The organism is Pseudomonas sp. NPDC007930, from assembly GCF_042958985.1.
Lineage (GTDB): Bacteria > Pseudomonadota > Gammaproteobacteria > Pseudomonadales > Pseudomonadaceae > Aquipseudomonas.
The window spans coordinates 487811-715824 of record NZ_JBIBKC010000001.1; the positions used below are offsets into that span (position 1 = coordinate 487811).

At 65.9% G+C, this 228014-nt stretch carries 195 protein-coding genes, 3 pseudogenes and 1 riboswitch (1 of these 199 cut by a window edge); of the genes and pseudogenes, 91 read left to right on the forward strand and 107 right to left on the reverse strand.

Annotated features, from left to right (window positions below):
- Positions 1-359, forward strand: a pseudogene (locus tag ACFZCE_RS02280) (hypothetical protein); the annotation flags it as partial.
- Between the two features lie 54 nt (positions 360-413).
- Here ACFZCE_RS02280 and hrpB read toward each other — a convergent pair.
- Positions 414-2909: an ATP-dependent helicase HrpB gene (gene hrpB / locus ACFZCE_RS02285; protein ID WP_390935671.1), complete on the reverse strand. Its 2496-nt coding sequence runs from the start codon at positions 2907-2909 to the stop codon at positions 414-416.
- Between the two features lie 107 nt (positions 2910-3016).
- Between hrpB and ACFZCE_RS02290 the strand changes: the two genes are divergently transcribed.
- Complete coding sequence (locus tag ACFZCE_RS02290) at positions 3017-3772, forward strand: TSUP family transporter (RefSeq protein ID WP_390935673.1); 756 nt, start codon at positions 3017-3019, stop codon at positions 3770-3772.
- A gap of 110 nt (positions 3773-3882) precedes the next feature.
- Here the strand turns inward: ACFZCE_RS02290 and ACFZCE_RS02295 are convergent, their stop codons facing one another.
- The 8 genes from ACFZCE_RS02295 to ACFZCE_RS02330 all read right to left on the reverse strand — a co-directional run bounded on the left by ACFZCE_RS02295 (position 3883) and on the right by ACFZCE_RS02330 (position 14640).
- A complete protein-coding gene (locus ACFZCE_RS02295) occupies positions 3883-4929 on the reverse strand; it encodes a DUF6396 domain-containing protein (protein ID WP_390935675.1) in 1047 nt (348 codons plus the stop codon).
- Entirely contained in the window at positions 4926-6104 is a 1179-nt protein-coding gene (locus ACFZCE_RS02300) for a DUF6396 domain-containing protein (RefSeq protein ID WP_390935677.1), read from the reverse strand. The genes ACFZCE_RS02295 and ACFZCE_RS02300 overlap by 4 nt, the downstream gene beginning before the upstream one ends.
- Before the next feature lie 107 nt (positions 6105-6211).
- Positions 6212-7477 carry a DUF6396 domain-containing protein gene (locus ACFZCE_RS02305; RefSeq protein WP_390935679.1) on the reverse strand — a complete coding sequence of 422 codons (1266 nt, stop codon included), beginning with the start codon at positions 7475-7477 and terminating at the stop codon, positions 6212-6214.
- Positions 7478-7497: 20 nt separating this feature from the next.
- Complete coding sequence (locus ACFZCE_RS02310) at positions 7498-8148, reverse strand: DUF6396 domain-containing protein (protein WP_390935680.1); 651 nt, start codon at positions 8146-8148, stop codon at positions 7498-7500.
- Positions 8149-8763 (reverse strand): tetratricopeptide repeat protein, encoded by a 615-nt coding sequence (locus ACFZCE_RS02315; RefSeq protein WP_390935682.1) that lies wholly within the window; start codon positions 8761-8763, stop codon positions 8149-8151. It abuts the gene before it with no gap.
- Positions 8764-8783: 20 nt separating this feature from the next.
- Positions 8784-9968 carry a DUF6396 domain-containing protein gene (locus tag ACFZCE_RS02320; RefSeq protein ID WP_390935684.1) on the reverse strand — a complete coding sequence of 395 codons (1185 nt, stop codon included), beginning with the start codon at positions 9966-9968 and terminating at the stop codon, positions 8784-8786.
- A 74-nt stretch (positions 9969-10042) separates the two neighbouring features.
- Entirely contained in the window at positions 10043-11899 is a 1857-nt protein-coding gene (locus ACFZCE_RS02325; RefSeq protein ID WP_390935686.1) for a phosphatidylserine/phosphatidylglycerophosphate/cardiolipin synthase family protein, read from the reverse strand.
- Complete coding sequence (locus ACFZCE_RS02330; RefSeq protein ID WP_390935688.1) at positions 11896-14640, reverse strand: type VI secretion system tip protein VgrG; 2745 nt, start codon at positions 14638-14640, stop codon at positions 11896-11898. The genes ACFZCE_RS02325 and ACFZCE_RS02330 overlap by 4 nt, the downstream gene beginning before the upstream one ends.
- A 297-nt stretch (positions 14641-14937) precedes the next feature.
- Between ACFZCE_RS02330 and ACFZCE_RS02335 the strand changes: the two genes are divergently transcribed.
- Positions 14938-15357 carry a polyribonucleotide nucleotidyltransferase gene (locus ACFZCE_RS02335; RefSeq protein ID WP_390935689.1) on the forward strand — a complete coding sequence of 140 codons (420 nt, stop codon included), beginning with the start codon at positions 14938-14940 and terminating at the stop codon, positions 15355-15357.
- On the forward strand, positions 15357-16268 hold the full coding sequence (locus tag ACFZCE_RS02340) for a cation diffusion facilitator family transporter (RefSeq protein WP_390935691.1): 912 nt from the start codon (positions 15357-15359) through the stop codon (positions 16266-16268). Before ACFZCE_RS02335 ends, ACFZCE_RS02340 begins: the two co-directional genes overlap by 1 nt.
- On the opposite strand, the gene ACFZCE_RS02345 is transcribed toward ACFZCE_RS02340, so the two are convergent.
- Positions 16253-17233, reverse strand: a complete 981-nt coding sequence (locus tag ACFZCE_RS02345; protein WP_390935693.1) for a DUF6515 family protein — start codon at positions 17231-17233, stop codon at positions 16253-16255. The two genes, ACFZCE_RS02340 and ACFZCE_RS02345, sit on opposite strands and share 16 nt — an antisense overlap.
- 461 nt (positions 17234-17694) lie before the next feature.
- On the opposite strand from ACFZCE_RS02345, the gene ACFZCE_RS02350 reads away from it, so the two are divergent.
- Complete coding sequence (locus ACFZCE_RS02350; RefSeq protein ID WP_390935695.1) at positions 17695-18171, forward strand: winged helix-turn-helix transcriptional regulator; 477 nt, start codon at positions 17695-17697, stop codon at positions 18169-18171.
- Here the strand turns inward: ACFZCE_RS02350 and ACFZCE_RS02355 are convergent.
- From ACFZCE_RS02355 to ACFZCE_RS02370, 4 genes are all read right to left on the reverse strand, one after another.
- Entirely contained in the window at positions 18168-18734 is a 567-nt protein-coding gene (locus ACFZCE_RS02355; RefSeq protein ID WP_390936433.1) for a pseudouridine synthase, read from the reverse strand. The two genes, ACFZCE_RS02350 and ACFZCE_RS02355, sit on opposite strands and share 4 nt — an antisense overlap.
- A gap of 99 nt (positions 18735-18833) precedes the next feature.
- The gene (gene amn / locus ACFZCE_RS02360; RefSeq protein WP_390935697.1) at positions 18834-20306 is read right to left on the reverse strand and encodes an AMP nucleosidase; all 1473 of its coding nucleotides are present in this window, start codon (positions 20304-20306) and stop codon (positions 18834-18836) included.
- A gap of 72 nt (positions 20307-20378) precedes the next feature.
- Positions 20379-22025, reverse strand: a complete 1647-nt coding sequence (locus ACFZCE_RS02365; RefSeq protein ID WP_390935699.1) for an acyl-CoA dehydrogenase family protein — start codon at positions 22023-22025, stop codon at positions 20379-20381.
- 129 nt (positions 22026-22154) lie between these two features.
- Positions 22155-24533: a 7TM diverse intracellular signaling domain-containing protein gene (locus ACFZCE_RS02370; protein WP_390935701.1), complete on the reverse strand. Its 2379-nt coding sequence runs from the start codon at positions 24531-24533 to the stop codon at positions 22155-22157.
- Positions 24534-24805: 272 nt separating this feature from the next.
- Here ACFZCE_RS02370 and ACFZCE_RS02375 point away from each other — a divergent pair, with 272 nt between their 5' ends.
- The 4 genes from ACFZCE_RS02375 to ACFZCE_RS02390 all read left to right on the forward strand — a co-directional run bounded on the left by ACFZCE_RS02375 (position 24806) and on the right by ACFZCE_RS02390 (position 28263).
- Entirely contained in the window at positions 24806-25603 is a 798-nt protein-coding gene (locus ACFZCE_RS02375; protein WP_390935703.1) for a PfkB family carbohydrate kinase, read from the forward strand.
- A gap of 23 nt (positions 25604-25626) precedes the next feature.
- Complete coding sequence (thiE, locus tag ACFZCE_RS02380; protein WP_390935705.1) at positions 25627-26250, forward strand: thiamine phosphate synthase; 624 nt, start codon at positions 25627-25629, stop codon at positions 26248-26250.
- Positions 26251-26280: 30 nt separating this feature from the next.
- The gene (gene hemL, locus ACFZCE_RS02385) at positions 26281-27561 is read left to right on the forward strand and encodes a glutamate-1-semialdehyde 2,1-aminomutase (protein ID WP_390935707.1); all 1281 of its coding nucleotides are present in this window, start codon (positions 26281-26283) and stop codon (positions 27559-27561) included.
- Positions 27562-27714: 153 nt separating this feature from the next.
- Positions 27715-28263, forward strand: coding sequence for a tetratricopeptide repeat protein (locus ACFZCE_RS02390; RefSeq protein WP_390935708.1), 549 nt, complete (start codon positions 27715-27717; stop codon positions 28261-28263).
- A 25-nt stretch (positions 28264-28288) separates the two neighbouring features.
- Here ACFZCE_RS02390 and ACFZCE_RS02395 read toward each other — a convergent pair whose 3' ends face one another.
- A complete protein-coding gene (locus ACFZCE_RS02395) occupies positions 28289-28615 on the reverse strand; it encodes a DUF1820 family protein (protein WP_390935710.1) in 327 nt (108 codons plus the stop codon).
- Between the two features lie 127 nt (positions 28616-28742).
- Here ACFZCE_RS02395 and miaB point away from each other — a divergent pair, with 127 nt between their 5' ends.
- The 5 genes from miaB (at position 28743) to lnt (ending at position 34019) form a co-directional block, all read left to right on the forward strand.
- The gene (gene miaB / locus ACFZCE_RS02400) at positions 28743-30071 is read left to right on the forward strand and encodes a tRNA (N6-isopentenyl adenosine(37)-C2)-methylthiotransferase MiaB (protein WP_390935712.1); all 1329 of its coding nucleotides are present in this window, start codon (positions 28743-28745) and stop codon (positions 30069-30071) included.
- 100 nt (positions 30072-30171) lie between these two features.
- On the forward strand, positions 30172-31161 hold the full coding sequence (locus ACFZCE_RS02405) for a PhoH family protein (RefSeq protein ID WP_390935713.1): 990 nt from the start codon (positions 30172-30174) through the stop codon (positions 31159-31161).
- Positions 31154-31648 carry an rRNA maturation RNase YbeY gene (gene ybeY / locus ACFZCE_RS02410; RefSeq protein ID WP_390935715.1) on the forward strand — a complete coding sequence of 165 codons (495 nt, stop codon included), beginning with the start codon at positions 31154-31156 and terminating at the stop codon, positions 31646-31648. Before ACFZCE_RS02405 ends, ybeY begins: the two co-directional genes overlap by 8 nt.
- A 5-nt stretch (positions 31649-31653) precedes the next feature.
- Positions 31654-32493, forward strand: a complete 840-nt coding sequence (locus tag ACFZCE_RS02415) for a transporter associated domain-containing protein (RefSeq protein WP_390935717.1) — start codon at positions 31654-31656, stop codon at positions 32491-32493.
- 8 nt (positions 32494-32501) lie between these two features.
- Positions 32502-34019: an apolipoprotein N-acyltransferase gene (lnt, locus tag ACFZCE_RS02420; protein WP_390935719.1), complete on the forward strand. Its 1518-nt coding sequence runs from the start codon at positions 32502-32504 to the stop codon at positions 34017-34019.
- Positions 34020-34421: 402 nt separating this feature from the next.
- Here lnt and ACFZCE_RS02425 read toward each other — a convergent pair whose 3' ends face one another.
- The gene (locus ACFZCE_RS02425) at positions 34422-35186 is read right to left on the reverse strand and encodes an ElyC/SanA/YdcF family protein (protein ID WP_390935721.1); all 765 of its coding nucleotides are present in this window, start codon (positions 35184-35186) and stop codon (positions 34422-34424) included.
- A gap of 77 nt (positions 35187-35263) precedes the next feature.
- On the reverse strand, positions 35264-35575 hold the full coding sequence (locus ACFZCE_RS02430; RefSeq protein ID WP_390935722.1) for a hypothetical protein: 312 nt from the start codon (positions 35573-35575) through the stop codon (positions 35264-35266).
- 212 nt (positions 35576-35787) lie between these two features.
- Between ACFZCE_RS02430 and leuS the strand changes: the two genes are divergently transcribed.
- From leuS to ACFZCE_RS02450, 4 genes are all read left to right on the forward strand, one after another.
- Positions 35788-38394 (forward strand): leucine--tRNA ligase, encoded by a 2607-nt coding sequence (gene leuS / locus ACFZCE_RS02435; RefSeq protein WP_390935724.1) that lies wholly within the window; start codon positions 35788-35790, stop codon positions 38392-38394.
- A gap of 65 nt (positions 38395-38459) precedes the next feature.
- On the forward strand, positions 38460-39068 hold the full coding sequence (gene lptE / locus ACFZCE_RS02440; RefSeq protein ID WP_390935726.1) for an LPS assembly lipoprotein LptE: 609 nt from the start codon (positions 38460-38462) through the stop codon (positions 39066-39068).
- Positions 39069-39111: 43 nt separating this feature from the next.
- The gene (holA, locus tag ACFZCE_RS02445; RefSeq protein WP_390935728.1) at positions 39112-40149 is read left to right on the forward strand and encodes a DNA polymerase III subunit delta; all 1038 of its coding nucleotides are present in this window, start codon (positions 39112-39114) and stop codon (positions 40147-40149) included.
- Between the two features lie 67 nt (positions 40150-40216).
- Entirely contained in the window at positions 40217-41539 is a 1323-nt protein-coding gene (locus tag ACFZCE_RS02450; RefSeq protein ID WP_390935730.1) for a lytic murein transglycosylase, read from the forward strand.
- A gap of 56 nt (positions 41540-41595) precedes the next feature.
- Here ACFZCE_RS02450 and ACFZCE_RS02455 read toward each other — a convergent pair whose 3' ends face one another.
- From ACFZCE_RS02455 to ACFZCE_RS02515, 13 genes are all read right to left on the reverse strand, one after another.
- Entirely contained in the window at positions 41596-42510 is a 915-nt protein-coding gene (locus ACFZCE_RS02455) for an LD-carboxypeptidase (RefSeq protein ID WP_390935731.1), read from the reverse strand.
- 9 nt (positions 42511-42519) lie between these two features.
- Positions 42520-43527, reverse strand: a complete 1008-nt coding sequence (gene lipA, locus ACFZCE_RS02460) for a lipoyl synthase (protein WP_390935733.1) — start codon at positions 43525-43527, stop codon at positions 42520-42522.
- A gap of 2 nt (positions 43528-43529) precedes the next feature.
- A complete protein-coding gene (gene lipB / locus ACFZCE_RS02465) occupies positions 43530-44177 on the reverse strand; it encodes a lipoyl(octanoyl) transferase LipB (RefSeq protein WP_390935734.1) in 648 nt (215 codons plus the stop codon).
- The gene (locus ACFZCE_RS02470) at positions 44177-44452 is read right to left on the reverse strand and encodes a DUF493 domain-containing protein (RefSeq protein WP_390935736.1); all 276 of its coding nucleotides are present in this window, start codon (positions 44450-44452) and stop codon (positions 44177-44179) included. The genes lipB and ACFZCE_RS02470 overlap by 1 nt, the downstream gene beginning before the upstream one ends.
- An 81-nt stretch (positions 44453-44533) precedes the next feature.
- The gene (locus ACFZCE_RS02475) at positions 44534-45697 is read right to left on the reverse strand and encodes a serine hydrolase (RefSeq protein ID WP_390935738.1); all 1164 of its coding nucleotides are present in this window, start codon (positions 45695-45697) and stop codon (positions 44534-44536) included.
- 84 nt (positions 45698-45781) lie between these two features.
- Positions 45782-46786 (reverse strand): septal ring lytic transglycosylase RlpA family protein, encoded by a 1005-nt coding sequence (locus ACFZCE_RS02480; RefSeq protein WP_390935740.1) that lies wholly within the window; start codon positions 46784-46786, stop codon positions 45782-45784.
- Entirely contained in the window at positions 46786-47790 is a 1005-nt protein-coding gene (gene mltB / locus ACFZCE_RS02485; protein ID WP_390935741.1) for a lytic murein transglycosylase B, read from the reverse strand. The genes ACFZCE_RS02480 and mltB overlap by 1 nt, the downstream gene beginning before the upstream one ends.
- A gap of 17 nt (positions 47791-47807) precedes the next feature.
- The gene (rodA, locus tag ACFZCE_RS02490; protein WP_390936434.1) at positions 47808-48911 is read right to left on the reverse strand and encodes a rod shape-determining protein RodA; all 1104 of its coding nucleotides are present in this window, start codon (positions 48909-48911) and stop codon (positions 47808-47810) included.
- 31 nt (positions 48912-48942) lie between these two features.
- The gene (gene mrdA / locus ACFZCE_RS02495) at positions 48943-50838 is read right to left on the reverse strand and encodes a penicillin-binding protein 2 (RefSeq protein ID WP_390935743.1); all 1896 of its coding nucleotides are present in this window, start codon (positions 50836-50838) and stop codon (positions 48943-48945) included.
- 18 nt (positions 50839-50856) lie between these two features.
- Entirely contained in the window at positions 50857-51324 is a 468-nt protein-coding gene (gene rlmH / locus ACFZCE_RS02500) for a 23S rRNA (pseudouridine(1915)-N(3))-methyltransferase RlmH (protein WP_390935744.1), read from the reverse strand.
- A 12-nt stretch (positions 51325-51336) separates the two neighbouring features.
- Positions 51337-51711 carry a ribosome silencing factor gene (gene rsfS, locus ACFZCE_RS02505; protein ID WP_390935746.1) on the reverse strand — a complete coding sequence of 125 codons (375 nt, stop codon included), beginning with the start codon at positions 51709-51711 and terminating at the stop codon, positions 51337-51339.
- A 57-nt stretch (positions 51712-51768) separates the two neighbouring features.
- Positions 51769-52455, reverse strand: a complete 687-nt coding sequence (nadD, locus tag ACFZCE_RS02510) for a nicotinate-nucleotide adenylyltransferase (protein WP_390935748.1) — start codon at positions 52453-52455, stop codon at positions 51769-51771.
- Positions 52452-53723 carry a glutamate-5-semialdehyde dehydrogenase gene (locus ACFZCE_RS02515; protein ID WP_390935750.1) on the reverse strand — a complete coding sequence of 424 codons (1272 nt, stop codon included), beginning with the start codon at positions 53721-53723 and terminating at the stop codon, positions 52452-52454. Before ACFZCE_RS02515 ends, nadD begins: the two co-directional genes overlap by 4 nt.
- Positions 53724-53889: 166 nt before the next feature.
- On the opposite strand from ACFZCE_RS02515, the gene ACFZCE_RS02520 reads away from it, so the two are divergent.
- Together ACFZCE_RS02520 and ACFZCE_RS02525 are read left to right on the forward strand one after the other, a co-directional pair.
- The gene (locus ACFZCE_RS02520; protein ID WP_390935752.1) at positions 53890-54567 is read left to right on the forward strand and encodes a DNA-3-methyladenine glycosylase; all 678 of its coding nucleotides are present in this window, start codon (positions 53890-53892) and stop codon (positions 54565-54567) included.
- Positions 54568-54569: 2 nt separating this feature from the next.
- The gene (locus tag ACFZCE_RS02525; RefSeq protein WP_390935754.1) at positions 54570-55883 is read left to right on the forward strand and encodes a VTT domain-containing protein; all 1314 of its coding nucleotides are present in this window, start codon (positions 54570-54572) and stop codon (positions 55881-55883) included.
- Here ACFZCE_RS02525 and ACFZCE_RS02530 read toward each other — a convergent pair whose 3' ends face one another.
- Genes ACFZCE_RS02530 through ACFZCE_RS02540 form a run of 3 tightly spaced genes read right to left on the reverse strand, consistent with a single transcriptional unit; the run spans position 55884 to position 57552 of the window.
- Entirely contained in the window at positions 55884-56474 is a 591-nt protein-coding gene (locus tag ACFZCE_RS02530; RefSeq protein ID WP_390935756.1) for an LON peptidase substrate-binding domain-containing protein, read from the reverse strand. It abuts the gene before it with no gap.
- Positions 56475-56491: 17 nt separating this feature from the next.
- Positions 56492-57208, reverse strand: coding sequence for an LrgB family protein (locus ACFZCE_RS02535; protein WP_390935758.1), 717 nt, complete (start codon positions 57206-57208; stop codon positions 56492-56494).
- Positions 57205-57552, reverse strand: a complete 348-nt coding sequence (locus tag ACFZCE_RS02540; RefSeq protein WP_390935759.1) for a CidA/LrgA family protein — start codon at positions 57550-57552, stop codon at positions 57205-57207. Before ACFZCE_RS02540 ends, ACFZCE_RS02535 begins: the two co-directional genes overlap by 4 nt.
- A gap of 119 nt (positions 57553-57671) precedes the next feature.
- Between ACFZCE_RS02540 and ACFZCE_RS02545 the strand changes: the two genes are divergently transcribed.
- Positions 57672-58127, forward strand: coding sequence for a MaoC/PaaZ C-terminal domain-containing protein (locus tag ACFZCE_RS02545; RefSeq protein ID WP_390935761.1), 456 nt, complete (start codon positions 57672-57674; stop codon positions 58125-58127).
- A 63-nt stretch (positions 58128-58190) separates the two neighbouring features.
- Positions 58191-59753 (forward strand): C13 family peptidase, encoded by a 1563-nt coding sequence (locus tag ACFZCE_RS02550; protein ID WP_390935763.1) that lies wholly within the window; start codon positions 58191-58193, stop codon positions 59751-59753.
- A 13-nt stretch (positions 59754-59766) separates the two neighbouring features.
- Here the strand turns inward: ACFZCE_RS02550 and ACFZCE_RS02555 are convergent, their stop codons facing one another.
- Positions 59767-60750 (reverse strand): alpha/beta fold hydrolase, encoded by a 984-nt coding sequence (locus ACFZCE_RS02555; protein ID WP_390935765.1) that lies wholly within the window; start codon positions 60748-60750, stop codon positions 59767-59769.
- Positions 60751-60911: 161 nt separating this feature from the next.
- Here ACFZCE_RS02555 and ACFZCE_RS02560 point away from each other — a divergent pair, with 161 nt between their 5' ends.
- A complete protein-coding gene (locus tag ACFZCE_RS02560; RefSeq protein ID WP_390935767.1) occupies positions 60912-61553 on the forward strand; it encodes an NAD-dependent epimerase/dehydratase family protein in 642 nt (213 codons plus the stop codon).
- A gap of 143 nt (positions 61554-61696) precedes the next feature.
- Here the strand turns inward: ACFZCE_RS02560 and ACFZCE_RS02565 are convergent, their stop codons facing one another.
- Positions 61697-63121, reverse strand: coding sequence for a DUF2723 domain-containing protein (locus ACFZCE_RS02565; RefSeq protein ID WP_390935769.1), 1425 nt, complete (start codon positions 63119-63121; stop codon positions 61697-61699).
- A gap of 237 nt (positions 63122-63358) precedes the next feature.
- On the opposite strand from ACFZCE_RS02565, the gene ACFZCE_RS02570 reads away from it, so the two are divergent.
- From ACFZCE_RS02570 to ACFZCE_RS02690, 25 genes are all read left to right on the forward strand, one after another.
- Entirely contained in the window at positions 63359-63817 is a 459-nt protein-coding gene (locus ACFZCE_RS02570; RefSeq protein ID WP_390935771.1) for an Lrp/AsnC ligand binding domain-containing protein, read from the forward strand.
- Positions 63818-63963: 146 nt separating this feature from the next.
- Positions 63964-65646 carry an FAD-dependent oxidoreductase gene (locus ACFZCE_RS02575; protein ID WP_390935773.1) on the forward strand — a complete coding sequence of 561 codons (1683 nt, stop codon included), beginning with the start codon at positions 63964-63966 and terminating at the stop codon, positions 65644-65646.
- A 5-nt stretch (positions 65647-65651) separates the two neighbouring features.
- Positions 65652-66446: a nitrilase-related carbon-nitrogen hydrolase gene (locus ACFZCE_RS02580; protein ID WP_390935775.1), complete on the forward strand. Its 795-nt coding sequence runs from the start codon at positions 65652-65654 to the stop codon at positions 66444-66446.
- Between the two features lie 637 nt (positions 66447-67083).
- A complete protein-coding gene (locus ACFZCE_RS02585; RefSeq protein WP_390935777.1) occupies positions 67084-67851 on the forward strand; it encodes a hypothetical protein in 768 nt (255 codons plus the stop codon).
- Between the two features lie 69 nt (positions 67852-67920).
- Complete coding sequence (locus ACFZCE_RS02590) at positions 67921-69036, forward strand: DegT/DnrJ/EryC1/StrS family aminotransferase (protein WP_390935779.1); 1116 nt, start codon at positions 67921-67923, stop codon at positions 69034-69036.
- Between the two features lie 28 nt (positions 69037-69064).
- Positions 69065-70588 (forward strand): oligosaccharide flippase family protein, encoded by a 1524-nt coding sequence (locus tag ACFZCE_RS02595; RefSeq protein ID WP_390935780.1) that lies wholly within the window; start codon positions 69065-69067, stop codon positions 70586-70588.
- A complete protein-coding gene (locus tag ACFZCE_RS02600) occupies positions 70585-71517 on the forward strand; it encodes a glycosyltransferase (protein WP_390935782.1) in 933 nt (310 codons plus the stop codon). Before ACFZCE_RS02595 ends, ACFZCE_RS02600 begins: the two co-directional genes overlap by 4 nt.
- Positions 71517-71957: a low molecular weight protein-tyrosine-phosphatase gene (locus tag ACFZCE_RS02605; protein WP_390935784.1), complete on the forward strand. Its 441-nt coding sequence runs from the start codon at positions 71517-71519 to the stop codon at positions 71955-71957. Before ACFZCE_RS02600 ends, ACFZCE_RS02605 begins: the two co-directional genes overlap by 1 nt.
- A gap of 23 nt (positions 71958-71980) precedes the next feature.
- Positions 71981-74173 (forward strand): polysaccharide biosynthesis tyrosine autokinase, encoded by a 2193-nt coding sequence (locus ACFZCE_RS02610; RefSeq protein WP_390935785.1) that lies wholly within the window; start codon positions 71981-71983, stop codon positions 74171-74173.
- A 27-nt stretch (positions 74174-74200) separates the two neighbouring features.
- Positions 74201-74953 (forward strand): WbqC family protein, encoded by a 753-nt coding sequence (locus ACFZCE_RS02615; RefSeq protein ID WP_390935787.1) that lies wholly within the window; start codon positions 74201-74203, stop codon positions 74951-74953.
- A 58-nt stretch (positions 74954-75011) separates the two neighbouring features.
- Positions 75012-75518, forward strand: a complete 507-nt coding sequence (gene rfaH / locus ACFZCE_RS02620) for a transcription/translation regulatory transformer protein RfaH (RefSeq protein ID WP_390935789.1) — start codon at positions 75012-75014, stop codon at positions 75516-75518.
- A gap of 29 nt (positions 75519-75547) precedes the next feature.
- A complete protein-coding gene (locus ACFZCE_RS02625) occupies positions 75548-76549 on the forward strand; it encodes a glycosyltransferase (protein ID WP_390935791.1) in 1002 nt (333 codons plus the stop codon).
- Positions 76546-77790, forward strand: coding sequence for a glycosyltransferase (locus ACFZCE_RS02630; protein WP_390935793.1), 1245 nt, complete (start codon positions 76546-76548; stop codon positions 77788-77790). Before ACFZCE_RS02625 ends, ACFZCE_RS02630 begins: the two co-directional genes overlap by 4 nt.
- The gene (locus tag ACFZCE_RS02635; RefSeq protein ID WP_390935795.1) at positions 77759-79093 is read left to right on the forward strand and encodes a hypothetical protein; all 1335 of its coding nucleotides are present in this window, start codon (positions 77759-77761) and stop codon (positions 79091-79093) included. The genes ACFZCE_RS02630 and ACFZCE_RS02635 overlap by 32 nt, the downstream gene beginning before the upstream one ends.
- A complete protein-coding gene (locus tag ACFZCE_RS02640) occupies positions 79059-80402 on the forward strand; it encodes a hypothetical protein (protein ID WP_390935797.1) in 1344 nt (447 codons plus the stop codon). The genes ACFZCE_RS02635 and ACFZCE_RS02640 overlap by 35 nt, the downstream gene beginning before the upstream one ends.
- Positions 80403-80406: 4 nt before the next feature.
- Positions 80407-81543: a glycosyltransferase gene (locus tag ACFZCE_RS02645; RefSeq protein ID WP_390935799.1), complete on the forward strand. Its 1137-nt coding sequence runs from the start codon at positions 80407-80409 to the stop codon at positions 81541-81543.
- On the forward strand, positions 81540-82742 hold the full coding sequence (locus tag ACFZCE_RS02650) for a glycosyltransferase (protein ID WP_390935801.1): 1203 nt from the start codon (positions 81540-81542) through the stop codon (positions 82740-82742). The genes ACFZCE_RS02645 and ACFZCE_RS02650 overlap by 4 nt, the downstream gene beginning before the upstream one ends.
- Before the next feature lie 50 nt (positions 82743-82792).
- Positions 82793-83872, forward strand: a complete 1080-nt coding sequence (locus ACFZCE_RS02655) for a polysaccharide biosynthesis/export family protein (RefSeq protein ID WP_390935803.1) — start codon at positions 82793-82795, stop codon at positions 83870-83872.
- Positions 83873-83989: 117 nt separating this feature from the next.
- Positions 83990-86434 (forward strand): pyrroloquinoline quinone biosynthesis protein PqqF, encoded by a 2445-nt coding sequence (gene pqqF, locus ACFZCE_RS02660; protein WP_390935805.1) that lies wholly within the window; start codon positions 83990-83992, stop codon positions 86432-86434.
- A gap of 393 nt (positions 86435-86827) precedes the next feature.
- Positions 86828-86899: a pyrroloquinoline quinone precursor peptide PqqA gene (gene pqqA / locus ACFZCE_RS02665; protein WP_008365141.1), complete on the forward strand. Its 72-nt coding sequence runs from the start codon at positions 86828-86830 to the stop codon at positions 86897-86899.
- Positions 86900-86960: 61 nt separating this feature from the next.
- Positions 86961-87872, forward strand: a complete 912-nt coding sequence (gene pqqB, locus ACFZCE_RS02670; RefSeq protein ID WP_390935807.1) for a pyrroloquinoline quinone biosynthesis protein PqqB — start codon at positions 86961-86963, stop codon at positions 87870-87872.
- Positions 87873-87886: 14 nt separating this feature from the next.
- On the forward strand, positions 87887-88636 hold the full coding sequence (pqqC, locus tag ACFZCE_RS02675) for a pyrroloquinoline-quinone synthase PqqC (protein WP_390935809.1): 750 nt from the start codon (positions 87887-87889) through the stop codon (positions 88634-88636).
- Positions 88633-88908 carry a pyrroloquinoline quinone biosynthesis peptide chaperone PqqD gene (gene pqqD, locus ACFZCE_RS02680; protein ID WP_390935811.1) on the forward strand — a complete coding sequence of 92 codons (276 nt, stop codon included), beginning with the start codon at positions 88633-88635 and terminating at the stop codon, positions 88906-88908. The genes pqqC and pqqD overlap by 4 nt, the downstream gene beginning before the upstream one ends.
- The gene (gene pqqE, locus ACFZCE_RS02685; RefSeq protein WP_390935813.1) at positions 88880-90040 is read left to right on the forward strand and encodes a pyrroloquinoline quinone biosynthesis protein PqqE; all 1161 of its coding nucleotides are present in this window, start codon (positions 88880-88882) and stop codon (positions 90038-90040) included. The genes pqqD and pqqE overlap by 29 nt, the downstream gene beginning before the upstream one ends.
- Positions 90006-91847 carry a prolyl oligopeptidase family serine peptidase gene (locus ACFZCE_RS02690; RefSeq protein ID WP_390935815.1) on the forward strand — a complete coding sequence of 614 codons (1842 nt, stop codon included), beginning with the start codon at positions 90006-90008 and terminating at the stop codon, positions 91845-91847. The genes pqqE and ACFZCE_RS02690 overlap by 35 nt, the downstream gene beginning before the upstream one ends.
- Before the next feature lie 12 nt (positions 91848-91859).
- Here ACFZCE_RS02690 and ACFZCE_RS02695 read toward each other — a convergent pair whose 3' ends face one another.
- Positions 91860-92018 (reverse strand): YqaE/Pmp3 family membrane protein, encoded by a 159-nt coding sequence (locus tag ACFZCE_RS02695; protein WP_390935817.1) that lies wholly within the window; start codon positions 92016-92018, stop codon positions 91860-91862.
- A gap of 197 nt (positions 92019-92215) precedes the next feature.
- Positions 92216-93415, reverse strand: coding sequence for an aminotransferase class III-fold pyridoxal phosphate-dependent enzyme (locus ACFZCE_RS02700; RefSeq protein ID WP_390935818.1), 1200 nt, complete (start codon positions 93413-93415; stop codon positions 92216-92218).
- 179 nt (positions 93416-93594) lie between these two features.
- Between ACFZCE_RS02700 and ACFZCE_RS02705 the strand changes: the two genes are divergently transcribed.
- The 3 genes from ACFZCE_RS02705 (at position 93595) to ACFZCE_RS02715 (ending at position 96106) form a co-directional block, all read left to right on the forward strand.
- On the forward strand, positions 93595-94479 hold the full coding sequence (locus ACFZCE_RS02705) for a LysR substrate-binding domain-containing protein (protein WP_390935820.1): 885 nt from the start codon (positions 93595-93597) through the stop codon (positions 94477-94479).
- Positions 94480-94566: 87 nt separating this feature from the next.
- Complete coding sequence (locus ACFZCE_RS02710) at positions 94567-95634, forward strand: ImmA/IrrE family metallo-endopeptidase (RefSeq protein WP_390935822.1); 1068 nt, start codon at positions 94567-94569, stop codon at positions 95632-95634.
- The gene (locus ACFZCE_RS02715; RefSeq protein ID WP_390935824.1) at positions 95615-96106 is read left to right on the forward strand and encodes a DUF3368 domain-containing protein; all 492 of its coding nucleotides are present in this window, start codon (positions 95615-95617) and stop codon (positions 96104-96106) included. Before ACFZCE_RS02710 ends, ACFZCE_RS02715 begins: the two co-directional genes overlap by 20 nt.
- Positions 96107-96305: 199 nt before the next feature.
- Here the strand turns inward: ACFZCE_RS02715 and ACFZCE_RS02720 are convergent, their stop codons facing one another.
- The 9 genes from ACFZCE_RS02720 to bioB all read right to left on the reverse strand — a co-directional run bounded on the left by ACFZCE_RS02720 (position 96306) and on the right by bioB (position 106444).
- The gene (locus tag ACFZCE_RS02720) at positions 96306-98084 is read right to left on the reverse strand and encodes an acyl-CoA dehydrogenase C-terminal domain-containing protein (RefSeq protein ID WP_390935826.1); all 1779 of its coding nucleotides are present in this window, start codon (positions 98082-98084) and stop codon (positions 96306-96308) included.
- A 100-nt stretch (positions 98085-98184) separates the two neighbouring features.
- Positions 98185-99471, reverse strand: coding sequence for a diguanylate cyclase (locus ACFZCE_RS02725; RefSeq protein WP_390935828.1), 1287 nt, complete (start codon positions 99469-99471; stop codon positions 98185-98187).
- Positions 99472-99644: 173 nt separating this feature from the next.
- Complete coding sequence (locus tag ACFZCE_RS02730; RefSeq protein WP_390935830.1) at positions 99645-101450, reverse strand: phenylacyl-CoA dehydrogenase; 1806 nt, start codon at positions 101448-101450, stop codon at positions 99645-99647.
- Positions 101451-101682: 232 nt separating this feature from the next.
- Entirely contained in the window at positions 101683-101952 is a 270-nt protein-coding gene (locus ACFZCE_RS02735; protein ID WP_390935832.1) for a pyrroloquinoline quinone biosynthesis protein PqqE, read from the reverse strand.
- A 91-nt stretch (positions 101953-102043) separates the two neighbouring features.
- Positions 102044-102733 (reverse strand): dethiobiotin synthase, encoded by a 690-nt coding sequence (gene bioD, locus ACFZCE_RS02740; RefSeq protein WP_390935834.1) that lies wholly within the window; start codon positions 102731-102733, stop codon positions 102044-102046.
- Entirely contained in the window at positions 102726-103541 is an 816-nt protein-coding gene (gene bioC, locus ACFZCE_RS02745) for a malonyl-ACP O-methyltransferase BioC (protein ID WP_390935835.1), read from the reverse strand. Before bioC ends, bioD begins: the two co-directional genes overlap by 8 nt.
- Positions 103534-104214 (reverse strand): transporter, encoded by a 681-nt coding sequence (locus ACFZCE_RS02750; RefSeq protein ID WP_390935837.1) that lies wholly within the window; start codon positions 104212-104214, stop codon positions 103534-103536. Before ACFZCE_RS02750 ends, bioC begins: the two co-directional genes overlap by 8 nt.
- On the reverse strand, positions 104207-105379 hold the full coding sequence (gene bioF, locus ACFZCE_RS02755) for an 8-amino-7-oxononanoate synthase (protein WP_390935839.1): 1173 nt from the start codon (positions 105377-105379) through the stop codon (positions 104207-104209). Before bioF ends, ACFZCE_RS02750 begins: the two co-directional genes overlap by 8 nt.
- Positions 105380-105385: 6 nt before the next feature.
- Positions 105386-106444, reverse strand: a complete 1059-nt coding sequence (gene bioB / locus ACFZCE_RS02760) for a biotin synthase BioB (protein WP_390935841.1) — start codon at positions 106442-106444, stop codon at positions 105386-105388.
- Between the two features lie 91 nt (positions 106445-106535).
- Between bioB and ACFZCE_RS02765 the strand changes: the two genes are divergently transcribed.
- Together ACFZCE_RS02765 and ACFZCE_RS02770 are read left to right on the forward strand one after the other, a co-directional pair.
- Entirely contained in the window at positions 106536-107261 is a 726-nt protein-coding gene (locus ACFZCE_RS02765; protein WP_390935843.1) for a phosphoribosyltransferase family protein, read from the forward strand.
- A 58-nt stretch (positions 107262-107319) separates the two neighbouring features.
- Positions 107320-108084 carry a TOBE domain-containing protein gene (locus ACFZCE_RS02770; RefSeq protein WP_390935844.1) on the forward strand — a complete coding sequence of 255 codons (765 nt, stop codon included), beginning with the start codon at positions 107320-107322 and terminating at the stop codon, positions 108082-108084.
- A gap of 8 nt (positions 108085-108092) precedes the next feature.
- On the opposite strand, the gene ACFZCE_RS02775 is transcribed toward ACFZCE_RS02770, so the two are convergent.
- Positions 108093-108392 (reverse strand): DUF2845 domain-containing protein, encoded by a 300-nt coding sequence (locus ACFZCE_RS02775; RefSeq protein WP_390935846.1) that lies wholly within the window; start codon positions 108390-108392, stop codon positions 108093-108095.
- A 92-nt stretch (positions 108393-108484) separates the two neighbouring features.
- On the opposite strand from ACFZCE_RS02775, the gene ACFZCE_RS02780 reads away from it, so the two are divergent.
- The 3 genes from ACFZCE_RS02780 (at position 108485) to rarD (ending at position 112344) form a co-directional block, all read left to right on the forward strand.
- Positions 108485-110383: an alkaline phosphatase PhoX gene (locus ACFZCE_RS02780; protein WP_390935848.1), complete on the forward strand. Its 1899-nt coding sequence runs from the start codon at positions 108485-108487 to the stop codon at positions 110381-110383.
- 71 nt (positions 110384-110454) lie between these two features.
- Positions 110455-111429 (forward strand): serine/threonine protein kinase, encoded by a 975-nt coding sequence (locus ACFZCE_RS02785; RefSeq protein ID WP_390935850.1) that lies wholly within the window; start codon positions 110455-110457, stop codon positions 111427-111429.
- A 27-nt stretch (positions 111430-111456) separates the two neighbouring features.
- Positions 111457-112344: an EamA family transporter RarD gene (gene rarD / locus ACFZCE_RS02790; protein WP_390935852.1), complete on the forward strand. Its 888-nt coding sequence runs from the start codon at positions 111457-111459 to the stop codon at positions 112342-112344.
- A 218-nt stretch (positions 112345-112562) separates the two neighbouring features.
- Here the strand turns inward: rarD and ACFZCE_RS02795 are convergent, their stop codons facing one another.
- Positions 112563-113081, reverse strand: a complete 519-nt coding sequence (locus ACFZCE_RS02795) for an ACT domain-containing protein (RefSeq protein WP_390935854.1) — start codon at positions 113079-113081, stop codon at positions 112563-112565.
- Positions 113082-113315: 234 nt separating this feature from the next.
- Here ACFZCE_RS02795 and ACFZCE_RS02800 point away from each other — a divergent pair, with 234 nt between their 5' ends.
- Complete coding sequence (locus ACFZCE_RS02800; protein ID WP_390935856.1) at positions 113316-115493, forward strand: malate synthase G; 2178 nt, start codon at positions 113316-113318, stop codon at positions 115491-115493.
- A 256-nt stretch (positions 115494-115749) separates the two neighbouring features.
- On the opposite strand, the gene ACFZCE_RS02805 is transcribed toward ACFZCE_RS02800, so the two are convergent.
- On the reverse strand, positions 115750-116190 hold the full coding sequence (locus ACFZCE_RS02805) for a response regulator (RefSeq protein WP_390935858.1): 441 nt from the start codon (positions 116188-116190) through the stop codon (positions 115750-115752).
- Positions 116191-116450: 260 nt separating this feature from the next.
- Between ACFZCE_RS02805 and ACFZCE_RS02810 the strand changes: the two genes are divergently transcribed.
- The 3 genes from ACFZCE_RS02810 to ACFZCE_RS02820 all read left to right on the forward strand — a co-directional run bounded on the left by ACFZCE_RS02810 (position 116451) and on the right by ACFZCE_RS02820 (position 120394).
- A complete protein-coding gene (locus ACFZCE_RS02810; protein WP_390935860.1) occupies positions 116451-116969 on the forward strand; it encodes an RNA polymerase sigma factor in 519 nt (172 codons plus the stop codon).
- Positions 116969-117913: a FecR domain-containing protein gene (locus tag ACFZCE_RS02815; protein WP_390935862.1), complete on the forward strand. Its 945-nt coding sequence runs from the start codon at positions 116969-116971 to the stop codon at positions 117911-117913. Before ACFZCE_RS02810 ends, ACFZCE_RS02815 begins: the two co-directional genes overlap by 1 nt.
- Positions 117914-117994: 81 nt before the next feature.
- Positions 117995-120394: a TonB-dependent siderophore receptor gene (locus ACFZCE_RS02820; protein WP_390935864.1), complete on the forward strand. Its 2400-nt coding sequence runs from the start codon at positions 117995-117997 to the stop codon at positions 120392-120394.
- Between the two features lie 37 nt (positions 120395-120431).
- On the opposite strand, the gene ACFZCE_RS02825 is transcribed toward ACFZCE_RS02820, so the two are convergent.
- Complete coding sequence (locus ACFZCE_RS02825; RefSeq protein WP_390936436.1) at positions 120432-120941, reverse strand: RimK/LysX family protein; 510 nt, start codon at positions 120939-120941, stop codon at positions 120432-120434.
- A gap of 192 nt (positions 120942-121133) precedes the next feature.
- Between ACFZCE_RS02825 and ACFZCE_RS02830 the strand changes: the two genes are divergently transcribed.
- Together ACFZCE_RS02830 and ACFZCE_RS02835 are read left to right on the forward strand one after the other, a co-directional pair.
- Entirely contained in the window at positions 121134-122015 is an 882-nt protein-coding gene (locus tag ACFZCE_RS02830; RefSeq protein WP_390935866.1) for an acetyltransferase, read from the forward strand.
- A gap of 69 nt (positions 122016-122084) precedes the next feature.
- Positions 122085-122417, forward strand: coding sequence for an RHS repeat-associated core domain-containing protein (locus ACFZCE_RS02835; RefSeq protein WP_390935868.1), 333 nt, complete (start codon positions 122085-122087; stop codon positions 122415-122417).
- A gap of 712 nt (positions 122418-123129) precedes the next feature.
- On the opposite strand, the gene ACFZCE_RS02840 is transcribed toward ACFZCE_RS02835, so the two are convergent.
- From ACFZCE_RS02840 to glyA, 8 genes are all read right to left on the reverse strand, one after another.
- A complete protein-coding gene (locus ACFZCE_RS02840; protein ID WP_390935870.1) occupies positions 123130-123681 on the reverse strand; it encodes a DUF2780 domain-containing protein in 552 nt (183 codons plus the stop codon).
- Positions 123682-123833: 152 nt separating this feature from the next.
- Positions 123834-125033: a formaldehyde dehydrogenase, glutathione-independent gene (gene fdhA / locus ACFZCE_RS02845; protein ID WP_390935872.1), complete on the reverse strand. Its 1200-nt coding sequence runs from the start codon at positions 125031-125033 to the stop codon at positions 123834-123836.
- Positions 125034-125172: 139 nt separating this feature from the next.
- The gene (purU, locus tag ACFZCE_RS02850; protein ID WP_390935873.1) at positions 125173-126030 is read right to left on the reverse strand and encodes a formyltetrahydrofolate deformylase; all 858 of its coding nucleotides are present in this window, start codon (positions 126028-126030) and stop codon (positions 125173-125175) included.
- Positions 126031-126040: 10 nt separating this feature from the next.
- Positions 126041-126673, reverse strand: coding sequence for a sarcosine oxidase subunit gamma family protein (locus tag ACFZCE_RS02855; RefSeq protein ID WP_390935874.1), 633 nt, complete (start codon positions 126671-126673; stop codon positions 126041-126043).
- 66 nt (positions 126674-126739) lie between these two features.
- Positions 126740-129760 carry a sarcosine oxidase subunit alpha family protein gene (locus tag ACFZCE_RS02860; protein WP_390935875.1) on the reverse strand — a complete coding sequence of 1007 codons (3021 nt, stop codon included), beginning with the start codon at positions 129758-129760 and terminating at the stop codon, positions 126740-126742.
- A 3-nt stretch (positions 129761-129763) separates the two neighbouring features.
- Positions 129764-130087: a sarcosine oxidase subunit delta family protein gene (locus ACFZCE_RS02865; RefSeq protein WP_390935876.1), complete on the reverse strand. Its 324-nt coding sequence runs from the start codon at positions 130085-130087 to the stop codon at positions 129764-129766.
- A gap of 14 nt (positions 130088-130101) precedes the next feature.
- Positions 130102-131352 (reverse strand): sarcosine oxidase subunit beta family protein, encoded by a 1251-nt coding sequence (locus ACFZCE_RS02870; protein WP_390935878.1) that lies wholly within the window; start codon positions 131350-131352, stop codon positions 130102-130104.
- An 18-nt stretch (positions 131353-131370) separates the two neighbouring features.
- On the reverse strand, positions 131371-132621 hold the full coding sequence (gene glyA / locus ACFZCE_RS02875) for a serine hydroxymethyltransferase (RefSeq protein ID WP_390935880.1): 1251 nt from the start codon (positions 132619-132621) through the stop codon (positions 131371-131373).
- 605 nt (positions 132622-133226) lie between these two features.
- Between glyA and ACFZCE_RS02880 the strand changes: the two genes are divergently transcribed.
- Positions 133227-134267, forward strand: a complete 1041-nt coding sequence (locus ACFZCE_RS02880; protein WP_390935882.1) for a beta-eliminating lyase-related protein — start codon at positions 133227-133229, stop codon at positions 134265-134267.
- Here the strand turns inward: ACFZCE_RS02880 and ACFZCE_RS02885 are convergent, their stop codons facing one another.
- The 4 genes and pseudogenes from ACFZCE_RS02885 to ACFZCE_RS02900 form a co-directional block, all read right to left on the reverse strand.
- The gene (locus ACFZCE_RS02885) at positions 134268-135005 is read right to left on the reverse strand and encodes a methyl-accepting chemotaxis protein (RefSeq protein WP_390936438.1); all 738 of its coding nucleotides are present in this window, start codon (positions 135003-135005) and stop codon (positions 134268-134270) included.
- A 126-nt stretch (positions 135006-135131) separates the two neighbouring features.
- Positions 135132-136202, reverse strand: a pseudogene (locus ACFZCE_RS02890) (cache domain-containing protein); the annotation flags it as partial.
- 100 nt (positions 136203-136302) lie between these two features.
- Positions 136303-136605: a cell division protein ZapA gene (locus tag ACFZCE_RS02895; RefSeq protein WP_390935884.1), complete on the reverse strand. Its 303-nt coding sequence runs from the start codon at positions 136603-136605 to the stop codon at positions 136303-136305.
- Positions 136602-136832, reverse strand: a complete 231-nt coding sequence (locus ACFZCE_RS02900) for a hypothetical protein (protein ID WP_390935886.1) — start codon at positions 136830-136832, stop codon at positions 136602-136604. Before ACFZCE_RS02900 ends, ACFZCE_RS02895 begins: the two co-directional genes overlap by 4 nt.
- 390 nt (positions 136833-137222) lie before the next feature.
- Between ACFZCE_RS02900 and ACFZCE_RS02905 the strand changes: the two genes are divergently transcribed.
- Complete coding sequence (locus ACFZCE_RS02905; RefSeq protein ID WP_390936439.1) at positions 137223-138782, forward strand: methyl-accepting chemotaxis protein; 1560 nt, start codon at positions 137223-137225, stop codon at positions 138780-138782.
- A 116-nt stretch (positions 138783-138898) separates the two neighbouring features.
- On the opposite strand, the gene gbcB is transcribed toward ACFZCE_RS02905, so the two are convergent.
- Positions 138899-139999, reverse strand: a complete 1101-nt coding sequence (gene gbcB, locus ACFZCE_RS02910; protein WP_390935887.1) for a glycine-betaine demethylase subunit GbcB — start codon at positions 139997-139999, stop codon at positions 138899-138901.
- Between the two features lie 303 nt (positions 140000-140302).
- Here gbcB and gbcA point away from each other — a divergent pair, with 303 nt between their 5' ends.
- Together gbcA and ACFZCE_RS02920 are read left to right on the forward strand one after the other, a co-directional pair.
- Entirely contained in the window at positions 140303-141598 is a 1296-nt protein-coding gene (gbcA, locus tag ACFZCE_RS02915; RefSeq protein WP_390935889.1) for a glycine-betaine demethylase subunit GbcA, read from the forward strand.
- Positions 141599-141662: 64 nt separating this feature from the next.
- Positions 141663-141941: pseudogene (locus tag ACFZCE_RS02920) on the forward strand (type II toxin-antitoxin system RelE/ParE family toxin); the annotation flags it as partial.
- Here the strand turns inward: ACFZCE_RS02920 and ACFZCE_RS02925 are convergent.
- The 9 genes from ACFZCE_RS02925 to ACFZCE_RS02965 form a co-directional block, all read right to left on the reverse strand.
- Positions 141847-142614 carry an RHS repeat-associated core domain-containing protein gene (locus ACFZCE_RS02925; RefSeq protein WP_390935891.1) on the reverse strand — a complete coding sequence of 256 codons (768 nt, stop codon included), beginning with the start codon at positions 142612-142614 and terminating at the stop codon, positions 141847-141849. The pseudogene ACFZCE_RS02920 and the gene ACFZCE_RS02925 sit on opposite strands and share 95 nt — an antisense overlap.
- Entirely contained in the window at positions 142611-143309 is a 699-nt protein-coding gene (locus tag ACFZCE_RS02930) for an RHS repeat-associated core domain-containing protein (RefSeq protein ID WP_390935893.1), read from the reverse strand. Before ACFZCE_RS02930 ends, ACFZCE_RS02925 begins: the two co-directional genes overlap by 4 nt.
- A complete protein-coding gene (locus tag ACFZCE_RS02935; RefSeq protein WP_390935895.1) occupies positions 143302-144045 on the reverse strand; it encodes an RHS repeat-associated core domain-containing protein in 744 nt (247 codons plus the stop codon). Before ACFZCE_RS02935 ends, ACFZCE_RS02930 begins: the two co-directional genes overlap by 8 nt.
- Before the next feature lie 86 nt (positions 144046-144131).
- A complete protein-coding gene (locus ACFZCE_RS02940) occupies positions 144132-144902 on the reverse strand; it encodes an electron transfer flavoprotein subunit beta (protein ID WP_390935897.1) in 771 nt (256 codons plus the stop codon).
- Between the two features lie 9 nt (positions 144903-144911).
- Positions 144912-146132 (reverse strand): FAD-binding protein, encoded by a 1221-nt coding sequence (locus tag ACFZCE_RS02945; protein ID WP_390935899.1) that lies wholly within the window; start codon positions 146130-146132, stop codon positions 144912-144914.
- The gene (dgcB, locus tag ACFZCE_RS02950; RefSeq protein WP_390935901.1) at positions 146132-148087 is read right to left on the reverse strand and encodes a dimethylglycine demethylation protein DgcB; all 1956 of its coding nucleotides are present in this window, start codon (positions 148085-148087) and stop codon (positions 146132-146134) included. The genes ACFZCE_RS02945 and dgcB overlap by 1 nt, the downstream gene beginning before the upstream one ends.
- 139 nt (positions 148088-148226) lie before the next feature.
- Entirely contained in the window at positions 148227-150287 is a 2061-nt protein-coding gene (gene dgcA, locus ACFZCE_RS02955) for a dimethylglycine demethylation protein DgcA (protein ID WP_390935903.1), read from the reverse strand.
- A 26-nt stretch (positions 150288-150313) separates the two neighbouring features.
- Entirely contained in the window at positions 150314-150844 is a 531-nt protein-coding gene (locus ACFZCE_RS02960) for a DUF5943 domain-containing protein (RefSeq protein WP_390935905.1), read from the reverse strand.
- Between the two features lie 69 nt (positions 150845-150913).
- Positions 150914-151891 (reverse strand): membrane dipeptidase, encoded by a 978-nt coding sequence (locus tag ACFZCE_RS02965; protein ID WP_390935907.1) that lies wholly within the window; start codon positions 151889-151891, stop codon positions 150914-150916.
- Between the two features lie 241 nt (positions 151892-152132).
- Between ACFZCE_RS02965 and ACFZCE_RS02970 the strand changes: the two genes are divergently transcribed.
- Together ACFZCE_RS02970 and ACFZCE_RS02975 are read left to right on the forward strand one after the other, a co-directional pair.
- Positions 152133-152561: a lysozyme inhibitor LprI family protein gene (locus ACFZCE_RS02970; protein ID WP_390935909.1), complete on the forward strand. Its 429-nt coding sequence runs from the start codon at positions 152133-152135 to the stop codon at positions 152559-152561.
- Between the two features lie 112 nt (positions 152562-152673).
- On the forward strand, positions 152674-153264 hold the full coding sequence (locus ACFZCE_RS02975; protein WP_390935911.1) for a hypothetical protein: 591 nt from the start codon (positions 152674-152676) through the stop codon (positions 153262-153264).
- A 35-nt stretch (positions 153265-153299) separates the two neighbouring features.
- On the opposite strand, the gene ACFZCE_RS02980 is transcribed toward ACFZCE_RS02975, so the two are convergent.
- The gene (locus ACFZCE_RS02980; RefSeq protein WP_390935913.1) at positions 153300-154232 is read right to left on the reverse strand and encodes a helix-turn-helix domain-containing protein; all 933 of its coding nucleotides are present in this window, start codon (positions 154230-154232) and stop codon (positions 153300-153302) included.
- A 131-nt stretch (positions 154233-154363) separates the two neighbouring features.
- On the opposite strand from ACFZCE_RS02980, the gene ACFZCE_RS02985 reads away from it, so the two are divergent.
- The 5 genes from ACFZCE_RS02985 (at position 154364) to ACFZCE_RS03005 (ending at position 159892) form a co-directional block, all read left to right on the forward strand.
- Entirely contained in the window at positions 154364-155248 is an 885-nt protein-coding gene (locus ACFZCE_RS02985) for a 3-keto-5-aminohexanoate cleavage protein (protein ID WP_390935915.1), read from the forward strand.
- A gap of 11 nt (positions 155249-155259) precedes the next feature.
- The gene (locus tag ACFZCE_RS02990; protein WP_390935917.1) at positions 155260-156225 is read left to right on the forward strand and encodes an L-carnitine dehydrogenase; all 966 of its coding nucleotides are present in this window, start codon (positions 155260-155262) and stop codon (positions 156223-156225) included.
- Entirely contained in the window at positions 156218-156691 is a 474-nt protein-coding gene (locus tag ACFZCE_RS02995) for a thioesterase family protein (RefSeq protein ID WP_390935919.1), read from the forward strand. The genes ACFZCE_RS02990 and ACFZCE_RS02995 overlap by 8 nt, the downstream gene beginning before the upstream one ends.
- A gap of 345 nt (positions 156692-157036) precedes the next feature.
- On the forward strand, positions 157037-157297 hold the full coding sequence (locus ACFZCE_RS03000; protein ID WP_390935921.1) for a hypothetical protein: 261 nt from the start codon (positions 157037-157039) through the stop codon (positions 157295-157297).
- A gap of 108 nt (positions 157298-157405) precedes the next feature.
- Positions 157406-159892 (forward strand): right-handed parallel beta-helix repeat-containing protein, encoded by a 2487-nt coding sequence (locus ACFZCE_RS03005; protein WP_390935923.1) that lies wholly within the window; start codon positions 157406-157408, stop codon positions 159890-159892.
- Positions 159893-159927: 35 nt separating this feature from the next.
- On the opposite strand, the gene ACFZCE_RS03010 is transcribed toward ACFZCE_RS03005, so the two are convergent.
- Complete coding sequence (locus ACFZCE_RS03010; RefSeq protein ID WP_390935925.1) at positions 159928-161031, reverse strand: helix-turn-helix domain-containing protein; 1104 nt, start codon at positions 161029-161031, stop codon at positions 159928-159930.
- A gap of 382 nt (positions 161032-161413) precedes the next feature.
- Positions 161414-162790, reverse strand: a complete 1377-nt coding sequence (locus tag ACFZCE_RS03015; RefSeq protein ID WP_390935927.1) for an L-serine ammonia-lyase — start codon at positions 162788-162790, stop codon at positions 161414-161416.
- Between the two features lie 419 nt (positions 162791-163209).
- On the opposite strand from ACFZCE_RS03015, the gene ACFZCE_RS03020 reads away from it, so the two are divergent.
- The 4 genes from ACFZCE_RS03020 to betI all read left to right on the forward strand — a co-directional run bounded on the left by ACFZCE_RS03020 (position 163210) and on the right by betI (position 167009).
- The gene (locus ACFZCE_RS03020; protein WP_390935929.1) at positions 163210-164157 is read left to right on the forward strand and encodes a choline ABC transporter substrate-binding protein; all 948 of its coding nucleotides are present in this window, start codon (positions 163210-163212) and stop codon (positions 164155-164157) included.
- Positions 164158-164225: 68 nt separating this feature from the next.
- Positions 164226-165071, forward strand: coding sequence for a choline ABC transporter permease subunit (gene choW / locus ACFZCE_RS03025; RefSeq protein ID WP_390935931.1), 846 nt, complete (start codon positions 164226-164228; stop codon positions 165069-165071).
- Positions 165068-166300 carry a choline ABC transporter ATP-binding protein gene (choV, locus tag ACFZCE_RS03030; RefSeq protein ID WP_390935933.1) on the forward strand — a complete coding sequence of 411 codons (1233 nt, stop codon included), beginning with the start codon at positions 165068-165070 and terminating at the stop codon, positions 166298-166300. Before choW ends, choV begins: the two co-directional genes overlap by 4 nt.
- Positions 166301-166424: 124 nt before the next feature.
- Complete coding sequence (betI, locus tag ACFZCE_RS03035; RefSeq protein ID WP_390935935.1) at positions 166425-167009, forward strand: transcriptional regulator BetI; 585 nt, start codon at positions 166425-166427, stop codon at positions 167007-167009.
- 16 nt (positions 167010-167025) lie between these two features.
- Here betI and serB read toward each other — a convergent pair whose 3' ends face one another.
- Positions 167026-168213 carry a phosphoserine phosphatase SerB gene (gene serB / locus ACFZCE_RS03040; RefSeq protein WP_390935937.1) on the reverse strand — a complete coding sequence of 396 codons (1188 nt, stop codon included), beginning with the start codon at positions 168211-168213 and terminating at the stop codon, positions 167026-167028.
- 119 nt (positions 168214-168332) lie between these two features.
- Between serB and ACFZCE_RS03045 the strand changes: the two genes are divergently transcribed.
- Positions 168333-169847: an AhpA/YtjB family protein gene (locus tag ACFZCE_RS03045; protein WP_390935939.1), complete on the forward strand. Its 1515-nt coding sequence runs from the start codon at positions 168333-168335 to the stop codon at positions 169845-169847.
- 354 nt (positions 169848-170201) lie between these two features.
- Here ACFZCE_RS03045 and ACFZCE_RS03050 read toward each other — a convergent pair whose 3' ends face one another.
- The 9 genes from ACFZCE_RS03050 to ACFZCE_RS03090 all read right to left on the reverse strand — a co-directional run bounded on the left by ACFZCE_RS03050 (position 170202) and on the right by ACFZCE_RS03090 (position 179445).
- On the reverse strand, positions 170202-170906 hold the full coding sequence (locus ACFZCE_RS03050) for an ABC-type transport auxiliary lipoprotein family protein (RefSeq protein WP_390935941.1): 705 nt from the start codon (positions 170904-170906) through the stop codon (positions 170202-170204).
- A gap of 185 nt (positions 170907-171091) precedes the next feature.
- Positions 171092-173350 (reverse strand): DNA topoisomerase IV subunit A, encoded by a 2259-nt coding sequence (gene parC, locus ACFZCE_RS03055; RefSeq protein ID WP_390935943.1) that lies wholly within the window; start codon positions 173348-173350, stop codon positions 171092-171094.
- Positions 173351-173357: 7 nt separating this feature from the next.
- The gene (locus ACFZCE_RS03060) at positions 173358-173882 is read right to left on the reverse strand and encodes a TIGR02281 family clan AA aspartic protease (protein ID WP_390935944.1); all 525 of its coding nucleotides are present in this window, start codon (positions 173880-173882) and stop codon (positions 173358-173360) included.
- Positions 173879-174865, reverse strand: a complete 987-nt coding sequence (locus ACFZCE_RS03065; protein WP_390935946.1) for an esterase-like activity of phytase family protein — start codon at positions 174863-174865, stop codon at positions 173879-173881. The genes ACFZCE_RS03060 and ACFZCE_RS03065 overlap by 4 nt, the downstream gene beginning before the upstream one ends.
- The gene (gene parE / locus ACFZCE_RS03070; protein WP_390935947.1) at positions 174862-176766 is read right to left on the reverse strand and encodes a DNA topoisomerase IV subunit B; all 1905 of its coding nucleotides are present in this window, start codon (positions 176764-176766) and stop codon (positions 174862-174864) included. The genes ACFZCE_RS03065 and parE overlap by 4 nt, the downstream gene beginning before the upstream one ends.
- A 21-nt stretch (positions 176767-176787) precedes the next feature.
- Positions 176788-177393: a YqiA/YcfP family alpha/beta fold hydrolase gene (locus ACFZCE_RS03075; protein WP_390935949.1), complete on the reverse strand. Its 606-nt coding sequence runs from the start codon at positions 177391-177393 to the stop codon at positions 176788-176790.
- A complete protein-coding gene (gene cpdA, locus ACFZCE_RS03080) occupies positions 177393-178211 on the reverse strand; it encodes a 3',5'-cyclic-AMP phosphodiesterase (protein WP_390935951.1) in 819 nt (272 codons plus the stop codon). The genes ACFZCE_RS03075 and cpdA overlap by 1 nt, the downstream gene beginning before the upstream one ends.
- Before the next feature lie 170 nt (positions 178212-178381).
- Positions 178382-178834, reverse strand: coding sequence for a DUF1249 domain-containing protein (locus ACFZCE_RS03085; RefSeq protein WP_390935953.1), 453 nt, complete (start codon positions 178832-178834; stop codon positions 178382-178384).
- Entirely contained in the window at positions 178825-179445 is a 621-nt protein-coding gene (locus ACFZCE_RS03090) for an NUDIX domain-containing protein (protein ID WP_390935955.1), read from the reverse strand. The genes ACFZCE_RS03085 and ACFZCE_RS03090 overlap by 10 nt, the downstream gene beginning before the upstream one ends.
- A gap of 196 nt (positions 179446-179641) precedes the next feature.
- Here ACFZCE_RS03090 and ACFZCE_RS03095 point away from each other — a divergent pair, with 196 nt between their 5' ends.
- On the forward strand, positions 179642-180379 hold the full coding sequence (locus tag ACFZCE_RS03095) for a DUF3298 domain-containing protein (RefSeq protein ID WP_390935957.1): 738 nt from the start codon (positions 179642-179644) through the stop codon (positions 180377-180379).
- Here ACFZCE_RS03095 and cytX read toward each other — a convergent pair.
- Together cytX and thiC are read right to left on the reverse strand one after the other, a co-directional pair.
- Complete coding sequence (cytX, locus tag ACFZCE_RS03100; protein WP_390935959.1) at positions 180348-181634, reverse strand: putative hydroxymethylpyrimidine transporter CytX; 1287 nt, start codon at positions 181632-181634, stop codon at positions 180348-180350. The genes ACFZCE_RS03095 and cytX overlap by 32 nt on opposite strands.
- Positions 181635-181697: 63 nt before the next feature.
- Positions 181698-183581, reverse strand: a complete 1884-nt coding sequence (gene thiC, locus ACFZCE_RS03105) for a phosphomethylpyrimidine synthase ThiC (protein WP_390935961.1) — start codon at positions 183579-183581, stop codon at positions 181698-181700.
- 139 nt (positions 183582-183720) lie between these two features.
- Positions 183721-183827: riboswitch (TPP riboswitch) on the reverse strand.
- Positions 183828-183946: 119 nt separating this feature from the next.
- Here thiC and ACFZCE_RS03110 point away from each other — a divergent pair.
- The gene (locus ACFZCE_RS03110) at positions 183947-185395 is read left to right on the forward strand and encodes a TolC family outer membrane protein (RefSeq protein ID WP_390935963.1); all 1449 of its coding nucleotides are present in this window, start codon (positions 183947-183949) and stop codon (positions 185393-185395) included.
- A gap of 783 nt (positions 185396-186178) precedes the next feature.
- On the opposite strand, the gene waaA is transcribed toward ACFZCE_RS03110, so the two are convergent.
- Positions 186179-187450, reverse strand: coding sequence for a lipid IV(A) 3-deoxy-D-manno-octulosonic acid transferase (waaA, locus tag ACFZCE_RS03115; protein ID WP_390935965.1), 1272 nt, complete (start codon positions 187448-187450; stop codon positions 186179-186181).
- An 18-nt stretch (positions 187451-187468) separates the two neighbouring features.
- Entirely contained in the window at positions 187469-188362 is an 894-nt protein-coding gene (locus tag ACFZCE_RS03120) for a LysR substrate-binding domain-containing protein (RefSeq protein ID WP_390935967.1), read from the reverse strand.
- A gap of 87 nt (positions 188363-188449) precedes the next feature.
- Between ACFZCE_RS03120 and ACFZCE_RS03125 the strand changes: the two genes are divergently transcribed.
- Genes ACFZCE_RS03125 through ACFZCE_RS03140 form a run of 4 tightly spaced genes read left to right on the forward strand, consistent with a single transcriptional unit; the run spans position 188450 to position 191806 of the window.
- Complete coding sequence (locus tag ACFZCE_RS03125; RefSeq protein ID WP_390935969.1) at positions 188450-188782, forward strand: SMR family transporter; 333 nt, start codon at positions 188450-188452, stop codon at positions 188780-188782.
- A 49-nt stretch (positions 188783-188831) separates the two neighbouring features.
- Complete coding sequence (locus ACFZCE_RS03130; protein ID WP_390935971.1) at positions 188832-190007, forward strand: FAD-dependent oxidoreductase; 1176 nt, start codon at positions 188832-188834, stop codon at positions 190005-190007.
- Positions 190004-190813, forward strand: a complete 810-nt coding sequence (locus ACFZCE_RS03135) for an aldo/keto reductase (RefSeq protein ID WP_390935973.1) — start codon at positions 190004-190006, stop codon at positions 190811-190813. The genes ACFZCE_RS03130 and ACFZCE_RS03135 overlap by 4 nt, the downstream gene beginning before the upstream one ends.
- A gap of 33 nt (positions 190814-190846) precedes the next feature.
- The gene (locus ACFZCE_RS03140; RefSeq protein WP_390935974.1) at positions 190847-191806 is read left to right on the forward strand and encodes a metal ABC transporter ATPase; all 960 of its coding nucleotides are present in this window, start codon (positions 190847-190849) and stop codon (positions 191804-191806) included.
- A gap of 262 nt (positions 191807-192068) precedes the next feature.
- On the opposite strand, the gene hldE is transcribed toward ACFZCE_RS03140, so the two are convergent.
- From hldE to msbA, 3 genes are all read right to left on the reverse strand, one after another.
- Entirely contained in the window at positions 192069-193490 is a 1422-nt protein-coding gene (gene hldE / locus ACFZCE_RS03145; RefSeq protein WP_390935976.1) for a bifunctional D-glycero-beta-D-manno-heptose-7-phosphate kinase/D-glycero-beta-D-manno-heptose 1-phosphate adenylyltransferase HldE, read from the reverse strand.
- A gap of 37 nt (positions 193491-193527) precedes the next feature.
- Complete coding sequence (gene cysC / locus ACFZCE_RS03150) at positions 193528-194115, reverse strand: adenylyl-sulfate kinase (protein ID WP_390935977.1); 588 nt, start codon at positions 194113-194115, stop codon at positions 193528-193530.
- Between the two features lie 113 nt (positions 194116-194228).
- Positions 194229-196028 (reverse strand): lipid A export permease/ATP-binding protein MsbA, encoded by a 1800-nt coding sequence (gene msbA / locus ACFZCE_RS03155; protein ID WP_390935979.1) that lies wholly within the window; start codon positions 196026-196028, stop codon positions 194229-194231.
- A 103-nt stretch (positions 196029-196131) separates the two neighbouring features.
- On the opposite strand from msbA, the gene ACFZCE_RS03160 reads away from it, so the two are divergent.
- Both ACFZCE_RS03160 and ACFZCE_RS03165 read left to right on the forward strand, forming a co-directional pair.
- The gene (locus ACFZCE_RS03160) at positions 196132-196773 is read left to right on the forward strand and encodes a phosphotransferase (protein WP_390935981.1); all 642 of its coding nucleotides are present in this window, start codon (positions 196132-196134) and stop codon (positions 196771-196773) included.
- A gap of 57 nt (positions 196774-196830) precedes the next feature.
- Positions 196831-197721, forward strand: a complete 891-nt coding sequence (locus ACFZCE_RS03165) for a glycosyltransferase (RefSeq protein ID WP_390935983.1) — start codon at positions 196831-196833, stop codon at positions 197719-197721.
- Between the two features lie 12 nt (positions 197722-197733).
- On the opposite strand, the gene ACFZCE_RS03170 is transcribed toward ACFZCE_RS03165, so the two are convergent.
- Genes ACFZCE_RS03170 through ACFZCE_RS03190 form a run of 5 tightly spaced genes read right to left on the reverse strand, consistent with a single transcriptional unit; the run spans position 197734 to position 203883 of the window.
- Positions 197734-198702 (reverse strand): glycosyltransferase, encoded by a 969-nt coding sequence (locus ACFZCE_RS03170; RefSeq protein WP_390935985.1) that lies wholly within the window; start codon positions 198700-198702, stop codon positions 197734-197736.
- A 28-nt stretch (positions 198703-198730) separates the two neighbouring features.
- Positions 198731-200122: a PIG-L family deacetylase gene (locus tag ACFZCE_RS03175; protein WP_390935987.1), complete on the reverse strand. Its 1392-nt coding sequence runs from the start codon at positions 200120-200122 to the stop codon at positions 198731-198733.
- Entirely contained in the window at positions 200119-201015 is an 897-nt protein-coding gene (locus tag ACFZCE_RS03180) for a GNAT family N-acetyltransferase (RefSeq protein WP_390936441.1), read from the reverse strand. The genes ACFZCE_RS03175 and ACFZCE_RS03180 overlap by 4 nt, the downstream gene beginning before the upstream one ends.
- Positions 201015-202142, reverse strand: coding sequence for a glycosyltransferase (locus ACFZCE_RS03185; RefSeq protein ID WP_390935989.1), 1128 nt, complete (start codon positions 202140-202142; stop codon positions 201015-201017). Before ACFZCE_RS03185 ends, ACFZCE_RS03180 begins: the two co-directional genes overlap by 1 nt.
- Positions 202126-203883, reverse strand: coding sequence for a carbamoyltransferase C-terminal domain-containing protein (locus ACFZCE_RS03190; RefSeq protein ID WP_390935991.1), 1758 nt, complete (start codon positions 203881-203883; stop codon positions 202126-202128). The genes ACFZCE_RS03185 and ACFZCE_RS03190 overlap by 17 nt, the downstream gene beginning before the upstream one ends.
- A 158-nt stretch (positions 203884-204041) precedes the next feature.
- On the opposite strand from ACFZCE_RS03190, the gene ACFZCE_RS03195 reads away from it, so the two are divergent.
- Entirely contained in the window at positions 204042-206951 is a 2910-nt protein-coding gene (locus tag ACFZCE_RS03195) for a hypothetical protein (protein WP_390935993.1), read from the forward strand.
- 141 nt (positions 206952-207092) lie between these two features.
- On the opposite strand, the gene ACFZCE_RS03200 is transcribed toward ACFZCE_RS03195, so the two are convergent.
- From ACFZCE_RS03200 to glnE, 8 genes are read right to left on the reverse strand one after another with little or no spacing between them, the layout of a single operon-like run.
- The gene (locus ACFZCE_RS03200) at positions 207093-208523 is read right to left on the reverse strand and encodes a lipopolysaccharide kinase InaA family protein (protein ID WP_390935995.1); all 1431 of its coding nucleotides are present in this window, start codon (positions 208521-208523) and stop codon (positions 207093-207095) included.
- The gene (locus ACFZCE_RS03205) at positions 208523-209275 is read right to left on the reverse strand and encodes a lipopolysaccharide kinase InaA family protein (RefSeq protein WP_390935997.1); all 753 of its coding nucleotides are present in this window, start codon (positions 209273-209275) and stop codon (positions 208523-208525) included. The genes ACFZCE_RS03200 and ACFZCE_RS03205 overlap by 1 nt, the downstream gene beginning before the upstream one ends.
- A complete protein-coding gene (locus tag ACFZCE_RS03210; protein WP_390935999.1) occupies positions 209272-210006 on the reverse strand; it encodes a lipopolysaccharide kinase InaA family protein in 735 nt (244 codons plus the stop codon). Before ACFZCE_RS03210 ends, ACFZCE_RS03205 begins: the two co-directional genes overlap by 4 nt.
- Positions 210006-210812, reverse strand: coding sequence for a lipopolysaccharide core heptose(I) kinase RfaP (rfaP, locus tag ACFZCE_RS03215; RefSeq protein WP_390936001.1), 807 nt, complete (start codon positions 210810-210812; stop codon positions 210006-210008). The genes ACFZCE_RS03210 and rfaP overlap by 1 nt, the downstream gene beginning before the upstream one ends.
- Positions 210809-211933 (reverse strand): glycosyltransferase, encoded by a 1125-nt coding sequence (locus tag ACFZCE_RS03220; protein WP_390936003.1) that lies wholly within the window; start codon positions 211931-211933, stop codon positions 210809-210811. The genes rfaP and ACFZCE_RS03220 overlap by 4 nt, the downstream gene beginning before the upstream one ends.
- The gene (waaC, locus tag ACFZCE_RS03225) at positions 211933-212997 is read right to left on the reverse strand and encodes a lipopolysaccharide heptosyltransferase I (RefSeq protein ID WP_390936443.1); all 1065 of its coding nucleotides are present in this window, start codon (positions 212995-212997) and stop codon (positions 211933-211935) included. Before waaC ends, ACFZCE_RS03220 begins: the two co-directional genes overlap by 1 nt.
- Position 212998: 1 nt before the next feature.
- Complete coding sequence (waaF, locus tag ACFZCE_RS03230) at positions 212999-214048, reverse strand: lipopolysaccharide heptosyltransferase II (RefSeq protein ID WP_390936005.1); 1050 nt, start codon at positions 214046-214048, stop codon at positions 212999-213001.
- A 48-nt stretch (positions 214049-214096) separates the two neighbouring features.
- Positions 214097-217021 carry a bifunctional [glutamate--ammonia ligase]-adenylyl-L-tyrosine phosphorylase/[glutamate--ammonia-ligase] adenylyltransferase gene (gene glnE, locus ACFZCE_RS03235; RefSeq protein ID WP_390936007.1) on the reverse strand — a complete coding sequence of 975 codons (2925 nt, stop codon included), beginning with the start codon at positions 217019-217021 and terminating at the stop codon, positions 214097-214099.
- Positions 217022-217404: 383 nt separating this feature from the next.
- Here glnE and aceE point away from each other — a divergent pair, with 383 nt between their 5' ends.
- From aceE to msrA, 4 genes are all read left to right on the forward strand, one after another.
- On the forward strand, positions 217405-220053 hold the full coding sequence (gene aceE, locus ACFZCE_RS03240) for a pyruvate dehydrogenase (acetyl-transferring), homodimeric type (protein WP_390936008.1): 2649 nt from the start codon (positions 217405-217407) through the stop codon (positions 220051-220053).
- A gap of 11 nt (positions 220054-220064) precedes the next feature.
- Complete coding sequence (gene aceF, locus ACFZCE_RS03245; RefSeq protein WP_390936010.1) at positions 220065-222017, forward strand: dihydrolipoyllysine-residue acetyltransferase; 1953 nt, start codon at positions 220065-220067, stop codon at positions 222015-222017.
- Positions 222018-222387: 370 nt separating this feature from the next.
- On the forward strand, positions 222388-225075 hold the full coding sequence (locus tag ACFZCE_RS03250) for an EAL domain-containing protein (RefSeq protein WP_390936012.1): 2688 nt from the start codon (positions 222388-222390) through the stop codon (positions 225073-225075).
- Between the two features lie 68 nt (positions 225076-225143).
- A complete protein-coding gene (msrA, locus tag ACFZCE_RS03255; protein ID WP_390936014.1) occupies positions 225144-225791 on the forward strand; it encodes a peptide-methionine (S)-S-oxide reductase MsrA in 648 nt (215 codons plus the stop codon).
- A 161-nt stretch (positions 225792-225952) separates the two neighbouring features.
- Here the strand turns inward: msrA and ACFZCE_RS03260 are convergent, their stop codons facing one another.
- Positions 225953-226798 carry a 23S rRNA (adenine(2030)-N(6))-methyltransferase RlmJ gene (locus ACFZCE_RS03260; protein ID WP_390936016.1) on the reverse strand — a complete coding sequence of 282 codons (846 nt, stop codon included), beginning with the start codon at positions 226796-226798 and terminating at the stop codon, positions 225953-225955.
- A 97-nt stretch (positions 226799-226895) separates the two neighbouring features.
- Positions 226896-228014, reverse strand: partial view of a sodium/proline symporter PutP gene (gene putP / locus ACFZCE_RS03265; RefSeq protein ID WP_390936017.1) — the 3' portion only. 372 nt of this gene lie beyond the right edge of the window; the window shows 1119 of its 1491 coding nt (coding positions 373-1491); its start codon lies off the right edge, out of view; its stop codon occupies positions 226896-226898.

Sequence of the window (228014 nt, forward strand, 5' to 3'; positions counted from 1 at the left end):
GTGTGAAAGAAGACCGCGCCAACCAACAGAATGTGGCTCAAGACGGTGCTGATCGCAGCCTCAACAGCGTTGCCCAAGACGGTGCCGACCGTAGCCTGCAAACGGTTGCCCAGGACGCCAGCGAGTACAACCAGAACGGTGTGAAAGAAGACCGCGCCAACCAACAGAATGTGGCTCAAGACGGTGCTGATCGCAGCCTCAACAGCGTTGCCCAAGACGGTGCCGACCGTAGCCTGAACAGCGTCGCCCAAGACGGTGCCGATCGCAGCCTGAACAGCGTTGCCCAAGACGGTGCCGATCGCAGCCTGAACAGCGTTGCCCAAGACGGTGCCGACCGCAGCCTCAACAGCGTTGCCTGATCACCCGCTACACCTGCAGTCCAAAGACCGGGCCTAGCGCCGGGTTTGGTTTTTTCAGGTGCCGCGCGGTTTGGCGCGGGCCGTCGGTTCGGCGATCAGCGGGTTGTCTGGCCAGTAGTGCTTGGGGTAGCGGCCTTTCAAATCCTTTTTCACCTCCACATAGGTGTTGGCCCAAAAACTCGCCAAATCCTGCGTCACCTGCACCGGCCGGCGCCCGGGCGAGAGCAGGTGCAACTTCACCACCTGGCGGCCACCGGCGATGCGGGGGGTATCGGCCAGGCCAAACAGTTCTTGCAGGCGCACCGCCAGCACCGGCGGCGCTTCGCTGTAGTCCAGGCGGATATTCGAGCCCGAGGGCACCTGCAGGGTTTGTGGGGCGAGCTCTTCCAGCCGTTGCGGCAGCGGCCAGGGCAGGCTGTTGCGCAGGATCGAGCTGAGGTCGAGCTGGGCAAAGTGGCTCAGGCGGGTGACCTTGCCCAGGTAGGGCATCAGCCAGTGCTCGAGGTTAGCGAGCAACGCCGCATCGGCCACGTCGGGCCATTCGCTGCCGGGGCCAGCCAGGCTGCGCAGCAACTGCACGCGTGCCTGCCACTGGCGTAGCTCTGGGGTCCACGGCAGCAGTGCCAGGCCTTTGCGCCGCACCAGCCCGAGCAAGGCGCGGGCGCGTTGGCTTTCGTCGAGCCCGGCCAAGGGCTCGCGGGCCAGCACCAACTCACCCACACGGTGCTGGCGTTCAGCCTTGAGTACACCTTCGCGCTCGTCCCAGTCGAGCACATCGACCAGCTGCCGCTGCTCGGCCAGCACCCCCTCGAACAGGCTGGGGTCGAGGTCGGTGGCCAGGTAAATGCGCTCCTCGCGCTGGCCCTGGCGGCTGCCGAGGTCCGCGACCACGATCCAGGCGTGTTTCATCAGCGCATCGGCCTCGCCGAACTGCGCGGCGCGGCCGTTGGCCAGCCGATAGTCGGCAGCGCCCGGTTTACGCTGCTGGGCAACCCGGTCCGGGTAGGCCATCGCCAGCAAGGCACCCAGCCAGCGCGGGTGTTCAGGGTCGGCCACCGGCTCGCTCGCCGCGCCGCGCAGGTAGCCGCGGAACTGCCGCGCCAGCTGCCGCACCCGCTGGCCGCCACCGCGGGCGCCGGCACCGAGCAAGGCCAGGCGGCTGTGCAGGTCGGCGCCGCCGCCGGGTAGCAGGTCGCGTTCGCCGAGCAGCGCCGCCACATCGCAGGCCAATGGGCCCAGCCCCAAGGCATGGCCGCGCAGCAATAAATGCGCGATGCGCGGGTGCGCGGGCAGCTCGGCCATGGCCTGGCCATGGGCGCCCAGGCGGCCATCGGCATCGAGCGCGCCGAGCCGGCCGAGCAGCTCGCGCGCCTGGGCGTAGGGCGCCGCCGGCGGCGCGTCGAGCCAGCTCAACTCGCCCGGCTGCACACCCCAACGGGCCAATTGCAGGGCCAACCCGGCGAGGTCGGCCTGGAGCATTTCAGCGCTGGCGAACGCCGCGAGCTGCTCGTGTTGGTCTTGCGACCACAGCCGGTAACACGCCCCCGGTTCCAGCCGCCCGGCGCGGCCGGCGCGCTGCTCGGCGCTGGCGCGGGAAATCCGTTGCGTGTGCAGGCGGGCCATGCCGCTGCCCGGGTCAAACGCCGGCACCCGCGCCAGGCCACTGTCGACCACCACCCGCACCCCTTCGATGGTCAGGCTGGTTTCCGCCAGGTTGGTGGCCAACACCACCTTGCGCTGGCCGGCCGGCGCTGGGTCGATCGCCGCACGTTGGGCGGCCAGGTCGAGCTCGCCATGCAGCGCGCACAGGCGGATGCCCACCACGCCCTCCAAAGCCGCCTCGAGGCGCTGCTGCACCCGGCGGATCTCCGCCTGCCCGGGCAAAAACACCAGCACGCTACCGCCTTGCTCGTCCAGCGCCCGCAACACCGTGTCAGCCACCCGCCCGTCGATCGGCTCGCCAGCCTGCCACGGCCGCCCCCAGTGCACCTGCACCGGGTGCATGCGGCCCTCGCTGGTGACCACCGGCGCGCCGCCGAGCAACGCCGCCACCCGCTCGCCGTCGAGAGTGGCAGACATCACCAGCACCTTCAGCGGCGGGTCGTCACGCAACAGCGCGCGGCCGTTCAAGGCCAGCGCCAAGGCCAGGTCGGCGTCTAGGCTGCGCTCGTGGAATTCGTCGAAAATCAGCACACCCACCCCTTCCAGGGCCGGGTCTTGCTGCAGCCGGCGGGCCAGAATGCCCTCGGTGACCACCTCGATGCGGGTGCGCGGGCCGACCTTGCTGTCTAGCCGGATGCGATACCCCACGGTGCCGCCCACCGCCTCGCCCAGTTCACTGGCCAGCCGCTCCGCCGCGGCCCGCGCGGCCAAGCGCCGTGGCTCGAGCATGATGATGCTCTGCCCGCGCAGCCACGGCTCGGCCAGCAGTGCCAAGGGCACGCGGGTGGTCTTGCCGGCGCCCGGCGGGGCCTGCAGCACGGCTTCGTGGTGGGTGGCCAGGGCCTGGCGCAGGGCCGGCAGTACGGCGTCGATGGGTAAGGAATTCATGGGGGCTCCGCAACGGGGCCCGCAGTATACCCCCCCCGCCTACCGCCCGCGCCGCTGCGCCGCTATGATCAGCGGCCGCATAACCCCTATAAGAAATGGACTTCAGCATGAACGAACTACTTGCCCTTGGCCTGCCCAGCTACCTGGTGATCCTGCTGGTACTGCTGTGTGCCTACATCATCTTCGGGGTGGCGGGTTTCGGCTCGGCGCTGATCGCCGGGCCCTTCCTCGCCTGGTACATCCCGGTCGCCAAGATCGTCCCGCTGCTGGCGCTGATCGACCTGTGCGCCGCGATCATCAACGTCAGCCGCGACGGGCGCAGCGCCAACTGGCCGGAGCTCAAGCGCCTGGTGCCGCTGATGATGCTTGGCAGCCTGGTCGGCGCCACCTTGCTGCTCAACATCCACCCCGAGGCCTTGATGCTCGCGCTCGGGCTGTTCGTGGTGGCCTACGCCCTGTACGCCCTGCTCGGCCGCCGCCCGCAGCGCACCTTCAGCCCCCGCCATGCCATCCCGTTCGGCTCGGTGGGCGGGGTGTGCAGCGCACTGTTCGGCAGTGGCGGGTTTATCTACGCCATCTACCTGAGCGGCCGGCTGCCCGACAAGAACGCCATGCGCACCACCCAGGTGACGCTGATCGGGCTCAGCACCCTGACCCGGGTGGTGCTGTTCGCGCTGGCCGGGGTGTACCTCGACACCAGCGTGCTGTGGCTGGCGGTGTGTTTGGCGCCGGGGATGATCATGGGCGTGGTGATCGGGCGGCGGTTAACACTGAAGATGTCGCGGGAGCAGTTTTTGAAGGTGATCAATGTGGTGGTGTTGGCGGCGGGGGTGATGTTGGTGGTTCGGTATTTTGTGGGGTAAGGGGGCCCCGCAAGCAGAGGCTGGGCAAGCTCAGCGCGGGCCGCTCATCGAACCCCACTCGGTGGCCCATGCTGCTGCGTTATCGGGGGTTCCGGCTTGCTGGAGGCCGGCTAGCCGGGTATCGGCTTGCCGGTTGTGGGGTCGAGGCCTTTTTCACGGGCCAGCCGCTGGATCAAGTCTTCGCTGGGTTTTGTGGGGGCGATATTGGCTTTGCGCGCCTTAACCCATTTGAGGGTGCCATCCCACTCGGGCAGCTTGGCGGGTGGGAGGGGAACGATTTCGTCTATTTCGGGGACGCTTGGGTTTGCATAGGACCATCCATAGAGGCGATCTCCAATGGCCTCGTAACGCGCAGCCCTTTCAATATCTATATCTTGCCCTATATAATTAATACTATCAGGCTCGTGTCGTTCTCTGAATCCTTCCTCTAGGAATGATGCTGCAATACTGTCACCTCCCGAAACCCCCAATTGAAAAGCATGCATCGCTTTTTCATATTCACCACCCGCCATGTAAAAAACACCTAACGTCATCCCAGCCTCTCCATGCCCTTGCTGTGCCGAACACAGGTACATTTGTGCTGCTACAGCCGGGGCAATTGTTCGAGGGGAAAGTATTTCAGCAATCAAAAATTGAGCTTCAGCACTTCCAAGATCAGCAGCTTTACGAAAGTACCTCAGAGCCATTTCTGAATCTTGCTCCAGCCCACCTGTTCCTGACCTCAACATCTTCCCAAAAAAGTAATACCCTGAGGCCACTTCCGCCTCAATAAGCCTCTCACTCAACCGGAGGGAATCTCCCGGCTGAGCCGAGAACTCTCCCCGAAACACACCATTCTGAAGATTTATACTGGCCTTCGAATGCCCGTGCTCCGCTGCGATACGATAAAAACGCTCAACCTGACGATTGACCAAGCCATCTCTCGCCAACAGGTTGTTTTGCTGCAACCACCGCCCGTACAGGAACATCGAGTCCACTTCGGTGCTCATCGTATGAAATATTTCGTGCTGGCAGGTGAAATCAAGAGAGTGCTCCGGCATTACGGTACTGTCTTGCGCAACGCCCGTTTTCGCAGAGGCCGAAGCCAAAGCCGCCACACAAAAAAGTGACGCAGCAATACATCTCTGAAACATCTTCACGCGTGGTAATGTGATCACCCCATCAATCCCCACTCAACACCGCTCACCTTGCTTATCCACTTATCTTTCATCGGCCAGTAGCGGGGGTGGTACGTCCTGATCACCTGGGTGGGAAATATTGCCCCCTCTTCGAAGTACTGGATCACGTCTGGTCGCGCCAATTGGCCTGAGATGGGCCAAATCACTTTCCAGTAACCACTGGTAGGGCAAGCGGTACCTGTCCAGCAAATGCGCACGGGGAAGTTTGTGTTGCTGAAGGCGGGCGAGCCGGGCATCGGTTCACCGGTCGCGGGGTCAAGATTTTTTTCACGGGCCAACCGTTCGATTAGATCCTCGCTGGGCTTCTCGGGCGCGATGTTGGCTTTGCGTTCCTTGACCCATTTAAGTGTGCCATCCCATTCAGGCAGCTTGGCGGGTGGAAGGGGAACGATTTCGTCTATTTCGGGGACGCTTGGATTTGCATATGACCATCCAGACAAGCGTTCTCTGATAGCCTCATAACGTGCAGCTCTCTCAATATCTATATCCTGCCCTAAATCATACATACTCCCAGGTTCATGACGCTCCTTAAATGCTTTTTTCAAAAAGGATGCTGCAGTACTATCGCCGCCCAACACGCCTAACTGAAGCGCATTTATTGCCTCACCATAATTGCCTCTAACCATAAAAAAAACACCTAACACCCTTCCTGCCTTCCCGTGCCCTTGTTGGGCAGAGCACAAATACATCTGTGCTGCCACAGCCTGGTGATTTTTTTGAGGCGAAAGTATTTCGGCGATCCAAAACTGAGCATCTGCACTTCCCAAGTCAGCGGCCTTACGAAAATATTGCAATGCCACTTCTGAATCTTGCTCCAGCCCACCTACTCCTGAACTCAACATCTTCCCAACAAAGTAATACCCTGAGGCCACTTCCGCTTCAATAAGCCTCTCACTCAACCGGAGGGGATCTCCCGGCTGAGCCGAGAACTCTCCCCGAAACACACCATTCTGAAGATTTATACTGGCCTTCGAATGCCCGTGCTCCGCTGCGATACGATAAAAACGCTCAACCTGACGATTGACCAAGCCATCTCTCGCCAACAGGTTGTTTCGCTGCAACCACCGCCCGTACAGGAACATCGAATCCACTTCGGTGCTTACCGTATGAAACATTTCATGCTGGCAAGTAAAATCAAGAGAGTGCTCCGGCATTACGGTACTGCCTTGCGAAATGCCCGCTTCCGCAGAGGCCGAAGCCGCCACAGAAAAAAGTGACGCAGCAATACATCTCTGAAACATCTTCACGCGTGGCAATGTGCTCACCCCATCAACCCCCACTCAACACCGCTCACCTTGCTTATCCACTTATCTTTCATCGGCCAGTAGCGGGGGTGGTACATCCTGATCACCTGGGTGGGAAATATTGCCCCCTCTTCGAAGTACTGGATCACGTCTGGCCGCGCCAGTTGGCCTGAGATGGGCCAAATCACTTTCCAGTAACCGCTGGTAGGGCAAGCGGTACCTGTCCAGCAAATACGCACGGGGAAGTTTGCATTGCTGAACGCGGGCGAGCCGGGCATCGGTTTTCCGGTCATCGGATCAAGATTCTTCTCCCCAGCCATCCGTTTGATAAGCTCTTCGTCGGGTTCGATAGGGGGAAGGTTGGCTTTACGCTCATCGACCCATTTTAAATTACCTTCCCAGGCCGGTAACGCCGAGGGCGGCAAAGGTACGATCTCGTTGATCTCAGGAACTTTTGGGTTTGCATATGACCAGCCCGCTAGAATCTTAGATATACGCTTATAGCGTTCCGACCTCTCTGAATCATGCTCCTGCCCCAAATAGTGAAGTTGATTAGACTTCTCAACCCCCGAAAATCCCTTCGCCATAAATGAGGCCGCGCTTTCGTCACCTGCAGCTATCGCAAGCTGGAAGGCTTCCAGAGCCTCATCATATTTTTTCTGATTTTTAAAGCGGACTCCGAGAGCCAGCCCTGCTTTTCCGTGCCCCTGCTGAGCGGAGCACTTGTACATCTGCTCCGCAACCGCTGGCTCGGCAAACTTAGGAGACAGCAGTCTGCCGAGATAAAACTGGGCATCTGCACTGCCAAGATCAGCAGCTTTACGAAAATATTTCAGCGCCATTTCTGAATCTTGATCCAGCCCACCTGCCCCTGAGCTCAACATCTCCCCAACAAAGTAATACCCTGAGGCCACTTCCGCCTCAATAAGCCTCTCACTCAACCGGAGGGAATCTCCCGGCTGAGCCGAGAACTCTCCCCGAAACACACCATTTTGAAGATTTATACTGGCCTTCGAATGCCCGTGCTCCGCTGCGATACGATAAAAACGCTCAACCTCACGATTGACCAAGCCATCTCTTGCCAACAGGTTGTTTCGCTGCAACCACCGCCCATACATGAACATCGAGTCCACTTCGGTGCTTATCGTATGAAATATTTCGTGCTGGCAGGTAAAATCAAGAGAGTGCTCCGGCATTACGGTACTGCCTTGCGCGACGACCGTTTCCGCAAAAGCCGAAGCCACCACACAAAAAATTGATGCGGCAATAAAGCTCTGAAACATCTTCCCACGTGGCAATGTGCTCACCCCATCAACCCCCACTCAACACCGCTCACCTTGCTTATCCACTTATCTTTCATCGGCCAGTAGCGGGGGTGGTACGTCCTGATCACCTGGGTGGGAAATATTGCCCCCTTTTCGAAGTACTGGATCACGTCCGGACGCGCCAGTTGGCCAGAAATGGGCCAAATCACTTTCCAGTAACCGCTGGTAGGGCAAGCGATACCTGTCCAACAAATACGCACGGGGAAGTTTGCGTTGCTGAACGCGGGCGAGCCAGGCATCGGTTCACCGGTCGCGGGGTCAAGATTTTTTTCACGGGCCAATCGTTCGATTAGATCCTCGCTGGGCTTCTCGGGTGCGATGTTGGCTTTGCGTTCCTTGACCCATTTAAGTGTGCCATCCCATTCAGGCAGCTTGGCGGGTGGGAGGGGAACGATTTCGTCTATTTCGGGGACGTTTGGGTTTGCATAGGACCATCCATAGAGGCGTTCTCCAATGGCCTCGTAACGCGCAGCCCTTTCAATATCTATGTCTTGCCCTATATCATATGTACTACCAGGCTTGTGGCGCTCTCGGAATCCTTTCTCCAGAAATGATGCTGCGATACTGTCTCCTGCCGAAACGCCTAGTTGAAAAGCTTGCATCGCTTTTTCATACTCTCTATCCATCATTTAAAAAACACCTAACGTCACCCCAGACTTCCCATGCCCTTGCTGTGCAGCACATAGGTACATCTGCGCTGCCACAGCCGGAGCAATTGCTCGAGGAGAAAGTATTTCAGCGATCAAAAACTGGGCTTCGGCACTTCCAAGATCAGCAGCTTTACGAAAGTACCTCAGAGCCATTTCTGAATCTTGATCCAGCCCACCTGCCCCTGAGCTCAACATCTCCCCAACAAAGTAATACCCTGAGGCCACTTCCGCCTCAATAAGCCTCTCACTCAACCGGAGGGAATCTCCCGGCTGAGCCGAGAACTCTCCCCGAAACACACCATTTTGAAGATTTATACTGGCCTTCGAATGCCCGTGCTCCGCTGCGATACGATAAAAACGCTCAACCTGACGATTGACCAAGCCATCTCCCGCCAACAGGTTGTTTCGCTGCAACCACCGCCCATACATGAACATCGAGTCCACTTCGGTGCTTATCGTATGAAATATTTCGTGCTGGCAGGTAAAATCAAGAGAGTGCTCCGGCATTACGGTACTGCCTTGCGCGACGACCGTTTCCGCAAAAGCCGAAGCCACCACACAAAAAATTGATGCGACAATAAAGCTCTGAAACATTTTCCCACGTGGCAATGTGCTCACCCCATCAACCCCCACTCAACACCGCTAACCTTGCTTGTCCACTTATCTTTCATCGGCCAGTAGCGGGGGTGGTACGTCCTGATCACCTGGGTGGGAAATATTGCCCCCTCTTCGAAGTACTGGATCACGTCCGGACGCGCCAGTTGGCCAGAAATGGGCCAAATCACTTTCCAGTAACCGCTGGTAGGGCAAGCGGTACCTGTCCAGCAAATACGCACGGGGAAGTTTGCGTTGCTGAACGCGGGCGAGCCGGGCATCGGTTTGCCGGTCGCGGGGTCAAGATTTTTTTCACGGGCCAACTGCTCGATTAAGTCCTCACTGGGTCTCTCGGGAGCGACATTGGCTTTGCGCATTTCAATCCACTTTAGCGTGCCATCCCATTCAGGAATTTTGCTGGGAGGCAAGGGTAAAACGTAGTTAATTTCGGGAACTACAGGACTGGCGTAAGACCACCCTGCCAACAAACGCCAAATTTCTTTGTAGCGCCTCGATCGTTCAAAATCCTTCTCTTGCCCCATATAATAAATACTGTCTTGATCATCCACACCTGAGAAGCCTTTACTTAAAAATGAAGCCGAAGTGCTGCTTCCACCTGCTACGCCCAACTGAAAAGCCTCGAGGGCCTTCTGAAATTTACCTAGTTCTCTATAGTAAATCCCCAAACTTACTCCAGCACCAGCATGCCCTTGTCGGGCAGCGCATAGATACATAGATTCGGCGACAGCAGGTGCTACGTCTTTTGGCGAAAGCTTCTCTGCGAGCAAAAACTGTGCTTCTGCGCTTCCGAAGTCAGCAGCCCTTCGAAAAAAACGTAAAGCCATTTCAGGGTCCTGCTGCAAGGTACCAGCACCAGAGTACAGTAGCTTTCCTACAAAATAATAGCCAGTAGCCACTCCCTGTTCAATCAGCACATCACTGAAACGGACATGCTCGTCACTTTCAAATATAAAGTCACCCCGAAAGGCACCATTTTGAAGGTTTATGTTCGCCTTGCTATGCCCATGCTCTGCTGCGATTCGATAGAGCCTTTCGACCTCTTTTGAGATTTTTTCATCTCCACCGAGAAGGTTTCCCTTTTGCAACCATCTAGCATATCCAAATAGCTTATCGCTATCTATTGAGGCAATAGGAAATTCCTCACTACGGCATTCAAACTTCAAGCTCTCAGAAAACTTATCCATCTGTGACACTCCGTATACATCAGTGATTAACCACCCGAAACCCGCCACCACCGACCAAGCAATAATTCTAAACATCAATCTAAATCCGTTCTATCTGCGCCACCATAAAAGAACTCAACTAACGAAGCTTTAGGCTTATCACGATCAGTTCGACGTTTTTTGTTAGTCTTCATCAACTCCTCCCAAGACTCGAACGCCTCCGCCGGATCCTCCTGCCCCCCAACCCCATTCGTATGCAAATCCCACAACCTCTTCCTCAACGCCAAACTCACACTCGCCCAGTCATGCGCGATATTCATCTCACTGTCGACCATCATGCTGCGGCTATTGATATTCGCCGAGCCATGGGTGGTAAACACATCGTCCACAATCATCAACTTCGAGTGCACATAAACCGGCATCCAGTCATCGCCCGGCGAGTCGCTAGCCACCAGTGAGCACACATGCACTTTCAAACCGGGAATCGCCGGTGGGCGCTTCACTTCCCCAGACTTGACATCTTCGATGTCTCTTTGCAGGCGCGCTTGCCGCTCGCGAGCTAGCAGTTGAGCCTGCCAGGGGCCAAGGTGCATGCTGGCTTCAAAGCCTTCTTCCCTGGCGCGTTTGGTCAACTCGTCGATGCGCCTGAGTTTGGTCAGTTCCGGGATCCGCTCCTCGCGCCCGAGGCACTCCAACATACGCTGGGTATTCACAGTACCCGGCCCGATGCCCTCTCCGGCGTCGTTGGTAATGACGAACAGGTGCAGCGAGCCGTGTTCTTCTGGCCGGCGCCCACCCGCGAGCTGCCGGGCGGCGACTTCTTTTATCAACTCGGCCAACGGCGGCCAGCGGAAGTACTGATTTTCAATGTAAATGCACTGGGTAGCATTGTTTACGGCTTGCAGGTATAGGCTTTCGATGTCGCGTTTTTCAGCTTGAGGTTGAGTCCGGAGCAATTGCGCAACTACTGTGGTTCCTGTGTGGGTTTTCAACCTCTTCCCTATCGCCATCGCGGCTCGGGCTTTTAATAAATCCTCTTGGGTTTCTTTCTCCCAGGCCGTCGCGAAATTGTGGTGCAAGTGCTCAAGGACAGGACCACTCACCTGGCTTGAAATGTCCTGCCGCGGCAGCTTCCCTCTTGCTCCCCAATTAGGTGCTGGTTTGCTGTAACCCGAGCGGTTCAAAGCTGAATGCTTATCACAGTCCCAGTATTCATCAAGCATGTTATGGCCCATCACGAAACCCACGGCCCGTTCAGGCAATTCGTAATCGACCAATACCGTTTTCTGGTGATGGGTGGGAGCGGCAGCCATGCTTCCCAAGGTGGTCGCACTCAACTTATCCCGAGCGTGGAAGGCGGCGCGATACACCAACTCCGCACGTTCGGTAATCCCAAACCCACGCCCAATGAATCGAGGGCCGTTTGGAGATCGCCACATTATTTTCGGGATCTTCGCCAACATGCCCCGTTGCTTTAGAACGCCTGGCCCCGTATCGATGCCGGTGTGTTTGGCAAACCACTCACGGTCATATTCATACTGCTGATCAGTCGAAACCTGGCCCTCACGGTTTTTGATGCTCACAGTCCCCTTACCCGGCAGGTTCGCCTCCCCACCCAACCCGGCCCAATTCAAGGGCGCCTCCCACCCCAATATTCGAACCTCAACACCACTGGCCGCCTTCATCCGCAACAGCTCACCAATAGAAGGCGCCTTACCATCGCGAATGAAGTACATCGACGGCTGGAACCCCCAGCAAATGATGTCTACGGTTTTTTCCGCACGCGCGATGGCCTCGTGCACAGCGCGGAAGGTTTCTTGCCCGTTGACCAACGGGATGTAACCCGCCAGGGTTGGGTGGTACTCGGTGTTTTGCACAAACCAGGGGGCCGTGCAGTGCGCGGTGTGGGTGTCCTTGAGGGCAACGGGTACTACGATTTCACACTGGCTCATGGGGTGTCGTCCTTGTGGGGGTGTTGCGCATCGAGCGCGGCCTGGTACAGCGCGCGGTGGTCGCTGTGAGAAGCCGGTTGGTTGATGTCCGGGTTGGCCGCCACCGGGTGTTGATGCAGGCCGGCATTGGCCAGGTGCCCCTGCGCTTCATTGCGGTAGGCTGCGGGCACCGGCAGGCGGTACTGCACACCGTTCGCAAGCTTGAGCACGTACTGCCCCGTCACGACCTGGTGCTCAACCGCCAACTGCCCGCTGGCATCGAGCACGCCTTCTTGCAGCAACGTGCCGTGGGCATACAGCTGGTAGGGCATGCCCGCCCAACCCTGGCTCGCGGCATTCGGCGTGCGCGGCACGCTCAGCCGCAACACCTCCTTGCTCTGCAACTGCGGATACTCCGGGTGCTGCAGCCCCATGCTCGCCGCGCCGCTGTATTCGAAGCGCTTGGCCTTCACCTTCACATCCGCCTCGGTGCCCAGCTCGATCCCCGCCGGGCCCAGGGTCAGGTAGGTGCCACCGGCATTGAGGATGATTTTCTGCTTGGCGCTGATGTGCACTTCGCGCTCGGTGCTCACCAGCGCCAGGTTGTGCCGGGCGAGCAGTTCCATCTGGTCGTTCTGCGCCTGCACGGTGACCGCGCCCTGGTTGGCGACCAGCTTGAAGCCGAGCTTGCGCACGAACAGGCTCAGCCCCTCGCCCACGCCCATGAACAGCCGCTTGGCCACGCTGAGGCTGGCGTTATTGCCGGCGCTTTGCAGCAGGTTGCCGTCGGCGGCCAGTTGCAGGTGCTCGCCGCTGCTCAGGGCCATGCCCTGGGGCGCGCTGAGCAGGGCGACGGAGGCTTGCAGCGTATCGAGCCGGTCGTTGAGCAGGCTGAGCTGGGCGTGCAGGTCGGCGGGTTCGGCCTTGGCGGCGCTGGCATCGTCGGAGAGCCGCTGCAACTGGTCGCTGGCCTGGCGCAGGCGGCCCATGGCGGCGCTGATGTCGGCGGCCTGGCCCCCCGCCTTCACCTGCTCATCAGCACTGACCAACACCCCCTTCCCCGCCCTTAACACCCCCCAGGCATCGGTACGCAGCTCAAACCCCTCGCCGCGCTTGTGCTTCGCGGCATCCACCAGATGCCCCAAGTTCAACTGGCTCTTGCCGCCAAACTCGGTGCTCAGCTTCACGTGCTCCTCACCGCGGCGGTCTTCCATGCGCAGCTTGTTGTTGGCCGGGGTGCGCAGCACGTTGCGGGTTTCGTTGAAGCGGTTCACGGGGTCCACATGCTGTTTGTCGTGCAGCGCGTGGGCGATGTAGGGGCGGTCGGGGTCGCCGTGTTCGAAGGCGATCGCCACTTCGGTGCCGGGTATCAGCGGCAGGTGCAGGCCGTGCTTGGCGCCGGCGTAGGGCCGGGCCAGGCGTAGCCATTTACTTTCTTCGCCCTTGGGCCAGGGGTGCAGGTCGAACACGAAGCGCACGCGGTAGCGGCCGTCGTTGTCGAGGTCGGCGTAGGGGCGGCCGGGGTCGAAGCGTTCGGTCACCCGCGCCGGCAGGGTGCCGGCCATCACCGGCTTGGGCTTGAGTGGCGGGCGGTAGGCGACGCTTTCTATAAAGGGGATGCCGCTGAACTGCACCTGGTAGTTGCGCTGGCGGTGGCCGCGCACGCGGGTGTGGGTGATGCTCACGCCTTCGGCGAAGGCCTGCGGCGGGCCGTTGCTGATGGGCAGGGTTTGCCCGGGGGCGAGGCTGGCGCAGCTGCTTTCGCCGCTCAGGCGGGTTTGCCCGTTGAGGTAGCGTTCGTGCAGCAGCCGCGCGCTGAAGTAGGCGCTGGGGCTGGGCAGTTGGCGGCCGCGGTCGATGGTGTCGCCGACGTCGACGAAGCAGTCGTCGAGGTGGTAGGCCAGGCCGCGGGTGGTGGTGGCGTTGCCGCGGGTGTGGTCCACGCCCACGTCTTCGTCGTAGGCGCGGCCGGCGTCGACCCCACCGTTGGACAGCGGGCTGAGGTCCATGTAGCTGTAGTGGCGCACGCGCACGGCTTTTTCCACCACCTGGTGCTCGGCGCGCAGGGCCCACACGGCGTCTTCGCCGTCGTTGGCCAGGCCGGCTTCGGCCACGCAGGGCAACGCCGTGGCGGTGGGCGGGGTGAACTGGTCGTCGTGAAAGTGCATCACGCCGATGCCGCCGCTGTGGATCTCGGCGAAGCGGTACCAGATGCCCACCTCGGCCAGCAGGCGGTCGATGAAGGCCAGGTCGCTTTCGGCGTACTGCATCACCTGTTCGCGCTTGGCGTACTCGCGGGCGAGTTCGAAGCGGCATTCGTAGGTGGGGAACTGGTTGTGCTCCACCAGCACGCTTTTGACGATTTCCGGGATGCTCTGGTGCTGGAAGATCCGCGAGTACTGGCCGCGGCCGAGCAGCGCCAGGCGCGGTTGCAACGTGACCTGGTAGTGGGTTTGTTCTTTGCTGCGCTTGAGGTGCTTGAAGCCGGTGATGAAGCCGAAGATCGAGCGCAGTGGGGCCGGTTGTTGAACCTGCTGGCCGGCCCAGGCGGGTTTGACCGGGGCGGCGTGCAGCACCAGGCTGGCCTCCTTGGCCAGGACCTGGTCGGGGTGGATGTCCAGCGCGCTGGAGTCGAATTCGATCTGGTAACTGAAGGGCTGGCTGAGGTGCTCTTCACCTTCGAAGGCGATGACGTCAATGGCGGCGTCGAGGCCTTGGATAGTGAGGGAATAGCGAGTGTAAGGGGCGAAGGCTTGGCTCATGGGCGGCGCGCCTGTGGGGCGGGCCACCGTGAGGGGGCGTGTGGCGGCATGGCTGGGCATCCTTGGACGGCGGAAGGTCGCGGGGGATTGTTTCCCGGTGCCCTCCCCGCTGTAAGCCAGACAATTCGCAAACCTGCGCGTGAAAATGGGTAAATTGTTGTAGGAATAATCCACCCAGAAACATCACGCAAAACCCACCGCCGCACAAAACCCAAACCCACCCTCGCGGTCTGAACATCCAGCGGTATCATTTAGCCTGTATCGTAGCGTTTCCCCTTCTTCTTCCAGGAGTGTTTCATGCGCATTTCCCCCCGTGTGATCGGCAGTGCCCTGGTGGCCACCTTGCTCACCCAACTGGTCGGCTGCGGCACCCTGTTCTGGCCTGACCGCCGTGGCCAGATAGAAGGCCAGATCGACCCGGTCATCGCCGTGCTCGACGCCGTTGGCCTGCTGTTCTATGTGATCCCCGGTGTGATCGCCTTCGGCGTCGACATCGCCACTGGCGCCATCTACCTGCCCAACGGCACCCATGCCCAGGTCGACCCGGCCAAGCTGCGCCCGGCCGTGCAACCCGACGGCTCGGTAGACCGCACCCGCCTGCAGGCCATCCTGCAGCAAGAGCTTGGCCGCCACCTGCCGCTGGATGACCCGCGCTTGATCGAGCACCGGGGTAGCACCGAGCAGCTCGCCAGCTACGGCCTGGTGCCGGCAGCCTGATGCCCAAGGCTGCCAGCGAGCGCCACGCTCGCCTGCTGCGCCTGGCCACCCGGGCGTCGCTGTGCGTGGCGAGTATTCTCATCGTGGCCAAGGCGGTGGCGTGGTACCTCAGTGGTTCGGTCAGCCTGCTGGCCGGGCTGACCGACTCGGTACTCGACGGCGCCGCCTCGCTGCTGAACCTGTTGGCCATTCATTACGCCCTGCGCCCGGCCGACGACGACCACCGTTATGGCCACGGCAAGGCCGAGGCCCTGGCCGGCATGGGCCAGGCGCTGTTCATTGGCGTGAGTGCGCTGATGATCGGGGTACAAGCCGCCGAGCGCCTGCACTCGCCCGAGCCGATCGGCAGCCCGGGGCTGGGCGTGCTGGTGATGCTGCTGTCGCTGGTGCTGACGGTGGCGCTGCTGGCCTTGCAGCACAAGGTGATCCGCGAAACCGGCTCGACCGCGGTGCGCGCCGACTCGCTGCATTACCGCTCAGACCTCATGCTCAACGGCAGCATCCTGGTGGCGTTGCTGCTCGCCGGCTTTGGCTGGCCGCAGCTGGACGCGCTGTTCGGCCTGGGGATTGCGCTGTACATCCTCTGGAGCGCGGTGCACATCGCCAAGGAGAGCGTCGAGATCCTCATGGACAAAGAGCTGCCCCAGGATGTGAGCGAGCAGATGCTGGCCCTGGCCTGCAATGTTCCCGGGGTGCTCGGCGCCCACGACCTGCGCACGCGCATCTCCGGTAACCATTGGTTCGTGCAGGTGCATGTGGAGCTACCCGGGGCCCTCAGCCTGACCGCCGCCCACGCGCTGTGCGAACAGGTGGAAAGCGCGATCATCGGCGAGTACCCGAAGGCCGAGGTGCTGGTGCACGCCGACCCTCAGGAAGTGGTGGCCAAGGCGCAGCCTCAGTTCACCCCGTAGCCGCGCTGCACCAGGCAGTTGGCAAGGTTTTGCCGGTAGGTGTACACCACCGCGTCGGCCGGCGCGTAGGTGGCGGTGCGGGGGTCGAAGCCGCTTTGCTGGCTGGCCCACTGCTGGCATTCGTAGCGGTCGCGCTCCAACTGGGCGGGGCTTTGGCCGTTGGCCGGGTAGATGGCCACGTCATAGCCATTGGCTTGTTGCTGCACCGGTTGCGCCGGCACCGGCTGGCTGACCGGCACGCCTTGCGGCGGGTTGACGACGACGTAGTCCTGCTCGCTGTCGGCCCACTGGTAATAGGTGCCGGCAGCGACGAAGAACACCGTGCCGCCGATCCACATGCGCTCGGCGTAATCCGGCAGGTAGCGGGTGCGGATGCCATAGGGCGGGTTGACCACGATGTAGCGCCCGGCCTGCGGGCGATACCAATAGCCACCGGAATAGAAGTAATCCTGGCCGCGGTACGGCACCCGGTAGTTTTGCTCGGGGAAGCGGTCGACCATTTGCCCCGGGCGGTACTGCGGGCCGGAGCCCCAGCCGCCACCACGCGGGCCGTTGTCGCGGCGCTGGTCGGCGCCGCCGGCTTCGTAGCGGCGGTTCTGCGGTTGCAGGTCGCGGTAGTCGCCGCGGATCGGCGGCTGGCTCTGGCGTACGCTATCGGGGTGGGGCTGCAGCGGGTTGCCGCGCGGCGCCTCTTGCCCGGCGTTGGGGTTTTGCTGCCAGCCCTGGCCCTGCGGGCGGCCAGCGCCGGGGTTGTTGCCGCCGGGGTTGTAGTTCGGCTGCGGGCGCGGGGCGTTTTGTGGCGGCGCGCTCGGCCTGGGCTCGCTCTGCTGGCCGCCACCGCCCCCATGGCCACCCTGGATCAACCCCGGTGGCGGGGTGGGGCCATTGCTTTCGGCCTGGGCAACGCCGGCCACGGCCAGGCACAACAGGCTTGCGCTGGCCAGGCGCCAGAGGCTCGTACTCATGGGTTTGCTCATCAGGAAAGGCACACTGTGTAAGACCGGGAAAACCACAGGCGGTTCTGCGGTTACTGTATCAGCCTGGCCGGGTGGCGTATCGCGATGGCTACAGATTTCATCTGCGCCAGGGCGCGCAAAAAAAACCATAAAAAAAGGGAAAACCCGTCGGTTTTCCCTTGTCAGTTCTTGCGTCCAGGCACAACGCTTTTGGCGCCGGCTCACCTCACCCCGCCTTCTGGGCAGGTGTGCAGCCCGGGGGCCAGGCCCAGCCCGGTGGGGCTGGCGGCCGCGGAGGGCCTGCTTGGGCCCGCCGCCGTGGACGTGTGTCCGGGCAGTGATTCTGAGGTAAAGCTTACGCCCGAGGCCGCGGCAGGTGATTGCGAAAATTGCTCAATCTCAGAGCACTTGCGCAATTTTTCACTCAGCAACCATAATTCACGGCAACCATCGGAAAAGAGAACGCTGTGATGAGCAAGCTGGACCGCTATGACCTGAGTATTCTCGCGCAATTGCAGCGCGACGCGCGCATTTCCAACCAGGAACTGGCCGAACGCATCGGCCTGTCGCCCTCGCCTTGCTCGCGGCGGGTCAAACAGCTTGAAGACGACGGCTACATTGCCCGCCAGGTGGCCCTGCTGGACCGTAAAAAGCTAGGCCTGAGCCTGACCGCCTACGTGTTCATCGGCATGGACCGCCACACCCCCGAACGCTTCGAGAACTTCGAAGCGGTGATCCGCAGCCTACCCCAGGTGCTGGAATGCAGCCTGGTCACCGGCATGGAGGCGGACTACCAACTGAAGGTGGTGGTGCAAGACATGGACCACTACCAGCAGTTGCTGCTGGGCCACCTCACCCGCATCGAGGGGGTGACCAGCGTGCGTTCAAGCTTTGTGCTCAACCAGGTGTTGGGCAGCACGGAGCTGCCACTCACCCACCTGCGTTAGAGCGCGGCAGGCACCTCGCGCCACTGCCCGGGCTGCAAGCCGTCGAGCGCCCACGGGCCGATGCGCACCCGCACCAGGCGCAGGGTGGGCAGGCCGACGGCGGCGGTCATGCGCCGCACCTGGCGGTTGCGGCCCTCGCGGATCACCAACTCAAGCCAGGCGGTGGGCACGCTTTTGCGAAAGCGCACCGGCGGCTGGCGCTCCCACAGCGCGGGCGCCTCCAGCGCGCGGCATTCGGCGGGCAAGGTCGGGCCGTCGTTGAGTTGCACGCCGCTGCGCAGTTGCTGGAGTTGCGCCTCGGTCGGCTCGCCCTCTACCTGCACCCAATAGGTTTTTGGCAATTTGTGCTTGGGGTCGGCGATGCGCGCCTGCAGGCGGCCGTCGTTGGTCAACAGCAGCAGGCCCTCGCTGTCGCGGTCGAGGCGCCCGGCCGGGTACACGCCAGCGACCTCGACGAAATCCTTGAGGGTGGCGCGGCCGGCTTCGTCGTTGAACTGGGTCAGCACATCGAAGGGTTTGTTCAGCAGCAGCAGGCGTGGGCTGGCCGGTGCGGCTTTGGCCACGCGGCGGGGCGCGGAGGGGCGGCGGGGTGGTGCGGGCATGGTCGAGGGCCTGGCAAAGCGAGGCCGCTAGGATAAGCAGCCCCGCCGGTGCAGGCAAACTCAGCGGAACGGCGGTTCGTCGAAGCTGCGCAGCTTGCGCGAGTGCAACGAGTTCAGTTCCGTGCGCAGCAGGTCGAGGGCGGCGATGCCGATCTTCAAATGCTGGCTCACGGCGCGGTTATAGAAGGCGTTGGCCGAGCCGGGCAGCTTGATCTCGCTGTGCAGGGGTTTGTCCGACACGCACAGCAAGGTGCCATACGGCACCCGCAGGCGATAGCCCTGGGCGGCGATGGTGCCGCTTTCCATGTCGACCGCCACGGCCCGCGAGAGGTTGATCAGCGGCCGTTCCTGGGCCCAGCGCAGCTCCCAGTTGCGGTCGTCGTAGGTCAGCACGGTGCCGGTGCGCAGGCGTTTTTTCAGCTCGTCGCCGCGCTCGCCGGTGATCTGCGCGGCGGCTTCCTGCAACGCCAGTTGCACCTCGGCCAGCGCCGGGATCGGAATATGCGGTGGTACCAGGCGGTCGAGGATGCCGTCGCGGCGCATGTAGGCGTGGGCCAGCACGTAGTCGCCGATGGTCTGCGATTGGCGCAGGCCGCCACAGTGGCCGATCATCAGCCAGCAGTGCGGGCGCAGCACGGCCAGGTGGTCGGTGATGTTCTTCGCGTTCGACGGGCCCACGCCGATGTTCACCAGGGTCACGCCGTCGCCGTCGGCGGCGATCAGGTGGTAGGCCGGCATCTGGTAGCGGTGCCACACCACGCTGGCCACCAGCGCCTGGGCCTCGCCGTTGTCCATGCCCTTTTCGATGATCACGTTGCCCGGCATCACCAGGCGCACGAAGCGCGGGTCGGCCTGCAGTTGCTCCAGGCCATGGGCGACGAACTGGTCGACATAACGGTGGTAGTTGGTGAGCAGGATCCACGGCTGCACATGCCGCCAGTCGCTGCCGGTGTAGTGCACCAGGCGGCGCAGGGAGAAGTCCGTGCGCGCGGCGTCGAACAGCGCCAGCGGCAGCGGGCCGCCGCTGCCCCAGTCGTAGAGGCCGTCGGGGATGCTGTCGGTGGCGGCCGAGAGGTCGGTGCTGGGAAACACCCGCGCCAGCTCGGCGGCGGTCACACCGGTGCCGGCCAGCTCATCGCCCTGGTCGACCACATAGGGATAGGGGATGTTCTGCTCGCTTGGGCCCACTTCGAGGGTCACGTCGAAATCCCGCACCAGCGGGCCGAGCTGCTCGAGCAGGTAACTGGAAAACGCCGCCGGCTGGGTCACGGTGACCGCATAAGTGCCCGGTGCCTGCAGCTTGGCGTAGGCGCGGGTGGTGCTGGGCACCTCGCCGTGGGATTGGTATACCACCCGCAGCAGCGGGTAACGAAACAGCTCGCGCTCGGCCGCGCTGGGCTCGGTGCGGTCCTTCAGGTAGCGCTTGAGCGCCTGGCTCAGGGCGCCGGTGGCGCGTGCATGCAGCGATGCCAGGAGGTCTACAGCCGCTTGCGGGCTGGCGGCAACAGTAAAGCTGGGGGTGTTGGCAGTCACGATTCACATCCTTCTGATCTGGCACGCGCCCATCTTGCCTGCAATATTTTGCAAAGGCACCTTCGGCGTCGGCTACACCCCCGGGCTGGCCCGCGCCACCAGCGCCTGTACCGCCACCCCGCGCGGCAAGGTGCCAAAGGCACCGCCGCCGGCGGCCAGGCGGCTGGCGATAAACGCATCGCTGACCTCGCTGTTGCCGGCTTCGAGCAACAGCTTGGCTTGCAGGGTCAGGGCGATGCGCTCGGTCAGGTGGCGGGCGCGGTACTGCACGTCGCGGGTGTCGGCCAGTTCCGCCTTGAGGTTGCCGATGGCGGCGGCCAGCCGCGGCTCGCCCGCGCCGTCGCCGAGTTCGGCGTACAACGCGTCGAGCACGCCGGGTTCTTTGCCCAGCGCGCGCAGCACATCCAGGCACTGCACGTTGCCCGAACCCTCCCAGATCGAGTTCACCGGTGCCTCGCGGTACAGCCGCGGCAGCACGCTGTCTTCGATGTAGCCGGCGCCGCCCAGGCATTCGGCGGCTTCGTTGAGCATCGCCGGGGCGCGCTTGCAAATCCAGTACTTGCCCACCGCCGTGACCAGCCGGGCAAACAGCGCCTGCTGGCGGTCGCCGAGGTGGTCCAGCGCCTGGGCCATGCGCAGGCTCAAGGCCAGCGCGGCTTCGCTCTCGAGGGCGAGGTCGGCCAGCACGTTCTGCATCAGTGGCTGCGCGGCCAGCACGCGCCCGCCGACCTGGCGGTAGGCGCAGTGATGCAGGGCCTGGGTCAGCCCTTGGCGCATCAGCGCGCTGGAACCGACCATGCAGTCGAAGCGGGTCATCGCCACCATCTCGATGATGGTTGGCACGCCCTCGCCCTCTTCACCGATCAGCCAGGCCAGGGCGCCGCGCAGTTCGATTTCGCTGGAGGCGTTGGAACGGTTGCCGAGCTTGTCTTTCAGGCGCTGGATGTACAGCTCGTTGCGGCTGCCGTCGGGGCGGTGGCGCGGCAGCAAGAAACAGCCCAGGCCGCGCTCGGTCTGGGCCAGGGTGAGGAAGGCGTCGCACATCGGCGCCGAGCAGAACCACTTGTGGCCCAGCAGCTCATAGGCCTGGCCGGGGCCGCCCTGGCCCACCGGGTAGGCGCGGGTGGTGTTGGCGCGCACGTCGGTGCCGCCTTGCTTCTCGGTCATGGCCATGCCGATCGTCACCCCAGCCTTGGCCTCGGCCGGTACATTGCGCGGGTCATAGCTGCGCGCCAGCACCTTGGGCAGCCACTGCTCGGCCAGCCCGGGTTGGCGGCGCAAGGCCGGCACGCTGGCGAAGGTCATGGTCAGCGGGCAGCCGCTGCCGGGCTCGGCCTGGGTGTGCAGGTAGGTCATCGCCGCGCGCGCCACGTGGGCGCCAGGGCGCGGCTCGGCCCAGGGCAGCGAGGGCAGGCCGTGCTCCACCGCCGTGCGCATCAACTCGTGGTAGGCCGGGTGAAACTCCACCGCATCGATGCGGTGGCCCTGGCGATCATGGCTGTGGAAGCACGGCGGGTGGGCGTTGGCGAGAAACCCCGCGGCCATCAGCGGGCCGCCTGCCAGCGCGCCATAGGCATCGATGCGCGCCTCGGCCCAACCGCCGCCGAAGCGCTGCACCCAGTGTTGCAGGGGTACATCGACGCGGTAGAGGTTATGGCCATCGAACAAGGGCGGTTGGTTGGTCACCGCGTGGGTTTCGGCGAAGGCGCGCAGGTCCATGGGGGGCTCCAAGGCTGGGGATGCCCTGAAGTGTAGGCGCCGCGCTTGCGCGCGAGGGCGTACTTCATTGCACCACCACGCTGCCGTTGGAATGCCCCGCCAATACGCGGTGTTGCGGGCGATAGGCCGTTAAGCCCCCACTCGCTCCACCGCAGGCTGGCTCAACAACGCCCGCTGCAACGCCGCTTGCAACTCTTCGAAGCGCACCGGCCGCTCCAGCACCTGCTCCACCCCGGCCGCCAGCCAGGCCTCACGCTGCGCCGGCGTGCCACTGGCCAACAACGCCAGCAGCGCTGGCGGGGCCTCGGCGCGGGCGGCGCGCAGCGGCGCGGCCTGGGCCACGCTGTCGAGCAGCACGGCATCCACCGGTTCGGTCTGCAGCAGCGCCAGCGCCGCCTCATAGCCGTCGGCGCTGCGCACCCGGTAACCGAGTTTGAGCAGCATGCCGCGCAACACCAGCAGGTCGACGCTGTGATCGTCGATCAGCAACACCGTGCAGGCCTGGGGCTGGCGCAGCAGCAGTGGCGGAGCCAGCGGGCCGCTGCTGGCCACCGGCAGCTCGCCCTCGACCCAGCCCAGCGCCAGCTCGACCTCGAAGCAACTGCCCTCCCCCGGCACCGAACGGTGCGCCAGGCGCCCGCCGAGCAACTCGATCACCTGCCGGCAGATCGCCAAGCCAATGCCCAGGCCGCCGTGCTCACGGGTCATCGAGCCGTCTACCTGGTAGAAGCGCTGGTACAGCACGTCGTCGTCGAGGTCAAAGCCGATGCCGGTGTCGGTCACCGCGAAGGTGATCACCACCTGGGCGCCGGCTTCGCCGCGCTGGGCCACCGCCAGGCTCACGGCGCCTTTGCGGGTGAACTTGATGGCGTTATCGAGCAGGCAGCCCAAGGCCAAAGCGAGCTTTTTCGAGTCGCCACGCAAACGTTCGGGCAGCGCCGGCCCCACCTCGACGCTGAACGCCAGGCCCTTGGCCTCGGCGCTGGCGGCGTACTGCATGTGCAGGCTTTCGAGCAGCGCGCGCAGGCGGAACGGCTCATGCCGCGGCAGCAGCCGCCCGGCTTGCAGCTCGGAGAGCACAAGGATGTCATCGACCATGCGCATCATGTCGCGCGCCGAGTGGGCGGCGGTCTGTTGGTACTGGGCCAGCTCGGCGTCCATCGGCACGGTTTGCATCAGCTCGAGCGAGCCGATCACGCCGTTCATGGGGGTGCGCAGCTCGTGGGTCAGGGTGGCGAGGAACTCGTCTTTCAGGCGGTTGCTCACCGACAACTGCTGGTTCATCGCCTCGAGCTTCTGCCCGGCCTCGCGCAGCACCCGCGCCTGCTCTTCGCGCATCACGTTGATGCGGTCGGCCAGCGCCAGCGACAGCAGCGCCACTTCCAGCGCCGAACCCAACTGGCTGGCGTACATGGTCAGGAACACGTTCGGCAGCAGGCCCAGCACCATCAGGGTGTTGACCACGCCACCGAGCAAAAAGGCCGTCCAGGCGATCATGAAGTACCGCGCCTGGCGCAGGCCACGCCACCAGGCCAGCACGCCGGTGCAGAAGATCACCAGGGTGAACACCAGCGCCAGCGCCGTGGCCAGGCGCAGCGACAGCGCGTAGCTAGCGGCCAGCGCCAGCACCATCACCAACGCGCCCCAGGCCATCAGGCCCTTGAGCAGGCGGTCGCTCCAGCGGCTGAACTGCGCGGTGCGCAGGAAGTTGCGGGTGAACTGGCAGCCGAAAAAGCCCGCCGCGCCGATGAAGAACGGCGTGGCGGCGTTGGCCCACCAGGGGTTGTTCGGCCAGAGGAATTCCACCCCGGCGCCGTTGACCGATACCTGGTACAGCCCGAACGAGCCAATGTAGAGGATGTAATACAGGTAACTGGTGTCGCGCACGCTGAGGTAGATGAACAGGTTGTACACCAGCATCACCAACAGCACGCCGTAGATCATCCCCAGCACGTACAGGCGCACGGGCTGGTCTTCGAGGTAGGCGGTGGGCGCCCACAGCGCCAGCGGTACCTGCACTGAGCCTTCGCTCTGCACCCGCAGGTACACCACCTTTTCCTGCCCGGGTTCGAAGGGCAGTTCGAACACATAGTTGTTCTGCTTGATCGGCCGGTCGGCCCAGGGCAGTTCGTCGCCGGTGCGCGCGGCCAGTTGGAACTGCCCGCCGGCATCGGCCAGGTAAAGGTCGACGTGGTCCATCGGCGGGTAGGCCAGTTCCAGCAGCCAATGGCGCACGCGGGCAGGTTCTTGCGGGTTGAGGTAGCGCAGCGGCACGCGCACCCAGAAGGCCGAGGTGGAGTACCCCGCGTTGAGCACATCGCTGCCATTGGTGTGCAGCTTGCCGGCCTTCGCGGCGGCCACCACCTGGTCGATGGTCGCCTCGCCGGACGGGTCTTCGAGCACTTGCATCACCCGGCCCAGCGGCAGGGTACGGGTGGCATCATCGAAGTCGACAGCCCCGGCCAGCATCGGCAGCCAGCCAAGCAACAGAATGAGGATATAGCGCATGGTGCCCCAGCTTTACCTGGCCGTAGGACGCCGGGAAGCCCCCATTCCCTAGAGACGGCGTAGCGATCGGCCTGTTTTCGGTTTCGCGGCATCCTAGCATAGCCTTGGGCCATTATGTACGAAGCCGCTTACAAAGCCATACAGCCGCTCTGGCATGCCGCTTACAGGGATTTTCTCGTCGCAAAATGGCACGCTGGGCGGCGAAAAAAGCCTGCCGCCCGGCGCTGCGCCGATGAGCGGATCAGGGCGCTTTGGTGGTAAACTCGCCGCCCATGAATATATACAGCTCCCGCCCCGTTGTGCTGTGCCTGTCTGGCCACGACCCTAGTGGTGGTGCCGGCCTGCAGGCCGATATCGAAGCCCTGTTGGCCCAAGGCTGCCATGCCGCGCCGGCGGTGACCGCACTGACCGTGCAAGACACCGTCAACGTCAGTGACTTCCGCGTGCTCGACCGCGAATGGGTGCTGGCCCAGGCCAACGCCGTGCTGGCCGATTCCACCGTGCGCGCGATCAAGCTGGGCATGCTCGGCTCGCTGGAAATGGTCGACACCGTGGTCAGCATCCTCCAGGCCCACCCGCACATTCCGGTGGTCTGCGACCCAGTGCTGCGCGCGGGCGGCGGTGGCCGCCTGGGCAAAGACGAAGTCGGCTACGCGATCCGCGAAAAACTCCTGCCGCTGGCCACCGTGGCCACGCCCAACCTGCCCGAGGCACGCATCCTCGCCGAACTGCCAGAGGGCAGCGCCGATGACTGCGCGCGCAAGCTCCTGGCCCACGGCCAGCACGTGCTGATCACCGGCGGCCATGGCGATGAAGCCGAGATCCACAACCGCTTCTACGGCCGCGATGGGCTGCGCCAGGTCTCCACTTGCCAGCGCCTGCCGGGCAGCTACCATGGTTCCGGCTGCACCCTGGCCAGCGCCCTGGCCGGCCGCCTGGCCTTGGGCGAAGGCCTTGAAAGCGCGGTGCGCTCGGCGCTCGACTACACCTGGCGCACCCTGCGTGACGCCGAGCAGCTCGGCAAGGGCCAGTACGTGCCGCGCCGCCTGCCGCTCGATTACTGCAGTTGATACGGCCCAGCGAGGTGCCCTTGATGAAACGCCGTGGCCTCTACGCCGTAACCGACCAGGCCTTGCTGGCCAACCGCTTCTTGAGCTACGTGCAGGCGGCCCTCGATGGCGGCCTGGCGCTGCTGCAGTACCGCGACAAAACCCACGACGCCTCGCGCCGCCTGCGTGAAGCCAGCGCCTTGATAAAGCTGTGCGAGCCGTACAAAACCCAGTTGCTGATCAACGACGACGCCGAGTTGGCGGCCAAGCTTGGCGTGGGCGTGCACCTGGGCCAAACCGACGGCCCGCTGCCGGCCGCGCGCACCCTGCTCGGCCGCCAGGCGATCATCGGCGCCACCTGCCACGCCAGCGTCGAGCTGGCCCGCCAGGCCGCGGCGCAAGGCGCCAGCTATGTGGCATTCGGGCGCTTTTACGACTCCGCGGTCAAACCCCAGGCCGCGCCGGCCAGCCTGGCTGTGCTGGAGCAGGCCCGCGCCGAACTGAAACTGCCCATCTGCGTGATCGGCGGCATAACCGTGGAGAACGCCGCGCCGCTGGTCGAGCGCGGCGCCGACCTCCTCGCGGTGATCGGTGGCCTGTTCAACGCCGACACTCCCCAGGACGTCACCCGCCGGGCCCGCGCCTTCAATGCGCTGCTGGGCCTCTGACCGTTTTCCCCGTTTTCGAGAGTACTTGCCATGTCCCGTTCCGAAACCCTGTTCGAACACGCGCAAAAACACATCCCCGGCGGGGTCAACTCGCCGGTGCGCGCCTTCAAGAGCGTTGGCGGCACGCCGCTGTTCTTCAAGCATGCCGAAGGCGCCTACGTGGTCGATGAAGACGACAAGCGCTACGTGGATTACGTCGGCTCCTGGGGGCCGATGATCCTCGGCCACAGCCACCCCGAGGTGCTCGGTGCGGTGCGCGCCCAGCTCGACCACGGCCTGAGCTACGGCGCGCCGACCGCGCTGGAAACCGAAATGGCCGAGTTGGTGTGCAGCCTGGTGCCGTCGATGGAAATGGTACGGATGGTCAGCTCGGGCACCGAGGCGACCATGAGCGCCATTCGCCTGGCCCGTGGCTACACCGGCCGCGACAGCATCATCAAGTTCGAGGGCTGCTACCACGGCCACTCCGACAGCCTGCTGGTCAAGGCCGGCTCCGGCGCCCTGACCCTCGGCGTGCCCAGCTCGCCCGGCGTGCCGGCGGCGTTCGCCCAGCACACCCTGACCCTGCCCTTCAACAACCTGGCCGAAGTCGAGAAGCTGCTCGCCCGCCAGGGCGATGAAGTGGCGTGCATCATCGTCGAGCCGGTGGCCGGCAACATGAACTGCGTACCACCGGCCGAAGGCTTTTTGCAGGGCCTGCGCCAGTTGTGCGACCAGCACGGCGTGGTGCTGATTTTCGACGAAGTGATGACCGGTTTCCGCGTCGCCCTCGGCGGCGCCCAGGCCTACTACGGGGTCACCCCAGACCTTTCCACCTTCGGCAAGATCATCGGCGGCGGCATGCCGGTGGGCTGCTTCGGCGGCAAGCGCGCGATCATGTCGCACATCGCCCCGCTGGGCCCGGTGTACCAGGCCGGCACCCTGTCGGGTAACCCACTGGCGATGGCCGCCGGCCTGACCACCCTGCGGCTGATCAGCCAGCCGGGCTTCCACGAGCGCCTGAGCGCGTTCACCACGCGCCTGCTCAGCGGCCTGCAGCAACGCGCCGCCGCCGCTGGCGTGCCGTTCGTGACCACCCAGGCCGGCGGCATGTTCGGGCTGTACTTCAGCGATGCCAGCAGCATCGTGACCTTCGAAGACGTGATGGCCAGCGACGCCGAACGCTTCAAGCGCTTTTTCCACTACATGCTCGAAGGCGGCGTGTACCTGGCGCCCAGCGCCTTCGAAGCCGGCTTCACCTCGATCGCCCATGGCGACGCGGAACTGGCCATCACCCTGGAGGCCGCGGAGCGCGCATTCGCCCGCCTGTGAGCCTTGCCGCGGCGCTGTTCAAGGGCACCGCCGCGGCACAGTTGGTAAAAAAGCCGGTAAACACTTTGTAAGCGGCCCCCGGCTTATTTCATAATGTAGTGAAAGTGATTCCAGGGTAGCCACGTGCTACCGCGCAGAGGTACCGCATTCCCCATGAACCGCACCGGCCGCGCCCTGGCATTGGGCTGCCTGTTGCTCGCACAGCCCCTGCTGGCCCAGGCAGACGGGAACTCGCTGCTGGTCCCGGCTCAGGGCCACTGCAGCCTCGACGCCGTGCCCGCCGACCTTGCCCAGGCCGTGGCCAGCTGCCAGCAGCAGGCCAAGGCCGGTGACGCGCAGGCGCAATACGAGCTGGGTGCGTTCTACTACGACGGCAAGGCCACCACCCAGGACCTCCCCCAGGCGCTGAACTACTTCGAGCAGGCCTCGCTGCAGGGCCACCCCGAGGCGCAGTACCGGCTGGGGCTGATGTTCTTCCACGGCGAAGCGGTGCCGGCCAACAACATCCAGGCTTACATCGTGCTGAAGATGGCCGCCGTCAACGGCGCCGAAGACGCCCTCGACAGCGCCGATGAAGTGCAAGAGCAGATGAGCCCGCAAGACTTGAACACCGCCACCCAGGTGCTGGGGCAGATTTTCCGCAAATACCTGAACGAGCTGCAAACGGCGGACGGGCGCACGCCGTTTTCGCCGCTGCCGTAGGGCTGCCTGGGCCTTTGCCCAGGCGCTACTTCTGCGGCGCCGGCACCGGAAACGGCATCACGTTGCCCATGCTCGGGGCTTCGGAAATCTTCGCCGTGCCCAGGCGCTCGACCTCATCGATACGCACGATCGCGTGCATCGGCACGAAACTGCGCTTCACGCCCTCGAACTGCGCCTTGAGCTTTTCTTCGGCGGGGTCGACGATCACCTGGGTGCGCTCGCCGAACACGAATTCCTCGACCTCCAGAAACCCCCACAGCTCGCTCTGGAAGATCTGCCGGGCGTACATCTCGAACACCTGGCCCTGGTTGAGGAATATCACGCGGTAAATGGACGGTTGCTCTTGGCTCATCGGGGCGCATAACGGCTAGTAAGGGAAGACGCGCAGCATACCACAGCCATAGGGCGGGCCACCCTAGGAAGCCGGCGCATACCCCACTATAATGCGCGGTCCTTTGCAGCCGCCTGATGAACGCGTAATGGCCAAGAAGCTTTATATCGAAACCCACGGTTGCCAGATGAACGAGTACGACAGCTCGCGCATGGTCGACCTGCTGGGCGAACACCAAGCCCTTGAGGTCACCGCACGCGCCGAAGACGCCGACGTGATCCTGCTCAACACTTGCTCGATCCGCGAGCGGGCCCAGGACCGGGTGTTCTCGCAACTGGGCCGCTGGCGCGAGCTCAAAGACGCCAAGCCCGACATGGTGATCGCCGTGGGTGGCTGCGTGGCCAGCCAGGAAGGCCAGGCGATCCGCGACCGCGCGCCCTATGTAGACGTGGTGTTCGGCCCGCAAACCCTGCACCGCCTGCCGGAAATGATCGACGCCGTGCGCCAGACCCACGTGCCGCAAGTCGACATCTCGTTCCCGGAAATCGAAAAATTCGACCACCTGCCCGAGCCTCGGGTCGACGGCCCGGCGGCGTACGTGTCGGTGATGGAAGGCTGCAGCAAGTACTGCACCTTCTGCGTGGTGCCCTATACCCGCGGCCATGAAGTCAGCCGCCCGTTCGAAGACGTGATCGCCGAGGTCATCCACCTGGCCGACAACGGCGTGCGCGAGGTCACCCTGCTCGGGCAGAACGTCAACGGCTACCGTGGCGCCACCGCCGATGGCCGCCTGGCCGACCTCGCCGAGTTGATCCGCGTGGTCGCCGCGGTCGATGGCGTGGAGCGGGTGCGCTACACCACCTCGCACCCGCTGGAGTTCTCCGACAGCCTGATCCAGGCCCACGCCGAGGTGCCGGAGCTGGTCAAGCACCTGCACCTGCCGGTGCAGTCCGGTTCGGACCGGGTGCTGGCGGCGATGAAGCGCAACCACACCATCCTCGAGTACAAGTCCAAGCTGCGCAAACTCAAGGCCGCGGTGCCGGATATTTGCATCAGCTCCGATTTCATCGTGGGTTTCCCGGGTGAAACCGAACAGGACTTCGAGCAAACCCTCAAGCTGGTGGCCGACGTCGGCATGGATTTCTCCTACTCGTTCGTTTACAGCCGCCGCCCCGGCACCCCCGCCGCGGACCTCGCCGACACCACCTCCGACGAGGTCAAGCGCGAGCGCCTGGCGCGCCTGCAGCACCTGCTCGACCGCCAGGGCTTCGAGATCAGCCGACGGATGGTCGGCAGCACCCAGCGCATTCTGGTCACCGACTTTTCCAAGCGCGACCCGGGCGAGCTCAAGGGCCGCACGGCGAACAACCGCATCGTCAACTTCAAGTGCGCCGACCCCACCCTGATCGGCCAGTTTGCCGACGTGCACATCGACGAAGCCCACCCCCATTCGCTGCGCGGCTCGCTGTTGCAGTAAGCGGTAACGGTTCGCGGGCAAGGGGGCGGCTTTCCCCTTCTCGCAACCGGGGTTATCCTTGAAGCCAATCCCAATGCCGTAGAGCGGCCATCAAACCACCTTGAACGCACCCATAGAACCTCATCGCTTCACCCTCGAGCCCTTCGAAGCACGCCGCTTCGCCAACCTGTGTGGGCAATTCGACGAACACCTGCGCCTGATCGAGCAACGCCTGGAGGTCGAAATCCGCAACCGCGGCAACCAGTTCGAACTGGTCGGCGAGCCCGGCCTGACCAACGCCGCCGAACTGCTGCTGCGCCGCTTGTACCGTGAAACCAAGGCCACCGAGCTGTCTCCGGACACCGTGCACCTGTTCCTGCAGGAGTCGGCCATCGAAGACCTGGCCAACCCGGGCAGCCATGAGCCAGCCGTGGCGTTGCGCACCCGCAAGGGCATGATCCGCCCACGTGGGGTCAATCAGCAGAAGTACGTGAAAGAAATCCTCGGTAACGATATCAACTTCGGTATCGGCCCGGCGGGCACCGGCAAAACCTACCTGGCGGTGGCCTGCGCGGTGGATGCCCTGGAGCGCGAGCAAGTGCGGCGCATCCTGCTGGTGCGCCCGGCGGTCGAGGCCGGCGAGAAGCTCGGCTTTCTCCCCGGCGACCTCGCGCAAAAAATCGACCCCTACCTGCGCCCACTCTACGACGCTCTCTACGAGATGCTCGGTTTCGAGCACGTGGCCAAGCTGATCGAGCGCCAGGTGATCGAAATCGCCCCGCTGGCCTACATGCGCGGGCGCACGCTGAACAACAGCTTCATCATCCTCGACGAAAGCCAGAACACCACCACCGAGCAGATGAAAATGTTCCTCACCCGGATCGGCTTCGGCTCTACCGCGGTGATCACCGGCGACATCACCCAGGTCGACCTGCCCAAGGGCACCAAGTCCGGCCTGGCCCACGTGATGGACGTGCTCCACGAGGTACCGGGCATCAGCTTCACCCACTTCAAGCCCAAAGACGTGGTCCGCCACCCGCTGGTGCAGCGTATCGTCGAAGCCTACGAGCGCTACGACGGCCAGCAGCAAGGCAACCGCCACAATGGTTGAACTCGACCTGCAACAGGCCTGCGATGCCCCAGCCCCCAGTGCCGCCAGCTTCCAGCAATGGTGCGAACTGGCCCTGCGCCAGCGCCAGGGCGATTCCGAGCTGACCATTCGCCTGGTGGATGAAACCGAAGGCCGCGAACTGAACCATACCTACCGGCACAAGGACTACCCCACCAACGTGCTGTCGTTCCCGGCCGACGTGCCCGACGACATGCTCGACATCCCGCTGCTCGGCGACCTGGTGATCTGCACCGCGGTGGTCGAGCGCGAGGCGCGCGAGCAAGGCAAGGCGCCGATGGCGCATTGGGCGCACATGGTGATCCACGGCTGCCTGCATTTGCTGGGCTATGACCACCTCGAAGATGAAGAAGCCGAGGAAATGGAAAGCCTGGAACGGGAGTTGCTTGCTGAACTGGGCTACCCCGACCCCTACGCCGACGACGACATCGGCACCCACAACCCTGAAGCACCCAAGGAATCCGAGTAAGCGCTATGAGCGAAGATCGATCGAGCAACGGGCAGAAGTCCTGGCTGGAAAAGATCACCCAGGCTTTTGCCCATGAGCCGAAAAACCGCCAGGAACTGCTGGAACTGCTGCGCGAAGCGCACCAGAACAAGCTCCTGGACAGCGAAGCACTGACCATCGTTGAAGGCGCCATCCAGGTGGCCGACCTCCAGGTTCGCGACATCATGGTCCCGCGTTCGCAAATGATCAGCATCAAGGTCAGCCAAACGCCCCGTGAATTCCTCCCGGCGGTGATCGACGCGGCCCACTCGCGCTACCCGGTCGTGGGCGAAAGCCACGACGACGTGCTCGGCATCCTGCTGGCCAAAGACCTGCTGCCGTTGATCCTTCAGGAAAACGCCGACAGCGGTAACCTCAAAGACCTACTGCGCCCTGCCACCTTTGTACCCGAATCCAAGCGCCTGAACGTGCTGCTGCGCGAGTTTCGCGCCAACCACAACCACATGGCCGTGGTGATCGACGAATACGGCGGCGTGGCGGGCCTGGTGACCATCGAAGACGTGCTCGAGCAGATCGTCGGCGACATCGAAGACGAACATGACGTCGAGGAAGACAGCTACATCAAGCCGTTGCCCAGTGGCGACTTCCTGGTCAAGGCGTTGACCCCGATCGAGAACTTCAACGAGTTCTTCGACAGCGAGTTTTCCGACGACGAATTCGACACCGTCGGCGGCCTGGTGATGAGCGCCTTCGGCCACCTGCCCAAACGCAATGAAACCACTGAAATCGGTGCCTACCGCTTCCGCATTCTCAATGCCGACAGCCGCCGCATCCACCTATTGCGCCTGACCCCGCTGAACCGGTAAGGATTTACATGCGCTGGATCACCCGCCCCGGCTGGCCCGGTCACCTGCTGGCCGCGGTGGCCGGCGCCCTGACCACCTTTGCCCTCGCCCCGTTCGACCTCTGGCCACTGGCCCTGCTGGCACTGGTGCTGGCCTACCTCGGCCTGCGCGAGCTGGGCCCACGCCAGGCCCTGGCCCGTGGCTGGTGGTACGGCGTGGGCGTGTACGGCGCCGGCACCAGCTGGATCTACATCAGCATCCACACCTACGGCGAGGCGCCGGTGGTGTTGGCCGGCGGCCTGATGGTCGGCTTCGTCGCGTGCATTGCCTGGTTCTTCGCCCTGCCGGCCTGGTTATGGGCGCGCTGGCTGCGCCGCAACGAGGCGCCGCTGGCCGACGCCCTGGCCTTTGCCGCGCTGTGGTTTGCCCAAGAGGTGTTCCGCGGCTGGTTTCTCACCGGCTTCCCGTGGATGTACAGCGGCTACAGCCAGCTCAACGGCCCGCTGGCCGGCCTGGCGCCGCTGGGCGGTGTGTGGCTGATCGGCTTCTGCCTGGCGCTGAGCGCGGCCTTGCTGTGCAACCTCTACCGCCTGCGCGGGCAAAAGCCGTACCTGGCCGCGGCCGTGGTGCTGCTGCTGGCCCCCTGGGTGGCCGGCCTGGCGCTCAAGCCACACGCCTGGACCACCGCCGCCGGCGCGCCGCTGTCGGTGGCGGCGATACAGGGCAACGTCGAGCAAAGCGTGAAGTGGGACCCAGCCCACGTCAGCGCGCAACTCAAGCTGTACCGCGACATGACCCTCGCCGCGCGCCGCACCGACTTGATCATCTGGCCGGAAACCGCCGTGCCGGTGCTGCTCGACAACGCCCAGGGCTACCTTGGCATGATCGGCAACCTGGCGATCGACCGCCACGCCGCGTTGATCACCGGGGTGCCGATCCGCCAACTGGTGCGCCATGAGCCCCGCTATTACAACGGCATCACCGTGCTAGGCGAAGGCGACGGCAGCTACCTCAAGCAGCGCCTGGTGCCGTTCGGCGAGTACGTGCCGCTGCAAGACCTGCTGCGCGGCCTGATCCAGTTCTTCGACCTGCCGATGTCCGACTTCGCCCGCGGCCCGGACGACCAGCCGCTGCTGCAAGCCAAGGGCTATGAAATCGCGCCGTTCATCTGCTACGAAGTGGTGTACCCGGACTTCGCCGCCGGCATGGCCGCGCGCAGCGACCTGCTGCTGACGATCAGCAACGACACCTGGTTCGGCACCTCGATCGGCCCGTTGCAGCACCTGCAAATGGCGCAGATGCGCGCCCTGGAAGCCGGCCGCTGGATGATCCGCGCCACCAACAACGGCGTGACCGCCTTGATCAACCCGCAAGGGCAGATCACCGAGCGCATCCCGCAGTTCACCGAGGCAGTGCTGTATGGCGAAGTTACCCCCATGCAGGGCCTCACGCCCTACCTGCGCTGGCATTCGTGGCCGTTGATGGTGTTGAGCGTGTTGCTGCTGGGGTGGGCATTGCTGGCGGCACGGATCGCCAAGACCGCTTAGGACCTCCGCCTCCCACCAGATTCGTGTCGTGCTTGATTTCCGGGACAATACACCTCTGGTGGGAGGCCGTGGTCCGGCACTCCGGCTGTGCCGTAATGCTGTTCACTTAAGCAATCAGAGCGCTAAATCGGGGTTAAAAAGCCCTGATTTCTTCAAATGGTTTTGCTGAGCGCATGGCCTGACCGGCCCATCGCCCGGCACAGCCGGCCTCCCACCAGATTTGTGTAAGTACTTGATTTACGAGGCGACACAGAACCCGTGGGAGGCCGGCTGTGCCGGGCGATGGGCCCTGAAGCTCATGCACAAAATCAGCAAAGCTCACAGATTGATCCCTTCTGTAAAGCCGTGAAATGGCTTAAGTGAATAGCATTACGGCTGTGCCGGGCGATGGGCCCTCAACACCTAGCGATAAAACAACCGATACCCCACCGTCCCCACCGCCTCATTGAGCAACTGCCCGCTCTGCCAGAACGCCCGGCTCTCCGGCAGCCAACCACCCAGCGGGCGGGCGTTGTCGCCGCCCAAAAAGCCCACCGGCGCACTCACCACCCGCAGCCCCGCCTGCTCGAAGCACCAGCGCGCCCGCGGCATGTGCCACGCCTGGGTGACCACCACCACGCGCTCGATCCCCTCGGCCTTGAGCAGCTTTGCCGAATACAACGCGTTCTCCCAGGTGGTGCGGCTTTCGCCCTCCTGCCAACGCGCCGGCACGCCGAAATCCTCCAACAACGAACGCGCCATCAACGCCGCCTCGCTCGGCGGGCTGCCGTAGTGCAACCCGCCGCTGGTCAGCACCGGCAGGCCCGAGGCCTTGGCCAGCCGCGCGGCGTAGCGCACCCGCGCCAGGGCCAACTCGGAGTCTTGGTCTTCACCGCCCCAGGCCGGGTCGCCGCGCTCACGGCCGGCGCCGAGGATCACGATCGCCTCGGCGCGCCCGGCCAGGCCAGGCCAATCCTGGGGCGCCACGGCCGGCTCGGTTTCCAGCCCATGGGCGGCCAGTTGCACCACCGCTGGCAGGCTCATCGCCCACAACCCGAGCACGCCCACGGCAAAGCACCCGGCCGCCAGCCGCGGGCGGCGCCGGCGCCACCACCAGCCAAGCAGCACCAGCAGCAACAGGCACCCCGGCGGCATCAGCAGTTGTTTGAGCACGTAACGCAGGAACATGCGGCACCTCCGTGTGAGAGGTGCGCAGGCTAAGGGGCGAAGGGGTTGGCGGGCAAGGCCCGCCGTGGCGGCGGGCGTTATTTGGCGAGGCTGGCTTTGCTGTGCGGGTTGCGCCTACCCTTGGGCCGGGCACCGAGCCAAACGACGTTGTCGCGGCCGGGCACGGGGGCGCCTGCGGGCATTTCAGTTGCGAAACTGGCGCCCTGGGCGCGCAGGTAGGTGTGAATCCATTCCAGTTCAGCGTGGCTCAGGCCGCGCAGTTCGAGCTCTGTGGGTGCTTCATCCCGCAGGCGGCGGGCTGTTCTGGCCGCGTCCAGGGCCAGGCCCAGGCGGTCGAGCAGGCGCTCACGAAGCTCCGGTTCTACAGCGATGGGTCGCGTTTCTACCATTCACTCACCTCGTCGATCACAAGTGTCCCTCCCCCAGTGATCAGCTTAGCGTTCGCTGGCCAACCGGCTGCCCGCCGCGACCAACGGAACAGCCGGGGCATTAAGCGTTTCCCTCGGCGTATAGCGGTCATGTATGCTACGGCGTTTGACGACAGGCCGCCGCGCCCCTTGGGCTTGGGCGACGTGACACTCTTTCCAAGCACACAGTAGCCATGCACGAAAACTACCTGCCCCGCGAGATCGAAGCCACCGCCCAACGCTTCTGGGACGACACCAAGTCCTTTGAAGTCAGCGAACAACCCGGCAAGCCGACCTACTACTGCCTGTCGATGTTCCCGTACCCCAGCGGCAAGCTGCACATGGGCCATGTGCGCAACTACACCATCGGCGATGTGATCGCCCGCTACCAGCGCATGCAGGGCCGTAACGTCCTGCAACCGATGGGCTGGGACGCGTTCGGCATGCCGGCGGAAAACGCCGCCATGAAGAACAACGTCGCCCCGGCGAAGTGGACGTACGAGAACATCGACTACATGAAGACCCAGCTCAAGAGCCTGGGCCTGGCCATCGACTGGTCGCGTGAAGTCACCACCTGCAAGCCCGATTACTACCGCTGGGAACAGTGGCTGTTCACCCGCCTGTTCGAAAAAGGCGTGATCTACCGCAAAAACGGTACCGTGAACTGGGACCCGGTCGACCAGACCGTGCTCGCCAACGAGCAGGTGATCGACGGCCGCGGCTGGCGCTCCGGCGCGCTGGTCGAGAAGCGCGAAATCCCGATGTACTACTTCCGCATCACCGATTACGCCGAAGAGCTGCTGCAAAGCCTCGACGAGCTGCCGGGCTGGCCCGAGCAGGTCAAAACGATGCAGCGCAACTGGATCGGCAAATCCCGCGGCATGGAAGTGCGCTTCCCGTACCACCAGGCCAGCATCGGCAGCGAAGGCGTGCTGAAGGTCTTCACCACCCGCCCCGACACCCTGATGGGCGCCACCTACGTGGCCGTGGCCGCCGAGCACCCGCTGGCCACCCTGGCCGCCGAGCGCGACCCTTCGCTGCAAGCGTTCATCGATGAATGCAAGTCCGGCAGCGTGGCCGAGGCCGACGTCGCCACCCAGGAGAAACAGGGGCGCGCCACGCCGCTGTTCGTCGAGCACCCGCTGACCGGCGAGAAGCTGCCGGTGTGGATCGCCAACTACGTGCTGATGCACTACGGCGATGGCGCGGTCATGGCCGTACCGGCCCACGACGAGCGTGACTACGAGTTCGCCACCAAGTACAGCCTGCCAATCAAGCCGGTGGTGCGCACCAGCGCGGGCGACCTCACCCCCGCCCCGTGGCTGGCCGCCTATGGCGAGCATGGCGTGTTGATCAACTCCGGCGCCTTCGACGGCCTGGACTTCGAAGGCGCCTTCGACGCCATCGAAGCCGCGCTGATCAGCAAGGAACTGGGCCAATCGCGCACCCAGTTCCGCCTGCGCGACTGGGGCATCAGCCGCCAGCGCTACTGGGGCTGCCCGATCCCGATCATCCACTGCGACAGCTGCGGCGACGTACCGGTGCCGGAAAACCAGCTGCCGGTGGTGCTGCCAGAGAACGTGGTGCCCGATGGCGCCGGCTCGCCGCTGGCGCGCATGCCCGAGTTCTACGAGTGCCAGTGCCCGAAATGCGGCGCGCCGGCCAAGCGTGAAACCGACACCATGGACACCTTCGTCGAGTCGAGCTGGTACTTCGCCCGCTACGCCTCGCCGCATTACGACCAAGGCATGGTAGACCCGGCCGCGGCCAACCACTGGCTGCCGGTTGACCAGTACATCGGCGGTATCGAACACGCCATCCTGCACCTGCTGTACGCGCGCTTCTTCCACAAGCTGATGCGTGACGAAGGCCTGGTCAGCTCCAACGAGCCGTTCCAGAACCTGCTCACCCAGGGCATGGTGGTCGCCGAGACCTACTACCGCCTCGAAGCCAACGGCGGCAAAACCTGGTTCAACCCGGCCGACGTCGACCTCGAGCGTGACGCCAAGGCCAAGGTCATCAGCGCCACCCTGCGCAGCGACGGCCAGCCGGTGGAAATCGGCGGCACCGAGAAGATGTCCAAGTCGAAGAACAACGGCGTTGACCCGCAGGCGATGATCGACCAGTACGGCGCCGACACCTGCCGCCTGTTCATGATGTTCGCCTCGCCACCCGACATGAGCCTGGAATGGTCCGACTCCGGCGTAGAAGGCGCCAGCCGCTTCCTGCGCCGCGTTTGGCGGCTGGCCCAGGCGCACGTTAGCCAGGGCCTGCCGGGCGCGCTGAACACCAGCGGCCTGAACGATGAGCAGAAGGCCGTGCGCCGCGCCACCCACCTGGCGATCCGCCAGGCCACCCAGGACGTGGGCCAGCACCACAAGTTCAACACCGCCATCGCCCAGGTGATGACGCTGATGAACGTGCTCGAAAAAGCCAGCCAGGCCAGCGAGCAAGACCGCACCCTGCTGCAGGAAGGCCTCGAGGCCGTGACCCTGCTGCTGGCGCCGATCACCCCGCACATCAGCCACACGCTGTGGAACGCGCTGGGCCACGAAGGCGCCGCGATCGACGCCACCTGGCCGCTGGTCGATGACAGCGCGCTGGTGCAAAGCACCCTGACCCTGGTGGTGCAGGTCAACGGCAAGCTGCGTGGGCAGATCGACATGCCCGCCGGCGCCACCCGTGAAGAGATCGAAGCCGCCGCCCGGGTCAACGAGAACGTGCTGCGCTTCACCGAAGGCCTGGCCATCCGCAAGGTCATCGTGGTGCCGGGCAAACTGGTCAACATCGTCGCCAACTGATCGGCAGGCGGCGCCCAGGCGGGCGCCCCTTCGCTCAGCCTATAAGGTTTGAAGGAGCAACAAGCATGATCAAACGCAACCTGCTGGTCATTGGCGTGGCCTCGCTGCTCAGCGCCTGCGGTTTCCAGCTGCGCGGCACCGAGTCCAACCAGATGGCGATCAAGGAAATGGACCTCAGCGCCCGCGACGCCTACGGCCCGCTGGTCACCGACATGCGCGGCATCCTCCAGCACAGCGGTGTGCGCATCGTTGGCGGCGCGCCGTACAAGCTGGTGCTGGCCCAGGAATATGAAACCCAGCGCAGCGCCAGCTTCAACAGCTCGGCGCGCTCGGCGGAGATCGAACTCACCTCCGGCGTGCAGTACCAGATCATTGGCCGCAACCAGCGCGAGCTGATCAGCGACAAGATGGAAGTGCAGAAGGTCTACGTGCAAGACACCAGCAACCTGGCCGGCTCCGACGAAGAAGCCAAGCAGGCCCGCAACGAGATGCGCCGCGACCTCGAGCAACGGCTGATCCTGCGCCTGGGCCAACTGACCCCAGAGCAGCTCGACGCCCTGCAAGCCAAGGCCGATGCCAAGGCCGCCGCCGACGCCGCCGCCGAAGCCGAGGCCCAGCGCATCCAGGACGAGACCCCGCAGCAGTCGCCGCTGCAGCTGCCGTCGGCACAGTGATGGCACGCCCCACCCCACGGTGGGGCCTCCCTCCAGAGGGCCTATGAAGCTCACTCCCGCCCAGCTGGGCAAGCACCTGCAAGGCCCGTTGGCGCCGGTGTACATCGTCAGCGGCGACGAGCCGCTGCTGTGCCAGGAAGCCCTCGACGCCATCCGCGCTGCCGCGCGGGCGCAAGGCTTTGACGAACGCCAGGTATTCGCCGCCGAAGCCAACTTCGACTGGGGCACCCTGCTGCAGGCCGGCGCCAGCCTGTCGCTGTTCGCTGAAAAACGCCTGCTCGAGCTGCGCCTGCCCTCCGGCAAGCCCGGCGACAAAGGCGCGGCCGCGCTGATCGAGTACTGCAACCGCCCCGCCGAAGACACCGTGCTGCTGATCAGCCTGCCCAAGCTCGACGGCAGCCAGCAAAAAAGCAAATGGGGTTCGGCGCTGGTCAACGGCAACAGCACCCAGTTCGTGCAAATCTGGCCGGTCGATGCCGCGCAGCTGCCGCAATGGATTCGCCAGCGCCTGGCCCAGGCCGGGCTGGCGGCCCAACCCGAGGCGGTCGAGCTGATTGCCGCGCGGGTCGAAGGCAACCTGCTCGCCGCCGCCCAGGAGATCGAAAAACTCAAGCTGCTCGCCGACGGCCAGCAGGTGACCCTCGACACCGTGCAGGCCGCCGTGGCCGATAGCGCGCGCTTCGATGTGTTCGGCCTGGTCGATGCCATCTTGCAGGGCGATGCCGCCCACGCCCTGCGCATTCTCGACGGCCTGCGCGGCGAAGGCGTGGAACCGCCGGTGATTCTCTGGGCGCTGGCCCGCGAGCTGCGCAGCCTGGCCAGCCTGGCCCGGCAGTTCAGCCAGGGCGTGCCGCTCGACAAAGCCTTCAGCAGCGCCCGGCCGCCGATCTGGGACAAACGCCGGCCCCTGGTCAGCAAAGCCCTGCAGCGGCTCTCCGCGGCCCGCTGGAGCCAATTGTTACAAGATGCCCAGCACCTCGACGCGCAGATCAAAGGCCAGGCCCAGGGCTCGGTGTGGGCGGGGCTGGCACGCCTGGCCCTGCTGATGGCCGGGCAACGTTTGGCGCTGCCCGCGCAATAGCCGGCTTTGGTGGCAGTGGCCGGCCATGTTAAGGTCAGCGGCAAAGACGAACCCTCTGGACCTTTGCATGCCTTCCAGCCGTAACTGCCCCACCGCTCGCCGCTTCGGCCGGCGTGCCCTGCTAAGCTTCAGCCTGGCCCTGCTGGCCGCCTGCTCTGACAGCCCCACCGTCGCCAACCCACTGCCTTCCGCTACCGGCACCGCGCCCAAACCGGTCACCACCTTCGCACCGATGACCGCCGACGGCACCGAGCTGCCCACTGAAACCTTCGCCGAATGGCAAGCGCGTTTCCGTGAGCAGGCGCTGCGCGCGCACATCCGCCCCGAAGTGTTCGACCAAGCCTTCAACGGCGTCAGCCCAGACCCAGCCGTGATTGCCGCCGACCGCTCGCAGCCGGAGTTCAGCCGGCCGGTGTGGGAATACCTCGACAGCGCCATCTCGCCCACCCGCGTGCGCCGCGGCCAAGGCCTGCTGGCGCAGTATGGCGATGTATTGGCACAGCTTGAGCAGCGCTACGGTGTAGACCGCCAGGCATTGGTGGCGGTGTGGGGCATGGAGAGCAGCTTCGGGCAAATCCAGGGCGACAAGTCAGTGATCCGCTCGCTGGCAACCCTCGCCTACGAAGGCCGCCGCCCAGCCTTTGCCCAAGACCAACTGGTCGCCGCGCTGCAGATCCTGCAAAACGGCGACATCACCCCTGAGCGCATGATTGGCTCCTGGGCCGGTGCCATGGGCCAGACCCAATTCATCCCCACCACCTACAACTCCCACGCAGTAGATTTCGACGGTGACGGCCGCCGCGACATCTGGGGCAGCGCGCCGGATGCCCTGGCTTCCACCGCCAACTACCTGGCCGCCTCGGGCTGGCAAAAGGGCCAGCCGTGGGGCTTCGAGGTGCAACTGGCGAGCGGCTTCGACTACGCCCAGGCCGATGCCAGCCTGCGCAAGCCGGTCAGCCAGTGGCTGGCCGAAGGCGTGCGCCTGCCACCAGGGGCTAGCCTGCCCGCGGGCAGCGGCAACCTGCAGGCGGCGCTGCTGCTGCCAGCCGGCTACCGCGGCCCGGCGTTTCTGATCCTCGATAACTTCCGCGTGGTGCTCAAGTACAACAACTCGAGCTCATACGCGCTGGCGGTCAGCCTGCTGGCGCAGCGCTTCAAGGGTGGCGGCTACGTGGTGGGCACCTGGCCACGGGATGACCTACCGCTGTCGCGCTCCGAGCGCATCGAGCTGCAAACCCTGCTGACCGCTAACAGCCATGACGCCGGCAACCCCGATGGCATCATCGGCGCCAACACCCGCAAAGCCATCCGCGCCGCCCAACAGGCCCGTGGTTGGCCCGCGGATGGCTACCCGACCCATCAGCTGTTGCAGAGTTTGCGCGGGCAGTAGGGTTAACGTTGAGGGCCCATCGCCCGGCACAGCCGGAGTGCCGGGCGAAGGGCCCCTCAGGCCACCACAGCCTGCGCCAGCCTCAACACCTGCCCATCGGCGTCCAGCACCACCCGCGCGCCCAACGGCAGCGTCAGGTTCGGCTGGCAGTGCCCCGAGCGCCAGCCGGCCAGTACCGGGATGCCCAAGGGCGCGAAGAACTCCTCCAGCAGCGGGCGCAACTGCTCGCTGCCGATGCCGGCGAAATCTCCCACCAACACCCCCGCCAGGCCGGCCAGGGTACCCGCCTGGCGCAGCTGGGTGAGCAGGCGGTCGACCTTGTACAGCGGCTCGTTTACATCCTCGATGAACAGCACCGCGCCTTCGGCCTTGATCGCCCAGGGCGTGCCAGCCATCGCGCAGAGCAGCGACAGGTTGCCGCCGAGCAACGGCCCCTCGGCCTGGCCGGGGCACAGCGTGCTCAGTGGCCAGTCCGCCGGGTGGGCGATCACATCGCCCTGCCCCAGCTCGCCGCGCAGCATGCGCAACAACGCCTGCTCGCCCGGCTGCTGGCGCGGCAACAGCTCGGCGCGGAACAATGGCCCGTGGAAGGTCAGCAACCCAGCCCGCTCGATGAACGCGTGGTGCAGCGCGGTGATGTCGCTGTAGCCCACGAACGGCTTGGGGTGGCGGCCGATCAGCCGGTAATCGATGTGTTCCAGCAGCCGCGGCGTACCGTAGCCGCCGCGCAGGCAGAGGATGGCATCGACCGTAGGGTCTTCGAAAGCCGCGTGCAGGTCATCCAGCCGGCGCGCGTCGGGGCCGGCCAGGTAGCCGGTTTTCTCGAACACGCCGGGGTAGATCTTCAGCCGGTAACCGTGCAGCGCCGCCCAGGCGTGGGCCTGGTCAGCGTCGAGGCTGCCGGGGCCGGCCGGGGCGATCAGCGCAAGCTGGCCGCCCGCGGGTAGCCGCGGTGGCAGGGTCAGCGCCACAGGCCGCCCTTACAGCTTGATCTTGGCTTCGTGGGCTTGCTGGTCGGCGTGGTACGAAGAACGCACCAGCGGGCCCGACGCCACGTTCTTGAAGCCCATCTTGTAGCCTTCTTCGGCGAACCAGGCAAAGGTGTCGGGGTGCACGAAGCGCTGCACCGGCAGGTGGTTACGCGACGGCTGCAGGTACTGGCCGAGGGTCAGCATGTCGATGTCGTGCTCGCGCATGCGCTGCATCACCTCGATCACTTCCTCGTCGGTTTCGCCCAGGCCAAGCATCAGCCCCGACTTGGTCGGCACGTGCGGCACCAACTGCTTGAACTTCTGCAGCAGGTCGAGCGACCAGTCGTAGTCCGAACCCGGGCGCGCGGCACGGTACAGGCGCGGCACGGTTTCGAGGTTGTGGTTGAACACGTCCGGCGGCTCGGCGGCGGTGATTTCCAGTGCCACGTCCATGCGCCCGCGATAGTCGGGCACCAGGGTTTCGAGCTGCACGCCCGGCGACAGCTTGCGGATTTCCCGGATGCAGTCGGCGAAGTGCTGGGCACCGCCGTCGCGCAGGTCGTCGCGGTCGACCGAGGTGATCACCACGTACTTCAGGCGCAGGTCGGCGATGGCCACCGCCAGGTTCATCGGCTCGTCGGCGTCGAGCGCCTTCGGCCGGCCGTGGCCGACGTCGCAGAACGGGCAACGGCGGGTGCAGATGTCGCCCATGATCATGAACGTCGCGGTACCGCCGGAGAAGCACTCGCCCAGGTTCGGGCAGGAAGCTTCTTCGCACACGCTGTGCAGCTTGTGCTTGCGCAGCAGTTGCTTGATGCGGTCGACTTCCGGCGAGACCGGGATGCGCACGCGAATCCAGTCGGGTTTTTTCGGCAGTTCTTCGGTGGGGATGATCTTCACCGGGATGCGCGCGACTTTGTCGGCGCCACGCAGCTTGACGCCCGCCTCGACCTTCGCCGGGCGGGGTTTTTCCGCGGTGGGTTGCACGGTTGCCAGGGTATCTTGCGCAGTAGTCATAATCAGTCGATTCCGCCCGTGAGGGTCGTCTGCTCAGCGTAGTCGAGGTGTTGGACGAGCTGCGCGCGCAGCCGGGCACTGACCTCGGCAAAATCAATCGGGCCCGCGTGCTCACGCAGTTGGGTCATCGCCAGCCCTTGGTAACCGCAAGGGTTGATGCGGCGGAACGGCGCCAGGTCCATGTCGACGTTCAACGCCAACCCATGGAACGAGCGGCCGTTGCGAATGCGCAGGCCCAGCGAGGCGATCTTGGCGCCCTGCACGTACACCCCGGGGGCATCCGCGCGGGCTTCGCTGGCCACGCCAAAGCTGGCCAGCAGGGCAATCAGGGCGTTCTCGATGCGGCTGACCAGGTCCCGCACGCCGAAACCGCGCTCGCGCACGTTCAGCAGCAGGTAGGCCACCAGTTGCCCGGGGCCATGATATGTCACCTGGCCGCCACGATCGACCTTTACCACCGGAATGTCACCCGGCAGCAACACATGCTCGGGGTTGCCGGCCTGGCCCTGGGTGAACACCGGAGGGTGTTGCACCAGCCATACCTCGTCGCCGGCGGCGGCCAGCGGCTGGTCGGTGAAACGCTGCATGGCCCGCCATACCGGTTCGTACGGCAACAGGCCCAGCTCGCGAACACCCAGCAGGCCGGGCATCAGAGCACCATGTGCACGACACCGGTCGCGCGCAGGGCGCTGTTGATGTCGCGCAGCTGGTCCTGGCCGGTGGCGGTGATGTGCAGCTGGATCGTGGTGTACTTGCCGTTGCTGCTCTGGCGCTCGGCCAGGCTGTTGAGGTCGACCTCTGCATACTTGGAGAGGATTTCGATGACCGAGTCCCGGAAGCCCACCACGGTGTCGCCGATCACCTTGATCGGGTAGTCCGCGCAGGGGAACTGGATTTCGTGCGACTTTACATCGGTGTCTGTCATGGCAGTAACGGCCTCATCAAGCCGAGAAAACACGCCCACCCCCGCCAGCGCTAGCGGGCGGGGGTGGGCTGACGTGGCAGGTCAGTTGAACAAGCCGTAGAAGAATAGGCGAATGCTATCCCAGATGCGGCGGAAGATGCCACCCTCGTCCACGGCGTCGAGGGCCACGAGATCCTTCGTCTCAACGACCTTGTCGCCGTTCTTCACTTCGACCTTGCCGATCACCTGGCCTTTTTCGATCGGCGCGGTGAGTTGCGGGCTGAGGGTCATGCTCGCTTGCAGGTTCTTCAGCTGGCCGCGTGGCAGGGTCATGCTGAGGTCTTCGGCGAGGCCGGCCTTCACTTCACCGCTGGTGCCTTTCCAGACCGCGGCCTTGGCCAGTTCGGTGCCCGACTTGTAGAAGGTCTGGGTTTCGAAGAAGCGGAAGCCGTAGGTCAGCAGTTTTTGCGTTTCGGCAGCGCGGGCCTGGTCGCTGGTGGTGCCGAATACCACGGCGATCAGGCGCATGCCATCACGCACCGCCGAGGCGGCCAGGCAGTAGCCGGCAGCTTCGGTGTGGCCGGTTTTCAGGCCGTCGACGGTTTTGTCACGCCACAGCAGCAGGTTGCGGTTCGGCTGCTTGATGCCGTTCCAGAAGAATTCCTTCTGCGAGTAGATCGCGTAGTGGGACGGGTCTTCGTGGATGATCGCGCGGGCCAGGATGCCGATGTCGTGGGCCGAGGAGTAGTGCTCCGGGTCCGGCAGGCCGGTGGGGTTCATGAAGTGCGAGTTGACCATGCCGAGCTTCTGGGCCTGGGCGTTCATCATGTCGGCGAAGGCGTCTTCAGAGCCGGCGATGTGCTCGGACAGCGCCACGGTGGCGTCGTTGCCCGACTGGATGATGATGCCGTGCAGCAGGTCGTTGACCGACACCTGCGAGCCGACCTTGATGAACATCCGCGAACCGCCGGTGCGCCAGGCGTTTTCGCTGACGGTGACCATGTCGCTGTCTTTGATCTGGCCGCGGTGCAGCTCAAGGGTGGCGATGTAGGCCGACATCAGCTTGGTCAGGCTCGCCGGGGGCAGCCGTTCGTCGCTGTTGCTTTCGACCAGCACCTGGCCACTATTGGCTTCCATCAGCACATAGGACTTGGCCGCCAGTTGCGGCGGTGCTGGCACCATCTGGGTGACGTCGGCGGCCCAGGCGGCCGGGGTCAGCAGGGGTACGAGCAAGCACAGGCGTTTGGCAAAGGTGGTGATGTTCATCCGTCTCTCGAAATGGCTAAAAGGCAAAGCTTTGATGTTTTATGTTCAGGGTTGCCGTCCGTGGCAGGTGTGGCGCGGTGCGTGCTATTCCGGCTGGACCATGCTCGGCGTGCCGAGGTTGGCCAGGCGGATGGTGTTCTGCACCTGTTGCGCCTCGTTCTGCGACGCGATCGGCCCCAACCTCACGCGGTACAGCGTTTGCTGGTTACGCACCACCGGGCTGGTAAACGCCGGGGCGGTCACCATCGAGCCGAGCTTCGACCTCAGGAGCTCTGCAGCGTCCGGGTTGGCGAAGGCTCCCACCTGGAGATACAGGCCAGTTGCTTGCGCAGAAGCGTTTTTTTTTGGGTCGATCGCCACCGGCTGCACGGCCGGCGCATGTTGCTCGGGCGGCGGGGTGTATTGCTCGATGGTCCCGGCGCTGGCGGTCAGGGCCGGCTGCGGCGGGGTACTCACGGCCGGCTCCTTGAGCATCAGCGGCGCCGGCCGGCCGCGGGCGGCCCACCACTGCACCGGGTCGATGCCCTCGACGCGCACCCGCGCCGTACCGATTTCGGCGTAGCCGAGTTTTTTCGCCGCCGCGTAGGAAAGGTCGATGATGCGGTCGGAATAGAACGGCCCGCGGTCGTTCACCCGCAGGATCACGCTGCGGTTGTTGTCGAGGTTGGTCACCTTCACGTAGCTGGGCAGCGGCAAGGTTTTATGCGCCGCGCTCATGCCGTAGAGGTCGTACACCTCGCCGTTGGCGGTGTTCTGCCCGTGGAACTTGGTGCCGTACCAGGAGGCCGTGCCGGTGGCCACGTAGTTGGCCGAGCTGCTCAGCGGGAAGTAGTTCTTGCCCAGCACTGTGTAGGGGTTGGCCTTGTAGGCGCCGGTGTGCAGGGTCGGCGTTGCGTCGGGGATCTTCGACACGTCGACGTCCCACCAGGGCGCGCCGTCCTTGTGGGCGTGGTTGATGTCCAGGCCTGGCTGGGCGCCGACGCGGTAGTCACCGGTTGGCGCACGGCTGCTCGTGCAACTGGCGACCAATACGGTGGCCAGCGCATACGCCATCAGCTTCAGTGGTGTGCTTGTTGCCAACGCCCGCATTACTTGCCGCCCCGTGCCAGGACCAACTGGTCCGCCAATTGATGCACCGCCATCGCATACATCGCGCTGCGGTTGTATCGCGTGATCACATAGAAGTTATTCAGGCCCATCCAGTACTCCGGCCCGGCGTCGCCTTCGAGGCGAAATGCCGTGACCGCCTGGTCGTCGCGCAGCGCATCATGACTCGACCAGCCCAGCCCCCGCAACTCCCCGGCCGTCCGATCAAGCTCCAGGCCCTTGCTCAGGCCGTCGTCGGCGTTGCCGCCGCGCACGTCGGCGCGGCTGACCACGGGCTGCCCAGCCGCCCAGCCATGGCGGGCGAAATAACTGGCCACGCTGCCGATGGCGTCGTCGGGGTCAGTCCAGATATTGATGTGGCCATCGTCGTCGAAATCCACAGCATAGGCCCGGAAACTACTGGGCATGAACTGCGGCAGGCCCATGGCCCCGGCGTACGAACCCTTGAGCGTGAGCGGGTCGACCTGCTCCTCCCGGGCCAGCAGCAGGAACTCGCGCAGCTCCTTGCGGAAGAAGTCCGCCCGCGGCGGGTAATCGAAGCTCAGGGTGGAGAGCGCGTCGATCACCCGGTAGTTGCCGGTGTTGCGGCCGAAGAAGGTTTCAACGCCGATGATCGAGACGATCACCGCGGCTGGCACGCCGTATTCCTGCTCGGCATGGGCCAGGGCGGCCTCGTGCTGGCGCCAGAAGTCGACGCCACGGGCGATGCGCGCGTCGGTGAGAAACATCGGCCGGTAGTCTTTCCAGGGCTTTACCCGCTCGGCCGGGCGCGAGATGGCATCGAGGATGCCCTGCTTGCGCTTGACCTCATGGAACACGCCCATCAGTTGCTCCCCGGCGAACCCGTAGTCACGGGTCATCTCACCGACGAACTCGGCAACCTGCGGCGAGCCGTCGTAGTCTCCGGCCTGCGCCGGGCCGCCCAGCACGCTCGCCAGGCCCATCCAGGGCATGTATCGAGCGGCCCAACCGCGCACTGCTTGCATCGAAATCGTCACCTTGCTCAAACCTGCGCGATCCACTTGCGGTGGGTATGGATCGACATCAAAACCCCAAACGCTGACAGTAGCGTCACCAGCGAAGTTCCGCCGTAGCTAATAAAGGGCAGCGGCACCCCCACCACGGGAAGCAAACCGCTGACCATACCGATGTTGACGAACACGTAGACGAAAAAGGTCATCGTCAGGCTGCCGGCCAACAGCTTGCCATAAAGCGTCTGCGCCTGGGCGGTGATCACCAGCCCGCGGCCGATCAGGGCGAGGTAGATCAACAGCAGCGCGCAAATCCCCACCAGGCCGAACTCTTCGCCGAGCACGGCGATGATGAAGTCGGTGTGGCTTTCAGGAAGAAAATCCAGGTGCGACTGGGTGCCCATCAGCCAGCCCTTGCCGAACACCCCGCCCGAGCCGATCGCCGCCTTCGACTGGATGATGTTCCAGCCGGTGCCCAGCGGGTCGCTTTCCGGGTCGAGGAAGGTGAGGATGCGCTGCTTCTGGTAGTCGTGCATGAAGAAGAACCACATCACCACCGCCGCCGGCACCGCCGCCGCGACCACGCTCAGTATCCAGCGCCAGCGCAGCCCCGCCATGAACAATACGAAAGCACCTGAAGCGAGAATCAGCAGCGAGGTGCCGAGGTCTGGCTGGCGCACGATGAGAATGAACGGCACGCCGATCAGCCCGAGGCTGGCCACCACGTGCTTCAGGTGCGGCGGCAGGGTGCGCTTGGACAGGTACCAGGCGATGGTCGCCGGCATGATGATCTTCATGAATTCCGAGGGCTGGAAGCGGATCACCCCGGGGATGTTGATCCAGCGCGTGGCGCCCATGGCGTTGTGGCCCATTACGTCTACCGCCACCAGCAGCACCACCCCGACCACGTAGGCCAGCGGCACCCAGCGGGCCATGAAGCGCGGCTCAAGCTGGGCGATGACGAACATCGACACCAGGCCGATGCCAAACGAGCTGGCCTGTTTGATCAGCAGGTCCCAGCTTTTGCCGCTGGCCGAATACAGCACGAACAGGCTGCCAGAAGCGAGGATCAGCAACAGGATCAACAACGGGCCGTCGACGTGGATGCGCTGCAGGAACGTCGCGCGCCGCCGCATCACGTCATCGCTAGACAGGATGCGGTCGAAATTACTCTTCACGTGCCGTGGCCTCCGGGGCGCTATTGCTGGCGAATTCAGGTTTGAGCAGGCCGTCGGGGCCCAGCAGCCAGGCGTCGGTCACCTCACGCAGCACCGGCGCCGCCACCCCCGAGCCAGACTCGCCGTTCTCGACCATCACCGCCACCGCGATGCGCGGGTTGTCGGCCGGGGCAAAGCCCACGAACAGGGCGTGGTCGCGGTGCAGCTCCTTGACCTTGCTGCGGTCGTACTTCTCACCCTGGCGGATCGCCACCACCTGCGCGGTGCCGCTTTTGCCCGCCACCCGGTAGGGCGCGCCGGCAAACGCCTTGCGCGCGGTGCCGCGCACGTTCTGGGTGACCTGCTCCATGCCGTGGGCCACCCGTGCCCAGTCGGCGGGGTCGCGCAGCAGGATGTCTGGGACCGGGTCCGGGTCGACCGGCGCCTGGCCGCCGATGGTCTTGGCCAGCCGCGGGCGGTGCCACTGGCCCTTGTTGGCGATCAGCGCGGTGGCCTGGGCCAGTTGCAGCGGGGTGGCCTGCATGTAGCCCTGGCCGATGCCGAGGATGATGGTCTCGCCCGGGAACCACGCCTGGCGGCGGGTCAGGCGCTTCCAGTCGCGGTCGGGCATCAGCCCTGGCGCTTCCTCGAACATGTCCAGCGACACCTTGCGGCCAATGCCGAAGTGGCCCAGGTAGGCCGACAGCCGGTCGATGCCCAGCTTGTGCGCCAGGTCGTAGAAGTAGGTGTCGTTGGAACGCATGATCGCCGTGTCGAGCTCGACCCAGCCATCGCCAGAGCGGTTCCAGTTGCGGTACTTGTGGTCTACGTTCGGCAGTTGGTAGAAGCCGGGGTCGAACACCCGGGAACCGGGGGTGACCACGCCGCTGTCGAGCCCGGCGATCGCCACCGCTGGCTTGATGGTCGAGCCGGGCGGGTAGAGGCCGCGCAACACGCGGTTGTACAGCGGCCGGTCGAGGCTGTCGCGCAGCTCGGCGTAGGCCTTGAAGCTGATGCCGGTGACGAACGGGTTGGGGTCGAAGCTGGGCTGGCTGACCATCGCCAACACCTCGCCGGTGCGCGGGTCGAGCGCGACGATAGCGCCACGGCGCCCGCCCAGGGCCTTCTCGGCCGCCTCCTGCAGCTTGATGTCGAGGCTCAGCACGATGTCTTTGCCCGGCTCCGGGTCGGTGCGCTTGAGCACCCGCATCACCCGCCCACGGGCGTTGGTTTCGACCTCTTCGTAGCCCACCTGGCCGTGCAGGGTGTCTTCATAGAAGCGCTCGATGCCGGTTTTGCCGATCTGGTGGGTGCCACTGTAGGCCACCGGGTCGAGCACCTTGAGTTCCTTCTCGTTGATGCGCCCCATGTACCCCACCGAGTGGGCAAAATGCGCGCCCTGCGGGTAATGCCGGGTGAGCTGGGCGACCACGTCCACCCCGGGCAGGCGGAACTGGTTCACGGCGATGCGGGCGATCTGCTCTTCGCTGAGCTCCATCAGCACCGGCACCGGCTCGAACGGCCGCCGGCCCTGGCGCAGGCGTTTTTCCAGAAGGGCGCGGTCATCGCTGGTCAGGCCCAGCACCTCGACCACCAGGTCCAGGGTTTGCTGCCAGTCGCCGGCGCGCTCGCGGGTAATGCTGAGGTTGAAGCTGGGCCGGTTGTCGGCGATCACCACCCCGTTGCGGTCGTAGATCATCCCCCGTGGCGGTGCGATGGGCTGCACGTGCACGCGGTTGTTCTCCGACAACGTGGAGTGGTAGTCGTACTGGATCACCTGCAGGTAATACAGCCGGCCGACCAGCAGGCAGAGGAACAGCACCACCACCACAGCGCCGACCACGACGCGGTTGCGCACCAGGCGCGCGTCCTTTTCGTGGTCTTTGAGGCGAATGGGTTGGGTCATTGCGGGCCGCGCACCGGGTTATTTGTGGTAGGGGTGGCCAGACAGCACCGTCCAGGCCCGGTACAGCTGCTCGCCGATCAGGATCCGCACCAGCGGGTGCGGCAGCGTCAGCGGCGACAGCGACCAACGCTGCTCGGCCCGCGCGCACACCTCCGGGGCCAGCCCCTCGGGGCCGCCGACCATCAGGTTGACGGTGCGCGCGTCGAGCCGCCAGCGGTCGAGTTCGCCCGCCAACTGCTCGGTGCTCCACGGCTTGCCGTGAACCTCGAGAGTGACGATACGCTCGCCCGGCTGGACCTTGGCCAGCATGGCCTCGCCTTCCTGGCGGATCATCCGCGCCACGTCGGCGTTCTTGCCGCGGGTGGTCAGCGGGATCTCCACCAACTCCAGCGGCAACTCCGAGGGCAAACGTTTGGCGTACTCATGCCAGCCGTCCTCGACCCACTTCGGCATGCGCGAGCCGACCGCGATCAGGCGCAAACGCACGGCAGCCTCCGCTTATTCCTGGTCGGGGGCGTGGGCGGCGCGGCTTTGCTCGGCGCCCTGCCACAGGCGCTCCAGGTCATAGAACTGGCGGGCGGCGGAGGTCATCACGTGCACCACCACATCGCCCAGGTCGAGCAGCACCCAGTCGCTGTCACCCTTGCCTTCTTCGGACAGCGGCTGCACGCCCTGTGCCTTTACCTTCTCGCGCACGTGCTCGACCATCGAGTTGACGTGGCGGCTGGAGGTACCGGTGGCGATCAGCATGAAATCGGTGATGCTGGTTTTGTCTTTGACATCGATGCAGAGGATGTCCTGCGCTTTGATGTCTTCCAGTGCGGCGGTGGCGATCTGCACCAGCGCGTCGCTGTTCAGGCTAGCTTTGCTCATAAAACGTTTCGACTCTCGGTAAGCGCCCGCGGCAAAAGGGCCGGCGGGGCGGGTAATTCACACTGGCGAACGGTACAGCCCGTTCGCCTCGATATAGGCCAGCACGGCGTCGGGCACCAGATAGCGCACCGACTTGCCGCTGGCCAGCAACTGGCGAATCTGCGTGGCAGACACCGCCAAGGGTGTTTGCCAGGCAAAGGTGATCTGCCCCGCCGGCCCCTTCAGGGCCTTGGGGTCGCTGACCTGGCGCGCCGCCAGCAGGTTGCGCAAGGCATCCAGCGGCTCGATGTCAGCGTCGGGCCGCTGCAACACGATGATGTGGCAGTAACCCAGCAATTCTTCCCAGCGGTGCCATCCTGGCAAACCACAAAAGGCATCCCAGCCCAACAACAAAAACAGCGGCACCTCGCCGCCCAGTTCCGCCCGCATCGACTCCAGGGTGTCGATGGTGTACGACGGTTTGTCTCGCAACAGCTCGCGGCCATCGACGCTCAGCGGCGCCACCCCGGCCACCGCCAGCTCGACCATCTCCAGCCGCTGGCGTGGCGCCACCTGCGGCGCGTCGCGGTGCGGCGGGCGGAAGTTCGGCACCAGCCGCAGCTCGTCGAACGCCAGCGCGTCGGCCACCTCCAGCGCGCTGCGCAGGTGGCCGATGTGCACCGGGTCGAAGGTGCCGCCGAGTATCCCTATGCGCCGCGTGCCAGCCGCTTCGGGACTCGCCTGCTCACTGGCGCGGGCACTCAATGGTTCGACTCACCGCGCAGTTGGCCGTCGCCGATGACGATGTACTTCTCGCACGTCAGCCCCTCGAGGCCGACCGGGCCGCGGGCGTGGATCTTGTCGGTGGAAATGCCGATTTCCGCGCCCAGGCCGTATTCGAAGCCGTCGGCGAAGCAGGTGGGCGTGTTGACCATTACCGAGGCCGAGTCGACCTCGGCGAGGAAACGCCGCGCTTCGCCCTGGTGGTCGGTGACGATCGAGTCGGTGTGGTGCGAACCATACTGGTTGATGTGCTCGACCGCGGCGTCGAGGTCATCGACCACCTTGATCGACAGGATCGGCGCCAGGTACTCGGTGGCCCAGTCTTCTTCAGTGGCCGGCAGCGCCTCGACGATGTCGCGGGTGCGCTCGCAACCGCGCAGTTCGACGCCTTTTTCGCGGAACTGGGCGGCCATCGCCGGCAAGAAGGCCTCGGCCACCACTTCGCTGACCAGCAGGGTTTCCATCGCGCCGCAGATGCCGTACCGGTAGGTTTTGGCGTGGAAGGCGATGCGCTGGGCCTTGGGCAGGTCGGCGAAGGCCGACACGTACACGTGGCAGATGCCGTCGAGGTGCTTGATCACCGGCACCCGGGCGTCGCGGCTGATGCGCTCGATCAGCCCGCGGCCGCCACGCGGCACGATGATGTCTACGTATTCAGGCATGCTGATCAGCGCGCCCACCGCTACGCGGTCGGTGGTTTCGACCACTTGCACCACCGCGGCCGGCAATTCGGCCTCGGCCAGGCCCTGCTCGATGCAGCGGGCGATGGCGCGGTTGGAGTGGATGGCTTCGGAGCCACCTCGCAGGATCGTCGCGTTGCCAGACTTCAGGCACAGGCTGGCGGCGTCGATGGTCACGTTCGGCCGCGACTCGTAGATGATGCCCACCACGCCCAGCGGCACGCGCATCTTGCCGACCTGGATGCCCGAGGGGCGGTAGCTCATGTCGCGCACCGCGCCGACCGGGTCGGGCAGCGCCGCGACCTGGCGCAGGCCTTCGATCATGCCGTCGATGCGCGCCGGGGTCAGTTCCAGGCGGTCGAGCAGCGCCGGCTCAAGCCCGGCGGCGCGGCCGGCGGCCATGTCTTCGGCGTTGGCGGCGGCCAGCCCGGCGCGGGCGGCGTCGAGCGCGGCGGCGATGGCCAGCAGCGCGCGGTTCTTCTGGCCGGTACTGGCACGGGCGATATGCCGCGAAGCGTCACGGGCAGCGCGCCCCAGGCGGGACATGTAGTCTAGAACGGACTCGGTCATGGTTCTGGGCTTGGCAGCAAGGAAAGCGGCAGATTATAGCCGGGGCGCTTCGCCACGCACAGCGCTGCTGGGCAGAAGGTTTGCAAACAACCGTAACAAAGTCGGTTAAGGCAAGATTCAGCCCGGCGTTGTTATCATGCCCGGCGTTTCCATTCCGGTCGTGCCCATGCAGCCCCCAACCGCCCTGCCCCACGCCTTTTTCGACCGCGACGCGCTGGCCCTGGCGCGCGCGCTACTCGGCAAGGTCATCCGCCACCGCCAGGGCCCTTACTGGCTGGCGGCGCGGATCATCGAGACCGAAGCCTATTACCTGGCCGACAAGGGCAGCCACGCCTCACTCGGCTACACCGAGAAGCGCCGCGCGCTGTTTCTCGATGGCGGGCACATCTATATGTACTACGCCCGTGGCGGCGACTCACTGAACTTCAGCGCCCACGGCCCGGGCAACGCCGTGCTGATCAAGGCCGCCTACCCCTGGGTAGACGCCACCAGCGACCACAACGCGCTGGCGCAAATGCAGGTGAACAACCCCGACGCCCGTGGCCAGGCGCGCCCGCCCGAACGCCTGTGCGCCGGGCAAACCCTGCTGTGCCGGGCCCTGGGCCTGAAGGTGCCGCACTGGGACGGCAAGCCCTTCGACCCCCAGCGGTTGTTCGTGCAGGACTGCGGCCTGGCCGTGCCCAGGGTGATACAAACCACCCGGCTGGGCATCCCCCACGGCCGCGACGAGCACCTGCCGTACCGTTTCGTAGACGCCGAATACGCGCGCTTCTGCACCCGGAACCCGCTGCGCCGGGGCCAGGTCGAAGGCCGCGACTACCAGCTTCACACCCAAGGACACTGACCATGCAATGGCTCGACGCCTCCCAGGCCTGGCTGGCCGCCAACCCCCACTGGCTGGGCGTGGCGATTTTCGTGGTGGCCTGCATCGAATGCCTGGCCATCGCCGGCATCATCGTGCCCGGCACCGTGGTGCTGTTCGCCCTGGCGGCGCTGGCGGGCGGTGGCAACCTGGGCCTGGCTGAAACCCTGCTGCTCGGCTATGTGGGCGGGCTCCTCGGCGATGGTTTGTCCTACGCCATCGGCCGCGGCCTGCAGGAGAACATCCGGCGCCTGCCGGGGCTGCGCACGCACCCGCAGTGGCTGGCTGGGGCCGAGGGGTACTTCCAGCGCTACGGGGTAGCCAGCCTGCTGGTGGGGCGGTTTATCGGCCCATTGCGGCCGATGTTGCCGATGGTCGCTGGCATGCTCGAAATGCCCGTGGTGCGCTTCGCCCTGGTCAGCCTGGTGGCCGCCGCCGGCTGGTCGGTGGCCTACCTGCTGCCCGGCTGGATGGCCGGCGCGGCGGTGCGCCTGCCGCTGCCCGAGGGCTTCTGGCCGCAAGCGGCGGTGGTAGCCGCCGGCATCGCCCTGTTGGTGGGGCTGAGTTTTCACAGCGCCTGGCACCGCCACCCGCGCACCACCTTGCTGGTGGCCGGTTGCAGTTTCATTCTGTTGCTGGCGGTGCTGCTGGGCTGGCCGTACCTGGCGCAGCTCGACCAGGGCCTGAGCCGCTTGATTCAAGAGCACCGCACCGCAGCGCTGGACCACCTGGTGGTGGTGGTCACGCGCATGGGCGACTTCCGCACCCAGTTGTTTCTCGGCGGCCTGCTGGTGGCGGCCCTGGCGCTGATGCGCCAGTGGCGCCCGGCGCTGTTCGCCTTCACCACCCTGCTCGGCACCGCGCTGGCCAACACGCTGTTGAAGCTGCTCTTCAGCCGCGCCCGCCCAGAGGTGCTGCTCGACCCCCTGACCAGCTTCAGCATGCCCAGCGGGCACAGCTCCGGGGCTTTTGCGTTCTTTCTGGTGCTGGCCCTGCTGGCCGGGCGCGGCCAGCCGCCGCGCATGCGCCTGACCTGGACATTCATCGCCTGCATCCCGGCCCTGGCGATCGCCGCGTCGCGCATTTACCTGGGCGCGCACTGGCCCACCGACGTGATCGCCGGCATCCTGCTGGCGGTCAGCGGGGTGGCGGCCTCGTTCGCGGTCAGCCAGCGCTTCTACCCACTGGCGCCCATGCCGCTGCGGGCCTGGTACCTGGTGCTGCCGGTGTGCGTGGTATGGCTGGGGTTCAGCGCGCTGCACGCGCTGCCCCATGCGTTGATGCGCTACGAGTACTGATCAGGCGAACAAATCGCCCTGCATCTTTTCCAGCAGGTGCTGGATGTCATCGAGGCGGTGGCTGGGGTCGTCGGTTTCGAGCAGGCGCAGCTTGTCGTGGTCATCGAAAGGCAGCAGGTAGGCCAGCTTGTTGCCCAGCGCGTGCTGGCCGTTGGCATGGCTGCCGATGTCGAGCGACTCCACCAGCGGATGCTCTGCCAGCGCCGCGAGCAGCGCGAGGAGGTCTTCATCGCGGTCGTCGAGGGGCACGTCGGGCAGTTCGTGCAGCCACTTCACCTCGGCCAGCAGCAGTTGGTCGCGCTGCAGCTCGGTGTCGAGCACGCGAAAGCGCCGGCCGCCCTGCACGCGAATGCCCAACAGGCCGTTGTCCTGGCGCTGGAAGTCGCGGATGAGGGCCTCGCAGCCGACCATCGCATGGGCCGACGGCGCCAGGCCCACTTCATCGCCCTGGAGGATGCACACCACACCAAAGCCGCCGCCGGCCTTCATGCAGCGGCCGATCATGTCGAGATAACGTGCTTCGAATATCTGCAAGTCCAGGGTGCACCCTGGGAACAGCACGGTATTGAGCGGAAACAGCGGCAGCTTCATCTATAAGGAACCCTTGGTTATACGAACAGGCTGATCGCCAGCGGCAACGCCACTGCGGTGAGCACCCCCATCAGGCTCATCCCCAGGGCGGCGAAGGCCCCGCAGGTTTCACCCTCGGCCAACGCCACCGAGGTACCCACCGCGTGGGCGCTGATCCCCAATGCCAGGCCGCGCGCCTCGGGCGCTTCGACCTTCAGCAGGGTCAACAGCCCCGGCCCGACGATCGCCCCGACCACCCCGGTGATCAACACGAATACCGCGGCCATGCCGGGCACCCCACCCAGTTGCTCGGCCACCAGCATGGCGATCGGCGAGGTGACCGACTTCGGCGCCAGTGTCATCAGCAGCGGTTGGTCTGCCCCCAGCCAGGCCCCCAGCAGCAAGCCGGAGCCGGTGGCGAAGGTACCGCCTAGCACCAGCGTAGCCAAGGTCGGCCAAAGCAGTTGGCGGATTCTGCGCAGGTTTAGATAAAGCGGCACCGCCAGCGCCACCGTGGCCGGCCCCAGCAGGATGCCCATGATCTCGGTGTTGTGCTGGTATTCCGCCAGTTCGATACGGCACAACGCCAGCACGCCGACCACCACCAGCACGGATAACAACACCGGCTGCAACACCACCCAGCGGGTGGCCTCAAAGGCCTTCAAGGCCAATTGATAGGCCGCCAGGGTCACGCCCAAGGCAAACAGCGGGTGATGAACGATCGCGGCCCAAGCCGCCGCCCACTGCAGGCTCATGGCTGGCGCCTGGCCGACAAACGGCTCATCAACCAGCCACTGAAGGCCAGCGACAGTACCACCGAGGCGCACAGGGTACCGACGATTGCCCAGAAATGCGCGGCAAGCACCGGGCCATAGCCGATAATGCCCACCGCCGGCGGCACCAGCAGCAGAGGCAAATAACGCAGCAGGCTGCTGGCCGCCTCGCTCAGCGGCGCCGGCACCTCGCCCTTGGCCAGCAGGGCCGCGAACAGCAACAACAAACCGATGATCGGCCCCGGTAACGCCGCCAGGCACAGCGCATGCAGCGCGCTGCCGAGCAACTGGAACAGCACCAGGGCCGTGAGCCCGCGCAATAGCATAGAATTCCCCCTTCACTCAGCCGCGGGCATTATGCCGCAAGTCTGCCCGGGCTTGCGCCGCCGGCCCTGGCGTGTTCGGCTAAGCGCCGTTGCAGAGCCATCCCTCAAGGAGCCGCAGTATGCGATACGTACCGGTAGCCGCGTTACCCGAGTACGTCGGCCAGGAGCTGGGTTGCTCCGACTGGCTGACCATCGACCAGGAGCGTATCAACCTGTTCGCCGAAGCCACCGGCGACCATCAGTTCATTCATGTAGACCCGGTCGGCGCTGCCCGCACGCCGTTCGGCACCACCATCGCCCATGGCTTTTTATTGCTGGCGCTGATCCCGCGGCTGATGGAAAACGTGATGGTGCTGCCCGAGGGCATGAAAATGGCCATCAACTATGGCCTGGAGCATGTACGCTTCCTGCAGCCGGTGCCGGTCAACGCGCGCGTGCGGCTCAAGGTCGCGCTGCTCGAGGCCAGCGAGAAACGCCCCGGGCAGTGGCTACTGCGGGCCCGCGCCACACTGGAGATCGACGGCCAGGACAAACCGGCGTACATCGCCGAGCCGTTGTCGCTGTGTTTCATCTGAGGCGCAGGTTGCAAGGGCGTTAACTTACGGCATACTCGGCGCCTTGATTGCCCGGACCCTGCCATGCGCCCTGCCCTCCCTGTTGCCCTCGCCTTGCTGCTCGCTGCCTGCGGAGACGGCGAATCGCTGTTGCCCCCAGACGCGCGGCTGCCCGACGGCGGGCATTATCGTGGGCAGATCGTCAACGGGCTGCTGCAGGGCCAGGGCCGGGTCGACTACCCCAATGGCAGTTGGTACCAAGGCGGCTTCAAGAACGGCCTGCGCGACGGCGAAGGCACCCTGCGCGAAGCCGGCCGCACCTACCGCGGCGGCTTTCGCCAGGGCCAGTTCGGTGGCCTGGGCCACCTCGACCTCGAAGACGGCACCCAACTGCAAGGCGAGTTCGACCACGGCAAGCTCAACGGCCAAGGCGTGCGCAGCGATGAAGCCGGCAACCAGTACAGCGGCCGCTTCGTCAACGGCGAGCTGCAAGGCCATGGCAACTACAGCAACGCCGACGGCGACCAGTACACCGGCCAGTTCAAGGCCGGCCACATGGAAGGCCGCGGCCGCTACGAAACCCAGGGCGGCGACGTCTGGGTGGGCGAATTCAAGCAGGGCGCGCCCAACGGCAAGGGCGAGCTGATCGCCGCCGACGGCAGCCATTACGTGGGCGATTTCGCCGACTGGCACTTCCAGGGCGAAGGCCGCCTGACCCTGGCCGACGGCACCCAGTACCAGGGGCAGTTCCAGAACGACGCCTACTCCGGCCAGGGCACCCTCACCCGCAAGGACGGCCGCAGCGAAAGCGGTGACTGGGTCGACGGCCAGCGAGTGCGCAACGAGCGCGGCGAGCTGCTGCCCGACCCGCTCGAGGCCGGCCTGCTCAACCAGGGCCGGCTGCTCGACCAGGCGCTGGCCCAGGTGCCGGCCTCTACCCCGGCGGTAGAACTGTACAGCCTGGTGGTGGCCGGCGACGGCCAGCAGAGCGTGTTCATGCGCGAGGCCGACTACGTCAGCCACCTGCTGGCCAGCCGCTTTGGCGCCCGCGGCCAGGTGGCGCTGGTCAACCACCGCGACCACCTGCTCGACCGCCCGATGGCCAGCCGTGAAACCCTCAGCCGCGCGGTGCAAACCCTGGCCCAGCGCAGCGGCCCGGAAGACCTGGTGTTCATCTACCTCACCAGCCACGGCACCCACGAGCACGAACTGGTGCTCGACCAGCCTCGCCTGCAACTGAGCGACCTGCCCGCCGAGGCCTTTGCCTCGGTGCTGGCGCCGCTGAAGAACCGCGACAAGGTGGTGGTGATCTCCGCCTGTTACTCCGGCGGGTTCATCCCCGCGCTGAAAGACGCCCACACCCTGGTGATGACCGCCTCGCGCGCCGACCGAGTGTCGTTCGGCTGCTCGGAAGAAGCCGACTTCACCTACTTCGGCGACGCCCTGTTCGCCCAGGCGCTGAACCAGACCGACGACCTCGAACAGGCCTTCAACAAGGCCCGGGCGGTGGTCGCGCAGCGGGAAAAAGCAGAGAACTTCGAAGCTTCCGAGCCGCAGATCTGGGCCCCCAAGACCGTGCTCGAACACTGGCGGCGCCTGCGCGCGCAGCAGGCCAGCCGGGCACTGCAGAGCGCCTCGGCGCACTAGCGGACAATGCGCCTCACAGCTTCAACCCCTGCAAAAACGCCCTGACCCGCTGGGCGATTTCCACCGGTTGTTCCTCCAGCGCGAAATGCCCCGCATCGAGCAGGTGCAGTTCGGCCTGCGGCACATCGCGCAGGTATGCCGTGGCGCCGGCGGCGATAAAGGCTGGGTCATGGCGGCCCCAGGTGATCAAGGTGGGCGGTTGGTGCTCGCGCAGCCAGGCCTGCCAGCGTGGGTAATCGACGATGTTGTTCCAGTAGTCCTGGAACAACTGCACCTGAATGCGCGCACCGGCTTCCCCCTCTAGCAGGGCCAGGTCGTGGGTCCAGGTGTCAGGGCTCATTCGCTGTTCGCGGCCTTGCACGTCTCGCAGGTATTGCCCATCGCGGATGGCCTCGGCGCTTACGTAGCGGTGCAGGGCCTGGGTGGCGGCGGCGGAGCGGTCGTGGTGGGCCGCTTTGAAGAACGCCAGCCGCGCCGGCGTCAGGCCCTCGCGGTAGGCATTGGCGTTTTGCACGATCAGCCCCTGCAGCCGCCCGGGTTGGCGCAGCAACAGGCGGTAGCCCACTGGCGCGCCGAAATCCTGCATGTACAGGCTGTAGCGCTCGATGCCCAGCACATCGAGCAGGCCGGCCACATGCTCGGCGAGCCGCTCGAAGGTGTAGGGCGCAAGCTCCGGGCTGGGCCGGGCGCTGAAGCCCGAGCCCAGGTAATCCGGGGCGATCACGTGGTAGCTGCCCGAGAGCAGCGGGATCAGCTCCCGGTAGGTGTGCGACGACGCCGGAAAGCCATGCAACAGCACCAGAGTGGGGTGCTGGCGGCTGCCGGCCTCGCGGTAGAAGATCTGCTCGCCGAGCACCTCGGCGCTGCGGTAGTAGGTTTTTTCCGGCCAGGGCACGCCGGCGCTGGCCGGGGCCAGCCCTGGCCAGGCGGCCAGCCAGAGCAGGCACAGCAGCGAGAAAGGGCCGCGCAGGGCGGCGGGGAGCGTGAATCCATTCACAGGCGGTGGCCTCCAGCAGGCAATCGGGGGGGGGGCTGGAGCTTACCCGTGGCACGGGCGCGCGCGGGCAGCTAAAGCGTAAACAAAGGTTTAACCCGGCGCCGCGAAACTCCCGGCCCTTCGCTACGCTCAAAGCTGAGGACCACAGGAGGGCGCCACCGATGTACCTGACCCCACAGCACATCCTGCTGGCCGGCGCGACCGGCCTTACCGGCGAGCACCTGCTCGACCGCCTGCTCAGTGAGCCGACCGTCAGCCGGGTACTGGCGCCCAGCCGCCGGCCGCTGGCCGAGCACAGCCACCTGGAAAACCCGGTGGGCGAACTGGCCACGCTGCTGCCACGGCTGCAAGGCCGGGTCGATATCGCCTTTTGCTGCCTAGGCACCACGATCAAGCAAGCCGGCTCGGAAAGCGCCTTCCACGCGGTGGACCACGACCTGGTGGTGGCCTTCGCCGCCCGCGCCCGCGAACTCGGCGCCCGCCACCTGGTGGTGATCAGCGCCATCGACGCCGCGCCGGACGCCTCGTTGTTCTACAGCCGGGTCAAGGGCGAAATGGAGCAGTCTCTGCGCGCCCAACAGTGGCCGCAGCTCACCCTCGCGCGGCCGTCGCTATTGCTGGGCAACCGCCCCGAGCCACGGTTGGCCGAACAACTGGCCGGGCCGCTGTCGCGGCTGATCCCCGGCAAGTACCACGGTATCGAAGCCCACCACTTGGCGCGGGCGCTGTGGCGCCTGGCGCTGGAAGAGCAGGACGGGGTGCGGGTGGTGGAGTCGGATGAGCTGCGGCGGCTGGGCAAGTAGCGTGCACTGAAGGGCCCCTCGCCCGGCACAGCCGGCCTCCCACCAGATTTATGTAAGTGCTTGATTTACGAGGCAACACAGAACCCGTGGGAGGCCGTGGTCCGGCACTCCGGCTGTGCCGGGCGAGGGGCCCGCAAACCCCACTACCGATACTGCAACTGATACCCCACCAGCAATTTATCCAAGCGATACCGCGCCACGATCCGCTCGCAGAAGCTGGTACGCGGCAGGTACGCCCCCGGCCCCTTGACGAACATGCCAATGTCGCGGGCGCTGCCGCACGACTCGAACACCCGCCCCTTCAGCGCGCCGGCGGCCTGGGCCGAGCGCAGCGCGCCGAGCGGGGTTTCATCGGAGATGATCAGCGCGCCGTCGGGGGCCGAGCTTTCGTAGTGGGCGGCGAACTCCGCCGCGGAGGTGTCGCGCAGGTAGGGCACCATCAAATAATGGATGTCATCCCGGTACGGCAAGCCCTCGCTGTGGGTGGGCAGGCGCACCCAGCCGTGGGCGTGCAGCCCCCACACCGCTAGCAACAGCAGTGGCCCGGCCACCAACGAGCTGTTGAACAGCACCCGCCCGGCGGCATTGCGCGGCAGCCAGGCGGCAAAGCGGATCACCCCCAGGATGCTCGCCAAGGCTACCCCGGGGATGAAATAGGCAAAGCGGTCGAACACGTTGTAAGAGGCCACCGCCAGCAGGTTCAGCCACAGCGCCCACCACACCAGGCGTTGCTTGGCCGAGGCCGGGCGCAGCAGGCCGAACAACTGCGGCCCCAGCAGCGACAACAGCAGCAGCGTCACGGCGTTTTTCTCGTGCCACATCAGGTCGAAACGCAGCAGTTCGCCTTCGCGGCCGCTGCCGGGCTCCAGCGCCGAGAAGCCGGTGAAGTAGTGCCGAGCGATGCCCCATGGGCTCAGGCCACTGGCGGCGTCTCCGGCCAGCGCCGGCCAGGCCGGGGCAAAGCCCAGCAGCGCCGCGCCCAGGCACAGCCACAACTGGCCGCGGTACAGCCGCAACAACTGCACGTACAGCGGTGCCAGCACCACGAAGGTCAGCGGGTGCACGCTGGCGGCCAGGCCGGTGCACAGGCCGATGGCGAACAGCCGCTGGCCGTTGCCCAGGCGCAGCCGTTGGTCAAAATGCAGGGCATAGGCCAGCAGCACCCACAGCGCATGCAGCAGGAAAATATCCACTTTGCTTGCCTGCCAGAACACCCCGTGGGCGAACACCGCCAGCGCCGCCGCGGCCACCGCCAGGCGCGGGCTGGCACCCAGGGTGCGGGCCAGCCAGCAGATCACCAGCGCCAGCGGCGCCAACAGCAGGGCGTTGATCAGGCTGACCGCGCGCGGGCCCGCCAGCGAAAACACCAGGGTGGCCAGGGTTTGAAACAGCGGGTGGTCCAGCGGCCCGAAGCCGCTGCTCAACCATTGGCCCTCGGCGGCCCCGGCCAGGTATTGGCCGTTGTCCATCCACTGCACCGGGCCACTGGCCGCCCACAGGGCCAACGGCAGCGCCAGCAGCAACAGGCACAGCGGCCAGGCCTTGCCCGCAGTTTGCATCTGAACCATATCGGCCACTCATCGAGAATTAAAAAATACACTGCGCCGAATATACCGATTAAACCCAAGCAATCTTTTGAATTTAATCAATTTGCACTTTCCCGCACGCCAACGGCTTGACGCCAAAAACGAAAGTTAATCAATTACACTCCGTCGGCCGCGTCAAAAGTTAATCAATGTATGCGGGGTGACACTTAACGGATACTTCTCTAAGATAGGCGGCACTCTGCTATATCCGGTTTTGAAATGAACGATTCCAGCTCCAGCTCCCTCGACAGCACCGACCGCCAGCTGATTGCCGCGCTGCAACTGAACGCCCGTGAAAGCGTGGCCACCCTGGCCCGCCAGTTGGGCATCGCGCGCACCACGGTGACCTCGCGCCTGGCCCGCCTGGAGCGCAACGGCGCCATCGCCGGCTATGGCGTGCGCCTGGGCCGCCGTGCCCTCGAGGGCAGCCTGCAAGCCTATGTAGGGATCACCGTGCAGCCCCGCTCGGGCAAGGAAGTGCTGCGCCGCCTCGATGCCATGGCCGCCGTGCAGCAACTGTGCGCGGTCAGTGGCGAATTCGACTACGTGGCCTGGCTGCGCTGCGAATCACCCGAGCGCCTCGATGAGCTGCTCGACGCCATCGGCAACATCGAAGGCGTGGAAAAAACCACCACCTCGATCATCCTCAGCACCAAGATCGACCGCGGCCGCGACTGAGCGTTTTCGTCGATATGGCAAATGCTCTCGCCATATCGACCGAATAATCGTCATATCTCGTCGCTCTTCACCTTATTTCCGTGCCTCGCGCTTTCTACAATGGGTGATTCCTATACTCACCCAGGTTCATTGCGCGAGGCCCGCCCATGCTCAAGCCCAACCGCCACCCCGCCGGCAGCCAGCCGCCGATCACCCTGTTCGGCCCGGATTTCCCCTTTGCGTTCGACACCTGGCTGGAACACCCCGCGGGCCTGGGTTCCATTCCCGCCGAACACCATGGCAAGGAAGTGGCCATCGTCGGCGGCGGCATCGCCGGGCTGGTGGCGGCCTATGAACTGATGAAGCTCGGCCTCAAGCCGGTGGTGTACGAGGCCGCCCGGCTCGGCGGGCGGCTGCGCTCGCAGGCCTTCGAGGGCGCCGACGGCATCGTCGCGGAGCTGGGCGGCATGCGCTTTCCGGTGTCGTCCACGGCCTTTTACCACTACGTAGACAAACTCGGCCTGGAAACCCGGCCCTTCCCCAACCCGCTCACCGGCGCCTCGGGCAGCACGGTGATCGACCTCGAAGGCCAGACCTACTACGCCGAGCGCCCCGCCGACCTGCCGAAAATCTTCCAGGAAGTGGCCGACGCCTGGGCCGATGCGCTGGATGAACGCGCGCACTTCAAGGGCATCCAGCAAGCCATCCGCGACCGCGACGTGCCACGCCTGAAGGCCCTGTGGAATGAACTGGTACCGCTGTGGGATGACCGCACCTTTTACGACTTCGTCGCCACCTCGCGCTCGTTTGCCAAGCTGAGCTTCCAGCACCGGGAGATTTTCGGCCAGGTGGGCTTTGGCACCGGCGGCTGGGATTCAGACTTCCCCAACTCAATGCTGGAAATTTTCCGCGTGGTGATGACCCAGTGCGACGACCATCAGCACCTGGTGGTCGGCGGCGTCGAGCAGGTGCCGCTGGGCCTCTGGCGCCACGCCCCGGCGCAGTGCGCACACTGGCCGGCCGGCACCAGCTTGAGCAGCCTGCACCATAGCGCCACCCGCGCCGGGGTGCAGCGCATCGCCCGTGAAGGCCAGGCGCAGTTTCGCCTGACCGACACCTGGGGCCATGAACGGGTGTACCCGGCGGTGCTGGTGACCTGCCAAAGCTGGCTGCTGACCACCCAGATCGAATGCGAAGAGTCGCTGTTCTCGCAAAAGCTGTGGATGGCCCTGGACCGCACCCGCTACATGCAGTCGGCGAAGACCTTCGTGATGGTCGACCGGCCGTTCTGGAAAGACAAAGACCCCACCACCGGCCGCGACGTGATGAGCATGACCCTCACCGACCGGCTGACCCGCGGCACCTACCTGTTCGACCACGGCGAAGGCAAGCCCGGGGTGATCTGCCTGTCGTATTCATGGATGAGCGACGCGCTCAAGGTGCTGCCGTACCCGGTGGAAAAACGCGTGAAACTGGCCCTCGACGCGCTGAAGAAGATCTACCCCAAGGTCGACATCGCCAGCCACATCATTGGCGACCCGATCACCGTGTCGTGGGAGGCCGACCCGTACTTCCTGGGGGCCTTCAAGGGCGCGCTGCCCGGGCATTACCGCTACAACCAGCGGATGTACGCGCACTTCATGCAGCAGCAGATGCCGGCCGAGCAGCGCGGCATCTTCCTCGCGGGCGATGACGTGTCGTGGACGCCCGCCTGGGTCGAAGGCGCGGTGCAAACCTCGCTCAACGCGGTGTGGGGCATCATGGCGCACTTTGGCGGCAGCACCCATGCGCAAAACCCTGGCCCCGGGGATGTATTCGACGCCCTCGGCCCCATCGCCCTGCCGGACTGACCACCATGAAGATCGCCCTCTACCAATGCCCACCGCTGCCGCTGGACACCGCCGCCAACCTGGCGCGGCTGGGCACTTTCGCCGCCGCTGCGGCGCAGCAGGGCGCGCAACTGCTGGTGCTGCCTGAAATGTTCAGCAGCGGCTACGCCATCGGCGCCGCCGCCGCGCGGCGCCTGGCCGAGCCAGTGGCCGGGCCGTTCGCCCAGGCCGCCGCGCGCATCGCCCGCGAGCACAACATCGCGCTGTGCTACGGCTACCCCGAAGCCACGCCCACCGGGGCGGTGTACAACAGCGCGCAGTTGATCAACAGCGAAGGCCAGGCGCTGCTCAACTACCGCAAGCTGCAACTGTTCGGCGCCCTCGATCACGAGCAATTCAGCCCCGGCGGGCAACTGCCGCTGGTGGCCGAGTTGAATGGCTGGCGGGTCGGCCTGCAGATTTGCTACGACATCGAATTCCCCGAAGGCGCGCGTTATCTGGCGCAGGCGGGGGCCGAGCTGATCCTGGTGCCCACGGCCAACATGCGCGGCTTCGAATTCATCGCCCAGGTCACGGTGCGCGCCCGCGCCTTCGAAAACGCCTGCTTCCTGGCCTACGCCAACTACACCGGCGCGGAAAATCCCCTTCACTATTGCGGGCTTAGCAGCATCAGCGGCCCCGCGGGCAGCCACGAGTGCATGGCGGCAGAAACCCCGGGGCTGAAGGTGGTACAGCTGAACCGAGACGAATTGACCATATCCCGGCGCAATAACCCGTACCTCACCGATTTGCGCACGCACATCTGGCAACCCCGAGGCTGAACCGGATCAGTTTTTTGACACCGGCCAGTAGCGAAGCGCCAGCGCCAACATTTTATTGGCGCCATAATACTTCATGGCTAATAGCCATATTTTGCCATCCGCAGCCGCCCAAACCTGTCTGGAATGGGCCCCAGCCCTACGGCCATCGGGCTTTGCGCCATGGCAGCAGATTGCTAGCGCAGCGAATCGGCAAAAAGCCTAGCAAACTCACGGCGTCAAAAAATAATTCACTTTAAAATCAATAACTTGATAAAAGTTCAATCCACCTTGGCCCCTGCAAACGGTTTTTCCGGCGAAAGCGATTGACACCCGTACGGCCGAAGCCGATATATGGCCCTACCCGCGGCACAGACCCGGGACGCCAACCGTTTTCACTGATGTACTTCTGAATGCGCCCACTGGCGCAGCCAACACTTATTAGTTTGTTGCCCTGCTGTTCGGGCGATACGGGTTTTTGTTGCTTTAAAAAATGGGTGAGGCGTTAAGCACACCCAATGGGCGGTAGCGTTGCCCCACGGATTAGCTGGCAAGTTGCAACTTTTTGGTTCGCCGTTTCTAACGGGCCCCGCGCTGGCGCAGCCAGGCCCTGAATACGTGAAGCAGCAAAAGTTTAACTTTCAACAGGATGATGATTGCCATGTCGCCCCTCTACAACATTGACGATGCACTGGCCCAACGGCTGGTGGCCGACATGAACCACCAGGGCCACGCCGTACTCGAAGGGGCCATCGCCCCGGCCGCGCTGCAGGCGCTGCGCGAGTACGTCGACGCCCACGCCGCGCGGCATGGCAAACAGTACTTCGCCTACCACGGCTACCAGGCCCTCGACGGCAGCGCCCTGGCCCAGCTCGGCCTGGCCGCGGGCTTTCGCGCCACGCTGGCGCGCCTGCACGAACTGGGCACCGGCAAAGCCGCCGCCGAACCCCAGGTGTTCCCGGTGCTGCGCTGCGTGCAGGGCGGCAGCGGGCAGAAGGAATCCAACGCGTTCCATTACGACGCCACGCTGATCACCATGCTGCTGCCGATCAACATCCCCACCGAGGGCGAGCAGCGCGGCGACCTGGTGCTGTTCCCCAACTCGCGGCGGGTGCGCGGCAACGTGCTGTTCAACGTGATCGAAAAAGCCCTGCTGCAAAATACCTTCAGCCGCCGCCTGCTGCTGGCCTGCATCGAGCGCGGTTGGCTCAAGCCCACCCTGCTGCGCATCGTGCCGGGCAACGTGTACTTCTTCTGGGGCTACCGCTCGCTGCACGCCAACCAGCCCTGCGCGCCCAGCGTGCGCCGGGCCACCGCGCTGTTTCATTACGGCGACCCCCACGCCGGCAGTTTCACCACGCGCCTGATCCTCAAGCTCAACCAGCGCCGCGCCCGCCGCGCGGTGGCGAGGGCTACCGATACCGCCTGAACCGAACCACGCAATACCCCGGATAGCTGACATCCAGACACGCGCATGGTGTGCGCATGGGAGAGTTGCATGATCAATGTCACCAAGTCGTATATGGGCAATATCGACACGTTCAAGGCGTACGTAGACACCCTTTATGCCAGCCGCTGGCTGACCAACAGCGGCCCGCTGTGCTGCGAGCTCGAAGAGCGCCTGAAGGAATACCTCGGCGTGCGCAACATCGTGCTGGTGAGCAACGGCACCCTCGCCCTGCAGGTTGCCTACCGCGCCCTGGGCCTGGCCGGCAGTGCCGTGACCACCCCGTTCAGCTTCGTCGCCACCGCCAGCTCGCTGCAGTGGGAAGGCATCCGCCCAGTGTTCGCCGACATCGACCCGCACACCTGGAACCTCGCCCCGGGGCAGATCGAAGCCGCGCTGCAGGCCGACACCCGCGCCATCGTTGCCACCCACGTGTTCGGCAACCCCTGCGCGGTGCAGGCCATCGGCGAGGTCGCCCAGCGCCATGACCTGAAGGTGGTGTACGACGGCGCCCACGCCTTCGGTGTGCGCCATGGCGGGCAATCGCTGCTCAACCATGGCGACATCACCACCCTGAGCTTCCACGCCACCAAGCTGTTCCACACCATCGAGGGCGGCGCGATCGTCACCAACGACGACGACCTCGCCGAGCAGGTGCGCCTGCTGTGCAACTTCGGCATCGCCGACTACGAGACCATCGAAGGCATCGGCATCAACGCCAAGCTCAATGAGTTCTCCGCGGCGATGGGCCTGTGCATTCTCGATGACATCGAGCTGATCCTCGAGCAACGCGCCGAGATCGGCGACTTCTACGAACGCGCCTTGGGCAACCACCTGCAACTGCAGGAAACCAGCCCCGACAGCCAGATCAACTACAGCTACTTCCCGGTGGCGCTGCCCGACCACGCCGCGATGCTGGCCGCGCGCGCCGCCCTGCAGGCCCGCGGGATCAACCCACGGCGCTACTTCTACCCCTCGCTCGACACCCTCGATTACCTGCAACCGCAACTGGCGCAGCCGCTGTCGCGCGGGCTGGCCGAGCGGGTGCTGTGCCTGCCGATCTACCCGGGGTTGGCCCGGGAGGTTCAGGAAACCGTCGTCGAAACCCTGTTGCAGCACCACGAACCGCTGGCCATGCCGTTGCTGGCCAATGCCCGGGCGCTATGAAACCACGATGCGAAGGCAGGCCACGCCCATGAGCAGAAAGCTATCGGTCGTTCACAACACCACCCTCGGCTACCTGGGCCAGGCGTACACGTTGCTGATCGGCATCCTGATCATGCCGTTCTACCTCGGGCACCTGGGCGCGGAGGTGTACGGCCTGATCGGCTTCTACACCGTGATGCAGTCGTGGCTGCAGTTGCTCGACGTCGGCCTGTCGGCCTCGCTGGTGCGGCAGATCGCCCACCACCAGAGCCAGGCCGAAGCCGGCCAGCGCAGCGGCGGCTGGCTGATGCGCTCGTTCGAGATCATCTTCCTGCCGCTGACCCTGCTCACCCTGCTGGCGGTGTACCTGGGCAGCCCGTGGATCGCCGCGCACTGGCTCAATGCCCAGGCGCTGGCCACCAGCACCCTGATCGACTGCATCGTGCTGATGGGCGCGATGGTCGGCCTGCGGCTCTACGCCACCCTCTACAAAAGCGGCCTGCAGGGCCTCGAGATGCACGCCTGGTTGAACCTGGCGAACATCATCATCGCCACCCTGCGTTACTTCGGCGGGCTGTTCCTGGTGGCGTTCATCTCCCAGGACGCGCTGGTGTTCTTCGAATTCCAGCTGGGCGTGGCGATCATCGAAACGCTGATCTTCGCCACCAAGGCCTACGCGCGGCTGCCGGCGCCCAGCCTGTGGAGCGGTTTCAACATGGCCCTGGTGCGGCCGATCATCCCCTTCGCCACCAGTATTTCGCTGACCTCGGTGCTGTGGATCGTGCTGACCCAGCTCGACAAGATGCTGCTCTCCGAGCAACTGCTGCTCACCGAGTACGGCTACTTCTCGCTGGTGGCGTTGATGACCAACGGCATCCTGATGCTGATCAACCCGCTGGTGCAAACCCTGCTGCCACGCATGACCGTGCTCAAGGCCGAAGGCCGCGAACACGACATGCTGCAGCTGTACCTGGGCGCCAGCCGCTTCACCTGCACCTTTCTGTTCCCGCTGGCGGCGGTGATGGCGGTGCACTCCGGTGACCTGCTCTACGCCTGGAGCGGCGACCGCGCCGCGGCCAACTGGGGCGACCCGATCCTGTTCTGGTATGCCCTGGGCGCGGCGATCATGGCCGTGAGCGCGTTCCAGTACCACTTGCAGTACGCCCATGGGCGCATCCGCCTGCACGTGTGGTACAGCCTGGTTTCGGCGCTGATCACCGTGCCGGTGATGGCCCTGGCGATCCGCTACCACGGCGCCCTCGGCGCGGCGGTGGCCTGGTTCGGCCTGCGCCTGGTGTCGTTCGCGCTGTGGCCGCAGGTGGTGCACCGCAGCCTGGCGCCGAGCATCCACCGCCAGTGGCTGGGCGACATCCTGCGGATCAGCGCCATGACCGTGCTGGGCTTGGCCATCAGCCAGCCGCTGTACCACCTGATCGCCGGCAACAACCGCTTCAGCATCGTTCTGGCCCTGGGCATCAGCGGCTTGCTGACCCTCGTGCTAGTGGTGGCCAGCTACAAACCCATGGCCACGCGCCTCCTTCTTCTTGTGAGCAAGCCGAGCGTAGGACGATGAGCAGCAGAACCGAAGCGCAGATCATGCAGGGCTGGGACCCGGCGCACGCGCCGCGGGTGAGCATCACCTGCCCGGCCTACAACCAGCGCGAATACATCGCCCAGACGCTGGACAGCTTTCTTGCCCAGGAAACCGACTTCCCGTTCGAGATCCTGGTCAACGACGACGCCTCCAGCGACGGCACCGCCGAGATCATCGCCGAATACGCCCAGCGCTACCCGCGCCTGGTGCGCCCGGTGTTCCACGCGCAGAACCAGTACCAGCAAGGCAAGTACTGCTTCCCGGCGCTGTTCAACCTGGCCCGCGGGCGCTACATCGCCTACTGCGATGGCGATGACTTCTGGTGCGACCCGCACAAGTTGCAAAAGCAGGTGAGCTTCCTCGAAGCCCACCCCGACTACGTGATCACCTACCACGACGCGGTGGTGGTCGACACCCAGGGCGAGCACGGCCTGCAACTGGGCCCGCAATTGCGCTGCGACGCCACCGGCATGGACCTGCTCAAGGGCCGGCGGATTTCCACCCTCACCGCGGTGTTCCGCAACGTGCTGCACGAGCTGCCGCGCGAGCTGGAACAGGCGCCGATGCTCGACCTGTGCTGGTGGTCGCTGCTCGGCGCCCACGGCAAGGGCAAGTTCATGGCCGACATCACCCCCGGCGGCTACCGGGTGCACTGCGGGGGCGTGTTCTCGATGCGCTCGAACAAGCGAAAGATCCACATGTCGCTGCAAACCCACATGGCCCTGGCCAACTACTACCAGCACCAGGGCGACCAGGCCCTGTACGAGCACTACCTGGTGCAGGTGTTCGGGCTGGCGCTGGCGGCGATCTCACCGGGGCAGAAGCTGCTCGCCCTGGCGCTGATGCTGCGCAACGTCACCTTCAACCTTTTCCGGCGCCTCAGCGTTCGCGCCACGAGGGCCCGTTGATGTTCAGCAAAGTACTGGTGCTGTGCGTAGGCAATATCTGCCGCAGCCCGATGGCCGAGGCGATGTTGCGCCAACGCCTGCAAGGCCGGGACGTGCAGGTGGCTTCAGCGGGGCTCAAGGCCTGCGTCGGCGCCGGCATCGACCCCAACGCCCAGGCGGTGCTGCAACAGGCCCACCTGGACGGCAGCGCGCACCGCGCCTGCCAGGTCAGCCCCGACATGCTGCGCTGGGCCGAACTGGTGCTGGTGATGGAGCAGCACCACATCAGCGCCGTGGTCAACGACGCGCCGCAGGTACGCGGCAAGGCGTTTCTCATCGGCAAGTGGCAGAACGACCAAGAAATCGCCGACCCGTTTCGGCGCCCGAAGAAAGAGTTTCAAACCACCTACCAGCTTCTGTCGCGCTGCATCGACGACTGGTTGCCGTACCTGAGTCACTAGGAGCCACACCCATGACCGCTGCTATGAGCCGTTCTAACCTGGAGCTGTACCAGGACACTCAGATCGACGTCGCCACCATCCTGCGCATGCTGGTCGACCACAAGTACCTGATTGCCACGATGACCGGCTTGTGCACGGCCCTGGGCATTCTCTACGCGGTGCTGGCAACCCCGGTGTACCAGGCCAACGCGATGATCCAGATCGAACCGAAAAAAATCGGCATCGACGCCACGCCCATGGTCAGCAGCAAGCCCACTTCGGTGTCCGAAGCGGCCACCGAGATCGAACTGATCAAGTCCCGCGCGGTGCTCACCCGGGTGGTCAGCGACCTGAAGCTCGACGTGATCGCCACCCCGCGCTACTTCCCCGGCGTCGGCCGCTGGATGGCGCGCCGCTTCAATGCCGAAGACGGCCAGGCGCTGGCCACCCCGCTGATGGGCCTGGGTGCCTACGCCTGGGGCGGCGAGAAGCTTGACGTATACGCCTTCAACGTGCCCGAAGAGCTGCTCGGCCAACGCCTGGTATTGACCGCCGGCGACAACGGCAGCTTCACCCTGCGCGACAAAAAAGGCAGCACCCTGGCCGAGGGCCAGGTCGGTGACGAGGTCGACCAGCACGGCGTGCAGATCCAACTGGCCGAACTCAATGCGCGCCCCGGCACCGAGTTCTACCTCACCCGCAACCGCCAACTGCCCACCGCGCTGGAGTACCAGGACCGCCTGAAAGTCGCCGAGGCGGGCAAGGATTCGGGCATCGTCTACCTGTCGATCCAAGACCCAGACCCGTCCAAGGCCATCGCCGTGCTGGATGAAGTCAGCCAGCTGTACGTGCGCCAGAACGTCGAGCGCAGCTCGGCCGAGGCCGCCCAGCGCCTGGAATTTCTGCGCTCGCAACTGCCGGTGGTGCGCAAGGAACTGGAGAAATCCGAAAAAGCCCTGAACGACTACCAGAGCAAAACCCGCTCGGTCGACATCAGCCTGGAAACCCGCTCGGTGCTCGACCAAGTGGTGAACTACGACAACCAGCTGTCCGAGCTGCGCCTCAAGCGCGCCGACCTCGACCGCCTCTATACCCGCCAGCACCCGGCCTCGGTCGCCCTCGGCCAGCAGATCAGCCAACTCGAAGGGCAGAAGGCCGGCCTGCAGAACCGCATCAAGGCCCTGCCGCAAACCCAGCAGGAACTGCTGCGCCTGACCCGTGACATGCAGGTCACCACGCAAACCTACACCCTGCTGCTGAACAAGGCCCAGGAGCAGGACATCATCCGCGCCGGCAACATCGGCAACGTGCGCATCATCGACAAGGCCGACAGCAACATCGAGCAGCCGGTCAAGCCGATGCGGCCGTTGATCATCGCCCTGGCAGCGGTGATCGGCGCGCTGCTGGCGGTGGGCATCATCTTCCTGCGCCAAGCCTTCTACCGCGGCGTGGAAAACCCCGAGACCATCGAAAACCTGGGCATGCCGGTGTACGCCTCGCTGCCGCTGTCGCGCCGCCAGGACCGCCTGAAAAAACAACGCGAAGCCGGCCAGTCGCGGCTGCTGAGCATCACCGAGCCCAGCGAGCTGGCGGTGGAGTCGCTGCGCAGCCTGCGCACCAGCCTGCACTTCGCCATGCTCGAGGCACGCAACAACGTGCTGATGATCACCAGCCCCACCCCGGGCGTGGGCAAGTCGTTCGTGTGCGGCAACCTCGCGGTGGTGATCGCCCAGGCCGGCAAGCGCGTGCTGTTGATCGACGCCGACATGCGCAAAGGCTACCTGGCCAAGACCTTCGGCCAGCAGCCGGAGCTGGGCCTGAGCGACGCCCTGGCCAACCGCGCCACCTTCAAGGAGGTGGTGCTCGACACCGGCGTGGAACACCTGCACCTGATCGGCAGTGGCTACGCCGCGCCGAACCCCTCTGAGCTGTTGATGCACGACAACTTCAGCAAGTTGCTCCGTGAGGTGGCCCCGCAGTACGACCTGGTGATCGTCGACACCCCGCCGATCATGGCCGTGACCGACGCCGCCCTGGTCGGCCGCCAGGCCGGCACCACCCTGCTGGTGGCGCGCTTCGGCCAGAGCACCGAGAAAGAGATCGAAACCTCCAAGCGCCGCCTGGGCCAGAACGGCGTGCTGATCAAGGGCGCGATCTTCAACGCGGTGCAACGCAAGGCCAGCACCGCCGAATACGACACCGCGGCGTACGGCTACTACACGCCCACCAAGAAGTGACCTGACGCGCACACGGAGGCAACGGACATGACCACCACCCTTGCAATGATGCAGCCGTACTGGTTCCCCTACCTGGGTTACTTCCAGCTGATCGCCGCCGCCGACGCCTTCGTGCTCGGCGACGACCTGCAGTACATCAAGGATGGCTGGATCAACCGCAACCGGATCCTCTGTGGCGGCGCGCCGTGGATGTTCAGCCTGCCGCTGAAAAAGGCCGCCCACGGGCTGGCGATCAACCAGCGCGAGCTGGCCGACGACACCCCGGCGGCGATGGCCAAGCTGCTCAAGACCCTCGCCCTGCACTACGCCCGCGCGCCGCACCAGGCCGAGGTGCTGCCGCTGCTGGAAACCCTGATGCTGCACCCGGAACGCAACCTGGCGCGCTACCTGGAGCATTCGCTGCGTAAAACCTGCGACTACCTGGGCATCACCACGCCGATCCTGATCGCCTCTGACCTGCACATCCGCGAGGTGCAAGACAAACAGGACCGGGTGATCAAAACGATGCACAAGCTCGGCGGCCAGCGTTACCTCAACCCGGTGGGTGGCCTTGACCTGTACGACCAGGCCACCTTCAGCGCCGCCGGGCTGGAGCTGCGCTTTCACCGCATGAACGCCATCGAGTACCCGCAACTCAAGGGGCCGTTCGTGCCCTACCTGTCGATCATCGACGTGCTGATGTTCAACCCCGTCGAACGGATTCGCCACTGGCTACCTGATTTCGCCTGCCTTATGCCCAAGCCCGCCGCCGGCGCGCCTTTGCGCTCCGAAGTGGCCTGAACGCACACCGCAACGCTGTACCGCCGAAATTCGAGCCCTCTTGCATAGGAACGCAGTCATGAACGCCTTCACCCAGATCGCCCAGCCCCAGTGGTTCCTGATCCAGACCAAACCGCGCCAGGAAGCCCGCGCCGAAGAGCACCTGCTGCGCCAGCAGTTCCAGTGCTACCGCCCCGAACAGCCGGCCAACGCCGCGCGCAAGGGCAGCGACCAGGCGCTGTTCCCCGGCTACCTGTTCATTCGCATGGCCGCCCACGACAACTGGTACCCGATCCGCTCGACCCGTGGCGTGGCCCGGGTGGTGGCGTTCGGCGCGGCGCCGTGCCCGGTGCCGGATGCGTTGATCGAGCAGATCCGCCAGCGCCTGGCGCAACCCTGCCAGCCGGTGGCCTTCGTGCAGGGCGAGGCGGTCAAGGTGAAGGCCGGCGGCAGCGAGCTGCAGGCGATCTTCCTCTGCGACGACGGCGACGAGCGCGCGGTGATCCTGCTCACCCTGCTGCAGCGCCAGCAACGGGTGGTGCTGCCCAAGCAACAACTCGAGCGCCTGGTGGCGCACGCCTGCTGAGCCCCGCGCCGCTGCCCGAGGAGTACCGGATGAACACCACCACTACCCTGGTCACCCTCACCTACGGTGACCGTATCGAATACCTCAAGGCCCTGATCAGCCGTTCGCTGGGCAGCCCGCGCATCGGCCGGGTGATCGTGGTCAGCAACGCCTCGCGCTCCAACCTCGCCAGCCTGGTGGAGCAATGGCCCGGCCAGGTCGAGCTGGTGCACCTGCCCTCCAACACCGGCTCGGCCTACGGCTACCGGGTGGGCATCCAGGCGGCGCTGGACAGCGGCGCCGAACAGATCTGGCTGATGGACGACGACAACGCGCCGACCCTCGGCGCGATCGAGGCGCTGCACCGGCGCCTGGCCGAAAGCCAGGCCCAGGTGGGCCGGGAAAACGCCGCGGTGATCGGCTTTCGCCCCGGCCACCAGGCCGACATCGCCGCCGGCGTGCCGCGCGCCTTCGCCGTGCAGTGGCGCTCGAGCTGCTTTGGCTTTCACATCGCCCAACTGCCGTACAAGATCTGGCGCCGCCTGCCATTCGGCCGGCCGCAGCCGAAGGCGCGCATGGTGCCACTGGTGAAGCTGCCGTTCACCACCTACGGCGGCCTGCTCGGCCATGCCGACATGTACCGCAAGATCGGCCTGCCGCTCTCGGACATGGTGCTGTACGCCGACGACACCGAGTACACCTGGCGCATCACCGCCCAGGGCGGGCGCATCACCCTGGTCACCGAGGCCTTGCTCGATGACCTCGAAGAGTCGTGGAACACCAAGGGCCGCACCAACAACATCTACGAAACCTTCCTGCTCGGTAACTCCGACATGCGCGCCTACTACACCGCGCGCAACCAGGCCTGGTTCGACAAACACGTGTGGGCCGGCTCCGGCTGGCTGTACCGGCTCAACCGTGGGCTGTTTCTCTTCCTGCTGCGCCAGGTGGCTCGCCGTAAAGGCACCGGGCAACGCTTGACCCTGATCGAACAAGCCATCCGCGACGGCGAAGCCGGGCGCCTGGGCATGCATGAGTCCTTTCCGCTATGAAGATATTATTTCTCAGCAGCCTGTATTCGCCCCACGTCGGGGGCGGCGCCGAAATCGTGCTGCAACGCACGGTCGAAGGCCTGAAGGCACGCGGCGATGACGTCGTGGTCCTGGCGACCGGCCCGCAACCGGGCCTGCACGCCAGTGAAGTGCGCGGGGTGAAGGTGTACCGCGCCGGCCTGCTCAACACCTACTGGCACTACAGCGAACAACGCCCCGGGGCCCTCGCCCGCCTCGGCTGGCACCTGCGTGACCGCTACAACAGCGGCATGCGCCGGTTCATCGGCGAGGTGATCGCCCGGGAAAACGTACAACTGGTGGTGTGCCACAACCTGGCCGGCTGGTCGGTGGCGGCCTGGGACGAAATCAACAAGGCGCAACTGCCGGTGGTGCAGGTGCTGCACGACATGTACCTGCTGTGCCCCGGCAGCAACATGTTCCGCAAGAACAGCGCCTGCAATACGCCCTGCACCCTGTGCCGCAGTTTCCGCCAGGGCCACGCCGAGCGCTCGGCGCAGGTCGACGCGGTGGTCGGCGTAAGCCGCTTCCTGCTCGACCGCCTTCGAAGCCAGAACTTCTTCCGCAAGGCCCAGGCGCAGGTGATCTACAACGCCAGCCCCATGGCCGACGGCGCGGTCAGCGGCCGCTTCGGCGAACCGCGCGGCGCCGACCGCCCGCTGCGCTTTGGCTACATGGGCACGCTGTCGGAGCAAAAAGGCCTGCGCTGGATGATCGAGCAGTTCCGCAAGCTGAGCTTCCCGGCCACCCTGAGCATCGCCGGGCGCGGCCAGCTCGACTACGAGCAAGAGCTCAAGGCCCTGGCCGATGCGCCGAACATCGAGTTCGTCGGTTACCAGTCGCCAGAGAGCTTCTACCGGCAGATCGACGTGGCGATCGTGCCGTCGATCTGGCACGAGCCGTTCGGCCTGGTCGCGGTGGAAGCCTGCGCCCACGCCGTGCCGGTGATCGCCAGCCAGCGCGGCGGGCTGCCGGAGATCATCCAGGAAGAGGTCAACGGCCTGCTCTGCGACCCGAGCGAGCCGCAGTCGCTGGGCCAGGCCATGACCCGCCTGAACCGCGACCCGGTATTGCGTGACCGCCTGGCCAGCCAGGCCCGCGCCAGCGTTGAGCACTTCCTGGACCAGGAGCGGATGCTCGACCACTACCAGGCGCTTTTCCAACACGTCGTGCAGAACAGAAGCCCGCGCCATGATAACGACATTGCCCTTTACAGCCTCTGAGGCGGCCCGCCCCCAGCGGCGGCTGCTGGCCTTCCACACGTCCACGGTGATGGTCTGGACGGCCATCAGCCTGATCGTGATGGAGACCTTTTCCGGGGCGCTGCGCTATTACCTCGACCTGGCCCACCTGGCGCCGTTGATGTACGTGCCCAAGGCGCTGTGCTCGCTGATGTTCGCCTATGAGTTGATCCGGGTGAAGGCCAACCGCGCGTTCTGGCTGTGCGTGATCGCCCTGGCGGCGTCGTGCCTGCTGGCGCTGCTGCACGGGGCGGCGTTGAACAACGTGATCTTCAGCCTGTTCATGTACAGCCCGCTGTTGTTCGGGATCATCTGCGGCATCCACCTGGAGCACCGCAAGCGCCTGCTGGCCTGGGTGATCGGCCTGTGCCTGCTGGCGTCGATCCTGGGTATTCTGCTCGACCGCTACGCCAGCGTGCCGTGGAAGGGCTACAGCTACAACCTTGGCGACACCGAGCTCAAGGGCAACACCGCCTGGACCAGCGGCGACAACGACCGCCTGGCCGGCTTTGCCCGGCAATCGACAATGGCCGCCATGCTGCTGGCGAGCTTCGCCCTGTACCTGAGCGCCTACACCCGCTCGTGGTTGAAGCTGGCGGTGCTGTTCGCCGCCACCCTGGGCGCGGTGTACATGACCACCAACAAATCCACCGCCGCGGCGATGGCGATCACCCTGATGGTGCTACCGCTGATGCGCGCGCCGATGCTCTGCCGGCTGGCGATCCTGGTGGTGGTGGGGATGGGCGTGGCGCTGCCGCTGCTGAGCCTGATGATCGACTTCGACCCGACCAAGACCACCGGCGCGTCGGTGCTGGCGTCGTTCTACGACCGCCTGGTGAACACCTGGCCCACGGTGGTGGCGCGGGTGACCGAGCAAGGCCTGGACTGGACCCTGTTCGGCGGTGGCTTCGGCCTGATCGGCAGCAGTGTGTCGCTGTTCCCGGTGTACAGCGCCCAACCCTCGGCGATCTGCGACAACACCCTGCTGTACCTGTGGGCCGGCTTCGGCCTGGCCGGGGCGCTGCTGTACCTGGCGGCGGTGCCGTTGATGTTCCGCCTGCTGGCCAAGCGCACCCCCACCGCCACCGCCTACCTGACCATCACCTTCTGCACGGTGCTGGTGAGCTGGACCACCGACGTGCTCGAGCTGTCAGTGGGCAACCTGTTCCTGGGCCTGGCGGTGAGCCATGTGCTGTTGCGCAAAGCGATGCCTACCCACACCTCGTTGGCCGACCGGAGAGCTGTCGATCGTGACCAAGTCCCTGATCCCTTCAAAGCGCTTTAACCTCGCCACGCTGGCCTGCGCCGCCCTGCTGAGCCTGGCCAGCGGCGCCCGCGCCGAGGGCTTTATCGTCGGTGTGGGCACCCATTTGCTCAACGCCCCGGGAGATGTGACCCCGGCCATGGACTGGGCCAAGAATGCCGGCATCAGCTCGCTGCGCGACGACGCCTGGTGGGCCCATGTGGAGATGCAACCCGGCGTGCTGCAGGCACCGGCCGAGTGGGGCAAGTACTTTGCCGGGCAACAAACGCTGGGCCTGGATGGCGTGCTGATCCTTGGCTACGGCAACCAGTTCTACAACCGCGACGCCAAGCCGGTGGCACAAACCGTGCGCAACGGCTTCGCCCGCTATGTGGACTGGGTAACCCAGCGGCTGAAGGGCCAGGCGGCGTTCTGGGAAATCTACAACGAGTGGGACATCGCCAAGCCGCGCATGGGCGTGGAGGCCGACAGCAAGGCCTACCTGAAGCTGGTGCGCGACACCGCCCCGCAGGTGCGCCAGAACGACCCGCAAGCGCGCCTGCTGGCCGGCGCGATCACCAGTGAAGGCATCAAAAAGGGCTTTGCCGACCGTTTGGTGCAGGGCGGGGTGATGCAGCAGGTCGACGGCCTTAGCCTGCACCCCTATGTGCACTGTGAAAAACGCAACGACGGCTACACCCCGGAGCACTGGATCGGCTGGATGCGTGAGGTGTCGCGGCACCTCGATGAGCTCAACGGCGGCCAGCCGGTGCCGCTGTACCTGACCGAAATGGGCTGGCACAGCACCGCAGACCGCCACCCCTGTGGGGTAGGCGCAGACACCCAGGCAGCGTTCCTGGCCCGTAGCTTCTTGCTGGCGCGCACCCTGCCGGCGATCAAGGGCATGTGGTGGTACGACCTGGTCAACGATGGCACCGACCCGGCCGACCAGGAGCACAACTTCGGCCTGCTCAACGCCGACCTCACGCCCAAGCCGGCCTACCGCGTGCTCAAGGCCATCAGCCGGCTGCTGCGCGAAGGCGAGCTGCTGCAGCAACAGGCTGGCGCCGATGGCGTGCAACTGCTGCTGTTCCGCCTGGGCAACGACCACCTGCTGGCGGCCTGGAAACCCGGCCGCAGCACCGAAGTGCAACTGAATACGGACGGCCCGGTGGCGGGCCCGGTGCGCGTGCTCGACACCCGCCAGGCCGACGCCGGCGTGGTCAGCGCCCCGGCCCAATGGCAGTGCCAGCCCCAAGGCTGCAGCGTGACCCTGCCCCTCGGTGAATTCCCGCTGTTGATCAGCCTCGGCCAGGCCCGGCTGGCAGCGCCCACTCTTTCGCAGGACTGAACCGATGATCGTGATCAACGCGCGTTTTTTGACCCAGGAGCTGCGCGGCGTGCAGCGCTTCGCCGAACAGATCGCCCTGCACCTGAAGGCCCTGCGCGATGACCTGGTGGTCGTCTGCCCGCCGGGCATCCGCATGCACGCCAGCGCCGAAGCGCTGGGCGCCCAGGTGATCGGCAGCCACGGTGGCCACCTGTGGGAGCAATGGGACCTGCCGCGCTACCTGGCGCGCCAGGGCAAGCCGCTGCTGCTGTCGCTGTGCGCCACCGCGCCGCTGTTCTACCGCAACCAGCTGGCCACCCACCACGACATCACCTACGTGCGCCACCCGGCCAGCTACAGCCGGGCGTTCCGCACCAGCTACCGGCTGATGACCCCACAACTGCTGCGCGCCGCGCGCGGGCTGATCACCGTCAGCCAGTTTTCCCAGCGCGAGATCAGCGAGTTCTACGGCTACCCCAGCGAGCGCATCCTGGTGGTGCCCAACGCCGTCAGCGAGGCCTTCCAGCCGGGCGAGCCGATCCAGCCCGAGCCGCGCTACCTGCTGGCGGTCAGCTCGCCCAGCGCGCACAAGAACTTCGCCCGGATGATCAGCGCATTCCTCGCGCTGAAGGGCATGGACCACGTCGAGCTGCGCATCGTCGGCGGCGGCGGCGGGATCTTCGCCAACGCCGGGCTGGAACAGCAGGCCAATGCCGACCCGCGCATTCGCTGGCTGGGGCGCCTCAGCGACGAAGCGCTGATTGCCCAGTACCAGGGCGCGTCGGCCTTTGTGTTTCCTTCGCTGTACGAAGGCTTCGGCATCCCGCCGCTGGAGGCCCAGGCCTGCGGCTGCCCGGTGCTGGCGGCCAATGCGGCGTCGATCCCGGAAGTGCTGCAGTCCAGCGCGCTGTACTTCGACCCGCTCGACGTCGAGCACATGACCCGCGCCATGGCGCTGGCCCTGAGCAACGTCACGGTGCGCCAGCACCTGCGCACCCTGGGCCTGCACAACGTGGCGCGGTTCAGTTGGGAGCAGTCCGCGCAGTTGATCAGCGACCGCCTAGACCTGCTGCTGCAAAACCCTCAAGGGCGCTCCAATCCTCAGAACAATAAAACGCCAACCACTTTGAAACGGGCGCTCAGCGCCGAGGAGCATCCATGAAAATCGCCATCGTCCATGACTGGCTAGTGACCTTCGCGGGGGCCGAGCGGGTCTTGGCCTCGATGCTGAAGATCTGGCCAGACGCCGACCTGTTCGCGGTCATCGATTTCCTCAGTGATGAAGACCGCGCCAAGCTGGGCGGCAAACGCGCCAAGACCACCTTCATCCAGCGCTTGCCCAAGGCCCGCAGCGCCTACCAGCGTTACCTGCCGCTGATGCCGATGGCCATCGAGCAGCTCGACCTGTCGGGCTACGACCTGATCCTCTCGAGCAGCCACGCGGTGGCCAAGGGCGTGCTCAGCGGGCCGAACCAACTGCACGTGAGCTATGTGCACTCGCCGATCCGCTACGCCTGGGACCTGCAGCACCAGTACCTGAACGAAAGCGGCATGGGCCGTGGCCTCAAGGGCAAGCTGGCGCGGATGATCCTGCATTACATGCGCATGTGGGACCAGCGCACCGCCGCCTCGGTCGACACCTTCGTGGCCAACTCGCGGTTCATTGGCCGGCGCATCGAAAAAGCCTACCGGCGCGAATCGACGGTGATCTACCCACCGGTCGACACCCGCGGCTTTACCCTGCAGAACGACAAGCAGGATTACTACGTGACCGCCTCGCGGATGGTCCCGTACAAGCGCATCCCAATGATCGTCGAGGCCTTCAAGGCGATGCCCGACAAACGCCTGGTGGTGATCGGCGACGGCCCGGAAATGGACAAGGCCCGGCAGGTCGGCGCGGCGAACGTGAGCCTGCTCGGCCACCAGCCGTTCGACGTGCTGCGCATGCACCTGCAGAACGCCAAGGGCTTCGTGTTCGCCGCCGAGGAAGACTTCGGCATCAGCCCAGTGGAAGCCCAGGCCTGCGGCACCCCGGTGATCGCCTTTGGCCGTGGCGGCGCCCTGGAAACCGTGCGCGGGCTGGACCACGAAGCGCCCACCGGGGTGTTCTACGACCGCCAAACCCCCGAAGCGCTGGTCGCCGCCGTGGCCCAGTTCGAAAGCCAGGCCGGGCGTTTCAGCGCCCAGGCCTGCCGCGACAACGCCGAGCGGTTTTCGGAAAAACACTTCGAACGCCAGCTCAGCCAGCTGGTGGCGCAGTTGCTGGAAAAAGAAGGCGTGGTGCCGGCCAGCGAGCCTGCCGCGCCGCGTTTGACCCTGGCCACCACCACCCCGTTGGCCGCCGCTGTTACCTCTGCCTGACCCTGTGTTTTCAATCAAGCGAGAAGTCTGATTCTCCAAGGACGATCACCATGAAATCCAAGCTTTTGGTTGCCCTGATGTGTAGCGCAGTTCTGCAAGGGTGCGCTTTCGCCCCCGGCCAGCACATGACGCCGGACGATGTGAAAGACGAAGCCATGACCGACCCGGTGAACGTGGTGCAGATCACCAGCACCACCGCCCGCCAGCAACAGGTGATCTACACCGCCCCGCCGGTGGCCCAGGCGTTGTTGAGCTACCGCCCCGGTGACTACCGCATCGGCCCGGGCGACGGCCTGATCGTCACGGTGTGGGAGCACCAGGAGCTGAACTCCCCGGCCGGGCAGACCCAAGGCGATTCCAGCTCACGGATCGTGCGTAACGACGGCAGCATCTATTACCCCTACATCGAGTCGATCAGCGCCGGTGGCAAGACCGTCGAGCAGTTTCGCAACGACCTGCAGGTGGCCCTGTCGAAGTACCTGACCGTGGCCAAGGTCGATGTGAACATCGAAACCTACAACAGCCAGCGGGTGATCCTCTCCGGGGCCTTCCGCAGCCCTGGCCCGCAAGCGCTGACCAACGTGCCGCTGTCGCTGGTCAACGCGGTCAGCCGCGCCGGTGGCGAGGCCGAGAACGCCAACCTGGCGGGGCTGATCCTCAAGCGCGACGGGCATGAGTACACCCTCGACATCGACACCCTCAACCGCGCCGGTTCGCAACTGGGCGGGATTTACCTGAAGGACGGCGACCAGCTGCACCTGGGTAACAACCGCGCCAACACCATTTACGTGCTGGGCGAGGTGCGCAACCCGCAAACCCTGAACTACGGCACCAGTACCTACAACCTGATGCAGGCGCTGGGCAGTGCCGGTGGGCTGGCCCAGGACACCGCCGCGGCCGAGGCGGTGTACGTGATCCGCAACCCGCAGGCGGGTGAAAAACAACCGGCCACGGTGTTCTACCTCGACGCCAAGAAACCCACGGCCTTCCTGCTGGCCCGCGAGTTTGACCTGCAGCCGTCGGACGTGGTGTTCGTCGGCCCGGCCAACATCACCCGCTGGAACCGCTTCATCAGCCAGCTGTTGCCGTCGGCCACGGTGGTCGGCACCACCGCGGCGTTCCGCAACTGACCGGCGGCGCGCCCCGCTCGGGCGGCGGGGCGCGCAGCTTGTCCGTTTTGTACTGTTGCCTGGGCGAGCATATCCGCTAGGATGGGGGCACATTGCCCACGGATTGGACCCTTGCCCATGCCGCCCAACCTCGCCAGCTTCAGCGAAGTGCTGCTCGACAACGGGCTGAAAGTACGGCTGCTTCACGAGCCACGGCTGAAAAAAGCCGCGGCGTTCTTGCGCGTCGATGCCGGCAGCCACGACGTCGACCCCGCCTGGCCGGGCCTGGCGCACTTTCTCGAACACCTGTTTTTTCTCGGCAGCGAGCGCCATCACGGCGAACAGGCGCTGATGGCCTATGTGCAGCGCCAGGGCGGCCAGCTGAACGCCAGCACCCGTGAGCGGCACACGGATTTTTTCTTCGAAGTACCGCCGGTCGCCTTGGCCGGCGCCCTCGAACGCCTCTGCGAGATGCTCGCGCGGCCGCGTTTGTCGCCGGCGGACCAACGCCGCGAGCGGGAGGTGCTGCACGCCGAATTCATCGCCTGGTCGCGCGATGCCGAGGCCCAGCACCAGGTATGGTTGGCCGCGCCGTTGTCGGCGCGCCACCCGCTGCGGGCGTTCCATGCGGGTAACCGCTACAGCCTGCCGCTGGGCAACGCCGACTTCCAGCAGGCGCTGGTGAACTTCCACCAGCGCTACTTCAATGCCGCGCAGATCACCCTGTGCATCGCCGGCCCGCAATCGCCCGACAGCCTACGCTCGGTGGCCCAGCGCTGCGGCCAGTTGCTGCCCGGCGGCGCGCGGGTGCAGCAGCCGCTGCCGCCGGCCCTGCGCGACGCCAGCGGCGACTTCCCGCCTCGGCAAGACCCGGCCCGGCTGAACCTGGTGTTCGCCTGCGAAGACCTCCCCAGCGGCGCCGCGCTGGCGATCGACTTTCTCACCACCTGGTGCACCAACCCCCAGCCCGGCGGCCTGCTCGCCGAGCTGCAGCGCCGCGACCTGATCGAAAGCGTGCAGGTGCGGCCGCTGTACCTGTACGCCGGCCAGGCGGTCATCGACTTCGACTTCAAGCTCACCGCCGCCGGCAGCCAGGCCCCGGCCAGCGTGGCCCAACTGTGCCTGAGCTGGCTCGAGTTCTTCGAAGCGCTGGGCGACTGGACCGCGCTGCGCGAGGAATACGCCCTGCTGCGCAAGCGCCAGCAACTGGTGGCCGGCGCCCTCGACCTGGCGCGCCAGCACATGGCCCCGGCCCAGGGTGGCGCCGAGCTCGACAACGCCGCCACCCACGCGCTGGGCAGCTTGCTGGCCCAGCTCAAGCCCGAGCAACTGCTGCACCCGCTGCCCAGCGCCAGCCAGCCCACCGCCACCGTGCACTGGCGGCTGCCGCAGCGTAACCGCTTCCTGCGCCCCAGCCGCCGCCCAGACCAACCGGTGGCGGACGTACGCGGTGTGCAATACCTGCCCAGCGCACCCAGCGCGCCGTTCGAAGGCGAGTTGTTCGTGCGCTGGCGGGTCAATGCCTCGCGCCAGCCGGGGATGACCCGGGTGCTCGACTTCAGCCTGCGGCGTTTGGCCGAAGAGGCCCGCCAAGCCGGTGTGCGGCTGACCTTCAACCGCCTGGGCGACGACTGGCAGCTACGTTTGTCGGGGGTTGCCGAGCCGCTGCCGGCGCTGGTCGAGCAAGTGGCCGAGGGGTTCGCCAGCCCACCCACCGAAGCCTGGCGCCGCCACGAGCCACGCCCCGGCGCCGCGCTGACGCCGATCCGAGAACTGCTCAAGCGCCTGCCCGAGCACTGCCTGGGCTTCTACCAGAGCATCGCCCATGATTCGCGCGAAGCCATCCAGCCCGCCACCTTGCAGAAGCTCTGGGCCAGCGCGCGCTGGGAGGCCTTGGCGGTCGGCTTCGACGGCCCGGCGCGCAGCGCGCTGAACAGCGCCCTGCGGCGCCTGCCCGGGCAACCCGGCCTGCCCACCCCGGCGCTTCCGCGCCTGCAACCCGGCAAACGCTGGAGCGCGCTGCACTGCGGCAGCGGCGAACATGCGCTGTTGCTGTTCTGCCCCGCCCCCAGCGCGTCGATCGCCGACGAAGCCGCCTGGCGCCTGCTCGCGCACCTCTCGCAAACAGCCTTTTACCAGCGCATGCGCGTCGAGCTGCAACTGGGCTACGCGGTGTTCGCCAGCTTCCGGCAGATCAGCGGCCGCCCTGGGCTGGTGTTTGGCGTGCAATCGCCGGGCACCGACCTGGCGGGCATCCTCGGGCATATCGAGCAATTTTTTGAGCAACTGCCACGCTGGGTGACCAACCTCGGTTCCAGCGCGGTGATGAGCCAAAGCCAGAGCATGGCCGCGCGCTGGAGCCTGGAAGAGCTGGACACCACCCAACTGGGCGAAACCCTCTGGCAGGCGCGCCTGGGCGGGATCAGCGAGGATTACCTGGGCCAGTTGCAGCGGGCCTTCAGCGCCCTGCGCCCGGCCGATGTGATCAGCGCCGCGCAGCGCCTGCGCGACGCCGACGCCGGCTGGCTGGCGCTGGCCAACGGGCCGGCGCCGGGGGGCAAGTGGGAGGTGCCGGGGGGGTAGTGCTCGGCTGCCGGGCCCCTCGCCCGGCACAGCCGGCCTCCCACGGGTTCTGTATTGATCAGTAAGTCAAGTACTTACACAAATCTGGTGGGAGGCCGGCTGTGCCGGGCGATAGGCCCTGAAGCTCATGCACAAATTCAGCAGAGCTCACAGATTGATCCCCTCCATGAAGCCGTGAAATGGCTTAAGTGACAGCACTCCGGCTGTGCCGGGCGAAGGGCCGTAAACCCAACCCGATCATTACCATTGCGGCGAAACAGCATTACAGCAGTTTAACCATCCGGGCCATTTTCCTGGGGTACAATAGCGCCACTGAACATTCGAACGTCCCCGCCCCGGCGTGGACTAATAAGATGCTTAGAACATTCCGCCACCCCGTTGAGGAGAGCACCCATGTGGACCAAGCCTGCCTACACTGACCTGCGTATCGGCTTCGAAGTCACCATGTACTTCGCCAGCCGCTGAGTTTCAGCACGCTGCACAGCGCCTCGGTCCCCCCGGGGCGTTTTCGTTTGTTGGAGAGGTTATGTACATCCAGATTCTCGGCTCCGCCGCCGGCGGCGGGTTCCCCCAGTGGAACTGCAACTGCGCCAACTGCCATGGCCTGCGCAGCGGCACCCTGCGCGCCCTGCCGCGCACCCAATCGTCCATTGCGTTGTCTGACGATGGCGTGAACTGGGTGTTGTGCAACGCCTCGCCCGACATCCGCGCCCAACTGCACAACTTCGCGCCGATGCAACCCGGCCGCGCCCTGCGCGACACCGGCATCGGCGCGATCATCCTGCTCGACAGCCAGATCGACCACACCACCGGCCTGCTCAGCCTGCGCGAAGGCTGCCCGCACCAGGTGTGGTGCACTGAGATGGTCCACCAAGACCTCACCACTGGCTTTCCGCTGTTCAACATGCTCGAACACTGGAACGGCGGCCTGGCCTGGAACCGCATCGACCTGGGCCGCAGCTTCAGCGCCCCGGCCTGCCCGAACCTGCGTTTTACCCCCTTTGCCCTGCGCAGCGCCGCGCCGCCCTACTCGCCGCACCGCTTCGACCCGCACCCCGGCGACAACATCGGCCTGTGGGTCGAAGACACCGCCACCGGTGGCAAGCTGTTCTATGCCCCGGGGCTGTACGAGGTAGACGCCGAACTCAAGGCGCAGATGGCCGAGGCCGATTGCCTGTTGGTCGACGGCACGCTGTGGTCGGACGACGAAATGCAGCGCCGCGGCGTAGGCACCCGCACCGGCCGGGAAATGGGCCACCTGTGCCAAGCCGGCCCTGGCGGCATGCTCGAGCTGCTCGATGGCTTCAGCAAGCCGCGCAAGGTGCTGATTCACATCAACAACACCAACCCGATCCTCGACGAAGACTCCCCGGAGCGCGCCGAGCTGGCCCGGCACCACGTCGAAGTGGCCTTCGACGGCATGAGCCTGCAACTCTGACCCGCGAGCACACCATGACCTCTGCCATGCCCCCCGCTGAATTCGAACAGGCCCTGCGTGCCAAGGGCGCCCTTTACCACATTCACCACCCCTACCATGTGGCGATGTACGAAGGCCGCGCCAGCCGCGAGCAGATCCAGGGCTGGGTCGCCAACCGCTTCTATTATCAGGTGAACATCCCGATGAAAGACGCGGCCATCCTGGCCAACTGCCCGGACCGCGAGATCCGCCGCGAATGGATACAGCGCCTGCTCGACCACGACGGCGCCCCCGGCGAAGACGGCGGCATCGAAGCCTGGTTGCGCCTGGGCGAGGCCGTCGGGCTGGACCCCGAGCAGTTACGCTCGCAAGAGCTGGTGCTGCCCGGGGTGCGCTTCGCGGTGGATGCCTACGTGAACTTCGCCCGCCGCGCCAGTTGGCAGGAAGCCGCCAGCAGCTCGCTGACCGAGCTGTTCGCGCCGCAGATCCACCAGTCGCGGCTGGACAGCTGGCCGCAGCATTACCCGTGGATCGACCCGGCCGGCTATGAGTACTTCCGCACCCGCCTGGGCCAGGCCCGGCGCGACGTGGAGCACGGTTTGGCGATCACCTTGCAGCACTACACCACCTACGAGGGCCAGCAGCGCATGCTGGAAATCCTGCAGTTCAAGCTCGACATCCTCTGGAGCATGCTCGACGCCATGAGCATGGCCTATGAACTGCAACGCCCGCCCTACCACACCGTGACCAGCGAGCGCGCCTGGCACAAGGGGATCGCCCTATGAGTTTCGACCGCGAAAAAGTCCCGGCCTGGCGCCAGGGTTACCGCTTCCAGTACGAGCCGGCGCAACAGGGCCACGTGCTGCTGTACCCCGAGGGGATGATCAAGCTCAACGACAGCGCCAGCGCCATCGGTGGGCTGATCGACGGCCAGCGCAGCGTGGCGGCGATCATCGCCGCGCTGGACGCGCAATTCCCCGGCGTGCCGGAGCTGGCCGAAGACGTCGAGCAGTTCATGGAGGTGGCCCGTGAACAACACTGGCTCGAACTTGCCTGAGTTGCCGCCCAAGCCGCCGGTGGGCCTGCCGCTGTGGCTGCTGGCCGAGCTGACCTACCGCTGCCCGCTGCAGTGCCCATACTGCTCCAACCCCCTGGACTTCGCCGCCCAGGGCCAGGAGCTGAGCACCGAGCAGTGGAAGCGGGTGATGCGCGAAGCGCGCGAAATGGGCGCCGCGCAACTGGGCTTCTCCGGTGGTGAGCCGCTGGTGCGCCAAGACCTCGCCGAGCTGATCGCCGAGGCCCGCGGGCTGGGCTACTACACCAACCTGATCACCTCTGGTATCGGCCTGACCGAAGCGCGCCTCGAAAGCTTCAAGGCGGCCGGCCTGGACCACATCCAGATCAGCTTCCAGGCCAGCGACGAAGAAGTGAACAACCTGCTCGCCGGCTCGAAGAAAGCCTTCGCGCAAAAGCTGGCCATGGCCCGCGCGGTCAAGGCCCACGGCTACCCGATGGTGCTGAACTTCGTCACCCACCGGCACAACATCGACCAGATCGAGCGGATCATCGAGCTGTGCGTTGAGCTCGAGGCCGACTTCGTCGAGCTCGCCACCTGCCAGTTCTACGGCTGGGCGCACCTCAACCGCGCCGGCCTGCTGCCCACCAAAGCGCAGCTGGAGCGGGCCGAACGCATCACCAACGAATACCGCGCGCGTTTCGAGGCCGAGGGGCGCAAGGTGAAGTTGATCTTCGTAACCCCCGATTACTACGAAGAGCGCCCCAAGGCCTGCATGAACAGCTGGGGCAATATCTTCCTCACCGTGACCCCAGACGGCACCGCCCTGCCCTGCCACGGCGCGCGGCAGATGCCGGTGGCGTTCCCCAACGTGCGCGAACATACCCTGCAACACATCTGGTACGATTCGTTCGGCTTCAACCGCTTTCGCGGCTACGACTGGATGCCCGAACCCTGCCGTTCCTGTGATGAAAAAGAAAAAGACTTCGGCGGCTGCCGCTGCCAGGCCTTCATGCTGACCGGCGACGCCACCCAGGCCGACCCGGTGTGCAGCAAATCCCCCCATCACGGGATCATCCTGGCCGCGCGCGAAGAAGCCGAACACGCTGACGCCCCGCTCACGCAACTGGCCTTTCGCAATGAACGAAATTCACGGCTCATCGCCCGCGGCTGAACCCCTTGGCGCCCTTGGCGCGGTCGCTGCCAGCATCGACTTCGCCGAGCTGCAGGTGGCCGCCGCCGGCCTGTTCTGGAACGAGTACCGGCCCCAGGAGGGCGCCAGCCGCATTTGGCGCTGGCACCAGGGCCAGGCGCAGTGCCTGACCCCCGAAGGCTTCAGCGTGCGCAGCCGTGTGTACGAATACGGCGGTGGCAGCTTTTGCCTGGGGGATGAGGCGCTGGTGTTCGTCAACGAGGCCGACCAACAGCTGTACCTGCAACCCTTGGCCGGCGGCGCGCCGCGGGCGTTGACCCACGGCGACCAGCGCTACGGCGGCCTGGCCTGCGCCGCCGGGCAGGTGCTGGCGGTGGAAGAACAACCCGCCAGCCCGCTAGAGGTGCACCGGCTGGTGAGCATTGACCTGGCCAGCGGCGCCCGCAGCGTGCTGGCCGAAGGCGCGGACTTCTACGCCAGCCCGATCCTTTGCGACGACGCCACCCGCCTGGCCTGGATTGAATGGAGCCGCCCGCAACAACCCTGGACCGCCACCCGGCTGATGTGCGCCGAGCGCCGCGCCGACGGCGGCTGGTACAAACCGGTGTGCCTGGCCGGCGACGGCCTGGAGCCGGAAAGCCTGCAACAGCCGCGCTTCGACCAGCACAGCCGCCTGCACTGCCTGAGCGACCGCAATGGCTTCTGGCAGCCCTGGCGGGAAAACGGCGAAGGCTGGCTGCCCCTGCAAAGCTTGCCCGCCGACCACGGCGGCGCGCCCTGGCAACTGGGCGCCAGCAGTTGGCAACCGCTGAGCGGCGAGGAATTCCTCGCCACCTGGTTCGAAGACGGCTTCGCCCGCCTGGGCATCTGCCGCTCCAACGGCCGCATCGAAGACTACACCGGCGGCTTCACTCGGTTTCGCAACATCGCGGCGGATGCCGGCCACCTCTACGCCATCGCCGAATCCCCCAGCCAGTTGCCCGCGGTGGTGATCATCGACCGCCACAGCCACGCCTGCCAGGTGGTCGCCGGCGGCGCCACGCCACTGCCGGCCGGGCAGGTCAGCCTGCCGCAGCCGCTGACCTTCCCCAGCGGGCATGACTACGCGTTCGCGTTCTTCTACCCCGCGCTGAACCACCCTGGCCCGGCGCCGCTGGTGCTGTTCATTCACGGCGGGCCGACTTCGGCGTTCTACCCAGTGCTCGACTTGCGCGTGCAGTACTGGGCCCAGCGCGGCTACAGCGTGGCCCAGCTCAACTACCGCGGCAGCACCTGCCACGGCCGCGCCTACCGCCAGGCGCTGCACCTGCGCTGGGGTGAGTCAGACGTCGAAGACGCCACCGCGCTGGTGCGCTGGCTGGACGAAAAAGGCCTGGCCGACGCCAGCCGGGCGTTCATCCGCGGCAGCAGCGCCGGCGGCTACACCACCCTCTGCGCGCTGGCCTTTACCGACACCTTCCGCGGCGGCGCCAGCCTCTACGGCGTCAGTGACCCCGCCGCGCTGGCGCGCGACACGCACAAATTCGAGGCCGATTACCTCGATTGGCTCATCGGCGACCCGGAGCAAGACAAAAGCGTCTACAACGCCCGCACCCCCTTGCTGCACGCCGGTGAAATCCGCGTGCCGGTGGTGTTCTTCCAGGGCGAACTGGACCGGGTGGTGGTGCCGGAGCAAACCCGCGCCATGGCCGCCGAGCTCAGCGCCCGCGGCGTGCCGGTGGAGGCCCATTACTACCCGCAAGAGCGCCATGGGTTTCGCCAGGCGGCGAACCTGGCCCATGCGCTGGAAGCGGAATGGCGCTTTTATGAGCGGGTGCTAGGGCGCTGAGCCCCGGCCCGGTTAGCGCCGGGCGATGATCCACACCGCGTGGATGATCCCCGGAATGTACCCGCAGATCGTCAGCAGGATGTTCAGCCAAAAGGCGCCACCGAAGCCCACCTGCAGGAACACGCCCAGCGGCGGCAGGATAATGGCGAAGATCAGGCGAATCAGGTCCATGGTAAGGCTCCACAAGCAACTTGAGTGATGCCCGTTGGACCTTGGCGATAGCGAAGCGGTTCGCGCGAGAGGCGAAGTTCGAGGGTTTACCCTAAGTGCGCCGGCGGTGCCGGGCGAGGGGCCCTGAAGAAAAAACGCCCCCGGCCACAGGTACAACCAGCCAGAGGCGGCGCGCATTTACGCAGACGGTATCCGTATCACCTGCGCGCCAGCGCCCGGCCCAGGCGCGCGAGCATGTCGTCGATGTTGCCGCGGCTGGCGGTCAGCGCCGGGGTGAAGCGCAGCACGTCGGGCTGTGGGGCGTCGAGCAGCAGGCCCTCTTCCAGCGCGGCGGCGGCCACCTCGGCGGCGCCCGCCACCGGCAGCGCCCAGAGCAGGCCCAGGCCGCGCGGGGCCTGTAGCCCGTAACGCAGGGCCAGCCGCGCCAGGCCCTCGCGCAGGTGCCGGCCGTGGTCGGCCACCTGCGCGAGAAACGCCGGGCGCAGCACCGCCTGCAGCACCGCGCTGCCGGCGGCGCAGGCCAGCGGGTTGCCGTGGTGGCTGCCGCGGTACTCAGCCAGGTGCAGGCCACTGGCGCGCTCGCGGGCCAGCACCGCGGCCACGCCCACGCCGCCACCCAGGCCCTTGCCGAGGGTGAGGATGTCGGCGCGCACGCCATAGCGCTGCTCGGCCAACAGCGTGCCGCAACGGCCCAGGCCGGTGCCCACTTCGTCGAGAATCAGCAAGATCCCCAGGCTTCTGCACAGCTCGGCCACCCCTTGCAGGTAGGCTTCGCTCGCCGGGATCACCCCCGCCTCGCCCTGCACCGGCTCGAGCATGATCGCCACGGTGTCGGCGCACACCGCCGCGTGCAGCGCCTCAAGGTCATTGAATGGCACCTGGGCAAAGCCCTCCAGCCCCGGGCCGTAGGCCAGCCGCGCGGTGCTGGAGCGCGCGCCAAGGCCGTGGCCATGGCAGCCCCCCTGGGCGCTGATGATCCGGTAGGCCCCACGGCGGTGCTGGGCGCCCCACTGCCGCGCCAGCAGCACCGCTGCTTCACACGCCTCGCTGCCGCTGCCGGCCAGGTACCCGCGGGCGCTGCCGGTGGCCGCGCACAATTGCTGCAGCAGTGCCAATTGGCCGTGGTGTTCGTAATGGGCACCGGGGTTGATCAACGCCGCGGCCTGGGCCTGCAGCGCCTCGACCAGCAGCGCCGGGCTGTGGCCGAGGCTGTTGACCCCAGCGCCTTGGGCGAAATCAAGGTAGGCACGGCCGCTGTCGTCCCACAGCCAGGAGCCTTGGCCGCGCACGAACACCTGCTCAGGCCGCCAGCCCTGGTGCAAGCGGCAACCGCGGGCGGCGGCGAGGTCCAGTTCAGGCTCATGGGGCGCCAGCCGGCGCAGGCTGAACAGGCTCATGCGCGCAGGCCTCGCGGGCCCGGTTCAAGGTGTTTCGCCTTGCCTATGTATATACCCTCGATGCGCACGCGGTTCATGGTTCCTCATCGGCTCTTATGGCCCTTGAATACGGGGTAGACTAAGGCGCGGCCAGGGTACGGGCCATTTCGATTTAACAGCTTTTCTGATAAGCAGGGCTTATGGATTTCCGCCAACTGCGTTACTTCGTCGCAGTCTATGAAGAAGGCCACGTGGGCCGCGCCGCCGAGCGCCTGGCCATCTCCCAACCGGCGCTGTCGCAGCAAATCCGCCACCTCGAACACAGCCTGGAGCTGGCGCTGTTCGAGCGCGGCGGCAAGCGCCTGATGCCGACCCTCGCCGCCCATACGCTGTACAACCACGCCCAGCCTTTGCTGAACGGCCTGCAGCAGGCCCACGAGGCGATGCAGGCCTTCAAGGGCCGCGCGCTGCGCACTCTGGCCATTGGCGTGCTGCAAACCGTGCACCCCAGCCTGGTGCCGCAACTGCTCGAACGCATGCACCGCGCCCAGCCCCATCTAGTGGTGCAGATCTACGAGCTGTCAGGGCTGGAAATCGAACGGCGCCTGCTCGGCGGCACCCTCGACATCGGCATCGGCTACCTGCCGCCGCGCCAGCACGGGCTGCACGGCGTGGCGCTGTACGAAGACGAACTGCAAGTGGTGCTGCCCCAGGGCCACCCGCTGCAGGCGTTCAAAAAGGTCTCGATGGCCCAGGCCGCGGCCTTGCCGATGCTGCTGTTGGGCGAGGAGTTTCAGATCCGCCAGATCTGGCAGGCGCAATTGGCCAACCTCGGCCGCCGCCCGCAGGTGCAGGCCGAACTGAACACCATGGCGGCGATTCTCGACACCCTGCCGCACACCCAGATGGCCACGGTACTGCCCGGCCGCGCGCAGGTGATGAGCGAATCGGCGGCGCTGCTGTGGAAGCCCCTGGCCGAACCGCGGGTGCCGTTGAAAGTGGGCCTGGTGTACCGCGACACCCAGCGCCAGCAGGCGACGGTGGAGTTGTTGCGGCAGTTGTTGGAGGAGGTGATTCGGGGGTGAAGGCCGAAACCTTGCCATCGACGCATGGGGTCGCAAGGTTTACAATTAACAGAATTACTTAAATTTCATAAACCAGCGGAGTGTTCGATGATCGGTGAGCGCCTGAAGCGAGCACGCGCAGCGATGGGCCTGTCCATGCAGGCACTGGCTGAACAGGTCGGTGTCAGCGCCAACATGATCAAGAAATACGAGCATGGCATCAGCATGCCCGGCTCCCCGGTGCTTATACGCTTGAGCAAAGCGCTTGATGTGCGCGCGGAATACTTTTTCCGCCCGGTGAAGGTCGAGCTGAAGGGCGTGGAGTACCGGAAGCGCTCAACCACCTCCCAAGGCGTGCTGAAGCGGATCGAAGCAGATGTGCTGGATCAAGCAGAGCGATGGCAGGAACTGGCTAACTTATGGCCAGACTTCCCCATCCAACCCTTCAGCCCGCCGGTCACGCTCACCAAGCCGATAGCGAGCCTAGACGACATCGACGGGATCGCCGATCAGGTCCGCAGCGCTTGGGGGCTAGGCCTCAATCCAATCCCAGACCTGATCGACGAGCTTGAAACCCATGGCGTGCTGGTGCTCATTACCGAAGTCGATGTTCAGGCCAAGTTCGACGGCCTACAGGCTTCAGTGGCCAATACCCCAGTGATTGTCGTATCGGGCGCGTGGCCGGGGGACCGGCAGCGTTTCACGCTCGCCCATGAGCTGGGCCATCTGGTGCTGAGCGGGCACCTGGCGCCCGGGCTGGATGAAGAAAAAGCCTGCAATCGTTTTGCCTCTGCTTTCCTGTTGCCAACTTCCACCTTGCGCAAACAACTCGGGAGCCAGCGCCATACTCTTGAGGCCCGAGAGTTGTATCTGCTCAAGCTTGAGTACGGCCTGAGCATGCAGGCTTGCCTCTATCGTGCAGCAGATGCCGGCATCATTTCTCAAGGCGTTCGAGAACGAATGTTCATGCAGTTCTCTGGTCGAGGCTGGCGTAAAAAAGAACCCGGCGAGCCCTACCGGCAAGAGGTCACCTTCTTGTTCCAGCAACTGGTTTACCGCGCGCTGGGCGAAGGTATTCTGGGCGAATCCAAGGCAGCAGAGCTGTTGGGCATCCCGGTTTTCCAGTTCCATCAGGCACGAAAACTGGAGCTGACCGATGCATTTGCTCATCAGTGACGCCAACATCCTGATCGACCTTGAAGAAGGCGCGTTGCTCACGCATCTGTTTCAGCTACCGTTCACGTTTCAAGTACCCGACATCCTCTTCTATGAGGAGCTGGAAACCCAGCATGCACACCTGCTGGGCCTTGGCCTGACACTGGGAGAGCTCACACCAGAGACGCTCATCTACGCGCTTGAGCTAACCACCCGTGTACGCGGCCCTAGCCGCAATGACTGTTTCGCGCTGGCGCTGGCCCGGCAACAACGCTGTCACTTGCTCTCTGGGGACATGGCCTTGCGCAAGTTAGCGAAGGCTGAGGCCGTGCCGGTAAATGGAACACTCTGGGTCGTTGAACAGATGGTGGCCCATAGCATCATTTCCTTGCCCGATGCGGAGCAGGCGTATGCACGAATGCGCGCCAGCGCGAGGCGGCTACCATGGGACCTTGTACAGAAGAGCCTCGAGGCACTTAAAGCCGCCCAATAAGAAAACCCCGCACGATGGCGAGGTTCTGTAGACGGTTTCCCAGACTTCCTTATCAAGCCACCGTCCTGGTGGCAGTCCTGCGTGTCCCTGTATTCCTTGGCGCTACCTTGCGCGACGTCCTGAGAGCAAGAATACGCAGCGCCCTGGCGCTGCGCTATGGCTGAACGCCACCGCGTTGTGTAAGCCCTGGCTTACGCCCTCAGAACTGCGCCTCGCTGAGCAGGTACAGCGGCGCGCTGCCGGCCTTGACCGAGGCGCTGAGCGAGTGGATGCGCGGCAGCAGGCGGGCGAAGTAGAAGCGCGCGGTGCCCAGCTTGCTGGCGTAGAAGTCTTCATCACCCTCCCCCCTCAAGGCCGCCTGGGCCATCCGTGCCCAGAGGTAGGCGTAGGCGGTGTAGCCAAACACGTGCAGGTACTCGACCGAGGCCGCGCCGATTTCACGGGGGTCGTTGCGGGCCTGGTCGAGCACCCAGGCGGTGAGGCTGTCGAGGGTTTCCAGCGCCGCGCCCAGGGGCTGGCTGAACTCGCCCAGCTCGGACCCGGCGGTGCTGATGAACCCACGCACTTCCTCGGCGAAGCGCTGGTAATAGGCGCCACCGCTGCCCACCACCTTGCGCCCCATCAGGTCCAGCGCCTGGATGCCGTTGGTGCCTTCGTAAATCTGGGTGATGCGCACGTCGCGCACCAGTTGCTCCTGGCCCCACTCGCGGATGTAACCATGGCCGCCGAACACTTGCTGGCCGTGCACGGTGGTTTCCAGCCCCAGGTCGGTGAGGAACGCCTTGGCCACCGGGGTGAGCAACGCGACCATTTCTTCGGCGCGCTGGCGCTCGGCGGGGTGTTCGCTGAACTTGGCGGTGTCCAACTGCAGCGCCACGTAGGTGGAGAACGCCCGCCCGCCTTCGTTCAGGGCCTTCATGGTCAGCAGCATGCGGCGCACGTCGGGGTGCACGATGATCGGGTCGGCGACCTTGTCTTTGGCTACCGCACCGGTGGGCGAGCGGCTTTGCAGGCGCTCGCGGGCGTAGTCGATGGCGTTCTGGTAAGAGCGCTCGCCCGAAGCCAGGCCCTGGATGCCGACGCCCAGGCGCTCGTAGTTCATCATCGTGAACATCGCGGCCAGGCCTTTGTTCTCCTCGCCCACCAGGTAGCCTTCGGCGTCGTCGAAGTTCATCACGCAGGTGGCCGAGGCCTGGATGCCCATCTTGTGCTCGATCGAGCCACAGGCCACGCCGTTGCGCGCGCCCAGGCTGCCATCGGGGTTGACCAGGAACTTCGGCACCAGGAACAGCGAGATGCCCTTGGGCCCCGGCGGCGCATCGGGCAGCTTGGCCAGGACCAGGTGGATGATGTTCTCGGTAAGGTCGTGCTCACCGCCGGTGATGAAGATCTTCGTGCCGCTGACCTTGTAGCTGCCGCCGGCCACCGGCGTGGCGCGGGTGCGGATGATGCCGAGGTCGGTGCCGGCGTGGGGTTCGGTCAGGCACATCGAGCCGGCCCACACGCCGCTGTACATGTTCGGCAGGTAGGCCGCCTTGAGCGCCTCGCTGGCGTGGGCGTAGATCGCCAGGCAGGCACCGGCGGTCAGCATCGGGTACAGGCCGAAGGCCAGGCTGGCGGCGTTGACCATTTCTTCAACCTGCGCCGAAACCACCTTGGGCATGCCCATGCCGCCGTGCTCGGGCGCGCCGCCCACGCCCACCCAGCCGCCTTCGGCGTACTGCTGGTAGGCCTCGAGAAAGCCCTTGGGGGTTTTCACCTCGGTGTTGTGCCAGTGGCAGCCTTCTTCGTCGGCGGCCCGGCTCAGCGGGGCGATGGCGCCCGCGGTGAGCTCACCGGCGGCCTCGAGAATGGCCGCTACCGTGTCGGCATCGGCCACCTCGGCCAGGGCCGGCATTTGCGCCCACTGGGCCGATACGTCGAAGACTTCATTGAGCAAAAAGCGCATATCGCGCAGGGGCGCTTTGTAATCGGCCATGGGCACCTCGCCAGGTGGGAAATAAATAACTGCGAGGCAGTGTAGCCCAACAACTTTTCAGAGACGTAGCGTCATGGCGTGACTAAAAAGCCACTAACAGTCACGCCGCATTGGCATTGCGCACCGCGCCGCGGCGCTGCTGGCCGGCGGCGACCACGCAGTTGCGCCCGGCGCCCTTGGCGGCGTAAAGCGCCTGGTCGGCGGCCTTGAGCACTTCCTCCGGGGTACGGTGGTCGGCCAGGCGCTCCGCCACGCCAATGCTGATGGTGACCGACACACTCGACGCCGCGCTGCCGCCCCGGCGCTGGCGGCCTTGCTGGTCGCTTTGCGGGCGGTCGGGTTGGCGCAGGTGGATCACATAGGCCTCGATCACCCCGCGCAGCACCTCCAGGTGCGGCATGCACTCTTCCAGGCTTTTGCCGGCGAACACCACGGCGAACTCCTCGCCGCCATAGCGGTAGGCGCGCCCGCCGCCACCGACCTTGCCGAGCTTACTGGCCACCAGCCGCAGCACCTGGTCGCCCACGTCATGGCCGTGGGTGTCGTTGAATTTCTTGAAGTGGTCGACGTCGGTCATGGCCAGCACGTAGTTGCGCCCCAGGCGCTGCAGGCGCTCGTTGAGGGCGCGGCGCCCCGGCAGGCCGGTGAGCTCGTCGCGAAAGGCCATCTGGTAGGCCTCCTGGGCCACGGCGGCGGCGAGCATCAGCATCACCTGGCTGCACATGATGTTCAGGGTGAACGGCAGGATGAAGGTCTTCGGCAGCATCCAGAACAAACCGAGCAGGCCGATGATCTGCGCGCCGTGCAGCGGCCGCGGCTTGCGCACATACAGCGCCACCAGCACGCCGAGGGCGATGAAGAACACCGGGTAGCTGAGCTGGATCAGGCTCATCCACGGCCAGTGCAGCGCCGGCCAGCGGATCTCTGCCAGCATCAGCAGCAGGCCCTGCGGGAAGCTTTGCTCCAGCCCCGCCGCCACCCCGCCCACCGCGCTGAGCACGGCGATGCGCGCGAGCAGGTCCTGGCCGAGGTGGGTGCGCTCTTCCCAGAAGCCGAACAGCGCGTACATCGCCGGCACCAGCAGGCAGCACAGGTGGAAGATCACCGCGGCGTCTTCGCGCACCCGGCCGTTGTCACGGAAGTAATCGGTCTGGGTGTCGAGCAGGTAATAGGCCACGTACACCGTGATCATCACGAACAGCTCGCGCTGGCGCTTGTACACCGCGCAGTAGGCGCCGCCGAGCAGCAGCACCAGGGTGGGCAACACGTTGAACAGGGAGGTGAAGAATACGTTGAGGTCGCGCACGTACGCCGCCGCCAGCCCTGTGAGCAGCAGCACCAAAGACGGCAGGAAATGGCCGATGCGATAGGCGGAAAGGCGCGGCAAGGGAACGGCTCCGGTCCAACGTACAGGTCAATAGCATTGTGCCTGTATTTGTATCGGCCGTGTGTTGGAAAAGATGAGCTGCTGGATGAATATTTGGCGTCAGGTTTTTGTTTGCATTGGGCTTTAGCACCCTTCGCCCGGCACAGCCGGGCGAAGGGCGCCGCCAGGCTTAGTTAAACACCCAAGCCAAACGCCGCTTCGTCCATCGCCATCAGGTTACCGGCGCCGGAGAGCATGGTCGCGACCAGCCCACGGGTGCGCGGCAGGATGCGCTGGTAGTAGAAACGCGCGGTGTCGAGCTTGGCCTGGTAGAAGGCCGCGTCGCCCTCGCCCTCGGCGAGCTTCTGCGCCGCCAGGCGCGCCATGTCGGCCCAGAAATAGGCCAGGCAGGCATAACCGGAGTACATCAGGTAATCCACCGAGGCGGCGCCGACTTCTTCGCGGTCTTTCATGGCGGCCATGCCGACCTTCAGGGTGATCTCGCCCCATTCCTTGTTCAACTGGGCCAGCGGGGTGACGAACTCGGCCAGCGCCGCGTTGCCTTCCTGCGCCTGGCAGAACTTGTGCACGATCTTGGTGAAGCCCTTGAGCGCTTCGCCCTGGGTCATCAACACCTTGCGCCCCAGCAGGTCGAGGGCCTGGATGCCGGTGGTGCCTTCGTACAGCATCGAAATGCGGCTGTCGCGCACGTTCTGCTCCATGCCCCACTCGGCGATGTAGCCATGGCCGCCGTAGATCTGCAGGCCGTGGTTGGCGCTTTCGAAGCCGACCTCGGTCATGAAGGCCTTGGCGATTGGGGTCATGAAGGCCAACAGGGCGTCGGCGCGCTTCACCGCTTCTTCGTCCTGGCTGTACTTGACCACGTCGACCAGCTTGGCGGTGAAGTACACCATCGCCCGGTTGCCTTCGGAGAAGGCTTTCATGGTCAGCAGCATGCGCCGTACGTCGGGGTGCACGATGATTGGGTCAGCGGCTTTGTCCGGCGCTTTCGGGCCGGTCAACGAGCGCATCTGCAGGCGGTCACGAGCATACGCCAGGCCGCCCTGCAGGGCCACCTCGGCGTGGGCCAGGCCCTGCAACGCGGTGCCCAGGCGCGCGGTGTTCATGAAGGTGAACATGCAGTTCAGGCCTTTGTTGGCCGGGCCGATCAGGTAGCCGGTGGCGCCGTCGAAGTTCATCACGCAGGTGGCGTTGCCGTGGATGCCCATCTTGTGTTCGATCGAGCCGCAGCTTACGGCGTTGCGCTCGCCCACGTGGCCTTCGATCGAGGGCAGGAATTTCGGCACGATGAACAGCGAGATGCCCTTGGTCCCGGCGGGGGCGTCGGGCAGGCGCGCGAGCACGATGTGCACGATGTTCTCGGCCATGTCGTGTTCACCGGCGGAGATGAAGATCTTGGTGCCGCTGATGCGGTAGCTGCCGTCCGCTTGCGGTTCGGCCTTGGTGCGCAGCATGCCGAGGTCAGTGCCGCAGTGGGCTTCGGTCAGGCACATGGTGCCGGTCCATTCGCCGGTGACCAGTTTGCTCAGGTACACGTGCTTTTGCTCGTCGGTACCGTGAGCCGAGAGGGTGTTCATGGCGCCATGAGACAACCCCGGGTACATGCCCCAGGCCCAGTTGGCGCTGCCCACCAGCTCGCTGACCGCCAGGCCCAGGGACTCGGGCAGGCCCTGGCCGCCGTGGTCGACGTCATGGGCCAGGCTCGGCCAGCCGCCTTCGACAAACTGCTGGTAAGCCTCTTTGAAGCCCGTGGGGGTTTTAACGCCGGTTTCGCTCCAGGTGCAGCCTTCCTGGTCGCCCACGCGGTTCAGCGGGGCGAGCACGCCCTGGCAGAAGTCGGCGCCGGCTTCGAGGATGGCGTCGACGGTGTCGGGGGTGGCGTCCTCACAGCCCGGCAGGGCCTGGTAGTGGTCGGCGTAGCCGAGCAGTTCATCACGGACAAACCGGATATCACGCAAGGGGGCTTTGTACTCAGGCATCACGCAACCTCTGCTTTTAATTCAGGACGGAACCCACCGCGCGGCAGGTCAAACACATGTTTGAAACATACGTTTCCCCCGGAAGCACTGTCAAGGGGCCGCACTGGCCATCGGCTAGGGCAAAAAACCCGGGCGCCCCAACGCAAACCGCCTCCGCCGCGGGTTAGCGCGAGGGAGGCGGTGTGGGCGCCGACAAACGGCGTAGCACAATAGGCGGTGAACCGATGGGCGGTCAGGCGTAGGTGTCGATCAGGCGGCCGAGGGCTTCGTCGGAGGCTTTTTCGACCTTGGCGCCGGCTTCGACCTGCAGCTTGGCCTGGCTCATGTCGACCATCGAGGCGGCGAGGTCCTGCTGCTGGCTGCGGTCTACCGCGCGCAAGCGTTCGCTTTGGTAATCGGTCGATTGGCTGGCGACGCTTTGCGCATCGGCATTTTGCCGCGACAGGCCGGCCTGGATGGCGCTCAAGCCGGTGTTATACAAGCTGCTGGAGGAGACGTTCATGGAAGAGCCCTCAGGGCGGTTTGGCAACTTGCCATTACTTTAGCCCGGCGCCTGCCGTTGCGCTACCACCGCCGGGCAGGTGGCGCCGGGTTCATGGCGCCAGCTGAGTGAGGTCAAGGTAGGCGGCGACCGCGTTGGCCTGGGCATTGGCCAGCCGCGGCACCCGCCCCAGGCAGGGCGCCGGCAGGCACTCGGCGAGGGTGGCGAGGTTCTCGTCGAGGCGCGAGGTGTGCGGGTCGATGATGTTCGCCACCCAGCCCGCCAGCACCAGGCCGTCGCCGGCGATGGCCTCGGCGCTGAGCAGCGCGTGGCTGATGCAGCCCAGGCGCACGCCGACCACGAGGATCACCGGCAACCCCAGGCCGATGGCCAGGCCGGATAAGTACTCCGTGCCGCCCAGCGGCACCCGCCAGCCACCGGCGCCTTCGATCAGGGTAAAGCCGGCATTGTGCGCCAGCACCGCGCGCATCGGCGCCAGCAAACCGGCCACGCTGAGCGCCACCCCGGCCTCTTGCGCGGCGATGTGCGGGGCGATGGCCGGGGCAAAGCTGAACGGGTTGATCGCCGCGTACGGCAGTTGCATGCTGCTTTCGGCCATCAACGCCAGGGCGTCGGCGTTACGCAGGCCTTCAGCGGTCTGCTCGCAGCCGGAGGCCACCGGTTTGGCCCCGAGGGTGCTGGCGCCGCGCAAGCGGGCGGCGTGCAACAGCCCAGCGGCGACCGTGGTTTTGCCGACATCGGTGTCGGTACCGGCAATGAAATACGCCGCGGGCTTAGCCAAGGGGTTTCTCCAGTACGCCGTACACCACTTGATAAGTGGCCGGCAGGCCTTGCGGTTGGCGGAAGGCTTCATAGGCACTGAGCAGCCCGGCCAGGCGCGCGCGCCCGGTCAGCCCGCCTGGGCGGCCGGGGTTGAGGTTGTGCGCGCCCAGCGCTTTTAGCTCATGAGTGAGGCTGCGCACGTCGGGGTAATGCAGCACCTGCGCCACCTGCGCCAGGTGCGCCACCTGCAGGCCGCTGGCCCCACACAGGCTCTGGTACTGACTGAAGGCGCGAAAGCGATTGATGTGCACCGCGCCGTCGACCTGCCGCCAACTGGCACCCAGCTCCCGCAGGGTGCCCTGGCAGAGGCTGGCGAACGCCAGCACGCCGCCGGGGCGCAGCACCCGTTCGGCCTCACTGAGCACGGCGGTGAAGTCCCCGCACCACTGCACGGCCAGGCTGGTGAAAATCACATCGACACTGGCCCTGGCCAACGGCAGGCGCTCGGCATCGCCCAGCACAAAATGCGCCGCGCCGCCCAGTGGCCGGGCATGCCGCAGCATGCCCTCGGCGATGTCTACCGCCACGCCAGTGGTGGCCGGGAAACGCGCGGCCAGCGCGCGGCTGAAGTAGCCGGTGCCGCTGCCCAGGTCGACCCAGCGCTGCGGCGCCATCGCCACCGGCAGGCGCGCCAGCAAGGCATTGCCCACATCGCGCTGCAACTGCGCGACGCTGTCGTAGCTGGCCGCGGCGCGCGAGAACGACGCCGCCACCTGCTGCTTGGCCGGCCGCGCGGGCGGCAACGGCGGTTGGCTCAGGTCAGCCATGGGCAAGCCTCCAGTCAATGACCATCCGCGCCACCTGCTGCGTTGCCTGCACCGGGAAGGCGTGGCTGGCGTTGGCCAGCAGCGCCCAGTGGGCCTGCGGCGCCAGCGCCCGCAGGGCCGGTAGCGCGCTGGCCGGCACCAGGCCGTCGAGCTCGGCCAACAGGTGGCACTGCGCGCCGCTGAAGGCGCCCAGCGCCGCGCGGTTATCCAACGCCGCCAGCCATTGCAGGCCCGCTACGCTGGCCGCGCCCGGTTGCGCGGCCAGTTGCCGGGCCAGCTCGCGGGGCTGCTCGGCGCCCTGGGCGCACAGCAGGGTAAAGCGCTTGAGGGTGGCCGCCGGGGCCTGCTCGCAGCCGGCGAGGAAGGCGCCGAAGGTGCCCTCGGCCATCGCCCACGGCCAGCCCTCGCGGGCGCTGAAACAGGCATTGCTGGCCAGGCTGATCACCCCTGGGCAGGCCGCCCCGCGGCGCGCGGCCAAGGCCACGGCGAGCATGCCGCCAAGCGACCAACCGCCCAGCCAGGCACCGGCGGGCACCTGGGCGTCGAGCTGCTCCAGGCTGGCGGGCTGTTCAAGCAGGTGCACGGCAAACGCCGGCTTCAGGGCCGCGGCCAAGGGGGCCAGCAACTGCACGCTCAAGCCCCAGCCCGGCAACAGGTAAAGCGCCTCAGCCATGTTCAGGCCCCAGCAGCGCATAGCCCTCGGCCAACGCCTCGAGCAGCCGCGCGACCTGTTCCGCGCTGTGCGCGGCGCTGAGGGTCACCCGCAGCCGCGCGCTGCCGGCCGGCACCGTGGGCGGGCGAATGGCGCTGACCATCAGGCCGCGCGTGCGCAGCCACTGCGACAACGCCACGGCCCGCGCGGCATCGCCGAGCACGATCGGCTGGATAGGTGTATCACTGGCCATCAATTGCAGGCCGATGCGCTCGGCGCCGGCGCGGAACTGCGCGATCAGCGCGGCCAGGTGCTCGCGCCGCCAGTGTTCGTGGCGCAGCAGTTCGAGGCTTTTCAGCGTGGCGCAGGCCAGCGCCGGCGGCTGGCTGGTGGTGTAGATGTACGGCCGGGCGAACTGCACCAGGGTTTCGATCAATGCCTCGCTGCCGGCCACGAACGCGCCAGCGGTGCCAAAGGCCTTGCCGAGGGTGCCCACCAGCACCGGCACGTCGTCCATGCCCAGGCCGAAGTGTTCCACTACCCCGCCGCCGTTGCGGCCCAGGGTGCCGAAGCCGTGGGCGTCGTCGACCATCAGCCAGGCACCGCGGGCCCGGCAGGCTTCGGCCAGGGCCGGCAGGTCGGCGCTGTCGCCGTCCATGCTGAACACCCCATCGGTGACCACCAGGGTATCGCCCTGGGCCTTGGCCAGGCGGCTGGCCAGGCTGGCGGCGTCGTTGTGCAGGTAACGGCCGAAGCGCGCGCCACTGAGCAGCCCGGCGTCCAGCAACGAGGCATGGTTGAGGCGGTCTTGCAGCACGCTGTCGCCCTGCCCCACCAGCGCGGTGACCGCGCCGAGGTTGGCCATGTAGCCGGTGGTAAACAGCAGCGCCCGTGGGCGCCCGGTGAACTCGGCCAGGGCCAGTTCCAGCTCATGGTGCGGGCCACTGTGGCCGATCACCAGGTGCGAGGCGCCACCGCCCACGCCCCAACGCTCGGCGCCGCGCTGCCAGGCGGCGATCACCTCGGGGTGGTTGGCCAGGCCCAGGTAGTCGTTGTTGCAGAAGGCCAGCAATGGCTGGCCGTCGACCACCACCTCCGGCCCCTGCGGGCTTTGCAGCAGCGGGCGCTGCCGGTACAGGCTGGCGGCCCGGCGTTCGGCCAGGCGCGCGGCAAGATCGAAACCCATCGCCGGTTACGCCGAGGCGGCGTCGTAGAACAGCTCGCTGTTCTTCTGCTCGGCCACGGCCTGCTCGATGGCGGCCTGGTGCACCTCGTCGGCGTGCTCTTCGCGGGCCTCGGGGCGGATACCCAGGCGGGCGAACAGTTGCATGTCTTTGTCGGCCTGGGGGTTGCCGGTGGTCAGCAGTTTTTCGCCGTAGAAGATCGAGTTGGCGCCAGCGAGGAAGGCCAAAGCCTGCATTTGTTCGTTCATTTGCTCGCGGCCGGCCGACAGCCGCACGTGCGACTGCGGCATCAGGATGCGCGCCACCGCCAGCATGCGGATGAAATCGAACGGGTCGACGTCTTCTTCGTTGGCCAGCGGTGTGCCCTTGACCTTCACCAGCATGTTGATCGGCACCGACTCCGGGTGCTCGGGCAGGTTGGCCAACTGGATCAACAACCCGGCGCGGTCGTCGAGCGACTCGCCCATGCCGAGGATGCCACCAGAGCAGATCTTCATCCCCGAATCACGCACGTAGGCCAGGGTTTGCAGGCGCTCGGCGTAGGTGCGGGTGGTGATGATGCTGCCGTAGAACTCCGGCGAGGTGTCGAGGTTGTGGTTGTAGTAGTCCAGCCCGGCCTCGGCCAGCGCCTCGGTTTGCTCGCGGCTCAGGCGGCCGAGGGTCATGCAGGTTTCCAGGCCGAGTTTTTTCACGCCCTGGACCATCTGCAGCACGTAGGGCATGTCTTTGGCCGAAGGGTGCTTCCAGGCCGCGCCCATGCAGAAGCGGGTCGAGCCGATGGCTTTGGCGCGGGCGGCTTCTTCGAGCACTTTTTGCACTTCCATGAGCTTTTCTTTTTCGAGGCCGGTGTTGTAGTGGCCAGACTGCGGGCAGTACTTGCAGTCTTCCGGGCAGGCGCCGGTCTTGATCGACAGCAGGGTCGACACCTGCACCTGGTTCGGGTCGAAATGCGCGCGGTGCACCGCCTGCGCCTGGAACAACAGGTCATTGAAGGGCTGGGTGAACAGGGCCTTGACCTCTTGCAGGGTCCAGTCGTGACGCAGGGAGGCCTGAGTGCTCGCGCTCATGGGCAATTCCTTGATTATGCTGAAGGCTGGGGGCGCCGGGCAGGGAATAGCCACAGGCGCGACACGGGTATCGCATAGTCAAGGAAGCCTTATGCACTGTCAACCTATAAGAAATTCATTGGTAAACATATGGTTAAATAATAACCAAATGTGCCTACTCTGCGGCCGCCAGGGTGAACAGCCCCTGGCGCTGTGCCTGGACTGCGAAACCGAGCTGCCCTGGCTGGCCGGCGGCTGCGACCAATGCGCCCTGCCCGGCCCCGCCGGTTTGTGCCCGGCGTGCCGGCTGCAACCACCGCCGTTCAGCCAGGTGGAGGCACCGCTGGCGTATGCCTTTCCGGTCGATGCGTTGGTGGCCCGCTTCAAGCACCAGGCGCGCTGGCCGCTGGGGCGCTTGCTCGGGGCGCTGCTCAGCCGCCACCTGCAACACCGCTACAGCGCCGGCCTGCCACGCCCGGAGGTATTGCTGCCGGTCCCGCTGGCGCGCAAGCGCTTGCGCCAGCGCGGCTTCAACCAGGCGCAGATGCTCGCCGGCTGGCTTGCCAAAGCCCTCGGCCTGGCGGTGGATAACCGCCAGTTGTTACGCCCGCGCGAGACCCTGGCGCAACAACGCTTGCTGCTGGCCGAGCGCCAATACAACCTCAATGGCGCCTTCGCCCTGGCCGCGCCCACGCGGCTGCGGGGCCGCCATGTGGCGCTGGTCGACGACGTGATGACCAGCGGCGCCACCGCCCGGGTGCTCGCCAGCCTGCTGCGCGACGCCGGCGCGGCGCGGGTAGACGTGTACTGCCTGGCGCGCACGCCGAAGCCGGCTTGACGCCCAGCCGCCCGCGCAGGCAACGTGCGGGCTCACCGTTCAACTCGCCCGTGCCGCCATGCCCCTGCCCAACCGCCTCGCCCAATACCTGCACCGCCGCCCACAGCGCATCGAGTTGCTGCAACACGTGGCCGAGCAAGGTTCGATCACCCGCGCCGCCAAGGCGGCCGGGCTGAGTTACAAGGCCGCCTGGGACGCCATCGACGAGCTGAACAACCTCGCCCAACACCCACTGGTGGAACGCAGCGTGGGCGGCAAGGGTGGCGGTGGCGCGCGGTTGTCCAGCGAGGGCGAGCGCGTGCTGCGCCTGTACCAGCGCTTGCAAGCCCTGCAGGCCCAGGTGCTGGAACTGGCCGAAGACGAAGCCGACCTCGACCTGCTCAACCGCCTGATGCTCAACACCAGCGCGCGCAACCAACTGCATGGCCGGGTACTGGCGATCGAGGCCCATGGCCGCAACGACCGGGTGCAGCTTGACCTCGGCGGCGGCCTGGCGCTGGCGGCGATGATCACCCACGGCAGCACCGAGCGCCTGGCCTTGCAACCTGGGGTGGCGGTGGTGGCGTTGATCAAGGCCGGCTGGCTGGCGCTGCATGCGCCGGGCGAGCCGCTAGCGGCCGGCGATAACCAGCTGGATGGGCGGGTGCAGGCGGTGCTGGGCGACCCAGAGGGCCCCAGCGAAGTGCGCGTTGGCCTGGCCAATGGGCAAACCCTGTGCGCGCTGGTGCCGGCGGCGCGGGTGGTGGAACTGGGGTTGCGCGAGGGCAGCCAGGTGGCGGCGCGCTGTGGGGCGGCGATGGTGTTGTTGGGCACGCCGTTCTGATCGTCGCCTTACGGCGCGTCTCGCCGCAGGTCTACCCGCACCAGCGCATCGTTTACAAACAGCAAGTATTGATACGCCCCACCGTTGGGCCCGTACACCACCACATCGGTCTTCTGCGCCTGCTGCCGGTTCTGCCGGTTCAGCGTGGGCTGCTCGGTGGTGTGCTTGGCCGGCGCGCCGCACACCCCGAGCACCTCATCGAGCGCATCGCCGTTGTTGATCAAGTGGGTGCCGCAGCGCATCGTCGCGCTGGCCGCGGTACTGCCCAGTAACATCACGGCCGCCATGGCCAGGGTTGCACAGCGCATCCTGCTTCCTCAATTTGTTGCTGAATATGTACGCAAGGCTAGCTGTCACACAGCCTGCCTAACGTGGCGCCCAAACCGTTGGGAGCCTGATAATGCCATTACTCGAAGAAGACCAACCCACTGATCTCGAACAACTGGTCGGCCTGAGCCGCCGCGGCTTCATCGGCGCCGGCGCGCTGTGCGGCGCGGCGATGTTCCTCGGCGGCAGCCTGCTCAGCCGCAGCGTGCTGGCGCAAAGCGTCAGCACCGGCGCGGCCCCGCTGGGCTTTGCCTCGATCCCGGCGTCTACCGCCGACGGCATCAGCCTGCCGCCCGGCTACAGCGCCCGGCCGCTGATCAGCTGGGGCCAGCCACTGCACGCCGGCGGCCCGGCCTTCGATGCCAAGGGCGGCAACAGCGCCGCAGAGCAGGCCCTGCAGTTTGGCGACAACAACGACGGCATGAGCCTGTTCCCCTTCCCCGGCGAACCCGACCGCGCGCTGATGGCGATCAACAACGAGTACACCAACTACAAATACCTGCTGGCCCACGGCGGCGCGCCGAAAAACCAGGAAGAGGTGAGCAAGGCGCTGGCCAGCGAAGGCGTGTCGGTGATCGAAGTGCGCCGGCAAAACGGCCAGTGGCAGTTCGTTCAGGGCTCGGCCTACAACCGGCGCATCCACGGCAACAGCCCGATCCGCGTCAGCGGCCCGGCCGCTGGCGATGCCTTGCTCAAAACCAAGGCCGACCCTTCCGGCAGCGAGGTGCTGGGCACCTTCCAGAACTGCGCCAACGGCAAGACCCCGTGGGGCACCTACCTCACCTGCGAAGAAAACTTCACCGACTGCTTCGGCTGCAGTGACCCGCAACAGGCCTTCACCCCCGCGCAAAAACGCTACGGCGTGGTGGCCGCTAGCAAAGAGGTGAACTGGCACCCCCACGATGCCCGCTTCGACCTGGCGCACAACCCCAACGAGCTGAACCGCCACGGCTGGGTGGTGGAAATCGACCCGTTCGACCCGAAGTCCACCCCGGTCAAGCGCACCGCCCTGGGCCGCTTCAAGCACGAAAACGCCGCCGTGGGGCAAACCCGCAGCGGCCACGCGGTGGTGTACATGGGCGACGATGAGCGCGGTGAGTTCATCTACAAGTTCATCAGCCGCGACCCGATCAACACCGGCACCCCCAGCGCCAACCGCGACCTGCTCGACCACGGCACACTCTACGTGGCGCGCTTCGACCAAGGCGACGGCGACGCGGCGCACCCGCGCGGGCGTGGCGAATGGGTAGAACTGCGCCACGGCCAGGCCGGGCTGGACGCCGCCGCCGGGTTCGACAGCCAGGCCGAGGTGCTGATCCACGCGCGCCAGGCCGCCAGCGTGCTGAAGGCCACGCGCATGGACCGCCCCGAGTGGATCGTGATCAGCCCCCACGACGGCCAGGTGTATTGCACCCTGACCAACAACATCAAGCGCGGCGAAGACGGCCAGCCGCTCGGCGGCCCCAACCCGCGCGAGAAGAACGTGTACGGGCAGATCCTGCGCTGGAAGGAGCACAGCGACGACCACGGCGCGATGGCCTTCGAGTGGGACCTGTTCGTGGTCGCCGGCAACCCGGTCGCCCACCCCGAAGGGCCCAAGCGTGGCTCGCCGAACATCACCGCGCAGAACCTCTTCAACAGCCCCGACGGGCTGGCCTTCGACGACGGCGGCCGGCTGTGGATCCTCACCGACGGCGACATGAGCAACAGCGGCGACTTCGCGGGCATGGGCAACAACCAGATGCTCGCCGCCGACCCCAGCACCGGTGAAATCCGCCGCTTCATGGTCGGCCCGGTGGGTTGCGAGGTGACCGGCATCGCCTTCGCGCCAGACCACAAAACCCTCTTCGTGGGCATCCAGCACCCGGGTGAAAGCGGCGTGTCAACCTTCCCCGAACACCTGCCCGGCGGCACCCCGCGCAGCTCGGTGATGGTCATCAGCCGCGACGATGGCGGGGTGATCGGCGCCTGACCCTGCGTGGCCGTGCCGCCCTTGCGCTACCATGGGCGCAAGCGCGGCACCGGCCGCGAGCAGGAGTTACCATGGCGCACCCCTTCGACACCCTCACCCCGGACCTGGTCCTCGACGCCGTCGAGAGCCTGGGCCACCTCAGCGACGCGCGGGTGCTGGCCCTCAACAGCTACGAAAACCGCGTGTACCAAGTCGGCCTCGACGCCGGCGAGCCGCTGATCGCCAAGTTCTACCGCCCCGGCCGCTGGACCGACGCGGCGATTCTCGAAGAACACCGCTTCACCGCGGAACTGGCCGAGTGCGAAGTGCCGGTGGTTGCCCCACTGGCCCAGGATGGGCAAACCCTGTTCAGCCACCAGGGCTTTCGTTTTGCGCTGTTCCCGCGCCGTGGCGGCCGCGCGCCAGAGCCGGGCAACCTCGACCAGTTGTACCGCCTCGGCCAGTTGCTCGGGCGCCTGCACGCGGTGGGCGCCAGCCGGCCGTTCGAGCATCGCGAGGCGCTGGCTGTGGATAACTTCGGCGAGCAGTCCCTGCAAACCCTGGTCGAGGGCGAGTTCATCCCGCCGAGCCTGCGCCCGGCTTATGTCTCGGTCGCCAAAGACCTGCTCAAGGAAGTCAGCGCGCAGTGGCGCGCGGTGAACTTCACCCCGATCCGCCTGCACGGCGATTGCCACCCGGGCAACATCATGTGCCGCGACGAGGTGTTCCACCTGGTCGACCTCGACGACTGCCGCAAAGGCCCGGCCGTGCAAGACCTGTGGATGATGCTCGCCGGTGACCGCCACGAACGCCTCGGGCAGTTGGCCGAGTTGATGGATGGCTACGGGGAATTCCACGATTTCGACCCCCGCGAGCTGGCGCTGATCGAACCGCTGCGCGCCTTGCGGGTGATGCACTACAGTGCCTGGTTGGCGCGCCGCTGGGACGACCCGGCGTTCCCCCACAGCTTCCCGTGGTTCGGCAGCGAGCGCTACTGGGGCGACCAGGTGCTGATCCTGCGCGAGCAACTGTCGGCCCTCAACGAGGCGCCGCTGGCCCTGTTTTGATACACCTGATAACTACAAGGACGCTTCATGCACGCCGCCAACCCGCGCCGCGGGTACTTTCTAGGGCTGACTGCCTACCTGCTCTGGGGCCTGTTCCCGCTGTACTTCAAGCTGCTCGACAGCATCCCGCCGGTGGAAATCATCGTGCAGCGGGTGCTCTGGTCGGCCGTGTTCGCCGCCGCCGCGCTGATGATCTGGCGCCACCCCGGCTGGTGGCGCGAGCTGCGCGCCAACCCGCTGCGCTTCGCCATCCTCGCCGGCAGCGGCGCGCTGGTGGCCGGCAACTGGTTGATCTACGTGTGGGCAGTGAACAACGGGCGGATGCTCGAGGCCAGCCTGGGCTACTACATCAACCCGCTGGTGAACGTGCTGCTGGGGATGCTCATCCTGCGCGAGCGGCTGCGGCCACTGCAGTGGCTGGCGGTGGCACTGGCGGCAATGGGTGTGGTGCAGCAACTGTGGCAGGTCGGCAGCCTGCCCTGGGTATCGCTGGCGCTGGCGTTCAGCTTCGCGTTCTACGGGCTGATTCGCAAAAAAGCGCCGGTGCAGGCGTTGCCGGGGCTGATGGTCGAGACCTGGCTGCTGGTGCCAGTGGCCTTGGGCTGGCTGCTGCTGCACGGCGATGTACTCACCGCCCAGGGCGACTTCTGGGGCACCCCGCAGGCCTGGTGGCTGGTGGCGGCGGGGCCGATCACCCTGGTGCCGCTGCTGAGCTTCAACGCCGCGGCGCGGCACCTGCCTTACGCCACCCTGGGCTTTTTGCAGTACGTGGCGCCCACCATCGTGTTGGTGCTGGCCACCTGTGTGTTTGGCGAACACTTGGCAGCCAGCACCCTGACCGCGTTCGGGTTTATCTGGGCCGGGCTGGCGGTGTACAGCTTCGACGTGTGGGTCGCGCTACGCCGGCGCGCCTGATCAAAAAACGCTCAAACGGCTAGAGCCTTAGTGCCACCGGGGCTGCAGCAATGGCCCCAGAGGTTATCCACAGGGCGATCCACGCCCTGTGTGCACAAGCGCTTGATTATTGGTGGTTTTTTGATCACGACCGTGCAAGCCACGGCCGCCGTGGCCGCCAGCGGTGCACCCCCAGCTTATCCACAGGCGGGTGCAGTTTTTCCATGAATAACCGTGGGTTAGCTCGCGCTGCGCAGCTGCAGGTCGACCATCATCTCGCTGGCCAGGCCCTCGAGCCGTGCCTGCAAGGCCTCCAGGGGTAAGGTCAGCGGCACCGCCAGGCCTGCCTGGGCGGTGAACAACGGCTCGCCGCTCATGGGCGCGGGCACCACGTCGGTGCTCAGCCGTTCGAGGTTCACCCCTTGCTCGGCCAGCAGCCGGGTGATGTCGCGAACGATCCCGGGGCGGTCGTTGCCCATCAGTTCGAGGTCGACCTCGCGCCAGTTCCGCCCTTGCTCGGCACCGCTTTTGGCGATCAGCACGCGGATGCCATGCTGCTGTAGCGCGTCCAGCGCCTCGACCAGTTCGCCATAGGCCTCGGCCGGCACGGCCACGCGCAGGATGCCCGCAAACTGCCCGGCCATCCGCGCCATGCGGCTGTCGAGCCAGTTTCCATGGTGCTCGGCAATGCATTGGGCAACCCGTTCAACCTGCCCGGCCTTGTCGGCGGCCAAAACCGTCAATACTAAGTGGTTCACGCGGCGTCCTCCGTTGGGGTGCGCTTGAGTATAGGCCAGCCCTTGGCGGAGAAAATTGTGTACGTTTGCGCCGCCAACATGGAACAATCCGTAACACAAAATCTTGGGCCATCCTTGGCCGGTGGAAAAATCATGACCCATTAGTCTCATTTTCCCTGGCTGTGGCGCTCATGTAGTATCCGAAAAAACGCACTACATAATCACGCACCCCGCGCAACAAGAGTGAGGCAAGCAATGACCGATTACGTGCAAGCCGGTGGCCTGAAGGTCGCCAAGGTCCTGTTCGATTTCGTTAACCAGGAAGCGATCCCCGGCACCGGCGTGGCCCAGGATGCCTTCTGGAGCGGCGCCGCCAACCTGATCGAAGCCCTTGCCCCGAAAAACCGCGTGCTGCTGGCCAAGCGTGACGACCTGCAAGCGCAGATCGACCGCTGGCACCAGGCACGCGCCGGCCAGCCCCATGACGCCGTGGCCTACAAGGCCTTCTTGCAGCACATCGGCTACCTGTTGCCCGAGCCCGCCGCGTTTCAGGCCAGCACCACCCAGGTCGATGAAGAAGTCGCGCGCATGGCCGGCCCGCAACTGGTGGTGCCGGTGATGAACGCGCGCTTCGCGCTGAACGCCTCGAACGCCCGCTGGGGCTCGCTGTACGATGCCCTCTACGGCACCGACGCCATCCCGGAAACCGGCGGCGCGGAAAAAGGCCAGGGCTACAACCGCGTGCGCGGTGACCAGGTGATCGCCTTCGCCCGGCGCTTCCTAGACGACGCCGCGCCCCTGGCCGAGGGCAGCCATGCCCAGGCCAGCGCCTACCGCGTGGCCGATGGCGCGCTGCAGGTTACCCTGCAAAACGGCCAAACCACCGGCCTGGCCAGCCCGGCGCAGTTGCTCGGCTTCCAGGGCGCTGCCCAACAACCGGCCGCCTTGCTGTTCAGCCACAACGGCCTGCACTTCGAATTGCAGATCGACCCGGCCAGCCCCATCGGCCAAACCGACGCCGCGGGTGTCAAAGACGTGCTGCTCGAGTCCGCGCTGACCACCATCATGGACTGCGAAGACTCCGTGGCCGCGGTCGACGCTGAAGACAAAGTAGTGGTGTACCGCAATTGGCTGGGCCTGATGAAAGGCGACCTCGCCGAGCAGGTGAGCAAGCACGGCAAAACCTTCACCCGCACCATGAACCCGGACCGCGAATACACCGCGCTCGATGGCGGCACGCTGCGCCTGCACGGCCGCTCGCTGCTGTTCGTGCGCAACGTCGGCCACCTGATGACCATCGACGCAGTGCTCGACAGCCAGGGCCGCGACGTGCCCGAGGGCATCCTCGACGGGCTGTTCACCAGCCTGGCCGCGCTCCACGACCTCAAGGGCGGCGGTACCCGCAAGAACAGCCGCCAGGGCTCGGTGTACATCGTCAAGCCGAAGATGCACGGCCCCGAAGAAGTAGCGTTCGCCAACGAACTGTTCGGCGCCATCGAAGGCGTGCTGGGCCTGCCGGCCAACACCCTGAAGATTGGCATCATGGACGAAGAGCGCCGGACCACGGTGAACCTCGCCGCGTGCATCCAGGCGGCGCAGGCACGGGTGGTGTTCATCAACACCGGCTTCCTCGACCGCACCGGCGATGAAATCCACACCTCGATGGAGGCCGGCCCAATGGTGCGCAAGGCCGCCATGAAGGGCGAAAAATGGATCGCCGCCTATGAAAACTGGAACGTTGACATCGGCCTGGCCTGCGGCCTCCAGGGCCGCGCGCAGATCGGCAAAGGCATGTGGGCCATGCCCGACCTGATGGCGGCGATGCTCGAACAGAAAATCGGCCACCCAATGGCCGGCGCCAACACTGCCTGGGTACCCTCGCCCACCGCCGCCACGCTGCACGCGCTGCATTACCACCAGGTGGATGTGCAAGCGCGCCAGGCCGAACTCGCCCAGCGCCCGCGGGCCAGCCTCGACGCCATCCTGGCGCTGCCGCTGGCCACAGACATCGGCTGGAGCGAGCAGGAAATCCGCGAAGAGCTCGACAACAACGCCCAGAGCATCCTCGGCTACGTGGTGCGCTGGATCGACCAGGGCGTGGGCTGCTCGAAGGTGCCTGACATCCACGACGTCGCGCTGATGGAAGACCGCGCCACCCTGCGGATTTCCAGCCAGTTGCTGGCCAACTGGCTGCGCCACGGCATCACCACCGCGGCAGACGTAACCGAAAGCTTCAAGCGGATGGCGCCGGTGGTCGACCGGCAGAACGCGGCAGACCCACTGTACCGGCCGATGGCGCCGAACTTCGCCGGCAATATCGCCTTCGAGGCGGCACTGGAGTTGGTACTCGAAGGCGCCCGGCAGCCCAATGGCTACACCGAGCCGGTGCTGCACCGCCGGCGGCGTGAGTTCAAGGCCAAGTACGGGCGCTAGCCTTCAAGGCCCTTCGCCCGGCACAGCCGGAGTGCCGGACCACGGCCTCCCACCAGATTTGTGTAAGCCATTGATTTACGGGGCAACACAGAACCCGTGGGAGGCCGTGGTCCGGCATCCCGGCTGTGCCGGGCGATGGGCCCTGAAGCTCATGCGCTCGGTAAAATCATCGAGAGAAATCGGGTTTTTTTACCCTCAATCTAGCGCTCTGATCGCGTAAGTGAACAGTATTACGGCACAGCCGGGCGATGGGCCGTCACAGATTCAACTCCCGCCGCACCAGCGCCACCAGTTGGTTCACATCGATCGGCTTGAGCAAAAAGTCCACCACGCTCAGGTGCATGGCCTCGATCGCATCCTTCACCCCGGCATTGCCCGACACGATGATGATCGGCAGCGCCGCCCGTTCCGACTCGCGCACCTGGCGGATCAGGTCGAGGCCGTCTTCCGGGCCCATGCGCAAATCCGTGACCAGCAAGCCGATGCTGCGGTTGCTCATCAGCATCGCGAAACCGTTCTGGGCGTTGTCCGCCACCAGGCAGCTGACCCCATGCAGGGCCAGGATCTCGGCCAGCAGTTCGCGGGAGTCGCGGTCGTCGTCAACCACCAGCACGCGCCCCGGCGCCGCCTGGGGGCCGAGCAATACTTCGCTGAGCGCTTCCCGCTCGGCATCGGTGAGAATATCCAGATCAACCATGGGCAATGTGCCAGCAGGCGCCTTCCTGTTTGTCCGCTTCACCCCTATGACCAGGGCAACGTTAGTTATTGCCATAAAGTGAAGCAAACTGACGAGCAAAGCGAATATTTCATGTTTGTCTCTGCTTTATAGCGTTACCGCCCCGCGCCCTGAAATATCCGGTGACCGTACAGACACCCGCCAATTGCCAAAGGGATGGCCTCCTGCCACAATCGCGAATACGTCTCATTGGTTGATGCTTTTTCATTTCGGAGTGTGTGTTGGACGCAGCCCGGCAAGCCCACCACGATGTTATCGGTTCGCTGTACCGCGACCACCGCCCCTGGCTACTCGGCTGGCTGCGGCGCAACATCGCCTGCCCCTATCGCGCCGAAGACCTCAGCCAAGACACCTTCACCCGCCTGCTCGGCCGCCCGACCCTGGCGCCGGCCCGCGAGCCGCGGGCATTCCTGCTCACGGTGGCCAAGGGGTTGCTGTTCGACCATTTCCGCCGCGCCGCGCTGGAGCAGGCCTACCTCGACGAACTGGCGCTGCTGCCCGAGGCCGAGCAACCCTCGCCCGAAGCCCAGCAACTGATCCTCGAAGACCTCCGGGCCATCGACCAACACCTCGGCAAGCTGTCGAGCAAGGCGCGCCACGCCTTCGTGCTCAACCGCCTCGACGGCCTTGGCCATGCCGAAATCGCCAGCCAACTGGGGGTGTCGGTGCCGCGGGTGCGCCAGTACCTGGCCCAGGCCCTGCGCCAGTGCTACATCGCCCTGTACGGTGAACCGGCCTGATGGCGCGCGAAGCCGCGGTATCGGCGCAGGTACTGGACGCCGCGATCGCCTGGCAGCTGCGCCTCGACGGCGGCGCCACGGCGCGCCAGCAGGCGGCGTTCAGCCGCTGGCACGGCGAGAGTGAAGAGCACGCCCGCGCCTGGCGCCAACTGGGCATGCTCGACCAACGCTTCGCCGCCGCGGCCGGGCCGGTGCGCCAGGTACTGGTGCAGCCACGCGAGCGCCGCTCGCTGCGCCGCGGCCTCGCCGTGCTGGCGTTGGCGGTGGCCGCCGGCGGCCTGGCCAGCCAGACCGAAACCGCCGGCTACTGGCTGGCCGACCAACGCACCGCCACCGGCGAAGTGCGCGCCCTGCGCCTGGCCGATGGCACCCAGGTAGAGCTCGACACCCACAGCGCCATCGACATTCGCTTCGACGCCAACGAGCGGCGCATCGTGCTGCAAAGCGGCGATATTTACGTCAAGACCGCCCATGGCGACAGCCGCCCGTTCATTGTGCAAACCGCCGATGGCCGCCTGCGCGCGCTGGGCACGCAGTTCCTGGTCAGCCGCGAAGCCGGCGGCACCCGCCTGGGCGTGGTGCAGTCGGCGGTGGCCGCGCGGCCGGCGCACCTGGCCACCGAGCAGGTGATCAACCAGGGCCAGCAGGTGCTGATGCACAAAGGCGCGCTCAGCGCCCCGAGTAGCCTGCCGGCCAACAGCGATGCCTGGACCCGCGGCATGCTGGTGGTCGACAACATCCGCCTGGCCGACCTGCTCGAGCAACTGGCCCGCTACCGCAGCGGCGTGCTGCGCGCCGCGCCGGAGGTGGCCGACCTGCGCATCACCGGCAGCTTCCCACTGCACGACACCGACCTCGCCCTGCGCGCGCTGCAGCCGACCCTGCCGGTGCGCATCGAGCAGCGCACGCCGTGGTGGGTGACCGTTAAAACGGCCACCGAATAACTTTTTTTTCACGGCGCCCTATCACTTTTTTCAACTCGATCGGCAACAGAGCATTACGGTCCAATTCCCGGAGTGTTTCGAATGTCACGTCGCTTGCCCTCGTTCCTTCGCCCTAGCCTGTTGGCGGCCAGTATTGCGCTGGCGTGCCCGATGGCTGCGCTGCCGGCGTACGCCGCCGACCAAACCGCTGTGCGCAGCTACAACCTGCCAGCGGCGCCCCTGGCCAGCACCCTGAACCAGATCGCCAGCCAGGCCGGGATTGCCCTGACCATGGACCCAGCCCTGGTGAGTGGCAAAAGCGCGCCAGCCGTCAACGGCCAGTACGACGCGCAAGGCGCCCTGCAAGCGGCGCTGCGCGGTTCGGGGCTACAGTTGGTGAACAGTGGTGGTAGTTACACGCTGATCGCGGTGGCCGGGGGTGAGTTGACCTTGCCGGTGACCAATGTGAACGCGGCGAGTGAATACGAGAGCGCATGGGGCGCGACTACCGGCTACACCGCGACCCGGACCGCCGCGGGCACTAAAACAGATACTCCAATCGTTGAAGTACCACGCTCTGTGTCGGTCGTGACCCGTGAGCAAATGGAAGATCGCAAAGTTCATAACCTCAACGATGCACTGCGTTACACCGCAGGGGTAATGAGCAGTGGCTACGGTTCAGACACCCGTGCCGACTGGCTGCGGGTTCGCGGCTTCGACCCAACGCAGTTCCTCGACGGGCTACCGCTGCCCAAAGGTTCGTATGCGAACCCTAAACAGGAAACCTGGAACCTCGAGCGCATCGCGGTACTGCGTGGGCCGGCGTCCTCTGTATACGGGCAGACCCCGCCTGGCGGCTTGCTGGATATGGTTAGCCTGCGCCCACAGGCTGAAACCAGCCATGAAGTTGAAGTACAGACCGGCAGCTACAACCATAAACAGATCAACTTCGACACCACCGGCAAGGTTACGGACGACGGCAGTGTGCTCTACCGCGTCAGCGGCGTAGTTCGGGACTCCAATACCGCCATCGACCACGTTCCTGATAAACGCTACAACATTGCTCCCAGCCTCACCTGGAACATCGACCCCGATACACACCTGACGTTCCTGTCGCAATATACCCGCGACGATACTGGCATTACCGGGCAGTTCCTCCCTCTGCAAGGGACCAAGCTGGCCTCACCTGTCGGCAAGATCTCGCACCATAAAAACCTGGGCGACCCGGACTGGGAATACTACGACCGTACCTACTACGCGCTGGGCTACGCCTTTGACCATCGCTTCAACGATGTCTGGCAATTCCGCCAGAACCTTCGCTACACCAAGAGCGACCTGTCTTTCCAATCGCTAAGCGTGGGCACCGGCGCTACGGCAGTCGATGCTGATGGCAATATCAGCCGCAGCGCGGGCAAGGTCGATGAAGACATCAGCCAGTTCGCAGTCGATAACAACTTCCAGGCTGACTTCAATACTGGCGACATCCAACACACGCTGCTGCTGGGCCTCGATCATCAACGCAGCAACACCAATTATCGCTGGCTGTTTGGTGATGGCGGCACCACCAATGTGGTTAACCCCGTCTATGGCGGGAACATTGCCGACCCTACTTTTGCATTTTATGACTATGGGCAAAAAACCTTCCAAACCGGCCTCTACGCTCAGGACCAAATGGCGTTGGATAACTGGCGCTTTACCCTGGGGGGCCGTGAAGACTGGATTCACACCGGCACGGTATTTCATAACAACAATGACCTGACCTCGACGCAACGGGACCATAAGTTCAGCAGCAACGTCGGACTGAGCTACGTATTCGACAACGGCTTTACGCCTTACCTGTCCTATACCGAATCGTTCCAGCCTGCCTCCGGGGCTACGGTGAGTGCCACTGAATCGCTGAAGCCTACTGAGGGGCGCCAATATGAGGCCGGTCTCAAATTCCAGCCACCCGGCACCAAAGCACTGTTCACTGCCGCGGTATTCGACATTCGCCAGAAGAACGTTTCGGTCACGGAAAACAGCATCACCCGCCAAGTGGGCGAGATCAAAGTCCGTGGTTTTGAGTTGGAAGCAACCGCTGACGTTACCGACAACCTGAAACTGGTCGGCAACTACACCTACAACGACAGCGAGATCCTGAAGGGCGACGACAAAGGCAATCGCATGGCGCAGATCCCGCGCAACCAGGCGACCGCGTGGGCTGACTACACCTGGCACACCGGGCCCCTCGCGGGTTTCGGCGCTGGCGCAGGGGTGCGCTATGTAGGGGATACTTACGGCAATACCGCCAATACCGACCTTGGCCATGTAGGCTCGTACACCATTTATGACGCCTCGGTGCATTACGACCTGGGCTATTTGAACAGCGCGTTGAAGGGTGCCAGCCTAGCGGTCAACGCGAACAACCTGTTCAACAAGGATTATCTGGCCACCTGCGACGGGTTCTGGTGCTACTACGGCGACGAACGCCGCGTCACCGCCAGCGTCAACTACAAGTGGTGATCTAACCCCGGCCCCGGTCACCCCGGGGCCTGCGGGCCTACTTCTCACAATCCGGCTGCCCCGCCACATACCGCCGCGCGGGGTTCACCGCCGCGTCCAGCTCACGCAGGCCCTTGGCGCCGATCAACAGTGGGTAATTGAAGCTGCTGCGGTCGGTCAGGTTGACCTCGATCGTGCGCTTCACCTCCCCCAGGCACATCGCCAGTTCGATCACCGGGCGCTTGGCGACCTCTACGTTTTCATCCTCGCCGTCGTTTTCATCGGCGCGGCTTTTGATGCGGCTGATGCGGGCGATCTTGTGCTCGTAGACCTTGCCGTCACCGTCTTTGGTGGCTAGGCGGAAGCTCACCCAGTCATCGCCGTCGCGGGTGAAGGTCTTGATGTCCTTGGCCGACAGCGAGGCGGTGAGCGCGCCGGTGTCCATCTTGGCCTTGAGCGTCTGGCCCAGCTCGGGCAGTTCGAAATATTCGTAGCGGCCGTAGAGGGTGGGTGGGTCGGCCAAGGCTGGCAGCGCCAGTAACGACAGTAGCGCGAGCACGTATTTCACGTAGGGCATTCCTCTTCTTGAAAACAGGGCGCACAGGTTAGACCGGCACACCGGCATTGGTTCGCCTAAGGTAAAGGGCACCCGCGTATTACAAAAAGTAAAAATACCGCAGGAACATGGCGCCGGATGAATTTGGCGCCACGTGCCGCACCCCGTATCATGGCCGGCCAATATTTCCCTGTTGAGTGCCCTATGCTTCGTGGCTTGTTCACTGCCCTGCTGCTGCTCTTGAACACGCTGGTGCTGATCGGCCCGCTGTTGCTGCTGGCCCTGCTCAAGCTGATCGCCCCAGGCCACGGGCGTGACGTTATGTCTGCCGGGGTGATGTGGTTCGCCGAAACCTGGGCGGAAATCAACAAAGCCATTTTCGCGCTGTGCATCCCCACCCGCTGGGACATCCGCGGGCTGGAGTCGCTCAACCCGCAAACCTCCTACCTGGTGGTCAGCAACCACCAGTCGTGGGTCGACATCCCCGCGCTGATCCAGGCCATGAACCGCCGCGCGCCGTTCTTCAAGTTCTTCCTGAAAAAAGAGCTGATCTGGGTACCGCTGCTGGGCCTGGCCTGGTGGGCGCTGGACTACCCCTTCATGAAGCGCTACAGCCAGGCCTTTCTGAGCAAGCACCCGCACCTGCGCGGCAAAGACCTGGAGATCACCCGCAAGGCTTGCGAGCTGTTCAAGCGCCAGCCGGTCACGGTGGTGAACTACCTTGAAGGCACCCGCTTCACCCAGGCCAAGCACGGCGCCCAATGCTCGCCGTTCCGCCACCTGCTCAAGCCCAAGGCCGGCGGCGTGGCCTTCGTGCTGGCGGCCATGGGCGCCCAGCTCGACCGCCTGCTCGACGTGACCGTGGTCTACCCGGGCCACCGCGCGCCAGGCTTCTGGGACCTGCTCTGCGGGCGGGTGAGCAAGGTGATCGTAGATATTCAGTCGCGCCCCATCGAGCAGGCGCTGATCGAGGGCGATTACGAGAACGACCCTGAGTTTCGCCGCCGGGTGCAGGACTGGGTGAACCAACTGTGGCGCGACAAAGACGCCCGCATCGATGCGCTGCGCCAGGCCGCGGGCACCTGATAGATCTACTAGGTGGCAAGGCCGCAAAGCCTCGGTAGGCTGCTAGCAGCACCGACCAGAGGCCGCACCATGCTCGCTAAACCCACCCGGTTGTTCTATACGGACTCGGCCAACACCCCCTTGGGTACGTATTTGGCGGGGTCCTCCCCACAACCCAACGCCTTCACGCCCTTTGGCCTGCCACCGCCGGCCTACACCCACGCGCTGGGCCTGGCCGCCCAGCCTCTCGGCGGCCCTGGCGGGTTGTACCTGCTAGGCAGCCGTGGTTACGCCCCGGCATCGCTGCGCTTTCTGAACCCCGACCCGCTGTTCCTGGCGAGAGAAGAGGGGCTGAACAGCTACGCCTATGGCACGGCAGACCCGATAACCTTCAGCGGTCTCTCGGCCCAGGTGCCGGGGTAACGGAGCATTTCGCGTACCCGCCCCCATCACCCTTGAGCCCAGGCAATCGGCCGAGGCTCAAACCCTCCGCCGGCCCCCGCGTTTACCGGCGATAAACCACGGCAGCGTTCAACCGTCCTCCACGCCAGGCTCAGCGGTCTGGCCGTTGGCGCTCTCTATAGGTGGGTGTTTCCTGATACACACGGCCAAACCCATCCCTGACCCACCGCGCACAATTCTGGCAAGGCGATGTGATGGTATTTGCCGAGTTGAACGTGACTAACGTGAAATGTTTTGGGTTGTGCCCACGCGCCCTCAGCTCCAGCCAAACCTTCGCCTCGGCGCAGGTCTCGAAGGCGCGGCTGCCTCCAGTGGGCAACGCGGATGGCGTCAGCCCCTGCCAGGGAAGCTCCGGCGCAAGTTCGTCGAGATAGCGCGCGAACGGGTTGCTGGCGCTTGCGGCCGAGTTGACCGCGTAGCTACTGCCTCGAACGACGCGAGGCCCATCCAAGGCCGCGGCCATCATTCGGTCTTTTAGCTCCGGTTTTTGGTTCGCTAGCCTATGAACCAAACGCCTGATGTTCTTGGCTTTGATCGGAAGTAACATGGCTTCAGTGCTCCAGCGTTAGCAGGTGTACCCGCCACTATAGAAGCCAAGCGGCGGCGCAGGGGATGCCTTATCGCGCCGCGCCGGGGGTTTTCCTGGGTAGCCTGGCTGTAAAAGCCGGTTCGTTCAGCCTTTCACGCCCCAAATCTGCGCCAGGCTGGTCAGCAGCGAGCCACTGGTGCCCTGCTGCCCCAGGTATTGCAGGATCACTGGCGCGAACTGGCTGACCATCCCGCTGTTCATGCCCAGTTGGCCGAAGGCGTTGTTCACATCCCCCGTAGACTGCACATTGCCCAGCGCGCTGTTCAGCGCGGTGCCGTTGCCGGCTTGCCCCAGCAACCCAGACAACCCGCTCACGCCACCCAGCGCGTTGGCGCCGGCCAGTTGGTCAAGGCCTGGGACCTTTTGCGTCAGCTCTGTGTACTGGCCCGCGCTGAGCTTGTTCTTCGCCAGGCCCAGCATGGCGCCGGTGCCGCCCACGGCTTGCTCGGGGGTCACGTTCAGTTGCGTGCCCAGGGTATTGAGCAGCCCGGCGGCCTTTGGCGGGGCAGTGACCGCGGCGCCGTTCTGGTTGCCGTTCTGCAGGGTGGAGGCGGCATTGACCGCATCGTTGAGGTTGAAGGCCAGGGCGGGGCTGCCCAGCAGGGCCAGGGTGGCAGCGAGGGTAAGGCGGTTCATGGCGGTGTGTCTCCAGCTAAATGTGGCGTTGGAGGCTACACAGGGGGCAATGTTCCTTAGGGGATGGGGTTTTTCACCTGCGGGGCACTGGCCGCCCCCCACTGGGCAGTTCACAACAACCCGTGGAGGCCGGCTGTGCCGGGCGAAGGGCCTTAGGCCGCGCTGAACAGCTTGTGCGGGTCGATCACAAACTTCTTCGGCACGCCGGCATCGAACTCGCCGTAGCCTTGCGGGGCCTGGTCGAGGCTGATCACCTGCACGCCCACTACTTCGGCGATGTTGATGCGGTCCCACATGATCGCCTGCATCAGCTGGCGGTTGTACTTCATCACCGGCGTTTGCCCGGTGTGGAAGCTGTGGGATTTCGCCCAGCCCAGGCCGAAGCGGATGCTCAGGCTGCCGATCTTGGCGGCGGCGTCGATGGCGCCTGGGTCTTCGGTAACGTACAGCCCGGGGATGCCGATCTTGCCGGCCACCCGCACCACTTGCATCAACGAGTTGAGCACGGTGGCCGGGGCTTCGCTCTGGGCGCCGGCATGGCCGTGGCCACGGGCTTCGAAGCCCACGGCGTCGATTGCGCAGTCCACTTCTGGCTCGCCCAGCAGGTTGGCGATCTGCTCATGCAGGGGGGTGTCTTGCGACAGGTCGGCAATCTCGAAGCCCTGGGCCTTGGCGTGGGCCAGGCGGGTGGGGTTCACGTCGCCGACGATCACCACCGCCGCGCCCAGCAGGCGCGCCGAAGCCGCGGCCGCCAGGCCGACCGGGCCGGCACCGGCCACGTACACGCTGCTGCCCGGGCCGACCCCGGCGGTCACGGCGCCGTGGTAACCGGTGGGGAGGATGTCAGACAAACACGTGAGGTCGCGGATCTTCTCCATGGCCTTGTCGCGGTTCGGCAGCTTCAGCAGGTTGAAGTCCGCGTACGGCACCAGTACGTATTCGGCCTGGCCGCCGGTCCAGTCGCCCATGTCGACATAGCCGTAGGCGCCACCGGCGCGGGCGGGGTTGACGGTCAGGCACACGCCGGTGTGCTGTTCCTTGCAGGAACGGCAACGGCCGCACGCCACGTTGAAGGGTACCGAGACCAGGTCGCCGATCTTCAGGTGTTCGACGTCCGAACCCTTTTCGATGACTTCACCGGTGATTTCATGGCCAAGCACAAGGCCGACCTGGGCAGTGGTACGGCCACGGACCATGTGCTGGTCAGAGCCGCAAATATTGGTGGAAACGACACGCAGGATCACACCATGCTCGATCTTGCGGCCGCGCGGGTCTTGCATTTTCGGGTAAGGGATCGTTTGCACCTCGACCTTGCCGGTCCCCTGGTACACCACACCGCGATTGCCAGACATGCTTTTACCTCGCTTCTTGTTGTTGTTGTTGAAAAAAGACGCCAGTGGCAAGCTTCAAGCCGCAAGAGGCTCGCAGCGCCTGGAGCTTCTGCTTCTGCCTCTACTTGCCGCTTACCGCTTGCTCCTTGCTCTTGCCCTCCTACAGCACCACCGTGCGGTTCGCGTTGAGGAACACCCGGCGCTCGATGTGGTAACCCACCGCGCGCGCCAAGGTCAGGCATTCAATGTCGCGCCCCTTGGCGATGAGGTCTTCGGGGTAGTGGCTGTGGTCCACCACCTCCACGCCCTGGGCGATGATCGGGCCTTCGTCCAGGTCGTTGTTGATGTAGTGCGCCGTGGCGCCGACCATCTTCACCCCTTTGTTGTAGGCCTGGTGGTAGGGTTTGGCACCCTTGAACCCCGGCAGCAACGAGTGGTGGATGTTGATCGCCCAGCCGTCGAGGCGGCGGCACAGCTCGGGCGAGAGCACCTGCATGTAGCGCGCGAGGATCACCAGCTCGGCCCCGGTCTGCTCGATCACCTCGATCACCCGGCGCTCCTGCGCGGGTTTGTCGATCGGGTCGAGCGGGAAGTGGTGGTAAGGGATTGCGTGCCAGCGTGCCAGCGGTTCCAGGTCGGGGTGGTTGCTCACCACCGCGACCACGTCCATGGCCAGTTGGCCGATACGCTGGCGGTAGAGAAGGTCGTTCAGGCAATGGTCGGCCTTGGAGACCATGATCACCACCTTCGGCCGGTACTGCGGTGGCACCAGTTCGAAGGCCATTTCAAAGCCTGCCCCGCGCTCGGCCAGGCCGGCGCGGAACTGCGCCTCGTCGAACGCCTGGGGCTGGCGGAACTCCACGCGAATGAAGAAGCGCCCGCTCAGGCGGTCGTCGAAGGAGTGGTGCTCGGTAACGTAGCAGCCCTGCTCGTACAGGTAGCGGGTGACCGCGTCCACCGTACCCAGCCGGCTGGGGCAGTCGGCTGTGAGAATCCAGGTATCCGGGGCGCGGCTCATGGTCAGCTCCTTATTCGGCGATCGCCAGGCCGTATTCGGCGGCGGCGTCTTGCAGCCACAGCCACCAGTAGTCGGCGAAGCTGCGGCGGATCAGCAGTTCCCAGGTGTCTTCGCCGGTACGGCGGATCACCAACTGCGACTTGGCGAACACCGTGCCCACGGCCTTGCCGACCGGGAAGTTGTTCGGGTGTACATCATAGCTGGTGGATTTTTTCAGCACGTCGCGCACGTTCGGGCCGGTCAATTCGAGCAGGCTTTGCCCGCCGCTGACGTTGACCACCTGAATGTGCTGGCCGGCCAAGGCGTCGCGCAGGGCTTGCTCGAGGGCCAGCTCCTGGCCACGCGGGCAGATCAGCAGGAACTCGTCCGGGCCCAGCCATTGCAGCGACAGCTCGCCATTGCTGACCACCGTGAGGGCGGCCGGCAGTTCCAGGCCCAGGGCCTTGTGCACGCCACCGCTGAAAGCGGCGTCGTGGCTGTCACCGCGCAGGGTGAGGTGGCCGAGCAGTTGTTTGTGGCGCAGGGTCACGCCTGCGTTCTTGCGGCCTTTGCCGACCAGGCTGGGCAGGTCGGCGTGGTGCAGCGGCGACTCGACTTTGACGTCGGCGGCCGGGCGCTGCTGGTAAACATTGGCTGTGGTCATCTTTGCACCTTGAGCAATTCGTGGAACCTGCGTGGCCGCCCCCCAGGGCGGCCACGGCGGCCGGGCTTAAACGTTCTGCCGTTCGTTTTTCGGGTCGACGAACACCGACGAGCAGATTTCTGCCTCGACGAAGCTGCCATCGACCAACGGCGCCCACACCTTCTCACCCATGCGCTTCAAGCCACCCTTGACCACGGCCAGGGCGAACGAACGGCCCAGGGTCGCGCTCATGTAGCTGGAGGTCACGTGGCCGACCATGTCCATCGGGATCGACTGTTTCGGGTCGAACACCAGTTGCGCGCCTTCCGGCAGGACCTTGTTCGGGTCGGTAGGTTTCAGGCCCACCAGTTGCTTGCGGTTCTCGCGCAGCGGGTCTTCGCGGTTCATCCCGCGCCAGCCGATCCACGAGAACGGCTTGGTGCGGCCCACGGCCCAGCCCATGTTGAGGTCATCGGCGGTGACCGAGCCGTCGGTGTCCTGGCCAACGATGATGAAGCCCTTCTCGGCCCGCAGCACGTGCATGGTTTCGGTGCCGTAGGGGGTCAGGTTGTACTGCTTGCCGGCTTCGGCGATTTTTTCCAGCACGCCCATGGCGTAGTCGGCCTGGATGTTCACCTCGTAGCTCAGCTCACCGGTGAAGGAAATCCGGAACACCCGCGCCGGCACACCGCCGACCAGGCCTTCTTTCCAGGTCATGAACGGGAAAGCGTCTTTATCCAGGTCGATGCCTTCGGTCACTTCGGCCAGCAGCTTGCGGCTGTTGGGGCCGGAGAGGGTCAGGGTGGCCCAGTGGTCGGTGACCGAGGTGAACCACACTTTCAGCTCAGGCCACTCGGTCTGATGGTACAGCTCGAGCCACTGCAGTACGCGCGCGGCGCCGCCGGTGGTGGTGGTCATCAGGAAGTGATTGTCGGCCAGGCAGGCGGTCACACCGTCGTCGAAGACCATGCCGTCTTCCTTGCACATCAGGCCGTAACGGGCCTTGCCGACGTCGAGCTTGGTCCAGGCGTTGGTGTACACGCGGTTGAGGAACTCACGGGCGTCCGGGCCCTGAATGTCGATCTTGCCCAGGGTCGAGGCGTCGAGCAGGCCCACGCTGTCGCGCACGGCCTTGCACTCACGGGCCACGGCGGCGTGCAGGTCTTCGCCACGCTTGGGGAAGTACCACGGGCGCTTCCACTGGCCGACGTCTTCGAACTCGGCGCCATTGCGCACATGCCAGGCATGCAGCGCGGTGAAGCGCACCGGCTCGAAGATGTGCCCGCAGTGGCGGCCAGCCACGGCCCCGAAGGTCACCGGGGTGTAGTTGGGGCGGAACATCGTGGTGCCCATCTGGGTGATGGAAATCCCACGGCTGCGCGCCGCGATGGCCAGGCCGTTGATGTTGCTCAGCTTGCCCTGGTCGGTACCGAAGCCCAGCGCGGTGTAGCGTTTCACGTGCTCGACCGACTCGAAGCCCTCGCGGGTGGCCAGTTCGATGGCCGCGGCGGTGACGTCGTTTTGCTGATCGACGAACTGCTTCGGCGCGCGCGCGGTGCCTTTGTCGTGGGGCACCTGGAACAGCGCCAGGGTGGCCTCTTCAGGCTTGGCCAGCACTTTCGGCAGGGTGCCTTCAACGATCTTGAAGCCGGTTTCAGCGGCCATGCGGGCGCCGCCTTCAAAGCCGTCAGCCAGGGCATCGGCCAGGCTGAACACGCCGTTCACGCCACCGACGCACACGCGTTTTTGCGGGGCATCGCCGGGTACGAAGGCGAGGATGTCTTCACGCCAGACCGGCTTGCCGCCCAGGTGCGAGGCCAGGTGAACCACCGGGCTGTAGCCGCCAGAGCTGCCGATCAGGTCGCAGTCGAGCCATTCGCCGTTGCTGGTGACCTTCATCGCCTTGGGGTCGATCGCCGCCACCCGGGCCGCGCTCACGCGCTTGGTGCCACGGGCTTCGATCACCGCGCTGCCGGTGAGGATGCGCACGCCACGGGCGCGGGCTTCTTCGACCAGGGCGCCACGCGGGTTGCTGCGGGCGTCGGCCACGGCCACCACTTGCAGGCCGGCGTCGATCCAATCGAGCACAACGCGATAGGCGTGGTCGTTGTTGGTCGACAGCACCAGTTTTTTGCCCGGTGCCACGCCGTAGCGGCGCACGTACACCGAGATGGCGCCGGCGAGCATGTTGCCCGGCACGTCGTTGTTGCCGTACACCAGCGGCCGCTCATGGGCGCCAGCGGCCAGCACCACACGGCCGGCGCGCACGCGGTGCACGCGCTGGCGTACCTGGCCGATCGGCGCGCGGTCGCCGAGGTGATCGGTCAGGCGCTGGTGAATGGTCAGGAAGTTGTGGTCGTGGTAGCCGTTCACGGTCGAGCGTGGCAGCAGGGTGACTTCCGGCAGGCTGGCGAGCTCAGCCACCACCTTGGCAACCCATTCGCTGGCGGGGGCGCCGTCGAGGGTTTCGCGGGTGTCGAGCAGGCTGCCGCCGAACTCTTCCTGTTCGTCGGCGAGGATCACCCGGGCACCGCTGCGCGCGGCGGCCAGGGCCGCGGCCAGGCCGGCGGGGCCGGAACCGACCACCAGCACGTCGCAGTGCTGGTTCATGTAGTCGTAGGTGTCGGGGTCGTTCTCAACCGGCGAACGGCCCAGGCCCGCGGCCTTGCGGATGTACTTCTCGTAAGTCATCCAGAAGGACTTGGGGTACATGAAGGTCTTGTAGTAGAAGCCGGGGGGCATCATCTTGCCGCCCACTTTACCCAGGATGCCCATCATGTCGTTGTTGACGTTCGGCCAGCCGTTGGTGCTGCTGGCCACCAGGCCGGCGTACAGCGCCTGCTGGGTGGCGCGCACGTTGGGGATCTGGGTGGCTTCGGTCGAGCCCAACTGCAACACGGCGTTCGGCTCTTCGGCACCGGCGGCGATGATGCCGCGCGGGCGCGAGTACTTGAAGCTGCGGCCGATGATGTCGACGCCGTTGGCGATCAAGGCCGAGGCCAGGGTGTCGCCCTCGAAGCCGGTGTAGCTCTGGCCATTGAAGGTAAAGGCCAGCTTCTTGTTGCGGTCGATACGGCCGCCATTGGACAAACGATTGACTTGGCTCATGCCCTATTCCTCCCGCGCCGCGGCTTCTGGCACTGCGCCAGCCGGCTTGGCGGTCACCGTGGGTTTCTCGCCAATCTTGTAGGTTTCGAAAATCTCGTACGTGACCGTGTCGCGGGTCACGTTGAAGTACTGCCGGCAGCCGGCGACGTGGTCCCACAGTTCGTGGTGGATGCCACGCGGGTTGTCACGGAAGAACATGTAGTCGCCCCATTGCTCGTCGGAGCAGGCGGCGGGGTCCAGCGGGCGCGGAATGTGCGCCTGGCCCGAAGCGTGGAATTCCTCTTCCGAGCGCAGCTCGCCGCAATGAGGACAGAAGATCTGCAACATGAAGGTTTCTCCTGTTAGTGGGCGACGGCGGCAGCGCCGTGTTCGTCGATGAGCGCACCGTTGTGGAAACGGTCGATGGAAAACGGCGCGGCCAGCGGGTGCATTTCACCCTTGGCCAGGCTCGCGGCGAAAACGTTGCCCGAACCCGGGGTGGCCTTGAAGCCGCCGGTGCCCCAACCGCAGTTGAAGAACAGGTTCTTCACCGGGGTTTTCGAGATGATCGGGCAGGCGTCCGGGCAGGTGTCGACGATGCCGCCCCACTGGCGGTTCATGCGCACCCGCGACAGCACCGGGAACATCTCGACGATGGCCTGGATGGTGTGCTCGATCACCGGGTACGAACCGCGCTGGCCGTAGCCGACCCAGCCGTCGATGCCGGCGCCGATCACCAGGTCGCCCTTGTCGGACTGGCTGATGTAGCCGTGCACGGCGTTGGACATGATCACGCTGTCGATGATGGGTTTGATCGGCTCGGACACCAGCGCTTGCAGCGGGTGGGATTCGAGCGGCAGGCGGAACCCCGCCAGGCGCGCCATGTGCCCGGAGTTACCGGCGGTGACCACGCCGACGCGCTTGGCGCCGATGAAGCCCTTGGTGGTTTCAACGCCGATCACGGTGTTGTTTTCCTTGCGGAAGCCGATCACTTCGGTTTCCTGGATCAGGTCGACGCCCAGGGCATCGGCGGCGCGGGCATAGCCCCAGGCCACCGCGTCGTGGCGGGCCACGCCGCCACGGCGCTGAACGGTCGCGCCCAGTACCGGGTAGCGGGTGTTCTTCGAGCAATCCAGGTAGGGGATTTCCGCCGCCACCTGTTCGGTGTTGAGCAACTCGCCATCCACGCCGTTGAGGCGGTTGGCGCTGACCCGGCGCTCGGAGTCGCGGATGTCCTGCAGGGTGTGGCACAGGTTGTACACGCCACGCTGGGAGAACATCACGTTGTAGTTGATGTCCTGGCTGAGGCCTTCCCAGAGCTTCATGGCGTGCTCGTAGAGCTTGGCCGATTCGTCCCACAGGTAGTTCGAGCGCACGATGGTGGTGTTGCGCGCGGTGTTACCGCCGCCCAGCCAGCCCTTCTCGACCACTGCCACGTTAGTGATGCCATGTTCCTTGGCCAGGTAATAAGCCGTGGCCAGGCCATGGCCGCCACCGCCCACGATCACCACGTCGTAGACCTTTTTCGGCACCGGCGTGCGCCACATGCGCTGCCAGTTCTCGTGGTGGCTCAAAGAGTGTTTAAACAGGCCAAAGCCAGAATAACGTTGCATGCTCGCTCTCCAACAGGCTCAGCGGTAAACCGGGAATTCGGCGCACAGGGCCGAGACGCGCTTGGCCACATCGGCCTCTACGTCGGCATCGCCCAGGTTGTCGAGGATGTCGCAAATCCAGCCAGCCAGCTGGGTGCACTGCTCGACCTTGAAGCCACGGCTGGTCACCGCCGGGGTGCCGATGCGCAGGCCCGAGGTCACGAACGGCGATTGCGGGTCGTTCGGCACAGCGTTCTTGTTCACGGTGATGTGAGCGCGGCCCAAGGCGGCGTCGGCGTCTTTGCCGGTCAGGCCCTGGCGGATCAGGCTGACCAGGAACAGGTGGTTCTTGGTGCCGCCGGATACCACATCGTAGCCGCGTTCGACGAACACGCCAGCCATGGCTTCGGCGTTGTCCAGCACCTGCTGCTGGTAGGTCTTGAAGCCTGGCTCCAGCGCTTCCTTGAAGCACACCGCCTTGCCGGCGATCACGTGCATCAGCGGGCCGCCCTGGGCGCCCGGGAACACCGCGGCGTTGAGCTTTTTCTCGATGTCGGCGTTGGCCTTGGCGAGGATCAGGCCGCCACGTGGGCCGCGCAGGGTTTTGTGGGTGGTGGTGGTGACCACATCGGCGAACGGAATCGGGTTCGGGTACAGGCCAGCGGCCACCAGGCCTGCCACGTGGGCCATGTCTACGAACAGCAGCGCGCCAACCTTGTCGGCGATTTCGCGGAAGCGGGCGAAATCGAGAAACTGCGAATAAGCCGAGAAACCGGCGACGATCATTTTCGGCTTGTGCTCAACGGCCAGGCGCTCGACTTCGTTGTAGTCGATCAGGCCTTTTTCATCGATGCCGTACTGCACGGCGTTGTACAGCTTGCCCGACGAGCTGACCTTGGCGCCGTGGGTGAGGTGGCCGCCGTGGGCCAGGCTCATGCCCAGGATGGTGTCGCCGGCTTGCAGCAGGGCCAGGTAAACCGCGGCGTTGGCCGAGGAACCGGAGTGCGGCTGCACGTTGGCGTAATCGGCGCCGAACAGTTGCTTGGCGCGGTCGATGGCCAACTGCTCGACCACGTCGACGTGCTCGCAGCCGCCGTAGTAACGCTTGCCCGGGTAGCCTTCGGCGTACTTGTTGGTCAGGCCGGTGCCCTGGGCCTGCATCACGCGCTGGCTGGTGTAGTTTTCCGAGGCGATCAGCTCGATGTGATCTTCCTGGCGCTGCTCTTCAGCGTTGATGGCGGCCATCAGTTCGTCATCGTAGCCCTGGATCTGGTCTTGCTTGCTGAACATCGCGGATCTCCCCGGTAGCGCGTGTGGCGCCTGTTGTATAGGCAGGCCGGAAAGTTCCCGGCCCTTTGCGGCGATGTTAGGCCCAGCCCATGGCTGCCAGATGCCTGCCCGCGCCACGCAACGGTGCATTTACGACATTCTGCTGCGGCGCCGGCGACGGGGCCTTCCCGAGGCCTGGGCCAAAGCGCTCGCGCCCAGTAATGGCGGGCGCTGGGGGGCTGGTGGTGAGTTTTTTCGAAGCGGCGGTGCTGGGCAAAAGCGACAGGGGTATCCGCCAAAAAGCGACATGGGCGCCGCGTTGATCGCCCGGCACAGCCGTCATGCTGTTCACTTAAGCCATTGCAGGGCTTCATGGAGGGGATCAATCTGTGAACTCTGCTGACTCCGCGCATGAGCTTCAGGGCCCATCGCCCGGCGCAGCCGGCCTCCCACGGGTTCGATGCTGCCCGGCAAATCAAGTACTTACACAAGTCTGGTGGGAGGCCGTGATCCGGCACTCCGGCCACGCCGGGTGAAGGGCCCATCCCCCTAAGCAAAATTAGCTACCATAGGCCATCGCCGCGCCCGCCTTGGCGCGGCCTGTCGAACAACAGGAAAAGGCCTTCATGACAGACAACAGCCAGCAGTTCGCCAGCGACAACTACTCCGGCATTTGCCCCGAAGCCTGGGCGGCGATGGAAGACGCCAACCGTGGCCACCAGCGCGCCTACGGCGACGATGAATGGACCGCCCGCGCCGCGGACCGCTTCCGCCAGTTGTTCGAAACCGACTGCGAAGTGTTCTTCGCCTTCAACGGCACCGCCGCCAACTCCCTAGCCCTGGCCGCGCTGTGCCAGAGCTATCACAGCGTGATCTGCTCGGAGAGCGCGCACGTTGAAACCGACGAATGCGGCGCCCCGGAGTTTTTCTCCAACGGTTCCAAGCTGTTGGTGGCGCCGTCGGTGCAGGGCAAGCTGACGCCCGAGGCGATCCGCGAAGTGGCGGTCAAGCGCCAGGACATCCACTACCCCAAGCCGCGGGTGGTCACCCTTACCCAATCCACCGAAGTCGGCACCGTATACCGCCCCGCCGAGCTGCAAGCGATCAGCGCCACCTGCAAGGAGCTCGGCCTGCACCTGCACATGGACGGCGCGCGCTTCGCCAATGCGTGCGCCTCGCTGGGCGTAAGCCCAGCCGAGCTGACCTGGAAAGCCGGGGTCGATGTACTGTGCTTTGGCGGCACCAAGAACGGCATGGCGGTGGGCGAGGCGATCCTGTTCTTCCGCCGCGACCTGGCTGAAGACTTCGACTACCGCTGCAAGCAGGCCGGGCAGTTGGCGTCGAAGATGCGCTTTTTGTCTGCGCCCTGGGTCGGGCTGCTCGAAGGCGACGCCTGGCTGCGCTACGGCGACCACGCCAACCAGTGCGCGCGGTTGCTGGCGCAATCCATCGAAGACGTGGCCGGCGTGGAGCTGATGTTCCCGGTGGAAGCCAACGGGGTGTTCCTGCGCATGCCGCCCGCGGCCATCGAGGCGCTGCGCCAGCGTGGCTGGCGCTTCTATACCTTCATCGGCGGCGCGGCGCGCTTCATGTGCGCCTGGGACACCCAACCCGAGCGCGTGCGCGAGCTGGCGGCGGACATTCGCGCGGTGATGGCCGCGGGCTGATCACAAGCGGAAGCCGCCCATTTGCCGGGCCAGGTCCTGGGCCAGCCCGGCCAAGGCCTGGCATTGCGCTTGGCAGCGCTGCACGTCGCTGGCGGTATCGCGGGCGAGGTCGGAAATACCCTGCACATTACGGTTGATGTCTTCGGTCACGGCGCTCTGTTGCTCGGTAGCCGTGGCTACTTGGGCGTTCATGTCGCTGATGCGTTCTACCTGGCTGCCGATCTGCCCTAACGAGGCACCGGTGCGCTGGCTGGCGGCGACCCCAGTGCCCGTCGCGGCCTGGCCGGCCTGCATCCGCCCCACTGCGTTCTGCGCACCCTGCTTGAGCTGGGCAATGATCTGCTGGATTTCATCGGTCGAGCCCTGGGTGCGCTGCGCCAGGGTGCGTACTTCATCGGCCACCACCGCGAAGCCGCGGCCCATTTCGCCGGCTCGGGCAGCTTCGATCGCGGCATTGAGCGCCAACAGGTTGGTTTGCTCCGACACCCCGCGGATCACCGCGAGCACTTGGTCGATCGTCGCGACCTGGCCCGCCAACGCTTGCACCGCCTCGGCGGCCGTACCGATCTCGCGAGACATTCCGTCGATGTGACCTATCGCCTGCTCTACTTCCTGCCCGGCGTGGCGCGCTTCGCCGCGCGCCACCTGGGAGGCCTCGGCGGCCTGGGCGGCGTTGCGGGCGATTTCCTGCACGGTCAGGCCCATCTCATGCACAGCGGTGGCCACTCGGTCGGTCATGTCTTGCTGGCTCAGTGAGCGCGAGTGGGTGGCGTCAATGGCCTGGGCTACCTCGCCGGCGGCGCCACGCAGCCGCTCGCTGGTGGCAAGCACTTCACCGATCAGGCCTCGCTGGCTCTCGACGAAGCGGTTGAAGCCCGCCGCCAGGGCACCGAGCTCGTCGGCGCGGTTCACCGGCAGGCGCCGGGTAAGGTCGCCGGCGCCGCCGCCAATTTCGACCAGCGCTGCGGTCACCTGGCGGATTGGCCGCACCCACGAACGCGCTAGCCACACCACCAGCAGCAGGCACACCAACGCCACACTCAGGCCAATGCCGCCGGTCAGCCACATCGCTTGGCGCGCTTGGGCGAATACCTCGGCCTCGGGCACTTCAGCGACCAGGGTCCAGTTCAATTCGCGCAGGGGTTGGGCCAAGGCCAGATAGCCCTCACCGTTACGCTCGAAACGCGCCTGGGCCGCCGCGCCCCTACCCAGCAAGGCCGCGGCCGCCGGGGCACCGAGCAAGTCGGCCAACTGCCGCTTGCCACCCAAGGCTGCCTCGGGGTGCACCTGTACCAGGCCGTCGTTGCGTACCAGGTACACGCGCCCGCCTTCACCGAAGCGGTAGCGTTCGATCAAATCACTCAAGGCGCTCAGGCTCAGCCCCAAGCCGGCAACGCCCAGGGTTTTACCCGCCTGCTGCACGCGCAGGTCGATGAACAACGTCAGCGCGCCGGTGCCGGTATCGTTATCGATGTTCAGGGTGCGCGGCTGGCCACTGTCGAGAAAACCGTAGAACCAAGCGTCTTGCGCAGCGCTACGGCTGAGCGTGCGCTCCAGGCCTTTTTCGCTGTAGTAATGGTTGCTTTGGGCACCGGCGATGATCGCCGTGAACGCCTGATGCTGGCTACGGACGCCGTCGAGGTAACGGTAGAAAGCCGGTGCCTGCGCACTGTTTTCGCCCTCGGCGAGCCAACTTTGCACCAGGCTATTGCCGGCGACGTCGGCCGCAGCGGTAAGCGGGCCACTGAGCAGCCGTTCGATATCGTTACGCGTCGCCTCGACACTGGCCGGCAAGGCGGTGCCCACCAGGTAGCGCTCCGCTAGCCGGTTGACCACCGCCGTGTAGATACCGACCACCACCAACAGGCTGAGCAGCAACGCCCCGCCCATGCCGAGGATCAACTGCCATTGAATACTGCGCCGCCAGAACAACATGGTGAACCCTCAAGGTGTAATACCCCCAGCACTGCAACTGCCGTGCCGACTGTATACAACTTAAGGTTAAGGCTAGGACAATACGCCAAGCGGCGTGGCTTCAATCCTTGCCCAGCGTGCGCGCCAAGTTCTCCACCGTGGCATCCACCTGCCCTTGGGCCTGCTCCAGCACCTGTTCATGGGCCTGGCGGGCCTCGATCAGCTGCGAGCACAGGTTCATGGCCGTCAGCACCAGCAGGCGGTCGCCGACCAGGGTCGGGAACTGGCGCTTGGTGGTGGCGAGGGTTTGTTGCAGCATTTCAGCCGCCTGCAACAGGGTTTGCTCGCCGCCGGGCGGGGCCTTGAGGGTGTAGTCGTGGTCGAGGATGGTAACGACTTCAGTGCGCTCGTAGCGGTCGGTCATGCCGTGGCCATCCCAGGTGAGGCGCGTTCGATCAGCGCCTGGATACGCGCCGCCATGGCGCCTTGCTGCTCTTCTTGTTCCAGCAGCGACAATTGCAGCGTGTCGTTTTCTTCCCGGGCCTTGGCCAGTTCGGCGTTCAGCGAGCCATTGGCTTCGCCCAAACGGCGGTTTTGTTCGACCAGTTCGTTGACCAGGCTTTCAAGGTGACTCAGAGACGCTTCCAACATTTTGATTTCTCAAGCTTTTATAGTGGTACAGGCAGATGCTTACGATACTCCGCGCACTTGCCTTGGGCCAGTGAAGTTCTGACAGACACATCCGAAGCATATGTAGGAAATTTCCTATCAAGCCCGCCTGTTCAACGCTCGCCCATGGACTGTGGATCCGCCACGATGTTCCCCGGCCCCAGCAACAATGGACAAGCGGTGCATAGCGAAACGGTGGCAAAAGGTCGCAGTGGCCTAAAGTACGGCCGGCGCCGTCCGATAGCCATTGGGATTTCTCTATTCTTCGCACGGATGCGCCATTAGACCTTCAGGTGCTGCCTCATCATGTCCTTGCGAAACCTTTCCATTGCCAAGCGCTTGCTGCTCGGCTTCGTCCTGATCGGCCTGTTGATGGTCGCCCTGGGCGTGTTCGCCCTGAGCCAGATGGGCAAGATCCGCAGCGCCGGCGAGCTGATCGAAAACAACAACCTGCCGAGCATCACCACCCTCGACGAGCTGACCCAGATCACCCTGCGCCTGCGGGTGTTGTCTTACCGCGTGCTGGTGAACCGCGAACCCGAAGCGCTGAGCAAAACCCTGGCGACCATGGAGGAGCGCAACGGGCAGATCCGCAAGGCCCAAGCGCGCTATGAACAGCTGATCGCCAGCCCCGAAGAGGCCCGCGCCTACGAGCAGTTCAAAAGCCAACTGGCCCAGTACAGCCAACTGGAAAGCAAGCTGCGCAGCCTCTCGGCCAGCAACAGCCTCGAAGACCTGCGCACCCTGCTGGGCACCGACCTGACCAGCAACTCCGATCAAGTGAACAAGGCCCTGGCGCAACTGGTGGAGATCAACACCCAGCAAACCCAGGCCACCAACGCCACCGCCGCCCAGCAGTACTCCACCGCCAGCGTGGCAGTGATCGCCTTGTTGGTGATCGCCACCCTGCTGATGTTCTTCCTCGCCTGGCTGCTGACCCGCAGCATCACCCAGCCAATCAGCAGCGCGGTCACCGCCGCCGAGCAGATCGCCAGCGGCGACCTGACGCAAACCGTGCGCGCCGACGGCGAGGACGAAGCCGCCCGCCTGCTGGCGGCCATGCAGCGCATGCAGGGGCGCCTGCGCGACACCCTGCAGCACATCGCCGGCTCGGCCACGCAACTGGCCTCGGCCGCCGAAGAGCTGAACAGCGTGACCGACGAAAGCGCCCGCGGCCTGGTGCAGCAGAACAATGAAATCGAACAGGCCGCCACCGCGGTCAACGAGATGACCAGCGCGGTCGAAGAAGTGGCGCGCAACGCGGTCAGCACTTCGGAAGCCTCCCGCGAGGCCACCACCTCGGCCAGCGACGGCCGCGACCTGGTGCTCGAAACCGTCTGCGCCATCGAGCGCATGAGCCAGGACGTGCAAGCCACCGCGCAGCTGGTGGGCGAACTGGCCAACGAGTCGCGCAACATCGGCCAGGTGCTGGACGTGATCCGCGGGCTGGCCGACCAGACCAACCTGCTCGCGCTCAACGCCGCCATCGAGGCTGCCCGCGCCGGTGAAGCCGGGCGTGGTTTTGCCGTAGTGGCCGACGAAGTGCGGGCCCTGGCCCACCGCACCCAGCAGTCGACCAGCGAAATCGAGCGGATGATCGGCAGCATCCAGAGCGGCACCGACAAAGCCGTGGCGTCGATGCAAAGCAGCACCGAGCGCGCCGAGTCGACCCTGAACATCGCCAAGGGCGCCGGCATGGCACTGGACACCATTCACGGCGCCGTGGCACAAATCAACGAGCGCAACCTGGTGATCGCCAGCGCCGCCGAAGAGCAGGCGCAAGTGGCGCGGGAAGTGGACCGTAACCTGGTGAACATCCGCGACCTGTCGGTGCAGAGCGCGGCGGGCGCGAACCAGACCACCGCCGCCAGCGCGGAGCTGTCGAAGCTGGCAGTGGATCTGAATGGAATGGTAGGGCGCTTCAAGGTTTAGGGGGGTAAGGGGCAAGTGATAAGGGCAAGCGGCAAGTAAAAGCCACACCGCTCCCCCCCTTGTAGCTTGCCGCTTACAACTTGCCCCTAGTCGAATACTGAGGCGCCCCCAGCGCCTCAGTATTCGACGCGCACATCCCCCTTCGGCACACTGCAGCACGACAGGATGTACCCTTCGGCTTCGTCTTCCTCGGTGATCCCGCCGTTGTGCTCCATCTCGACCTCGCCGCTGAGCTTGAGCACCTTGCAGGTGCCGCAAATGCCCATGCCGCAGGCTTTCGGGATCATCAGGCCGAGCTTGGCCGCGGCGGCGTGCACGGTTTCGCCCGGGCCCACGCGGATGCTCTTGCCGGTTTCGGTGAACTCCACCTGATGCAGGTCGGCGGCGGGCACGTCGGGGGCGTCGGCGGCCTGCTCGGCGTGCTCCACGGCGTCGGCCTTGGCCTCGGCCGGGGTCGCCCCGAAGGATTCCTCATGGTACTTGCTCATGTCGAAGCCAGCGGCCTCGAGCATGCGCTTGACCGCGGTCATGTACGGCGTCGGGCCGCAGCAGAACACCTCGCGGTCGAGGTAGTCCGGGGCCATCAGTTCGAGCATGTGCTGGTTCAGGTAGCCGCGGTAGCCAGCCCAGGGCTCACCCAGGCCGTGTTTTTCGCAGATCACGTGCAGGCCGAAGTTGGGAATGCGCGAGGCCATCTGCTCCAGCTCGCGCTGGTAGATGATGTCTTTCGGCGAGCGGGCGCTGTGCACGAAGACCATGTCGACGTTGGCGTTGGTGTCGTAGAACCAGCGCGCCATCGACATCACCGGGGTGATGCCGACGCCGCCCGAGAGGTACAGCACCTTCGGCGACGGGAAGTCGATGGCGTTGAACAGCCCCACCGGGCCGTGCACTGGCACTTCATAGCCTTCGTGCATGGTTTCGTGCAGCCAGTTCGACACCTTGCCGCCCGGCACGCGCTTCACGGTGATCGAAAAGCTGTACGGCACCGACGGCGCGCTGGAAATCGTGTACGAGCGCATGGTCGGCACGCCGTCGATTTCCAGCTCCAGGGTGACGAACTGCCCGGGCTTGAAAAAGAACATGATTGGCTGGTCGGCCATGAAGCAAAACGTGCGCACGTCCCAGGTTTCCTGGATGACTTTCACGCAGCGCACCACGTGGCGACCATTGGCCCAGGTCTGGGTAGTGACTGGGTTCAGGAAGTTGTTGGACATCATGGCTCTCCACGGCCGACCGTCGGCCTTCTATGGTAGCGATTCTGCTAGGCGTAAATGGCAACGGCTTTTCTATTCACGACATTGGCATGCTTATGGCGACCAGCCTTGTGGGGCATGGATTGGCGCGTCGGAAACGGATTTGGCCATGTCGCGTTTGGGCAAGGTTCCGGGCGTGCCCGGGCCCACACTCCACCGCAAATGAGACCGTGATTTCACACGCCTTGCGTCGCCACCCGTGAAGCGCCGAAAGGTGCAAACCCAAGCCATTCGCCGGCCACACCGTGGCCATGAGGATTTTCGATGGACGCCACCCAAACCCTGAGCCTGGGCGACCCGCTGGAACCTGCCCGCAAGGCAACCGCCGAAATGCTGCAGACCCGCGAGCGCACCTACTCGCTGCCGCAGCCCTTCTATTGCGACGAGCGGCTGTTCGACATCGACATGCAGGAGGTTTTCCACAAGGAGTGGCTGATCGCCGGCATGACCAGCGAGATCCCCGCCAAGGGCAACTACCTGACCCTGCAGATCGGCAAGAACCCGATTCTGGTGGTGCGCGCTGCCGACGGTTCGATCAACGCCTTCCACAACGTGTGCCGCCACCGTGGCTCGCGCCTGTGTACCAAGGAGAAAGGCAAGGTCGCCAAGCTGGTGTGCCCTTACCACCAGTGGACCTACGAGCTCGACGGCCGCCTGCTGTACGCCGGCACCGAAATGGGCGACGACTTCGACATGAAGAAGTTTGGCCTCAAGCCTGTGAACGTGAAAACCGCTGGCGGCTACATCTTCATCTGCCTGGCGGAAAACCCGCCGGCGATCGACAACTTCCTCAGCACCCTGGCCCATTACATGGAGCCCTACGACATGGAGAACACCAAGGTCGCGGTGCAAACCACGCTGATGGAAAAAGCCAACTGGAAGCTGGTACTGGAAAACAACCGCGAGTGCTACCACTGCAGCGGCTCGCACCCTGAACTGCTGAACACCCTGCTGGAATGGGACGACACCAACGACCCACGCGCCAGCCAGGCGTTCAAGGACCACGTGGCCGAGTCGGCCGCGGCCTGGGAAGCGGAGAAGATCCCTTACCTGCACGCGGGTTTCGGCCTGCGCAACCGCATCGTGCGCATGCCGCTGCTCAAGGGCACCGTGTCGATGACCATGGACGGCAAGCAGGGCTGCAAAAAACTGATGGGCCGGATCAAGAACCCCGACCTCGGTTCGATGCGCATCCTGCACCTGCCGCACTCCTGGAACCACTGCATGGGTGACCACATCATCGTGTTCACCGTGTGGCCGATCAGCGCCCAGGAAACCATGGTCACCACCAAATGGCTGGTGCACAAGGACGCCGTCGAAGGCGTGGACTACGACCCAGCCCGCCTGCGCGAAGTATGGGACGCCACCAACGACCAAGACCGCCGCCTGGCCGAAGAAAACCAGGTGGGCATCAACTCCACGGCCTACCAGCCCGGCCCGTACTCGAAAACCTACGAGTTCGGCGTGGTCAACTTCATCGACTGGTACAGCGAGCGCGTACTGGCCAACCTCGGGGCGGAGCCGGCGCCGTACCTGAAGGAAGTGAAGGTGCACGAGTGAGGGTAGATTGAACCCGCGAAGGGAGCCGTGAGGCTCCCTTTTTTGTGGGCGCTGGGGCAAAGGGCGCCCGGAATGGGACAAGCTCAACGCCAGCCTGCGCTTGCAGTTCGCCAAAAAGCTCAAGGAACGCCTTGAAGCCCCCCGTGTTGAGGCATACACGCTCAGTGGCATGCCTGGGTGCTACAAGATCAAGCTCCGCTCCGCGGGCTATCGCCTGGTGTATGAAGTCATCGATAACCGCTTGGTGGTTACAGTGATTGCCGTCGGTAAGCGTGAGCGGGATGAAGTCTACCGGCAGGCGCAACAGCGAGCGGGGGATGCTGAGCGCGGAGGGTGGGAATGAGGTCGCGCTGAGGAAGTGGGGCCATGCCGCTCGTCTCTATCGTTGCCCCAGGCGACCGCCCCCACGCCGGGCGCCCCCACCACCCCGTACCCGGCCGGGCCACCTGCTTGGCCCAATACCCCGCCAGCACACCCCGGCCCAGCGCCGTGATCCCCGTGGCGGCCACCCCGATGATACTGACCGCCGCACTGTCACTGGCCCAGGCGGCCACTTGCGCGGCGCTGCCGGCAAACATCAAGGCCACATCCACCGCCAGCACGGCGCGCGACGGCACTGCCAGGCGGTAGCCGAACCCCATCAGCCCGCCATAGGCCACCAGGTTCAGGGTACCGAACACATTGCTCAGCAACGGCACCAGGTTGCGCCCGTCCGGGTCGTGGTGGTTGATCGGGTCTGCCAGGCAATACGCGTAGGCATTGGGCCCGCCTTCGCCGAAGGGGCTCAAGCGGTCAGGCTGAACGAAGCGCGCCAGCCTCGGGGCGTAAGCGCGGTAACCGTGGCCCGCCAGCAACAGGCCGTGGGGGGCGAGGCAAAGGCCCGCGAAGCCACTGGCCCCGCACGCTGGCAAGGCACTGCCGAACGGCGTATGCGCCCGCCGCTCCGGGCCCGCGGTGCCCAGCACCAGCAGCGGTGAACGGGCCCGGTCGCAACCCAGCCGAACCGAGCAGCTCATGGTTTCAACCAGCCTGGGTACACCGTGCGCCGCGGCTTGAGCATCAATATCGGGCCTGCCAGCGTTTGCCCCAGCCGCGTGGCCATCTTCCGCGCCGGCACCTGGCGCACGCGGCCAAGCACCTCGGGCACCTGCAAACCATACCCCAAGGTCGCCAAGCCCAGCGCCATCCACTTGAACGGCGCCACCCAGGCGGGGGGCTCGGCCTGGGCACTGCCGATCGTCGCGGCGGCACCGGCGGCGGTGCCGAACATGCCCGCGAGCAAGCCGTAACGGCTGGCCGCGGGCGTTGTTTTCACGCTGCGCGAAGCAATGTTGAGGCCGCGGTAAAGCACCGACACCACATTACTCAGCAACCCGGCCAACGCCAGCGCATCTACCGCGCCCGAGGGGTCGATGCGGTTGATCGGGTCTGCCCGGCAGTAGGCGTAACTATTGAGCCCGCCGCAGCCGAACGGGCTCAGGGCGTCCGCCTGCAGAAACCGGCCCAGGCGGGGATGGTATGCCCGGTGGCCATTACCCAGTAGGTACAGGCCAGCGGCGCCGGCGCGCCATTGGCCGTTGAAGCCCAGCTGGGCTTGGCCAGGGCAGTCACCGAACGGGGCGTAGGCACGCCGGTGGGCCCCATCGGCCAGGGGGCTGCAGGTGTTGTCAGCCGCCCACAACAGCGCTCGGTAGCCGCGGGCGCTATACATTGGCGATGGTTTGCCTAAGCGGGGCTGGCCACCGCCCCGGCACAAACGCCCTAGCAACCCTGAACCATCGTTCCCGAGCCGTCTCCGCGGTCGCCATGAGCCAGGTCCTGCCCGCCTGGGTGGTCGACCTGATCAACGGCCGGGCCAGAATCACCGCACCCGAGAAGGTCAATAGCTGGCCAACCGGTACCGCCGCCCGAGCAGCCAGCACAATAGTGGGGTTGGGAAACGACTGCGCCGCACGGCTGGCAATCCCAACCGCGCCGCCCGCCGCGCCGAGCAGCGCCCCCGCGCGGTTGAGCAGTTGCTCGGCAGGGAAGTTGCTGTACCGTATAGCGCCCAGGGAAAAAAACAAGCTGTTCAACATATAGCCCACTACGGCCGTTGCGGTGCGAATCAGCGCTTCGAGAAACGCGCCACTGGGGTCATGGAAGTTGACCGGGTCGGCTTGGGCATAGGCGTAGGCATTCAGCCCCCCCTTGCCGAAAGGGCTGAGCCCATCAGGCTGGCCAAAGCGCAGCACACCTGGGCGATAGGTACGGTAGCCATTACCCAGCGCGTATCCGGCCCCAGGCTGCTCGCGCAACTGGCCGGTAAAACCGCAGCGCGAGGCCAGCCCGTGGGCGCTACCAAAGGGCCCGAAGCGCTGGCGCAGCGCCTGCGCGCCAAGCAACATCACAGCGCTTCGCTGAACGTCAGCGGCCAGCAAATGATGATGAGCCCGGTGCAGTGCCATGCTGCCACCTCGGTAGGTAGTTCACGGCACGATAGCCGGGGTAAGCCGGCTTGCCTACCTGATAGATCTACCAGGTAGGCAGGCGATCAGCGAATCACCCCCTCCTCCACCAGCAGCTTCAGCACCGCCTCGGCGCCCTCCTGGGCACTCACGCCCTTGAGCACCTGGCCGCCGCCACCACTGGCCTTGGCGGTGGCGGCCTTCATGCGGTCGGCGCCGCTCTTCGCCTTGATCACCTTAAGCCGCTTGGGCCGTGGCTTGGCCGGTTGCAGCGGGTCGCCGGCAAGCAGCTCGTCGTCGACGATTTCCACCTCGTGGGCCGGCAACTCGCCGCGCTGGGCTGGGCCATAGGCGCTCTGGCGCGGCGCTGGGGCGGCGTTGTCGACGCTGGCGAGCATCGGCAGGCGCACCTTCAGCCGGCGCCGTTGGCCTCGCGGCAGGGCTTGCAGCACCTGGGCCACGCCGCCTTCGACCGACTCGATCGCGGCCAGCCCGACCACCACCGGCCAGCCCAACTGCTCACCCAACAGGAACGGCAGCATGCCAGAGCCCTCGCCGGTTTCCGCCTGGGCGCCAGTGAGCACGATCTGCGCCGCGGCGCCGCGCAGGTAGCTGGCCAGGGCCGGCACCGCGTCGCTGCCGGCGGGCTGCTCGAGCACGTGCAGGCGCGCCAGGCCCATGCCCAGGTAGGCGCGCAGGGCCGGCTCTTCGGCGCTACCGGCGTGCAGCACCTGCAGGTCATCACCGGCCATCTGCAGGCCCAGTTCAACCGCGCGGGCATCTTGCTCGGCGCGGCGGGCACGGCCGGAGGTGGGGTGGGCGCCGACCGACACCAGGCTTACGATCTTCACACTCATGCTGTCACCTTATGCCGCTTCGCGCTTGGCGCCGTTTCGGTAGGCCTGCACCGCTTCGATCAGCGCCTTGAGCAGCGCGGTGCTGTCGCCGACGATCGAGAGGTCGGCGCGTTTGATCATGTCGCAGCCTGGGTCCATGTTGATGGCGATCACCTTCTCGCAGGCGCCAATGCCCTGCAGGTGCTGGATCGCCCCGGAGATGCCCACCGCCAGGTAGACCCGCGCGGTGACCCAGGTACCGGTGGCGCCCACCTGGCGGTTGCGCGCCATGTGGCCGTTGTCTACCGCCACCCGCGAGGCGCCCTCGGTGGCGCCCAGCGCTTGCGCGGCCTCATGGAACAGCGCCCAGTCACTGATGCCGTTGCCACCGGAGAGAATGAACTCAGCCTCGGCCATCGGGATGGCAGCCGGGTCCACGGCCACCGCACCGAGGTCTTCGATGCGCGGCAGGCTGCGCGCCACGCTGGCGTCGAGGCTGACCGGCAACACTTCGTGGCGGGTTTCGTCCACCGGCTCGGCGCACTCGGCCGCGGCCAGGATGAGCTTGGGCAGCGCCTGGGTGATGTCTTGCTGGCCGGCGCCGGCGCGGCCGGTGCATTGGCCGTCCTTGATTTGCCACACACGGGTCGCCGGGCGCTCGCCCAGGCTGGCGCCCAGGCGCCGGCCCAGCTCACCGCCGCCACTGCGGCTGTCGGGCAGCAGCCAGTGGCGCGGGTTGAACTGCCCGTTCACCGCGCGCAGGCCCTGCACGCGCTGCTCGGGGGCATAGCCCTCGAATTCGCCGCCGTCGATCTGCAGCAGGCGGTCGACGCCGGCGGTGTCGAAGGCGCTTTCTTTATGTTCGCCGAAGATCACCGCCAGCACCGCGCCGTCGCTGCCGGCCAGGCGGTGGGCCAGGCCGAGCAGGTCGCGGTCGTGGCTGCTCAGGCGGCCACCGACCATGTCGGGCACCACACCAATGTAGAAGGCCGGCGCCGCCACCTGGTGCAGCGGCAGCTTGACCTCGGCCGCGGCCGTGCGGCGCACGTTGCCGCCCTGCTGGCCGCCGCTACGGTCGATACGCTTGACCCCGTTGGGGCCGATAAAGCCCACGCCGTGGGGGTTCTTGCGGATCACCCCGTGCGGGCCCATCCATTGTGGCTGCTGCGGCTGCAGCGCTGCGTGCAGCGGATGCAGGCGGTTGCGGGCGATCCACTCGGCACGCGGGTCGCGGCGGATAATATCGCTCATCAGTTCACCTCCGCGGGTTCACGTTTGGCCGCGGCCGGGGCGCTGGCCGGGGCTTCGATCAACACGTCGGCCACCAGCTCGGCGATGTCCTTGATCGCCGGGCGCGGCTCGACCACCCCTTCGAGCATCGCGGTGCACTGTGGGCAGCCCACGGCGACCAGCTCGGCTTCGGTTTCGCGAATGTCCTGCATGCGCATGTCGGGGATCCGCTGCTTGCCGGGGATGTCGGTGATCGGCGCGCCGCCACCACCGCCACAGCAGCGCGAGCGGAAGCCCGAACGTTGCATTTCGCGCACGTCGATGCCCAGCGCGCGCAGTACCTGGCGCGGGGCTTCATATTCGCCGTTGTAGCGGCCCAGGTAGCAGGGGTCGTGGTAGGTCACGCTGCCGCCCTTGTGCTGGCCCAGGTTGAGCAGGCCGGCCTCGACCAGTTCGGCGATGTAGGTGCTGTGGTGCAGCACCTCGTAGTCGCCGCCCAGGGCGCCGTATTCGTTCTTCAGCACGTGGAAGCTGTGCGGGTCGCAACTGACGATGCGCTTGAAGCGGTATTGCTTGAGGGTCTGGATGTTGCGCCGGGCCAATGCCTGGAAGGTCGCTTCATCGCCCAGGCGGCGGGCCACGTCACCGCTGTCGCGCTCTTCCAGGCCGAGCACGGCGAAGTCGACCCCGGCCGCCTTGAGCACTTTGACGAACGCCCGCAGGGTGCGCTGGTTGCGCATGTCGAAGGCGCCGTCGCCGACCCAGAACAGCACGTCGGTGCTTTTTACCTCGGCCATCAGCTTCAGGTTCAGGTCGGCTGCCCAGTTCATCCGCCCACCCGGGGCGAAGCCGCCAGGGTTGTCGGTAGCGATGAGGTTTTCCAGCACTTCGGCGCCTTTGTTCGGCGTGGCGCCTTTTTCCAGGGTGAGGTGGCGGCGCATGTCGACGATGGCATCGACGTGCTCGATCATCATCGGGCATTCCTCGACGCACGCGCGGCAGGTGGTGCACGACCACAGCGTGTCGGCATCGACCAGCGCCTTGCCTTGCTGCGCGACGATCGGCAGGTGCGGGCCGCCGCTGTGTTCGCCGAGCGGCTTGCCCGGGTAGGGGCTGCCGGCGAACTTGGCGTCGTTGCCACCGGCCAGGCCGATGACCATGTCCTGGATGAGTTTTTTCGGGTTCAGCGGCTGGCCGGCGGCGAACGCCGGGCACATGGCTTCGCACTTGCCGCACTGCACGCAGGCGTCGAAGCCCAGCAGTTGGTTCCAGGTGAAGTCCTTGGGTTTCTCGACCCCCAGCGGCACGCTGGAGTCGGTCAGGTCGAGCGGCTTCAGGCCGGTGGAACGGCCGCCATTGAAGCGCTCGGCGCGGCGGTGCCAGGCCAGGTGCAGGGCACCGGCGAAGGCGTGCTTCATCGGCCCGCCCCAGGTCATGCCAAAAAATTGCTCCGACACGCCCCAGAGCACGCCGATGCCGAGGATCACGGCCATCACCCAGCCGCCGAAGTTTTCCGGCAGGATGCCCGCCACCGGCAAGGTGGCCAGGAAAAAGCTCGCGGAAAACACCAGCAGGCTTTTCGGCAGGCGCATCCACGGGCCCTTGGACAACCGCGCCGGTGGGTTGCGGCGGCGTTTGTAAACGAACAGCGCGCCAACGAACATCAGCGCGCTGGCGGCCAGCAAGGCGAAGCCGAGGATCCGGTTATGCAGGCCAAAACCGTGCACCAGGATCGCCAGCAGCGCGGCCAGCACAAAGCCGCCCGCGGTGGCGACGTGGGTGTTGGCCATGTATTTGTCGCGGGCCACCACATGGTGCAGGTCGACCATGTAGCGCTTGGGCATCGCCAGCAGGCCGCCGAGCAGGTCGACCTTGGCCGGCCGCCCGCGCCGCCACATGGCGATGCGCCGCCCGGCGCCGAGCACGGCCAGGGCCAGGGCGGCGAAGAGCAGAATGGGGAGAAGGGTGTTGAGCATGGTGTTGCCCCAGCTTGACGGCGTTAGGGGGACCTGTGTGGGAGGCCGGCTGCGCCGGGCGAAGGGCAGTGACTGACACACCGCACTCTCGCCCGGCATAGCCGGCCTCCCACGGGGGCTTCCCGTGGGCTGTGGTTTCTTAAAAGTCCTTGCACAGGCGCAGTGCGTCGTAGATCGCCGCGTGCACGTTGCGCTGGGCCACGCAATCACCGATGCGGTACAGCAGGTAGCCACTGCCCGCCTCGCTCAGGATCGGCTGCGGCTGGATCGCGAACAGGGCTTCGATGTCGACCTGGCCTTTGTTCCGCGAACCTTCCTTGAGCCCGTAGTACAGCGCCTCGTCCGGGCGTACGCCGTTCTCCACCACCACCTGGTCGACCACGCGTTCTTCCTTGGCGCCGGTGTATTCGTTCTCCAGCACCGCCACCAGCTTGTCGCCCTCGCGGTAGACCTTTTCCAGCATCAGGTCGCCGGTCATGATCACTTCCTTGGGGTACAGGCTGCGGTAGTAGGTGGGGAAGGTGGTCCCGCCCATGGCGACGCCCGGCTTGATGTCGTCGGTAACGATTTCCACCTGGCTGCCCTTGTCGGCCAGGTAGTCGGCAACCGACATTCCGGTGAACTCGCAGATGGTGTCGTACACCAGCACGCTCTTGCCCGGCGCGACCTTGCCATCGAGCACGTCCCAACTGCTGACGACCAGGCCTTCTTCAGCGCCCCAGTGGTCGTTTTGCTCGAGGAACGGGTGGCCGCCGTTGGCCAGGATGATCACATCCGGGCGCAGGTCCTGGATGGTCGGGATGTCCGCGGTGGTGCCCAGCCGCAGGTCGACCTTCAGGCGCGCCAACTCCAGTTGGTACCAGCGGGTGATACCGGCGATCTGGTCACGCTGCGGCGCCCTGGAGGCCGTGGTGATCTGCCCGCCGATCTGCTCTTTTTTCTCGAACAGGGTCACGTCGTGGCCGCGCTCGGCCGACACCCGCGCCGCTTCCATGCCCGCCGGGCCAGCACCGACGATCACCACCTTGCGCTTGGGCCCAGTGCTTTTCTCGATGATGTGCGGCACGCCCATGTATTCACGGGAGGTCGCGGCGTTCTGGATGCACAGCACGTCGAGCCCTTGGTACTGGCGGTCGATGCAGTAGTTGGCGCCCACGCACTGGCGGATCTGGTCAACCTGGCCCATTTTGATCTTGGCGATCAGGTGCGGGTCGGCGATGTGCGCACGGGTCATGCCGACCATGTCGACATAGCCGCCTTCGAGAATACGCTGGGCCTGGTTCGGGTCCTTGATGTTCTGCGCGTGCAGCACCGGCGCCTTGACCACTTCCTTGATGCCGGCGGCCAGGTGCAGGAACGGCTCCGGCGGGTAGCTCATGTTCGGGATCACGTTGGCCAGGGTGTTGTGGGTGTCACACCCCGAGCCGATCACGCCGAAGAAGTCGACCATGCCGGTGGCGTCGTAGTACGCCGCGATCTGTTTCATGTCTTCGTGGGAGAGGCCATCGGGGTGGAATTCATCCCCGCAGATGCGCATGCCCACACAAAAATCGTCGCCCACCTCGGCGCGCACGGCCTTGAGCACTTCCATGCCGAACTTCATCCGGCCTTCGAAGCTGCCGCCCCATTCGTCGGTGCGCTTGTTGACCCGCGGGCTCCAGAACTGGTCGATCATGTGCTGGTGCACCGCCGACAGCTCTACGCCATCGAGGCCGCCTTCCTTGGCACGGCGGGCGGCCTGGGCATAGTTGCCGATCACCCGCCAGATTTCTTCCACTTCGATGGTTTTGCAGGTGGCGCGGTGCACCGGCTCACGAATGCCCGAAGGCGACATCAACACCGGCCAGTGCTCGCCATCCCAGCGCGAGCGGCGGCCCATGTGGGTAATCTGGATCATGATCTTGGCGCCATGCTTGTGCATGGCATCGGCCAGGTTTTGGAAGTGCGGGATGATCTTGTCGGTCGACAGGTTGACCGACTTCCACCAGCCTTGCGGGCTGTCGATGGCAACCACCGACGAGCCGCCGCAAATGGCCAGGCCAATCCCGCCCTTGGCTTTTTCTTCGTAGTACTTCACGTACCGCTCGGTGGTCATGCCGCCGTCGGTGGCGTACACCTCAGCGTGGGCCGTGGACAGCACACGGTTACGGATGGTCAGTTTGCCGATCTGAATCGGCTGGAACATTGCTTCGAAAGCCATCTCACGGTCCTCGGCTTTTTTATTTATTACAACGGTTTGACGACGAACAGCCCGTCATCGTGGCCCTCTTCGGAGCCTCCGTAGACTTGCTCGGCAACGGTGCGGATGCTGCTGCCTTTTGCGGCGAGGATCTGGTCCATGGCACCGGCAAACCAGCCGGTGAACATGTAATCGACTTTGCGCCCGCATTTGCCGTACACATAAACAAATGCCGAATGTTCCAGCTTGACGCTGCAGGTGCCCTGCTCCAGGTCGATCTCCTGGATCTTGAACAGGCCCCAGCCGCGCTGGCTCAGGCGCTTCATGTAGTGCTCGAACACCGCAACGCCTTCCAGGCCGTGGCACTCGGCTTCTTTCTCGCACCAGTGCCAGGCCGACTTGTAGCCGGCTTTGTAGAGGATCTCGGCGTAAGCGTCGGCGCCCAGTACTTCTTCGATACCGATGTGGTTGTTGACGAAAAAGTGCCGCGGCACGTACAGCATCGGCAGTGCGTCGGAGGTCCAGACGCCGGTCTCGCTGTCTACTTCGATCGGCAACTCAGGGGCGTGTTTGGCCATGGAAACTCAACTCCATCAAAAAATGCGGTGTGGGCCCCGCCGCCGGGGCGGGGTCGGTATAAAGGTGGCTTACTCGCCCCAGACGTCCTTGAGCACGTTCACCCAGTTCTCGCCCATGATCTTGCGCACCACGCGCTCGGAATGGCCGCGCTTGAGCAGGGTTTCAGTGAGGTTGGGGAACTCGCCGACGGTGCGGATGCCCAGCGGGTTGATGATCTTGCCGAAGTTGGTCAGGCGGCGGGCGTAGCCTTTGTCGTGGGTCAGGTACTCGAAGAAGTCCTGGCCGTGCCCCTGAGTGAAGTCCGTGCCGATCCCGATGGCGTCTTCGCCGACGATGTTCATCACGTATTCGATGGCTTCGGCGTAGTCGTCGATGGTCGAGTCGATGCCCTTGGCCAGGAACGGCGCGAACATGGTCACGCCGACGAAACCGCCGTGGTCGGCGATGAACTTCAGCTCCGCGTCGGATTTATTCCGTGGGTGTTCCTTCAAGCCCGACGGCAGGCAGTGGGAGTAGGTGACCGGCTTTTTCGAGGCCAGGATCACTTCTTCGGAGGTTTTCGAGCCCACGTGGGAGAGGTCGCACATGATGCCGACGCGGTTCATTTCCGCGACGATCTCGTGGCCGAAGCCCGACAGGCCGCCGTCACGCTCGTAGCAACCGGTGCCGACCAGGTTCTGGGTGTTGTAGCACATCTGCACGATGCCCACGCCCAGTTGCTTGAAGATCTCGACGTAACCGATCTGGTCTTCGAAGGCATGGGCGTTCTGGAAGCCGAACAGGATGCCGGTTTTGCCCAGCTCCTTGGCCTTGCGGATGTCGGCGGTGGTGCGCACTGGCATCACCAGGTCGCTGTTCTCGCGGATCAGCTTCTGGCTGGCGGCGATGCTGTCGACCGTGGCCTTGAAACCTTCCCAGACCGACACCGTGCAGTTGGCGGCGGTCAGGCCGCCTTTGCGCATGTCTTCGAACAGTTCGCGGTTCCATTTGGCGATGATCAGGCCATCGATAACGATGCTGTCGGCGTGCAGTTCGGCTGGGCTCATCAGGCAGTCCCCTTGTCATAGTGGGCGCACTGGCACGGCTGCCAGCGCTTTGGGGCCAGCATATGCCTGCGCGGGGAGCGAGCCGGATGCAAAAACGACAGGGGAATTGCCGAAAGCGTCAAAGGCCGACAAGGGGCGGGCTGGCGGGGCCGTGGGAGATGAAATCGCTTGCCGGCGCTGTTCTTTAGCCCGGCCATGGGCCAGAATTCAGCGCATCGATCAAGATACCGCGGAGCTGTCAATGAAATCACTGCTGTGGCTGCTGGCAATCCTGCCCCTGAGCGCCTTCGCGGCCGACGACGACGGCCCCACGCCGTGCGACAACGTCGAAACCGCCCAGCAGAGCCTCGATTGCTCGGCCTACAACCGCAAAACCGCCGAAAGCGAGCTCGAAGACGCCTACAACGGCCTGACCGCGCGCATCAGCGCCCAGTACGGCGACCAGCAGAAGGTCCTCAAGGACTACCTCAACAAGATCGGCATCGCCCAGGACCTCTGGCGCAAGCTGCGCGACGCCGACTGCGCGGTCGAGGTGCTCGAGGCCGACAAAGACGGCAATGCCAGCCAAACGGCGCAAAACGACTGTATCGCCCAGCGCAGCGACGAGCGCTCGGAGTACCTGCAAACCCTTGGCACCCAGGCCGACGAGGCGGATACGCCGGATAACTGACCCTCTGGCAGGGAAATCCTGGGCGGTTACCTGCTGAATGTTCCGCTGGTTTGATGGCGCCCCCGGCCATTTCGGGCCGGGGCTTACCGCCTCAGACCACGGAGTACATTCCATGAGCACACTATCGCTGCAGTTCAACCTTCACACCCCGGAAGGCATCGAAGGCCGCTACGACCCCGACACCCAGGCTTGCATCTGCGAGCTGGCCCGCGACGTTGGCCCGAACGAGGAGGTTCTCTCGTTCGAGGTCGTCGCACCGGAAGGCATCCATGTTGGATACCGCCCAATCAACAGCGGCTTCGTGTTCCACGAAGTCAACGCCGAAGGCGGGCTGGGTGCCTATATTCCGAACGCCGAATGGGCGTTCCAGGAGGCCAACGCCGAGGGCATCCAAGGTGGCTACGTACCGGCCGGCTGGGGTTTGCCGTTCGCTATCGCGCTGCCGGCCGGGGTAGAGCTGACCTTCGACCTCGGCCAGAGCCGCCTCTCGTTCCAGACCGAAGCCGCCGTGGGTGGCGAAGGCAGCGCTTACCCAGCAGGCAGCAGCCTGAGCTTCGCGCTGCTCACCCCCGCTGACTTGGCGCCAGCCGCTGGCGCCGAGGGCGTGAGCTTTAGCGTGAGCACCCCCGAGAGCCCAGCGCCGCGCCCTGATGGCGCCGGCGACAGCAATGGCTTTGGCGCCGGCTCCGACGCCGAGGCCTGACTCACCCGCGCCCCGCCTGCCTGGGCGGGGCGCACCTAGCGGCGGTCTTCCCGCGGGCTTTTGCCAAAGCGCCCCTTGTAGCGCCGGGCAAAGTACGACGGCAGCTCGAACCCACACGCCACGCTGATTTCCGTCACGCTCATGTCGGTTTGGCGCAGCAGTTGGCGGGCTTTATCCAGCCGCAGGCCGAGGTAGAAGTTGCTCGGCGTTTCGTTCAGATGCAGGCGGAACAACCGCTCCAACTGGCGCCGGGTAACCTTGATGCTCGAGGCCAGCTCCAGCGTGGTCAACGGCGGTTCAGTGTGTTTTTCCATCTCGCCGATCACCTGCACCAGTTTTTTGTTGGCCGTGCCGTAACGGGCGGCGATCTGCATGCGCTGGTGATCCTTGGGCGGGCGGATGCGGCCCAGCACGAATTGCTCCGACACCTGGATCGCCAGCTCGCTGCCATGGGCGCGGGCGATCAGGTCGAGCATCAGGTCAATGGATGCCGTACCGCCGGCGCAGGTGATGCGTGCGCGGTCGATCTCGAACAGCTCGCCGGTGGTGGCGATCGCCGGGAACAACTCCTTGAACGCCTCGAGCGCCTCCCAGTGCAGGCTGGCGCGGTAGCCTTCGAGCAACCCGGCCTTGGCCAGCACGAAGGCGCCGGTGTCGATGCCGCCCAGCACCCCCTCCTCCCGCCCCAGCCGCCGCAGCCATTGCTGCAGGGCGCCGCCGTAGTGCTTCAGCGGCTCGAAACCGGCCACCACCAGCAGCGTGCAGCCCGCCGGCAGCGGCCCAAGGGCGGCGTCGGCGTTGACCGACATGCCATTACTGGCCGGCACTGGGCCGCCGTCCATGCTCAGCACTTGCCAGTGGTACAACCCCGGGCGAAAGCGGTTGGCCACCCGCAGCGGCTCGATGGCACTGATGAAGCCGATCGCGGAAAAGCCCGGCAACAGCAAGAAGCGAAATTCCTGGGGCATGGCGTGGCTCCGAGGGCGGTGCGTGTTGATAACCCACAGGTCGAACCGGTGCAAGTGCCCGTCGCTTGCGTGAGCCTCGGGCCGGGCCCGGCAGCGTAGCTTGCACGCCATACCTGCTGAGGAGCTGCACCATGAACCCAGAAGTCATCGTGACCTGCGCCCTGACCGGCGCCGGCGACACCACCGGCAAGAGCCACCTGGTCCCGATCACCCCGAAACAGATCGCCGAGGCCGCCGTGGAAGCCGCCAAGGCCGGCGCCACCGTGGTGCACTGCCACGTGCGCGACCCGCAAACCGGCAAGTTCAGCCGCGACGTGGCGCTGTACCGCGAGGTGATGGAGCGCATTCGCGAGGCCGACATCGACATCATCGTCAACCTCACCGCCGGCATGGGTGGCGACCTCGAAATCGGCCCAGGTGAAACCCCCATGGAGTTTGGCCCCGGCACCGACCTGGTCGGCCCTCTGGCGCGCCTGGCCCACGTCGAAGCGTTGCTGCCGGAAATCTGCACCCTCGACTGCGGCACCCTCAACTTCGGCGACGGCGACACCATTTATGTGTCGACCCCGGCGCAACTGCGCGCAGGCGCCAAGCGCATCACCGAGCTGGGCGTAAAGGCCGAGCTGGAGATTTTCGACACCGGCCACCTGTGGTTCGCCAAGCAGATGATCAAGGAAGGCCTGCTGCACGACCCGCTGTTCCAACTGTGCCTGGGCATCCCGTGGGGGGCGCCGGCAGACACCACCACCATGAAGGCGATGGTCGACAACCTGCCGGCCGGCGCCACCTGGGCCGGCTTCGGCATCGGCCGCATGCAGATGCCCATGGCCGCGCAGGCCGCGCTGCTGGGCGGCAACGTGCGGGTGGGGCTGGAAGACAACCTCTACCTCGACCGCGGCGTGCTGGCCAGCAACGGCCAACTGGTCGAGCGGGTGACGGAAATCCTTACCCGCCTGGGTGCCCGCGTGCTCACCCCGGCCGAAGGCCGCGCCAAAATGAACCTGCCCCGCCGCTGAGGAGCACTGCTATGCCTTACATCACCGACGTGAAAACCTTCGCTGCCCTGGGCAGCGGCGTGATCGGCAGCGGCTGGGTCGCCCGCGCCCTGGCCCACGGCCTCGACGTGGTCGCCTGGGACCCTGCCCCCGGCGCCGAGGCCGCCCTGCGCCAGCGCGTGGCCAATGCCTGGCCGGCCCTGGAAAAACAAGGCCTGGCCCCTGGTGCCTCGGTTGAGCGGCTGCGCTTCGTGGCGACTGTCGAGCAGTGCGTGGAGCACGCCGACTTCATCCAGGAAAGCGCCCCGGAACGGCTGGACCTGAAACTCGACCTGCACGCCAGGATCAGCGCCGCGGCCAAGCCCGATGCGCTGATTGGCTCGAGCACCTCGGGCTTGTTGCCCAGCGAGTTCTATGAGGGCGCCACCCACCCCGAGCGCTGCATGGTCGGCCACCCGTTCAACCCGGTGTACCTGCTGCCGCTGGTCGAGGTGGTGGGCGGCCAGCACACCGCGCCGCAAGCCATCGAGGCCGCGAAAACCGTGTACCGCCAGTTGGGCATGCGCCCCCTGCACGTGCGCAAGGAAGTGCCCGGTTTCATTGCCGACCGCCTGCTCGAAGCGCTGTGGCGCGAAGCCCTGCACCTGGTCAACGATGGCGTGGCCAGCACCGGTGAGATCGACGACGCGATCCGCTTTGGCGCCGGCCTGCGCTGGTCGTTCATGGGCACGTTCCTGACCTACACCCTGGCCGGGGGCGACGCCGGCATGCGCCACTTCATGCAGCAGTTCGGCCCCGCCCTGCAACTGCCCTGGACCTACCTGCCGGCCCCGGCGCTGACCGACAAGCTGATCGACGACGTGGTCGACGGCACCGCCGAGCAACTGGGCAGCCACAGCATCGCTGCGCTGGAGCGCTACCGCGACGACGCCCTGCTCGGCGTGTTGGCCGCCGTGCGCGAAGCCAAGCAGGCCCACGGGATCAACGCCGATGACTGAGCCGCTGATCACCTGGCGTGGCCCCGTGCTGGCCGAGTGGACCGACTACAACGGCCACCTGCGCGACGCTTTTTACCTGTTGATTTTCAGCTACGCCAGCGACGGCTTCATGGCCGCCATCGGCCTGGACGCCGCCGGCCGCGAGGCCACCGGCTGCTCGCTGTTCACCCTGGAATGCCACCTGAACTTCTTGCATGAAGTGAAGCAAGGCGAACAGGTAGAGGTGCGCACCCAGGTGCTGGGCCATGACCACAAGCGGGTGCACCTGTACTTCACCCTGCACCGCCAGGGCGAAGAGGCGGAACTGGCGGCCAGCGAGCAGATGCTGCTGCACGTGAGCATGGCCGGGCCGAAGTCGGCGCCATTTGGCGAGGTGGCGGCGCGGCGGCTGGTCGACATTGTGGCGCGGCAGGGTGACAGGCCTCCCGCGCAGTGGGCGGGGCGGGTGATCCGGTTGCCAGGCTGAAGGCCCTTCGCCCGGCACAGCCGGAGTGCCGGACCACAGCCTCCCACAAGACTTGTGTAAGTACTTGATTTACCGGGCAACACAGAACCCGTGGGAGGCCGGCTGTGCCGGGCGATAGGCCCTCAAGCTCATGCACACAATCAGCGGAGCTCACAGACTGATCCCTTCCATGAAGCCGTGAAATGGCTTGAGCGAACAGCATTACGGCACAGCCGGGCGAGGGGCCCCGGGCATGGCCAAAAACGACACAGGCATGCCCAACCCTGCCAAACCCGCGTGGGCCTATTGCCGCCCCGCCGCGGCTTTACCAGAATCAGGGCCCACCTTCGAACCAGGACTGCCGCCATGATGCACGTTGATCTGATCGACCAGGAAGACCTACTGGGCAAGCTGCGCGCCCTGGGCTTCGAGGTCCCCGCCGGCAGCAGCGCCGAGCAGGCCTGCGAATGCGCCGTGCGCGGGCTCGACCCCTACCGCGCCAAGGCCCTGCGCGGCATGGTCGAGCAACTGTTCAGTGGCAGCGCGACAATCCTCCCGGCCGTGCGCGAAGCCATCGACAAGAACCTGCTGCCGGCCCTGGCACAGTTCAGCCAGCAACGCGCCTGATACCGCCCGGCTGCCGGCCGGGCAACTGCCTGGGGGCAGATCTAAGCTGTCCCTGCCGCACCCGTGCGCACTGCCTTCTCCACTGAACGGGCGCCGGCGGGAGGCACTATGGCGGTCACACTCCAGGCCAGCGCCTACGGCGCGCTCGGCAACAACAGCCACGACGACACCCAGGCCCTGCAAGCGGCCATCGATGCCGCGGCCGCCCAAGGCGGCGGCAGCGTGCACCTGGGCGCCGGCACCTATCGGGTCAGCAGCAGCGAGGCGGCCCAAGGCGGCTGCCTGCTGCTCAAGGTCGGCGTTACCCTGGTCGGCGATGGCATCGGCACAACGGTGATCCAGCTCGCCGACGGCGTGAACAGCGCCGCCGGGCTGGTGCGCGCTGGCGGCAACAATGTCGGCCTGCACGGCCTGACCCTCGACGGCAACGGCGGCAGCCCGCAAGGCCAGGTCGACGGCTGGGTCAGCGCGGGCTTCGACGCCGTGCACTTGACCAGCATCGAGGCGCGCCACGCCAGCGGCTACGGGCTGTACCTGCGCGCCGTGGGGGGCACCGTGGAGGTGAGCGACGCCACGGTGTGGGACAACGGCCGCGACGGCATCCTCAGCGAAGGGGTGATCGACAGCCGCATCACCGACAGCCTGGTGTATGCCAACGGCGGCAGCGGGCTGAACCTGGCCGGCGAAATGTACGTGGCCGACACCACCAGTTGGGGCAACAACGGCGATGGCATCCAGTTGTACCAAACCGCCAACCAGCCAGTGCGCACCGGCACCTCGACCATCGAGGCCTCGACGGTTTACGGCAACAACGGCGACGGCATTCAGGTGGTCAAGCTCGACGGCTTCGAGGTCACCGGCAACGAGGTATACGGCAACGCCAGCTATGGCATTCACCTCGACCTCAGCCGCAACGGCGCGGTGTATTACAACCAGGTGCACGGGAATAATGCCGACCAAGAGTCCGCCGAGATCTGGATCGAAGGCATCGCCTCGAACCCCAGCGCGCTGGCCGACTACATCGCCATCCGCTACAACCTGGTCAACGGCAGGCCGGGGGGCTTCTACGGCATCGTCGAGCCCATCGACAGCGGCGATTACAACCGCATCGAATACAACGTGATCAACGGCCTGCCCTACCCCGCCGGCACCACCGGCCCCCACAGCCTGGCCGCGGCCAACGCCGCCTGGGTGCTGGCGTTGGGCACCGCGCGCAACGACGCCTTCAGCGCCACGCTGGTGCGCACCCAACTGTACGGCAACGCCGGCAATGACCATCTAACCGGTGGCAGCGCCGCCGACCGCCTGGTGGGCGGCGCCGGTAGCGATAGCCTCAGCGGCGGCCTGGGCGCCGATGTGTTCGTGTTCAACGCCCTCACCGACAGCTACCGCACCGCCAGCCAGAGCCACGCCGACCGCGTGCTCGACTTCGACCTCGGCAGCGACCGCCTCGACCTGACCGCCATGGGCGTGACCGGCGTGGGCAGCGGCCTGGGTACTACGGTCAAGGTGATGTACGACGCCACCCGCGACCTCACCTACCTCAAGCAACTGAGCGCCGACAGCGAAGGCCGCCGCGGCGAATGGGTGCTGCAGGGCGACGCGCGCGGCTTGACCGACGCCAACTTCCAGCAGCGCTGGCAGGGCGAAGACGGCCCGGACCGCGTGACCGCCCACAGCGCCCAGCCCACCACCTACGAAACCTACAGCGGGCGCGACCACATCAGCGCCGGCGCGGGTGATGACCGCTTGATCGGCGGCGCCGACGGTGATCGCCTCAGCGGCGGCGGCGGCGCCGACACCTTCGTCTACACCGCACTGGGCGACAGCCTGCGCGGCAACCAGGCCGGCGGCACCAGCGGCCGCGATCAGATCCTCGACTTCAACGCCGAAGCCGGCGACCTGATCGACCTGTCGGCGCTGGGGTACACCGGCATGGGCAACGGCTACGGCAGCACGCTCAAGGCGGTGGCGGCCAGCGATGGCAGCTACACGGTGCTCAAGTCTTATGAAGTACAAGCCGACGGCCGCCACTTCGAGCTGTACCTGGCAGGCGACCAACGCGCGGCGCTGTTCAACGGGTCGGTGATCTTCAGCACCGCACCGGGCAGCGCGGTGGCCTACACCCCGGATAACCTCGGGCTCGACCTGCTCGGCGACGGTGGCCGTGATCAACTTGCCGGGGATGCCGGCGATGACCGCCTGCGCGGTGTGGCCGGCAATGACAAGCTCGATGGCCGCGCGGGGGATGACGTCTTGGTTGGCGGTGCCGGCACCGACACCCTCACCGGCGGCAGTGGCGATGACACCTTCGTGTACCAGGCCCTGACCGACAGCTTCCGCCAGCCCTATTCGGTGTTCGCCGACACGATCACCGACTTCTTGCCCGGGCATGACCGCCTCGATGTTTCAGCCTTGGGCTTCACCGGGCTGGGCGATGGCCATGGCACCACGTTGCAGGTGACCGACCTGGGGTTCCATGACCGCACGGTGGTGCGCAGCCTGGAGCCGAATGCCGCCGGGCAGCAGTTCGAAATCAGGTTGCTGGGGGATCACCCCGACCTCGGCGAGGCGAGCTTCGTATTTGCCAGCTGAACGCCTGTCGCCCGGCGCCGCCGGGCGACAGGCCGTCACACCCTGATACTGGCGAAGGTCGACTCGTTGCGCGCCTGGCTCAGCGCCGCCATCGGCCCGGAGAGCGGCGCCATCACCATCGCCTGCGGGATCGGCATCATCGCCACCTGCTGGGTGGTGTTGCTGCCCACGCGCTCATCGCGCGGCGGGATGCCGAAGTATTCGCGGTAGCACTTGGAGAAGTGCGGCGTAGACACGAACCCGCACACCGAGGCGACCTCGATGATCGACATCGGCGTTTGCTTGAGCAACTGCCGGGCGCGGATCAGCCGCAGCTTGAGGTAGTAGCGCGACGGCGAGCAGTGCAGGTACTTCTGGAACAACCGCTCCAGCTGCCGGCGCGACACCTGCACGTACACCGCCAACTCGTCGAGGTCGATCGGCTCTTCGAGGTTGGCCTCCATCAGCGCGACGATTTCCTGCAGCTTGGGCTGGTTGGTGCCGAGCATGTGCTTGAGCGGCACGCGCTGGTGGTCCTGCTCGTTGCGGATGCGCTCGTAGACGAACATTTCGGAGATCGCCGCCGACAGCTCGCGGCCGTGGTCGCGGCTGATCAGGTGCAGCATCATGTCGAGCGGCGCGGTGCCGCCGGAACTGGTGAAGCGGTTACGGTCGAGGGTGAACAGGCGGGTGCTCATGGCCACCCGCGGGTAGGCTTCCTGCATCGCCGCCAGGCACTCCCAGTGCACGCTGCACTCGAAACCGTCGAGCAGCCCGGCGCAGGCCAGGGCCCAGCTGCCGGTGCACACCGCGCCGAGGCGGCGCGACTGGCGCGCCTGGCTCTGCAGCCAGCTCACGTGCTCGCGGCTGACCGCGCGCTGGATGCCCACGCCACCGCAAACGATCACCGTGTCCAGCGCCGGGGCTTTTTGCATGGCGGCGTCCGGGGTGATCTGCAAGCCATCGCTGGCCCACACCTGGCCGCCGTCCAGGCTCAGGGTGGTCCAGCGGTACAGTTCACGGCCCGACAGCTGGTTGGCCATGCGCAGGGGCTCCACCGCGGAAGCCAGGGAAATCAGCGTGAAGTTGTCCAGCAGCAGAAAGCCGATGGATTGAGGCGCGCGGGTCTGGGGCTGGGCCCCGGAAGTGAACGACGTCATCAGAATATCTCCTCACACAATGCGGTGGATGGCCCCCAGGCGAGAGGCTCTTGTTTTGGCGGCGGCGGTGCCGGCCGGCATATGCATATTCCTTGAGCAAATGCCGTGCCGTGTATTGAACGCGCTTTCAATAAAAACCAAAAACGACGTCGCAAACAGTCTGGCGTGGGGCTGCTGGAGGGATAGGGGGCCTGGTGCCGCGTGGCCGGGCGATGGCCCGTGAGCACTTTGGTAGCACTGATGTGCAAAAGAAGGGCCTGTTCGGCCCTGAAGGTGATACCGCAAGCACAGCAAGAGGTACAACGTGTTTCAGCGCGGTTTCGCTGCGCCAAAAGGCGGCGTGGCTAGCCGCCTGTGAGCGAAAATCGAGCAGCGCGAGTGCTTAGCACTCGATCGCATTGACGGCCAGGCCGCCGCGGGAAGTCTCCTTGTACTTGGCGTGCATGTCGGCGCCGGTGTCGCGCATGGTGCGGATCACCTTGTCGAGCGAGATGAAGTGCGAGCCGTCGCCGCGCAAGGCCATCTGCGCGGCGTTGATCGCCTTCACCGCGGCGATCGCATTGCGCTCGATGCACGGCACCTGAACCAGCCCGCCAACCGGGTCGCAGGTCAGCCCAAGGTTGTGTTCAAGGCCGATCTCGGCGGCGTTTTCCAACTGTTCGGGGGTGGCGCCGAGCACTTCGGCGAGGCCCGCGGCGGCCATCGCGCAGGCCGAACCGACCTCGCCCTGGCAGCCCACTTCGGCGCCGGAAATCGACGCGTTCTTTTTGCAGAGGATGCCCACCGCCGCCGCGCCGAGGAAAAACTCCACCACGTTGGCTTCGCTGACCTGGTCGGAGAAGCGCATGAAGTAATGCAGCACCGCCGGGATGATCCCCGCCGCGCCGTTGGTGGGCGCGGTGACCATGCGCCCGCCGGCGGCGTTTTCCTCGTTCACCGCCAGGGCGTAGAGGTTGACCCACTCCATGGCGTTGAGGGTCGAGCCGATCACGTTGGGCTTGCCGATTTCCTTGAGGCTGCGGTGCAGCCGGGCGGCGCGGCGGCGCACGTTCAAACCGCCAGGGAGGATGCCCTCCTCGCGCAGGCCCTGTTCCACGCAGTCCTGCATGGCGTGCCAGAGCTTGAGCAGGCCGGCGTTGATTTCCGCCTCGCTGCGCCACACCTTTTCGTTTTCCAGCATCAGCTCCGACACCCGCAGCTTGTGCCGCTGGCACAGCTCGAGCAGCTCGGCGGCGCTGTTGAAGTCATAGGGCAACTCGGTGGAATCGGCATCGAGCACGCCGCTGGCCGCCTGGGCCGCGTCGACCACGAAGCCGCCACCGACCGAGTAGTAGGTGTCTACGTGCAACACCCCGGCCTCGCCTTCGGCAACCAGGGTCATGGCGTTGGGGTGGTAGGGCAGGTCTTCTTCGAGCAGCAGCATGTCGCGTGCCCACACGAACGGCACCTCGAAGCGGCCGTCGAGTTGCAGCACGTTGCGCTCGCGCAGTTGCGCCACGCTGGGGCCGATGATCGCCGGGTCCACGGCATCCGGCCACTGGCCCATCAGCCCGAGGATCACGGCGTTGTCGCTGCCGTGGCCGACGCCGGTGGCCGACAGCGAACCGTACAGGCGCACTTCGATGCGGCGCACCTGGTTGAGCTCGCCGCGCTCGCGCAGGCCTTGGGTGAACAGCGCCGCTGCGCGCATCGGGCCGACGGTATGAGAGCTCGAGGGCCCGATCCCGATCTTGAACAGGTCGAACACACTGATAGCCATTTTTATGAAACCTCCTGGGCCAATCGCGGTCTGCGAAGCTGCTACGCTCAAGACGCAACCCGCCAATTGCCTTGATCATCGGGCTTTTGCACGGGCACGCGTCGTCTGCAACCGACTTGCTCTTGTCCAGCAACGCCCTGCCGCCGAACGGGCCGTTTTCGGGTACCAACCCACCGGTTTACGGGGCCTTGGAGGGCGCACCTCTACTGTATGCGACCTCATCGACACTGGATGCGACCCTGCCTGTACTGGTTACGACGCACCCAGTAGGCGTTTGTTTTTCAGTGGGGGATTATCGAAAGCGTCCCGTTTGCACGGCGCCCCGGCCAGAGCAGCCGCAGGCCGCGAAGCCCAGGTTTCGCACCACCTAAAAACGACGATCGCCAGGTCGTTGACGTGAATCGCCAAGGAGTCACTCGATGAAAGCTTCACCTTCCGTGTTGTTGGCCGCCGCGCTCAGCCTGCCAGTGATGGCCCACGCCGCTGACCCGGCGCAATGCTCTACCGTGAACTTCTCCGACGTGGGCTGGACCGACGTCACCGTGACCACCGCGGTCACCAGCGCCGTGCTGCAAAGCCTGGGCTACAAAACCAACACCACGATGATTTCCGTGCCGGTGACCTTCAAGTCGCTGGCCGACGGCAAGAACATGGACGTGTTCCTCGGCAACTGGATGCCGACCATGGAAAACGACATCAAGGCCTACCGCGACGCCGGCACCGTGGTCACCCTGCGCGCCAACCTCGAAGGCGCCAAGTACACCCTGGCGGTGCCCGAGGCCCTGTGGAACAAAGGCCTGAAGGATTTCGCCGACATCGCCAAGTTCAAAACCGAGCTGGGCGGCAAGATCTACGGCATCGAGCCGGGTAACGACGGCAACCGTTTGATCCAGAGCATGATCGATAAAAACGCTTTCGGCCTGAAAGATGCAGGCTTCAAGGTGGTCGAGTCGAGCGAGGCGGGCATGCTCGCCCAGGTCGACCGCGCCGAGAAGCGCGACACCGCGGTGGTGTTCCTCGGCTGGGAACCGCACCCGATGAACAAACGCTTCAAGATGAAGTACCTCACCGGCGGTGACGATTACTTCGGCCCGAACTTCGGCCAGGCCACCGTGTACACCGTGACCCGCAAGAACTACGCGACCGAGTGCGCGAACGTGGGGCAACTGCTGAAGAACCTGAGCTTCACGCTCGACATGGAAAACACCCTGATGGGTAACGTCCTGGATGACAAGATGAAACCCGATGCCGCCGCCAAAGCCTGGCTGAAGAAAAACCCGCAAGTGCTCGACACCTGGCTTTCCGGCGTCACCACCCTCGATGGCAAACCCGGGCTGGAGGCCGCCAAGGCGAAACTCTCCCAGTAAGCCGCTGAACTCCCGGCGGCCTCGGCCGCCAGGATTTGTACCCAAACCGCAGGTGGACGCTCGATACCATGCTGACAGATCACAAACTTCCCCTAGGCGAATACATCGCGTCATTCGTCGACTGGCTCACCCGCCACGGCGCGAGCACGTTCGACATGATCGCCGCGACGCTCGAAGCCGTTATCCACGGCATCACCTACGCCCTGACCTGGTTCAATCCCCTGGTATTGATCGTTTTGTTCGCGGCACTGGCCTTCTACATTCAACGCAAGATCAGCCTGACGATTTTCGTCATCCTGTCGTTCTTGCTGATCCTCAACCTGGGTTACTGGCAAGAGACCATGGAAACCCTCGCCCAGGTGACCTTCGCCACCCTGGTGTGCGTGATCATCGGCGTGCCGCTGGGCATCGTCGCGGCGCACCGGCCGTGGTTCTACACCGGCATGCGGCCGCTGCTCGACCTGATGCAGACCGTGCCCACTTTCGTGTACCTGATCCCTACCCTGACGCTGTTCGGCCTGGGCGTGGTGCCCGGGCTGATCTCCACGGTGGTGTTCGCCATCGCCGCGCCGATCCGCCTGACCTACCTCGGCATCTGCGACGTGCCCACCGAACTGATGGACGCCGGCAAAGCCTTTGGCTGCTCACAGCGCCAACTGCTGGCGCGCATCGAACTGCCCCACGCGATGCCGAGCATCGCCGCCGGCATCACCCAATGCATCATGCTGTCGCTGTCGATGGTGGTGATCGCCGCTCTGGTGGGCGCCGACGGCCTCGGCAAGCCGGTGGTCAACGCGCTGAACACCGCCGACATCGCCCTGGGCTTCGAAGCGGGCCTGGCCATTGTATTGCTGGCGATCATGCTCGACCGCATCTGCAAACAGCCCGACGCCAAAGTGGGAGGTGACGCATGAGCATCATCCGTTTCGAAGATGTCGACGTGATCTTCTCCGACCGCCCGAAACCGGCGCTCGAACTGCTCGACAAAGGCCTCTCGCGGCCAGAGATCCTCAAGCAGACCGGCCTGGTGGTCGGTGTGGAAAAAGCCAACCTGGAAATCAACAAAGGCGAAATCTGCGTGCTGATGGGCCTGTCGGGCTCGGGCAAGTCGAGCCTGCTGCGCTGCATCAACGGCCTCAACACCGTGAGCCGCGGCAAGCTGTTCGTCGAGCACGAAGGCGCCTCGATCGACGTGGCCAACTGCACCCCGGCGCAGTTGAAGATGATGCGCACCAAGCGCATCGCCATGGTGTTCCAGAAGTTCGCCCTGATGCCCTGGCTCACGGTGCGCGAGAACATCAGCTTCGGCCTTGAAATGCAGGGCCGCCCCGCCGAGGAACGGCGCAAGTTGGTAGACGAGAAACTCGAGCTGGTCGGCCTGACCCAATGGCGCAACAAAAAGCCCGATGAGCTCTCCGGCGGCATGCAGCAGCGGGTGGGCCTGGCCCGCGCGCTGGCGATGGACGCCGACATCCTGCTGATGGACGAACCGTTCTCCGCCCTCGACCCGCTGATCCGCCAGGGCCTGCAAGACGAACTGCTCGACCTGCAGCGCAAGCTGCACAAGACCATCGTGTTCGTCAGCCACGACCTCGACGAAGCGCTCAAGCTCGGCACGCGCATCGCCATCATGAAAGACGGCAAGATCATCCAGTACAGCAAGCCCGAAGACATCGTGCTGAACCCGGCCGACGACTACGTGCGCACCTTCGTGGCCCACACCAACCCGCTCAACGTGCTGCGGGGCCGCAGCCTGATGCGCCCACTGGCGGCGTGCAAGGGCGGTGGCTGCGACGTGATGCTCGACCCCGGCTCGGACAGCTGGCTGAACCTCTCGGAGAACGGCTACCTGCAAGGCGCCCACCAGGGCGGCGCGCCGGTCGACGTGCAGAACTGGGCCAACGGCCAGGCCATCGACGGCCTGGCCCGGCGCCCCACGCTGGTCCATGCGGACATCTCCATGCGCGACGCGCTGGCGATCCGTTACCACACCGGCAACAAGCTGGTGCTGCAGGACGACAACCGCGTGGTCGGTATTCTCGGCGACAGCGAGCTCTACCACGCGCTGTTGGGCAAGAACATCGGCCACGCCGCCGAAGAGCCGCCCAGTGATTCGGTGGTGCCGCTGCGCAAGGCCAACTGAGGCAGATCAAAAAACCCCTGAAGTTTCAGGGGTTTTTTGTTTGAGCGTTCAATCAGGATCACTTAAACTCGGCCGAGCCTGGGCTGGCGGCCCTCCGCCGGGCCATAGCCCCGAGGAGACCGCCGTGCCCAAAGTCGGAATGCAGCCGATACGCCGCCAACAACTGATCGAAGCCACCCTGCAGGCCGTGGACCAGGTCGGCATGGCAGACGCCAGCATTGGCGTGATCGCGCGCATGGCCGGGGTGTCCAATGGCATCATCAGCCACTACTTCCAGGACAAAAACGGGCTGATCTTCGCGACCATGAGCCACCTGCTCACCGAGCTGATGATCCAGACCGCCGAGCGCCGCCGCGCCCTGCGCGAAAACACCCCCCGCGCCCACCTGCAAGCGATCATCGAAGGCAACTTCGACGCCAGCCAGGTGAACAACGCCGCCATGAAAACCTGGCTGGCGTTCTGGGCCGCCAGCATGCACCAGCCGGCCTTGCACCGCCTGCAACGGATCAACGACCACCGGCTGTATTCGAACATCTGCTGCCAGTTCCGCCGCGCGCTGCCGCTGGAGCAGGCGCGGGTCAGCGCCCGTGGCCTGGCGGCGCTGATCGACGGCCTGTGGCTGCGCGGCGCGCTGTCGGGCGATGCGTTCGACACCGAGCAGGCGCAGCGGATCGCCTTGGAGTATGTGGATCAGCAACTGGGCAGGTAGCGGCTGCCCCTAAAGCTCAATCGCCGTCTTTAACGCCCAACAGATACAACACCCCATCCAAGCCCAGGGTACTGATCGCCTGCTTGGCCGACTGGCGCACCAGCGGCTTGGCGTGCAGGGCCACGCCCAGGCCCGCCAGGCCCAGCATCGGCAGGTCGTTGGCGCCGTCGCCCACAGCGATGGTCTGCTCCAGGGTCAGCCCTTCGCGGGCGGCCAGTTCGCGCAGCAGGTCGGCCTTGCGCTGGGCATCGACGATCGGCTCTACGGCCACGCCGGTGCACTTGCCGTCGACCACTTCCAGCTCGTTGGCGAACACGTAGTCGATACCCAGGCGCGCCTGGATCTGCTTGGCGAAGTAATTGAAGCCGCCCGAGAGGATCGCGGTTTTATAGCCCAACCGGTGCAGCCCGGCGAACAGCGCTTCGGCGCCCTCGGTCAGGCGCAGCGAAGCGCCGATCGAATCGAGCACGCTCACGTCCAGGCCCTTGAGCAGCGCCAGGCGCTCCTTGAAGCTGGCGCGAAAATCCAGCTCGCCACGCATCGCCCGCTCGGTGATGGCCGAAACCCGCTCGCCCACGCCCGCGGCCTTGGCCAACTCGTCGATCACCTCGGCCTGGATCAAGGTGGAGTCCATGTCGAACACCGCCAGGCGGCGGTGGCGCCGCGCCAGGCCGTCGGCCTGCAGGGCCACGTCCATCTGGAGCTCGTCGGCGGCGGCCAGTAGCTCGGCGCGCAGGGCTTCGGCGTTTAGCACCTGGCCGGAGAGCTTGAGCTCGAGGCAGGCCTTGTTGCCGCCCTCCAGCGGCGCGGCGGCCGACAGCCGCTCCAGGCCTTCGGTATGCAGCCCGTGGGCGCTGGCAATGGCCACCACCTTGGCCAACTGCTCGCTGGTGACCCGCCGCGCCATCAGGCTGAGCACCTGGCGTGGCGCGCCCTGTTCGGCCATCAGCGCGGCATAGGCCGCCTCGCTGAGTTCCTGGCTGCGCAACTGCGCCTCAGGCAACGCGGCGCGCAGGGCGGCCAGCAAGGTGCTTTCGTCGCCGGCGGTAAACCGCAGCACCAGGCCCAGCAGGCTATCGCCAAACACCGTCGCGCTGCGCGCATCGAGCACGCTGGCGGCGCTGCCGGCCAGGGCTGTGGCCACCGCGGGCCAGGCCGTTGCGCCCTGCGCGGCGGCGATGTTGATCAGGACGATTCGAGCCAAGACGCACCTCAATACGCAAAAAAAGCGCATTCTACCGAGTTTCCGCGCCGGGCGGCGCTTTGACGTGCGGGGGCCGCTCGCTATACTGCGCAGCAAATTTCTGGCCAGAGAAGCACGCAGTGAACCGGCCCTCGCCTGTCAAAAACGATAATTTCTTCCTGCTGATCTTTCGCGCCCTGCGGCACCGCCGCACCCCGATCGCCCTGCGAGTCGCCAGCCACAACGTCGTGCTCGTCGCGGTGGCACTGGTGATCTACGCCTGCGTGATGGGCCTGCAGTTCAAACAGGCCATGCACGATCAAGCAGATGCCGTGGGGCAAAGCCTGACCACCCAAACCGCCACCTCGGCCACCGAGCTGCTGGTGTCCAACGACATCCTCAGCCTCAACGTGCTGCTCAACAACCTGGCGAAAAACCCGCTGGTGGCGCAGGCGGCGATCTACAGCGCCGACGGGCGGACCATCGCCGAGGCCGGGCAAAAGCCACGCACCGGGCTGCTGACGATGGCGGGCGGGGTTTACGAGACCAAGATCAGCTTCCAGGACGTGAACACCGGCGTGCTGCGGGTGAGCCTTAACATGGAGCAGTTCCAGCAGCCGATGACCATCAGCCTGCAGAGCATGGGCATCCTCAGCATCATCCTGCTGGCGTTGTCGCTGGCCTTCAGCCTGCGCATCGGGCGCAACCTCACCCTGCCGCTGCTGCAACTGCGGGTGTGGCTGCGTGACCTCGACCCCTACACCCCAGGGGTCGACCGCCAGGACGAAATCGGCGACCTGGCGCGCCACCTGCAAGGCAAGTTCGCCGCGCCGATGCCGGAACCCGAGCCTGAGCCCGAGGTGGAAGACGACGAAGACGACGACCTGCCCGCCCAACGCCCGGCCCCGGCCAACGCCAAGCCGGCGTTTGGCAGCAAGCCGGCGCCACAGCGCCAGGTGCGCGCCGAGGAAGACGACGAAGACGACGCGGTGTTCGCCGACCTCGGCAGCTTCGATGACGCCGCCCCAGCCCGCGCCGCCGCCCCGCAGGCCGCCACCGTGGCCGCCCCAGTGGCGCCGCGCGCACCGCAGTACACCGCGGTGCTGGCGGTGCAATTGGGTGCCCAGGAGCAACTGCGGCGCCTGCCACGGGCGCGGCTGGTCGAGCTGCTGGAAAGCTACCGCGGCGTGCTCGACCAGGCCGCCTCGCTGTACCAGGGCGTGGTCTACACCCTGAGCGACGGCAGCTCGCTGGTGCTGTTCCACACCGACGATTGCGGCGAAGACTACCTGACCAACGCCCTGTGCTGTGGCGAACTGCTGCGCGCCCTGGGCCACCAGTTGCAGATCGACGTGGCCGACAGCGGCATCACCCTGCAACTGCAGCTGGGCCTGGTGCTGGCCGACGACCTCTACGGCATCAGCCAGGCCGACCTGCTTGCCAGCGAGCCGGGCCAGTCTGCCCTGGCGCTGTCGCAGCACAGCCGCAACCTGCTGCTGGTGGAGCGCAAGGTCGGTGAAGACGCCCTGATCCGCCAGCGCGCGCGCATCCGCCCGATCGCCAGCCCTGAGGGCGCTTGCTGCGTCGAGCGGCTGCTGGAGCCCTTCCCGTCGCTGCTGGAGCGGCATTTGGCGCGGATGTCGGATCGGCGCTAAGGGCCAGTCGCAACACAAAAAAAGCCCGCTTTCGCGGTAATGCTGTTCACTTAAGTGATCAGAGCGCTGAATCGGGGTTAAAAAGCCCTGATTTTTTCTAGGTGGTTTACTGCGCGCATGGCCTGACCGGCCCATCGCCCGGCACAGCCGGCCTCCCACGGGTTCTATGTTGCCTCGTAAATCAAGTACTTACACAAATCTGGTGGGAGGCCGTGGTCCGGCACTCCGGCTGTGCCGGGCGATGGGCCCTGAAGCGCATGCACAAAATCAGCAGAGTTCACAGATTGATCTCTTCCGTAAAGCCGTGAAATTGCTTAAGTGAACAGCATTACGCTTTCGCGGGCTTTTTCGTGCCTAGAACCTGAACACTTCCATATCCGTGCGGATCGGTGTGGCCAGGGGGATCTTCGGCTTCTCGGGGGCGTCGTCCTTGCGCGCCTGGGCCGGCGCCTTGCGTGGCTCGTCGGCCACCGCCGGCTGGTTGGCCAACGGCTTGAGCGCCACGCTCAACTGCTCGGCCAGGCGCTGCAGCAGCACGCCCTGGGCTTGCACCTGGGCGGCGGCGCCGCCGGCGTGTTTCTCTTCGAGGTGCACGATCTTGTTGTCGCGCACCTGGCCACGGCGGTCAATCAGCCGCCATTGGGCGTCTAGCACCGCGGGCTGGGACTCGCCCGAGTCCAGGCGGGTGATCGACAACAGCACTTGCACGTCCGGGGTGAAGCTGTTGCTGGTGGGCGACAACATGACCCGCTGGCTGTCGAGGCGCCAAGCCAACTGGCGCAGCAGCAGTTGGTCGATGTCAGCCGACAGGCTGCCGGCCCAACGGCCATCGGTGGAAGCCGTGAGGCTGCCATCGTTCTGGCGTTGCAGCAGGGTTTCGCGCTGCAGGTAATCGGCCACCGACACCGGGCCGAGCAACACCGCCATGCCCGCCTGTTTCGGCTGGCCGGGGTTGCCTGCGTCGAGCTGGTACATCGCGGCAGGCTGGTGAACGCTACAACCGGCCAACCCCAACATACCGGTAAGCAACAAAGCGATTGGAAGGCGCAAGAAATTCATCATTCCATCCAGGCGGCAAAAACAGTGAACACCGCGGTTACATACAGACTTCTGAACGAACGGCGAGACAATACGCCGCAATAAAGTGGCATATCATCCGTGAAAGCGAGGTTTTTCTCCAGTAGCACAGGCCAATTCGGTCACCCGGGCGCATTGTGAAGCCGCCCAGGTGACCATTGTGTGAATTAGCCAGCCGGTTCGACGGTCAGCGCATCGACACGCTGGAAGCCACGGGGCAGTTTGTTGCCGCGGCGGCCACGCTCGCCTTTGTAGTGCTCAAGGTCATCGGCCTTCAGCGATAGCGTACGCTTCCCGGCCTGCAATACAAGGGTGGCGCCCTCGCTGACCACCGCCAGGTCGGTCATGTACTCCTCGCGGCTGGCCACACGCTCACCGGGGATGCCGATGATCTTGTTGCCCTTGCCCTTGGCCAGTTGCGGCAAATCGGCCACGCGAAACACCAGCAGGCGCCCTTCGGTGGTCACCGCGGCGAGCCAATCCTGTTCGCGGCTGGCCAATGGCCGTGGCGGCATCACCTTGGCGCCATTGGGCAAGCTGACCAGCGTTTTACCGGCCTTGTTCTTGGCTTGCAGGTCTTCGCCCTTGACCACAAAGCCGTAGCCGGCGTCCGAGGCGATCACGTACAGGCCTTCGTCGTCGGGCATCAGCACGCATTCGAACTGCGCGCCCGGTGGCGGCGTGAGGCGGCCGGTAAGCGGCTCGCCCTGGCCACGGGCCGACGGCAAGGTGTGGGCGGCCACCGAATAGCTGCGCCCGGTGGAGTCGATGAATACCGCGAACTGGTTCGAGCGGCCCTGGGCCGACACCCGGAAACCGTCGCCAGCCTTGTAAGACAAGCCCGTGGCGTCGATGTCGTGGCCCTTGGCGCAGCGCACCCAGCCTTTTTCCGAGAGCACTACGGTCACTGGCTCGGTCGGCATCAGTTCGTTTTCAGCCAGGGCCTTGGCTTCGGCGCGCTCGACGATCGGCGAGCGGCGGTCGTCGCCATAGGTTTTGGCGTCGGCGATCAGCTCGCTGCGCACCAGCTTCTTCAGCTTGGCTTCGCTGGCCAGCAGCGTTTGCAGTTGCTCGCGTTCCTTGGCCAGGGCGTCTTGCTCGTCGCGGATTTTCATTTCTTCGAGCCGCGCCAATTGCCGCAGGCGGGTGTCGAGAATGTAGTCAGCCTGCAACTCAGACAGCGCGAAGCGCTCGATCAGCTTGGCCTTGGGGTGGTCTTCGGTGCGGATGATGTGGATCACTTCATCCAGGTTGAGGTAGGCCACCAGCAAGCCATCGAGCAGGTGCAGCCGGCGCTCGACCTTGTCGAGGCGGAACTGCAGGCGCCGGCGCACGGTCTTGACGCGGAACTCGAGCCACTCCTGCAGCAGCGCGCGCAGGTTCTTCAGCTGCGGCCGGCCGTCCAGGCCGATGATGTTGATGTTCACCCGGTAGCTGGTTTCGAGGTCCGTGGTGGCGAACAGGTGCTGCATCAGGGCTTCGACGTCGACCCGGTTGGAACGGGCGATGATCACGATCCGGCAGGGGTTTTCGTGGTCCGACTCATCGCGCAGGTCGGCCACCATCGGCAGCTTCTTGGCCTGCATCTGCGCGGCGATCTGCTCCAGCACCTTGGCCCCAGACACCTGGTGCGGCAGCGCGGTGACCACGATGTCGCCGTCTTCGACGCGGTACACGGCGCGCATGCGCACCGAGCCACGGCCGCTTTCGTAGATTTTCAGCAGTTCGCTGCGCGGGGTGACGATTTCCGCCTCGGTGGGGTAATCCGGGCCGGGAATGTGCTCACACAGCTCGGCCACCGTGGCTTTCGGGTCATCGAGCAGGCGCACACAGGCCGTGGCGACTTCGCGCAGGTTGTGCGGCGGTACGTCGGTGGCCATGCCCACGGCGATGCCGGTGGTGCCGTTGAGCAGGATGTTCGGCAGGCGCGCCGGCAGCACCGCGGGTTCGTCGAGGGTGCCGTCGAAGTTCGGCACCCAGTCGGCGGTACCCTGGCCCAGTTCGCTGAGCAGCACTTCGGAGTAACGCGACAGCCGCGCTTCGGTGTAGCGCATCGCGGCGAAGGATTTCGGGTCGTCTGGCGCACCCCAGTTGCCCTGGCCGTCGACCAGGGTGTAGCGGTAGCTGAACGGCTGCGCCATCAGCACCATGGCTTCGTAGCAGGCCGAGTCACCGTGGGGGTGGAACTTACCGAGCACATCGCCCACCGTACGGGCCGATTTCTTGTGCTTGGCGTCGGCGTCGAGGCCCAGTTCGCTCATGGCATAGACGATGCGCCGCTGCACGGGCTTCAAGCCATCGCCGATGTGCGGCAAGGCGCGGTCCATGATCACGTACATCGAATAGTTGAGGTAGGCCTGTTCGGTGAAGTCAGCCAGCGAGCGGCGTTCTACACCGTCCAGGCTGAGATCCAGGGAGTCGCTCATGCAAGCCTCATTGGGTCAGGTTCTGGCGCAACAGCAGTGTGCCGCCGCGCTGGGTAAATTCAAGTTGCTTCAGGGCACTCATGCCCAGCAGTACGGTGTCGTCGCCCATGCCTGGCATCACCACGGCGCGGCTATTGGCCCAGCGGATGTCGCCCAGGCGCAGCTCGCGCACCTGGCTGCGGTAGCCTTCCACGCGGCCATTGGCGGTGCTCAGGGTGACCGGCGGCCCTTTTTGCAGGCCCAACTGGCTGGCCAACGCCTCAGGGATTGCCACCTCGGTGGCGCCGGTATCGAGCATGAAGGTCACCGGCTGGCCGTTCACCTGCCCATTGGCGACGAAATGCCCCTGGCGGTTGGCCTGCAGGGTGACTTCCACATAGCCGTTGCCATGGGCCGAGGCCACCACCGCGTTGGGGTTTTCCTGGCGTTCTTGCCAGTGGCCAAAAAACCGCGTGGCGAGAAACATCCCCGCCACCCAGGCGGCGATCATCAGCACGCGCCCGGCGCGCTTGCCCGGCGGCGCGCTGCTCATGGCGTGCCCATCCAGCCAGCGGCCGGGGCCTTGAAGCGCCACACCACCGGGCGCCGCTCGCCGTCGTTGCGCGGCTGTTCGTTGTTGTCGGTGCCCACCCAGGCGCCGCTGGCATCGATCACCAAGGCCTCGGTGAGCCCGTACGGCTGTTGATACTGGCGCGAAGGCACCAGGGCCGCGGCCGCGAACGACCAGCAGGCTTCGACCTTGGCCGTTTGCGCGTCGCGCCGGCAAATACTGTAGGCGTTACGTTCGAGGGTGAACAGCTTGCCCTGGTAGAGGGCCAGGTCGGAGAAGTCCACATGCAGCGGGAAGCGCTGCTGCAGCCCATCGGGGGCCATCAGCTCGCTGTCCTGGCTGAGCAGCACGCAAGGGCCGTCGCATTCCCAGCGGCTGCCCTGGCGCACCAGCGCAAGCAGCCCGCGGCGCTCGCGCTCGGCGGCCAGCCACAGGCGGTTGCCGTCGGGCGAGATCGCCAGCCCTTCGAAGATCGCGTTGAATTTCTGCAACAGCCCGGCCTCACGGGCCTGGCGGACCATGGCCGGGTCGATGTCGAGCCAGCGCGCCGGGCCCTGGGCCGGCACTTGCAGCACTGCGGCATGGGCCTCGCTGACGAGGTAAACGTTACCGGCGTCATCGCAACTGATGCCTTCGAAATCATGGGCACCGCCGCGCACGAAGCCGGCGGCCCAGGCGGCCGCGCGGATGTCCAGCGCCAGCCCGGACGCCGGCGCGGCCGGGGTGTTGAACACCTGCGGTTGCGCCTGCCAAACGCTGCCCGAGCGGTCGAAGCGGTACACGCGGTCATCGTCGCGGTCCGATTCGCCCCACAGTTCGCCACGGCACATCGCCAGCCCCGACAGGTTGCCGGTGGGCATGCCGTCGATCGGGTGTTCGCTCAGCAACTCCAGTTCCGGCACGGCGGCGCGGGCGGTGGGGAGCAGGGCCAACAGCAGGCACAGCAGTACCACCCGTGGCGTCAAACCAGCACCTCGGCGAGGTTACCCTTGGATTCGAGCCAGGCCTTGCGATCACCGGCGCGCTTTTTGGCGAGCATCATGTCCATGATCTCGCGGGTCGGCTCGAGGTCGTCGAGTGCCAGTTGCACCAGGCGCCGGGTGTTTGGGTCCATGGTGGTTTCGCGCAGTTGCGGCGGGTTCATCTCGCCCAGGCCCTTGAAGCGGGTGACCTGCGGCTTGCCGCGTTTTTTCTCGGCCACCAGGCGGTCGAGAATGCCGTCGCGCTCGGCGTCGTCCAGGGCGTAGTAGATCTCTTTGCCGAGGTCGATGCGGTACAGCGGCGGCATCGCCACGTACACGTGCCCGGCCTCGACCAGCGGGCGGAAGTGCTGCACGAACAGCGCGCACAGCAAGGTGGCGATGTGCAGGCCGTCGGAGTCGGCGTCGGCGAGGATGCACACCTTGCCGTAACGCAGTTGGGTGAGATCCGCCGCGCCTGGGTCTACCCCGATCGCCACGGCGATGTTGTGCACTTCCTGGCTGGCCAGTACTTCGTTGCCGTCGACTTCCCAGGTGTTGAGGATTTTCCCGCGCAGCGGCAGGATCGCCTGGAATTCCTTGTCGCGCGCCTGCTTGGCCGAACCACCGGCCGAGTCACCTTCGACCAGGAACAGCTCGGCGCGGGCAGGGTCCTGCCCGGCGCAGTCGGCCAGCTTGCCCGGCAGCGCCGGGCCCTGGGTGATGCGCTTGCGCTCGACCTTTTTGCTGGCCTTCAGGCGCCGGCCGGCGTTGTTGATGGCCAGCTCCGCCAGTTGCAGGCCCAGTTCGGGGTGCTCGTTGAGCCACAGGCTGAAGGCATCCTTGACCACCCCAGACACGAATGCCGCCGCTTCGCGGGACGACAAGCGTTCTTTGGTCTGGCCGGAGAATTGCGGGTCCTGCATTTTCGTCGACAGCACGAAGCAGATGCGCTCCCAGACGTCTTCCGGCGCCAGCTTGAGCCCGCGCGGCAGCAGGTTGCGGAACTCGCAGAACTCGCGCATGGCATCGAGCAGGCCCTGGCGCAGGCCGTTGACGTGGGTGCCGCCCTGGGCGGTGGGGATCAGGTTGACGTAGCTCTCCTGCACGCTTTCGCCGCCCTCCGGCAGCCACAGCAGCGCCCAGTCAACCGCCTCCTTGTTGCCCGCCAGGCTGCCGCAGAACGGCGCCTGGGGCAGGCAGGCAAAGCCGTTGACCGCGTCGGCAAGGTAAGAGCGCAGGCCGTCTTCGAAGTACCAGCGGGTTTTTTCGTTGCTGGTTTTATCGTCGAAGATCACTTCCAGGCCCGGGCACAGCACCGCCTTGGCCTTGAGCACGTGCTTGAGGCGCGACACCGAGAACTTCGGCGAGTCGAAATACTTTGGGTCTGGCGCGAAGTACACGCTGGTGCCGGTGTTGCGCTTGCCCACGCTGCCGATCACTTCAAGGTCGGTGGCCTTGAAGCCGTCGGCGAAGGTCATCTGGTATTCGTTGCCGTCGCGCTTGACCCGCACCCGCACCTGGGTAGACAAGGCGTTGACCACCGAAATGCCCACCCCATGCAAACCGCCGGAGAACTGGTAGTTCTTGTTGGAGAACTTGCCGCCGGCGTGCAGCTTGGTGAGGATCAGCTCAACGCCCGGCACGCCCTCTTCAGGGTGGATGTCGACCGGCATGCCACGGCCGTCGTCGATCACTTCCAGCGAATGGTCGGCGTGGAGGATCACCTCGATGGTGCGGGCGTGGCCTGCCAGGGCTTCGTCGACGCTGTTGTCGATCACTTCCTGGGCGAGGTGGTTGGGCCGGCTGGTGTCGGTGTACATGCCCGGGCGTTTGCGCACCGGGTCGAGGCCCGAGAGGACTTCGATGGCGTCGGCGTTATAGGAGCTAGCGCTGGGAGTGGCCATGGGGTCTCGTCGTCAAAGGGTTCAAAACACGGAAAAATCAATGGCCTTGCAGCGTTCCGGGCCGATGCCGGCCAAGGCCAGCAGCTCGGGTAAACGTTGGCCGAAACCTTGGTAGCCGTGGTCTCCGCCGGGTTGCACATCCACCGCGCAGCCCTGGTAGAACTGCTCGGCACGGCGGTAGTCGAGGGTTTCATCGCCGCTTTGCAGCCACACCTGTAGCTGCTCACCCGCGGCCGGCGGCGGTACTTCCAGCTCGGCCAGGGCGGTGATGTGGTCGAGCGTGAGCTCCCAGGTTTCGCCGCTGTACAGGTTTTGCTGGGTGCCGAGGTAGCCATCGAACAACCGGTGCGGGTTGACCGCCGGGTTGATCAGCAATGCCGGCAGCCCGTGGCGCTGCGCCAAATGGGTCGCATAGTAGCCGCCCAGCGAGCTGCCGACCAGCAGCGGCTTGCCACCCAATGTATCAAGGGCGGCCTCCAACTGGGCCATGGCCTGGCGCGGGTGGTGGTGCAAAGCGGGCACCTGCAGTTGCGTTTCGAGCCCCAGCAGGGCCATGGCCTGGCTCAACTGCTGGGCCTTGTGCGACAGCGGCGAGCTGTTGAGGCCATGAATGTACAGAATGCCCATCAGTAACCGCTGCCGCCAAAGTTTTCGCTGAAGGTAAAGCCGGGCACGCGCACCACGCCGGTGTCGATCCGGCCATCGGGGTGCAACTGCAACCAGCGGTAGCCCGGGGCGATGCGGTCGAGGCCGAAGTCTTCGGAGCGCGGGGCGAACTGGATGCAGGTCGAGGGGCTGGCAAGCAGCCGCACGTCGCCGCGCTGGCTGTCCCAGTCCTGGTGAATATGCCCCCACAGCACCGCGCGCACCTGCTTGAACCGGTCGAGCAGCGCCCAGAACGCCTCGGCATTGCGCAGGCCGATCGGCTCCATCCACTTGCAGGCGATGGAAATCGGGTGGTGGTGCAGGCACACCAGGTGGTGGCGATCGGGTTCGTCGGCCAGCGAATCTTCGAGCAGGCGCAGTTGGTCGTTGGACAACAGCCCCGGCACCGAGCCCGGCACCGAGGAGTCGAGCATCGTCACCCGCCAGTTGCCGACGTCGGTGACCGAGTCGAGCAGCTCGTGGTCGCCGTACAACTGCTGCATGACCGCGGATTCATCGTGGTTGCCGGGGATCCAGCGCTTGGGCGCGCGGATACCGGCGGTCATCTGGCGAAAGCGCTGATAGGACTCTGGGGTGCCGTCCTGGGACTGGTCGCCGGTGGCGAGCATCAGGTCGTACTGGCGGCCATCGGCATGCACCAGCGCCAACACCTGCTCGAAGCTTTCGCGGGTGTTCATGCCGAGCAGTGTGCCGTCATCTTCGGCGAACAGATGGCTGTCGGTCAGTTGCAACAGCAGCACCGAGTCATCGGGGGTCGCGTAAACGTTCGGCAAGGCCATCTCCCATCAGGCGTATGTGTGGGGGGATTATGGTGTGCCCGGGGGAAAGGGGCAAATGGGCCCCCCTTTGGGGGGGAGGGGCAAGGGGCAAGCTGCAAGCGGCAAGGGGGCAAGCTTCAAGCGGCCAGTTCTTCAACGGGTGGCTTTGGCCTTGCGGCTTCGCGCAGCGCTCACCTCACCGTCTCGTACTCATGCCCACACGCCAGGCAGTGGCTCAGCCACTCCCCCAGGAACAGATTCAACTGGGCTTTTTCATCCGGCTGGTGCATGCCGGCGTTCGGGTACGGGTAGATGCTGCGAAACCGCCGGGTGTGCTCGGCGCCGACCACTTCGGCCATGCGCGCGTCGTGGTACACCTGCACCTCCATGTGCGGCACCGGCAGCCAGGGCAGGCTGTGCTGCTGGCTCACCCGCAGGGTGCTGGTGTAGGGGCCGGCCTGGGTCACCTCGATGGCCAGCACGCCGAGCATCTGGTCACCCTGGGTCATGGCGATCTGGCGCGAACGCTGCTCCTCGCGCATGCCAGGCAGCAGGCGCATCAAGCGTGCGTAGTTGGCCTCACAGGCCGCTTGCAACCCGGCGAGATCCACCCGGTAGCGTTCGCGCAACAGATTCACTTCCACATCCCCCTGACTTCTTCGCGGTTCAGGGCCAGCCATTGAATGGCGATGATGGCCGCCGCGTTGATGATCTTGCCGTCGCGCACAGCCTGCAGCGCGTCCTCGAACGCCCAGACCCGCACGCGGATGTCTTCGCCTTCTTCCTCCAGCAGGCCATGCAGCCCGCCCGCACCCTCGCTGTCGCAGCGCCCCACAAACAGGTGTACGTGTTCGTTGCTGCCCCCCGGCGAGGGGAAATAGGAGGTCACCGGCCACAGTGCTTTCAAAACCAGCCCAGCTTCCTCTTCTGCCTCGCGGTGCGCAACTTCTTCTGGCGTTTCGGCCTTGTCGATCAGCCCGGCGACCATTTCGATCAGCCACGGGTTGGCCACCTTGCCCATCGCGCCCACGCGAAACTGCTCGATCAGCACCACGTTGTCGGTGATGGGGTCATACGGCAGCACGCACACCGCGTCGTGGCGCACGAACAGTTCGCGGCTGATCTGCTTGCCCATGCCGCCGGCGAACAGCTCGTGGCGCAGGTACAGTTTGTCGACCTTGTAGAACCCCTTGAAGCAGTTTTCGCGCTTGTCGACCTCGACCTTGCTCGGTACCGAGTTACTCGCGTCTGTCATGGCAATGCCTCGTCTCTTCCATGGGGTTTGGCGCATCCTAGCGCGCCGTCGCGCCCTGTGCAGCCCCTTGGCGGCAAACGGCAGGTTAGAGAGTTTGTAGGGCCAAAACGGGCAGAATTCAAGGCCGGTGACTGGTGGCGAACTGGCGGCGCCGTTTATAGTCCAAGCACGATCTTTCTTGCCGCCAAGGACTCACATGTCGCTGTCGAAACTCTCCGCCCTGGCCCTGGTTGCCCTCAGCCTGGGCGCTTGCCAGAGCCTGTTCGGGCCTGACTACGACGCCCCCCTGCCCAGCCAGCACCAGGCCTGGGAGCACCTCAAGCCCGGCTGCGCCAGCAGCGATTGCCCGCTGGTGAACGTCGACACCGTGCGTTTTGCCGACGAACCGCCGTTGGACGCCGCGGTGCAGCAACGCCTGCTGGGCCTGGCCGGGGTGCAGCCGGCGCCGGCCAGCCTGGAGGCGTTCGAGCAGCAGTTTTTCGCCAGCGCCGGGCCGCGCAACGCCACTTACCTGCAAGCCAAGGTACGCGAGCAGCATGACGGGCTGGTGATCGTCGAGCTGTCGAGCTACCTCGACCAGGGCGGCGCCCACGGCGCGCCTGGGCGCGGCTTCATCAACTACTCGCGGGCGCAGCACAAGGTGCTGAGCCTCAGCGATATGCTGGTGCCGGGCGAGGAGCCGGCGTTCTGGCTGGCCGCCCAGGAGGCGCACCGCGGCTGGCTGGTCAACACCAAGCTGGACCAGGACGCGGGCTTCCGCCAGCAATGGCCGTTCCAGAAAACCGCCAACATCGCCCTGACCCGTGACGCCGTGCTGCTCAAGTACGACGTGACCACGATCGCGCCCTACGCGCTCGGCCACATCGAACTGAGCATCCCCTACGCCCGCCTGAATGGCGTGATCAAGCCCGCGCTGGTGCCGGCCCGCCGTTGAAGGCGCGGCCCAGCAGCGCCTGCAGCACGCCGGCGACCACCAGCGCCGGCAGCGTGGCGCCGAGGTCTGGGTAGAGGTTGGCCAGGGTGTGGTAGGTCACCACCCCGCCCGCCCAGGCCACCAGCGCCGGCCAGCCCAGCGCCGGTAACTGCGCCCGGGCGGCGCGCTGGCGCAGCAGGAAGTGGTCGACCAGCACCACGCCGAACAACGGCGCGAACACCGAGCCGATCAGCAGCAGGAAGTTCTGGTACTGCGCCAGCGGCGCGAACGCCGCGATCAGCGCGCACAGCACGCCAATGCCCAACGCCAGTTGGCGCACCGACAACGCCGCCAGCAGGCCCACCGACACCGCCGCCGAGTGGATGTCGGCAAAGGCGTTTTCCGACTCATCGAGCAAAATCAGCAGCAACGGAATGCCCAGGCCCGCGCCGGCCAGCGCCAACAGCAGCGCGTTGGCTTCGCCGCTGGGGGCGAAGGCCAGGGTGTAGGCCACGCCCAGGCCCATCAGCCACAGGTTGCCGAAGAAGAACCCCAGCGCCGTGCCGCCAAAGGTGCTGCGCGCGCCCTTGCTGAAGCGCGAGTAGTCGGCGATCAGCGGCAGCCACGACAGCGGCATGGCAATGGCGATGTCGAACCCCACCGCCAGCGGCATCGAGCCGTCACCGGCCTGCTGCCACAGCGCGGCGAGGTCTGCCTGGCGCAACAGGTTGAGCGTGAGCCACACACAGGCGCCCAGCAGCAGCCAGATGCCCCACTTGCGCAGCACCCGGCGCACGAAGGTCAGTGGCCCGGCCACCGCCAGCAGGGTGACCAGCACGCCGAACAGCAGCGTCCAGGCCAGCGGGTTGGCCGCCACGCTGCCCTCGCCGAAGGCTTTGGCCCCGAGCAGGCTGGCGGCGTCGCGCATCACGATGATTTCGAACGCGCCCCAGCCCACCAGCTGCAGCAGGTTCAGCAGCGCCGGCAGGGCCGCGCCGTGGCGGCCCAGGCTCTGGCGCAGGGCGGCCATGGCCGACAACCCGGTGTCGGTGCCGATGATCCCGGCGGCGGCCAGCAGCAGTACGCCGACCAAGGTGCCCAGGCCGATCGCCAGCAGGCTGTGCGCCAGCCCCAGGCCCGGCGCCAGCAGGGCGCCGGTCTGCAGCACCATCAGGCCCACGCCCAGGGAAAACCACAGTGAAAACAGGTCACGCCCGCCCAGCACGCGCTGGTCGGCGCCGATCACGGCATTGGGTGAGTAGGAAACAGGGGTCATGATGCTCTCGAAGGAATAAGGGGTATGCCCAAGGGCGGGCGCGCCAGGCGCCCGCCCCGAGGGTCAGACTTTCTGGTACAGCTGGCTGCCTTCCTGCTTGAAACGCTGGGCCTGCTCGCGCATGCCCTCCTCCAGCGACAGGTCGACGCTGTCGATGCGCTGGCTGGCGGCGTATTCACGCACTTCCTGGGTGATTTTCATCGAGCAGAACTTCGGCCCGCACATCGAGCAGAAGTGCGCGACCTTGGCCGATTCCTTCGGCAGCGTTTCGTCGTGGTAGGCCCGCGCGGTGTCGGGGTCGAGGCCCAGGTTGAACTGGTCTTCCCAGCGGAACTCGAAGCGCGCCTTGGACAGCGCGTTGTCGCGAATCTGCGCGCCCGGGTGGCCCTTGGCCAGGTCTGCCGCGTGGGCGGCGATCTTGTAGGTGATGATCCCGGTTTTCACGTCGTCCTTGTTTGGCAGCCCCAGGTGCTCCTTGGGTGTGACGTAGCACAGCATGGCGCAGCCGAACCAGCCGATCATCGCCGCGCCGATGCCCGAGGTGATGTGGTCATAGCCAGGGGCGATGTCGGTGGTCAGCGGGCCGAGGGTGTAGAACGGCGCCTCGTCGCAGCACTCGAGCTGCTTGTCCATGTTCTCCTTGATCAACTGCATCGGCACGTGGCCGGGGCCTTCGATCATGCACTGCACGTCGTGCTTCCAGGCGATCTTGGTCAGCTCGCCGAGGGTTTCGAGTTCGCCGAACTGGGCGGCGTCGTTGGCATCGGCGATCGCCCCGGGGCGCAGGCCGTCGCCCAGGGAGAAGCTCACGTCGTAGGCCTTCATGATTTCGCAGATCTCATCGAAATGCGTGTACAGGAAGTTCTCCTGGTGATGGGCCAGGCACCATTTGGCCATGATCGAGCCACCGCGGCTGACGATCCCGGTGACCCGCTTGGCGGTCAGCGGCACGTAGCGCAGCAGTACGCCGGCGTGGATGGTGAAGTAGTCCACGCCCTGCTCGGCCTGTTCGATCAGGGTGTCGCGGAACAGCTCCCAGGTGAGGTCTTCGGCGATGCCGCCGACCTTCTCCAGCGCCTGGTAGATCGGCACGGTGCCGATCGGCACCGGCGAGTTGCGGATGATCCACTCGCGGGTTTCATGGATGTGCTTGCCGGTGGAAAGGTCCATCACCGTGTCCGAGCCCCAGCGGATGCCCCAGGTCAGCTTGGCCACTTCTTCTTCGATCGACGAGCCCAGCGCGCTGTTGCCGATGTTGCCGTTGATCTTCACCAGGAAGTTGCGGCCGATGATCATCGGCTCGAGTTCGGTGTGGTTGATGTTGGCCGGAATGATCGCGCGGCCGCGGGCGATTTCCTCGCGCACGAACTCGGGGGTGATCTCTTTCGGGATGTTGGCACCGAAGCTGTGGCCGCCGTGCTGGGCGCTGAGCAGGCCTGCCGCGCGGGCCTCCTGCAGCTTCATGTTCTCGCGGATGGCCACGTACTCCATCTCGGCGGTGATGATGCCCTGGCGCGCGTAGTGCATCTGCGTCACGTTGGCCCCGGCCTTGGCGCGGCGCGGGTTGTTCACATGGGCGAAGCGCAACGCGGTGAGGTCCGGGTCGGCCAGGCGCTCCTGGCCAAAGCGCGAACTGAGCCCGGCCAGGCGCTCGGTGTCGCCACGGCTGTCGATCCACGCCGAACGCACGTCGGCCAGCCCTTTGCGCACGTCGATGACGGCGTTCGGGTCGGTGTACGGGCCGGAGGTGTCGTACACCAGCACCGGCGGGTTGATCTCGCCGCCGAAGTCGGTGGGGGTCACGTCGAGGCTGATTTCACGCATGGGCACGCGAATATCGGGGCGCGAGCCCTGCACGTAGATTTTTTGCGAACGGGGAAACGGCTGTACCGATTGTTGATCGACCTTGGCCGACTCGCTCAAGGCGACACTTTGTTGTTTTCGCATCTCAGGCTCTCCAGACAGCATCCAGCAAGTGGAGCCGAGGGTTGAACCTGAACGGAATGGCGCTAGGCAGCCGCGTGCCGGGCCTGGGGGTATGGCGTGCAAACACGCTTCCCAGGCCCAACACAAGAGGGCTCGCCGGGAAGCGAGCAATCTTGTTCCCTACGCAGGCATCAACCTGATCAGGTTCAACGGGATCCGGAATCATCCGATCTCAGCCTCTTACGCGAGGCACCCCGACAAGAACAGCGTGCAGTGTAGCCAAGCCCGGGTAATTTGGCCAACGGCAAGGATAGAACCGCGCCGCGCGTGGTCGGAAAATTCGCCGCCTCGTATACTCGAACGGCATAAGCACTGGGGAGCAGGGAATGTTCAAGCGTTGCGGGTTGCTGATGGCCATGGGGCTGCTAAGCGCGAACCAGGCGTGGGCCGCCAACCCACCACCACTGGCGAGCCAGATCGACCTGATGAGCGTGTACCACCAGGCCGCCGACAATAACGCCGACCTGGCCGCCTCGCGGGCCGACTACGCCGCGCGCATCGAACAAGTACCCCAGGCCCGCGCCGGGCTGCTGCCAAACCTCTCGGCCGGCGCCGACGCCAACGACATCCGGCAAAAGGTGCCGATCAGCGGCCAGGACGTCATCGCCAACCGCAGCGGCACCAGCTGGCGCGCCACCCTCAGCCAGCCGCTGTTCCGCGCCGACCGCTGGTTCCAGCTCAAGGCCGCCGAAGCCGGCAACGAGCAGGCCGCGCTGCAACTGTCGGCCACCGAGCAGAACCTCATCCTGCAAAGCGCCGAGGCGTATTTTTCCGTGCTGCGCGCCCAAGACGCGCTGGCCACTGCGCGCGCCGAGGAAGACGCCTTCAGGCGCCAGTTGGACCAATCCAACGAGCGCTTCAACGTGGGCCTGACCGACAAGACCGACATGCTGCAGTCCCAGGCCAGCTACGACACCTCACGGGCCAACCGGCTGATCGCCGAGCGCCAGGTGCAGGACGCCTTCCAGGCGCTGACCACCCTGACCAACCGCGACTACACCGGGCTGCAAGGCATTGTGCACACCCTGCCGGTGCTGCCGCCGGCACCCAACGACGCCCGCGCCTGGGTCGACACCGCCTCGCAGCAGAACCTCGACCTGCTGGCCACCCGCGCCGCCATCGACGCCGCCGAGCAAACCCTGCGCCAGCGCAAGGCCGGCCATGCGCCCACGCTCGACGCCGTCGCCGAGTACGAGCGCGGCGACAACGACAACTTCCAGTTGAGCAACCCGGCCCCGCGCGATGGCCAGGTGTACGGCAGCGACGTAAGCCGGCAAACGATTGGGCTGCGGCTGAACATCCCGCTGTACAGCGGCGGCATGACCAGCTCCCAGGTGCGCGAGGCCAGCCAACGGCTGAACCAGGCCGAATACCAGCGCGAGGCGATGCGCCGCCAGGTGGTGGAGAATACTCGCAACCTGCACCGCGCGGTGAACACCGACGTAGAGCAGGTGAAGGCCCGGCGGCAATCCATCGTGTCGAACCAGAGCGCGGTGGAAGCCACCGAGATCGGCTACCAGGTGGGCACCCGCAACATCGTCGACGTGCTCGACGCCCAGCGCCAGTTGTACGCCTCGGTGCGCGACTACAACAACAGCCGCTACGACTACATCCTCGACAACCTGCGCCTGAAGCAGGCCGCCGGCACCCTCAGCCCGGATGACCTGCAGCAACTGGGGCAATACCTGAAGCCCGACTACAACCCAGACAAAGACTTCCTGCCGCCGGATCTACAGCAAGCGGCGCGGGCGTTGTTGCAGCCGGTGAAGCGGTAGCAGGTTGGAGGGCCCTTCGCCCGGCACAGCCGGAGTGCCGGACCACGGCCTCCCACAAGATTGGTGTAAGCCATTGATTTACTCAGCAATACACAACCTGTGGGAGGCCGGCTGTGCCGTAAAGCTGTTCACTGAAGCAATCAGAGCGCTAAATCTTAGGGACAAAGCCATGATCTCTTCCTGGGGTCTTACCGAGCGCATGATCTGACTGGCCTATCGCCCGGCACAGCCGGCCTCCCACCAGATTTGTGTAAGTACTTGATTTACGGGGCAACACAGAACCCGTGGGAGGCCGGCTGTGCCGGGCGATGGGCCCTGAAGCTCATGCGCAAAATCAGCAGAGCTCACAGATTGATCTCTTCCGTAAAGCCGTGAAATGGCTTAAGTGAACAGCATTACGGCTGTGCCAGGCGAGGGGCAGTTGAACCCCATCCCATCGAATCAGCACAACGGCTAGAGAATGAAAACGGCGCCTGATAGAGGCGCCGTTAAGTAGAAAAAGTAGAGGAGCGGTCGCAGCGATCCTTTAGCACCCGGCGCTGAAGCCTTTGGGGTCAGAATCCGCCTTGCTAGAAGGCGTCACCGCTTCGGAGAGTGCCAGTTTCTCCGCTGCCAAGTACGAGGGGGCCAGTGACTGGCGAGCCATGCCTCGAGATGCGCAGTTGCAGTCCTCAACGCAAGTTTCCGGCTGATTTTCCAGGCTGTCAACACTGGCATCTTGCCGCTTCATCGCCCAGCCAGTGACGCGGTGAACAGGCTCAAGGGCCCTTCGCCCGAAAACCCTTACCCCAACCCCTTCAACAACCCCACCAAACGCTCCAGCGCGCCGCGGTTCGCCTGCATCACCGCCAGCCCCGCGGCGCCCATGCGCTCGGCGGTTTGCGGCAGTTCCACCAGCCGGCGCAGGGCGTCGCCCAGGGCTTCGGCGTTATCGACCACTTCCAGAGCCTGGGCCTGCCGCAACTGCGCGGCGATCTCGAGAAAGTTGAACAGGTGCGGCCCGCTGAGCAGCGGGCGCGCCAGCGCGGCGGGTTCGAGCAGGTTGTGCCCGCCGGTGGGCACCAGGCTGCCGCCGACGAAGGCGATGTCGGCCAGGGCATACAGGAACAGCAGCTCACCCATGCTGTCGCCCAGCAGCACTTGGGTGCTGGCCTGCACCGGCTCGCCGCTGGAGCGGCGCACGTAGCTCAGGCCCGCCTCGCTCAACTGCGCGGCGGCACTGTTGAAGCGCTCGAGGTGGCGCGGCACCAGAATCATCAGCGCATCCGGCGCGGTGGCCAACAGCCGCTGGTGGGCGGCGATCACCAGGGCATCTTCGCCCTCGCGGGTGCTCGCGGCGATCCACACCGGCCGCTCGCCGGCCTGCCACTGCGCCCGCTGCTCGGCGGCGCGGGCCGGCAGGGCCGGGTCAACGCTCAGGTCGAACTTGATCGAACCGGTGACCTGCAGCGCCTCGGGGCGGGCACCCAGCGCCAGGAAGCGCTCGGCCTCGGCCTGGGTTTGCACGGCGATCAGGTTCAGCTCGGCGAGCATCGGCCCGGTGAGCTTGGGCACCCGCGCATAGCCCTTGGCCGAACGCGCCGACAACCGCGCGTTGGCCAGCGCCACCGGGATGCCGCGGCGGGCGCACTGGTGCACGTAGTTGGGCCATAGTTCGGTTTCCATCACCACCGCCAGGCTGGGCCGGGTACGCGTGAGAAACCGCCCCACCGCCCAGGGCAGGTCGTACGGCAGGTAACAATGGCGCACCCGCGGCTCGCCGCCGAACAGCGCCTGGATGCGCTCCGAGCCGGTGGGCGTCATGCAGGTGACCAGCACCGTGCGGCCCGGGTACTCGGCGAGCAGCCGGCGCACCAGCGGCGCGGCGGCGATGCTTTCACCCACCGACACCGCATGCACCCACAGGCAGCCCGGCGGCAGCGCCGGCAGGCCAAGGGCGAAGCGTTCGCCCACGCGGGCGCGGTAGGCCGGGTTTTTCAAGCCGCGCCACCACAAGCGCAGGAAGATCAACGGCAGGCCCAGGTTAAACAACAGGCTATAGAGGGTTCTGTTCATGGCGCGGCAGTGTACCTGTTAGCCGATGGCGCGCAAATGCGCGGCGAAACGCTGGGCCAGCCAGTTGGCCACCGGGCCCAGGGGCTCGTCGCGGCGCCAGAGCAACTCGACCACCAGCGCCGGCGGCACCCAGTCACTGCGCAATTCGACCATTTGCCCGGCATAGCCTGGGTACTGCACCACGTGGCGCGGCAGCCAGGCCCAGCCCAGGCCGCGCATCAGCCACTCGGCCATGGCGTAAAAGCTGTCGGCGCGCCACACCTGCGGGCTCACCGGCTCGGCGCCGGCATAGCCGCTGCTGGGCAGGGCGATCAGCAACTGGCGGTGCCGGGCCAACTCGCGGCGGTCTACCTGGGCCAGCGCCGACAGCGGGTGGCCGACCGAACACACGGTGACCATCTCCACGCTGCCCACCGCGCGCCGCTCCAGCGCCTCGGGCATGCGCTCGTAGCTGAACGCCAGGCCCAGGTCGGCCTCGCGCCCCAGCAACTTGGCCACCACCGCGCCCTGGGCGCCCGTGGTGAGCTGCATCTCCAGCGCCGGGTAACGCTCGGCCAGCTCCTCGAGGCTGTCGAGCACCGGCTGTAGCGGCATGGCTTCGTCGTGGGCCAGGCGCAGGCGCGACTCTTGCCCGCGCATCAAGGCCATGGCACGGCCGTCGAGGCGGTCGCACTGGCGCAGCAGTTCACGGGCTTCTTCCAACAGGCCGCGGCCCTCGTCGGTGAGCTGCGGGTGGCGGCCGCTGCTGCGCTCGAACAGGGTCACGCCGAGGTCAGCCTCCAGCGCCGCCACCGCCGCGCTGATGGCCGACTGCGCCTTGTGCCGCTGCCGCGCCACGGCGGAAAACGAACGCTGCTCGGCCACCTCGACGAACAGCCGAATGTGCTCAAGGCTCCACAGGGGGGCTGGCATTGGCCTATCTCCTTTTCAGATAGGTAATGACTTTACCGCACCTGAATGCCAGCGGAAAATCCTTCCATCCATCGGGAGGGCACCACCATGACTGCTTACTACTACCTCGCTATCGCCATCTGCGCCGAAGTGATCGCCACCCTGTCGATGAAGGCCGTCAAGGGCCTGAGCACGCCACTGCCGTTGCTGCTGGTGGTGCTCGGCTACGGCACCGCCTTCGTGCTGCTGACGCTGGTGATGCGCGCCATCCCGGTGGGCATCACCTACGCCATCTGGTCGGGCATGGGCATCGTGCTGGTGAGCATCGCCGCCTACTTCATCTACGGGCAAAAACTCGACCTCGCCGCCGTGGCTGGCTTGGCGATGATCGTCGGCGGCGTGCTGGTGATCCAGTTGTTCTCGCAAACCAGCGGCCACTGAGGCGAGGTTGTTATACTCGCTGCCCTGGTCACCCAAGCGAGAGGGCTTCATGGCAGCGGCTTTAACCACAGATGTACTGATCGTAGGCGGCGGCGTCGCCGGGCTTTGGCTCAACGCGCGCCTGCGCCAGGCCGGCTTCGCGACGGTACTGGTGGAAAACGCCAGCCTTGGCGGCGGGCAAACGCTCAAGTCGCAAGGGATCATCCACGGCGGCACCAAGTACGCCCTGCACGGCGCCCTCACCGGCGCCTCCGAGGCGATCGCGGCCATGCCCGGGCGCTGGCGCGAGGCCCTGGCCGGCCGCGGCGAGCTGGACCTGGCCGGCGTGCGCCTGCTCTCCGAGGCGCACTACTTGTGGTCCCCTGGCACCCTGGCCGGCAACCTCAGCAGCTTCTTCGCCAGCAAGGCGGTGCGCGGCCGGGTCGATGCGGTCAAGGGCGAGCACCTGCCGCCGGCGCTGCAACACCCGCGCTTCAAAGGCAAGGTGTACCGGCTGGCCGAACTGGTGGTCGATGTCCCGAGCCTGGTCGCGCGCCTCGCCGAACTGGCCGGCGACAGCCTGCTGGCGGCTGAGCACCTCGAACCGCTGCTTGACGGCGGCCAACTGGCCGGCCTGCGCGCCGATGGCGTGGAGATTCGTGCCCAACGCGTGGTGCTCAGCGCCGGCGCCGGCACCGCCGAGCTGCTGGCAAGCCTTGGCGTGCAGCAGCCGGCCATGCAGCGCCGGCCGCTGCACATGGTGCTGGCCAAGGGCGCGGCGCTCAAGCCGCTGTACGCCCACTGCCTAGGCGGCGGGCCGAAGCCGCGCATCACCGTGACCACCCACCCCGCGGCTGGCGGCCAGTGGGTGTGGTACCTCGGCGGTGACATCGCCGAGGCCGATGGCGTGGCGCGCAGCCCCGAGCAGCAGATCGCCGCCGCGCGCCATGAAGTGGAGCAACTGCTGCCCTGGCTCGACACCTCGGCGCTGGCCTGGGCCAGCCTGCGGGTCGACCGCGCGGAGCCCGCGCAGTCTGGCCTGGTGCGCCCCGACAACGCCTTCCTGCATGAGCAAGGCGCGCTGCTGGTGGGCTGGCCGACCAAACTGGCGCTGGCGCCAGATTTCGCCGACCGCGTGCTGGCCAACCTGGCCGAGGCCGGTATCACCCCCGGCGCCCATGCCCCCCTGCCCGCCCTGCCGCGCCCGGCGCTGGGCCAAACCCCTTGGGAACAACTGCTGCCATGACCGTCGCCAGCCTGCACCCGTACCACCGCCACCTGGGCGCCCAGGGCCCGAAGGTTTCGCCGCTGGGCCTGGGCACGGTCAAGTTCGGCCGCAACCAGGGCGTGAAGTACCCCGCTGGTTTCATCCTGCCCACTGACGAAGAAGCCCGCATGCTGCTGCGCCAGGCCCGCGAGCTGGGCATCAACCTGCTCGACACCGCCCCAGCCTACGGCACCAGTGAAGAACGCCTCGGCCCGCTGCTGCGCGGCCAGCGCGATGAATGGGTGATCGTCAGCAAGGTGGGCGAGGAATTCGAGGGCGGCCAGTCGCGCTTCGACTTCAGCGCCGCGCACACCCGCGCCTCGGTCGAACGCAGCCTGCAACGGCTGGGCACCGACCGCCTCGACCTGGTGCTGGTGCACTCCGACGGCCACGACCTGCGCATCCTCGAGGAAGAAGGCGTGTATGCCGCCCTGGCCGAGCTCAAGCGCGAAGGCAAGCTGCTGGGCTATGGGTTTTCCGGCAAAACCGTGGAGGGCGGCATCCGCGCCTTGGAACACGGCGACTGCGCCATGGTCACCTACAATCTGAACGAGCAAGCCGAACGGCCGGTCATCGACCATGCGCTGTCACACGGCAAGGGCATTCTGGTGAAAAAGGCTCTGGCCAGTGGCCATGCCTGCCTGGCTGGGCAAGACCCGGTCAAAGCCAGCTTCGCCCTGCTGTTTGACCACCCGGGTGTGACCAGTGCTATCGTCGGGACCATCAACCCCGTGCACCTTGCCCACAATGTCGCCACGGCGGCCGCCGTCCTCGCCGCGCGCTGACTCACCGGGTGCGCGGCCCACATAGGAATCCGTATGCCGCGTACCCTCATCCGCAAGAACCCCGGCAACTTCAAGACGCTGTCCCTGTTCGTCGAAGCCACCCCCGAAGCGCTCACCTACCAAAGCATCGGCATGCCGCTGAACTTCGCGCAAACCCTCGAGCGGCGCCGGCACATCGACATAGACGACCCCGAACACTTTGCCGTGGAGCTGGCCAACCTGGGGGTTTCAGTGCGCCTGACCCTGGCCTGGCAGGGCAAGGATTACTGGGTGCTGGTGCGCCAGCGCCGCGAAGACCGCGGCGACGTGGTGCTCAAATTGATTTCCGGCTACGTGCCGGCCCATGAGCTGAACCTGCCGCTGCACACCGCGGTGCAGGAAGTGGCCGAGGAATGCCTGCTGGAAACCCCCGAAGGCTGGCTCAATGGCCGCTTCAAAGACACCTGGCTGCCCGCCCCCTATGCCGGCACCCTGAAGTACCGCGATGCCGCGGCCTTCACCCTGGCCCCCCGCGCCGGCGCGGCGCGCACGGTGCGCTGCGGTGGCCTGGCCTTGATCGAAAAGCCCCGTGCCTACGTGCACCTGCCCACGGCCTCGCTGCAACTGGTGTACGACCTGCGCCTGGAAGCCCCCCGCGAAGCCCGGGCGCTGAGCCTGTACCACGTGGATGAACGGCTGGAAAAAGACCAACTGGTGGCGCGGCTGAACCCCGGCCGGCCCGACCTCTACCTGGTGCCGCTCAAGGACGGCAAGCCGCTGCCCGAGCTGTACACCTTGAAAAAAGGCGAGCTGCACCCGGCGCCAACCCGCGGCCTGTACCTGGCCGAGAGCTTCGCCGCGCAAGACGGCTGGGTGGTGCGCGAGGAGCGCATCAAATGGCGAGACTGGCTGCACCGCCAGGGCCTGGCGGTGCCGGCGGCGCAGAAAACCGGGCTGAAGAAGATCACCACCCGGGCGCGGGCGTTGATTCGTTTGGCGCGGAACAAGATTTAAGGTGGGTTTGAGGCCCCTTCGGCCCGGCACAGCCGTAATGCTGTTCACTTAAGCAATCAGAGCGCTAACTCGGGGGTGGAAAGCCCTGATTACTTCAGGTGGTTTTGCTGAGCGCATGACCTGACTGGCCCTTCGCCCGGCACAGCCGGCCTCCCACCAGTTCTGTGTTGCCGCCTAAATCAAGTACTTACACAAATCTGGTGGGAGGCCGTGGTCCGGCACTCCGGCAGTGCCGGGCGATAGGCCCTAAGCCCGCAACGCTTCAGCGGCTACGAATTTTCTCGACGATCGCCGTGGTCGAGCTGTTTTCCACCAGCCCCAGCACCTTCACCTCGCCGCCATAGGCCTTGACGATGTCGGCGCCGACCACCTGCTCCACGCCATAGTCGCCGCCCTTGACCAGCACGTCGGGGCGCAGTTGGGTGAGCAGGTTCTCGGGGGTGGCTTCGGGGAAGCTGATCACCCAGTCTACCGCGCCCAGCCCAGCCAGCACGGCCATGCGCCGGTCAACGCTGTTGATCGGCCGGCCTGGGCCCTTCAGGCGGCTGACCGAAGCGTCGTCGTTGACCGCGACGATCAGCCGGTCGCCCTGGGCGCGGGCCTGCTCGAGGTAGGTCACGTGGCCGGCATGGAGGATGTCGAAGCAGCCGTTGGTGAAGACGATTTTTTCGTTATGCGCGCGGGCATCGTCGATCGCCAGCTTGAGCTGGTCGAGGGTCAGCACGCCACGCTCGGAGCCTTCTTCGCGCGAGATGGCGCGGCGCAGTTCCGGCGCGCTGATCGCCGCGGTGCCCAGCTTGCCGACCACGATACCGGCGGCGAGGTTGGCCAAGGCGACGGCGTGGGGCAGGTCTTCACCGGCAGCCAGGGCCGCGGCCAGGGTGGAGATCACCGTGTCGCCGGCGCCGGTGACGTCGAACACTTCGCGGGCCCGGGCCGGCAGGTGCAGCGCAGGCTGGCCCGGGCGCAGCAGGGTCATGCCGTGCTCGCCGCGGGTCACCAGCAAGGCGCCCAGGGCGAGTTCGGTCATCAGCCCGGCGCCCTTGGCGACCAGCTCGGCTTCATCGGCGCAGCGGCCGACGATGGCCTCGAACTCGCTGAGGTTCGGGGTGATCAGGCTGGCGCCGCGGTAGATGCTGAAATCCTTGCCTTTGGGGTCGGCCAGCACCGGGATGTTGCGCTGGCGGGCGGCCTGGATCAGCTCCTGGTGGTGCTTGATCGCGCCCTTGCCGTAGTCGGAGAGCACCAGCACCTTGACGCCGTCGAGCAGGCCTTCCACATCGGCGGTGAGCTGCAGCGGGTCGGTGGCGAAGGGCTCTTCGAAGTCGATGCGCAGCAGTTGCTGGTGGCGGCTCATCACCCGCAGCTTGACGATGGTCGGCTGGTGGGCGATGCGCTGGAAGCGCGCGGTCACCCGCGCCGCGGCCAGGCTCGCCGCCAGGCTTTCGGCGGCTTCGTCCTGGCCGGTCACGCCCACCAGCGCTGCGGGCGCGCCGAGCGCGGCGATGTTCAGCGCAACGTTGGCCGCGCCACCGGGGCGATCTTCGATCTGTTCAACGCGCACCACCGGCACCGGCGCCTCAGGCGAGATGCGCGACGTGCCGCCATGCCAATAGCGGTCAAGCATCACATCGCCAACCACCAGCACAGGGGCTTGATCGAACCGAGGCATCGACAACTTCATGGACCAACCCATCTACCAAATGAACAGGGCCGGGATATTAGCACAGGGTGCCGGAACTCCCGACACCCTGGCGCAGCGCAGCGGCCAGGCGGGCGGTGGCCTGCAGCAATGAACAGTGGGAGGTGTCGAGCACCAGTTCGGCGTCTTCCGGGGCCTGCCAGGGGCCGTCGAGGCCACTGAGTTGCTGCGCGCGGCCTTCGCGGGCGGCCTGGTAGAGGCCTTTCGGGTCGCGCGCGGCGCACACCGAGAGCGGCGTGTTCAGGTGCACCAGGGTAAAGGTGCCGGGGGTGAACAGCTCGCGCGCGGCGCGGCGGTCGGCATCCAGCGGGCTGGTCGCGGCGACGATCACCAGCACCCCGGCATCGACCATCAGCCGCGCCACTTCGGCCAGCCGCCGCAGGTATTCACGGCGCCCGCCGGGGCTGGTGTCGAGGTCTTGGCAGAGGCCGGCGCGCAGGGCGTCGCTGTCGAGCACAAAGGCCTGCTGCCCGGCGGCGCGCAGGGCCTGCTCCAGGCTACGGGCCAGGGCAGACTTGCCCGCCCCGGACAACCCCATCAACCACAGGCAATGCCCGGCAGTGCCCGGCACCCCGGGCAGCCATGGGCTGGTGTTCGCTTGCAGCATGCCGGCACCCCACTCTGTTCGAGCCTGGGACACTAGCAAAGCCGAGGGCGGGTGATTATCTCGGCTTGGTAAGCGCAGGTTGGCGCCGCCGATACAATTGCCCGCCCGGCAGCTTAGGTGATGCTTTCCTGGCTGGGCTCATCCAGCCCCATGGCATGCAGGCGCGCGTAGTAGCCGCCCTGGGCCAGCAGCTCGGCGTGGCGGCCACGCTCAACGATGCGGCCCTGGTCCATCACCAGGATCAGGTCGGCCTTCTCGATGGTCGACAGGCGGTGGGCGATCACCAGGGTGGTGCGGCCGGTCATCACCGTGTCCAGCGCCGCCTGGATGTGCCGCTCGGACTCGGTGTCGAGGGCCGAGGTGGCCTCGTCGAGAATCAGCAGCGGGGCGTTTTTCAGCAGCGCACGGGCGATCGCCAAGCGCTGGCGCTGGCCACCGGAAAGCAGCACGCCGTTCTCCCCTACCTGGGTGTCGAAGCCTTGCGGCAACTGGTCGATGAACTCTTTGGCGTAGGCGTCTTCGGCGGCGGCGACGATCTGCTCGCGCGGGGTGCCGACCAGGTCGCCGTAGGCGATGTTGTTGGCCACGCTGTCGTTGAACAGGGTGACCTGCTGGTTCACCTGGGCCACGTGGCTGCGCAGGTTGCGCAGGGTGTAGTCCTGCACCTCGGTGCCGTCGAGCAGGATCTGCCCCTGGCTGTGCTGGTAGAAGCGCGGGATCAACCCCACCAGCGTCGATTTGCCGCTGCCCGAACGGCCGACCAGGGCGACCATCTGCCCCGGCTCGGCGACGAAGTTGATGTCTTTGAGCACCTCGCGCTCGGTCCCCGGGTAGGTGAACGACAGGCCCTTGACCTCCAGCCGGCCGCTGACGCGGTCACGGGTGATGCTGCCGGTGTCGACCTCTTGCGGCTCGTCGAGCTGCTCGAAGATGCTCTCGGCGCCCGCCACGCCCTTCTGGATGGTCGAGCTGACCTCGGACAACTGGCGGATCGGCTTGGGCAGCAAGCCCGCGGCGGTGATGTAGGCGACCAGGTCGCCGGGCGAGGAATCGCCGCGCAGCCACAGCACCAGGAACATCAACGCGGCCATGGCGGTGTAGATCACCAGTTGCAGCATCGGCGTGTACACCGAGCCGGTTTTGTTCATGCGCAGTTGCTTGTCGGTGTTGCTCTGGCTGGCTTTTTCGAAGCGCGCCGACTCGTAGCGCTCGCCGCCAAAGCCACGCACCACGCGGTAGCCCTGGATGGTCTCGGAGGCCACATGGGTGACGTCGCCCATGGCCACCTGGATCTTCTTGCTCTGCTTGCGGAACTTGCGGCTGGCGTTACCGACCATCAGCGCGATGATCGGCAGGATGGCCAGCATCACCAGGGTCAGTTTCCAGTTCATCCACAGCAGGTAGATAAACAGGAACACCACTGTCAGGCCTTCGCGGATCACCACCTTGATCGCCTCGGTGGCGGCGCCGGTGACCATGGTCACGTTGAAGGTGATGCGCGAGATCAGGTGCCCGGAGTTGTGCGTGTCGAAGTAACGGTTGGGCAGCACCAGCAGCTTGTCGAACAGCTTCAGGCGCAGGTCGTGGATCAAGCCCAGCGAGACCTTGGCCAGAAAATAGTTGCCCAGGTAAGACCCCAGCCCCTGCCAGGCGGCGATCAGCACGATCAGCAGCGGCACCGCCTGCAGCAGTTGCAGGTCACGCAGGTAGGGGGTGTTGGGGAACAGCCGGGCGGCCGGGTTGCTCAGGCCGTCGACGAAGTATTTGAGGATGCCGGCCAGCATCGGCTGGGTCGAGGCGAAGATCACGAAGCCCACGATGCTGAGCGCAAAGATGCCCAGGTAGGGTTTCACGTAGGTCAGCAGGCGGAAGTAGATCCGCAGGCTGGACATGGCGGGGTCTTTTTGGCTCATGGCGATCTGTATGAAAAATGAGCGCGGATTCTAGCACAGCGCCCAAGCGTTGAATTCAACCCCCGGGGCTGGGATGATGGCCCCTTTTTTCCAGGGGACAACCATGCGCGCACTTGCCGACGCTGATTATCAGGCCCTGCGCCAGGGTGCCGAGGTGATCGAAGCCGACGCGAGCGGCGACAAAGTGTTGCGCCTGGCTGACGGTAATTTCATCAAGCTGTTTCGGCGCAAGCGGTTGGTCACCTCCGCCGCGCTGCTGCCCTACGCCCGCCGCTTTGCGCTCAATGCCGGGCACCTGGCGCGGCGCGGCATCCCCTGCCCGACCATCCTGGCGATTTGGCGGGTGCCGTCGATCCGCCGCGACCTGGTGCACTACCAGCCGCTGCCCGGAAGCACCCTGCGCCAGGTGATCGCCGCGGGCGAAGGCAGCGAGGCCTTGCTGGCCCAACTCGGTGCCTTCGTCGCGCGCCTGCATGAGGGTGGGGTGTACTTCCGCTCGCTGCACCTGGGCAACGTGGTCAGAACCCCCAGCGGCGAGTTGGGGCTGATCGACCTCGCCGACATGCGCGCCTACCCCTGGGCCTTGCGCGCCGGCCTGTGCCTGCGAAACTTCCAGCATATGCTTCGTTATGAGCAAGACCGTGACTGGCTGATGCAAGGCGGCGGGGTAGCGTTCCTGCAGGCGTACGCCCAACACTCCAGCAAACCCTGGAACAGCGAGCGCCTGGCCAAGCGCCTGGGCTAACCGCGCCACCCGCCTGCCCTTTCCACCGCGCACCTGACTATTGCTTAAGGCTTCAACATGACGACACTCGCCCCTCAACAGCCCCTGGTGACGGTGATCATCGCCTCCTATAACCACGCGGCGTACATTGAGGCCAGCATCAACAGTGTGCTGAACCAAAGCTACCCGAACATCGAGTTGCTAGTGATCGACGACGGTTCCAGCGACCACAGTGTCGAACTGCTCGAACGCCTGCAGGCCCAGCATGGCTTCGACTTCCGCGCCCAGGCCAACCAGGGTTTGTCGCGCACCCTGAACCAGGCCATCGCCCGCGCCCGCGGTGAGTTGATCGTATCGTTCGGCTCTGACGACATCATGCTGCCGCACCGCATCGCCACCCAGGTCGCTTACCTGCAGGGCAAGCCGGAGGTGGGCATCTGCTCGGCCAACGTCGAAACCATCGACCACCACGGCCAGGTCATGGGCCCGCGCAAGCAGCGCCAGCGCGACCTGCCGTTTCGCCGCCTGGCCTTCGACGACCTGTTCCTCGACCGCAAGCCCGGCCCGACCGCCGCCACGCTGATGTTCCGCCGCGAAGCCCTGGAGAAGGTCGGCGGCTTCAACCCGGAAATCCGCCTGGAAGATGTCTACATCGCGCTGTCGATCGCCCATGCCGGCTATTACATCGACGTGCTCGGCGAGGTGCTGGCGCAATACCGCGACCACCCCACCAACACCTTCAAGAACGGCCGCTTCATGATCGACAACGTACTGCGCACCTACGCCGTGTTCAGCGACCACCCGGCCTACGAGCAGGTGTGCATGCGCTTTTTGAACTCGATGTTCCTCAAGTACGCCCGCAACGACAAACCACTGGCCTGGCAAACCCTGGGGCGGATCCCGCTGCGCTACTGGAACCGCAAGACCGTGCGGGGGTTGTTGCGGTTGTTGGTGCCGCCCAAGCGCTAGGGCGAAGCGCCCTCAGCCCCCGAATAACCTGCACAGCCGCAATTTCAGCTCACCCAGCGGGCCCTTCAGCCCATGCTGGCGCAGCGGCGGCCGCAGGGCCTCGACGATCTGCTGGCCAATCGCCGCAAAGCTGAACCGCGCCACCGCCAGGGCCTGGCCATTGGCGGCGATGCGCTCGGCCAGGGCCGGGTCTGCCCGCAGCAGGCGGAGTTTTTCCTGCAGGTGCGGGATGTCGCGGTACAGCACCACGTTGTGCAGGTCTTCGAAGCCCAGCGCGCGGTTTTCCGCCTCGCCCTGGTCGTAGGTCAGCAGCACGCAGCCGGCAGCCATCGCTTCGAAGTTCTTGATCATGTATTCGCCCATGCCCACATCGGCGCTGACGAAAAACCGAATGCGGTTGAGGGTGGCGTTGTACTCCTCGCCAGAGTTGGTGCGGGTGGCCATCAGCGGCTCAACCTGCGCCAGTGCCTCGAGCAGCGCCTTGCGGCCGCTGTAGGCCACGCTTTTGAGGCTGCCGAGAAACCCCAGCTCGATGTCGCGCGGCTGTTGCAGGTCCTGGATCAGCCCCTGGTCATAGCCCTTGGGCACAAAGTGGGCATCCACCCCCTCGGCGCGCAGGCGTTCGCTCACGCCAAAGCCGGAGCTGAGCACCCGCACCCAGGGCAGGTGGCGGTAATGCCGGCTGAACTTGCCGGTGTACTTGCACGGGATGTAGTTCTGGTAGGCGTCGTGCTCGAGGATCACCAGGTTTGGCACGCTGCGGATAAACGCCACCTGGCGGATCTCCTGCTTGAAGCGCAGGAAGAACAGAATGCGGTCGTACTGGGCAGGGTTCACTTCTTCGGCGAAATAACGGCGCAGGTTGCGCTGCTGCTCGCTGTCGAGCCAGCGCAGGTCGCAATCGCAGTGCGCGGCAACGCCCTGGTACAGCCGGTCGAGGATGGCGCGCTGTTCTTTCTGCACCAGAAACAGGACTTTCATCAGGGCACTCTGCAAATAAAGGTGTTGATCAACGCTCGGCCCGCCACAGCAACTCATGCCGGCGCACCGCCTTGCGGAAGAATTCGTCTTCGCCCTCCAGCGCCCAGCGGCGCCCGGCCAGCAGCCGCTGCAAGGCCCGGCGCAGGCGGCGCTTGGCCGGCAACGGCACGGTCAGGTCATGCATCATGCCCAGGGCCATGGCCTTGTCGTAGCGAGTGGCGGCGTTCAGTTCAAGCACCACCGGCCACATCGGCGCGGCCGGCTCGAGCAATGGCGGCAGCGCCACGCCGCTGTGGGCGTTGCCCATCGGCCAGCGGTCGTTGTCGTGCAGGTGGTTGGCGTAGCCCAGCAGGCACTCGGGCTGCCAAGGCTGGCCAGCGAGCGCTTCAAGCACCGCCAGGCGCGCGTGCACATGGTCGGGGTGGGGGTCGAGCAACTCGTCAGGCAGCACGATCACCTCCGGCCGGGCGCGTTCGATCAGCGCGCGCAGGTCGGCCACCAGGTTGTGCCAACTGGGCACGCCGTCGTCGCCAGGCAAAGTGAACGGGTTGAACTGGCGAAACAGCCGGGTATCGGCCAGCCCCGCCTCGCGGGAGGCCACCGGCTGCTCTGGGTGGGCGCGCATGGCCGGCAGTTGCAGGCAAAAATAGCCCAACTGCACGCAACGCTCGGCGCTCACCCCAGCCCAGCGCGGCACAGCGATGCTGTCCCAGGCGCGCAAGCGGCCCTTCAAACGCGCCGCTTCGGTGCCGCTCAGGCCCATGCCGCGATAATGCCCGGCTTCGATTTCACCGGCGGTGAGGGTCACCACCCAGGCCTCGCGGGCCTGGCTGTACAGGCCATAGGCGGCCAGCTCGGCGTCATCGGCGTGGGGGGCAATGACCATCACCCGCTTGGCGCGGTAATCGCTCTGGGGGAATGCCCACAGCGTGGCCTCGCGGCCCAGCCGGCAAAAGCGCCCGGCCAGCGGCAGGCCTTGGGCCAGCGCTGCGGCAAAGCTGGTGAGGTTCAGGTAGCGCTCGCCCCGGCAGCCGCGCTCGAAGGTTTGCGCATCGGCGTCAGGCCCACTGCCCAGGCGCACGTAAGGGTCGAGCAAACGCCCCAGCAGGCTGCTGCGCACCTCCACCTGCAACACCAGCGCATGGCCAGCCGGCGCCTCGGCCACCAGCCGCGCGCCTTCCCAGCGCAGCGGCAGCTTCAGCGCCTGCTCGGGAAAGCGATAACGGTAAGGCTCGGCCGGCGAATAGAACAAGTGGTCGGCGAACCAGGCCTCATGGGCCACCCAGCCGAGCACGGCCAACAGCGGCGCCAGCCACCAAGCCACCAGTACCCCGGCCAGCACCAGCAGCACCAGCGCGCCGAGCAGCGCCAGGCGCTTGTTGCGGCGGTGGCGCTTGAGCAACGTTTGCTTGCGGTTCATACCTGCAGCACCTGCACCGGGTTGCACCAGCGGTCTTTGTATTCACGGTCGGCGCGGCCGAACGAAAAACGCAGCGCCTTGCCCAGTGCGCGGGCGTCTTCCCAGGCGGCCTGGGTGTTGAGGAAGCTCAGCACGCTGCCGGGGCTGAACGCGCGGGTTTGCGGGTCGACCCCGCCATTGACGTACTCCACGCTGAGCCACTGCGGCGCCTCGACGCGGTAAATCAGCTGGGTGGCGATCGGCGCGCCGTCCAGCAGCACCACCGCGCCGACCACAAACTCACGCAGCAACTCGACCACCTCGGCCATGCGCGCGGCGCCGGTGGCGGGGAAGCCCCAGCGGCGCTGAAACAGGTCGCAATAGATGGCCGCCAGCTCTGGGGCGCTGAAGGCACTCACCGGCCGCACTTCGCCGCCGGCTTCTTCGAGCAGGCGCAGCTCGCGGCGCTGGTTGTAGCGGAATTTCTTCGACAGTTCCTCGGGCTCGCGGGCCAGGGCCAGTTGCTCGGGCTGCGCCTTCAGGCCGCTGAACCGGCCGCTATTGAGCGCCGACAGGTAGCGCCCGGCATGGCGCAGCGGCGCCTCGGCGCCCTCGGCCGCCGGCAGGATGATCTCGGCATTGCCGAGATCGAACAGGCCTTTTTTACCGGCGCGTTTGAGCGCCACCTTCGACAGCGCCAGCTCGCGGCCCCAGGTGGGGATCGCGGCGATCAGCTCACCGCCGCGCTCCACGCCCAGGTAGCGCACTGGCAATTCGGCGAGCCCGGCCAGGCGTTCGACCACCACCGGGTGGGTGGCCACGCTGCCGCCGTAGCGGGCCCAGGCCTGGGCATAATCGGCGGCGCTGATCGGCGCCCAGCCACGTTCACGCCAGGCGGCAAAATGGTTGAGGATCATCGCGCCACCCACTCGCTGACCATGGGCAAGGCCCAGAACGCCTCGGCCACCGCGGCATCGCTGAAGCGCGCCCGCAGGCGTTCGGCCATGGCCGCGGCGCAGGCCGCGCGCTCGGCCTCGCTCAACCCGGCCAGGCGCACCAACGCCTCGGCCAGCGCTGGTGCATCGCCCAACGGGAACAGCTCGCCCACCCCCTCGACCACTTCGCGGGCACCGCCACAGGCAGTGGCCACCAGCGGCACCCCCGCGGCCATGGCCTCGAGCAGCACCATGCCGAAGGGTTCGTGGTCCGAACTCAGGGCGAACGCGTCGAACGCGCCAAAGTAGCGCGCGGCCTGCGGCACCTGGCCGGTAAACCGCACCTGGCCGGCAATGCCCAACTGCTCGGCCTGGGCCCGCAGCTTGCCGAGCAGGCGGCCCTCGCCCAGCAGCACCAGGCAGGCACTGGCCGGCAGGCGCGGCAAGGCCAGGGCAAAACCCTGCAGCAGGGTGGCCTGGTCTTTGTCGGGGTGCAGCCGGCCGACGTTGGCCACGACCCAGTCGCCCGCGCCCAGCCCCAGCGCTGCGCGGGCCTCGCCCGGTGGCAGCAAGGCCTCGCGGCGGGCGGCAACATCGATGCGGTTGTAAAGGGTTTCGATGCGCTCGCCCGGCCAACCGGGCAGGCAGCGGCGCAGGTCGTCACGCACCGCGCTCGACACCCCCAGCAAGGCCAGGCGGCGGCGAAACAATTTGGCGAACAGCCGGCGGCCCTGGCGTTGATAATCGCCAAACGCATGGTGCACGCCGATCACCGGCAACCCGGTGGCCAGCAGCGCCACGTAAATAGGCTTGAAGCGGTGCGCAATGCAAAAGGCGTAGTCGCGCCGCGCGGCGACTTTGCGCAGCGCGGCGATCGCCCCCAGCTTCAGCCCGCGCACCTGGCGCGAGCTGAACCCCAGGAACTCGACTTCATCACTGCCGCAGCCCGCGGCCACGGCGGGGCTGGGCGCGCCGGTGAGAAACACCGTGGTCACCCGGTAGCCGCGCCCGGCGAACAGGCTGGCGTATTGCCGGGCGCAGTCCAGAAACGGGCCGTCATAGCCATGGCAGAACTGCAGAACGTGGCGTTCAGCCTTGGGCGTCATACGGGGCGGCACCCTCTTTGACCACCAGGATGTCTTCCATGATCAGGTACTGCAGGTCAGAGCCGAAGAACATGTTCAGCGCATCGGTGGGCGAGCAGATCATCGGTTCGCCACGGCGGTTGAGCGAGGTGTTCAGCGACACGCCGTTACCGGTGAGGTCTTCGAGGGCCTTCATCATGTCGTAGTAGCGCGGGTTGTATTCGCGCTTGAGCACCTGGGCACGGGAGGTGCCGTCTTCGTGGACCACTTCCGGCACGCGGGTTTTCCATTCTTCGTTCACCTCGAAGGTGAAGGTCATGAACGGCGCCGGGTGGTCGACGCTGATCATCTGCGGCGCCACGGTGTCGAGCATCGATGGGCAGAAGGGGCGCCAGCGCTCGCGGAACTTGATCTGCTCGTTGATGCGGTCGGCCACGTGCGGCACGCTCGGGCAGCCGATGATCGAACGCCCACCCAGGGCGCGCGGGCCGAACTCCATGCGGCCCTGGAACCAGGCCACCGGGTTGCCGTCGACCATGATCTGGGCGATGCGCCGCGGCATGTCGTCGAGCTTGCGCCAAGCGGGCTTGCTCGGGTGGCGAGCACAGGCGGCGATCACGTCTTCGTTGGAGTACGCCGGGCCCAGGTACACGTGTTCCATTTTCTCGACCGGCACGCCGCGGGCATGCGACACATAAGCCGCCGCGCCCACCGCGGTGCCGGCGTCGCCGGAGGCGGGCTGCACGAACAGCTCTTTCACGTCGGGGCGGGCGATGATCTTCTGGTTCAGCTTGACGTTCAGCGCGCAACCGCCGGCGAAGGCCAGCTTGCCGGTTTCCTTGAGGATGCCGCCCAGGTAGTGGTCGATCATCTGCAGGGCGAGCTTTTCGAACAGCGCCTGCATGCTCGCGGCATAGTGGATGTACGGCTCGTCGGCGATGTCGCCTTCACGCTTGGGCCCCAGCCATTCGATCAGCTTGGGCGAGAAGTAAAAGCCTTTGCCCTTCTCTTTGTAGCGGCGCAGGCCGATCACGTTGGCGTAGTCGGTGTTGATCACCAGCTCGCCGTTTTCGAAGCTGGCCAGGCGCGAGAAGTCGTACTTGCTGGCGTCGCCATACGGCGCCATGCCCATCACCTTGAACTCGCCGTCGAGCATCTCGAAGCCGAGGAACTCGGTGATCGCGCCGTACAGGCCGCCGAGCGAGTCGGGGTCGAAGAACTCTTTGATCTTGTGGATCTTGCCGTTCTCGCCATAGCCGAAGAAGGTGGTGGCGTACTCACCCTTGCCGTCGATGCCGAGGATCGCGGTTTTTTCCGTGAAGCCGGAGCAATGGTAGGCGCTGGAGGCGTGGGCCAGGTGGTGCTCTACCGGCTCGATCTTGACCTTTTTCGGGTCGAAGCCCAGTTGCTCGAGGCACCAGACGATCTTGTTGCGGTAGCGCTTGTAGCGGCGGTTGCCCATCAGCAGCGCGTCGAGGGCGCGGTCGGGGGCGTACCAGTAGCGCTTGGCGTAATGCCAGCGCGCCTTGCCGAACAGGCTGATGGGCGCGAACGGAATCGCCACCACGTCAACGTCGCTCGGTTTGATGCCGGCCTGCTCCAGGCAGAACTTCGCCGACTCGTAGGGCATGCGGTTCTTCGCGTGTTTATCCCGTACGAAACGCTCTTCTTCGGCGGCCGCGATGAGCTTGCCGTCGATGTACAGCGCAGCGGAGGGGTCGTGGCTCAGGGCGCCGGACAGGCCAAGGATCGTCAATGCCAAGGTTCAAGCCTCTTCGAACACAATTCGGTTTGAATCGAAAACGGGCGAGTATACCAGAGCGCCCCGCGCTGATCCTCTGGCAAAGGCGGCATAAAATTACAGCACGCTTTTATACCGCCGCCGCGAGCATCCACCCTCTTCCTTCAGAGGCGATGCCGATGACTCCCCAGCCCCTTTCCCCCCTCGACGCCCTGGCCGGGCCGCTGCGCACGCTGCTGGCCGGCCAGGGCGATTTTTTCGCGCTGCTGCAGCGGCGCCTGGCCGATGCCCTGCCAGCGCCGTTCAACCAGCACGCGGCCGATGCGCTGTACCTCGACCAGCAACCCCTGCCGCAAGCCATTGCCCGCGCCATTGGCGGGCAGGCCCTCACCGCCAGCACCGGCCAGTACCTGGCCGCCGAGGCCGTGCTGCCACTGCCGGAAGAGGCCCTGCGCGCCACGCAGCGCTTCGCCGAACAGTTCAGCGCCGATGCCCAGCAGCTCTGGCTCGATGCCCTGACGGCGTTCTGGGAATACCCGCAAGGCAGCACCGGCACGCCGCGCGTGGCCCTGGCGGCTTGGCTGGGTGAGCAGTGGCACGCCCAGGTGGCGTTGCGCGAAAAAGACCAGACCCTACCCGCCGAGCACCTCGCCCTGGCCCAGCCGGGCGAGGCCAGTACAGCCACTTGGCGGGCGCTGCTGGCGTTGGCCACGCCCAGCGGCGAGCAATTCGTGCCCGGCGCCTGCGTGCTGGCGGCGCGCGACCCGCTGGAGCACCCCGCCGAGCCGGTGTTGCTCAGCACCCTGGCCTGGGGCCTGGAAGGCTTCGACAACTGGGCGGCGCTGTACCAAGAGGTGGCCGAACGGCTGGAGGATGACATCCAAGGCCCAGCCTTGCTGGCCGCACAGGACCCCGCCGGGGCTAACGCCGCCCTGGCCAGCCGGGCCCTGACTGCGCGGCTGTTCACTGGCCCCGTGTTCGAGCAACTGGCGGCCAACCTGATCGCCCGGCAACGCCGCGCGGCCAGCCAGGCCTGGGAGCAGGCTGTGCCGCTGCTGGCCGAGGGCGAGTTCTTCGCCGCCAACGATGTGCTCAAGGCCGGCCTGGCGCTGGCACCGCTGCTGCTGACCGATGCCATCAACCGCAGCCATTACGTGGCCCTGCTGCTCAAGGGCATGCCGGCCTGGCTGAAGGCACTGAGCGAGGCCGAGATGCTGGCCCTCAACCAAAGCAAGAACCGCCTATGGGTGGCCACCCTTGCCAGCCAGGCCAGGGGCATGCTGACCCTGGCGCAGTTCCATTCACCACACACCCTGCACGCCTACGCCCGGCGCACGTTGATCGAAGGGCTGCGCCCACTGGGCGTCAGCCTGCCGCCCGAGCGCATTCTGATCACCACCGTCAGCGCCCGCGCGGTCGGCCCTCTGGTGCCGCCACTGAACCCGGCGGAAACCGGCTTTGGCGCCGGGAACACCCTGCCACCGGGCGGTACCGTGGAGTTAGTGCCGCATACCGTTACGCTGATAAACCTGGCCCTGCACAATGTCAGCCCGCTGGACTTCAACTACCTGCTGACCGCCACGGTGCGCGACGACCAGGGCCAGGCGATTGCCGGGCTCGATGCCTACAAGGTGCGGCGGCTGGTGCGCCAGGCGAACGTCGGTGGGCGCTACCAGGCGTACCTGGCCCAGCAACTGCGCGGCGGGCCACACGCGGGCTGGCGGCGCCAGGCACACCGCGCGCTGCTGTGCAGCAAAATGCATTACGAAGGGCTCAAGGCCGCCTATCGCGGCCACTTGGGCGAAGCGCGCACGCTGCACCCGTGGATCGAGGCGCTGACCCTGAGCGGCGACACCCTGGCCGCCCCCAGTGGGGCGGTCCACAGTTGGCAACTGATGCTGCGGCAAACTCCGGTGGTGGGGGTGTACCTGTTCGGCGCGGCGCCCGGCGAACAGGCCGAGCCGGTATTGCTGTATGCACCCGGCAACCCCAACGGCCAGCATTGGTCGTTGTTCGCCAGCCGCCAGGCACTGGCCCGGGATTGGCTCAGCCAGGCGCCCGTGAGGCAGTACCTGCTGCGCCGCACTGCCTTGGCCGAGCACGCCGCCTTGCGCCCGCTGCTGGGCAGCCAAGCGATCACCAACCTGATCCACGAACAGCCGATCCGTGGCGATTTCTTTGCCAATGCCTATCGCGACGAAACCCGCCTGATGATGGCCAATGCCGACGCGCTGTCATCCAGCAACGCGGAAATCGACCGTAACGCGCTGGCGGACCTCACCCTGACCCTGATCGAATTCATGAGCATGGTGTTACCGGCCAAGGCCACTGCGGTGCTGTCGGTCAGCCGGGCGATCTGGGCCGGGGTACAGGTGTTCCATGAACTGGAAAGCGAGGCCGCGGACTACCCGATCGGTGCCTTCGTAGACCTCACCACCCACGTGCTCGAAGCCACCGTGGCGTTGTCTACCAGCCCGGTGGTGAGCAAGGTGATCCGCCGCTTGTCGTTTCGCGGCAGCCTGCCGATACCGGTGCAGTACGCCGCGCCGCACGCCGGCCAGTACCTGCGCTACACGCTCGAAAGCGAAGCGCCGAGCCAGGTGATCGAAGCCCAGCCGACGGTGGGTGGGCACAGCGAGTACTACATTCAGGACGCTACCGGCCGCCGCTATGAGGTGCTGTACGACGGCGAGCACTGGCGCCTGGTCGATGGGCGCAAGCCCGATGCGCTGTACAAACCGGTGATCAAGCAGCTGGCCAGTGGCGAATGGGTGATGGTCGACCAGGCGTTCTGGCGCGGGCCACTGCCGGATGTGGCCGGGTTGCTGCGGCGGGTGGCGCAGCCCGCCGAGGCGGCGCTGGCGGACGGCGAGGTGGGCAACCATGAGGGCCGTGAATACCTGCGCTTGGGTGAGCAGATGGTGCCGGTGCGGCCCAGCCTGTTGGCTGGGCGCTACACCGTGGTGGTGGCGCCAGAGCAGCGCAGCGAGGCGCCGCTGACCCTCAAGCTGCGGCGTAACCCCGAGGGGCCGGGCTGGCAGGGCAAGGCGCGGCAGAACGCGATGGCGAGCCCGTGGGTCGGGGTTTGAGGTTGGTGTGGGGGTTCAAAGGCCCTTCGCCCGGCACAGCCGGCCTCCCACGGGGTCTGTGTTGCGCCTAAAATCAATAGGTTACACGAATCTGGTGGGAGGCCGTGGTCCGGCACTCCGGCTGTGCCGGGCGATGGGCCCTCAAGGCAAGCGCGCATCCAGCAGCCGGTACAACTCACTGCCCACGGGCCAGTTGCGCAAGAACCGCTCGCGGTCCCGCGCGTAGGCCTTGGCGAAGCTGCCGGCGCCGCGGTGCTGGCACATGGCGTCGAGGTCGATCATCGCCCAGCGGCCTTCGTGCCAGAACAGGTTGTGGCCCTTCAGGTCGCCGTGGCTGATCCGTTCGCGCACGAGGGTGGCGAACAGCGCATCGAGGGCTTGCAGTTCGGCTTCCGGCACCTCGGCGGTGCCGGCATACGGCGCCCAGCGTTCGATGATGTCTGGCCCGGCCAGGTACTCGGTGACCAGGTAGGCCTTGCCGCGCAGCCCCAGGGTACGGGTTTCGAGCACCGCCAGCGGGGTGGGGGTGGCCACGCCGAGAAACGCCAGGCGGTTACCCTCGACCCACGAATGCCAGGCGCGGCTGGGCCGCCAGAAGCGCTTGAGCCAGTGGGCGGCATCCTTGATGTTGTAGCGTTTGATCACCAGCGCCCGGCCGGCGGCTTCCACCCGCGCCACGGTGGCCGCGCCGCCGGTTTTATACACATGGCCCTGATCGATCAGGGCATCGGCCTGGGCCAGCACCGGCAGCAGCGCCGCGGCTTGGTCGCGGCGCACCGCGCGCAGCCCCGAGGCGCCACGCGCCACGCTGAACAGCGTGCAGTCGCGGCCGGTTTTGCCGAGGTAGTCGTGCAGGCGCCAGGCGCGCACCTTGGCCACTTGCTTGGCCAGTGCTTCAAGGGGCAGCCCGTGTTCGCTGTTGGCCAACAGGTAATGCACCAGCAGCTCTTCGGTAAAGGGCTCCAACGCGGGTGGCAACTGGGCGAAGAACACCCCGAGGTTTTCCAGCACGCGCTCGCGGCTCAGCGGCTGGCCAGGCTGCTCGGCGCGGATCCCCGCGCCGTCGATCAGCCACAGTTGGCCACGGCTGCGCAGCAGGTTGTCCAGGTGCAGGTCTTCCTGCCACAGGCCCTTCAGGTGCATCCGCGCCATGGCGCCCAGCGCCTCGGCGAGCACCTCGGTTTGCGCGTCGCTCAGCGCGGCCTGCCCGGCCACCGCCGCCCAGGCCTCGCCCAGGCTTTGCGCGGGCTCCAGCAACTCGAACAGCAACCAGCCGCCCTGCCCTTCACGCAAGCCGTCAGCGACCAGCGCAGGCGTTACCAAGCCTTGGCCCTGCAGCAGCAACACGCCGTCTCGCTCGCGCTGAAAATGCCGCGCCGCCTTCGGCCCGACCAACAGCTTGGCCAGCACTGGCCGGCCACGCCACACCGCGGCCCCCACGTAGCGCTGCCCTGGCAGCACCCGCAACAGGCTGAGCACCTGCAGCGGCGCGTTGCCGGCGCCATCGGCCAGCTCAACGGTGAACGGCAGCGCCGGCTCGCGCCCGGCCTGTTGCAGTTTGGCCAGTTCCATCATGCCTTCCCCCGGTGCTTGCGCCGGCGCACCAGGCGCCCCAGCCAACCGTCAACCTGCGGGCCCTGGGCCGCGCTTTGCAGGTACGCCGCGAGCAGCCCGCGCACATCGTGCTCGCCCCACATCGGCGCGCGCCGCAGCAACGGCTCGAGGTCGCGCACGCGGTCACGCTGGCCGAACAACAGCGGGCGGGTTTTCTCCAGGTCGATCAAACAGGCCGTGAAGCCGCCGGGCTGCTCGCGCAAAAAAATGTGTTTTGGGTAGAAGCAGTTGTGAATCTGCCCGGCGCCGTGCAGCGTGCGCGCCAGCTCGCCCACGGCCTGCAGGATGCCCGCACGGCCTTCGGCGGGCACGTCGTCCCAGCGCTCGTTCCAGGATTCGAGGTCGGCCCAGGCGTCGAGGGCACGGGTGAGCAGCACCGCCTGGGTGCCGCCGGCGGCCTCGCGCTGGCCGTAGAACGCCGCTTCGAGTGCCGGGATGCCGAGGGCGCGGTAGCGCTGGATATTACGAAACTCACGGGCGAAGGTCGGCTCGCCCAGCGGGCGGCGCAGGGTGCGGGTCAGGTAGCCACTTTGGCGCTTAAGGAAAAACCCCTGCCCTTCGAGCTCCAGGCGGAACACGCTGCTCCAGCCACCACGGCCGGTATTCGGCTCGTCGACGGCGACCAGTTGCAGGTCCCACAACGCCTGGAAAGTGTCCAGCCGGTGGCGGGCCAGCAGCTCGCGTTCGGCCGGGCCGATGAAATCCTTCATTCACGCCCCTCGAAAAAACTCACAATGTGCCGGATGCGCTTTTTATCCGACGCGTTCAAGCGCTGGCGCCGCCGGTATTGCAGGTAGAACCGCAACCGTTGCGTGCGCGACAGGTGATACTTGGCCACCTTGTCGAGGCAGGCCAGGTCCTTGGTGATGCGGTAGCGCAGCATGAAGCTCCACCAGAACGCCCCATTGGGGCAGTCGATGAAGTAGATCTGGTCTTCGTCATCGACCAGCAGGTTGCGCCACTTCAGGTCGTTATGGGTGAAGTGGTGGTCATGCATGGCGCGGGTGTATTGGGCCACCTGCTGGCTCACATGATTGACCCACACCGGGTTGCCCAGGCGCCCATCCTGCTGGCGGGCGAGCTGGTCGAGGTCTTCGGTGCGCGGCAGTTCACGGGTGATCAACGCGCCACGGCCGAATGCCACGCCGTCGCGTTCCAGGCCCCAGGCGACGATTTCGGCGGTGGGGATGCCCCACTTGGCGAAGCGCTTGAGGTTCTGCCATTCCGAGCGCACCCGCGGCCGCCCCATGTAGCGGCGCAGGCCGCGGCCAGCGCCGACGTAGCGTTTAACGTAGTAATTCACCCCGGCGAACTGCACTCGGATCACCTCGGAGAGTGCATCGCGGGTCAGCCGCTCGCCCTTGAGGGCGAACACGGCGTCGAGGCTGCCAAAGGCTTCGGCGAGGTGGGCGTAATCGGTTTCGAGTGTCCAGCCCGCCATCAGAGCGCGTCCCCGTAGCGCAGCTTGCGCGCGTACAGGCTGGCCGCCTTGCGCTCCAGCCAGGCCAGCAGGCGGGCTTCTTCGGCCAGCACCTGGCGCAGCGGCTGGCGGAAGTACCCACGCAAGAAGCGCAGCAGGTCGCGGCGGGTCAGGCCGATGTCGAGGGCCGAGAAGTAAAGCGCGGCGAGGTCTTTGTTACGCCAGCGGCGCGGCACGGCGGCGCGGGTTTGCGCGCGGTGCAGGTCGATCACCGACAGCTTGAAGGCATCGGCCCGCACCGGCGTGGCGGTGTGCAGCAAGAAGTGGCAGATGTAGCAATCGCGATGGTTCACCCCGGCGCGGTGCATGCCGCCGACCATGCTCGCCACCTCGGCGATCAGCGCGCGCTTGAGCGCCACCGGCGGCGGCGTGTTGCGCCAGTCGAGGCTGTAGTCTTCCAGGCTGATGGTCGGCGCCAGCTCTTCGGTGATGATGAACGAATGCTGCTGGGCCGGGTTCAGCCCGCGCTCGCCATAGGCGACGGCGGTCATGGTGGCGATGCCGGCTTCGGTCAGGCGGCCGATGGCGCGGTACTCCTGGCCGGCGCCGAGCACCGGCAGCTTGGCGCTGGCGAGGTTCTTGGCCACTTCGCCCCAACCGATGCCGCGGTGGATCTTCACGAAATACCCCCGCCCAGCGACTTCGGTGCGCAGCGTGCGGCGGCCTTCGAGCTCGCGGTACACCTGGCCCTGCAGGGCCTCGGCGGCGCTGAACGGGTCTTGCCCGGCCCACAGCGAGGCGAACGGTTCGGCAAGCATCAACTTCATCGGGCAGGCTCCGCGAGGATCACGTCAGCGGCATGTTCGGGCATGCTGTACAGGTCAGCGCTGGCGGCGAACGCCAGGCCGTTGGCGGCCCAGCGCTGGCGCGCGGCGTCGTCTTCGAGCATCCGCGCCAGGTCACCGTTGAGCTGGCTTTGCTCGAACGGCTCGGCCAGCACCAGGCCGCTGCCGGCCTCGGCGATGTAATGGGCATAGCCGCACACCGCGCTGACCAGCACCGGCAAGCCGGCCACCAGCGCTTCGAGCAGCACCGTACCGGTGTTCTCGTTGTAGGCCGGGTGGATGAGCAGGTCGGCACCCAGCAGGAACCGCGGGATGTCTGGGCGGCCCTTCATGAAGGTCACCTGCTCGCCCACCCCCAACGCCTTGGCCTGCAGTTGGAAGACCTTGGGGTCGTCCTGGCCGATTACGAACAGGCGGGTGCGCGCGGCCAGCGCCTTGGGCAGCGCGGCCAGCGCCTTGAGGGTGCGGTCGGTGCCTTTGGTCTTGAAGCCCGAGCCGATCTGCACCAGCAGCCGGTCATCCTCGGCGAGGCCGAACTCGGCGCGAAACTGCGCGCGGATCGCCTCGGCGTCGGCCGGGCGCCGGCGGTCTTGGGCGATCCCCGGCGGCAGCAGGTGGAAGCGCTCCGGCGGGGTGCCGTAGTGCTTCACGAACAGCGGCTGCTGCACTTCGGAAATCATCAGCACCTGGGTGCGCGAGCTTGGCGCGAACACCGCGCGCTCGTAGTCGGCGAAGTGCTTGTAGCGGCCAAAGTACCGGTACAGCGGGTTGCGCAGGGTTTGCGCCTTGTCTTCGAAGCAGCCATCGGCGGCGTAGTACACGTCGAGCCCGGGCATCTTGTTGAAGCCCACCACGCGGTCGACCGGGTCGCGGGCCAGGTCCTGGGCCATCCAGGCGCTGAGCTTCTCGTTGCGGTGATGGTTGAACAGCGCCTTGGCCGGCACGATGCGCACGTCGAAGCCCGGCGGCACATCGCCCTGCCAGATCGGCGTGTACACGCGGATGCCATGGCCGCGGCGCTGGCACTCCAGGGCAATGCGCATGAAGTCGCGCTGCAGGCCACCGAAGGGAAAATACTTGTACAACACGAACGCCAGTTGCATCAGCGCCTCACCTCAGCCAACAGCAGCGTGCTCAGCCGGCCGGCCACCCGCTCGGGGTTGACCCGGGTGAAGCACAGCGGCCATTCGCGTTTCAGGTCATGCCGCGCCAGTTCCTCGGGCGTGGCGGTGTAGCTGCACTGCTTTTGCAGGCACGGCGCGCAGGGCTTCCAGTCGCTGGCCAGGTGCACCTGGGTTTTGCCGTAGGCGCCGGTCAGGCCCGGGTTGGTCGGGCCATACACCGACACGGTGGGCACATCCAGCGCCGCCGCCAGATGGCCCAGGCCGGTATCCACCGCCACGCAGGCGCGCGCGCCCACCAGCACCCCGGCCACCCCGGCCAGGTTCAGCTTGGGCAGCACCTGCACGTTGCCCATGCCAGCGGCAATGCGGTGGGCCCGGCGGAATTCCTCTTCGTTGCCCCACGGCAGGCGCACGCCGATGTTGGCCAGGCGCAGGCGCTCGGCGAGTTCGCGCCAGTACACCTCTGGCCAGTGCTTGGTGGCCCAGGTGGTGCCGTGCAGAAACACCACGTACGGCGTGGGGTTGGGGATCGCCAACAGCCGCGAGCGGTTCAGCCCGTACTGGCCGGTGCCGGGCGGCAGGTCGTAGCCCAGCGCCAGGGCGAATAGCCGGCGCAGCCGCTCCACGGCGTGCTGGCCTTTGTTCACCGGCACCTTGCGGTCATAGAAAAACGCCGCCAGCGGCTCACGCGCCGAACGTTTGTCCATCCCGGCCACCGGGGCCTGGGTGAAGCGCGTGAGCCAAGCGCTTTTCACCAGCCCCTGGGCGTCGAGCACCAGGTCGTAGCGGCGCTCACGCACCGCCGCCTTGAAGGCCTTCCACTCGCCGCCCTTGACGGTTTGCCAGAGGTTTTTCCGCCAGCGGCGGATCGCCACCGGGATCACTTTGTCTACCGCTGGGTGCCAGGTCGGCAGCTCGGCGAAACCCTCTTCGACCACCCAGTCGAAGCGGATGCCGGGGATCGCGCGGGCCGCGTCGGTCAGCGCCGGCATGGCGTGGATCACGTCGCCCAGCGACGAAGTCTTGATCAGCAGTACCCGCAAGTCAGTCTGCCCCGGCCAGGATGTCGACAACCTGCGGCCCTTCGATTTGCCCCAGCGCGTCGATCACGCGTTGCGGGTCAAGCAGGCGCAGGCAGTTGTAATGGCCGAAACGGCAGGTGCGGTCGAAGCACGGGCTGCAGTCGAGGCCCAGGCGCACCACCTCGACCTGGTCGGCCAGCGGTGGGGTGAAGCCCGGCGAGGTGGAACCGTACACCGCCACCAGCGGGCGGTTGAGCGCGGCGGCCACGTGCATCAGGCCGGAGTCGTTGCTCACCACCGCGCCGGCGCAGGCCATCAGGTCGATCGCCTCGCTCAGGGCGGTTTCGCCACAGAGGTTCACCGCCTCCTCGCGCAGGCCCGGGATCAACCGCTCGCGGATCGCCTCGCCCACGGGGTGGTCTTTTTTCGAGCCGAAAATCCACACCTGCCAGCCTTGGCGAATGCGCGCTTCGGCGACCGCGGCGTAGTGCTCCGAGGGCCAGCGCTTGGCCTCGCCGAACTCGGCGCCAGGGCACAGCGCCAGCACTGGGCGGTCGAGCTCCAGGCCGAACTTGGCCAGCGCCGCCGCCTGGCTGGCCGGCTCGATGCGCAGCCGCGGCTGCGGGTACGGGTCAGGCAGCAGGGCACCGGGGGCAAAGGCCAGGGCCATGAAGCGCTCGATCATCAGCGGGTAGCGTTGTTTGTCGAGCTGGCGCAGGTCGTTGAGCAGGCCGTAACGGTACTCGCCACGCCAGCCAGTGCGCGTGGGGATGCCGGCGAAAAACGGCACCAGCGCCGACTTGAGCGAGTTGGGCAGCAGGATGGCTTGGTCATACTGGCCCTTGAGCTGGCGGCCGATGCGCCGGCGGCTGGCCAAGCCGAGCACGCCGTGGCCGAGCGGGAAGCTCAAGGCCTGGCGCACCTCGGGCATGCGCTCGAGGATGGGCCGGCTCCAGTCGGGGGCGAGCACGTCGATCTGGCAGGCAGGGTGCACCTGCTTCAGGCACTGGAACAGTGTCTGGGCCATCACCATGTCGCCGACCCAACTGGGCCCGATGATCAGAATTCTCATAGGTTTCCGGAAAACGCGCGGCAGGCCCGATGCCTGCCGCTTGCCATCTTACTCCAGCCCAAGGCCTGCCCAGATGCGCATCACCGCGCGCCGCTCGGCTTCGAACTGGTCCGCCGGCACCTTCGCCGGTTGCTTTTGCAGGGCCAGCCGGTGCGAGGCGGAGCGGTAGGCCTTGTAGGCCTCGCGCAGCAGTGCGGCGTCGCTGGGTGACAACAGCCCGGCCTGCTCCAGGCCTTCGAGGATGCGGATGTTATCGGTGTAGCGCAGCAGCGCCGGGTGTGCGCCGGACCACGCCAAAGCCGCGTATTGCACCATAAATTCGATATCGACGATACCTCCGGCGTCTTGCTTGAGGTCAAACGCCGCCGTGCCGTCGAAGGCATTCGCCCCGCGCCCGGCCTCGGTGGCCCGGGTGCCGAGGTTGTCGCGCATCTTCGCGCGCATCTGGCTGACCTGCTCGGCCAGCGGCGCCTGCTCACGGCTTTGCCCCAGCACCTTGGCCCGCAGCCGCTCGAAGCCCTCGGCCACCTGGGGGTCGCCCACCAGCACCCGCGCCCGCACCAGCGCCTGGTGTTCCCAGGTCCAGGCTTCCTGCAACTGGTAACGCTCGAACGCGCCCAGCGAGCTGACCAGCAGCCCCGCCGCGCCAGACGGCCGCAGGCGCATGTCGACCTCGTAGAGCTGGCCGGAGTTGGTCTGGGCGGTGAGCAGGTGGATGATCCGCTGGCCCAGGCGGGTGAAGAACTGCGCGCCGTCGATCGGCTTGGCGCCGTCGGTTTCGGCCTGCGGGTCGCCCTCGTGGATGAACACCAGGTCGAGGTCCGAGCCGTGGCCCAGTTCGATCCCGCCGACCTTGCCGTAGCCGACGATGGCGAAGGCCGGGGCGCACAGCCCGCCGTCGGCGCGCCGTGGGGTACCGTGGCGGGCGGCGGTTTGCCGCCAGGCCAGGGCCAGCACCTGCTCGAGAATCGCCTCGGCGAGCCAGGTCAGGTAGTCACTGACCTTCATCAGCGGCAGCGTGCCGGCGATTTCCGAGGCGGCCACGCGCAGGCTGTGGGCCAGCTTGAAGTGGCGCAGCGCTTCCATCTGCTGCTCGAGGTCATCCTCAGGGATCCGCGCCAGGCGCTCGTGCAGCTCGGCCTTGAGCGCCGGGGCCTGGGGCGGGCTGAACAGCCGGCCCTCGTTGAGCAGCTCATCGAGCAACAGCGGGAAGCGGGCGATCTGCTCGGCGATCCACGGGCTGGCCGCGCAGAGGGTGAGCAACTGGCGCAGGGCGCCGGGGTTTTCCGTCAGCAGCACCAGGTACGCCGAGCGCCGGGCGACCGCTTCGACCAGCGGCAACACGCGCTCGAGCACCAGGTTGGGGTCGCCGTGCTCCACCGCCTGCGCCAGCAGCCGCGGGATGAACGCATCGAGCCGCTCGCGGCCGATGCGCTGCATGGCCCGCAACGAGCCGCTGTTGCGCAGCTCATCGAGTTGTTTGCGGGCGCGTTGCGGGTCGCTGAAGCCGGCGTGCTGCAACTGCCGGCAAGCGGCCTCTTCGGCCTGGTTGTCTTCCCACAGCGGCAGCCATTCGGCGCCGGCCACTTCCTCGGCAGGGGTGGCCGGGTCTTCGTCGGGGTCGGCGATCACCTGCTGGAAGTGCCAGGCCACGCGCAGGCGCCAATGGCCGAGGCGCTCTTCGAAACTCTCCCAACTGTCGAAGCCGAGCATCGCCGCCACCCGCGCCTGGTCGCGCGGGTCATCGGGCAGGGTTTGCGTCTGGCGGTCGGCGATCGCCTGCAGGGCGTGCTCGGTGTAGCGCAGGAAGCAGTAACCCTCGCGCAGCTCGGCAACCACCGCCGCCGGCAGGTAACCCTGGCCCTCGAGGGTGGCCAGCACGCTCAGCAGCGGCCGCTGCTGCAGGCTGAGGTCGCGCCCGCCGTGGATCAACTGGAACGCCTGGGCGATGAACTCGACCTCGCGGATGCCGCCCGAGCCGAGCTTGATGTTGTTGGCCATGCCCTTGCGGCGAACTTCCTGCTGGATCAGCTGCTTGAGCGTGCGCAGCGCTTCGATCGCGGAGAAGTCGAGGTAACGGCGGTACACGAACGGGCGCAGCATTTCCAGCAACTGCGCGCCAGCGGCGGCGTCGCCGGCCACCACCCGCGCCTTGATCATCGCGTAGCGTTCCCAGTCGCGGCCTTGGTCCTGGTAGTACTGCTCCAGGGCGTTGAAGCTGAGCACCAGCGCGCCGGCCGAGCCGTACGGGCGCAGGCGCATGTCTACGCGGAACACGAAGCCTTCGGCGGTGACGGGGTCCAGCGCTTTGATCAGGCGCTGGCCGAGGCGGATGAAGAATTCCTGGTTGTCGAGCGCGCGCTTGGCGCCGGTGGTTTCGCCGCCCTCGGGGTAGGCGAAGATCAGGTCGATGTCCGAGCTGAGGTTCAGCTCACCCGCGCCCAGCTTGCCCATGCCCAGCACCACCATGTGCTGGGCAGCGCCGCTGCGCCGGCCGGTGGGTACGCCGAACTGTTGGCAGTGGCGTGGGTACAACCATATATATGCCTCATCTATACAAGCATCGGCAAGCGCCGACAGGTCGCGGCAGGTTTGCGCCAGATCAGCCTGGCGGTTGAGGTCGCGCCAGATGATCCGCACCTGTTGCCGGTTGCGCTGCTGGCGCAGCACACGGCCGAGGTCGTCTTCGCTGGCGGCCTCGGCAACGGCCGCGGCGATCTGCCCGCGCAGCTCGCCCGGGGCCAGGGCGCGGTCGAGTTCGCCACTGGCCGCCAGCGCCGCCAGCATCGCCGGCTGCCGGCGCACCTGCTCGGCGGCGAAGTCGCTCAGCGCCAGCACGCGGTCGAACGCCGCCCAACGGGCGCCGTCCCAACCCTCACAGGCCGGCCCGGCGGCGGCCTTGAACGCTGCGCGCTGGTCGTTGACCAATGCGTTGAAACTCGCAGGCACATCGCCCATCGTCGGCAGGCTCATGGTCTATCCTTCAAGCCGCGAAAACCGGCGTTTTGAGGCACAAAGGCGGGGGTATCGGCTGAGCCGACTGTCGAACAAAGATTAAAAATTGCGTAAAAAAGGTGAAACTTGGCAGTACGCATCAACAAGCCCTCACGACAGACTTATTTTTGACCCACAGGATCGATTATGCTCACAACCCGCCGATGCTTAGGGGGGCAACCATGTGTAGTATTACTACTCCCCATGCCGCCCACAGGCATGAAATGCGAATTGATTTGTAGTAAAACTACAGCCCGCCGGGCGAACCTCCGGTAAATCCAAGAATTCAATATCGTCTGCCCACAAGGCCAGTCGCAACTCAGGCCATCGATTCTGGTGGCCTTTCCGCCCTGGAGCAAGCCATGCAAGACCTCGATCCCGTCGAAACCCAGGAATGGCTGGACGCCCTGGAATCCGTACTCGACAAGGAAGGCGAAGAACGCGCGCACTACCTGATGACGCGCCTGGGTGAGCTGGCCACGCGAAGTGGTACGCAGCTGCCGTATTCGATTACCACCCCGTACCGCAACACCATCCCGGTGACCCGCGAAGCACGCATGCCTGGCGACCTGTTCATGGAGCGCCGGATCCGTTCGATCGTGCGCTGGAACGCACTGGCGATGGTCATGCGCGCCAACATGCAGGACCCTGACCTGGGCGGCCACATCTCCACCTTCGCCTCCAGCGCCACCCTGTACGACATCGGTTTCAACTACTTCTTCCAGGCCCCGACCGAAGAACACGGCGGCGACCTGATCTACTACCAGGGCCACGCCTCGCCGGGCATCTACGCTCGCGCCTTCCTCGAAGGCCGCTTGAGCGAAGAGCAAATGCTCAAGTTCCGCCAGGAGGTCGACGGCGGCGGCTTGTCGTCGTACCCGCACCCGCACCTGATGCCCGATTTCTGGCAGTTCCCGACCGTGTCGATGGGCCTGGGCCCGATCACCGCGATCTACCAGGCGCGCTTCATGAAGTACCTGGAAAACCGCGGTTTCATCCCCGCCGGCAAGCAGAAGGTCTGGTGCTTCATCGGCGACGGCGAGTGCGACGAGCCGGAAACCCTCGGCGCCATCTCCCTGGCCGGCCGCGAGAACCTCGACAACCTGATCTTCGTCATCAACTGCAACCTGCAGCGCCTCGACGGCCCGGTGCGTGGTAACGGCAAGATCATCCAGGAACTCGAAGGCGTGTTCCGCGGCGCCAACTGGAACGTCAACAAGGTCATCTGGGGCCGCATGTGGGACCCACTGTTCGCCCAGGACGACGACGGCCTGATGCAGCGCCGCATGGACAAAGCCATCGACGGCGAGTACCAGAACTACAAGGCCAAAGACGGCGCCTACGTGCGCAAGCACTTCTTCGGCGACGACCCGGAGCTGCTCAAGCGCGTCGAGAACCTTTCCGACGACGAAGTGTGGAAGCTCAACCGTGGCGGCCACGACCCGTACAAGGTCTACGCGGCGTACCACCAGGCGGTCAACCACAAGGGCCAGCCGACGGTCATCCTGGCCAAGACCATCAAGGGCTACGGTACCGGCGCCGGTGAAGCGAAAAACACCGCGCACAACACCAAGAAGGTCGATATCGAGTCGTTGAAGAAATTCCGCGATCGCTTCGACATTCCGCTGAACGACTCCGAGCTGGAAACCCTGCCGTTCTATCGCCCGGCCGAAGACAGCGCAGAAATGAAATACCTGCGCAAGTGCCGCGAGAAACTCGGCGGCAGCCTGCCACAGCGCAACCGCGGCAACATCAGCATCCCAACGCCGCCGCTGGAAACCCTGAAGTCGGTACTCGACGGCTCGGGCGACCGCGAAATCTCCACCACCATGGCGTTCGGGCGGATCCTCGCCTCGCTGGTGAAAGACAAGGAACTGGGCAAGCGCATCGTCCCGATCCTCGCCGACGAAGCCCGTACCTTCGGCATGGAAGGCATGTTCCGCCAGCTGGGTATCTACTCGCCTGTCGGCCAACTGTACGAGCCGGTCGACCGCGACCAGGTGATGTACTACCGCGAAGAGAAAGACGGCCAGATCCTCCAGGAAGGCCTCAACGAGGCCGGCGCGTTCTCCTCGTTCATCGCCGCGGGTACCGCCTACAGCAACTACAACACCCCGATGCTGCCGGTGTACATCTTCTACTCGATGTTCGGCTTCCAGCGTATCGGTGACCTGGCCTGGGCAGCCGGCGACGGCCAGACCCGCGGCTTCCTGCTGGGCGGCACCTCCGGGCGCACCACGCTCAACGGCGAGGGCCTGCAGCACGAAGACGGCCACAGCCACATCCTCGCCAGCACCATCCCCAACGTGCGCAGCTATGACCCCACCTACGCTTACGAGCTGGCGGTGATCATGCGCGAAGGCACCTACCGGATGATGGAAAAGCAGGAAAACATCTACTACTACATCACCGTGATGAACGAGAACTACCACCAGCCGGCCATGCCGGAAGGCGTGGAAGCCGGGATCATCAAGGGCATGTACCTGCTCGAAGAAGACAAGCGCGAAGCGGCGCACCACGTGCAACTGCTGGGCTGCGGCACCATCCTCAACGAGGTGCGTGAAGCGGCGAAGATCCTGCGCAACGACTACAACATCGGTGCCGACGTGTGGAGCGTGACCAGCTTCAACGAACTGCGCCGCGACGGCCTGGCCGTTGAGCGCAGCAACCGCCTGCACCCGGGCGACGAGCCGAAACTGAGCTACGTCGAGCAGTGCCTGAACGGCCGTAAAGGCCCGGTGGTTGCCAGCACCGACTACATGAAGCTGTTCGCCGAACAGATTCGCCAGTGGGTGCCGGTGAAGGAATTCAAAGTGCTGGGCACTGACGGCTACGGCCGCAGCGACAGCCGCCGCAAGCTGCGTGACTTCTTCGAAGTAGACCGCCGCTGGGTTGTGCTGGCCACGCTCGAAGCGCTGGCCGACCGGGGTGAAATCGAGCGTAAGGTTGTGGCCGAGGCCATCACCAAGTTCGGCATCGACCCTGAAAAACGCAACCCGCTGGACTGCTGAGGAGACGCATCGTGAGTGAATTGATTCGCGTACCCGACATCGGCAGCGGTGCGGGTGAAGTGATTGAAATCCTGGTCAAGGTGGGCGACCGCATCGAGGCTGAACAAAGCCTGGTTGCGCTGGAGTCCGACAAGGCCAGCATGGAAGTGCCCGCGCCGAAAGCCGGCGTGGTCAAGGCCATCAAGGTCAAGATCGGTGACAGCCTGAAGGAAGGCGACGAACTGATCGAGCTGGAAACCGAAGGTGGCAGCCAAGCGGCTGCCGAACCGGCCCCGGCCGCTGAAGCCAAGGCCGAAGCGCCTGCCCCGGCACCGGCCGCCGCCCCCGCGGCGCCGGCTGCTGGCGGTGGTGCGGCGCAACCGATCAACGTGCCGGACATCGGCTCGTCGGGCAAAGCCCAGGTGATCGAGATCCAGGTCAAGGTGGGCGACACGGTCGAGGCTGACCAGTCGCTGATCACCCTGGAGTCGGACAAAGCCAGCATGGAGATCCCGTCTCCGGCCGCCGGCGTGGTCGAGAGCATCAGCGTCAAGCTCAACGACGAAGTCGGCACCGGCGACCTGATCCTGGTGCTCAAGGGTGCCGCTGGCGCCAGCGCCCCGGCCGCCGAGGCGCCGAAGCCGGCCGCCGAGGAAAAAGCCGCCGCCGCGCCGGCCGCTGCTCCCGCGGCAGCCGCCGCCGACAGCGTGCAGGACATCAAAGTCCCGGACATCGGCTCGGCCGGCAAGGCGAAGATCATCGAGCTGCTGGTCAAGGCCGGCGACACCGTCGAAACCGACCAGTCGCTGATCACCCTGGAGTCCGACAAGGCCAGCATGGAGATCCCGTCTCCGGCCGCTGGCGTGGTCGAGAGCATCAGCGTCAAGCTCGAAGACGAAGTGGGCACCGGTGACCTGATCCTCAAGCTGAAGGTCAAGGGCGCCGCCCCGGCGGCAGCCCCGGCCCAAGCCCCGGCAGCGGCCGCCGCGCCGGCCAAGGCTGAAGCCGCCAAGCCCGCCGCCGCTCCGGCTGCCGCACCTGCCGCTGCCCCTGCCGCTTCTGGCGCCAAGGTGCACGCGGGCCCGGCGGTACGCCAACTGGCGCGCGAGTTTGGTGTCGACTTGGCCCAAGTCAGCGCCAGCGGCCGCCATGGCCGGGTGATGAAAGAAGACGTGCAGGCCTACGTGAAGGCGATCATGACCAAGGCCAAGGACGCTCCGGCGGCCGCCGCTGCGGCCACCGGCGGCGCCGGCATCCCGCCGATCCCGACCGTCGACTTCAGCCGCTTCGGTGAAATCGAAGAAGTGCCGATGACCCGCCTGATGCAAGTTGGCGCCGCCAACCTGCACCGCAGCTGGCTGAACGTGCCCCACGTGACCCAGTTCGACCAGGCCGACATCACCGAGCTCGAAGCCTTCCGCGTGGCGCAGAAGGCCGTGGCGGAAAAAGCCGGCGTGAAGCTGACCGTACTGCCGCTGCTGCTCAAAGCCTGCGCCTACCTGCTCAAGGAGCTGCCGGACTTCAACAGTTCGCTCGCCCCAAGCGGCAAGGCGATCATCCGCAAGAAGTACGTGCACATCGGCTTCGCGGTCGACACCCCTGATGGCCTGCTGGTGCCGGTGATCAAGAACGTCGACCAGAAGAGCCTGCTGCAACTGGCGGCCGAAGCCGCGGCGCTGGCCGAAAAAGCCCGCACCAAGAAGCTTTCTTCGGACGACATGCAGGGCGCCTGCTTCACCATCTCCAGCCTCGGGCACATTGGCGGCACCGGCTTCACGCCGATCGTCAACGCGCCGGAAGTGGCGATCCTGGGGGTTTCGAAGGCCGCCATGGCGCCGGTGTGGGATGGCAAGGCGTTCCAGCCACGGCTGATGCTGCCGCTGTCGCTGTCGTACGATCACCGTGTGATCAACGGCGCCGCGGCCGCGCGCTTCACCAAGCGCCTGGGCGATGTACTGACCGACATCCGCACGATGCTGCTGTAACCCTTCGGGCCTGTGCCTGACTCAAAAACCGCCCTCGCAAGGGGCGGTTTTTTTTTGCCGTTTGGGCAGGCCCGGCGCCCCGGCAAGGAGCACCGGCCTACTCGATATTTTTTATGTATCGAGAAATCATTGTGCCACTATGGAATTTTGCTCAAGGCGGCCGATCTTATGGGCATCTCCATTCTGCCGACGGTAACAGCAGCCCTACATTTGCTACCGTTCGTGAAGAAAACCCCATAACTGTCTGCCAGATGGAGGCATTTGGCCAGCGCCGACGCTTGTCAGCGCCCTCGCCATGATGCAACCTTGCTGCACGCGGTGCTCAAAACACCCGCCGGTCAGCGACCCGAACTTTTGAAGTGAGCTCTCGATGAAAAGCCAGCCGGATGCTGCCACGCGCATGGCAGCCGAGGTAGTGACGCAATTGCCGGTGCCTTCGCGCCTCGGCATGCTGCGTTTCGAGCGCCTTCATGAGCCTAACTGGGCAATGCTGTACCTCGACCCCAATTGCGAACGTGACTTCGGCCTGCCCGCGTCGGACCTGTGCGCGCTGATCGGCGCCCCCTACGCCAGCCTGATGGAGCCCGAAGCGCGCTACCAGTTGCACGATGCCATCGAGCAACAACTGGCCACCCGCAGCTATTACCTGGTGCGCTACACCCTGCACGCCACCGCCGGGCCGCTGAACATCCTCGAACTGGGCGAACCGTACCGCCAGCACAACCGGCACTTGTTGCGCGGCTACCTGATGGTGGTCGATGACGTGATCAACGCCAACAGCAATGCCGTGGAGGCCAGCGGCCATGCCGGGCGCCTGCAGTTGGCCCTGGAGCTGAACCAGCGCGCCCAACTGGCGCAGCTGCAGCACCTGGAACGGGTGCGCGCTCAGCAGGATTTGATCCTGCGCCTGGCGCGCCAGCGCTACGTGACCAACGACCCGCTGCTCGAGGCCGGCGAGCTGATCACCCGCAGCGCCTGCGACATCTACGGCATCGACTGCGCCAGCCTGTGGATGCTCGACGGCAAGTGGATGATGCCGATCACCTCGTGGTCGATGCAGCGCAACGAATACAGCGTGCCCGAGCCGATCGACGCCTCGACTTTCCCTGATTACCTCGAAGCGCTGCACAGCAGCCGCGCCATCGACGCCGACAACACCCGCGGCGACCCGCGCACCCACGAGCTGGCCGCGCGCCTGGCCGGGCGCAACGTCAACGCCATTCTCGACGCCAGCGTGCGCGTCGACGGCCAGGTGGTGGGCGTGCTGTGCCTGGAGCAGCGCGGTGAGTCGCGCCCGTGGCAATCCGACGAGGTGGCCTTTGCCGGCGAGCTGGCCGACCAGTTCGCCCAGGTGATCACCAACCAGAACCGCCGCGCCGCCACCAGCGCGCTGAACCTGTTCCAACGGGCCGTGGAGCAGAGCGCCAACGCCTTCTTGCTGGTCAATTGCGACGGCATCGTCGAATACGTGAACCCCAGCTTCACGGCGATCACCCAGTACAGCACCGATGAGGTGCAGGGCCACCGCCTGGCCGAGCTGCCAGCGCTGGAAAACCTCAGCGAGTTGTTGTTCGACGCGCCCTCGGCGCTGGCCCGCAGCAACAGCTGGCAGGGCGAGTTCAAAAGCCGGCGCAAGAACCTCGAACCCTACTGGGGCCAGTTGTCGATTTCCAAGGTATTCAACGACCAGCGCGAGCTGACCCACTACATCGGCATCTACGAAGACATCACCCAGGCCAAACTGGCGCAGCAGCGCATCGAGCGCCTGGCCTACACCGACAACCTGACCAACCTGGGCAACCGCCCGGCGTTCATCCGCAGCCTCGACGAGCGCTTCGCCAGCGACGCCGGCAACCCGATCGCGCTGATGCTGGTCGACATCGACAACTTCAAGCGCATCAACGACAGCCTCGGCCACCAGACCGGCGACAAACTGCTGATCAGCCTGGCCCGGCGCCTGCGCAACAGCCTGAGCCCCAGTGGCACCCTGGCGCGCTTTGCCAGTAACGAATTCGCCGTGCTGCTCGACGCCACCGACCCGGACACCGGGCTGCAGATCGCCCTGCAGGTGCTCAAGACCCTCGACAAACCGATGTTCGTCGACAACCAGTTGATCAACGTCACCGCCTCGGTGGGCCTGGCCTGCGCGCCGCTGCATGGCCACGACCCGCAAACCCTAATGAAAAACGCCGGCCTGGCGCTGCACAAGGCCAAGGCCAACGGCAAGCACCAGGTGCAGGTGTTCACCGAAGCGCTGAATGCCGAGGCCAACTACAAGCTGTTCGTGGAGAACAACCTGCGCCGCGCCCTGGCGCAGAACGAGCTGGAGGTGTTCTACCAGCCCAAGCTGTGCCTGCGCACCGGCCGCCTGCTGGGCATGGAGGCCCTGCTACGCTGGAACCACCCCGAGCGCGGGATGATCCGCCCGGACCAGTTCATCAGCGTGGCCGAGGAAACCGGCCTGATCATCCCGATCGGCAAGTGGGTGGTGCGCCAGGCCTGCGCCATGAGCAAGCTGCTCACCGCCAACGGCTTCGGCCCGCTGCAAGTGGCGATCAACCTCTCGCCCAAGCAGTTCTCCGACCCCGACCTGGTCGCCACCATCGGCAACATCCTCCAGGAAGAACAACTGGCGCCGCACCTGCTCGAGCTCGAGCTGACCGAAGGCCTGCTGCTCGAAGCCACCGAAGACACCCGCCTGCTGCTGGGCCAGCTCAAGGCGCTGGGTTTGTCTTTGGCGATGGACGACTTCGGCACCGGGTACTCGTCGCTGAGTTACCTGAAGAAATTCCCCATCGACGTGATCAAGATCGACCGCAGCTTCATCCATGAAATCCCGGACAACCAGGACGACATGGAAATCACCTCGGCGGTGATCGCCATGGCCCACAACCTCAAGCTGAAGGTGGTCGCCGAAGGCATCGAAACCGCCGAGCAACTGGCGTTCCTGCGCCGCCACCGCTGCGACGTGGGCCAGGGCTACCTGTTCGACCGGCCGATCCCCTCGCAAGACCTCATCACCACCCTGCGCCGCTACCCCAAAGGCCCGCCGGCCTGACAGCCGGCAAACCCTCAGGCAAACTACGCGGTCTATTGAGTGACTGCATTGCTTCGAAGGAGAAGGCCATGGTCCTGCGTTCGGAAATCCTCGTGAACAAAAGCGAACTGCCCAGCGCGCAGCAAGCACTGCCTGGCCGCGACACGCCGATGGCGGTGCCGGCCGAGCACTTTGTCAACGGCCACCGCCTGCAGGCGCCGTTCCCCGAGGGCACCGAAGTCGCCTACTTCGGCCTCGGCTGCTTCTGGGGCGCCGAGCGCCGCCTGTGGCAGCAGGCCGGGGTGTACAGCACCGCGGTGGGCTATGCCGGCGGCTTTACCCCTAACCCCACCTACGAAGAAGTGTGCTCCGGCCTGACCGGCCACACCGAGGTGGTGCTGGTGGCCTTCGACCCGGCGCAAACCCGCTACGAGAACCTGCTCAAGGTGTTCTGGGAGTCCCACAACCCCACCCAGGGCATGCGCCAGGGCAACGACATCGGCACCCAGTACCGCTCGGTGCTGTACTGCACCGGCGAAGCACAGCTGCATGCGGCGCTGGCCAGCCGTGAACAGTACCAAGCGGAGCTGGCCAATGCCGGCCTGGGCGGCATTACCACTGAAGTGCAGATGGCGCCGGCGTTTTTCTATGCCGAAACCTACCACCAGCAGTACCTGGCGAAGAACCCGGAGGGGTATTGCGGGATTGGTGGCACCGGGGTGTGCTTGCCGGCTTGAGGCCGGCAGGGCAAGCTTCAAGCTTCAAGCTGCAAGGTCAGTGCCTGGGCATGCGGTGACACACCACACACCACGGCTTGTGGCTTGTGGCTTGTGGCTTGCCGCTTGCCGCTTGCCGCTTGCAGCTTGCAGCTTGCAGCTTGCGACTTGCCGCTAGCGCGTTAGCGCTCGGCGATCACCCACTCCATCTTCCAGCTCCCCTCGCTCTGCCCCAAGGTCTTGGCCAACCAGGGCAGCAGCTCTTTCAGCTCTTCCTCTAGCCCCCACGGCGGGTTGGCGATGGCCATGCCCGAGCCGTTCAGGCTTTGCGCCTTGTCGCGCGGGTGCACCAGCAACTCTACCTGCAGCAGCTTGGGCGCGCCGGTGCTGGTCAGCTCCTGATGAAACCGGCGCATCTGGCGTACGTCGTCCTTGATCGGGTACCACACCGCGACGATGGTCTGGCGCATGCGGCCTATCGCCTCTTTCATCGCCTGGGCGCAGCGGTTCAGCTCATCGAGCTGCTCGAAGGGCGGGTCGATCAGCATGATCGCGCGTTTTTCCGCCACCGGCAGCAAGGCCCGCGGCAGGTGCCAGCCTTCGCCCAGGTGCACCGTCACGCGCGGGTCGCGCTGGTAGTTCTCCTTGAGCAACTGGCCGTCTTCGGGGTGTTTTTCGTTGAGCAGCACGCGGTCTTGCTGGCGCGCCAGGCGCCGGGCCAACTCTGGCGAGCCGGGGTAGTAGCGCAGCTCGCCATCGGGGTTGAGCTTGCGCACAATGCGCAGGTAATCCGCGGCGGCGGCCGGCACCTGGTCACCCAGCGCCCAGACCCGGGCAATGCCTTCGAGGTATTCACCGGTACGGCTGGCCTGGTCGCCTTGCAGGTCATACAGGCCCAGCCCGGCGTGGCTGTCGAGGTAGGCGAAGGGCTGCTCCTTGCGCGAAAACAGCCCGAGCAGGCGGGTGAGCAGGATGTGCTTGAAAACGTCGGCATGGTTGCCGGCATGGAACGCGTGGCGGTAATTCATGAAGCCTTCTGTTGGCCGGGCAGCCAGATAAGGGGGTAAACGTGCGAGCGCGCCAGTTTACCCCCCCGCCCGCCTCAAGACCAACGGCGGGCGACGCTTAGCGCGCCTGGCGCCAGGCCGCGTCGGCGCGGGCGAAGCGCTCGGCCAGGGCCAGGTCGCGGCCGCTGAGCTTGCTCACCAGCACGATCGCCAGGCTGGCCAGCGCAAACCCGGGGATGATCTCGTACAGGCCCAGGCCAAAGCCGCCGGTTTGCTTCCACAGCACCACGGTGAGGGCGCCGGTGACCATCCCGGCCATCGCGCCCCAGCGGTTCATGCCGCCCCACAGCACCGAGAACACCACCACCGGGCCGAACGCCGCGCCAAACCCTGCCCAGGCATAGCCCACCAGGCTAAGCACACGGCTGTCAGGGTCCGCTGCCAGGTAAATGGCCAACAGCGCGATCAGCAGCACCATGGCGCGGCCCACCCACACCAGCTCGAGCTGCGAGGCGCCGCGGCGCAGGAACTGCCGGTAGAGGTCTTCGGTGAGGGCGCTGGAGCACACCAGCAACTGGCAGCTCAGGGTACTCATCACCGCCGCGAACACCGCGGAGAGGATCACCCCAGCGACCCAGGGGTTGAACAGCGCCTGGGCCAACTCGAGAAACACCCGCTCCGGGTTGGCCACGGTGGCCGCCGCCTGGTGCTCGTTGAGGCTGAAGTACCCCAGGCCGAAGTAACCCGCGCCACAGGCGCCGGCCAGGCACAGGACCATCCAGGTCATGCCGATGCGCCGCGCCTTGGCCAGGCCGCGCACCGAATCAGCGGCCATGAAGCGCGCCAGAATGTGCGGCTGCCCGCAGTAGCCCAGGCCCCAGGCCAGCAGCGAGACCACCCCGATGAAACTGGCGCCCTTGAGCAGGTCGGCGTGTTCCGGGCGCACTTCGCTGATAAGCATGGCCGAGGCATCCACGCCGCCGATGGCGAGCATGGCCATTACCGGGGTGAGGATCAGCGCGAAGATCATCAACGTGGCCTGCACGGTGTCGGTCCAGCTCACCGCCAGAAAGCCCCCCAGCAGCGTGTAGAGGATGGTCGCCGCGGCGCCGGCCCAGATCGCCTGCTCATAGGGCATGGCGAAGGTGCTTTCGAACAGCCGCGCACCGGCAACGATGCCCGAGGCGCAGTACAGGGTGAAGAACACCAGGATCACCACCGCAGAAATCACCCGCAG

Bases quoted from the DNA above. Each gene is read 5' to 3' on its own strand.
- hrpB (WP_390935671.1), bottom strand. From the start codon at position 2,909: ATGAATTCCTTACCCATCGACGCCGTACTGCCGGCCCTGCGCCAGGCC.
- ACFZCE_RS02290 (WP_390935673.1), top strand. From the start codon at position 3,017: ATGAACGAACTACTTGCCCTTGGCCTGCCCAGCTACCTGGTGATCCTG.
- ACFZCE_RS02300 (WP_390935677.1), bottom strand. From the start codon at position 6,104: ATGCCGGAGCACTCTCTTGATTTTACTTGCCAGCATGAAATGTTTCAT.
- ACFZCE_RS02305 (WP_390935679.1), bottom strand. From the start codon at position 7,477: ATGTTTCAGAGCTTTATTGCCGCATCAATTTTTTGTGTGGTGGCTTCG.
- ACFZCE_RS02310 (WP_390935680.1), bottom strand. From the start codon at position 8,148: ATGATGGATAGAGAGTATGAAAAAGCGATGCAAGCTTTTCAACTAGGC.
- ACFZCE_RS02315 (WP_390935682.1), bottom strand. From the start codon at position 8,763: ATGTTTCAGAGCTTTATTGTCGCATCAATTTTTTGTGTGGTGGCTTCG.
- ACFZCE_RS02320 (WP_390935684.1), bottom strand. From the start codon at position 9,968: ATGGATAAGTTTTCTGAGAGCTTGAAGTTTGAATGCCGTAGTGAGGAA.
- ACFZCE_RS02325 (WP_390935686.1), bottom strand. From the start codon at position 11,899: ATGAGCCAGTGTGAAATCGTAGTACCCGTTGCCCTCAAGGACACCCAC.
- ACFZCE_RS02330 (WP_390935688.1), bottom strand. From the start codon at position 14,640: ATGAGCCAAGCCTTCGCCCCTTACACTCGCTATTCCCTCACTATCCAA.
- ACFZCE_RS02335 (WP_390935689.1), top strand. From the start codon at position 14,938: ATGCGCATTTCCCCCCGTGTGATCGGCAGTGCCCTGGTGGCCACCTTG.
- ACFZCE_RS02340 (WP_390935691.1), top strand. From the start codon at position 15,357: ATGCCCAAGGCTGCCAGCGAGCGCCACGCTCGCCTGCTGCGCCTGGCC.
- ACFZCE_RS02345 (WP_390935693.1), bottom strand. From the start codon at position 17,233: ATGAGTACGAGCCTCTGGCGCCTGGCCAGCGCAAGCCTGTTGTGCCTG.
- ACFZCE_RS02350 (WP_390935695.1), top strand. From the start codon at position 17,695: ATGAGCAAGCTGGACCGCTATGACCTGAGTATTCTCGCGCAATTGCAG.
- ACFZCE_RS02365 (WP_390935699.1), bottom strand. From the start codon at position 22,025: ATGGACCTGCGCGCCTTCGCCGAAACCCACGCGGTGACCAACCAACCG.
- ACFZCE_RS02370 (WP_390935701.1), bottom strand. From the start codon at position 24,533: ATGCGCTATATCCTCATTCTGTTGCTTGGCTGGCTGCCGATGCTGGCC.
- ACFZCE_RS02375 (WP_390935703.1), top strand. From the start codon at position 24,806: ATGAATATATACAGCTCCCGCCCCGTTGTGCTGTGCCTGTCTGGCCAC.
- thiE (WP_390935705.1), top strand. From the start codon at position 25,627: ATGAAACGCCGTGGCCTCTACGCCGTAACCGACCAGGCCTTGCTGGCC.
- hemL (WP_390935707.1), top strand. From the start codon at position 26,281: ATGTCCCGTTCCGAAACCCTGTTCGAACACGCGCAAAAACACATCCCC.
- ACFZCE_RS02390 (WP_390935708.1), top strand. From the start codon at position 27,715: ATGAACCGCACCGGCCGCGCCCTGGCATTGGGCTGCCTGTTGCTCGCA.
- ACFZCE_RS02395 (WP_390935710.1), bottom strand. From the start codon at position 28,615: ATGAGCCAAGAGCAACCGTCCATTTACCGCGTGATATTCCTCAACCAG.
- miaB (WP_390935712.1), top strand. From the start codon at position 28,743: ATGGCCAAGAAGCTTTATATCGAAACCCACGGTTGCCAGATGAACGAG.
- ybeY (WP_390935715.1), top strand. From the start codon at position 31,154: ATGGTTGAACTCGACCTGCAACAGGCCTGCGATGCCCCAGCCCCCAGT.
- ACFZCE_RS02415 (WP_390935717.1), top strand. From the start codon at position 31,654: ATGAGCGAAGATCGATCGAGCAACGGGCAGAAGTCCTGGCTGGAAAAG.
- lnt (WP_390935719.1), top strand. From the start codon at position 32,502: ATGCGCTGGATCACCCGCCCCGGCTGGCCCGGTCACCTGCTGGCCGCG.
- ACFZCE_RS02425 (WP_390935721.1), bottom strand. From the start codon at position 35,186: ATGTTCCTGCGTTACGTGCTCAAACAACTGCTGATGCCGCCGGGGTGC.
- ACFZCE_RS02430 (WP_390935722.1), bottom strand. From the start codon at position 35,575: ATGGTAGAAACGCGACCCATCGCTGTAGAACCGGAGCTTCGTGAGCGC.
- leuS (WP_390935724.1), top strand. From the start codon at position 35,788: ATGCACGAAAACTACCTGCCCCGCGAGATCGAAGCCACCGCCCAACGC.
- lptE (WP_390935726.1), top strand. From the start codon at position 38,460: ATGATCAAACGCAACCTGCTGGTCATTGGCGTGGCCTCGCTGCTCAGC.
- holA (WP_390935728.1), top strand. From the start codon at position 39,112: ATGAAGCTCACTCCCGCCCAGCTGGGCAAGCACCTGCAAGGCCCGTTG.
- ACFZCE_RS02450 (WP_390935730.1), top strand. From the start codon at position 40,217: ATGCCTTCCAGCCGTAACTGCCCCACCGCTCGCCGCTTCGGCCGGCGT.
- lipA (WP_390935733.1), bottom strand. From the start codon at position 43,527: ATGACTACTGCGCAAGATACCCTGGCAACCGTGCAACCCACCGCGGAA.
- lipB (WP_390935734.1), bottom strand. From the start codon at position 44,177: ATGCCCGGCCTGCTGGGTGTTCGCGAGCTGGGCCTGTTGCCGTACGAA.
- ACFZCE_RS02470 (WP_390935736.1), bottom strand. From the start codon at position 44,452: ATGACAGACACCGATGTAAAGTCGCACGAAATCCAGTTCCCCTGCGCG.
- ACFZCE_RS02475 (WP_390935738.1), bottom strand. From the start codon at position 45,697: ATGAACATCACCACCTTTGCCAAACGCCTGTGCTTGCTCGTACCCCTG.
- ACFZCE_RS02480 (WP_390935740.1), bottom strand. From the start codon at position 46,786: ATGCGGGCGTTGGCAACAAGCACACCACTGAAGCTGATGGCGTATGCG.
- mltB (WP_390935741.1), bottom strand. From the start codon at position 47,790: ATGCAAGCAGTGCGCGGTTGGGCCGCTCGATACATGCCCTGGATGGGC.
- rodA (WP_390936434.1), bottom strand. From the start codon at position 48,911: ATGCGGCGGCGCGCGACGTTCCTGCAGCGCATCCACGTCGACGGCCCG.
- mrdA (WP_390935743.1), bottom strand. From the start codon at position 50,838: ATGACCCAACCCATTCGCCTCAAAGACCACGAAAAGGACGCGCGCCTG.
- rsfS (WP_390935746.1), bottom strand. From the start codon at position 51,711: ATGAGCAAAGCTAGCCTGAACAGCGACGCGCTGGTGCAGATCGCCACC.
- ACFZCE_RS02515 (WP_390935750.1), bottom strand. From the start codon at position 53,723: ATGACCGAGTCCGTTCTAGACTACATGTCCCGCCTGGGGCGCGCTGCC.
- ACFZCE_RS02520 (WP_390935752.1), top strand. From the start codon at position 53,890: ATGCAGCCCCCAACCGCCCTGCCCCACGCCTTTTTCGACCGCGACGCG.
- ACFZCE_RS02525 (WP_390935754.1), top strand. From the start codon at position 54,570: ATGCAATGGCTCGACGCCTCCCAGGCCTGGCTGGCCGCCAACCCCCAC.
- ACFZCE_RS02530 (WP_390935756.1), bottom strand. From the start codon at position 56,474: ATGAAGCTGCCGCTGTTTCCGCTCAATACCGTGCTGTTCCCAGGGTGC.
- ACFZCE_RS02535 (WP_390935758.1), bottom strand. From the start codon at position 57,208: ATGAGCCTGCAGTGGGCGGCGGCTTGGGCCGCGATCGTTCATCACCCG.
- ACFZCE_RS02540 (WP_390935759.1), bottom strand. From the start codon at position 57,552: ATGCTATTGCGCGGGCTCACGGCCCTGGTGCTGTTCCAGTTGCTCGGC.
- ACFZCE_RS02545 (WP_390935761.1), top strand. From the start codon at position 57,672: ATGCGATACGTACCGGTAGCCGCGTTACCCGAGTACGTCGGCCAGGAG.
- ACFZCE_RS02550 (WP_390935763.1), top strand. From the start codon at position 58,191: ATGCGCCCTGCCCTCCCTGTTGCCCTCGCCTTGCTGCTCGCTGCCTGC.
- ACFZCE_RS02560 (WP_390935767.1), top strand. From the start codon at position 60,912: ATGTACCTGACCCCACAGCACATCCTGCTGGCCGGCGCGACCGGCCTT.
- ACFZCE_RS02565 (WP_390935769.1), bottom strand. From the start codon at position 63,121: ATGGTTCAGATGCAAACTGCGGGCAAGGCCTGGCCGCTGTGCCTGTTG.
- ACFZCE_RS02570 (WP_390935771.1), top strand. From the start codon at position 63,359: ATGAACGATTCCAGCTCCAGCTCCCTCGACAGCACCGACCGCCAGCTG.
- ACFZCE_RS02575 (WP_390935773.1), top strand. From the start codon at position 63,964: ATGCTCAAGCCCAACCGCCACCCCGCCGGCAGCCAGCCGCCGATCACC.
- ACFZCE_RS02580 (WP_390935775.1), top strand. From the start codon at position 65,652: ATGAAGATCGCCCTCTACCAATGCCCACCGCTGCCGCTGGACACCGCC.
- ACFZCE_RS02585 (WP_390935777.1), top strand. From the start codon at position 67,084: ATGTCGCCCCTCTACAACATTGACGATGCACTGGCCCAACGGCTGGTG.
- ACFZCE_RS02590 (WP_390935779.1), top strand. From the start codon at position 67,921: ATGATCAATGTCACCAAGTCGTATATGGGCAATATCGACACGTTCAAG.
- ACFZCE_RS02595 (WP_390935780.1), top strand. From the start codon at position 69,065: ATGAGCAGAAAGCTATCGGTCGTTCACAACACCACCCTCGGCTACCTG.
- ACFZCE_RS02600 (WP_390935782.1), top strand. From the start codon at position 70,585: ATGAGCAGCAGAACCGAAGCGCAGATCATGCAGGGCTGGGACCCGGCG.
- ACFZCE_RS02605 (WP_390935784.1), top strand. From the start codon at position 71,517: ATGTTCAGCAAAGTACTGGTGCTGTGCGTAGGCAATATCTGCCGCAGC.
- ACFZCE_RS02610 (WP_390935785.1), top strand. From the start codon at position 71,981: ATGAGCCGTTCTAACCTGGAGCTGTACCAGGACACTCAGATCGACGTC.
- ACFZCE_RS02615 (WP_390935787.1), top strand. From the start codon at position 74,201: ATGACCACCACCCTTGCAATGATGCAGCCGTACTGGTTCCCCTACCTG.
- rfaH (WP_390935789.1), top strand. From the start codon at position 75,012: ATGAACGCCTTCACCCAGATCGCCCAGCCCCAGTGGTTCCTGATCCAG.
- ACFZCE_RS02625 (WP_390935791.1), top strand. From the start codon at position 75,548: ATGAACACCACCACTACCCTGGTCACCCTCACCTACGGTGACCGTATC.
- ACFZCE_RS02630 (WP_390935793.1), top strand. From the start codon at position 76,546: ATGAAGATATTATTTCTCAGCAGCCTGTATTCGCCCCACGTCGGGGGC.
- ACFZCE_RS02635 (WP_390935795.1), top strand. From the start codon at position 77,759: ATGATAACGACATTGCCCTTTACAGCCTCTGAGGCGGCCCGCCCCCAG.
- ACFZCE_RS02645 (WP_390935799.1), top strand. From the start codon at position 80,407: ATGATCGTGATCAACGCGCGTTTTTTGACCCAGGAGCTGCGCGGCGTG.
- ACFZCE_RS02650 (WP_390935801.1), top strand. From the start codon at position 81,540: ATGAAAATCGCCATCGTCCATGACTGGCTAGTGACCTTCGCGGGGGCC.
- ACFZCE_RS02655 (WP_390935803.1), top strand. From the start codon at position 82,793: ATGAAATCCAAGCTTTTGGTTGCCCTGATGTGTAGCGCAGTTCTGCAA.
- pqqF (WP_390935805.1), top strand. From the start codon at position 83,990: ATGCCGCCCAACCTCGCCAGCTTCAGCGAAGTGCTGCTCGACAACGGG.
- pqqB (WP_390935807.1), top strand. From the start codon at position 86,961: ATGTACATCCAGATTCTCGGCTCCGCCGCCGGCGGCGGGTTCCCCCAG.
- pqqC (WP_390935809.1), top strand. From the start codon at position 87,887: ATGACCTCTGCCATGCCCCCCGCTGAATTCGAACAGGCCCTGCGTGCC.
- pqqD (WP_390935811.1), top strand. From the start codon at position 88,633: ATGAGTTTCGACCGCGAAAAAGTCCCGGCCTGGCGCCAGGGTTACCGC.
- ACFZCE_RS02690 (WP_390935815.1), top strand. From the start codon at position 90,006: ATGAACGAAATTCACGGCTCATCGCCCGCGGCTGAACCCCTTGGCGCC.
- ACFZCE_RS02695 (WP_390935817.1), bottom strand. From the start codon at position 92,018: ATGGACCTGATTCGCCTGATCTTCGCCATTATCCTGCCGCCGCTGGGC.
- ACFZCE_RS02700 (WP_390935818.1), bottom strand. From the start codon at position 93,415: ATGAGCCTGTTCAGCCTGCGCCGGCTGGCGCCCCATGAGCCTGAACTG.
- ACFZCE_RS02705 (WP_390935820.1), top strand. From the start codon at position 93,595: ATGGATTTCCGCCAACTGCGTTACTTCGTCGCAGTCTATGAAGAAGGC.
- ACFZCE_RS02710 (WP_390935822.1), top strand. From the start codon at position 94,567: ATGATCGGTGAGCGCCTGAAGCGAGCACGCGCAGCGATGGGCCTGTCC.
- ACFZCE_RS02715 (WP_390935824.1), top strand. From the start codon at position 95,615: ATGCATTTGCTCATCAGTGACGCCAACATCCTGATCGACCTTGAAGAA.
- ACFZCE_RS02720 (WP_390935826.1), bottom strand. From the start codon at position 98,084: ATGGCCGATTACAAAGCGCCCCTGCGCGATATGCGCTTTTTGCTCAAT.
- ACFZCE_RS02730 (WP_390935830.1), bottom strand. From the start codon at position 101,450: ATGCCTGAGTACAAAGCCCCCTTGCGTGATATCCGGTTTGTCCGTGAT.
- ACFZCE_RS02735 (WP_390935832.1), bottom strand. From the start codon at position 101,952: ATGAACGTCTCCTCCAGCAGCTTGTATAACACCGGCTTGAGCGCCATC.
- bioC (WP_390935835.1), bottom strand. From the start codon at position 103,541: ATGGCTGACCTGAGCCAACCGCCGTTGCCGCCCGCGCGGCCGGCCAAG.
- ACFZCE_RS02750 (WP_390935837.1), bottom strand. From the start codon at position 104,214: ATGGCTGAGGCGCTTTACCTGTTGCCGGGCTGGGGCTTGAGCGTGCAG.
- bioF (WP_390935839.1), bottom strand. From the start codon at position 105,379: ATGGGTTTCGATCTTGCCGCGCGCCTGGCCGAACGCCGGGCCGCCAGC.
- bioB (WP_390935841.1), bottom strand. From the start codon at position 106,444: ATGAGCGCGAGCACTCAGGCCTCCCTGCGTCACGACTGGACCCTGCAA.
- ACFZCE_RS02765 (WP_390935843.1), top strand. From the start codon at position 106,536: ATGCACTGTCAACCTATAAGAAATTCATTGGTAAACATATGGTTAAAT.
- ACFZCE_RS02770 (WP_390935844.1), top strand. From the start codon at position 107,320: ATGCCCCTGCCCAACCGCCTCGCCCAATACCTGCACCGCCGCCCACAG.
- ACFZCE_RS02775 (WP_390935846.1), bottom strand. From the start codon at position 108,392: ATGCGCTGTGCAACCCTGGCCATGGCGGCCGTGATGTTACTGGGCAGT.
- ACFZCE_RS02780 (WP_390935848.1), top strand. From the start codon at position 108,485: ATGCCATTACTCGAAGAAGACCAACCCACTGATCTCGAACAACTGGTC.
- ACFZCE_RS02785 (WP_390935850.1), top strand. From the start codon at position 110,455: ATGGCGCACCCCTTCGACACCCTCACCCCGGACCTGGTCCTCGACGCC.
- rarD (WP_390935852.1), top strand. From the start codon at position 111,457: ATGCACGCCGCCAACCCGCGCCGCGGGTACTTTCTAGGGCTGACTGCC.
- ACFZCE_RS02800 (WP_390935856.1), top strand. From the start codon at position 113,316: ATGACCGATTACGTGCAAGCCGGTGGCCTGAAGGTCGCCAAGGTCCTG.
- ACFZCE_RS02805 (WP_390935858.1), bottom strand. From the start codon at position 116,190: ATGGTTGATCTGGATATTCTCACCGATGCCGAGCGGGAAGCGCTCAGC.
- ACFZCE_RS02815 (WP_390935862.1), top strand. From the start codon at position 116,969: ATGGCGCGCGAAGCCGCGGTATCGGCGCAGGTACTGGACGCCGCGATC.
- ACFZCE_RS02820 (WP_390935864.1), top strand. From the start codon at position 117,995: ATGTCACGTCGCTTGCCCTCGTTCCTTCGCCCTAGCCTGTTGGCGGCC.
- ACFZCE_RS02830 (WP_390935866.1), top strand. From the start codon at position 121,134: ATGCTTCGTGGCTTGTTCACTGCCCTGCTGCTGCTCTTGAACACGCTG.
- ACFZCE_RS02835 (WP_390935868.1), top strand. From the start codon at position 122,085: ATGCTCGCTAAACCCACCCGGTTGTTCTATACGGACTCGGCCAACACC.
- ACFZCE_RS02840 (WP_390935870.1), bottom strand. From the start codon at position 123,681: ATGAACCGCCTTACCCTCGCTGCCACCCTGGCCCTGCTGGGCAGCCCC.
- fdhA (WP_390935872.1), bottom strand. From the start codon at position 125,033: ATGTCTGGCAATCGCGGTGTGGTGTACCAGGGGACCGGCAAGGTCGAG.
- purU (WP_390935873.1), bottom strand. From the start codon at position 126,030: ATGAGCCGCGCCCCGGATACCTGGATTCTCACAGCCGACTGCCCCAGC.
- ACFZCE_RS02855 (WP_390935874.1), bottom strand. From the start codon at position 126,673: ATGACCACAGCCAATGTTTACCAGCAGCGCCCGGCCGCCGACGTCAAA.
- ACFZCE_RS02860 (WP_390935875.1), bottom strand. From the start codon at position 129,760: ATGAGCCAAGTCAATCGTTTGTCCAATGGCGGCCGTATCGACCGCAAC.
- ACFZCE_RS02865 (WP_390935876.1), bottom strand. From the start codon at position 130,087: ATGTTGCAGATCTTCTGTCCTCATTGCGGCGAGCTGCGCTCGGAAGAG.
- ACFZCE_RS02870 (WP_390935878.1), bottom strand. From the start codon at position 131,352: ATGCAACGTTATTCTGGCTTTGGCCTGTTTAAACACTCTTTGAGCCAC.
- glyA (WP_390935880.1), bottom strand. From the start codon at position 132,621: ATGTTCAGCAAGCAAGACCAGATCCAGGGCTACGATGACGAACTGATG.
- ACFZCE_RS02880 (WP_390935882.1), top strand. From the start codon at position 133,227: ATGACAGACAACAGCCAGCAGTTCGCCAGCGACAACTACTCCGGCATT.
- ACFZCE_RS02885 (WP_390936438.1), bottom strand. From the start codon at position 135,005: ATGACCGACCGAGTGGCCACCGCTGTGCATGAGATGGGCCTGACCGTG.
- ACFZCE_RS02895 (WP_390935884.1), bottom strand. From the start codon at position 136,605: ATGACCGACCGCTACGAGCGCACTGAAGTCGTTACCATCCTCGACCAC.
- ACFZCE_RS02900 (WP_390935886.1), bottom strand. From the start codon at position 136,832: ATGTTGGAAGCGTCTCTGAGTCACCTTGAAAGCCTGGTCAACGAACTG.
- ACFZCE_RS02905 (WP_390936439.1), top strand. From the start codon at position 137,223: ATGGTCGCCCTGGGCGTGTTCGCCCTGAGCCAGATGGGCAAGATCCGC.
- gbcB (WP_390935887.1), bottom strand. From the start codon at position 139,999: ATGTCCAACAACTTCCTGAACCCAGTCACTACCCAGACCTGGGCCAAT.
- gbcA (WP_390935889.1), top strand. From the start codon at position 140,303: ATGGACGCCACCCAAACCCTGAGCCTGGGCGACCCGCTGGAACCTGCC.
- ACFZCE_RS02925 (WP_390935891.1), bottom strand. From the start codon at position 142,614: ATGAGCTGCTCGGTTCGGCTGGGTTGCGACCGGGCCCGTTCACCGCTG.
- ACFZCE_RS02930 (WP_390935893.1), bottom strand. From the start codon at position 143,309: ATGTATAGCGCCCGCGGCTACCGAGCGCTGTTGTGGGCGGCTGACAAC.
- ACFZCE_RS02935 (WP_390935895.1), bottom strand. From the start codon at position 144,045: ATGGCACTGCACCGGGCTCATCATCATTTGCTGGCCGCTGACGTTCAG.
- ACFZCE_RS02940 (WP_390935897.1), bottom strand. From the start codon at position 144,902: ATGAGTGTGAAGATCGTAAGCCTGGTGTCGGTCGGCGCCCACCCCACC.
- ACFZCE_RS02945 (WP_390935899.1), bottom strand. From the start codon at position 146,132: ATGAGCGATATTATCCGCCGCGACCCGCGTGCCGAGTGGATCGCCCGC.
- dgcB (WP_390935901.1), bottom strand. From the start codon at position 148,087: ATGCTCAACACCCTTCTCCCCATTCTGCTCTTCGCCGCCCTGGCCCTG.
- dgcA (WP_390935903.1), bottom strand. From the start codon at position 150,287: ATGGCTTTCGAAGCAATGTTCCAGCCGATTCAGATCGGCAAACTGACC.
- ACFZCE_RS02960 (WP_390935905.1), bottom strand. From the start codon at position 150,844: ATGGCCAAACACGCCCCTGAGTTGCCGATCGAAGTAGACAGCGAGACC.
- ACFZCE_RS02965 (WP_390935907.1), bottom strand. From the start codon at position 151,891: ATGAGCCCAGCCGAACTGCACGCCGACAGCATCGTTATCGATGGCCTG.
- ACFZCE_RS02970 (WP_390935909.1), top strand. From the start codon at position 152,133: ATGAAATCACTGCTGTGGCTGCTGGCAATCCTGCCCCTGAGCGCCTTC.
- ACFZCE_RS02975 (WP_390935911.1), top strand. From the start codon at position 152,674: ATGAGCACACTATCGCTGCAGTTCAACCTTCACACCCCGGAAGGCATC.
- ACFZCE_RS02980 (WP_390935913.1), bottom strand. From the start codon at position 154,232: ATGCCCCAGGAATTTCGCTTCTTGCTGTTGCCGGGCTTTTCCGCGATC.
- ACFZCE_RS02985 (WP_390935915.1), top strand. From the start codon at position 154,364: ATGAACCCAGAAGTCATCGTGACCTGCGCCCTGACCGGCGCCGGCGAC.
- ACFZCE_RS02990 (WP_390935917.1), top strand. From the start codon at position 155,260: ATGCCTTACATCACCGACGTGAAAACCTTCGCTGCCCTGGGCAGCGGC.
- ACFZCE_RS02995 (WP_390935919.1), top strand. From the start codon at position 156,218: ATGACTGAGCCGCTGATCACCTGGCGTGGCCCCGTGCTGGCCGAGTGG.
- ACFZCE_RS03000 (WP_390935921.1), top strand. From the start codon at position 157,037: ATGATGCACGTTGATCTGATCGACCAGGAAGACCTACTGGGCAAGCTG.
- ACFZCE_RS03005 (WP_390935923.1), top strand. From the start codon at position 157,406: ATGGCGGTCACACTCCAGGCCAGCGCCTACGGCGCGCTCGGCAACAAC.
- ACFZCE_RS03010 (WP_390935925.1), bottom strand. From the start codon at position 161,031: ATGACGTCGTTCACTTCCGGGGCCCAGCCCCAGACCCGCGCGCCTCAA.
- ACFZCE_RS03015 (WP_390935927.1), bottom strand. From the start codon at position 162,790: ATGGCTATCAGTGTGTTCGACCTGTTCAAGATCGGGATCGGGCCCTCG.
- ACFZCE_RS03020 (WP_390935929.1), top strand. From the start codon at position 163,210: ATGAAAGCTTCACCTTCCGTGTTGTTGGCCGCCGCGCTCAGCCTGCCA.
- choW (WP_390935931.1), top strand. From the start codon at position 164,226: ATGCTGACAGATCACAAACTTCCCCTAGGCGAATACATCGCGTCATTC.
- choV (WP_390935933.1), top strand. From the start codon at position 165,068: ATGAGCATCATCCGTTTCGAAGATGTCGACGTGATCTTCTCCGACCGC.
- ACFZCE_RS03050 (WP_390935941.1), bottom strand. From the start codon at position 170,906: ATGAATTTCTTGCGCCTTCCAATCGCTTTGTTGCTTACCGGTATGTTG.
- parC (WP_390935943.1), bottom strand. From the start codon at position 173,350: ATGAGCGACTCCCTGGATCTCAGCCTGGACGGTGTAGAACGCCGCTCG.
- ACFZCE_RS03060 (WP_390935944.1), bottom strand. From the start codon at position 173,882: ATGAGCAGCGCGCCGCCGGGCAAGCGCGCCGGGCGCGTGCTGATGATC.
- parE (WP_390935947.1), bottom strand. From the start codon at position 176,766: ATGGCCACTCCCAGCGCTAGCTCCTATAACGCCGACGCCATCGAAGTC.
- ACFZCE_RS03075 (WP_390935949.1), bottom strand. From the start codon at position 177,393: ATGGGCATTCTGTACATTCATGGCCTCAACAGCTCGCCGCTGTCGCAC.
- cpdA (WP_390935951.1), bottom strand. From the start codon at position 178,211: ATGGCCTTGCCGAACGTTTACGCGACCCCCGATGACTCGGTGCTGCTG.
- ACFZCE_RS03090 (WP_390935955.1), bottom strand. From the start codon at position 179,445: ATGACAGACGCGAGTAACTCGGTACCGAGCAAGGTCGAGGTCGACAAG.
- ACFZCE_RS03095 (WP_390935957.1), top strand. From the start codon at position 179,642: ATGTCGCTGTCGAAACTCTCCGCCCTGGCCCTGGTTGCCCTCAGCCTG.
- cytX (WP_390935959.1), bottom strand. From the start codon at position 181,634: ATGACCCCTGTTTCCTACTCACCCAATGCCGTGATCGGCGCCGACCAG.
- thiC (WP_390935961.1), bottom strand. From the start codon at position 183,581: ATGCGAAAACAACAAAGTGTCGCCTTGAGCGAGTCGGCCAAGGTCGAT.
- ACFZCE_RS03110 (WP_390935963.1), top strand. From the start codon at position 183,947: ATGTTCAAGCGTTGCGGGTTGCTGATGGCCATGGGGCTGCTAAGCGCG.
- waaA (WP_390935965.1), bottom strand. From the start codon at position 187,450: ATGAACAGAACCCTCTATAGCCTGTTGTTTAACCTGGGCCTGCCGTTG.
- ACFZCE_RS03120 (WP_390935967.1), bottom strand. From the start codon at position 188,362: ATGCCAGCCCCCCTGTGGAGCCTTGAGCACATTCGGCTGTTCGTCGAG.
- ACFZCE_RS03125 (WP_390935969.1), top strand. From the start codon at position 188,450: ATGACTGCTTACTACTACCTCGCTATCGCCATCTGCGCCGAAGTGATC.
- ACFZCE_RS03130 (WP_390935971.1), top strand. From the start codon at position 188,832: ATGGCAGCGGCTTTAACCACAGATGTACTGATCGTAGGCGGCGGCGTC.
- ACFZCE_RS03135 (WP_390935973.1), top strand. From the start codon at position 190,004: ATGACCGTCGCCAGCCTGCACCCGTACCACCGCCACCTGGGCGCCCAG.
- ACFZCE_RS03140 (WP_390935974.1), top strand. From the start codon at position 190,847: ATGCCGCGTACCCTCATCCGCAAGAACCCCGGCAACTTCAAGACGCTG.
- hldE (WP_390935976.1), bottom strand. From the start codon at position 193,490: ATGAAGTTGTCGATGCCTCGGTTCGATCAAGCCCCTGTGCTGGTGGTT.
- cysC (WP_390935977.1), bottom strand. From the start codon at position 194,115: ATGCTGCAAGCGAACACCAGCCCATGGCTGCCCGGGGTGCCGGGCACT.
- msbA (WP_390935979.1), bottom strand. From the start codon at position 196,028: ATGAGCCAAAAAGACCCCGCCATGTCCAGCCTGCGGATCTACTTCCGC.
- ACFZCE_RS03160 (WP_390935981.1), top strand. From the start codon at position 196,132: ATGCGCGCACTTGCCGACGCTGATTATCAGGCCCTGCGCCAGGGTGCC.
- ACFZCE_RS03165 (WP_390935983.1), top strand. From the start codon at position 196,831: ATGACGACACTCGCCCCTCAACAGCCCCTGGTGACGGTGATCATCGCC.
- ACFZCE_RS03170 (WP_390935985.1), bottom strand. From the start codon at position 198,702: ATGAAAGTCCTGTTTCTGGTGCAGAAAGAACAGCGCGCCATCCTCGAC.
- ACFZCE_RS03175 (WP_390935987.1), bottom strand. From the start codon at position 200,122: ATGAACCGCAAGCAAACGTTGCTCAAGCGCCACCGCCGCAACAAGCGC.
- ACFZCE_RS03185 (WP_390935989.1), bottom strand. From the start codon at position 202,142: ATGACGCCCAAGGCTGAACGCCACGTTCTGCAGTTCTGCCATGGCTAT.
- ACFZCE_RS03195 (WP_390935993.1), top strand. From the start codon at position 204,042: ATGACTCCCCAGCCCCTTTCCCCCCTCGACGCCCTGGCCGGGCCGCTG.
- ACFZCE_RS03200 (WP_390935995.1), bottom strand. From the start codon at position 208,523: ATGGAACTGGCCAAACTGCAACAGGCCGGGCGCGAGCCGGCGCTGCCG.
- ACFZCE_RS03205 (WP_390935997.1), bottom strand. From the start codon at position 209,275: ATGAAGGATTTCATCGGCCCGGCCGAACGCGAGCTGCTGGCCCGCCAC.
- ACFZCE_RS03210 (WP_390935999.1), bottom strand. From the start codon at position 210,006: ATGGCGGGCTGGACACTCGAAACCGATTACGCCCACCTCGCCGAAGCC.
- rfaP (WP_390936001.1), bottom strand. From the start codon at position 210,812: ATGAAGTTGATGCTTGCCGAACCGTTCGCCTCGCTGTGGGCCGGGCAA.
- ACFZCE_RS03220 (WP_390936003.1), bottom strand. From the start codon at position 211,933: ATGCAACTGGCGTTCGTGTTGTACAAGTATTTTCCCTTCGGTGGCCTG.
- waaF (WP_390936005.1), bottom strand. From the start codon at position 214,048: ATGAGAATTCTGATCATCGGGCCCAGTTGGGTCGGCGACATGGTGATG.
- glnE (WP_390936007.1), bottom strand. From the start codon at position 217,021: ATGAGCCTGCCGACGATGGGCGATGTGCCTGCGAGTTTCAACGCATTG.
- aceE (WP_390936008.1), top strand. From the start codon at position 217,405: ATGCAAGACCTCGATCCCGTCGAAACCCAGGAATGGCTGGACGCCCTG.
- ACFZCE_RS03250 (WP_390936012.1), top strand. From the start codon at position 222,388: ATGAAAAGCCAGCCGGATGCTGCCACGCGCATGGCAGCCGAGGTAGTG.
- msrA (WP_390936014.1), top strand. From the start codon at position 225,144: ATGGTCCTGCGTTCGGAAATCCTCGTGAACAAAAGCGAACTGCCCAGC.
- ACFZCE_RS03260 (WP_390936016.1), bottom strand. From the start codon at position 226,798: ATGAATTACCGCCACGCGTTCCATGCCGGCAACCATGCCGACGTTTTC.